Source organism: Corynebacterium nasorum, assembly GCF_030229765.1.
Taxonomy (GTDB): Bacteria; Actinomycetota; Actinomycetes; order Mycobacteriales; family Mycobacteriaceae; genus Corynebacterium; species Corynebacterium kefirresidentii.
In genome coordinates, this window is sequence record NZ_JASPGY010000003.1 from 1 (window position 1) to 226,870 (window position 226,870).

The following is a 226,870-nucleotide window of genomic DNA, read 5'->3' on the forward strand; positions in this document are numbered from 1 at the left end:
CTCAATCGGCATTCAAAAAGGCCAAATCTAACCCCCGCGACACGCCGAGCCAGACACACATTTTGACCCTTAACCCTCTAGCAACGCATGCAAAAGCGCCCGCCCTAGGCTGGTTACCAAGGCGGGCGCAAAAGAAAGGAACCGAAAGAAACTTTACTCCAGATCGTCGTGAGCCACGAGGCGTCGCGCGGCCTCGGTAATGGTGCCGGACAGAGACGGGTAAACGGCGAAGGAATCGGCCAGCTGATTTACGGTGAGCTGGTTGGTCACGGCCATGGCGATGGGCAGAATGAGCTCGGAGGCGGTCGGTGCAACGATGACGCCACCGATAACGCGGCCGGAGGTCGCGCGGCAGAAGAGCTTGACAAAGCCGTGCTGGAGCGAGCGCATCTTGGCGCGCGGGTTGGTATTCAGCGGCATGGTGATGGTGCGGGCGGCTACCTCACCGGCCTCGATTTCTGCCTGGGTGAAGCCTACAGCGGCAATCTCTGGGCGGGTAAAGACGGCGTTAGCCACGGTCTTTAGACGCAGCGGAGAAACGCCCTCACCGAGGGCGTGATACATGGCTACGCGGCCCTGCATTGCAGCAACGGAAGCCAACGGGAAGAGGTCAGAGCAATCGCCAGCGGCGTAGATGCCCGCGATATTAGTGCGGGAGACGCGGTCAACCTGAATGTGGCCAGACTTGGCGGTTTCCACGCCAACGTTCTCCAGCTTCAAGTCTTTGGTATTCGGGATGGAGCCAATAGACATGATGACATGGGAACCGGTAATTTCGCGGCCGTCTTGAGTGGTCACCAGCACATTGCCGTCCTCGGTGCGATTGACGGTTTCCACGCGGCAATTCTTTTCCAGCTCAACGCCGCGCTCGCTAAGCACGGTCTCGAGGACGTCGGCCGCGTCGGCGTCGTCATGCGGCAAAATGCGGTCGCGGGAGGCAACCATGGTGACCTTAACGCCCAGCTCCGCAAAGGCGGAGACGAACTCGGCACCGGTGACGCCGGAACCGACGACGATGAGGTGCTCCGGCAGCTCGGTGAGGTTATAAACCTGCTGCCAGGTAAGGATGCGTTCGCCATCCGGCTGCGCACCAGGTAGCACGCGCGGGGTGGCGCCGGTAGCTACCAAGACGAGATCTGCGTTAATGGTTTCCTCGTGGCCATCCTCATTGAATACGGCAGTGACCTTATGGCCGCCGAAGGCATCGGCTTCCTGATCCTCTGGGAAATAGCCGCGGCCATCGATAACGCGTGCGCCCAGGGACTCCACAGTGGCGCGGATATCGGAGGACTGCTTGCTTGCCAGATCCTGCACGCGCTTATTCAGTGCGGTCAAGGAAAGATGGGCCTGACCAATGCCCTGGTTAAGTTCCATATCCTCGGCACGGCGCAGGTCGGTCTTGATATTGGCACCAGCGATGAAGGACTTGGAAGGAACACAGTCCAAGATAACGCTGTTGCCGCCCATGCCCTGGTCTTCAATAATGGTGATTTCTGCACCATATTTAGCACCTGCCAACGCGGCCTCATAGCCGGCTGGGCCGCCGCCGATGATGACGATTCGCTTGGTCTGGTTCAACACGCACTTGCTCCTTTATCGGCTCCACTTTAAAAGTCGCTTACGAGTCTAACGTGTGGGACCTTAAAGCGCGTTAGTCTGTCTCCGCATTCTCCCCTATGAACTGCTCAACCACGGCGCCGAAGAGTTTGATGCCCACGCCGATGGCTCGCTCGTCCACGATGAGATCGCCCATGTGCAGGTCATGCTGTTCGCCTTCGCCGGACCAGCAACCCAGCCGCGCCATGGAACCGGGGACCTTTTCCAAGTACCAAGAAAAGTCTTCGCCACCGGAGGACTGCGGGGCCTGGACCACGGCCTGCGGATCGATGGATTGGGCGGCGGAGGCAAGCAGGGCGGTTGCGACGTCGTCGTTAAGCACCGGTGGTACGCCGCGGTTATAGGTCAGCTCATGTTCTACGCCTACCGGCGCGAGGATTTGATCCACCAGTTCGGTAAAGAGGCTTTGCATATCGCGCCAGATGCCAATATCGGCCGTGCGCATGGTGCCAGTCAGGCTGCCGGTCTCTGGAATGGCATTGGGTGCATACCCCGAGTTGACCTGGCCAAAGACCAAAACGGTGCCGGTGCGCGGGTCAACGCGGCGCGAGAGCAGCGCGGGCAGTTCGGTGATGACCTTGCCCAGGGCATAGACGACGTCGGCGGACAGGTGCGGACGGGAGGTATGCCCGCCCGGACCCTTGATATTGAGCTCCACTACGTCAGTAGCGGAGGTTATCGCCCCGGCGCGAATGCCAATTCGGCCCACGCGCAGCTTGGGCTCGGCGTGGATGGCAAAAATGGAATGCACGCCTTCCAACGCGCCCCATTCAATAACGTCGGTCGCACCGCCGACCCATACTTCTTCGGCGGGTTGGAAGATGACTCGAATACCCAGCGGCAGGTCGTGGACACGCTGAAAATCCGCCAACGCGCAGGCCAAGCCGAGCGCCACGGTGGTGTGTACATCGTGGCCGCAAGCATGCATCTTGCCGGGCACCTCAGAGGTATATTCCAGGCCGGTGACCTCGGTGACTGGCAGGGCATCAATATCCGCGCGGAAAGCTAATCGGCCTAATTCCGTATCGGGGCCAATGTCTACCATGAGGCCGGTCTGTGGGAAACGCTGGGGCACCAGACCGTAGTCCTGCAGGATTGAGGCGAGAAAGTTGGTGGTTTCTACCTCTTGGTTCGCGGTTTCCGGGTGGCGGTGGATATGGCGCCGCCACGCGATGACCTCCGCACGGTGGGCATTGAACCACTCGTTGATGAATTCCGAGATCATCCGCGTGCCTTCCCTGTCGTTGAAATACGTCTGGGTGCAAAGTCTACAACTAGACCATGCGGTTCAGTAACTCAGGTGGTGATACGGGGTGCGCTAGGTCAGAGCTCCATTCCACGTAGCGGCAAACCGACGCTGATCCACATAGCCTTGTGGGAAGGGCGCGACATCCTCGGCGGCCGCCACCGCGGAATCAGCTAAGTGCCCTTCCACCACGTCTCCGCCGGCTGGCAGCAATACCGCCGGCGGGATCTCTAGGGCTAGGGCCAGCTTATATACCGTAGAAAGCTGCGGGTCGGCCATGGCATGCACGCCATTTTCATTGCGCTCCAAATTGGAAATTTGGCTGCGGGAGACCCCAGAAATCTCCGCGAGCGCCTGTTGCGAAATCCCCCTACGTTTCCGCACGCGCCGCAATTGCTGTGAAAATCCGTGGCCATAACTCGACCACATTAAATGAATGAAACTCATATACTCCCCCTGGAAAGTGCGGTCGCCTTTCCAGGGAGAACACTACCTTAAAGGTCGATATTGCGCGGGCCGTAGAGGCGGTCGCCAGCATCACCCAATCCCGGCACGATATAAGCATCTTCATTCAGGGAAGGATCGATGGCGGCGGTAACCAAACGTACCGGCAGGCCGGATTCGGCCAGTGCATCCACGCCTGGCTGTGCCGAGACCATGCAAATGGCGGTGATATCGGTGGCGCCGCGGTCAGCAAGTAGGCGCAATGCGTGCAGCAGAGAACCACCGGTAGCCAGCATCGGATCCACCACAAACACAGTGCGGCCGGTGAGATCTTCCGGCAGTGCTTCCAAGTACGGCACCGGTTCGTGTGTCTCTTCATTGCGGGCCATGCCGATAAAGCCGACCTGTGCATCCGGAATCATGGACAGGGCCGGATCCACCATGCCCAGCCCGGCGCGGATGATCGGCACGATAATGGGCGGGTCCTGCAGGCGGGTGCCTTGTGCGGTAGAAACCGGGGTGGCGCAGTCGAAGTTCTCCACGGCAAGATCGCGGGATGCCTCGTACACGAGCATGGCGCCCAAGTCTTTCAGGGCGGCGCGGAAAGCGGAGTTATCGCTGCGCGCATCGCGCATGAGTGTCAGGCGGGCGGCGGCTAGCGGGTGGTCTACTACGTGGATGTCCATGACCACCACTTTAAACTTTTTGGGAACCAAATGGGCCATTGGGCAGTCCAATAGGGCATGAGACCTTTCACGATCGATACCGACTATGCCCGCCACCTTGCCCGCGACCTGCATGCCCAGTCCCAAGGGGAGAATCCGCCCCATCCCGTTTTGCCTGAAGATTCCGCTTTCACTGCTTTTAATGAGGCCGTGCATGCCGCGCTCGATAATGTGGGCGCGCGCATGAGCGTGCTACGCAACGATATGGGGCAGGTAGCCCACTCCGGTTTCCAGATGTCGCGCGAGGCAGAAGATACCGATGCCGCGCTAGGCCAGCATCTTGGGGCGGCGATGTAGATGCTCGATAGCGCGCTCAAGCAGATCGCCACTATGCAACCGGCGCAGCTTCCGGAGGTAGAGCTTCCCCGCGTGCCGGACCTTTCCGCCGCCGCGCCTTTGGCAGCCATCGCCCACGGCAATCCCGCTCCTTTACTCGAGTCAGCCAAAAACATCGACCTCGATAAGGAAACCATCTCGGCTGCGCTCGGCCAAGCCCGCACCTTAGTGACAGGCACCATCCGGGATCTGGTGGGCATCGCGACACAATTGCTGCGCCAGGGACTTCCCACCGCGCTGGGTCTTCTTTCGCTGGATCCGTCCACGCGTGCCGCCGCCATGGCCAAGCTGCGCGCGCTTGTCTCCCAGCACCTGGGCATGGCTACTGCTCGCGTGCAACGCCTGATGGGTGATCTCAGCGCTGCCGCTCAATCTTTACAACCGGTGGCGCAGCGGCCGGTACACTCCGCGCTTGCCGACGCCCCCGCGCACCCCACCAGCTCCCCACATCCCATTACCCTTCCGGAACAACCTGCGGCAGGCGCTGGAGCCGACGCCACGGCACACGAAGCGCACTCTCCCTCGCCCACACCAGAGTCCGCGGCCGAAGGTGGTTCTGCCGCCGGTCAGGCTGCCGTCGCCGCCGCGAAGAGCCAAGTGGGCCAGCCCTATGTATGGGGAGGTACTGGAAACGGCGGCTTTGATTGTTCGGGGCTTACCCAATGGGCCTACTCCCAGGCCGGGGTGGAGTTACCGCGCACTGCGGACCAGCAAGCCATCGGTCAGCAGGTCAGCGCGGATCAATTGCAGCCCGGTGACCTGGTGGTCTGGGATGGGCACGTAGCAATGTATTCCGGCAATGGCGAAATAGTAGAGGCTGGAGATCCGGTGCAAACCAACCCGCTGCGCACTACAAATATGGGCATGCAATTCAAAGGATTTTGGCGCCCCACGGCCTAAGGCCGATGCGCTCTCGCGCGGTACTTGAGGCGTTGGGTAGACTAAAACGCCATGAGCACCCGCGCAATTGTACCTGTAAAGCTCTCGCTGACCGAGGGCGATTTTTATACCCTCTGGGCACCCAAGTGGCGCCAAAGTGGCTCCGAATGGCAGGCCTTTCTGGGCGATGATGAGGATGTCCTAGCCTTTAACTCGCCGGCCGAGCTGCTGTGCTTCGTGGAGTCTGGCACCAAGCACGATTTGCTGGACCATCCGCTGTGGGACCAGTTTGCCGGCCGTGATGCGGACCGCGTTACCCCAGCCGAGCGCGATGAGTATGACCTCATCGGCATGCCGGTGGCGCTAGCTGGTCGCCCGAGCCACCAGAACGTGTCCACCGTGGCCCGCAACCTGGAGATTGCCTCCGCGCTTGCTGACGTCGCCGGTGCAGAACACACCACCATCTTCTTCGCTTCCCACTCCATTCTGCGCAATGTCTCCCGCGGCGCCGACCACTACTCCGGCGAGCAGGGCATGAGCGAGTGGTCCGGCGTGGGCCACGTCATCGCCGGCAATTGGAAGGGAGTCATCGAGGATCTGGATCAGCACGTTCGCGTGGTCTCCACCGATGACTTTGACGCGGCCAAGGTTTCCGATGCCAAGGAGCGCATCTCTTCTGCTGCCGCCGCCTCCGCAGCAGCGGCTAAGGAAGCCGAAGAAAAGCGCAAGGCCGCCGCCGAGGCAGCCGACCCGTACGACAACTCCCCGTGGGCCGCCGCCGGCATCGATCCCATCAAGATCACCGCGCAATCCAAGTCCGTCTACACCCTGCGCACCTACCTGGACGGCAAACCCATCTTCTTGGGCAAGTGGGGCGAAATCTTCACCTTCGATTCTCCGAAGACCTTGGTGCGCTGGATCATGGACAACGATGACCACGACCTAGCCCGCGTATCCACTTGGGAAGAGGTTGTCTCCGCTGCCAACGCCGGCGAATTGGAGGTACAGGTCCACCCGGATAACCAGTACTCTTTCAATGGCATTGTGCGCGATATTGAAAAGGGCCCAGAGGCTGTCGATTCCGATCAGATGGCGCGTTGCTACGAAGTATGCGCCGATGCCGCCGACTGGGCGGGCGACGATTCCATTAACTCCTATATGCTGGCCAACCCCCGCCTGCAGGACTACTTGGGCTACATGCTCGGCTCTACCGAGCACGCCGGCTATGTCCCCTCTAAGCCGTATAACGAGCACGCCGAGTCGTGGAAGGGCTTGGAAGACATGCTCATCAAGCGCTTCTCCAAGTTCTAAACCCGCACGGTCTGTGCCGCCTCACTTCTTCTCTACCACACAACAGGTGGGAGGAGCGGGGCGGCTTTCTGCGTTTAGTGGCCCCGTTCTTCTTTTTCTTGGCGTCGGCTCCGGTCGCGCATGTATTTATCGAAAAGCAGCCATACGATAAACAAGCCGAGCCCGACAATGGACCGGGCCAGGGTCCCTAGTCCAAAGACCCCGCCCAGTATCAGGCCGAGCACAATAGCGCTGACGAAGAATACGACCCACGATACGTGCGTGTTGTAGTTCACCGCTTGACCTCCCTGAGTGTGACTTTAAAGGTGGCGGCGGAGGTGGTCAATGAGGGCGTCGATAAGCTCACGCGATTGCGGGGCCTTGGGTTTAATCTGGTCAAACCCGTGGTAGGCACCGGCCCATACATCGAGGGTGGTTTCCACGCCGGCTGCGTCGAGGACTCGAGCAAAAGCGACGGATTCATCGCGGAAAAGATCAATGCCACCGACTCCGATCCAGGTCGGCGGCAGGCCGGAGAGATCGGCTCGCGTGGCCGGCGAAGCATAGCGCGGCAGGTCAACATCCAGGTGATCGTTTCCCAGGTACATGGACCACGCGCCGCGGTTCGAGCCGGCCGTCCAGATGAACTGGCCCACCGCGCCGGACTTATCCGTGGTGCGGTGATCGAGCATGGGATAGACCAATCCGAGCGCGCGGACCGGGTGGCCCTCGTCGAAGGCACGCTGGACTAGGCCCGCGGCGAGGCCACCGCCTGCGCTATCACCGGCGACGGCGATGCGCGAGGTATCTCCGCCCAAGGTATCGCCGTGTTCTTGTACCCAACGCAGCGCGGCATAGCATTCATTGTGATCCGCGGGAAAGGGCTCCTGGGTGGATTTGTGGTAGCGCGGGGCTACCACGATCGCGCCCAGCTCGGCCGCCATACGAGCATTTTGCGGGTCATACATGGCCGGACCACCGATGAGATGGCCGCCGCCGTGCGTCCACACCACCACGGGGCGCGGTCCTGATGCGGCTGCTCCTGCGGAAGCACTGCGTGGGGTAAGTACGCGGGCGCTAAAAGCGTGGCCATCGAAGGAGGCGGAAAGCTCCGTAATGTCCACCGCATGTCGGATCGGCCGAGAAAAGTCGATGGTGGCGAAGAAGCGGCTGGCGCGGGCAAAGGTGGCGTCGGGAAGCACGTGCATCGGCAGATATAAAACCGGGCTGCGCAACCCTGGTGCTACCTCGCGCAGGTACGGCCGCCGACTTAGTGCATATGCCACCGCCCCAGCGGCCGCGGCAACCCCGGTTAGGGCTGCCCCGGCCTTGAGAAATCGCGGCATGCGCATTTAGAAGTCGCGCAAGATGCGCTGTGCCAGCGGCTCGGAAGATGCCGGGTTCTGGCCAGTGTAGAGGTTGCGGTCCACGATGACATTAGGGGACATCGGGTCAGTTTCCTGGTAGTCCGCACCGAGCTCACGCAGGCGGGTCTCCAGCGCCCACTTAGCTGCGGCCACCATCTCCTCGCCTTCTTCGGCATTGCTAAAGGCGGTCATCTTGTAGCCCTTGAACGGCCAATTCTCGTTATCCACTGCCAAGAGCGCAGCCGGGGCATGGCAGACCAAGCCGAGGGCGCGACCAGAATCCATGCGCGCCTGCAGGAGCTTAGCGGAATCCTGGTCATAGGCCAGATCCTCCATCGGGCCATGGCCGCCTGGGTAGAAGATGAGGTCATAGTCTTCCTCATTGACATCGGCCAGGTTCATCGGGTTTTCCAGCGCTACGCCCAACTCTGCCAGGTAGTTCTCCTGTGCCTCACGCACGTTGTCTGGCAGTACCTCCAGGCTGTACTCGTCTACGACCGGAGCCTTCGCACCCGGGGTGGCGAAGTGGATATCCCAGCCTGCGCCTTGGAAGACGCGGTGCGGGGCAATAAGCTCCTCGGCCCAGTAGCCGGTGGGACGCTTGGTCCCATCGGCGAGAGTCCACTCTTCAGCAGCGGTAACAACAAAAAGTACGGAAGGCATGTAGTTCTCCTTTAGTCAGTAATTTCTTCAGCGGCGTCTGCCGCATCAGCGAGGGATTCCTCCGTGTCCGGGCCAGCAAGCTCCGGATCAGATAATTCCTCGTATGCTGGCAGGATAACCGTTTCTAGCAGATGCTGCCGTAATTCCTGGTCAGCGAAGGAATTCTCCACTGCTTTGACGGTGAGATCGAAAAATTCTTCCAGCCCGTAGCCAAAAGTCTCGCTCAAGGCGAGGAATTGCTCGGTGAGCGTGGACTGTCCGGAGGACACGGCGCAGGTAAAGCCTAGCTGTTGCAGCAGAGGCAGTGGGTGGTCAGTCAGCTCCTCGGCCTCCTCCAGTGGGGTAAAGACGAGTGGAATGTGGCGGTCGCGAATGTAGCCAGAGGCCTTACCGGGCACGATGCCTTCGATATTCGCAGTGAAGTCATCGATCATATTCACCGGGTGGATCAGGCGGTTCACGCCGGACTGAGCGGCGCGCTCTACTTCTGCGAAGTCCTCTCCCACCAGGATCTGGGTAGGCAGGTAAGCCGCGCGGAAATCTGCGGCCGCACTCGCCTGGTTTTGTGGCAGGCTATAACCCACCACGGGGGCATCATCAGGCACTGCTTCCTCTGGGGCCGAACCAGCGAGGACGATGCGGGAATCAAGGTTAGGGACCCCAGCAGCGACGGCGGCTTCGGCAACCGCGGCAGCGTCCAGGCCGATCTCTGCTGGATCCAAGTGTAGTTCCGCATAGACCACGCCATCAGCGGCCAAGGCTTCGTAACGCTCGCGGATTGTCGCGGTCAGCTCCTCCGGCGTGGCGGCCGTGGAACTGATGGTCTCAAAGAGGGAGACCTTAGGAAGCTTGGCCACCACGTCGGCAGCGGAGTCCTTATTTTCTGGGCTAATTAAAGGCGCGTCATGCATGCGTCCCATCGTAGGCACGGGCCTATGATGTGTCATGTCATGAAAAGAATTCTCGCTAGTTCTCTCACCGCCGTCTTGCTGAGCGGCCCACCGCTCGCGCTGGCGGAAGCGCCGACTACTCCTACCACCACGCGAACCACTGCCCCGGATACCGATAGGTGCCCTCACGCCGAGCGGCCGGAAAAGGCCACTACCACCTCGGAGCGGCTCGCCCCCGGGCAAGCCGCTCCCACCCCGCTGCCGCCGGTGGATAGCGATGAGGCCTGTGGCACTACCCTGCCTGCGGGGTTCCATGTGGACAAGGATGTAGTGGCCGCAGCATGGATGGTCTCCGATATCGATACCGGCGAGATTATCGCGATGAAGGACCCTAACGGCCGCTACCGGCCGGCCTCTATCATTAAGGCGCTGCTGGCGCTCGTGGTCATCGACGAACTAGATCTGCACAAGAAGGTCGAGGTACACGAAGAATCTGCACAGATTGACGGCTCTGCGGTCGGCATCGGCCCCGGTGGCAAATACACGGTGGAGCAGCTCCTTGAGGGCTTGCTTATGGCCTCCGGCAACGATGCCGCGCACGCGCTGGCACAGGAATTGGGTGGCGACGAGGTCACTTTGCGCAAGGTCAATGATAAGGCGGCCGAGATTGGCACGAATTCCACCTTCGCGGCCAGCTACTCCGGGCTCGACGCCCCGGGGATGTCTACCTCGGCCAAGGATATTTCCCTCATTTACCGCGCGGCCTTCCATAACCCGACCTTTGCACGCATTGTCGATACGGAGTCCGTAGATTTTCCCGGCTGGGGCGACTTTGATGGCTACCAATTAGGAAACGATAACGGGCTTTTCCTCAACGATCCGGACGGCATTGGTGGCAAGACGGGTTTTACCGATGACGCGCACCATACCTTCGTCGGTGCGCTCGATCGCCATGGTCGGCGCTTGCAGGCGGTCCTGCTCGATACCACCGTGGAGCACGGCCCGCGTGCCTGGGAACAGGCCCAAAAGCTTTTGTACGAGGCCTATAAGGTTTCCCCTGGGGATGGCGTAGGCCAGCTGCTTTCCGACGCCGACTCCCCTGCCTCCCCCGCACCCACACCTGCGCCCGATACCCAGGCACAATCTGCGAGCTCCTCTTTAGCTGGGGTGCAGGGGTGGCTTGGCTGGGTCATCGCTGGCGCTGTAGCTTTGCTGGCTATTTGCGTGGGTGCTTTTTCACTACTTCGGCGTTAGCCCACTCATCGTGGGAGCCGCGGCGGTTATTTTTCTCCGTAATGGTGAAGGTGTGCACGCCGGCACCCACCCAGCTGGCGAAGGTACCAGGTCCCGGCACAACATTGACTAGGCGCCACCACTGACGCTTTGCGGACTGGGTGAGGCTAAGCCGCTCTTTGGTATCGACATCGCGCACTGTGTAGCCCATCAGCAGCTTGGCCGGGCTGGCGCCGAGCCAACACTCAGTGCCCAAAACGTAGAGCAGCAAGATGATGGCACCACCGATAAACGTCGAGAGTTCATCCACACCACCAGAAAGCAGCGCGCCGCCGAAGCTACCGCTGATGAGTGAGAAAAAGAATAGGTCCAAAATGGCCATTCCGATGCGCGCATCTTGACCGGCGCGCTGACTGATTTCAGGCGCTGGGTGTTGTAGCAGCGGTGCGGGGACGCCCGCGTTCGCCGTTGCCGGCGGGAATGGATTGTGCTGCGGGGCAAAGGGGTTGCGTGAATACGGCGACCCGTAAGGGCTAGCAGTCTGCGCAAATCGTGGTTCTTGGTGCGCTTGGTACCCCGGTCCTGCCGCCTGACCAGACTGAAAGAACTGAGCCTGCTGCGACTGCTGCGGCTGCTGCGGCCGCGGGCTCCACTGGCCTATCGCGCCCAGCTGTCCCAAGTCACCCCACGTGGGGCGCAGACCCGCCTCACACGCCTTATCGTATTCCGCGCGCTTCGCAGCAGAGCCCAAGACGCTGGCGGCGATGCGCAGCTGCGCACGCCGCGGGTCCTCGATGTCTTGACCTTGCTGCTCTAGCGACAAATCCTTGGACTCCAGTAAAACTAAGAGTTCCCGCTCGCCATCGCGGCGGTCTAGTCCCCATTCTTCATAAAGATTCGGTGCGATGTCATTGGCGTTCATAATGTTCTATCTTAAAGCCGAATAGCAGCGGCGTCCTCACCCCTTAGGAGGAGATTTACTTGCGGCGCAGCAAGCTAAACGCACCCACGGCCGCAGCACCCAAAGCAGCACCAATGCCGAAGGTCGCGCCTGCCGGTGCGCCCTCCTTGACCTCATTGCGCACGCGAATTACGGCTGGCTCTGGGACAGGCGGGTGCGCAAACTTCAGGGACTCGGCGGTGGTGGCGGTCCACGCGGAGATATACAGCACCACGCGCCAAATCAGGTACATGACCACCATGAGCACGATGACCGGACCGAAGACCGCACCGGCGGGGCTGCCGGTAGCAGAAGACATGATGACCGTAGACAGTTGCTTGAGCAGCTCGAAAGCCACCGCACCGATGGCCGCACCGATGAGGCCAGATTTCTTCGGCACCTTGGTGCGCGGCAGGATCATAATCATCCACCACATGACGATGAAGTTAGCCAATAGGCCCACTGCCAAGCCGACAAAGAAAATCACAAAATCCATGCCCGGGAAGGACTCGATGCCGACCTTCTCAAAAATCTTCTGGGTAAGACCAGAGGAACCGGCGGCAGTCACGCCAAAGGCGATGAGGAACGCCAGGATCAGGCCGATGAGACCTACCAAGTCAGAAAGCTTCTTCTTCAGGAAGGAACCGCCTTCGTTGGCGTCGATGCCCCACATAGCCGAGATGCCGATGCGCAGGTTATTCATCCAGCCCAGTCCGGACCACAGGGTGGTCAAACCACCGATACCAAACATGGCCCCGCGCTGCTCAATGGCCGTATCGAGAATCTCGTTGACCGTATCGCCCATATCGCCATCTAGCGAGCTGGTGATCTGGGACTGCAAGTCATTGAGCAAGTCCTCGCGATTAGCCAAGACGGCGGCGACGGTAGCCACGATCAGCATCGCGAGCGGGAAGATAGACAGCACCGAGTAATAGGTGATGCCGGCGGCAAATTGGTTTCCGCCTTCTGCACCATAGCGCTCGTTCATGCGCATCAGATGATCAACGAATCCGGACTTGGCGCGGATCTTATCTACCGCACCGGGATCGTCGGCATTGGCGCGTTCGATGCCGTAGTGGTCCGTCTTCTTCGAGGAGGATCGCGTGGTGGTAGGCACGTGCTTCCCTTCTTGCTCGCACAGTATTTATCCCACCTAGAGTAACTGGCAAATGTCCTGTTGTCCCTTTGTGGGGTGGAGCACGGGGGAAGCAGCCCCCTTGCTACTTGCGCAGGCGAGGAAGGAAGCCGACCTTTTCATAGACGTCGTCGACAAGCGGCTGGGCAATTTCTTGCGCCGTTTCTGCGCCCTTGGCCAGGATGCGCTCGAGCTCGCCGCGATCCGCCATCAGCTCGTCGTAGCGTGCCTTGAGCGGAGTGGTAAATTCCTGCAGCGCATCTGCGGTATCGACCTTAAGGTGGCCATAGCCTTGGCCGGCGTACTTCTCCACCAGGGAATCGATGGATTCACCGGTCAGCGCGGACTGGATGACCAATAGGTTAGACACACCCGGCTGATTTTCGCGGTCAAAGGCTACCGAGCCCAAGTCATCCGTTACGGCGGACTTAATGCGCTTGGCTGAGGTCTTCGGCGCATCCAAGAGATTGACCAAGCCCTTGGGGTTGGCACCGGACTTAGACATCTTGGAGGTCGGCTCCTGCAGGTCATAAATCTTGGCCGCGCCCTCTGGGATAAACGGCTCGGGCACCTTGAAGATATCGCCGTACTTATTGTTGAAGCGCTCGGCCAGGTTGCGGGTCAACTCCAGATGTTGGCGCTGGTCTTCGCCCACGGGCACATAATCCGGCGAGTACAGCAGAATATCTGCGGCCATGAGGATCGGGTAGGTAAATAGGCCTACCGAGGTGCGGTCCGATCCCTGCTTGGCGGATTTGTCCTTGAACTGGGTCATGCGGGAGGCCTCACCAAAACCGGTCAGGCACTGAAAGACCCAGGTCAACTCCGTGTGCGCAGGCACGTGCGACTGGACAAAGAGCGTGGACTTGTCCGGGTCAATGCCTAGGGCAATAAGCTGGGCGGCACCCGCGATGGTGCGGTTGCGCAGCTCCTCCGGATTTTGCTCTACGGTTATCGCGTGCAGGTCAGGGATGAAGTAGAAGGCATCATAGCCGTCCTGCAGGTCAATCCACTGCTTCAGCGCTCCCAGGTAATTACCCAGGTGATAGGAATCAGCGGTGGGTTGGATACCGGACAGGACGCGGGAAACGGTGGAATTGTCTGCAGTCATGGTGCTTTATCCTACCCCCTAGCTCCGGCGCGCGGTCCACATCCTTCCCCCACCGGATCGAAAAATTCCCCCCCGCCCACAGGGCAGAGGGAATGCGACGCAAAGATTTTAAATCTTGCGGGAGGTGGGGCTGACCACGTCCATCAGGATGGCCCAACCGGAAACCATCAGCGCGCCACCTACGCCCATGAGCACGATGGGGCCGAGGAAAGCGAAGGATGGTCCAACAATGGTCCACCACCAGATGCTCAGGCCGAGGATTACAGCGCCGAGGACGAAAGAAATAATTGCGCGAGCCATGAACTTTCTCCGTTGCAGATTACTGAATTTTTTGACCTACCTATAGTAGCACTACTGCTTGTGTTTAGGCGCCTTGCGCTTGCCGACGTCCCCCTTATTGAAGCTCCACTGCTGCTCCACGTTTACTCCCCTCGCCCCTGGCGAGTGCCGGCCACTCGGCCGGGTAATCGATTGTTGCTTCGGCCGACGCGCGATGCGGTTGCTCGAAATATCGCCGTAGTCCGCCCCCTCTGCCGCAGTAGAAAAAGCTCGTGTCTTGTTCTTAAACGGGCGGCTTAAAGGCCTAGTCAACGGGCGCGTGATGGGGCTGGCATAGCGCGTGGCCGCACCCGCCTTGCGCTTAGCTTTGCGAGCGCCATCGCGCACGATGCGCGCGGACAACCGCAAACGCGGGTCCATCTGCTGTTCGGCATCACGATATTCAAAGACGGGCAAGCCCTTCTTGAAGTAAATCGCAGCCAAACGAGCAATGAAACACACAGAGGCAGTGATGATCGCGGTCGGTTCCTCAGCCAGACCACCGTGGTAGAGCGCCATAAATAGCGCCGCGGCCAGCAGCGAGATGGCGGCATAATACTCGCCGGAAAAGACCAGCGGAATGCGGTCTGAAAGCAGGTCACGCAGCACGCCACCAAAGACGCCGGAAATCACCGCAGACACCGAGGCAATAATGAACCCATGGCCCAGGTGGACTGCGATTTGGGTACCCAGCACCGAAAAGACCGCGAGCCCTAGGGCATCCAAGATGAGGAAGAGATGCCGGAAGTAGTGCATAAGGAAGGACATGCCCACCGTCACCACTGCTGCCACGATGACAATCACCAAATAAATGGGGTGCTCTACCCAGGTAAATGGAGGATCATCAAGAATCATATCGCGCACCGTGCCGCCGCCTAGCGCCGTCATGGAGGCGATCATGGTGACACCAAAAAGGTCAAGCTTTTGGCGTCCAGCGGATAATGCCGCGGTCATAGACTCGGCCGTAATGCCGACTACGTAAAGGACGCTAAATAATGGCGTCATCAGCTGTACTCCACCAGCAGTGGGGAATGGTCGGACCAGCGCTGCTCTACGGTGGGGGCCTTTTCCACCCAAGTGCGCTGCGCGCGCTCCAGCATCGGGCGGGTAGCCGCCTGATAATCGATGCGCCACCCGGCGTTGTTATTAAAGGCCTGGCCGCGGTAGGTCCACCAGGTATAGGGACCGTCTTCGTCTGGGTGGAGGCGGCGGGCCACGTCGAACCACTGTGGCTGCGCAGCCGGGGCCCACGGCTCGCCGCCGGCGTAGTCGACGACGCCCTGCCACTGTCCCAGGTTCTTCTTTTCCTGCGGCTCATCATCCGGGAACGCACCAAAGACGTGGTCCATGAAGGCGCGCTCTTCGGGCAGGTGTCCGGCCTTCTTTTCATTGGCCCTATTATTCTTCAGGTCCTGGGCGCGGTGGCAGATATTCCAATCGCCGCCTATCACCATCTCGGCCGGGCTGCCATCGGGGTTCGTGCGCGCTGAGTTATCCGCCAGAATGTCTTGGAACTCGTCCAAAAAGCGGTACTTTTCATCCAATTTCGGCGAACCCGTATCACCGGAAGGCAGGTACAGAGAAGCGACGCGAATATCGCGGGTGGTAGCGGCAATCCAGCGGCCGGCGTCGCTAAAGGAGCCGAAGCCCACTTCGACGTCGGCAAGCGGGGTGCGAGACAAGATGCCCACGCCGGCGCGGCCCTTTGCGGCGGCGTCGGCAAGAGCCAAATGCCAGCCCGCCTCCAGGGCCGGGGCCAAGGCTTTTTCGGCCTGCTGCGGGGTAGCGCGCACCTCTTGCATGAGCACGATATCGGCCGAAGTCGCCTCTAACCAGGCATTCATGCCGGGATTATTTTCATTGCGCTGCTTACACGCAGCGCGGATTCCGTTGACGTTAACGCTCGCGATGGTAAGGGTCATGCAACCAGCATATCGGTCCGTTTATGAATGGCGAGCAAGGCGCTTTTTATCCCACATCGTCGCAGCCCACACCAGGCAACCCGCAGCCGCCAGGCTGGCCCCCGCCAGCGCCGGAGCGGAGTAGCCCAAACCAGCACCCACGACGGCGCCGCCAATGGTCGCGCCCGCTGCATTCGCTATGTTCAGCGCGGACTGATTGAGCGCAGCGGCCAAAGTCTGGGCGTCGCCAGCCACATGCACCAAGCGCAGCTGCAGCGAAGGCACAAGTGTGGAGCCCATAAAGGCCACGCAGCCAAAGCAAATCGTGGCCGGGATAGCGTGTCCAGAGAGGAAGTAAAAAGCGGTAAGGATAACGATAAGGCAGGCCAAGGCAAAGATGATGCCAAACTCCAGGTTGCGGTCCGCCAGCCAGCCGCCGAAGGCATTGCCGATGGTCATGCCGATGCCATAGGCCATGAGCACGACCCAGATGAGGCTCTGATCCATGCCGGCAACCTCGGTCATGGTCCAAGAAATATAGGTATAGACGGAGAACATGCCGCCAAAGCCCACCACGCCCATGATGACGGTGAACCACACCTGGCTATTTTTAAACGCCCCGAACTCCGTGCGGATATCGGTCTGCTTCATCTCCGTCATGTGCGGCATCAGGAAGAACAGTGCAATGGCGGTGATAATGCCCAGCGCCACAACCACAAGGTAGGCCGCCTGCCAGCCTAACGCGGAGCCAAGCGCCTGCGCGGCCGGCACCCCAATGACCGTGGCGATGGCCAGCCCCATGCCCACATAGGCCATGGCTTTACCGCGGCCGCCTGGAGGCGCCATGGATGCGGCCGAAAGGTTCGCCACGGAGAAATAAGCACCGTGCGGCATACCCGCAATGAAGCGCGCCACCATGAGGATGGCGTAATTCGGCGCCACCACCGATAGCAAGTTTCCCACCACGAGGAATCCGATGAGCAGGAGGATCAAGCGACGGCGTGGGAGCTTGCCGGTAAAGGCCGCAATCAGCGGGGCGCCGACCACCACGCCCATCGCGTAGATGGTGATGAAGGTTGAGGCGTTTTCTTCCGAAATGCCAAAATCATCCGCGATAAGCGGCAGCAAGCCCATCGACACGAACTCCGTAGTGCCAATGGCAAAGGCACCAAGCGCCATCGCCACCATCACGATGGCGCGGCGACCGGCGGTAATCTCCGTTTGTAAAGGCAACGGACGACGCCGAATGCGGGGCTCGTGGGCGCTGCGCGGGCTGAGCTCATCGATAATTTTCATGGAGAGTGAGGGTACACCCCACGTTTACCTGCAGCATGTCCGCAGCGGGCGCTCGTGAATATCTCCACCCCGCCAGCCGGTGGGTGATGCTGGCCACGCAACCCTTTTCAAGGGGCGCAAATGGGGGATCACTATCAGCAAACTGGCCCACATGCCGCCCACAAAATCGGTACTCTGGGCACTTGAACAATTTTCCAACGTTACTTAGGAGAATCATGGCAAAGATTACGTGGACCCGTACCGATGAGGCGCCGCTGCTGGCGACCTACTCCCTCAAGCCCATTGTGGAGGCCTTCGCTTCTACTGCGGGCATTGACGTAGAAACCCGCGATATTTCGCTGGCCGCCCGCATCGCCGCGCAGTTCCCGGAGCGCCTGACCGAGGAGCAGAAGGTCGAAGACGCCCTGGCAGAGCTGGGCAAGATGGCCAAGACTCCGGAAGCAAATATCATCAAGCTGCCGAATATTTCCGCTTCCCTGGTGCAGCTGAAGAAGGCCATCGCCGAGCTGCAGGCTGCCGGCTACGACCTGCCTGATTACCCGGATAACCCTTCCACCGAGGAAGAAAAGGACATCGCTACCCGCTACGATTCCGTCAAGGGCTCCGCTGTTAACCCGGTGCTGCGTGAGGGCAACTCCGACCGCCGCGCACCGGAGGCCGTGAAGAACTTTGTCAAGAAGCACCCGCACCGCATGGGTGAGTGGTCCAAGGACTCCAAGACCAACGTTGCCACCATGGCGGACAACGACTTCCGCCACAATGAAAAGTCCGTCATCCTGGAAAACGAGGACACCTTGTCCATCGTCCTTAAGACCGCCGACGGCGAGCAGACCCTGCTGCCGGAGTTGCCGGTTCTCAAGGGCGAGGTCATCGACGGCACCTTCATGTCCGCCAAGGCTCTGGATGAGTTCCTCATCGCACAGGTCAAGCGCGCCAAGGAAGAGGGCGTGCTCTTTTCCACCCACCTGAAGGCCACCATGATGAAGGTCTCTGACCCCATCCTCTTCGGCCACGTCGTCCGCGCTTTCTTTGCTGATACATATGACAAGTATGGCGAGGAGCTGCTGGCTGCCGGCCTCAATGGCGAAAACGGCTTGGGCGCTATCTACGAGGGCCTGAAGAACCTGGACAATGGTGAAGAAATCAAGGCCGCTTTCGATGCCGCGCTTTCCGACGGCCCCGACCTTGCCATGGTCAACTCCCACAAGGGCATCACCAACCTGCACGTGCCTTCCGACGTCATTATTGACGCCTCCATGCCCGCCATGATCCGTACCTCCGGCCACATGTGGAATAAGAACGACGAGGAGCAGGACACCCTCGCCGTCATTCCGGATTCCTCCTACGCTGGCGTGTACCAGGCTGTTATCGAGGACTGCAAGGAAAATGGTGCCTTCGACCCGACCACCATGGGTACCGTGCCGAACGTTGGCCTGATGGCGCAGAAGGCCGAGGAGTACGGCTCCCACAATAAGACCTTCAAGATCCCGGCCGCGGGCACTGTTGAGGTTCGCAACTCCCAGGGCGAGGTCCTCATCTCCCACGATGTGGAGGAAGGCGATATCTGGCGCGCCTGCCAGACCAAGGACGCCCCGATCCAGGACTGGGTCAAGCTCGCCGTCAACCGCGCTCGCCTGTCCGGTATGAAGACCATCTTCTGGCTCGACCCGGAGCGCGGCCACGACCGCAATATCCAGTCCCTGGTGGAGAAGTACCTTAAGGACCACGACACCGAGGGCCTAGACATCTCCATCGAGGACCCGGTAACCGCTACCAAGACCTCCATCGAGCGCATCCGCCGCGGCGAGGACACCATCTCCGTTACCGGCAACGTGCTGCGTGACTACAACACGGACCTCTTCCCCATCCTCGAGCTGGGCACCTCCGCCAAGATGCTATCTGTGGTTCCACTCATGGCAGGTGGCGGCCTCTTCGAGACCGGTGCCGGCGGCTCCGCCCCGAAGCACGTCCAGCAGGTAGAAGAAGAAAACCACCTGCGCTGGGATTCCCTCGGCGAGTTCCTGGCCTTGGCTGAGTCCTTCCGCCACGAAAAGCAGACCAACGGCAACGAGAAGGCCGGCGTCCTGGCCGCTACCTTGGACAAGGCCACCGAGCGCCTGCTCAATGAGGGCAAGTCCCCGTCCCGCAAGGTAGGCGAAATCGATAACCGCGGTTCCCACTTCTTCCTGGCCACCTTCTGGGCCGAAGAGCTGGCTAACCAGACCGATGACGCCGATCTCGCCGCCGCCTTCAAGGACGTAGCTTCCCAGCTGTCCTCCCAGGCAGACGAGATTGCCCAGGCGCTTGTCGACGCCCAGGGCAACCCCGCAGACCTCGGCGGCTACTACTGGCCAAATGACGAGAAGACCTCTGCCGTCATGCGCCCGGTAGCAAAGTTCAACGAGATTATCGACGGCCTGAAGAAGTAATTCTTCCCAAAAAGCCGCCCCGCAGCGTTCATTGCTTCGCTGCGGGGCGGCTTTAGTGTGCGCGCGGGTTTAGAAGCTATCGAGCCAGGCGGCGTGCACGCGGGCGTCGCCATTTTCTTCTGGGTGGAAGCTCAGCGCTGTCACGCGGCCCTGTCGCACGCCGACCACTGCGTCGCCGCCCTCTCCCGGCACCGTCGCGATGACCTCGACGCCCTCGCCTACACGGGTGACCAGCGGTGCGCGGATAAAGCTCGCCTCAATCGGCAGCGACTGGTCTTTAACAACGACCACGTCCACTGTCCGCTCGGCGGAAAAACGCTGGTTGCCAAAGGCATTGCGCCGCACCGTCACATCCAGCAGGCCCAAGGTCTGCTGGCCCGGCGCGGGGTTATCGAGCTCGCGGGCACAGTAGATGAGCCCAGCGCAGGTCGCGAGCACGGGCAGGCCTGCAGCTGCGGCGTCGCGCAGCGGCTCGGCCAGATCGAAGCTGCGCGCTAGCTTGTCGATGACACTCGACTCGCCGCCCGGAATCACCAGCCCGTCGAGCCCGTCCAGGTCCCGCGGCACCCGCACCCGGCGAGTAGCAACACCGAGCTCATCAAGAATGCGCAGGTGCTCCTCGACGCCGCCCTGCAGCGCCAGCACCCCAACGGTGGCTACCATCCGCGCTCAGCCAGGCGGTGCGGCGCGGGCACGTCGTTGACATTGATGCCCACCATGGCCTCGCCCAGGCCGCGGGAAAGCTTGGCTAGTTCGGCCGGCTGGTCGTAGAGGGTCGCCGCCTTGACGATGGCCTCCGCACGCTTGGCGGGCTCGCCGGACTTGAAGATGCCGGAGCCGACGAAGACGCCTTCGGCGCCCATCTGGCGGACGAGGGCGGCGTCGGCAGGCGTGGCCACGCCACCGGCAACAAAAAGCACAACCGGGAGCTTGCCGGTCTCCGCGACCTCTGCGACCAGGTCGTACGGCGCCTGCAGCTCCTTGGCCGCGACGTAGAGCTCATCGCGATCCAGGTGGCGCAGGCGGGCAATCTCGGCCTTAATCGTGCGCAGGTGCTTCACGGCCTCAGAGACATCGCCCGTGCCGGCCTCGCCCTTGGAGCGAATCATGGCCGCGCCCTCGGTGATGCGGCGCAGCGCCTCCCCCAGGTTGGTGGCACCGCACACGAACGGCACGTCGAAGTCCCACTTATTGATGTGGTTGACGTAATCGGCTGGGCTCAGCACCTCGGACTCATCGATGAAGTCCACGCCCAACTCGCCCAGAATCTGCGCCTCCACGAAGTGGCCGATGCGGGCCTTGGCCATGACCGGGATGTCCACCGCTTCGACGATGCCCTCAATTAGCTCTGGGTCCGACATGCGTGCCACCCCGCCCTGCGCACGAATATCGGCCGGCACGCGCTCCAACGCCATAACTGCCGACGCACCCGCGTCCTCCGCAATGCGCGCCTGCTCCGGCGTGACGACGTCCATGATGACGCCGCCTTTCAACATATCGGCTAGTCCTCGCTTCACGCGCGTAGTGGCGCGTCCTTGTTCATTTACCTGTTCAGTCATAGGTCACATAGTGGCCCACACAATTGGTACAAGACAAGAGCCATTTTCAGTGTGTTGGATTAGACCACTTATGATGAGGGGGTGCCTCTCCGCCTCGATCCCTCTGATACGCGGCCGCTGCCCGTGCAAATCGCCGCGGCCCTCCGCACCCAGGTTGCCGCCGGCGTCCTCCTGCCCGGCGAGCGCGTTGCCTCCACCCGTACCTTAGCCACCCAGCTCGGCGTTTCCCGAGGCAGCGTAGTCACCGCCTACGAGCAACTCACGGCCGAGGGATACCTTACGGCCGAGGTTGGCTCCGGCACCGTCATCAACCCGCTGCTCCCCCACGCACGCGCCCCGCGGCCGGAGCCGGCCCCCAAACCGGCCGCCGAGCCCGAGCTGGTGTCACTGACGCCCGGACTGCCCGACACCGCGGGAATCCTCACCCCTGAATGGAGGGCCGCGTGGCGCGCTGCGGCCGTCGATCCCTCCGGCGACCTTCCCCGCGAGGTCGCCGCGCACCTGCGCCACATGCGCGGGCTTAACGTCGACCCAACCCGCATCCTCATCACGGCCGGTGCCCGCGATGGCCTTTCGGTACTCCTGCGCGCCCTCGGCCGCCCGCTGCGCGTGGGCGTGGAATCACCCGGCTACCCCAGCCTGCGCCGAGTCCCCCAGGCCCTCGGCCACACGCTGCTGGAAATCCCCACCGGCCGCGACGGCGTCACTGTTCCCACCGCCGACCTCGACGCCCTCATCGTCACCCCCAGCCATCAATATCCCTACGGCGGCTCCCTGCCTGCAGCCCGGCGCGCAGAGCTCGTCGAATGGGCCCGCGCACATGACGCCCTCCTCATCGAGGACGACTTCGACTCCGAGCTGCGCTACGTCGGCCAGCCACTTCCCGCCCTGGCCGCGCTCGCCCCAGAACACACCGTGCTACTCGGGACTTTTTCCTCCGTCATTTCCCCCTCGATTGCATGCGGTTACCTCGTCCTCCCGCCACGCTTGCGCCCGGCCGTGGACCGTGTGCGCGATATCTTCGGCCAACCCGTCGGCTCCATCCCCCAGGCCGCGCTCGCCCACTACCTTGCCAGCGGCGCTTTACGACGCCACACCGGCCGCATGCGCCGCACCTATAAACGCCGCCGCAACCTAGTGGCCGAAGCGCTTGGCTCCATCGATGGCACCCAGCTCCTTCCCATCCACGGTGGACTCCACGCGGTCCTACTGTGCGACCCGGCCGTTGTCCCCCGCGCCGCCGCCCGCGGCATCAAACTCACCCCGCTGCGCGATTATTGGGGCGGGGCCGAAGCTGAAGACGGCGTCGTACTCGGCTTCGGCCACCTCAGCGATACCGAGCTACGCGAAAGCCTTTCTGCAGTTGCGGCGGCTTTACAGGGGTGATACCGTAAAGCCCACGTTTATAAACGAAAGGTAATAGTTGTCTTTAGGTCCGATTGAGCTCCTTCTCATCCTCGTTTTCGTCCTTATCCTCGCTGGAATTATCGCCCTCGTGGTCACGCTCGTGCGCAATAGCAATGACACCCGCGCGAATACTAGCCGCATTGCTAATCAGCTCGAGGAGCACGACCGCCGCCACTAAGAAAGACACCCCACCAGACCAAGCGCCACACCGACCGCTTGGTCTATTTTTATTCTCACGGCTGCCAGCGCGTTTCTACAAAATCATTCGCTATATATACCGCTTGGTCTAGTCTTGCCAAGCATGACGACGAAATACGATAACTCCATTTCCAACTGGTCTTTCGCTACCCGCTCTGTACACGCAGGCCAAAACCTCGACGGGCACCACAACGCCCGCAATGTGCCGATTTACCAGACCACCTCTTACGTTTTTAACGACGCCGAGCACGCGGCCAACCGCTTTAATCTTTCCGACGCCGGCCCCATCTACACCCGCCTGACCAACCCCACCCAGGACGCGCTGGAAGAACGCCTCGCTTCCCTCGAGGGCGGCGTCGCGGCCGTTGCCTTCGCTTCCGGCCAGGCCGCCGAAACCGCGGCCATTTTGAACCTCGCCTCGGCCGGCGACCACATCGTGACTTCCCCGCGCCTCTACGGCGGCACCTCCACCCTCTTTACCGTCACGCTCAAGCGCCTAGGCATCGACGTCACCCTCGTCGAGGCCCCGGACGACCCGGCCTCCTGGCAAGACGCCGTTCAGCCAAATACCAAGGCATTCTATGGCGAGACCTTCGGCAACCCCGTGGCTGATGTCCTTGATATCCCCGCCATCGCCGAGGTTGCCCACAATAACCAGGTCCCGCTCATCGTGGATAACACCATCGCCACCGCCGCCCTCGCCCGGCCGCTGGACCTCGGCGCAGATATCGTCGTGGTCTCCACTACCAAGTTCTATACCGGCAATGGCTCGGCCGTCGGCGGCGCGATTATCGACGGCGGCTCCTTCGACTGGACCGTCACCCGCAACGGCGAGCCCGTATTCCCCTATTTCGTCACCCCGGATGAGGCCTACCACGGACTCAAATACGCCGACCTCGGCGCTTCGGCCTTCGCGCTCAAGGCCCGCGCTGGCCTGCTGCGCGATACCGGCGCCGCCATCTCCCCCTTCAACGCCTGGCTGACGCTGAATGGAATTGAGACGGTGGGACTGCGCGTCGAAAAGCACAATGCCAACGCCCAAGCCGTCGCCGAGTACCTGGAAGGCCACGCCAAGGTCACCAAGGTCAACTACGCCGGCCTCGACTCCTCGCCGTATAAGGCCACCAAGGAAAAGCTCGGCTATGCCTATACCGGCTCCGTGCTCTCCTTCGACATCGACGGCGGCCGCGAAGAAGCCTGGGCGTTTATCGACGCCCTCAAGCTCCACTCCAACCTCGCCAATATCGGCGATACCCGCTCCCTGGCCGTGCATCCGGCAACCACCACGCACTCGCAATCCGATGAACCTGCGCTGGCAGCGGCCGGCATTACTCAATCCACTATCCGCCTGTCCGTGGGCATCGAGTACATCGATGACATCATCGCGGACCTCGAGCTGGGCTTTAACGCGCTGGTATGAAGCTAGTTAGCATCGGCGATTTCCACACCGAAGCCGGCGCCACGCTTGCCGACGCCCACATTGCCTACCACCGCTTCGGCCACCTTCTCGGCGATCCCCATGGCGCCAATAACGTCATCCTGGTCGAACACGCGCTAACCGGGGACTCGAATGTGGCCGAGTGGTGGGCCGACCTAGTAGGCCCCGGCAAGGCGCTGGATACGACGAAGTGGTGCATTATCGCTACCAATGCACTGGGCGGCTGCGCAGGCTCTACCGGCCCGGCTTCTCCGCACCCAGACGATGGCCGTGCTTGGGGTTCGCGTTTTCCCGCGCTTTCCGTGCGCGACCTCGTTGCGGCCGAGCGTGCCGCTTTGCATGAACTTGGCATCACCCACGTGCATGCCGTCATCGGCGGCTCAATGGGTGGCGCGCGCACGCTGGAGTGGACACTGATGCACCCCGATTTCCTCGACGCAGCCTGCGTCATTGCCGTTTCGGCCCGCGCCTCTGCTTGGCAGATTGGCATCCAGTCGGCGCAAATCGCGGCCATCGAGCAAGATTCGTTCTGGCACGGCGGCGATTATTACGCTTCCGCCCAGCGCCCGCGCGAGGGGCTGGCGGCCGCGCGCCGCATTGCGCACCTGACCTACCGCGGCGAACAAGAAATTGACGAGCGCTTCGGCGTTCATGCACAGACCGGCGAGAACCCGCTCGGGCCTTACCGTCGCCGCGATAATCGCTTTGCCGTTAACTCCTACCTGGATTACCAAGGAATCAAGCTGGCCGACCGCTTCGATGCCGGCTCCTATGTCACTCTCACCGAGGCGCTCAACCGCCACGATATCGGCCGTGACCGCGGTGGGCTCAACCGCGCGCTGGGATCATCCAAGGTACCTACAATGGTCGTAGGAGTAGACACGGACATCTTGTACCCGTATCACCAGCAAGAACATATCTCGCGCAATCTGGGAAATCTATTGGCTATGGCCAAGGTGGTCTCCCCGGTAGGCCACGACGCCTTCCTTACCGAGTCACGCCAAATGGATCACATCCTGCGCAACTTCCTCACTCTTTCCCAGCCGGACCCGCGCATTGATGCAGCGGCAGGCGATCCCACCGAGTATTCGATTTAAAAAGATCGCAGCAGCAAGGATCGCCAAAGCCGCGCAGCGCGCACTAGCACTATGCGTTGCGCTGGGGCGGCGAAGGGACGAAGCGGCTCAGCGATCGTCGGGTGGCTTCGCCCAAGGCGGGCGCCACACGATGCCTTCTCCAGGACGGCGCTCGAGCCGGCCGCGACGCGGCGGCGCATTCGGGTCATCGTCGTTCACAGCATTGTGATACTTGCACGCGATGGTGAGGTTTTCGGGATTCGTATCGCCGCCGAGCAGCCACGGGGTGAGATGGTGGACCTGGCATTCATCCGCCGGCGTGTGGCAGTCGGGCCACGGGCACACCGGGTTTTCTGCCATCGCCATTTGGCGTTGCTTCCATGTCGCCAAGCGCCGCGATTGATAAAGGTTTACGGGGCCGGTGACTGGGTGGATGAGGGTGATAAGGCCGACGTCGGAAAGCGCGCGGCGGACAAGATCCGCACCAGATATCTGGGCACCATTGGTCAGCTGCAAGGTGACGTCCTCGCCGTGGATGACCTTCACCATCTCATTCAGGTTAAGCACCACATTGGTGGTGATTGTGGAGGTAGAGGCGCCCTCGGCAAAGACGCGACGGGCATCGGCGACGGTGGAGACGTGGTTATTAATTTCTGCAACTAACTCGGACTCGGCGGTAATTGTCAGTGTCCACAGGTCATCGCGGCGGCGGGTCAGGCGCACGCCTTCGGAGCGCTTGGTGGTGCGCTCCTCGCGCACCATGCGGCGGGCGCACTTTTCAATCTCGCTGGTGGAAAGGCGCAGGGCGCAAAGTGCCTCGCGCAGTGCCCAAGCCGCCCGCTGGGTTTTCATCTTCTGCGCGAAGTGCTCGATAATTTTCAGCGCGTCGAGCGGCAGCGAAGTGCGGCGGGCGGCGCGCTGTTTAGCGCCAAAGGAGGTGCGGCCGAAGTAAGTATCGGCCAGGCGGGCAAACTCGGCGGCCTCGCGATCACTAAAGCCCTTATCGACGAGCTCTTCTACCGACAGCCCAACGCACTCCCCGATGAGCACCATCGGGGAGTTCACGGCAGCCAGGTAGTTCGAAATCATGGCCCCGAGCCTAAACCGGCCGCGCAACCCAGCGCGCGGAGGCGGGCGGTTACCTGTGGATAACCGGCCGAACCACACCCTTTCAGGCCGAAATAGGTGAAGGCTCTACGAAAAACCTGTGGATAACTAGCTACCGAGCGAGTCCACAGAAAAGGCCAGAAAGGCCATCACGGCGCCGACTAAGCCGGTAAAGCAGGCGTCAAAGCGGCGCGAGCGTACGGCCAGCACGCCGACGCGGCTGGAATCACACGTCAGTCGGACCACGGTGAGCCACAGCAAGGCCAGGCCGAGGAGGAACGTGGCCCGGCGCCAGTATTCGAAGACAGCATAGCCGCCGGAGATAACCACGCCGGCCACGAAGATGCCAATTGCTGCCCACTGCGCGGCAGGCGGCAGTGGGGAGGGCGCGAGCTCGGCGTCGTGCGGATTATCTAGATTCACGCCAACTTTTCCGCGCGTTCGACGATATTGCGTACCAGGAAGGCACGGGTCAGCGGGCCGACGCCACCTGGGTTCGGAGAGACGAACCCGGCCTTATCCCAGCAATCTGGGTGAATGTCGCCGGTGAGCTTGCCGTCGACGCGGGAGACTCCGACGTCGAGAAGCGCGGCGCCTTCCTTAATCATGTCCGCGGTGAGCATGTGGGGCTGGCCGGCGGCGGCAATGACGATATCGGCCTCGCGGGTCTCAGCGGCCAAGTCCTTGGTGCCGGTGTGGCACAGCGTGACGGTGGAGTTCTCGCTGCGGCGGGTAAGCATCAGGCCGATGGGGCGGCCTACGGTAACACCACGGCCGATGACCACGGTCTTGGCGCCGTTGAGCTCGACGCCGAAGCGGCGCAGCAGATGCAGGCAGCCGTTCGGGGTGCACGGCAAGGGCGCCTCCTCGTTGAGCACGAGCTTGCCCAGGTTGACTGGGTGCAGGCCATCGGCATCCTTGGCGGGGTCAATGCGCTCGAGGATGGCGTTTTCATCCAGGTGCTTAGGCAGCGGCAACTGGACGATGTAGCCGGTGCAGGCATCATCGGCGTTGAGCTCATCGATGACGGCTTCTAGTTCTTCCTGGGTGATATCGGCCGGCAGGTCCTTGCGGATGGAGTTGATGCCAAGCTTTTCACAGTCACGATGTTTCATCTTCACATAGGATTGGGAGCCCGGATCCTCACCTACGAGGACGGTCGCCAGGCCAGGGGTAATCCCCTTCTCCTTCAGCGCGGACACGCGCTGGGCAAGGTCGGAAAAAATCTCGTCGCGGTACAGTGTGCCATCTAGTTTGGTAGCGCTCATAGCCACCATCCTAGACTGAAGGCATGAGCCAGCTGCACATTGTCTTTGATAACCCAGTCATCCCTACTAATACGGGCAACGCGATTCGCACGGCCGCGGTGACGGGCGCGAGCCTGCACCTGATTGAGCCGCTGGGTTTCAATTTCGACGATAAGCACTTAAAGCGCGCCGGTCTGGATTATCACGATTTGGCCGATGTGCAGATTCACAAGGACTTCCAGGCCTGCATGGATGCGCTGCCGGGCGCGCGCGTCTTCGCTTTTACCACGCATACGGATAAGTGGTTTACGGATATCGAATACCAAGAAGGCGATGTCCTACTCTTTGGCACGGAGCCGACCGGCCTGCCAGAGGAGCACATCAATCATCCGCGCGTAACGGACCGCGTGCGCATTCCGATGGTGCCGGCCAGGCGCTCAATGAACTTGTCGAATTCGGCCTCGACGGCCGTATTTGAGGCGTGGCGCCAATTGGGATTTAACGGGGCGGTTTAAGCTCCGGCAGTTGGCGGGAGCGCAGCTGGGTAAGGAGTGCGGCGGCGTCGGCAAGCGTGAGGTTGCGCGCGTCCATGCGCACGGGCCCCTGGACTAGGTCGAGGCCGACGGTGGCTAGGCCGAGCGCCTGCGAAATCGGTCCGCGGCGATAGGTCAACTCCTGGATATGGGAGGTGTGGATGGCCTTGACGCGGCGATTGAGCCGGCCGTTGCGCACTATGACGTAGCCGCCGGTAAGCGCCACGGTTTGTTGGCGGTAGTCCAGCGGGGAAACCCACTTGGCGCGGGTTGGCGAGGCGTAGGTAGGTGCGGCGTCGGCCGGCAGGAATTGCCGGGCTTGGGCGAGGGTGCCCACCGGCAGGATGCGGGTGGAACCAGAAGCCTTCCCGCTTGCCGACGCCCCATACCCCGCCACCGAAACCCGTACCTCGTACCAGCCCAGCGGCCGCCAGAGGAAGGGCTGGGTGATCTGCACGGCGTGGATGCGGTCGAGGCGAATGCTTTGGCGGCGGCGATCGGCCAGGCCGTAGGTGATATTGAGTACCTCGCCGTCGGTGCGGGCGGTATAACGCCAGGAAGAATCGAGCACGTTCCAGGCGTTGGGCAGCGCGCCGACGAGGATGGGCAGCGCGGCCGAGAGCGGCAGCCGCGTAACCACAACGAGGATAAGGAAGCCGACGAGGAAAAGCGTGGACGTGCGCAACGCGGCCGCAATCAGGGAGCGGGCGATGGGGATCTCGGGCACGAGAGCTGGTTCCTCGGCCGGTTCTTCAGCCGATTCCTCGGCCGGCGCCTCGGTTTGGGAGGTGGGAGCGCCGTGAACGCGGGCGAGGATGTCATCGCGTAGGGCCTCAGCGTCGGACTTTTTGAGGTAGGCGATTTCGATGACAGAAGATTGGCCGCCCGCGGTTTCCACCCGCACGGCCGCGAGACGAAAGAGGCGGGCGATGACGGGTTCCACGACGTCAACGGCCTGGGTGCGGTCATAGCGCGCGGTGCGCAATTGGACAGATAAGAGGCCGCGGCGCAGGGAAAGCTCTTCCGCGCCGAGCTGATAGCCCATGCGGCGCCACCATAGGCCGGAGGCGAGCCACACCACCGCGCAGACCGCGATGAAACCAGCGAGGGCGAGGGCGGTATCACGCAAGGCCTCGCCGCGGTGTTCGCCGGTAATAAAGGCGAAGATATCGCGCAGGGCCTCCATGTTGACGTTGAGGGCGAAAGCTGCGATGAGGGCCAGGATGACCGACCACAGACGCAGCAGCGGGGTGAGGCGGTGGACGCGACGGAAGTTCGGCTGGGGGCTCATAGGCCGCTCATCCGTTCGCGGGCTTGGTGGGCAAGGCGGGTGCGGAGGGCGTCGGCAAGCGGGGCTTCCAAGCCTTTGATGGTGGCATCCGTGCTGGCAGAGGCCGTGTGGAGCTGCAGCTTTTTCAGGCCAAGGGCGCGGTCGATGGGCCCGGAGGTCACGTCGACGAACTGGATGCGGCCGTAGGGCACCACGGTGAAGGAATGCCAGAGCTTGCCGCGAGTGATAAGTAACTCATCGTCGGTCTCGAGCCAGCCCATATTGCGCACTTGAGCGGGAATGAGCCAGAGCAGCCAGAAGAAAAGACCGACGAAGATGCCGGCCGCCCAGTAGAACCACGGGGTCCACCAGAAGCCTGCCGCAGCGGCGGCCGCGGCGAGCAGAAACATCCAGCTCAGGTGGTGGATATAGCGCGAGGTCACAAGGCGCGGCGAGACGGGATTCATTTCTTCGCTCATAGTTATTGACAGTATCAATCGGGCCCACCCCTTGCGCAACTTATCGTTACTCGATATTATCGAATTACGACAACATCGAAAGTCGATAAGTTATCGACAGAAAGGATTGTCACGACCACCCCACAGCCCACCTCCAAGGCCGAGCGCCGCGAAATTAATGCGGCAGCCGGTCTCGCCCTCCTTACGATCATCATCCTCGGCCCGACTTACCTGCGCGACCTTGCCACCGGAAGGTTTTCCACCGCCCTGAGCGCGGCCGTTCCGGAAGGTCTAAGCAAACACAACCTCGACGGTGGACCATTGTGGCTACTTAGCGCGGCGCTCGTCGTCAAGATTGCGGCCATCCTAATTATCGCGTTCTTTGCCTATCACTTGGTCAAGCCGATGCTTCGCGGACAGGTTTTTAATACGAAAAATATCCGCCCCCTAAACGGAATGACCATTGGCATCCTCGTCTGGTTTATCGGACGGTTCGTGCTCGAAGGCCTAGGAAATAACTGGGCTTCCTCACAGCTTGGAATCGACTGGTGGGCCAGCCAGGATGGAACGTCGCTTGGCGAGCTTGCGCTTCCCTACCTCTTCGTCTGCACCTTGCAGCTCTTCTCGGCCGCTATCAAGCGCGGCTGCACGCTGGAAGAGGAGGTCGAAGGCCTTGTCTGAGGCACAAGAACCCCAAGTAATCTGCCACCTCGACCGGATTATGCAAGAGCGCGACATTACCGGCGCGGCGCTCGCTAAAGAAGTGGGCATCACCCCAGTTAACCTCTCCGTTCTAAAGAATAATCGCGCCAAAGCCGTACGCTTTAGCACCCTGGCAGCGCTGTGCACGGCACTGGACTGCCAGCCAGGGGATATCTTCAGCGTCGAGTAGCAACCCTTGCCAGGATGTTGGGTTTATGCAATACTTTGACTTATGTCCCCAAAGAAGAAGCCCTCCGCACCCATTTATAACCGGGTACGTGTACTGCGCGCCGAGCGGGACATGTCGCGCGCGCAGCTGGCCGAGGCCATCGACGTCAACCCCCAAACCGTCGGCGCGCTTGAGCGCGGGGATCACTCCCCCAGCCTGGACCTAGCCTTCCGCGTCTGCGAGGTCTTTGACCTCCCCGTGGAGGCTATTTTTTCCCGCCAGGAATTTTCCCCCATGTCCACTGAAATCTATAGGAAGAATTCCTAATGGCTAGCCCAATCCCCGCCTCCGTTTCCCGCCGCAAGCGCCTTGTCCTGGCCGGCGACATTTTCCTCGGCCTGGCCATCGTGACGGCAGCCCTGCACTTCATCGCGCTCAGCTTGTCTAACTTGCTATGGCCGATTGCCGGCATCGCGGCGACTACCTGCACCACATGGCTGCGCCAGTCCATCCGTCACCTCGACGTGCCTACCACGGAGATGGATGAGTACGAACTGCGCCTGCATACCGACGCCCGCGACCAAGGACTCAAGACCGCAGTGGTTACTTCCACAGTGCTCTTCCTCGTCGCCGTTGCCACCGCATTCGGCCTACGCTTCCTCGGAGCGGAGGAAACCGCAGTGGAGGAGGCGACCTCGGGGGCGAGTATCGCCATCTTCTTTGCCAAGCTCATCTATACCCAACTGCTGTGGATCCCTTTTGCGGTAGCCAAGGAATTGGCCAATAAGCTCAACGCAAACGAGCTGCGCAGCGGAGGAAACTAGCGGAAATCGCGGGAGCCGCGGGAGAGGAATTCGCCAAAGTCCAGCGGCTCGAGCTTATCCGCGACCACGCTGACCGCGCCGGTGGCGTTTTGTACGATGCCGCGAATGATCATTGCACGGGCGGTGCGGGCCACAACCTTATGCCGCGACCACAATCCGGGCGAAACCATCACGTTCATCAGGCCGGTTTCATCCTCCACGCCCAAAAAGGTCAAGCCAGACGCAGTACGCGGGCGCTGGCGGTGGGTAATAATGCCGGCGATGCGCACGCGGGTGCCATCGGGAACATGGGGAAGTTGGGAAGCAGGCAGGACGTCGGCAAGCGAGGCACGCACCAGCTCCATCGGTTGCTGGCTATGGGTCACGCCGGTGGAAGCGACGTCGGTAGCCATAAGCTCGAAGGCGGACATGCCAGGCAGGTGCGGTGCAGCCAGCGCGGAAGTGCCAGGCAGCATTCCCTCGCGCTCGGTGGCGGCAACTCCGGCCTGCCACAACGCTTGACGACGATCCAACCCCAGACACTCCAATGCCCCAGCCGTGGCCAGCGCTTCCACCTGCTCCACGCTGAGATCCGCCCAGCGCGAAAGATCGGACACGCTAGCAAAAGGCGCGGCCGCCTCCACGCGCTCGGCGGCGGACTCCCCCAACCCCTTAATGAGGTTGAGGCCCAGCCGAATCTCGCCCGACCCCGTTGCGCGGGCCTGCGCACCAGAATCATTGATACTCACCGGCAGCACCCGCACGCCGTGGCGCCGGGCATCTTGGATGAGCGACTGCGGGGAATAAAAGCCCATCGGCTGCGCGCGCAGCAGGCCCACGCAGAATTCCGCCGGGTAGTGGTACTTAAACCACGCGGAGAAATACACCAGTGAGGCAAAGGACTGCGAGTGCGATTCGGGGAAACCATAGGCAGCAAAGGCCACGATTTTGGCCCAGAGCTTATCCGCCACCTCGCCCTCGATGCCGTTAGTCTCGCGCAGGCCGTTAAAAAAGCGGCTGCGCAGCGCGGCCATCTTCGCCGGCGAGCGCTTCGACCCCATGGCGCGGCGCAGGTCATCGGCCTCGGCGCCGGAAAAACCTGCCGCGTCTACGGCAATCTGCATCAGCTGTTCTTGGAAAAGGGGGATGCCCAGCGTCTTGCCTAGGGATTTTTCCAAGACGGGGTGGTCATAGGTCACCTCTTCTAGGCCATCGCGGCGGCGCAAGTAAGGGTGCACGGATCCGCCTTGGATGGGGCCGGGCCGAATAAGCGCGACTTCGACCACTAGGTCAAAGAAACGGCGCGGCTTCAAGCGCGGCAGCGTGGCTAGCTGCGCGCGGGATTCCACCTGGAAGACGCCCACCGCATCGGCGCGGCAGAGCATGTCATAGACTTCCGGCTCGGCGAGGTCGAGTTCCCACAGATGCACCTCGCGGCCGGTGGTGGCGCGCACGGCGTCAATCATGTGGTGCAGCGCCTCCAACATGCCAAGGCCGAGCAGGTCGAATTTCACTAGGCCGGCGGCCGCACAATCGTCCTTATCCCATTGCAGCACGGAGCGGTTTTCCATGCGGGCCCATTCCATGGGGACGACGTCCGCAATGGGTCGGTCACACAGCACCATGCCGCCGGAGTGGATTCCTAGGTGGCGGGGCTGGCCGAGGAATTGCTCGGCCAAAGATGAGACCTCAGCAGGCGGTTCGGAGGTACCCTTCGACCACGCATCGGCCGATCCCTGCGGGTAGCCTAGCGCGCGGGCGGCATCGCGGGTAGCCCCCTTGCGGCGATAAGTAATGACATTGGCCACCTGCGCGGCTCGTTCCCGGCCGTGGGTGCGATAGACATACTGGATTACCTCCTCGCGGCGGCCGGACTCGATATCGATATCAATATCGGGCGGGCCATCGCGGTCCGGGGAAAGAAAACGCTCGAAGAGCAGCTGTGCGGAAATAGGCTCGGCGTTGGTAATGCCCAGCGCGAAGCACACGGCGGAGTTAGCGGCCGAACCTCGCCCCTGGCACAAAATATTCTCACGCCGGCAAAAATCCACCAGGTCGCACACGATTAGGAAGTAGCCTGGAAAGCCTAGCTGCTTGATGACGCCCAGCTCATGCCTAATCTGCTTCTTCGCCGCTTGCTTAATCTCGGCCGGCCGCGAGGCATAACGCTCCTTGGCACGGCGCCAGGCCTCATGCTCCAGCCAGCTCATCTCGGTATACCCCTCCGGAACGGGAGAGTGCGGCAGGTTCGGGGCAAGCGCATCCCAGGTAAAGGAACACTCGCGAGCCAGACGCACAGTTTCCGCAATAAGCTCCGGCCGGTCAGGCAAAAGCTGGGCCATCTGCTCGCCGGATCGCAGCCAGCCGGCGCCCATGGGGTGGGTGTGCGGCGCAGCGGCCGCAAGAGACTCCCGGCGAGCCAAGGCGCGCTTGGCGGCGGCGAGCCGAGCTTGGTCACGGGTCGCCGCCGCAGGCCGTGCGGTTGCGATGGCCCGCAAGTTATTGTATTTATCGAGGAAACGGTGCCGATCCGCGTCTTCAGGGGACATGCTGCACGAATATTCGAGAACTATGCTGTCTATTTTTATTCTTTCGAGCAGGTTATCGATTTCTGCCAACGCTTCCGACCCCACCAGGAAGAAGCACTCCCCTTCCAGCTCGCGCGCCACCTCATCTAGTGGCGGATAATCCACCCGATCCTTCTCCCCAGCCTCCATCCGGGCGCGCGCAATAAGGCGCGACAACCGGCGATAGCCTTCCGGGGTGCGCGCCAGCACGGTCACCGGCGCTTCCGCGAGCGATAGTTCCGCGCCATATACGGCCGGGAGATTCGCTTTAGCAGCAGCTTCAGCGAATTTCATCAGCCCATAAAAGCCATCGCGGTCCACAATGGCCAGCCCCTCGAGCCCCAGCTCCATAGCCCGGCCAACCAGCTCTTCCGGCTCAGCAGCACCGTCAAGAAAACTATACGAACTTACCGCGTGCAACTCCGCGAAAGGGACGGCGGAATGGCCGCGCTGAGCAGAATCGGCTGGCCCATGAAGGTGATTAACCGGCACGGGTGCGGCAGATTCGCGACCGGAGAGGATGCGCTCCACCCGCGACCACGACAGTGCTTTTCCGCCATTAAATTCCACTCCACACAGCGTAATATCGAATTATTGTTCTATACAAGCCTGTAAGACGTGATGCCGACAATAGACAAAGCGGTTCGCCGATTGCTAAGTTGCTAAACAGACAAATTATTTCAACTCCTACAAGAAGGGGAATCCCCATGCAGATCCGTCGCGTAGTGGCTGCTACTGCCGCTGTAACCATCGCTGCCACCAGCTTGGTGGCCTGCTCCTCCGATGATTCCAAGTCCATCAAGGTGGGCACCACCGACGACGCCAAGAAGGCGTGGGTAGCGTTCGAGCAGGAAGCGAAGAACGCTGGCTATGACATTGAAATCCAGCCTTTCGCGGATTACAACACCCCAAACCAGGCTCTGGACCAGGGCGAGCTGGATACCAATAACTTCCAGCACCTGAAGTTCCTAGCGGAGTACAACCACGGCAATGACACCAACCTGGTGCCTATCGTGGCCACCGAAATCGTGCCGCTGGCACTGTTTTGGAAGGACCACAACTCTCTCGACGGCATCGAGGGCGAAGAGGTCGCCATCCCGAATGACTCCACCAACCAGGCCCGCGCCATCAACGTACTGGTCCAGGCCGGCCTTATTACTTTGAAGGATAAGGACAACTTGGAGCCCACCCCGCTGGATATTGATGAAAAGAAGTCCAAGGTCAAGGTCACCCCGGTAGACGCCGCGCAGACCACGTCCGCGCACGGCGAGGGCACCCCGGCGATTATCAATAACTCCTTCCTGGAGCGTGCCGGCATCGATCCGAAGACTGCCATCTTCCAAGACGATCCGAATTCTGAAGAAGCAGAACCGTACATCAATGTCTTCGCCGTTCGCGAGGAGGACGCCGATAACGAAGACATCAAGAAGCTTGCCGAGCTATGGCACTCCGACGCCGTCCAGGAGGGCGTCGATGAAGACTCCGCCGGCACCTCCGTCGAGGTGGAGCGCAGCCAGGAGGATCTGCAGAAGATCCTAGATAAGCTCGAAGCAGATCTGGACTAATCACCCTTGCTTTTACCCCGCCGGAACCCCCCGGCGGGGTTTGGCACTTTCCTAACTAAGGACGCAAACACGTGGCAGATTCCACTCAACGCGGCACCCGCATCGAGTTCCGCGAGATCACCAAGATCTTTAAGCAGAAAAAGGCGCGAGTTAAGGCACTCGACCATGTCTCCATGACCATTGAGCCCGGCGAAATTGTCGGCATCATTGGCTACTCCGGCGCCGGCAAGTCCACCCTTGTACGCATGATCAACGGCTTGGACACCCCGTCCGCGGGAGAGCTGCTGCTTGATGACACCAATATCGTTGGCATGTCCGAGAAGAAGCTGCGCGGCATTCGCCGCAATATCGGCATGATTTTCCAACAGTTCAACCTGATGAACTCGCGCACCGCGGCCGGCAATATTGAATACCCGCTGCAGCTGCAGGGCGTCGGCAAGCAGGAGCGCGCCCAGCGCGTGCAAGAGCTGCTGGAGTTCGTCGGCCTAGGAGACAAGGGCAAGAGCTACCCAGAGCAGCTTTCCGGCGGCCAGAAGCAGCGCGTCGGCATTGCCCGTGCGCTGGCCACCAACCCCTCGCTGCTGCTTGCCGACGAAGCCACTTCCGCCCTCGACCCCACCACCACGCAGGAAGTCCTCGACCTACTGCGTCAGGTAAACAAGGAATTTGGCATCACCATCGTGGTTATTACCCACGAGATGGAAGTCGTACGCTCCATCGCCGATAAGGTCGCCGTGATGGAAAACGGCCGCGTCGTGGAACAAGGCAGCGTCTACGAGGTCTTTTCCAACCCACAGACCTCCGTGGCCGCCAAGTTCGTAGCCACCTCGCTGCGCAACGAGCCCGACGTCGTTGAAACCGACGACCTGCTCGCGCACGAAGGCCGCCTATTTACCATCAACCTCACCGAGGAATCCGGCTTTTTCACCGCCGCCGCCCGCCTTAAGGAAGCCGGCGTATCCATCGCCGTCGTCCACGGCGGCATCACCACGCTGCAGCAGCATTCCTTTGGCAAGCTGACCGTACGGCTCAGCGGCGACAATAACGCCATCGAAGAGTTCTACCGCACGCTTTCTACCACCACCCAGATTGAGGAGATTACACGATGACCGTCACCACCCTCGCCCAAGCCAACTGGGACCGCCTCGGCCCTTCACTGGCCGATGCCATCGTCGATACCCTCATCATGGTCTCGACTACCCTCATCGTTTCCGGCATCCTCGGCCTTGGCCTAGGCATGCTGCTCTATACCACCCGCACGGGCGGCATCCTGCAAAACCGGTTCGTCTATTTCATTGTCAACCTGCTGGTTAACTTCGTCCGCCCCATCCCGTTCATCATCTTGCTGGCTTTTGCCCAGCCACTGACCGTCATAGTGATGGGCGGGTCCATCGGCCGCGGACCGGCCACCTTCGTCATGGTGATCGCCGCGACCTTCTCCGTGGCCCGCGTGGTGGAACAAAACCTCGTGTCCATCGACCCCGGCGTTATCGAGGCCGCCCGCTCCATGGGTGCCTCGCCGTGGAAGATCATTACCTCCGTTATCGTCCCGGAGGCCCTCGGCCCACTGATTTTGGGCTACACCTTCCTGTTTATCGCCATCGTGGACATGTCCGCTATGGCCGGCTACGTCGGCGGCGGCGGCTTGGGTGACTTTGCCATCGTCTACGGCTACCGCGCCTTCGAATGGGAAGTCACCGTCGTGGCCACGCTCATCATCATCGTGCTGGTGCAGGCCGCCCAGTTCTTCGGCAACTGGCTCTCCTCCAAGGTCATGCGCCGCTAGCCCCCGCTTGCCGACGGCGCCCTACCCCGCGACCGGCTCCACGCCGGTCGCTACGATGGCTTGGCCCGTCTTCGGGGCGTCACCACACGAAGAAACCACACCTTCTACCTCGCGCTCCTCGAGCGTCACGCGCCAGCGCCGGCCGTCAATGTGGCTGACCTCGCCGCTATCAGTGGCGGTGAGCTGGCCGTAGGAGAGCTCCTCGCCGGCGTCGATAAGCGCTCGGGCCACCGCCAACTCCGCCACCTGGCCGCGCGGGCCGAAAATACCGCGCCCGCGATTTACCGGGTAAAAATACTTTCCCCGCGCCGCCGCCGCAATCATCTGCGCGGCGGCTTCTTTATTCATTCGTCCAAAGGAATAGCCCCACGGCATGAGCATGACCGATGGCGCGAACCGGTGTCCCTTCGTGTGCGAGGTCTCCCAGACCATATCCGGGTAATCCTCCACCAGCTCCGCGGCCAACGGCCGCCCCTTGACCGCACAGCAGGTATCGCGCTTCGCGTGCGTACACACCAAAACCAGCGGTGTTTCCACTGCGCCGCCTCCATTGCGTCCAGGTTCTGTCAGATCCAGATCGAGGATTTTCTCTGGCCCTGTCAGTAGCACGAGTTCCATCACTCCCTGCTCGGCCCACACCAGGTAGCAGCGGTGCATCTTGCCTACCTGGCGGCCGTCGCGGCCCGGTCGGCGGATAAGCTGCAGCCCCGCCACGCCCTTCAGCTTGGCTTTGAGCTGCGCCGTGAGCTCCGGCCCAAAGGTATCGCCATCGAGCACGTCTCGCGACCATCCGCCCGGCCACTCAAAAAGCACATAGACGGATTCCTTCTTCGCCGTGCCTGGCAGCGGCTCTACCTGGATATCTGAACAGAACTCGGTCATATACCTAAGCCTAACCTTTCTGCATTTCAGCTCACACCCTTGGCCACAATTCGGCCACGAAATACCCCCTCGGCTATACAGTTCACGGCCGAAACTATAACCTAGGGGGCATGCTAAAAGTCCGTCTCGCCGCAACACTCCTCGTCGCCGCTTTTCTCAGCGGCTGCGTCGCCCAAGAGACGGACCGCACCACCATAGCTGCATCTGCGGATAACTCCCGGCTCAATCCACTAGGCCAGGCCAATATGGAAATGAAAACCCTCCGGCCGCAGGCCCCCTCCGAGCTCACGGTGACTAACGTGCGCATCGGCCAGCACGAGGGTTTTGAACGCGTTGTCTTTGAACTCGACGGCAGCGGCTCTCCCGGCTGGTTCGTAGACTATGCCGACACGCCCACGCAGCAGGGTTCTGGCAAGACTATTGACCACTCCGGCGAGACCGCACTCAATGTCAATATCGACGGCGTGGTCTACCCCTTCGAGGCGGGGAAGGACGATCCCCACATCGGCGTGGTGGATGCCCCCGTAGAGGGAGTCGTCACCCAGGTGGTCAATGGCGGTACCTACGAGGGCCGCTGCCAATTCGTCATCGGCATGACCTCGCGCAAGCCCTATTCCGTGCAGGTGCTCGATAACCCCACCCGCCTCGTAGTCGATATTCGCGATTAATAGGTCGCCTCCACCCGCCAGCGCCCGCCGGACCATACCAAAAGCCAGGCCCGCTGGTGCTCTTCGTGGTCGGCTTGGCCCACCACCTGCAGGCGCGCTACGTGCTGCGGGTTACTAGTCCACCACTGCGTATCCACCGGCCAGGGACCGGCCCAGCCCAGCACGCGGAAGCGATGAGCGCCCCAGCTCAATGCCACCGGCGCCCCCGAAAGGAGAGCCTCGGCGGTGACGAATACTTCGCGACGAGCGGCGTCGATAAGCCGGATGCGCGCGGCCGGATGATTAGGCCCACCGCCCAGCCGCGCAGGCAGGGGTGCCGGAATACGGCCAGGCCACTCGCCTTGTGGCGGTGCGTCGCGCTGCTCGCCATAGGGCACGTACTCGATGCGCTCGGCCACCCCACGGCCGCCCACCGCCCGCGGCTGCAGCACGCGGTCAACCCCCAGCTGCGATTGCACGCGAGCGATCACACGTTTGACCTGCTCCTGAGATCCCTCTCCGCCCCAGAGCCCGGTGGCGGACGGGGTGGCCACCTCCACCGGCTCCAGTGCGAGGCGGCGGATAGCCGCGCCCCCACCAGTGGCACGCGAGAGCCAGCCATCGAGCTGCCAGCGCACGCGGTCCGCGGTGGCCTGCTCCGTCAGCGCTTCCTGTGTGCGCCACACCCGCGCCAACTCCTCGCCGGTGCCAAACTCCGCCACCACGCGCAGCCGCAGGCAGACCTTGCCGGCCTCTTCCAAGCGGGCATGCAGCCGGGACGCTAGCTGACGGGCCGCGAAGGCCGCCGCGTCCACGCGCTCGATGCGCTCTTCCATTTCCACGGCCAGGTCTGGGCGTGCCAGTTCTGGGGCCACCCGCCTATCCGCACGAGCCTGGGCCAGTTCGTGCGCGCGACGCCCGGACTCACCGAAACGGGTAGCTACCTGCTTAAACGGCAGTGCAGCTAAGTCGCCCAGGCGGCGCACGCCCAACTTATCGAGCTGCGCAACAAACCCCGCATCAAAGCCCAAGGCCTCATCGGCGGCGAGCACTCCTATGGGCTGGGTGGCCAAAAACTCTCGCGAGCCGCCCTCTGGCACCACCGCGCCCATGCCACGGTGCCGGGCCGCGATAACGGCCGTAGCAATCTCATCGGCGACGCCGAGGGTGGAATCGAAGCCGGCGTACGAAGAGGCGTCGACAAGCATCTCTAATGCTTTCTCCCCGTGGTAGCGCAGCGCTGCGCCCGCATCCACAATGGCCAAACCAGGGCGCAGCACCTCCACCGAGGAAGCCACCGCATCCAAACCGGCCGCAACCTCCGCAAACGCCGCACCATCCCGGTCCGGGTTAGCCTCCACCACCGTCACCTCGGGGCACAGCGCTTGGGCCTGACGCAGGCGCATCCCCCGCCGCACGTCCGCCCGGCGCGCCGCCCTATCGCATACCGCCACCGTGTGATTGCGCGCAATGACCATAGGACCCTGCCCGCCGACGGCCTGGATGGGCCAATCCGGAAACCACACGGCCGCTACCCTCATACGGCCTCCAACCGGCGCCGCTGGCCCACCGTGAGCACCCCATGCACGCTAGCCTGCTTCGAGGTCACCTCAACGTCCATGTCCACGCCGCGAATGCGCCCACTGCCCTTGCCGACGCCCCGATAGGCACTCACCTGCGCCCCTATCTCCACCGCCGTGCCGGGCAAGCGCGTGCCCACCGTCAGCACCGCCGCGCGCCCGCCGCGCACCTTCGCCAGCACCGGCCGGGCCTTGGTTGGGCTCACCTCACCGGGCGGCCCATGATGGATGACTAGGTCCAGTCCTTCCGCCAATACCCCTGTCACCATCCAGGAATCCACGCCCGGATCTGGGACGGTTACCACACGTTCGATAACACCTTCCTCGGCCACTTGTGCGAGTAGAAGATCTGGCCACCCCACTACACCCACATGCCCACCGCGGGCCGTGAGGTGACAGATAAGCTCCACCACAAGCGCTGGACAGTTAGTACAGTGCACCACGTGCCGGCGCGCCAAGCCGCCCGCAGGAAGCAGACGTGCCAGGCCAGGAAGCGTATCTACCAGCTCCTCTTCCGGGCCACGCTCCATAGCGCGCATGCGAGTACGCAGCATCGCCACACGGTCCGACCCACTTAGTCCGGCCACCGCTTTTTCTAGGCGAACGCTCGTTTGATTCACCCGAATAGTATGAACCCTCACCCGGACACATGCAAGTGTATGTTCGAATGGTAGCCTTAGCGGCATGAACTTCAACGCTGCCTACGGTGCCATGCGCGAGCACACCACCCCCATTCCCACTCCGCCATGGGTGCGTTTGGGTTCGTCCATCCTCATCGGTGCGGCCGTGGCGCTTTTGGCCAGCCGCGCACATATTTTTGCTGCACTAATCGGGGCGCTCGTGTGCCTCGTGGCGGCTTTCGTTCTCGTCTTTGCCCACCCCTACCGCCACGCGATGCGCGATTATGCCACCAAGCGCAATGTCACTCTGGTTCCTAGCATCGCACAGCTCGTGCCGCTGATGATTCTGTGGCTTATGGTGATGCTCGCCCCCATCGTGGCCCTACCCGCGTGGGGCGCCGGCCTGGTATGGCTGGTGGTTTTTGGCCTGAGCTTTCTCGTCTTCCCCCACGTGGATGGCACGCGACGGCTCGCGTTTGCCTAATCTATACGACACTTTTCGGGGTTATCCACAGCTTTTCCGCCCCGCCTCGGGTATGTAGGCCGGGTTATCCACACAACTGGCCGCAGCGGTTGCGCCGGCCGTGCGCCGGTGTAGGTGCGCGTCGTAGCGTTGCAGGCATGAACGCACTCGAGACCTACCTCACTGCCTTAGGCCCCGGCATGGACATCATCGCCGGGTGCCAGGGCATGTCCGGGTCCGAGCTTATGGACCACGGCGCGCCCGATGCCATCGCGGCCGATCTGCTTCTTTTGTGTGAGAGCTACTTTGGCCGCACCAAATTTACCCGGCTACAGCGCCGTGCTATTGCCGACGCCCGTCGCAACACCCATTCTATCGCCACACTCACCGCCCTAGAGCGCATTGTTAACCGCGCCCCGAGCAAGAAACAGGCCTGGGAGCTACGCGCGGAGTGCTGCGCAATGACCGGCGCGATGAGCCATATTCTCAAGCACGCCCGCCGGCGCCTGGGCGAGATGAAAGACAACACCGTTACTCCAGGTGTGCGCACTTACCGACGCCCCAATGACTACTGGACGCTTGCCATCACCGGAACCTCTAGTTTCATCGCGGATCTCAACGCCGCGCTGGCCGCGACCGGGAAGCAATCGCTCGAGGCGGTAGAAAAAATTTTCTTTGACCAGGCAGCGGCCGCGCGGGCAGAGGTGATAACCAATGCCATCGTGCCATTAGACAAATTCATTCGCATCCGCGACGGCCACGGCGACGATATCGAGCTCGACCTGACCAATGGCGCCACCATTACCGGCACCGAATATCTGCGGCGCGTACTCAACGACGTCGGCTTTTCTGGCGATAGAGAAACCGGCTACGTCACGCTCGTGCACCCCGAAGAAGGGCCGGTCAACCTCTACCGCACGGCGCGCGTGGCCAATGACAAACAGCGCATCATGGCCGCTGCAGAAAACCCACGCTGCGCCTGGCCGGGCTGCAACCAACCGGCCGATCTCTCCCAGGTCCACCACCTCAAGGCGTGGAGTAACGGTGGGGAGACGAATATGAAAAACCTGGTCATGTGCTGCGCCTACCATAACGGCGTCAACGATGATGACCCCAACGCTCCGCCCCGGCGCGGCCGCCTCGAGCGGGTGGGCGGGCGCATTGTGTGGCGTCCACCGTTTACCCCGCGCGAGTAAACACGCTCCTCAAACGCGCGAAAAGGCGCTCAGAGATAGCCTGAGCGCCTTCTACGCATGCCGTTTTACTCCCACTCGATGGTTCCCGGTGGCTTGGAAGTGCAGTCCAAGACCACGCGGTTGACGTCCTTCACCTCATTGGTGATGCGGGTAGAAATTTTCTCCAGTACCTCGTATGGCAAGCGGGTCCAGTCCGCAGTCATGGCGTCCTCCGAGGACACTGGGCGTAGCACGATCGGGTGGCCATAGGTGCGGCCATCACCTTGCACACCAACGGAACGGACGTCGGCCAGCAGCACGACCGGGCACTGCCAAATCTGGTCATCCAAGCCGGCATTGGTCAGCTCGGTGCGGGCAATGAGGTCCGCCTCACGCAGCGTCTCCAAGCGTTCCTCGGTTACCTCACCGATAATGCGGATACCCAAACCTGGGCCTGGGAATGGCTGGCGGTTAACGATTTCTTCCGGCAATCCCAGCTCGCGGCCGACGGCGCGTACCTCGTCTTTAAACAGCAGACGCAGCGGCTCAACCAGCTCGAACTCCACGTCATCTGGCAAACCGCCAACATTGTGGTGAGACTTAATATTCGCCGTGCCGTCGCCGCCGCCAGACTCGACCACGTCCGGGTACAGCGTGCCTTGGACGAGGTAGTCGACGGTGGAGCCTGCAGGGGCGTCGTCAAGCACGCCCGCAACCGCACGCTCAAAGGCACGGATAAACTCCGCGCCGATGGCCTTGCGCTTTGCTTCTGGGTCGTCAACGCCGGCCAACTTCTCCAAGAAGGCACTGCGCTCATCCGCAGTCACCAGCTTCGCGCCGGTGGAGGCGACAAAGTCCTTTTCCACCTGCTCACGCTCGCCGGCACGGAGCAAGCCGTGGTCGACGAAGACACAGGTGAGGCGATCACCGATGGCACGCTGCACCAGTGCCGCCGCTACAGCAGAGTCCACACCGCCGGAGAGGCCACAGATGGCGCGGCCGTCCTCGCCCACCTGAGCGCGAACGTCCGCGATGAGCTGCTCGGCGATATTATCGGCCGTCCAGTTCTGCTCTAGGCCGGCAATCTCGGTCAGGAAGCGGGTAAGTACCTCTTGGCCGTGCGGCGAGTGCTGCACCTCAGGGTGGTACTGCACACCGGCCATCTTCTTTTCCAGGCACTCCATCGCTGCAACCGGGGCACCGGCCGAAGTGGCCGTAACTTCAAAGCCTTCGGGAGCAGCAGATACGGCATCGCCGTGAGACATCCATACCTTATGGGTAGTCTCCAGGCCAGCGTGCAGTACGCCGCCCTTAACGTTCATATCGGTGCGGCCGTACTCACGCTCGCCAGTCGACGACACAGTGCCACCAAGAGCGTGGTTCATGGCCTGGAAGCCATAGCAGATGCCGAAGACAGGAATGCCGAGCTCAAGCAGCTCCGGCTTCAGGGCCGGGGCACCGTCAGCATAGACGGAGGACGGGCCACCCGACAGGATAAGCGCGGCGGGATCTTTAGCTTTGATTTCCTCCACAGACGCGGAGTGAGGGACAACCTCGGAGTAAATCTTGGCCTCGCGCACGCGACGGGCAATAAGCTGCGCGTACTGAGCGCCAAAGTCCACAACGAGGACGGGGCGCGGGGTAGTGTTTGGCTTAGTCACGCCCCATAGTCTAACCCACTAAACTGATAGCTTATGAAGCGCTTGGCTATTGTGCTCACCACCGGGCTATTGTTATGCGGTTGTGACGCTACCCCAACTACGGCCGAGGTGACGTCTGCGCTGGATGAACAAGGTCCACAACGGGTAACACTCCCAGCCGCAGAAGTCTTTGGAAGCAAGTGGGACGAGTGGGCTCCCTTATGCGGCACTCAGCAGGCAGAGCGCATGGGATACCCAGAAGTAGCGCATAATTCGGTAGTGCTGCGCGCGAAAGAGGAAAAGAAGGTTGTAGAACTCAATCCTGCGGGAGCACGCGTGTGCCCTGTCCACGATGCAGGACAATGGCGGCCGATGTCGCGCGAGACCACATGGAGGAGGGAAGGCGGTTGGCAGTTGGTTTCCTGACCACCCTCCTTCTCCGCCACGCTCTACCTCTCCAGAGGAAAAGAAAGCTTGAAGACAAAACGCGGCTGCGCCAAGAAAGCACAGCCGCGTTCGAGATTGCCGATTAGTGGCGGACGGCGAGCTCAACCTTCTGGAAGGACTTCAGGTCGGTGTAGCCGCACTTTGCCATGGAGCGGCGTAGCGCGCCGACCAAGTTGGTGCGGCCGAAGGGCTCGCTGGAGGGACCGTGCAACACCGTTTCAAGCGAAGGAGAGGCAGACTCTTCTGCAGCTTCGGCCGGGGTACCGGCGGTGAGGAAATCAACATCCAAGTCGGCATCAGCTCCGGAGAACTGAACGAAGCCGCGGGGGAAACGCGGGTGACCGGCCGTGGCGGGCCAGTACCAGCCTTTACCTCCGGCCTCGCGGGCCTGAGCAAGCAGTGGGCCGAGAGCGACACTGTCGGCGCCACAAGCAAAAGCCTTGGCAATATTGCCGGAGTTTTCAAACTCGGTATCGGCGATGATGTGCACGTAGCGGCCGCCAGTCTCGTCGAGGTAATCGCGGCGGGCTGCGGCGGCGTCGGCAATCGCAGTGGCCATGGCCGAGTCGATACCAACGGTCTCGGCGTTGGTCGTCACACCAGCGCCTACGATAACGCCGGCCGCGCCAGTGCGCATCAGGTGCAGCGCGGTGGTGTAGTCGGTAACTCCGCCCGCGATGACCGGCACATCCAGCGATCCGATGAACTCCTTGAGGTTCAGCGGCTCGCCCCCGGTAGCCACGTGTTCGGCCGAGACCAGGGTGCCCTGAATAAACAGCAACTCAGCGCCGGCCGCGATGACCTTCGGGGCCATCTCACGAGCATTTTGCGGAGAAACGCGCACAGCAACGGTGACACCGGAGTCACGGACTTGGGAGATGCGTTCGGTAAGGAGGGCGTCGTCAAGCGGGGCAGCGTGTAGCTCCTGAATGATGGAGTTATCGCCCGGCTGCGAGTAAATGCGAGCTAGAGCGCCCTCGAGGTCCTCGTGGCGGCCCCACAAACCCTCAGCATTAATGACGCCCAGGCCACCTTGCTTGCCCATCTCGATGATGAACTCGGGCGTGGCGAGCGCATCGGTGGGGTGGGACACGAAAGGGATGTCGAAGGTATAGGCATCGATGTGCCAGGTGGTATCCACGTCCTTGGAGGAGCGGGTACGGCGTTGCGGCACGATGGATAGTTGCTCTAGATCAAAGGTGCGGCGGGCCTCGCGGCCGATGCCAATTTCGGCGTATTCACGCATGATATTCCTAGCGGTAGTTTGGTGCTTCTGCGATTTGCTGCAGGTGGTGCGGGTGAGATTCCTTCAGGCCCGCGGCGGTGATTTGAACGAAGCGCTTGGTCTTTAGCTCAGCCAGGGTGGCGGAGCCGGTATAGCCCATTGATGCGCGCAAACCGCCGACGATCTGGTGCACAATGGCATCGATATCGCCGCGGAAAGGCACTCGACCCTCGACGCCTTCCGGAACCAGCTTGTCTTCGCTGCGGACATCGGCCTGGAAGTAGCGATCCTTGGAATAGGAGCGCTTTTCGCCGGAAAGTCCACGGCCCTGCATGGCGCCCATGGAGCCCATGCCGCGGTAGCGCTTGTACTGTTTGCCCTGGTAGACCACGATGTCACCGGGTGCCTCGGTGGTGCCGGCAAACATGGAACCCAGCATGACGGTATCGGCGCCGGCCGCTAGGGCCTTGGCGACGTCGCCGGAGTACTGCATGCCGCCATCGCCGATCACCGGTACACCGGCCGGGCCAGCTACCGCGGCGGCTTCCATCAGGGCCGTAATCTGCGGCGCTCCCACGCCAGCGACGACGCGGGTGGTGCAAATGGAGCCCGGGCCAATGCCGACCTTGATGGCATCCGCGCCGGCATCAATCATTGCCTGGGCGGCCTCACGGGTGGCAAGGTTACCGCCGATGACATCGACCTTGGAGCCAAAGTCCTTTTGGACGCGGGAAACCATTTCCAACACGCGGTTGTTGTGGGCATGGGCGGAATCGACGACGAGGGCGTCCACGCCGGCGTCGACAAGCGCGGCGGCGCGCTGGTAGGACTCCTCGCCGGTACCGATGCCGGCCGCAACCAACAGGCGGCCGGCCGAGTCCTTCGACGCGTTAGGGTACTGCTCGGACTTTACAAAGTCCTTGACGGTAATCAGGCCGGTGAGCTTATTATCCGCATCGACGATGGGCAGCTTTTCCACCTTATTGGCCGACAACAGCTCGAGGGCTTCCTCCTTGGATACGCCCTCGCGCGCTACGACGAGCGGCATGGCCGTCATAACCTCGCTGACCTTGCGATCAAAGTCAGGCTCGAAGCGCATATCGCGGTTGGTGCAAATACCGACTAAAGTGCCGTCCTCATCTACCACCGGCAGGCCGGAGATACGGAAGCGGGCGCACAGCGCGTCTACCTCCCCAATGGTCATATCCGGGCGGGCAGTGATGGGGTCGGTGACCATGCCGGACTCGGAGCGCTTGACTATTTCTACCTGCTCGGCCTGGTCCTCGGTAGACAGGTTGCGGTGCAGCACGCCGATGCCGCCCTGGCGCGCCATGGCAATGGCCATGCGGGCCTCAGTCACGGTATCCATGGCGGCCGAGGCAAGCGGGACGCCGAGGCGAATATTGCGGGTAAACTGCGCGCCGGTATCGACCTCGGAGGGCACGATATTGGATTCGGCGGGCAACAGAAGCACATCGTCAAAGGTCAGGCCGCGCAGGGCTACCTTGTTCGGGTCATCTCCACCAGTATGAATACGGTTCTCGCTCATCGAGGTCTCTCCTTAACAGGTTTAGCGGCTACCACAACTGTAGTGCTTTGCCGGCCGACGACACCATTTGGGCAGGGGTAAATTGCCTCGGGAGGGTAAGTTCAATAGGCTCGCAGGCGTGAACTTCTTCGCCAATATGCCCCGCGATCCTTTCGCCGATGACCCGAATGACCCCGCCTCCTTCCTGGAGGAGGACGAGCAGGTCATGCCGCTTACCGACGACGACCGAATCGCCATCATCCACGACCTCGCGCTGGTGCAGAAATTCGCGTCCATCCTCGGCCCGCGCGGCATCGATGGCATCTTCTTCCTGTGCGAGGATTGCCAGGAAAACCACTTCTACGAGTGGGATATCATGGCCGCAAATATGCGCGCCACGCTCGAAGGGGAGCTAGCGCCAGTACATGAGCCGGGCGCCGAGCCGGATCCCTCCCGCTATGTTCCCTGGGACTATGCCTTGGGATACTTGGATGGCCTAGAGGGCCGCTAGCTTCTACAGCTGCTGGCCCATATCGATGGTGGTTGTCGGCTCATCCTCAACGTTCGGGTTGGGCTGTGGGTTCTGCTGCGCCGGCTCCGTGACTACCACGGTTTCGGTGGCGTACTGAGTTTCGGTCACGGTAACCTGTTCCGGCTGCTGTTCCGGTTGGGAAGCTTCTTCCGCCACGGTTTCGGTGGCGGTCTCCGTCACGGTGTGCGGGGCGGGCTTCGGGTGCGCAGAGCGCTTGTGTTCCGCCTCACTGTTGGCGGCGATGGCCTTTTCTTCCTTGCCTTCGGCCGCGTCCAGCTTGGCTCGGGCATCCCTCATCAGTTCCCGAGCACCTTCAATATCGCCTTCGGCCGCGCGAGATTCCATCTCTTCCAGCGTTCCGGCCAGCTCTACATTGCGGGTCTTATCCCCTTTATCAAAAGTTCCGGCATGCAGCATTGCGCCACCGGCTCCAGCAATGACTAGGGTTGCAGCGGCCGCGCCAATGAGACCATGCACGAAAGGCCCGCCGCGGCGACGCTTGCGCACCTTACCAAGATCAATAACCTGAGGCTCCGCCTCAGCGCCTTCTACCAGCGGGGCCGGAGGCATGTGCTTGTCGACGTCCCCCTTTAACTCCAGCAGCAACCCCGCCAGGTCATCCTGACGGTCGGAAGGGTCGTTGCCTTTCGAAAGCTCAGTGAGGAATGCATCATCATCGACCAAGGGCTGGAGCTGGTCCGCTAGGTCGTCGTTATCGCCGTGGTGCTTAGAAGCCATGATGGTGTCTCTCCCCCTTCCTTTCTGTTATGAAATACCTGCTGTGAGATTGGGCCACAAGCCCCTTAGTGTGCAGTTTCCTGCGCGACTTGGAGGGTCTTTCGCAATTGAGCTAGTGCTCGGTGTTGTGCCACACGGACCGCGCCTGGAGTGGAACCCACAATTTCCGCAGTCTCTTCTGCTGACAAACCGTTGAACACGCGCAGAATAACGATGTTTTTCGCCTTATCACTTAATGTATCGAGCAAGGCGCGCATTCTGTTACTACCGTCGGCCTCTAGCGCCCACTCTTCAGGAGTGGCTTCACGCGCGGAGTCTTCCGGAATTTCTTCGGTAGGCGTGGACTTATCGCGGCCCATCGCGCGGTGAGCATCGGTGACCTTATTAAATGCGATGCCGTAAACATAGGCCATAAAAGGGCGGCCCTTGTCCTCATAGGAACCAATCGAGGTAGCCACTGCTAGGCAAATCTCTTGGGCTACATCTTCCGCGGTGGGTTGGCGGCCGCCGCCAATACGGGCGCGGCAGTAGCGCAGCACCTGCGGGTGAATGATCTGCAGGACTTTTTGCAGCGCTCGACGGCTGCCGTCGACGGCATGCGGAACGAGATCCGCTAGCTCCTGTTCCCTATCACTCACGTATGCACCCTCTGAGATGTTTTCGACCGGTAACTAACCATATTGGCACACGGGAAGTTTATGCAAAGGCAACGCGCAGCCCCATTAGCTATGCAAGCTGAGCGGCAGAAAATTCACAAACCGTTAACCTTCGGCGTTTGCGCTGGTAAACCGTGGTGTCGGTGGAGGAATCGCGAGGACAATACTTAAAAGTCAAAAATCGGTAACCCACCGTTTACCCACGCGCGAAACACTACGTGAGGTTGCTTTTCGCGACACTGCGGAAGCCACACAAGAATTCTCGCCCTTACAAAGGAGCTTAGTAACGTGTCTCAGCCTCATTTGCTTCCCGGTCCCACCGCTGACCTGTGGGATTGGCAGCTACAAGGCGCCTGCCGCGGAGAAAACTCGGACGTATTTTATCACCCGGATGGCGAGCGCGGCCGCGCCCGCGCCCAGCGCGAGAATCGCGCCAAAGCCATCTGCAATTCTTGCCCGGTCATTGATTTGTGCCGCGAGCATGCCTTGCAATCCGCCGAACCCTACGGTGTCTGGGGCGGAATGAGCGAATCCGAACGCGTGGTAGAGCTTCGCCAGCGTCGCCGCGCCGCCGCGCCGGTCAACGCTTAAGGCAGGAAAGTTAGGGGGAGACGAGGGCGTCGGCAAAAACGCCCCGTCACCGAGTCACGCTGTTCGGCTAAGTCTGCTGGCGTGCCGCTAAAGACCGCCTGGCCGCCGGCCAAACCGGCTCCGAGGCCCAAATCGATGGCGTAGTCCGCGTGCGCGAGCACAGCCAGGTTGTGGTCGATACGGATGACGGTATGGCCGGAGTCTACCTGCTCATCACGCCCGGCTCCACGTAGACCACACCCGCGCCGTTGCGCTTGAGGCAGGCACCCTCGAAACTCGCGGAATAAGAGTGCGGGTTTGATGCCATTGGCCTTGGCGAAGGCCTTGCGAACGGGGTCGGTATCACCGGTGACCTTGATGTATTCCACGGCCCTAGTCTAGGCACAACAAAACCCGCCGCGCGCAAAGCGGGGCGGGCGATGTTGGTAGCCCAGTTTAGTGCTGGTGGCCGTGACCGGTGTCAGCTGGCTGCTCTTCCTGTGGCTTTTCCACCACGGAGGCCTCGGTGGTAAGAACCATGCGGGCCACGGAGGTGGCGTTGACCACGGCCGAGTGGGTGACCTTGACGGGGTCGATGATGCCGTTATCGATGAGGTTGCCGTACTCAAGGGTATTGGCGTTAAAGCCTTCACCGTTGGTCATCTCAGCAACGCGGGAAACGACAACAGCACCGTCGAGACCAGCGTTTTCAGCAATCCAGTATGCCGGGCGGGTCAGGGCGCGGGCGACGGCGAGGACGCCGACCTTTGCTTCGCCCTCAAAGCCCTCAGCGAAGGACTCCAGCTCCTTAGAGATCTGGACCAGCACAGAGCCACCGCCGGCGATGACTCCTTCTTCCACGGCCGCGCGGGCCGCGTTGATGGCGTCTTCGACGCGCAGCTTGCGCTCGTTGACCTCGGTCTCGGTAGCGGCGCCGACGCGGATGACGGCCACGCCACCAGAAAGCTTTGCCAGACGCTCCTCCAGCTTTTCCTTATCCCAGGTGGAGTCGGTGCGCTCGATTTCGCGGCGGATCTGCTCGCGGCGCTCCTCTACCGCTTCAGCGGTGCCGCCACCATCGACGATGACAGTGTCTTCCTTGGTGATGGTCACGCGGCGAGCGGAGCCCAAAACGTCGAGGTCAGCCTCGTTGAGGTTAACGCCCACCTCTGGGTCGATGACGGTGGCGCCGGTAACGACGGCCAAGTCATCCATGAAGCCCTTGCGGCGCTCGCCAAAGTACGGAGCCTTCACGGCTGCGACCTTGAGCACCTTGCGGATGGAGTTGACGACGAGCGCCTGCAGCGGCTCACCCTCAACGTCCTCTGCGATGATGAGGGTTGGGCGGTTGGTCTCGGCGATCTTCTCCAGCAGCGGCAGGAAGTCCGGCAGGGAGGAGATTTTATTGCGGACGAGGAGCACAGCGGCGTCGTCCAGCACGGCGTGGTAGGTCTCTTCCTCCGTAGCGAAGTACGGGGAAAGGTAGCCCTTGTCAAAGGAAATTCCCTCGGTGACATCGACGGCGGAGTCGATGGTCTGGGATTCTTCGACGGTGACAACACCGTCCTTGCCCACCTTGTCCATAGCACCGGCAACCATCTCGCCGACCTCCGGGTCGCGGGAAGAGACGGTGGCTACCTGGGCAATCTCGGACGAGGAATTGACTGCGGTGGCGCGGGCCTTGAGCTCCTCCACGGCCTTTTCGGCCGCCGCCGCGATGCCGCGGTTAAGCTCGATTGGGTTAGCGCCAGCTGCGACGTTGCGCAGGCCTTCGAAGATGAGTGCCTGGGCCAGCAAGGTGGCGGTAGTGGTGCCGTCACCTGCGATGTCGTTGGTCTTGACTGCAACGGACTTAACCAGCTGGGCGCCGAGGTTCTCGAATGGTTCCTCGATGTCGATATCGCGGGCGATGGTCACGCCATCATTGGTGACGGTGGGGCCGCCAAAAGCCTTGGACAGCACGACGTTGCGGCCGCGCGGGCCGAGAGTGACCTTGACGGCATCAGCCAGCGTATCGACGCCGCGCTGAATTCCCTCGCGGGCTTCTTGGTCGAATGCAATAAGCTTTGCCATAGTGAGGCCTACTTCTCGATGACGGCGAGCAGGTCACGGGAGGACAGCAGCAGGTACTCCTCACCGTTGTACTTCAGCTCGGTGCCGCCGTACTTGGAAAAGACCACGGTATCGCCCTCGTTGACGCCTACCGGGGTGACCTCACCCTTGTCGTTGGTGCGGCCTGGGCCTACTGCAACGACGGTAGCTTCCTGCGGCTTTTCCTTAGCGGAATCCGGGATAACCAGGCCGGAAGCGGTGGTGGTTTCAGCTTCTACGATCTGTACGAGGACGCGGTCCTCGAGAGGCTTAATGTTTGCCATGATGTTTCCTCCGTAGTGTTCGTATGCGCGCCGGTATGGCACGCGCGTGCCGGTTGTGGATGTCCAGCACAGCCGTCGTCGCGGGTGAACAACTGTGGGTCAAACAACCTGATTAGCACTCTACCCTCGCGACTGCTAACCCTCAACAATGACCCGGCCCACATTCTTAAGCCCTCAGCGATCCTTTCAGCGCTCCCGATTCCCCGCGCGTACAAAGCCGGCAAGCGCCAGCTTGACGACGCCCAGTGCGATAAACATCGCACCAAAAATCACGGCGAAGGCCGGCCACCACAGCTGCTCCACCACCGTCCGGCCGAAAGGAACCTGCGGGGTGAGCAGGTGATGGAGTGGGAGGAGCGTCGCCAAGCACAGTGCACAGACCACGCCGGCCGCGGTCAGGGTGAGGCAGGCCGCCTCCCCCACCTGCACGCGGATCCAGGCTAGAGGAGCGGCGCCGGCGAGGGTGAGGCCGCGGATATCGGAGGCGATGCGCCCATGCATGAGCAGCGAGGTGAGCACGGCACTCACGAGGCTGGGGGCAAAGACAGGCCCTAAAAGGGCGACGAAGACCTGCCAGGACGATAGGGTGCCGCCGGCGCCTGCGGAGCTTTCAAAGCGCAGGCCAGAGCCTACGGCGACGATAAACCCACCGACCAGCACCCACGGCACGATGTGCGGGGTGGAAAAACGCCGGCGCACGCGCACATTGGCCCCAGCGATGCCGGCCGCGCGGCTCCATTGGTCGATAGCGGGCATAAGCCAGGGCCAAAAGAGGGCGACGAGGATGACCAAGCCCATCTCGGCCGAGAGAAGATCGCCGGGATCGGCAATGTGCAGGCACCCGTAGACCGTGCCGCCGAGGGCCGCGGCCGCAAGTACAAATTTCACCACGGTCCAGGCCGGGTGTGCGGTGGTGCGCGGCCGGAAGACTCGGCGCAGTGGAGGCAGCGCGCCAACCAGGGCCGCGGACATGCAGACTATGACCGCAATGACCGTGACCTGGCCGGTAATGACAATGTCGGGCATGGGGATGCCATCGCTGCGCAGCGCGCGCACGCACGGTGCAAGCAGCGGGCGGGCCGGCAGTACGCCAAGGAGCCCTGCGGCCGCGCTGATTACGGCGACCTGGCCCAGAATGAAGGCAATAATCATCCACCCGGGCATCCCCACCATGCGCCAGGAACGGTAGACCGGCTCGCGCTCGGCGATGATAAGGCGCATCTGCGATAGCGTCACCAACACCACCACGCACAGGGCCATGCCGAGTACTGTGCCGCCCACCGGGCCGGCGGGGTTTTCTTCGGCCCCGGAGGAGGCGACCAGCATGGCTAGCGCCAGGGTGCACGAGGTGGAAGAGACCACCAACGTCAGCGCCACGGCCAGCCACGATAACCAATTGGACTGTAAGTCCTTAAGCCACACCAGCATGGGCTACCTCCTCAAGGGAAATAACGCGGTCGGCCGCTTCAGCGGCGAGGTGCGAGTGGGTCACCATAATCACGCTGGCGCCATCGCGGGCGGCGGTGCGCAGGTGGGAAAGGACGGTGGATGCGGTGGCGTCGTCAAGCGCGCCTGTGGGTTCGTCGGCGAAGATATAGGGCGCTTGAGCCAGCAGGGCCCGGGCTACAGCCACGCGTTGTTGCTGACCACCGGAAAGCTGTGCGGGCAGGCGGCGCTCCAGACCAGCAAGGCCGAGCGAATCAAAGACCTCCGCCACCCGGCTGCGTGACGGGCGCCGGCCGGAAAATCGCGCGGTCAAGGTGGCATTGCGCTGCGCATTGAGGGATTCCAAGAGGTTATAGTCCTGGAATACAAAGGCACGCTGCCTGCGCCCCGGCGCGTTGACTTGTCCGGAAGTGGGTTTATCCAGCCCGGATAGCAGGTTTAGGAGCGTGGTTTTACCGCTACCGGAAGGCCCCATGATGGCGACGAATTCGCCCGGGGCGATGGAAACAGTGACCCGCTTGAGCACAGTGCGGCGGCCGTAGCGCTTGGTGAGATTTTCTGCTTTTAACATGCCTTTGATTCCACTCGGCCGCGCAGAAGAAAGACATGGGGCGGGCTGCCCAGAAAATGGTAGAGCTAGCTCTACTGCTCCACGCCGGGTAAGGCGGCTAGGCTCTTGGGTTATGCGAACCCTCAAAGCCTGCGCGTGGAGCCTTGTCCTTGGCGCGCTATTTATCCCGGCGTTGGTGGTTTCGGTGCTGATGCTGCCGTGGGTTCCGCTGGTGGGACGCGCCGCGGAATTTGTCGGCCGGTTGGGTGCACGGTGGATGGGCGTGGAGATCCCTTCCCGGCGTGCGGGCCGGTGGTTTGATTGGCAGCAGTTTTATCACCTTATTATGCAGCTATTGCTTTCAGCTGCCTGCTTTGCCGCGTGGACTGCCTTGGGTTTTACGGCGGGTGTGCTGGTCATTGCGCCATTCGTGCCAAAGACCGAATTCTCCTTTGGCGAGTGGTCTACCACCAACCGGCCGCTCATTTTCTTTACCTGCTGGCTCACCGCGCCGTTGCTGGTGGCTTTATTGGTGGGGCTCAACCGCCTGTTGGTCTTGGCGTCGACCTCGTTGACTCGGCTGGCGTTGAGCCCCTCGGCCGAGGAGTTGGCGGCCTCGCGCGCCACGCTTATCGATGCCTTCTCCGGCGAGCGCCGCCGCATCGAGCGCGAGCTGCACGATGGACCGCAGCAGTACCTGACCGCGCTCAAGCTCAACTTGGCGGCGGCGAAGTTGCAGGCCCCGTCCGAGGCGCTGCCTGCTTTGGCCGATGCGGAACATAATACTTCTTTGGCCCTGGCTTCCCTGCGCGCAACGGTGCGCGGCATTGCCCCGCAGGTGCTTTTCGACGCCGGGCTTATCCCCGCCCTCGACGAGCTACTCGCCCACTCCGGGCTGGAGACTGAACTGCACGTGGACGGGCCGGAACGCTCCGTGGACGAGACCACTGCCCTGCTGGCCTATCATGCGGTGGCCGAGGCACTTACCAATGCCTCCAAGCACGGCGCGGCCACCGAGGCGAAGGTAACGGTTACTTTCGGGGACATGCTGCGCCTGGACATCGTTGATAATGGCACCGGCCCCGACCTCAGCCCCACGGCCAAGGCGTCCACCACGGACGCGGCGACAGTCGCCACGTCGGGAGCCGGTACCGGCATAGCCGGGCTACGCGAGCGCGCCGCCGCACTGGGCGGCACGCTAAAACTTGCCGCGGCACACGAGACTGCCGCGGGCGAACGCGGCGGCCGACTACTAGTCGAGCTGCCGCTGAAGGAGGCGGAATGAAACTATTACTCGCGGAAGATTCCGCGCTGCTGCGCGCCGGGCTCGAGCAGCTACTCAGCTCTTTGGGCCATAGAGTTACAGCCGCCACGGATGCCGAAGAACTGCGCGCAATCGCTGGGCGAGAAGCCTTCGACCTCATTATCAGCGATGTGCGCATGCCGCCCACCATGACTGACGACGGCCTGCGAGCCGTCCATGACCTGCGAGCGCTAAACCCTACCCAACCAGTGGTGGTGCTAAGCCAATACGTAGCGGCAAGCTACCTCGACCGCCTCTTGGAGCACGGGGGATTTGGCTATCTGCTCAAAGAGCGCGTCTCTGATGTAGAGGAATTCGTGCGCACGCTCGACGAGGTCGCCCGCGGCGGCACCGTGGTGGACCCAGAGGTGGTTACGGCACTGCTGTCTGCAAAGCGCACTGGCCTCGCCCAACTCACCGCCCGCGAACGGGAGGTGCTGGGACTGATGGCGCAGGGGTTGAGCAATAAAGAAATTGAAGACACGCTCGTTCTTAGCGCTGGCGCGGTAAGCAAGCATGTCTCCAATGTTTTTACGAAGCTCGGGTTCCTGCCCGAGGATTCTAACCGACGGGTCAAGGCCGTGCTGGCGTGGCTGCGCCACACCGAGCGCTAATAACGCCGGCGACGCGAGCTACTTCTTGGAGCTGAGTCCACTCAAAGCATCGCTGGAGCTCAGGGAGCTGCCGCCTTCCGGATCCTGTGGCACCTCTGGGGTGTCGGGGTCGGTAGAGGCGTCGGCAGGCGCAGCGCCACGGTCCTTCTTCTTCAGCGAAACCTTGTCTACCAGGGTGTTATCGGCTTCGTTGAAGGTAGCGAAGGTGAGCTTGTCATCGGAGACATCCACGCGCATGTAGTCCTCGGTGTAGTCCTGGCGCCACATGGCGGTGGACTCATGGGCGAGCTTCGGATCGATGGTCTCCATGCGTGCGCCCTTGTGCTTCTGATTATTAACGTCAGTGAAGTCGTAGTACTTGCCGCCACCCGCGGTGGTGGTGGTCAGATACAAGGCCTCACCATCCTTGGGTTCGAGGACATCGCCGCGCTGCGGCTTCTTTTCTGGCAGAACTGGCTTGTTGTTTTTCATCAGGTGGCTGCGGGTGTAGATGTGGTCGTGGCCGGAGAGCACGGCATCGACGTTGAGCTCAGAAAGCACCGGGGTGAGCTTCTCGCGCAGGTTGGTGACGTCCTTATCAAAGTGATGCGAGCCCTGGGAGTACGGGCCGTGGTGCATACCGACGACGATCCAGTCATTATCCGCGCCGCGGGATTCGATAGCCTCGCGTAGGAACTGCTCGTGACGGGCGATATCGGCGTCGGAGGAAGCATTGGAGTCTAGGCCGATGAAGAGCACGTTATTGCGCTCGAAGTAGTGGTCGCGGATATCGTCCGCCTGGTGCGGGTTGGAGAAATGCTCATCATGATGTTTCATGGTGAGGTTATAAGTTTCGTGGTTGCCCGGAACGGTATTAGTCGGGATGTGGCGGATTTCCGGGGCGGAGAAGTACGCATCGTACTGCGGCACCTGGGCGCCCCAGCCCTCTACCTGATCACCTAGGGACCAGATCATGCTGGCATTGGGCACATGGGAAGCCGCGTGAGCGATGGTTTTGCGCCATTGCTCCGCTTGGTCATCTACCTTGAGGTCCACGCCGATTTGTGGGTCCGCAACGGTGAGGAAAGACCACTCATCACCGTTGGAGCCGGTGTTGAAGGTTTCTGGTTCGGACCAGCCGCTTTCCTCGGAACCGACGCGATAGGAGTACTCGGTATCCGGCTGCAGATCGGTGGCGGTGGCGAACTGGGATTTATAAAGCAGGGCGCCGTAATCGCGTTCCTCGGCGCGGAAAGTCTTGGTGCCTTCCGGGCCGGTAACCTCGAGGACTTCGTCGGCTTTGGACTTGGTGCGCCACGTAACCATTACCTGGGATTCATCCTCGCCCGGCTGCAGGATGGTGCGGTAGATGGGCGAATCAGCGGCCAGCGCCGGGGTGGCGGGCACGATGGTGGCGGCACCGCCCACGGCAAGGGCGGTAACGAAGGAGGCGACGAAGCGCGATGATCGAAGCATACAGTTTTCACCTTTTGGAGTCTTAGAAAAAGCAGTACGGCTCCCTAGGACACCATAAGAATGTGAACACCGTATTACGAGCGCGCGAAAAGCGCTTGAACCCTACCTGTGAGGGGCTAGGTTTAAAGGCTCTTGGTGGAATTGATAACGGCCGCGCGCCAGAGCGTGTACTCCTCTGGGTTATCTTCGCGGTAGTTCTTGACGGCGCGAATGCCCTGCTCCACGGACTCGATGACGGCGTCAATGGTTTTATCTTCGCCCTCGGCATCAACGAAGATGACCGGACCACAAATGGAGCGGATGGGGTCTTGCAAGAAAGCGGCATTGCCGGTGGCGGCGGCGTTGCGCGCCAGGGAGGCTACTGGGTTGGGCTCGGCGCCTTCAGCCTTGGCTTCGGGGTTGTAGAGCGCCGCATAGGTGGTGCCGTCTTCTTGGAATACTACGGAGACGCGGTCCTCGGCGGTGCCGCCCAAGAACTGGTTGGCGTGCTCCAGCTCGAATTCCAGCTTGCGGCGGGTGAGATCAGGGTTGACAAGGAAACCGACGGTCATGAGAGAAAGCTCCTTCACAAAGCCAAGAGGGCATGAACGCCTTTTAGGGTACCGGCCCCGCACCCCGCCTGCAGAGCGAGAAAGAAGAACTTTAGGTTAACTGCGGCTCTTCTACATCCAGCTGGGTATCGGTGCCAACTCCGAGGCCAGAGGGCTGGGCACCTTCATGAATAAGCTGCGCACCAATGCCCGCGATCATCACGCCATTGTCGGTACACAGCGAAAAGCGCGGCACGCGCAGCTCGACCCCAGCGGCGGCACAGCGCTCGGCGGCGAGCTCGCGTAGGCGGGAATTCGCGGCCACGCCTCCTCCCAGCAGCAGGACGCGGGCGCCTGTATCTGCGCAGGCGCGGACGGCCTTAGCGGTCAGGACATCGGCCACGGCTTCCTGGAAGCTGGCGCAGACGTCTTCCACGCTGATGGTCTCCCCTGCCTTTTCGGCGCGTTCGACGTAGCGAGCCACGGAAGTCTTTAGCCCAGAGAAGGAGAAATCGTGGCGATGAGGGCCGCGCAGATCCTCGGGGCGGGACATGCCGCGCGGAAAATCGATGGTGGCTTTACCGCGGGCGGCGAGCTTATCAATCACGGGGCCACCGGGGTAGCCCAGCCCGAGGAGGCGGGAGACTTTGTCGTAGGCCTCACCGGCGGCGTCATCAAGCGTGGAGCCCAGCTCGCGCATGGGCTTGCCGACGGCCTCAACCTCCAACAGCTGTGTATGCCCACCCGAGACCAAGAGGGCCACCGAGTGCGGCAGCTCTTCGCCTTCCAGGTTGGCCACGGCAACGTGGCCGCCTAGGTGGTTAACGCCGTAGAAAGGCACGCCCCAAGCCGCGGCATAGGCCTTGGCGGCCGAGGCACCCACCAGCAAAGCACCGGCTAGCCCTGGCCCCACGGTGGCGGCGATGGCATCTGGCTTAGCGATACCCGCCTCATTCAGCGCCGCCTGCATGACCTGCGGCATGGCCTCAAGGTGGGCACGGGAGGCGATCTCCGGGACGACGCCGCCGAAACGCGCGTGCTGCTCCATGGAGGAAGCGACAGCATTGGCGATGATTTCCATGTGGCCGTCCTCGCGAAGCTCGACAATGCCCACGCCGGTTTCGTCGCAGGAGGACTCGATGCCCATGATCTTCATGACTGCTCCTTAAGTTTCTTTAACGCTCGGACTGGCGCGGGCGCACCATCACGTGCGCATCTGCTCCGGAAGGTTGGTAATAATTCTTACGCATCCCCTGCTTGGCAAAGGCATACCCCTCATAAAGGCCGATAGCAGGTTCGTTGCCTACCCGTACCTCGAGGAAGACCGGGGCGTCTTTAAGATCCGCAATATGACAAATATTGTCCATCATCATGCGAGCGATGCCGCGGCGCTGTGCGGCGGGATCGACGCCGATGGTGTGGATTTCAAATTCTGGATCAGCCGCTGGCCCCATCATGCCGATTCCCGCATAACCTAGCAGCACTGTGGATTCGTGCGCGGGGTCGAGCGCGCCTTCTACCCCGAAATAGAAGTTGAAGGGCTGGGCCATTTCCTGGTGGAAGACTCCGCTGGACCATGGGGTCTCTCCGGGGAAAAGGACCTTTTCCAGCTCGGCGCACCGGGGTGCGTCGGCCGGGGTCAACTCGCGCAGCTTCACAGTTCCACCTTGGGGATGGCGGCCGACAGCTGTTGCTGCTTCGGCGGAACCGCATCCGGGCGGCGTAGGTAGAGCGGCACAACGGGGGCCGGTTCCGCAGTGAGGTCAGCTACAGCCACTAGGGCTGCTGCGGTGGGATGGGCCGCGCGGTGCGGCAGCTCGGTCAGCTCCTCCGGTAGCTGAGCGGCGAGGCGCTCGGGGATGATGACCTCGGCAGTACCGGTGAGTCCCACCTCAACTTCTGCCGGCTTAGTTACCTCAGGACCAGAGATGCGCTGCACACCAGAATCGGTGGCGCGGTAGGTGGCCCAATAGATCTCTTTGCGGCGTGCGTCGGTAGCCACCAAGGCGGTGGCCTCGCCGTCCGCGTCTGCGGGGCTCGCGGGGAGGCCGGCAGCATGGGCGATTGCATCGTGGGTGCATACGCCGTGGAGGGGGATGGACAGGGCGTCGGCAAGCGCGGAGGCAGTCGCCATCCCCACGCGCAACCCGGTAAACGGGCCTGGGCCCACGCCGGTGACCACCGCATCTAGGTCGGAATACTCCATGCCTGCCTCTGCGAGGGCGTCAGTGATCGTAGGTATGAGCAGCTCATTATGAGCGCGGGTATCTTCCAATACGCGCTCGGTGGTCTGCCCAGTGGCGGTATCTACTACCCCGGTGACCAAGGCGGTAGTTGCCGTGTCGATCGCGAGGACGCGCATTAGCCAACCAGCTTCCAGGTTCCATCCTGACGCTGGAACGCCAAAGGCTGAGCGCCCTGGACCATCGGTACTCCGCCATCCAGGCTCTGGCCCTGCTGCTCCATGGCCTTGATTTGGGTATTGATCATTTCACAGACTTCGACCTTTTCCGGGTCCAGCTCTTCGATGAAGGGCTCAGTGCTCTGGGAGATGGCAACCGCATAGCTCTTGCCCTCTGGGACCTTGCCATCTTCAAAAGTGATGTCCTTGGTATCGATCTGTGCCTCTTTGACCTTATCTTCCTTCATGCCCGGGCAGATGAAGCCAATAGCGGCATAGTCCTTGCCGTAGACATCGGAAGGAATAAGGCTCATCGCCTCCAGGTTTTTCGGCGTCTTAGACAGCGTGGAGCTGAGGTTTCCCTCCAATGGATTGTCCTCGCGCAGGGTAGACGAGGCGAGGAGAACCATCATGACAACAATAAAGATGGCGATAATGGCGGCGGTAAGGTTGCGAGCGAATTTAGTCATGGGGTGAGTAAGGCTCCTTGAAAAGTTTTTAAGTTTCAGGCGGTGGGCGGTTTATCTGGCAACCGATGCTACCTGGTTAACCGCAACACAAAACCCACAGGGTAGTGCCTGCCAGTGTAGGCGGGCGACCCTGTGGGTGAGTAATTAACGCGATGTATTGGCGCTATAGCAACAACAGGAGCAATACCTGCGCGGCAATAATCTTGCCGATCATCGTGGTGGGATAAACCGTGGCCCATCCACGAGCTGCCAGCTCGGTGCCGGTTTGGTCACGAATATAGGCAAAGACCGCAGGGTTGGTGGTCATACCAGCCGCACAGCCCATGGCCTCGTCCCACTTCAGCTTCAGCACTAGCATGCCGATGACACCGATAAGAATGGCGGAGATCAAGGTGATGATAAGGCCCACGCCCATGATGGTCAGGGAGGACGGATCAGTTAGGGCATCGCGGAAGGAGGCGCCGGCCGAGGTGCCCACGCCAGCGAGGAAGAGGGTCAGTCCCATATTAGAAATGGTTTCGCGCGTGTGAAACGGCATCTGCCAGTTAAGCGGACCCGTCCGGTTGAGGTAGCCCAGCAGCAGGCCGACGACCACGGGGCCGCCGCCGAAGCCTAGCTGCAAGGTGGAGCCGCCCGGCATCGGAATCGGAATGAGGCCGAGCAACATACCCAGCGTCAGGCCGATAGCCATGGATAGCAGGTCCGCGTTACCCAAAGCAGCTTCAGAGTCACCGAGGTACTTGCGCACGTACGGCAGGCGGCTCGGGCTGGTTACTACGCGAACGCGGTCAGAATAGTTAAGCACCGTATCCGGGTGCGGGACGAGGTCTTTATCGCCCTTGCGGACACGAGCGATGATAAAGCCGTGGTCAAGAGCTTTGATCTCGCGGATCGACTTACCGGCAATATCCGGGTTGGACACGGTAACGCGGGTGTACTTTAAACCTGCATCCTCGGTCAGCTCCACTGGGTGTTCCTCACCCAAGACCTCGATGGCCTTATCGACGGCTTCTTCAGAGCCGTTAAGCAGATAAGCCTCACCCTCACACAGCGGCATTTCTGGAACAGCCAGGCGGTGGCGCTCTTCGTCAGAAATGATACGAGTAGCAACGACGGTCTGACCGGTTACGCGATAGATATGACCAGCGGTGTCATTAAAATTCTTGGTCAAGCGCACACCCTTGGCCACAAGCTCGGCGGGAATCATGCCCTCTGCGCGGGCATCTTCTTCATGGTTGACCTTGACCACCTTAGCGCCGATGGCGGCAACGAGAATAGCGCCGATAACCGCACCCGGGTAGGCCAGGGAGTAACCGACAACCGGGGTGGAATCGCCCACCATTTCCACCACGGCGGCCATACCCGGTGTGGAAGAAAGCGAACCGGCAAACATACCGGTAGCTTCTGGCGTGCTCAGGCCAAAGGCGCGGATGAGGCCAAAGCCTACGGCAACCAGGATTACCAACATTCCCAGCATGAATACCGTGAGCTTCCAGCCACGGGTCTTAAACTCGCGGACGAAGGAGGGCCCGAAGCTGAGGCCAATGGCATAAACGAAAATCGCCAAGCCAAATTGATAGACCAAAGGCGGAATTTGTATATCAGGATTGGCAGTAGAAAGACCCAGCGCCACAAACATCGCAGCCGCGGCACCGAGGGAGATGCCGAAGATCTTAATCTTGCCAATCGCTAGACCCACCGCCATGATGACGAAGAGAGATAGCAAAGGACTAGAGGCGAGAAAATTCAACACCTCAATAGAATTACGCACTGGTTATACCCGGGGCAAATTCTCCGCGTAGGAGATTCATCACTTATCCGCACTTTAGGCGGACATTTGTGCTAATGACCGCCCCGCAACGACCACGTAAAGCGGCGAACATCCTCGTCTGCGCCCGCGTATTCCGCCGGCTCGCGGTCGATGCTAATAAACAGGTAGTGCTCCACAATCTGCTCTACTAGTCCCCCACCCCATTCGGCAATGACCACGGCGTCTTCTAGCTCCGTGTCCAAGTCCAAAGCATCGAGCTCCCCTAGCGGATCCCCGGAATTAGCGCCGCCTTCATCGAGCAAACGGTAGGCATCAACGTGAACGAGGTCCGGCCCACCTACGGTTGAGCGGTGCACCCGGGCAATCACGAAGGTCGGCGAGGTTACCCGCCCCTTGACCTGCATGCCCTTGGCGACGCCCTGAGTTAGCGTCGTCTTTCCAGCCCCCAATGGCCCATCCAGGATCACCACATCGCCAGCCTCGAGCGCCGCACCCAGCTCTGCGCCGAAGGCATAGGTTTCTTCCACCGTGGATAGGTCACGGCTGCCGGATTCCGGAAAGCTACTGCGCATCTTCTTCTCCTATGTATTCGCGTTCGGTGCGGCCATCGGGCAAGCAGACCACCTCATAGTTGATGGTTCCTGCCGCCGCGGCGAGATCCGTAGCCGATACTCCCCCGTTGCCGAAAATCACGGCATCTTGACCCGTGTCCACACCATGGGGGTTGTCGCCCAGGTCCACCACAATCTGATCCATACAGATTCGGCCTACCTGTGGATACAGGTGCCCGCCGATGCCTACATGCAAATCGCCTTGATAACCACGCGGTAGACCATCGGCGTATCCGCAATCCACGGTGGCCAAAAATCCCGGCTCATCCGCCTTCCAGGTCAGTCCATAGCAGGTGCCTTCCCCTGGCTGAATCGGCTTTACGTTAAAAATCTGCCCGGACCAGGTCATGGCTGGGCGCAGACCATGCTCGCGGCCGTCAATAGGCTCCAAACCATAGCAGGCGGCGCCTACACGTACCTGCTCAAAATAGGAGGAAGGACGCGTCAGCACAGCTGGTGAATTGGCCAGGTGATTGACTGGACACTCCAGCCCAATCTCGCGCGCGAGCCGCAGGGCCTTGCGGAACGCCTCCTCTTGGGCGTCGTTGTGTGGATTATCCGGCTCATCAGCACAGGCAAAGTGCGACATAAGGCCGAGAACCTTGATATGTGGGGCGTCGCGCAGCACCTTGAAAGTGTCCGCCCAATCCTCTTCATCCACGCCGGAACGGTGCATGCCGGTTTCTACCTTGACATATACCTCAGCAGGAAAATCGGCTTTAACCAGCTTATGTGCCTGTTCAAGAGAGTTAACTGCTACTTCAATGCCGCAGGCAAGTGCCTCTTCGAGGATTTCGTCCGTCTGCCAAATCCACGCCACGATGGGTGCCTCCACACCCGCGCGGCGCAAATCCACCGCCTCCCGCAGAGTGGCCACGCCAAAGCTATCCGCGCCTGCACGCGCCATTACCGGCACGACTTTGGTCGCGCCGTGGCCATAGGCATCGGCCTTGACCACGCACATGAGCTTGACCTCAGGCCCTACCTTTTCCTTGATGAGGCGGACGTTGTGCGCAATGGCGGAGAGATCAATGGTGGTTTTCAGCATGTCCACCATTGTGCCACTGCTCACCCCTTTGCTGAATTCGGGCGGGTAGGGGCGCATTCGCCCGCGATAGCTCCACCTTGGAGTCGGCTCATCCAATGTCCTCTATGGAAACTTGCCTCGTAAGTTCTATCCGCGAGCAGAAATCTTCATCGTGGCTCACCACTAGCAATGCACCCCGATAACTTTTCACTACCGAGACCAGCCAATCAATAGTTGAAATATCAATATTGTTGGTCGGCTCATCGAGCATTAGCAACTGCGGCGCCGGATCCGCCAAGAGCACTCTGGCGAATTCCGCCCTAAATCTTTCGCCTCCCGAGAGGGTCCCAGTCAGCGCATGCACCGAGTCAGATTGAAACAACAACTGAGCAAGCTGATCGCGGATGAACTGCGGCTCCTCTTGCGGATTCGCGTTGGTAACCACGTCCCACACGCTGAGAGAATGGTCTAACTCAATTCGTTGACGTAAGTACCCTGAGTTGTCGATAACGAAGCCCGCTTCACCGGAGTTAATTCGGTTTAGGAGCGTGGTTTTGCCACTTCCATTTGGCCCTGACAAGCGCACGCGTTCTGGGCCAACAATCGATAACCCGGGAACTGAAATAACCCGCTTTCCTTCTGGCAGCTCAGTTCGTGGCAGCTCGATATACACCGAGTCATCATCACGTATGTTTCGCTCTGCTCGAACTATAGAGCGTTGGGCTGCTTCAACTGCCCCTGAATGCAGCTGTGCTCTGCGCGATGCTGTCTTTTCGGCTCGCTGTTTATCAAGCTTCATCGTCATGCCAGGCTTGCGCTTCGACTCTGCGAACTTCCTTCCCCGGCGCGCATCACGCGCAATCCGTGTTTGCATTGCTTGTTGTTCGCGGAGTTGCTGCTTATAAGTCGCTTTGGCGGTGGATACTGCCTTTTGCGCAGCTTCCTGTTCTGCATCAATTGAGGCAAGGTAATCGGAATAATTTCCTGGGAAGAAGCGTAGGTTCCCATCCCTTAACTCCGCTATCTCAGAAACTACATCCAACAGGTCTTTGTCATGGCTTACCACTAACACCGGCGCCGCGGCATTTACCAACATATCTTTCAGATGTTTCTTTGCAGCTCCGTCGAGGTTATTGGTCGGTTCATCGAGGATAATGAAATCTGGCTCGGACAAGAACACCGCCACCAAAGCGACGCGGACCGCTTCCCCTCCAGAGAGGCTTTCGATAGGGCGGTCCAACGGGATATCCAATCCAGCGGCGGAAAGGGCAGCGCTAATGCGCTCACCAACGTCCCATTGCTCCTCAATTAACTCATAGAGTTCTGGGTCATACTCACCAGATTCGACTACGGAAATCGCCGCGAGCACTTGGGTGACGCCGAAGATGTCTGCTACTATGTCATCTCTATTCCAAGCAAGGTCTTGTGGCAGGTAAGCTACCGATTCCGGCTTTTCCACCGTTCCGGCCGTAGGCAAGATATTTCCAAGGATGACGTTTAATAGAGTTGTCTTCCCTGCACCATTATCCCCAATTAGTGCAGTTAAAGGGCCAGAAAAGGCACCGTTTAGGCCACTGAAGCAGGTCGTTCCATCGGGCCATATAAGGGAAAGATCATTTAATAAAATAGGCATGCTTAAATCCGTTCTTCCTTTAGTGTTTTAGGCGAAAACACGACGGATGAGCACTGCCTACTCCTTTCACCGACAACGATTGCTCCCTAAAGCATAACAGTTTCAAGCTGCAAAGAAATGCCAAAGCCCCCTTTCCTACCACGCAAGAAACGCGGCAGGTAAGGGGGCCTAACGGCGGACGCTTGGAGTGGATTACTCCACGGTCACGGACTTGGCCAGGTTGCGAGGCTGGTCCACGTCGTAGCCCTTGGACTTGGCTACGTGGGCAGCGAAGATCTGCAGCGGCACGGTAGCCAGCAGCGGCTGCATGAGGGTCGGCGCCTTCGGGATGCGGATGACGTGGTTAGCGTAATCCTCCACGGCGGTATCGCCTTCTTCCGCGATCACGATGGTGATAGCACCGCGGGCACGGATCTCCTGAATATTGGAGACGACTTTGGAGTGCAGGGAGTCGCGGCCACGTGGAGATGGCACGATAACGAAGACCGGCTGGCCTTCTTCAATAAGCGCAATTGGGCCGTGCTTGAGCTCGCCTGCGGCAAAGCCCTCGGCGTGCAGATAAGCGATCTCCTTGAGCTTCAGCGCACCCTCGAGAGCCACCGGGAAGCCCACGTGGCGGCCCAAGAAGAGCACGGATTCCGCGTCCTTCATGGAATTGGCCAGGTTGGCCACCTGGTCTTCCTCGTCGATGACGCTTTGGACCTTATCCGGCATGTGGCGCAGCTCAGCGAGAACGCCCTGGATCTCATCGGCGAACATATTGCCACGCAGCTGAGCCAGGTAAAGGCCAAGCAGGTAGGTGGCGGTAATCTGCGCGAGGAAGGCCTTGGTAGAGGCCACGGCGATTTCCGGGCCGGCGTGGGTGTAGAGCGCGGCATCGGATTCGCGCGGGATGGACGAGCCCTGGGTATTGCAGATGGCAATGACCTTGGCGCCCTGCTGGCGGGCGTGGCGCACGGCCATCAAGGTATCCATGGTCTCGCCGGACTGGGACAGCGCAACAACGAGAGTCTTCTCGTTCACGATCGGATCGCGGTAGCGGAACTCGTGAGCGAGCTCGACCTCGGTAGGAATGCGGCACCAGTGTTCGATGGCGTAGCGTGCCACATGGCCAGCGTAGGCGGCGGTACCGCAGGCAATGACGATGATCTTGTCGATGGACTTCAGCACGGTCTCATCGATGCGCAGATCATCGAGGGTCAGTTGGCCTTGCTCATCGAAGCGACCCAGCAGGGTATCGCGCACGGCGGAAGGCTGGTCGTGGATTTCCTTTTCCATAAAGGAATCAAAGCCGCCCTTTTCCGCAGCGGCGGCATCCCACTTGATTTCAAAAGGCTTGCCCTGTGCAGGGTTGCCCTCATAATCGGTAATTTCCACCTCGTCCGCGGTGATGGTCACAACCTGGTCGTTGTCCATCTCCACGGCAGACTTGGTGTAATCAATAAAGCCGGATACATCGGAGCCGAGGAAGTTCTCGCCCTCGCCCAAGCCGATAACCAGCGGGGAGTCGCGGCGAGCGGCAACGATGCGATCGGCCTGTTCGGCGTGGATGGCCAGCAGGGTAAACGCGCCCTCCAGGCGAGCGCAGGTTAGCTGCATAGCCTTGGTCAGGTCGCCGGCTGCCTCATTGTGGAAGACATCTCCCAGCAAGGTGGCAGCGACCTCGGTATCGGTCTCGGAAACGAAGTTATAGCCCTTGTGCAAAAGCTCGGACTTGAGCTCCGCAAAGTTCTCGATGATGCCGTTGTGTACCACTGCCAGCTTGCCGCCATCGACCACGTGCGGGTGCGCATTCAGGTCGGTGGGGCCACCATGGGTAGCCCAGCGGGTATGGCCGATGCCCAGCACGGAGTCAGGCAACGGGCGGGCTGCAATCTCAGCATCCAGCGCAGCGACCTTACCGGCCTTCTTGCGCCAGCTGATATCTCCATCGGCGTACATTGCTACGCCAGCGGAGTCATAGCCGCGGTATTCCAAACGGCGCAGCCCTTCCAGAACTACGTCGAGGGCGAAGTAATCACGGCCACCACCAGCGTGACCAATATATCCAACAATTCCACACATGGTTGCTGATTTTACAGCACAAGGGGCAAAGCTCTAGGCGGGCGGGGCGTCGGCAAGCAAGGCACGGCACCCCACCCGCTACTGTGCTGGGAAAACTAGCGCGATGCCTGTTCCAAAAGCTCCAAAATGTGGTGGTAATCCTCGCCGGTGGCACGGGTAAGGCCAAGCTCGCAAGTGCGGTTGGTCGAGGCGTGATACTGCGCTCCGATTTCCTTGACTTGCGCTGCCTCGGCGCGGGTGGCGGCAGCGGTAAGCTCCGAGTGCAGCATGCCGCGGTCACCGGCATAGCCACAGCAATTCCACTCGGTGGGAATGTGTACCTCGGTCGCGGCGGCGCGGGCCACCTTTTCTACATCGTCCATCATGCCCAGCTGGAAGGCAGAGCAGGTGGGGTGCACAGTCATGGAAGCCACTGGATTCTTTACTTCCAGCTGCGGCAGCAAGGTATCGGCCGTAAAGCTAATGGCGTCAATAACGGTGATACCCACCGACTCCAACATATCTTTAAAGCCAGCGGTGCAGCTGCTGGCGTCCACGATAACCGGAAGGCGCGCACCATCAGTAGCGTCCATGACGATATCGCGCACGCGCTGCTCCATTACATCGTGGCCGGCCTGCATGCCCTTGGAAGACCATGGTGTACCACAGCAAAGCTTGTCGATGCCCTGCGGAACCTCCAGCGCGACCCCGGCGCGCTCCAAGAGCGCCACAAAGGAATCGGTAGCACCCTTGCCGCCGCCTTGCGGGCCGAACATGGTGTTCACGCAGGCGGGCAGATAGATTCCGGTGGTCTGGGCATAGCGATCACCTACGCGGCCGGCCAAGCGGCCGCGGGACTTGCCGCCCTTGCCCAACTCTGGCTGGTACTGCGGGAGATTATCGGCACCGATGAGACTGCGGCCCACATCGGTAACCTTTTTGACTAGCTCGGTGGGCAATAGGTGCGCGCCGGTAAGCGCTACCCCGGCGCCTTGGCTGACTACCTGCCAGTTCTTGGCGGCAGCACCCCACAGCTTTTGCTGCGCTGGCTGGGCTTCCTCGCGGCGCAAGCGCTTGATGAACTTGCCGGTATCGATGCCTACTGGGCAGGCAGTGCGGCACATCGAATCCACGGCGCAGGTCTCGACGCCCATGTACTCGTAGGCCCGATCTAGCTCAGCGACGAGTTGGCTATCGCCAGCTTCTTCCGCGCGCTTGCGGGCGCGGCGCACCACAATGCGTTGGCGTGGGGTGAGCGTGAGGTCGCGCGACGGGCAGACCGGCTCGCAGTAGCCGCACTCCACGCAGCGGTCTACTTCCTCTTCCACGGTGGGATTGAGCTTGATGTTTTTGATGTGTGCATCGGGGTCATCGTCCAAGATGACGCCGGGGTTCATCGTGTTGGTGGGATCGCAGGCCCGCTTGAGTTCCTGCATTACCTCATAGAGCTCATCGCCGTACTGGCGGCGCACATACGGCGCCATGGCGCGGCCGGTGCCGTGTTCCGCCTTGAGATTGCCCTCGGCCGAGAGGACCAAGTCCACCATGCCCTCGTTGAAACCGTTATAGCGACCGATGGCATCATCGCCTTCAAAGCGGTCCGTAAGCAGGAAGTGGATATTGCCGTCCTTGGCGTGGCCGAAAATGACGGCATCATCATATCCATAGCGGGCAAAGAGTTCCTGCAGCGAAGAACAAGTATCTGCCAGATCGCCGACGGGCACGACGATGTCTTCCAAAAGGGCCGTCGTGCCAGACGGGCGCGCCTCTGCTACCTGGGCGTACAGACCCTTGCGGAAATTCCAAGCGGAAGTGCGCGTTGTGGCATCAGCCGAGAAGGCTGCCGGGGACTGCAGCGGCAATTCGCGCAAGAGCTGCGATCCCTTGCTTTCTTTCTCCTGCAATTCCTCTTGGGCATCAGCGTGATACTCAATGAGCAACGCGGCCTGCTTATCCACATCGAAACCGGTAATGGCCTGCGGCACCTTATCAAAGCCTTGACCGACGCGAATAGAGGCAGAGTCCATCAGCTCCAGGGTGGCCGCTCCGGTCTCCAAAAGTGCCGGCAGGGACTTGGTGGCAGCGCTGAGATCATCAAATACGGCCACCGTGGTGGTGGTCAGCTTAGAAATCGGCACCGTGCGGAAAACCGCTTCCGCAATGAAGGCCAGGGTTCCTTCCGAACCGATAAGCAGGTGCTCAAAAAGCTTGACCGGGCTATCAAAGTCGAGGAAGGAATTGAGACCATAGCCCATCGTGTTTTTCAGCTGGAAGTGACGGCGGATAATATCCACGGATTCCTGGTTATCGCGCACACGGCGCTGCAGGCGGATAAGCGTGTCCACCAGCTCCGGTTCCTGCTCCTGGAACTGCCGGTCTGCATCCGGATCGGCGGTGTTAATTACGGTGCCGGTAGGCAGCACAAAGGTCAGCGATTCCAGAGTGTTATACGTATTGAGCTCAGTGCCGCAGGCCATGCCGGAGGAGTTATTAGCCACCACGCCGCCGATGGTGCAGGCAGACTCGCTGGCCGGATCCGGCCCCAGTTTGCGGTTGCGCAGGCCTAGGCGGGCGTTGACCTGACGCACCGTCGCGCCGGGCTGGACGCACACGCGCTTGCCCTCATCAAGAACTTCTATACCGCGGAAGTGCTTGCGCACATCCACCAGGTATCCATCGCCGGAAGCCTGACCTGCCAGAGAGGTGCCACCGGAGCGCAGAGTTACCGGAACATTCTGCTGCCGGCCCGCACGGAAGATGGCCGCCACATGCTCGGCGGAGCGAGCCTCGATGACTGCCTTGGGGGTGTACAGGTAGTGCGAGGCATCGGAGGCATGTGCCACGCGGTCAATGACCTCGGTCTTTACCTCCATCCCATAGCGAGTAGAAAGTTCTTGCACATCAACGACGCCGGTAGTCATGTACCGCAGCCTGCCTTCCCAGAAAAAGAGTACGTAGTTGTTCACACATTGCACTCCCCTGCGCTTAGCGTCGCAAGTTAGGAGGGGCTTAGGAAAGCTCGCCGCCACACCCGCTCCTCGGCCGGATACTGCGTAGATTTTTCTCAGATAAACCCGCACCCTTTCCCGCCTGGCGGGTGATCTTCATCTATCCTGGAATGCGTGTCTGCGAATTTGAAAAAACATCTAGCAACGTTGTCGAAGCGTGGCCGCAACCGAGTTTTGGTTGGCGACCTTGACTATGCCGGAATCACCGGCAAGGTTTATACCCCCGCGGAGGGCCAGAGCCTGCCCGCGGTGGCTTTTGGCCATGACTGGATGCACAAAATTAAGGATTACCACGCCACCCTGCGCCACCTGGCTAGCTGGGGCATCGTCGTGGTAGCCCCCGATTCTGAGACCGGCCCCTTCCCCGACCACCGCAACCTAGCTGCGGATATGGAATCCGCGTTGCAGATTGCCGCCGGGGTAAAGCTAGGCTCCGGAAACATTACGGTCTCCCCGGGCAAGCTCGGCATGATTGGCCACGGCATGGGCGGTGGCACCGCCGTGTTAGGAGCCTTGGATAACAAGAAGGTTAGCGCCGTCGCCGCTATTTATCCCTCAGTCACCTCCCCCTCTGCGGTGCAGGCTGCCCGCCGCATTGACACCCCGGGCCTAGTCATCGGTTCCGGCCAGGAAGACATCTTCAATGCTGGCAACCCTGCCAAGCTCGCCCATAATTGGAATGGCCCGGTGTGCTTCCGCGCCATCGACAAGGGCACACACGCCGGCTTCACCGAAGATCGTCTGCGCAAGCTGGCCATCGGCACCTCCGCTTTCCAGTCTGGACCCACCGAAATCGCCCGCGGCTTGGTCACCGGCTTCCTGCTGGCCACCCTAAATGACGATTCCACTTACGCCGCCTTTGCAGATCCAGAAGCAAGCGCAAAGAAGGTCGAAAGCTTGGTAGGCGAAGACCTGGCCGAGCGCGCCGGCGTAACCCGCGACGCCTAAGGCTTTAGCCCCGCCGCAGCACTGATTGCACCTGCCCCGACGCGTTTCGTGAACGCGCCGGGGCAGCGCCATATCGGGGCCTGGGCGCCGCTGCTTGTCGACGCCCCACTTGCCCCTTCTCCCTCCGTGCCTCCTGCATGGCCTTATCCGCGGATTTTTCAAGCTCGTCTTGCGCTTTCGCCAGCGTTTTTTCAAATTCCAGCAAGCGTTTAGCCGTCCTTTCTCGAAAGCCCTGCGCAAACTCTGCGAAATCATTATTCATTACCACTGCCCTGCCTTTCGTGCCTTAATGGATGGTTCTTCTGGCGCGGGTCCTGCCTCTGGCTGGGGCGCTGGCGCCGGCGCAGGTGCTGGGTCGGGAGCTGGTGCTGGCTCAGGAGCCGGTTCTGGGCCCGGCTGAGGCGCTGGCGCAGGTGCCTGTTCAGGCGCCGGTGCTGGGGCTGGTGTCTCCGCTGCACCAGCGGCTTGGAGGTGCGCCACCTTTTCCGGTGGCGGCGTTGGCTCCTCTACCTGAGACAGCTCTGGGGGCGGTGTTATGACTCCGTCATCACCAGTCGGTTCAGGTTCAGGGCAAGGCTCCGGTTCGGGCTCTGGCTTAGGCTCAGGGCAGGGATCAGGTTCTGGCTCAGGTACGGGATCGGGTTCGGGTTCTTGCACCGGACAATCCAGTTCGGACATGTTCTCCAAGCACTGTGCAGCGCCTTCCACAATGAGGCCCACGCCCACCAATGCGATTCCAGCTCCGACCAAGCCGAGGCTACCGCTACAGGAGGATTCGATCTCACAGACTTCTGAGCTGGTCTGGGTAGTAGTGACACATTCTTCAGTACTCTCTCCGGTATTCTCTGGGCACAGTGGTTCTTCGCTTGTGTCCGTTTCAGAAGCGGGTTCGGTTTCCATTTCTGGCTTGGGCTTCGGCTCTGGATGAGATTCTGGTTCCGGGCACGGCTCTTCTACCTGCTGCGGCTGTTCCGGTGCTTCCTGCGGCGGAATGATCTCCGCCTGCGCCGGCCTAGTGGTCTCTACTTCGCGCTCCGACTGTACTGGCCGCTCGGTGTTTGATTGCTCGGTGCACTCACAGCAGTGGCACCCAGCACCAAGCTCTGATGAGGTCTCCGTGTGCATTTCCGTCTCGGCTGCAGGCTCCGGTGCAGGGCATGCCTCAGGTGGAGTAGGCGTTGGTGAAAGAGGCGTCGGTTGTGGTGGAACGGAGGTGGCGTGGTGTGATTCCGGCTTGGAATCAGGCTCAGGCATCGGTTTGGGCACAGGTGGGCACTCCACTTGCGCAGGCTCGGTGGGCCGCGATGGCGGGCACTCATCCTTTGGCATCGGATTCGTGGGAGGTGGAGCGTCTGGGCACTTCTCTACGGGTGCCGGGCAGGCTTCATCTGCAGGTTTAGCCGGCGTCGGGCATTCTTCCGGCATCGGGCGCTCACAGACGCACTCACAGCGCGATTCGAACTCGCTATAACAGGATTCGATCGCATCATCGCGGTCGCGGCAGGTGCTGGCGATATTGTGATTTGTCTCCTCAATAATTTGCCCCCCGATCGTGGAAAGAATCGGGATGATGAACCTGGCTAAAGGGTGTTTGGTGGCGACCATGGACAAAATATTTAACAGTGGGATGACCGCAGAGACGAGCTCGGTAAGGGCCGTGTCAGAGACATCAACGACGTCAGCAATAGCGCCTGAGCACTGCTCCGCCGAGCTAGTCAGATGTGCGGCATCTTGGCGGTCAATGTCGAAGTCTTCCTGCACGCCGCACAGGTGCTCACGCATGGCGCCCTGAGCAACCTCGGAATCATCCTGCTGCAAATAGCCCGCTAGTCCAGCACCGCCTACCTTCGGGCGATTGCCGCCCACGGCCGCAACGGTATTTTTCACCAAATTTTCGGGCGCAATGCCATCAACCGCACCGACTAACTCTCCTAGTAGATTCATCGGCATGCTGGGGCCCGAGTAGCTGCCCAGGCAGGCGAATTGGAATTGAGAAATAGCGTTAGAGTAGTCCCCCAACAGGGATTTTGTCAGCGTACTCACTTGCTGCCAGCCTCCCTACCGCGTGCAAAGGAGCTGCCAAAGGACTCATCAAAATCGGCGAAGGCGCGCACCTGTTCATGAGCGGCGTGGGCGGTGGCGGATAAATTATCCAACCTCTGCCCGCCGCGCTCATGGATGCGCGCCAAGACATCACGAATGCGCTCACCGTGGCCGCCAAAATTGCGTCCAGCCGCGGCCACCGGAAAATCCGGTACCTCGGCCCGGTGGGCATCGCGTTGCTCGTCGTTATCGGCTACGACCTGCCGTAGTGCGGACATCGCCTCCAAGGGGCGAAGAAAAACCTCAGACACTTGTGTATTCCCCCAAATCCATATGCGGTAAAAGTTCTCACCTTCATTGGACTGGGGATTGCGCCAAATGGTTCCCTCGGATTATAAAAATCTTCCACACTAAGCGGTGACTCTAGACCGAAGAAACGATGGCGGAAAGCCTCCCTGCAACCTTGCGGGCCTGCTCCTTGTCCGCAGCCTCTACCATGACGCGGAAAACTTCCTCGGTGCCGGAAGGTCGCAGCAGGACGCGGCCGGTCTCGCCGAGTTCTTCCTCGGCCTGAGCGATGGCTTCTTGTACTTCGGGGGCATCCATGATGACGCCCTTATCAGAAACCGGCACGTTGATGAGCACCTGCGGTAGCACGGTCATTACCGATGCTAATTCCTTTAGGGACTTCCCGGACTTGGCCATGCGCGCCATGATAGACAGGCCGGTAAGGGTGCCGTCGCCGGTCGTGCAATCATCCGTCAACACCACGTGGCCGGACTGCTCGCCGCCCAAGGAGAAATCGCCGCGGTTGAGCTCTTCTAGAACATAGCGGTCGCCTACTGCGGTGTGACGCACCTCGATGCCTTGTTCCTGCATCGCCAGCTTCAGGCCTAGGTTGGACATCACGGTTGCTACCAAGGTGTTATAGCGCAGGTCATTATCATCCTTCATGCCCACGGCCAACAGCGCCATAATCTGGTCGCCGTCAATCACATTGCCCTCGGCGTCCACAGCCAAGCAACGGTCGGCGTCACCATCGTGGGCCAGGCCCAAATCGGCGCCATGCTCGACGACGGCCGCCTGTGCCTTTTCAATATGCGTCGAACCGCAGTCCTCATTGATATTAAAGGCGTTCGGCTCATTGTGGATAGCAATAACCTCAGCCCCGGCCGCCTCATAGGCGATGGGAGCAACCTTGGAGGCCGCACCATTGGCGGTATCTACGACCACCTTGATGCCGCTCAAATCCGTGGAGACCACTTCCTTTAAATGGTTGAGGTAGCGCTCGCGTCCGTCTGGCGCCTCCGAAATGATGCGCCCCAACTTGGTGCCAGTCGGGCCGTCTTCAGTGAGGTTTTCCATAGTGGCCTGAATCCTGTCTTCTATTTCATCCGGTAGCTTCTTGCCGCCGGCGGAGAAGAACTTAATGCCGTTATCCGGCATAGGGTTGTGGGAGGCAGAAATCATTACGCCGAGATCCGCGCCATAATCATCCGTCAGGTAGGCAATCGCCGGGGTCGGCAACACGCCCACGCGCACCACGTCAACGCCGCGGGAGGCCAAACCGGAGGCAATCGCCGCATCCAGCATCTCGCCGGAAACGCGCGGGTCGCGACCAATAATGGCCAACGGCCGACGCTCATAGGATTCCCGCTGGGCGGTGAATACCTCCGCAGCGGCCTGGCCTAGTTGCAAGGCCAGAATCGGGGTCAGCTTCTTGTTCGCGAGGCCGCGAACGCCATCGGTTCCAAAAAGTCGAGTCATGCAGTCAATTATGCACGCCTGTGCCCAGCGATTGCATGTTGGGGCGGTTTAGGCGAAATCAAGCTTTTGGTTTATCGACGGGTTGAGCACTATTCCTTCCGCCCGCGCTTCCATAAAACGACGAAAGCCGCCGCCTCCCAAAGGGAAGCAGCGGCGTTCGTGGCGCTTGCGCGCGCAGTAGAAGCGAGATTAACGCTTGGAGTACTGCGGTGCGCGACGTGCCTTGTGCAGACCAGCCTTCTTACGCTCAACTGCACGAGCATCACGGGTGAGCAGACCAGCCTTCTTGAGGGCGGTACGGTCACCTGGGTTGTAGATGTTCAGTGCACGAGCGATAGCCAGACGCAGGGCGCCAGCCTGACCGGTTGGGCCGCCGCCGTTGACGGTGACCTTGAGGTCGAACTGGTTCTCGCGCTCCAGCAGGGTAAGCGGCAACAGGATGTCCTGCTGGTGCAGCTTGTTCGGGAAGTACTCACCGAACTCGCGGCCGTTAACCACGATCTGGCCGGAGCCAGCAACGAGGCGAACACGAGCGACGGCGCGCTTACGGCGTCCGACGGTCTGGATCGGGCCCTCGTGTACCGGAGCGGCAGCCTCAACCTCTTCGGTCTCGGCCGGTGCGATGGAATCACCGATGGTGTTGGTGAACTCTTCGGTAGCGGCGCTTGCTGCAGCGATGTCAGCAGCGTCGGCTACGTTGTTGTCGATGTTCTGCTCAGACATTACTGTGCCACCTGCTTAAACTCGAAGGTTTCCGGCTTCTGGCCGGCGTACGGGTGCTCTTCGCCTGCGAAGACGTGCAGCTTCTTGATGGAAGCGCGGGAGAGCTTGTTGTGCGGCATCATGCCGGCAACGGCTTCTTCGATAACGCGAACCGGGTTGGCGTCCAAAGACTGACCCAGGGTCATGGACTTCAGGCCGCCCGGGTAGCCGGAGTGACGGTAGCGCATCTCGCGGCCGCGCTTAACGGAAGAAACGTGGATCTTGTCAGCGTTGAGGATGATGACGTGGTCACCAGCGTCAACGTTCGGTGCGAACTGTGGCTTGTGCTTGCCGCGCAGCAGGTCTGCAACGGTGGAAGCGAGCTTGCCCAGCACCACATCAGTAGCGTCGATGACGTACCACTTGCGGGTGATGTCACCGCTCTTTGGGTGGAAAGTAGACAATTTGACTCCTTGAAAGTCTGTCTCGGAACTGCCGGCCAGCGCTAAGCATCCATCCACTCCCGTACAGCGGCCGGTGGAGACCTGCAGGGAGCGCTTCGCCAGCTGCTAGCCGACGAGCGAACACATAGGTCTCCTACCCTACTTGCTCACCTGCTCGAAAACCAAAACGCCGAAACCGGTACCTTCCGCGGCTCAAACGGAAGGTACCGGCTCGTGGGTGTGGGCTAGAAAGGTACGACTTGAAAAGGTGGAAGAGAGGAAAAGAGGTGTTGGTCAAAAAGTGCTCACGCTGCAATCTTTTGCCAAGACTGCGGCTGCGTCCGCCTCCTGCCACTCAAGTGTGGTCAGTGGCACCGCAAGCTCGGCCAAGACAGCCTGAAACAGTGCAGGCGGGGCGCGGATCTAACCCCAGCTTGCGGCGGCGCGACGATTGACGTCACTCATTGCATCATTGCCCTGAGAGACGGTCTTGGAGATGGTCGCGAGCACGGTATTGAGTTCCTGAGATGCCTTGTCCCACTTGGCCTGTGCCTGGTTATAAGCCACTGCGGACTCGCCCTCCCAAGTGCTCACCATCGGCTGCAGCCGCGCCTTCAGGTCTGCCAAGGTGCTGTTGATGCGACCTGAGGTAGCGTTGATATCAGCTGCGGCGGAAGAAATGGCACCGAATTCGTACTTGATCTCGGACATGTGGTGGTGGATTCCCTTCTGTGAATCTATAGGTTTTGGTCAGTGGACTAGAGAACTGTGCAGTGCGGTTTAGAGGGCGAGGCCGCCACCAACATTGGAGAATGCCTGGGCGTTTTCTGCTTCCACGTTGTCGAAGTTGTGGGCGTTGCTGCGGATATTGTCAGAGATAGAGGCCAATGCCTCGCGCAGCTGTTGTGCAGAGGTGTTGTAGCGCTGCATCAGGTCATCGAAAGAGACCTGGGCTTGGCCTACCCAGCTTCCGCGCACAGAGTCGACGACTCCCTGCAGGCGGGTGAGCTCGCCTTGGACTTCATCATTGGTGTTATCGACTTTGCCGGCGGTGGCAACCATGACATCGGCTTGTGTCTTGAAAGTCTGAGACATAAGAGTGCGCCCCTCCTTAGGGCGGATGAGATTGTGTATATTCCCCCGAAAAAGCATCTGTGCTTTCTCATCTTTATTGGACTGAACTTTCCACCAAACGGTTCCCGCCTGGGGCAAAGTTTTTAAGACTATTTTTTGACCAGGCTTTCCGTAGCCATGCGGCAGGCTGCCTTTTGCACAGCATTGGAATTGTGGCGGGTATGGCACCCCACAGACATCTGATGCCCACGGTCTTCCCAGGTAGTCCACTCCACCAAAGAGCCGTCCCCTGGGTCTTCGGTATAGCTCAGGCGCCCGGCCTTATCGGTGGCATCGCGTAGCGCCGGGTCTTCGTCGACCTGCGCGCGGATTTCTTTAAAAAGTGCATCCGCCGGAACGTTAAACATTTCATCCGCCGCCAATAGGATACGCAGGTTCGGATCCTCCCCGGTGGCGGTAACCAACCCATCTTCTACCTTGGTATGAAACCCGGTGGGAACGACCACAAACATCCCCTCAATATCTAGATGCTTCTCCCCTGGATTTAATTCGTTACCACCTGGTTCTGCAGTATCCACGGCACTGGACTCTGGCGAGTTGGGCACGGATTCCATTGCGCTGTCGCGGCCCGGCTGTGCGGCGCGTGGTTGTGGGCGGGAATCACCTGAGGCGGCATCACTGTCTGCTGAATCTCGTGCGCCGATAGCCCACCAGGAAGCTCCGGCAACGGCAATAATGACCACTGCAATTGCGAGGTGGAAGATATCAATAGCCCCGAGCCAACCGCGCAGCCGGTCGGACCAGCTTGGTGTTACTGGCTCATCATAGGCTGGCGCTTCCATCACTCTGGTGGGAGAAGCTGGTTCCGCAATCTCCGTAGCCGGATGAGTAGGGGTTCCAAATGAGGTTGACGTAGCTAACGAGGAGATAGCTGGTTCTGGGTCAATGAGCCGCACCCCGGTGACTTCCAATTGCCGGCTGACAATGGTGGTGGCCTCCTGCGCAATGTCCGTGCCGGACGAGTCTGCCACCACGCAAGCTTCCACGTCGGGCCAGGACGGCCCGGCCAACTTTGAAATCTGATCCATGACCTGCCCCAAAGCCCAACCTTCCACGATGCCGGTACCCGGCAGGTCGTAGCGGTATACCGAATCAGGCCCTTCAAAAATGGTGGCCGCGTCTAGGATCGTGACGGTAATTGGTACAGCGTTAGTCTCCCCACCGTCAGTGATTGGGGCGCCGGTATGCGAATTCGCGCTGAGGTTGGTGGTCATTTACTTCTCTCCTTCTGGGTACACCACTTGGGCGACGCCGAGGTTTTCACCCCGGATGCTCCACTGACCGCGGCCGGGTGGTTGTTGGCTGGGTTTAAGGCCAAAGATGGTGCCTTCGTCCCGGTCGGCGTCGAAAAGCAGCAACGCTGGTTGAAGATCGCGCACTGCAGAGAAGAATTGGCCGAAAAGGGCGCGGCCAATGCCACCGGACTTGCGAGCGACGATGAGATGCAGGCCAATGTCGCGGGCGTGCGGGAGTAGCTCCAGGAGCGGTGAAAGGGCAATATCGCTCAGCAGGTCCGCATCGTCGATGACTAAGTAGATATCTGGGCCCTTCCACCAGTCTCGTGCGGCGAGCTGCGCTGGGGTAATATCCGGGCCCGGCAGGCGGGATTCCAGTGTCCGGACAGTATCGAGAATGGTCTCTTGTGCACTTGTCTGCGTTGCGGCATAAGCGGCAACCATGTCTTGGTTCAAAGTTCCCAAGTGGGCCCGCCGCTGGTCGATGACCACAAGGCGAGCGTCTTCCCGCGCGAAGGCGCAGATACCGCGCATTATTTGTGCCAAGAAGGTGGACTTGCCGCAACCCTGCGCTCCTATTGCCACTAGGTGCGGCTCGCGCGATGGATTCCACGTCAGCGGATCGAGATCCCGTCCGCCGATGCCCCAGGCGATCTCGCCGTCGGGAATTTCCCCTTGAGTAGCAAGGGCAGACGGGGTGAGTACCGCGGGCAGCATCTTGAGTTGCGGAACTGGATCGGCTGCGGTATGAACGCGGCAAATGTGGGCGATGTCCTGGTTTGATGTGCGAGCTAGGAGCATATTCTCTCCGGCCAAGGTGAGCCCGCGGCCCGGCGCGCTGGGTAGCTTCTGCTGCAACTTGCGGTCAATAAGCGAATCCAAGGACTCACCAAGGCGCAGCTCAAGTCGGTTCGCTATGAGATCGCGGATAGCGGGGCGCATCGTGGTCCACCGCGAGGTGGCAATGACGACATGCACGTGGGCAGAGGCGCCATCGGCGACTATCTCTGTGACTTTCTCCGCTATGTCTTCAAACTCCGCGCTGGAGGTGCCAATGTGGTGCCAGCCATCGATGACGAGGAAAGTTGCGCACTGTTCCGGGCGGCGAACAAGACCGGCTACTTCGTCCACAATGCGCCGCACCTTTTCCCCCTCCTCACGCCCGGCAACTCCGGCAACGTGGGGCAGTCTCTCCAGAGACGCTAGCTGACCGCCACCCAAATCGATGACGTAGAAGCGTGCCGCCTTGGGGCTATGCCGTAGCGCCAGAGCCGAGACGATGGTGCGCAGCGCACTTGATTTTCCTGACTGCGGGCCGCCGCATAAGGCCATGTGCCCGCCGTGCTGGTGGAAATCAATTATCAGCTCATCTTGGCGTTGGTAATACGGTCTATCAATAATGCCGACGGGAGCCAGCAGCGTCCCGTTACCTGCAACAGACGACGAGGCGCCCACGTCCGCTCCGCTAGACAGTCCGGGTAATGCAGATAGCTCAATGACCGGTGGTAGCGGCGGCAGCCAGATACGGTGCGCCGATTGATCACGCAATCGGGCTTCTTCTGCCGCGGCACGCACGACCTCGCTAAGCACAGTGGTGGTGTCATCGAGAACAACCACAGGGCTAGTGCTTTCTTCCTCCTCTGCCCAACCTCGAAAGAACTGCACGCGGCCGCGGGCTACGGCGGGTCCGTCCCCATGAGCTTCAGCTATCGCCCGGCGCGGCACGGGCCCAGAAACATAGGAGGCTTGGAAACGAATCAACGCCTCGGCATCAGACTTGAGGTAGCCCGCGCCGGGTTGGCCGGGCAAATGGTAGGCATCGGTCACGCCCAATACTTGACGGGATTCCGCCGAAGAGAAGGTTTTTAGCCCGATTCGGTAGGACAGGTGGGAATCCAGCCCCCGCAACCGGCCTTCTTCAAGTCTTTGAGAGGCTAAAAGCAGGTGCACGTGGAGACTGCGCCCCAAGCGGCCAACGGCAACGAAAAGTTCCGCAAAATCAGGGTGCTGGCCCAAAAGCTCCGAGAACTCGTCAACAACAATGACCAAGGCGGGCAGTGGCCCGTGCTCGCGTACTGCAGCGGCGGAAGCGTTGTACTCGCTGACGTTGGCGAAGTTTCCGGCGGTGCGCAACAACTCTTGGCGGCGGTTCATCTCACCGGAGATGGCATCGTACATGCGCTCTACCAGCGTAGATTCCTCTTCCAAGTTAGTAATCACTGCAGAGGTATGCGGCAGGTGGTCACATCCTAAGAAAGTAGCGCCGCCTTTGAAATCCACCAGTACGAGGTTCAGCTCGTCCGGACTATGGGTAGCTGCAAGCGCGGTGACGAGGGTGCGTAGGAGCTCCGACTTGCCGCTGCCGGTCGCGCCGATGCACAGGCCATGCGGGCCCATGCCACCGTGGGCAGATTCCTTAAGATCCACCGTGACGGGTTGGCCGACCGTATCGATGCCGACGGGCACCATGAGGCGCGCCGAGCCTTCTCGGCCATGCCACATGCCGCTGGCCGCTAGTTCTTCCACGTCGCGATAGCCTAAAAGGCCCATGAGGTCACTTCCATGGCGGCCAGAGGTGCTATCGGGCCGGCGAAAGGAAGCCATGCTGCGCGCAAGCAATGTCGCAGCGGCCACGCTCATTCCATCGGGAGCCCCTAGTTCTTCCACCCCGGCTGCGGTGACTACCTGCAAGTGCTCCCCTGCCACCAGGCTTAGGCCTTCGTGCTCGGCACGTACCCCCAGCGCCGAGGACGGCGCCCCTGCGACCTCGATGATGGTGGTGTAAGAATCATCGTGGAAAAAATCCTCGGTGCCCGTAGTCAGCACGCCATCGACAATGAGGATGCGAAAGCGTGCCTTCTCCGGCGTGCGAGCGTGGGGCAGCCACTTTAGCCATTCCCACGGCCCACCACGAGCCTCGATGCCGCAAGCTTCTGGGCCATGCGCCAATGCCATCTGGAGGACCATAGCGCGCACCATATCGCGGGCGGGATCCGCAGGCTCTTCACCTCGCGTCGACGCCGTACCGGAAACAGAAAGAAAGCGAAAAGCCTGCAATTGAATAACCACCGGCATATCGGGCACGGTACCCACCGCTTTGATGGTCTGGCGCATGCTCACTGCACACACTGGGTCTAAGTCCTCGGTGGCTCCAGAATCCGGCACGTTGATGGGAGTGCACAGCGTGGTAGGCCCAGTTCCTACGCGTACCTCGAGGGCATCCGAGTCATCGGGGCCGCGCTCCCACATGCGACGCGAGCCTATCAGCGCGCTAAGCTCTTCCGGTGCGGGGTGGCGATAGTTCTCATGTGCGCGCTGCGCAGAAGCGTTGCATAGGGCCTTTTCCCGTAAGGCTTTGATGTGGCGCAGGTAGGTGCGTCGGGTTTCATCAGGATCCTGCCCGCTGTTATTGGGCCCAAACATCATCGCCATGCTCGCCAGCATCATCAGCGGAAACATCAAGGCCATCGGGCTTATCTGCCGGGAATCTCCCGCACCAAGCACCATAAGGGCGACCATGCCAAGCATCGCCGCAATCATCACCACCGGAAGGAGCAGCCGCACCAGCGGTACCGGTTGTGGGCGTACTGCCTCTGGGACCTCCTCGGCCTCAATGCTCCCGGTGGGCAGCGGCGGTGCAGCATCCCGCAATGGCATGGTCAACGGCTCAATTACACGGGTATCCCCGATCCCAAGCATGCTTAGGTAACCTCCCCCGAGCCACGCGCCAGCGCCCTTAGCCCCCTGCCAAGATTCCTCGCGCTGCGGTGGACACGTCGCCACTAGTAAGCCACAATATGTGGCATTGGGCAAGGGGGACGCCCACAATCCATTGACTTTCGGGGGAATAATGACTACTGCTACAGCGCACCACCTGCGCCTTACCATCCGCATTCACGCCGGTACATTCCACAAAGAGGCGGACGTGGCACTACCGTTGAGTTCCAGCGTGGGCGAGCTTTTGGCTGAAATCACGGACTTAGTGGATGCGCCCACGATTTCCGAGCCCTGGCGCGCCAGTACTGTTTCTGGCCGCGCTATCGATCTCACCGCCCCGCTGGCCGCCACTCCACTTACCGAAGGCGCCATCCTGGTTATTAGTCCGCGCGAGCGCCGCCCTGCGCCGGTGATTCGAGATGCAGCAGAATCGCTTGCCGCCGCGGCCGAGGAGGATACTACCGCTGCCCTTCCTGTTGTTTGGGCGTGGGGAGGGCTACTTGCCGCCTTCGCTTTGCTCTGGGTTAGCACCCTTCCCCTTGCGGCGTGGGCGGCGCTGGCCGCAGGAGCGCTTTTGCTCGCCCTGTGGATCCGTGTCCTGTCGCTGGTGCACCTTAGCTTGGTGGCCAGCATGGCGTGCGGCTGGGTGATAATTTCGCCCTCGCTGGATGAGGCGCCTTTTGCCGCATTTACCGCCTGTTTCACCCTGCTCATCGTGCTACTTGCCTGCCACGTCACCGGGTTAAGCACGGTTCGCACCAGCTCTGCGGCACTCACTGTCTCGGCTCTCATCTTCATCGCGGCATTGGGGTATCTGCTGCCTGGACCAAAGGCAGGACTACACGCCAGCCACGGTACGGCGGCCGCTGCCTGTGTCATCATCGCCGGCATTATTATGCTGGCCACTGCCCCTGCATTGAGCATTGCTACTGCTGGCCTCAAGGTTCCGCAGCTGCCCACGGCCGGCCAAGATCTTGCGGTATCCGATGCTAGCCAGCCGGATGTCGATAGCCGCGCGTGCCGCGCCAGCAGCGCCTACGAGGGAATGTGCTGCGGCCTGTCACTCTGTCTTATTCCGGCGCTCATCGCTCTCTCGTTTACAGGCAGTGGTCCGGCCCTATCGCCGACCCATGGCGCGCCTGATTCTTTCACCGAGTACATTTCGGTGCTTTTTGGAACTGAGGGCTCCGGCGCGGGCTTCGTCCAAGCACTCTGTGTTACTTCCGCGGGTGCCGTAATTATGCACGCCTCCCGGCACGGTCGTGCGCTAGCCAGTTGGGCACTCATGGTTTTGGCAATTGCCGCGTGCCTGGCTACTTGTCTCTGTGCCACCCACGCGATAGTAGATTCCGGGCTCGCACATGCTTGGGCACCAGCCTTGATTTCCGGTCTCGTTCTCATCGCTATGATTAGTGCCCCGCTGTGGGCGTCCAAGGTGGCGGGGCTAGAACCCACCACCATCGCTTGGTTTGAGCGCATCGAATCCCTAGCTATTGCCGCCAGCTTGCCACTCGCCGCCCACCTAACCGGCGTTTTCATGCTCATCAGGGGTATCGGATGATGCGCAGTCTACCTACTACATTGTGGATAAGCCCGGCGCTTCTTGCTTGCATAGCTGTGGCAATACTTCCCGTTACCTTAGGTGCTGCGGCATTAGTAACCGCTCCCGATGCGACCGCACGTGAACCGGACCGCGAATGCGCAATCGCGCATTCCTCACCGCTTTCGCCCCAACCTAGCGAGGATCAGCTCAACTACCGCGCCCGTCTGCACTCCTTTGCCACCGGGGAGGGCGTAAAGGTTGCCGTTATCGATACCGGCGTGGCTACCCACGATCAGCTGCGGCACCTCAGCGGCGGCGCGGACCTTATCGCGCCGGAGGAACCGGAGCCGCACCGCGACTGCGACCTGCACGGCACCGTCGTAGCCGGTATCATCGCCGGCCACGATATTGGTATCGCGCCACGGGCGGAAATCTACGCTGTGCGCCAAACCAGCGCGCATTATCGCCAAGAGCGACAAGACAATACCACCGGCTCGCTAGATACCTTGGCCCAAGCGATTGATGACGCCGCCGATGGCGGCGCCCGCATCATCAATATCTCCGTTGTTTCTTGCGTCCCGCCGGATGTGGCCGCCCAGGTGGATACTTCCCGGTTGGACGGTGCTTTAGCACATGCGGAAGAATCTGGATCCGTGGTAATTGCCGCATCCGGCAACGCTTCTTCCGGTAGCTGCGAGATGGGTGACCGAGTATTTCCAGCGGATTCGCCCACAGTGCTCTCAGTAAGCGCCCAAGCGGATTCGCACGAGCTCGCTGACTACTCTCTGAGTTCGGCGGATGGCCCACAACTGGCTGCGCAAGGATTTGTACCACTCGCGCTCAATCCCGCCGGCGGATGGGCCGACGGCAAAGAGGGCACGGACGGCACGTCCCAATTTCACGGCACCTCCTTTGCCGCGCCGGTAGTCAGCGGCACGGCGGCCCTACTGGCGCAGCGTTTCCCCGATGACAGCCCGGCCGCCCTGCGTAAACGCTTAGAAGACGCCGCGGAGCCGGGACACGGATTCGTCGACCCGCTCACGGTGCTCACCCACGTGGAATCATCCACGCTCGGAGATACCCGAGCAATGGCTATCCGCCCCGCCGAAAAGAGCACATCACGCGCACCTATGCACAGTGCATGGGTACTCGGCGGGTTGGCGTTGGCGCTAGCCGCGTGGGCAACGTGGCGCGGGCTGTGGTCTAAGAGCTGACCTGCAGCGCCTGCTCCCGGCTAAGCGCCGAGCCTTCCGGCAGCAAACGCAGAATCTCCCAGGGCACCCGCGCGCCTACACCAGTGCCCAGCGCCTCTAAGGTCTCTTTATCCTTGACCTCGTGCCGCTGACCCGTCGGTGCAACCACGTGGTAGCCATGACCGCTATCTACTCCTACGCCTCCGCCGTTGAGACCACCAAAGCGCTGCGCCACCGCCTCACCAGCCAAGGCTACGGTACCTGCTTGGGCAGGTACCACTTCCCCGCCGCCCTCATTACTCGCACACATCCAACCATCGTCTGGGCTCACAAAGCGGAAAGTGGTGGAGGGAAGGTTGAGGTTTAAGGGGACGTCGGCAAGCGCAGCAATCTCCTGGGCCGTGGATGTCGCCGTCTTGGCGCCTAATCCAATAAGCATCTGCGCCTGCGTGGGCGTAAGCTCGGCGACGCCATCGGGTGTGCGCGCCCATAGGCCCTGGCCTGTGTCTACGACCTCCGGCGGCTGCGCCGGAAAATTCAGCGGAGGCAACTCCGCAAAAGCATTGAGCAGCTCAGGCGGCATGGGCCAGGCGTGGGTGCCGTCGTCCACACCAATCGCGCGACGCACCACACGCCCCTGGGTGCTAGAGGGATCAGGCAACGCCACCCGGCCGTCCTGAGTAATAAGCCACTGCGTGCCTTCGGTCTCCACCAATGCGGCGCGCTCCGGCCCTAGGCCTTCCTGGTCGGGCTCGGCAAGCACGATGACCTCTTGTGCAGCAACCTGGTGGCCGCCGATGCTAGTCGGGTTTTCCGCCCCTGAGGACTCCTCTTTACCTGCCAAACAGGCCGCCCAGCGCTGCTGCGGAGTCTCGCTGGCAGCCGCAAGGTACCCCGGGGCATCCGCGATCCCTACCGGGGACCCCAGAAGCGCGTCGTGCAGGTGTTCATCCCCTATCGCCTGAGCCTCGGCAGCCTGACCGGCGATGATGCGCGCAGAAGCCAAGTTGAAGACTGGGTGGTAGGTATCATTGACATCCACAAATAGCTGGCCTTGCTTCGAGCGCACGATGGGCGCATCACCCGGCTGTGGGCTCGGTTGCAGCCATGCGAGCATGCCGGAGCCCACCGCAAGGAAGGCTACGCCCACTCCGCCGAAAAGCAGGGCCTTGCGCCGCCTTGCCAAAGGATCATGAATCATCCTGATATCGCCCAATACGAGCCCGTGCTCGACGCGGCGGCGCAGAAATTTATGCCCCGAAACTTGGGCCTTAGTAGTAGGCAGCGGACGTGCCATGATTTTCCCCCGAAAAGTCTGTGTACACCCAGCACACAGGCTATCCCAGGTAGGCTCCTACCGCCACCTGGAAAGCTAGTCGGCGCTGCGCCGTTCCCGAGTAGCCTCGGCGCGGGCGGCCAGCTGATCCGCCGCCGGGTAATCCACGGCCACCAGAGAAAGCCCTTTCGCCGGAGCCACGGGGATGCTGGAGGAACGTTTGGTCTCGTGGAGCAGCGCTGCGGCGAAGTCGGCATCGCGGCGCCCCTCCCCTACGCGCAGGCAGCACCCCACCAGGGATCGCACCATGGACCAGCAAAACGCATCGGCGCTCACGCGGGCTTCAAAAAGCTCCGGTTCTTCGGGCGTTGAAATATCCCGCCAGGAGAACTCTTGCAGCTCACGAATGGTCGTGGCATTCGGCTTAGCTTTGCAGAAGGCCGCGAAGTCATGCAGGCCTACCAACGCGGTGGCGGCCTCCTGCATCGCATCGATATCCACTGGCTTTATCCACTCGGCGGTATCCCGCGCACGCGTCGGCAAAGCGCCCCGCGGGCTGGTAGTAATCCGGTATACATAATGCCTGCGCAACGCCGAGAAACGCGCATCAAAGCCCGCGGGCGCAAACTCGCAGCTATGTACCCGCACGTCTTCAGGCAAAAGCTTTGCTAACCGACGCACCAGCTTCCCCGGTTCCCCCGCCACTGAGCGCTGCTCCAGCATCTCTTTGGGAACGTCCACGTGGGCGACCTGGCCACGCGCATGGACGCCGGCGTCCGTCCGGCCGGCGACCGTTAGCGGTACCTCGGCGCGGGCAATCATCGCGAGTGTTTCTTCCAGCACGCCTTGCACGGTGCGCAGACCGCCTTTTTGCTTCGCCCAGCCGTGGAAATCCGTTCCGTCATAGGCCAAGTCCAAGCGCAGGCGCACGAACCCGTCTGCCGGCCCTTCTGCGGTGGTAGATGCTGCAACAGTCATGGTGGGATTCATGCTACCGGAGGCGCTTCCCTTGACCAGAGCCGGGCCCAGCTCCCCGTGCACCGTTCCGAAGAGTGCAGACATAAAAAGCCGCCGCCCTCCCACAAGTGGGAAAGGCGGCGGCAAAGCGCTAAGGCCGAAGGGGAATTACTTCTCCTCGGACTCCTCAGCTGCAGTCTCCTCAGCAGGTGCCTCGGTCTCTGCAGCCTCGTCTGCCTTAGCTTCCTCAGCCTCGGCGGCCTTAGAAGCGGCAGCGCGGGTAGCGCGGTTAGCCTCGGAGGTCACGGTCTCCTCAAGAACGAGGGAGATCTGGGACATCGGGGCATTGTCACCGGTGCGGTTGTCCAGCTTGATGGTGCGGGTGTAGCCACCCTCACGGTTCTCAAACTTCGGTGCGACCTCGTCGAACAGGTAGGAAACGACATCCTTGCGCGGGATGAGCTTCAGCACTGCGCGGCGGTCAGCAACGGTGCCGGACTTAGCCTTGGTGATGATCTTTTCGATGTACGGGCGAAGAACCTTCGCCTTAGCATCGGTGGTCTTGATAGCGCCGTGCTCGATCAGGCTGGCTGCCAGGTTGCTCAGCATGTGAGCCTGCTGCTTGGCGGAGCCGCCGAGACGGGCACCCTTCTTAGGGGTTGGCATTGTGTACTCCTCGTATGCGGTAAAAGTTGAGCGCGCGGCAATTAGGTAATTGCCGCAAGTCAGCGGGGTTCTTTACTCGGAATCCTCAGCAGCCGGGTCCTTGAAGTCACCGGTTTCTGCGTCGTAGCCCTCGAGCTGGGTCGGGTCAAAGTCCTCAGGGGTGTCCTTGAGAGCCAGGCCCAGGTTAGCCAGCTTGATCTTTACCTCATTGATCGACTTCTGGCCGAAGTTGCGGATATCCAGCAGGTCGGACTCGGTGCATTCAGCGAGCTCGCCCACGGTGTGGATCTCCTGACGCTTCAGGCAGTTATAAGAGCGGACGGAGAAGTTCAGGTCTTCGATCGGCATGCCATAAGCAGCGATGTACTCGGTCTCCTGCGGGGAGGGTCCGATCTCGATGCCTTCGGCAGCGTTGTTCAGCTCGCGAGCCAGGCCGAAAAGCTCGACCAGGGTGCCACCGGCGGAAGCCAGTGCATCGCGTGCGGAGATCGAGTTCTTGGTTTCGACGTCGATGGTCAGCTTGTCAAAGTCGGTGCGCTGCTCAACACGAGTAGCTTCGACCTTATAAGAGACCTTCAGAACCGGGGAGTAAATCTGGTCGACCGGGATACGGCCGATCTCACCGGAGGTAGGAGCGGCTGGGACGTAGCCACGGCCGCGCTCGACGACGAGCTCAATGTCCAGCTTGGCGGTGTCATTCAGGGAAGCGATGTGCAGATCCGGGTTGTGGATCTCCACGCCAGCCGGCGGCTGGATATCGCCCGCGGTGACATCGCCCGGGCCCTCCTTGCTCAGGTACATAACTACCGGCTCATCAGAGTCGGAAGAAAGCACCATGCTCTTGATGTTCAAGATGATCTCAGAAACGTCTTCCTTCACACCGTTGATGGTGGTGAACTCGTGGAGAACACCATCGATCTTGATGGAGGTTACTGCTGCACCCGGAATGGAAGACAGCAGGGTACGACGCAGCGAGTTACCGAGGGTGTAGCCAAAGCCCGGCTCGAGCGGTTCGATGACGAACTTGGAACGAGACGAGTCGATGAATTCCTCGGTGAGCTGAGGACGCTGGGAAATGAGCATTGAAATTCTCCTTTTCGGCGACCGCTATTTGACGCCGGTAGAGGGGTAAAAATCTTCGGGTTCGAAGATTCCTGGTTCTCCGCCAGGCCATTAAAGGCCTCGCGGAATAACAGTTTACTTCGAGTAAAGCTCGACGATGAGCTGCTCCTGCAGCGGAATGTCGATCTGAGCGCGCTCGGGCAGCTGGTGCACGAGGATGCGCAGGGTATCAGGAACAACCTGCAGCCATGCCGGTACGTTGGCATCGATGAGGGCGTCCTGAGCATCTTCGAACCATTCCATCTTCTTGGAGCGGTCACGGACATCGATGATGTCGTACTGGGTGACCTTGTAGGAAGGAACGTTGATGTTCTTGCCGTTCACGGTGAAGTGACCGTGGGAGACAAGCTGGCGAGCCTGGCGGCGGGTGCGTGCCAGACCTGCACGGTAAACTACGTTGTCCAGGCGGGACTCGAGCAGGATAACCAGGTTATCGCCGGTCTTGCCCGGGAGGCGGTTAGCCTCTGCGTAGTAGCGACGGAACTGACGCTCCAGCACACCGTAGGTGTACTTTGCCTTCTGCTTCTCCTGGAGCTGCAGCAGGTACTCAGATTCCTTGATGCGGTTGCGGCCAGCCTGTCCCGGTGGGTACGGGCGGCGCTCGAATGCCATATCTCCGCCGACCAAGTCGACGCGAAGACGGCGGGATACGCGGGTAGCGGGGCCAGTGTAACGAGCCATTTTCTTACCTCTTCCTTTCCCTTAAACCTTGCGGCGCTTGGTCGGACGGCAGCCGTTGTGCGGCTGTGGGGTGGCATCCGTGATCGAGGAAACCTCGAGGCCTGCGGCCTGCAGGGAACGGATGGCGGTCTCACGGCCGGAGCCCGGACCCTTGACGAATACGTCAACCTTCTTCATGCCGTGATCCATTGCCTTACGGGCAGCGTTCTCAGCTGCCATCTGAGCGGCGAACGGAGTGGACTTACGGGAACCCTTGAAGCCAACGTGGCCGGAGGATGCCCAGGAAATAACAGCACCGGTCTGATCGGTGATCGAGACGATGGTGTTATTGAAGGTGGACTTGATATATGCGTGGCCGAGAGCCACATTCTTCTTTACGACGCGACGGCCGGAACGGCGCGCGCCGGAACGAGTCTTTGGAGGCATGAATTACTTCTTCTTTCCTGCGATCGTCTTCTTCGGACCCTTACGAGTGCGCGCATTGGTCTTGGTGCGCTGGCCACGTACAGGCAGGCCACGACGGTGGCGCAGACCCTTGTAGCTACCGATTTCAATCTTGCGGCGGATATCAGCCTGAACCTGACGGCGGAGGTCACCCTCAACCTTCCAGGTAGCCTCAATTGCGTCACGGAGCGCCGACAGCTGGTCATCATCCAGGTTGTCAGTGCGCAGGTCAGGAGAAATGCCAGTCTTTTCTAGCAGTTCCTTGGCACGGGTTGGACCGATGCCGTAGATGTAGGTGAGAGCGACCTCCATACGCTTATTGCGTGGGAGGTCAACACCAGCTAGACGTGCCATATGGCGTGTCCTTTCGGGTTGTTACGGCGGTTTTCTCCCCATCCGTCCCACTCCATGCAACGCTTCGCCCGGACCGTGCCGGGAATCCTTGGGTTACTTACCAGTGTGGGCTCAGGCCACCGTAGCCTGAGGTGGACAGGGTGAACCTACAGGTTCACCCTTGGGTGAGGAGGCTTACAGTTTTTACTTGTAGCGGTAGACGATGCGTCCACGGGTCAGGTCATAAGGAGACAGCTCTACAACCACGCGGTCCTCTGGGAGGATGCGAATGTAGTGCTGACGCATCTTGCCAGAAATATGTGCAAGAACCTTGTGTCCATTGTCGAGCTCGACACGGAACATTGCGTTGGGCAAAGGCTCGATAATGCGGCCTTCTACCTCGATTGCGCCTTCCTTAGCCATAACCTCTACTTTTCTGGCGACGGACAAGTGTGCCGTCACCTGCATGTTTGTTGTCTACTGCGGTGGCGTATCTGCGCCAGTCTCACTGGCGTAATACACCGACTTAACAGCATACGCTGCAGCGACACGTTTTCCAAACCAGTGCGCTTTTCGACGTCGAGTTATGCGATTCCCTCTCTCCCCTAGCCTTGTGCCCACAGTCAGCATTTTAAGACCGCCAGAGAGAAGAAATCCCCCACACCGGCCCTCCTTCACGGAGAACCAACGCGGGGGAATCAATTAGCGCAGTGGCGGGAGACTTTAGTAAATGAATACTTTATCGCCGACCTGCACGTTATCCCAGTAACGCTTTGCAGCGTCCGGCGGCAGGTGTACGCAACCATTGGAGTCAACGGCCGGGTCATCCAAGTGGAAAGCGTGGCCATTGTTGGTGAAGTAGATGGAGTACGGCATCGGCGCGTTATTGAACTCGCGGGAGATTTCGTGCTCTACCTTGCGGGTGACGTGGAAGGTGCCGCGTGGGGTTTCCTGACCTTGCATGCCAGCCGACATTGCCGGGGAGACATAGGAGACCTTGCCACCGTCCTGCAGCCAGGTGCGGCGACCGTTCAAGTCAACACAAACCTTGGCGTCCGCAGGGCACGGACCACGGTCAAACTCGTTGGCGCGGCGCTGCGCTTCCGCCTTACGTGCGGCAGCCTCGGAGCGAGCCTTCTCAGCGGCAACGCGCTCGGCATTAGCGCGGGCCGCAGCCTCACGAGCCTTGCGTGCTTCCTCATTCTTCTGAGCAATCAGACCCGGGAAGAGGAATTCAACGGCGCCATCCACCGCAGTCTGAACGCTAGGAGCCAGCTCAGGAGAGAACTTCTCCGCCTGGTCCAAAATCTGGTTGCGGGTGTTCCACGCCTGCTCGCGGGTCTGGCCGTAAAAATTATCCAGCTGTGCCTTTGCATCAGCGGTGAGCCTATCTAGGCCGGACTGAGAAGAGAGCTGTGCGAGGTCAGAGTTTGCCTTGGAGCGGAGCTGATCCAGGTTAGGAACCTCCTGGGCAGTAGCGGCAGGAGCCGCAACGGTGGCACTCAAGGCCATCACGCTAGCGACTGCGGGCGCTGCGACCGTGGCACGGAACTTGCGGAAGCTAAAATTAGACATAGCTGTGAGTATAACCTTTCGGGGGGTATCTGCCTAGTACAACAGGCAATATTGGGGAATATGTGTCAGTAGCGACGGGTGAGAATACGGGGACCATCGGCGGTGGCGGTCACCGTATGCTCCCAGTGGGCGGCAAAGGAACCATCGAGGGTAACGACCGTCCAGTCATCCTCCAAGACGGCGGAATCCTCTGTGCCCAAAGTTAGCATGGGTTCGATGGCCAGTACGGAACCTTCCTGAATCAGCGGGCCGCGTCCGGGCCGGCCTTCGTTGGCTAGGTACGGTTCCTCATGCATGGTGCGGCCAATTCCGTGTCCGCCGTAGCCATCGACGATAAAAAGCTCCACACCGAACTTCTCCTCAGCACGGCGAGTGGCTTGTTCGAGGGCATAGGAGACATCGGTAAGCAGATTGCCTGGAACCATAGCCTGCATGCCCTCCATAAGGACATACTCGGTGGCCTTATTGAGGGCTTCGACATCTGGGGCGAGCTCGCCCACGGCGAAGGACCAGGCGCTATCGCCGACCCAGCCGTCGAGCGTAGCACCACAATCAATGGAGACTAGGTCGCCTTCGGCGAGGACGGTTTCCTGGTCTGGGATTCCGTGGACGATGACATCATTAACGGAAGCGCAAATGGAGCCCGGGAAGCCTTCGTAGCCCTTGAAAGTGGGATAAGCCCCGGCATCGCGAATGGTCTGTTCGGCCACTGCATCTAACTCGATGGTAGATACGCCAGACGCCGCAGCAGCGCGGACTTCCTGCAGTGCCTTACCGACGATCTCGCCGGCGGCCTGCATGGCGTCTAGCTCACCCGGGGTACGGGCGGGGATGCGCTTACTGCGGCGTCGAAAAGCCATGCTTACTTACCCAGTGCTTCCATCGCACGGGCGTTGATCTCCTCCACGGTGCCTTCGGCCTTGATGGGGATAATGGCATCGCCGTAGTGCTCAATGAGCGGGAAGGTCTCCTCACGGTATACACCGAGACGGGTGCGAATGGTCTCCTCGTTATCGTCGGCGCGGCCGCGAGCCATCATGCGCTCGACAACTACGTCCTCAGATACCTCGAAGTTGAGCACGCCGTCGAGCTTCTCACCCTTCTTGGACAGCAGCTCTTCCAGGATGTCTGCTTGCTCGGTAGTACGAGGGAAGCCGTCCAGCAGGAAGCCATTCTTGGCATCGTCCTGGTTGAGGCGATCCTCGACCATACGAGCGGTGACGTCGGTAGGTACCAGCTTGCCTGCATCGATATAAGACTTTGCTTCCACACCCAGCGGAGTGCCCTCGCCAATATTGGCGCGGAAGAGGTCGCCGGTGGAGATATGCGGAACGTTTAGCTTCTCGCTGAGGATAGCTGCCTGGGTGCCCTTGCCGGCACCGGGAGGTCCTAGAAGTACAAGACGCATTACTTAAGTAGTCCTTCGTAGTTGGATTGCAGTAGCTGGGACTCGATCTGCTTGACCGTAGTCAAAGCGACAGAGACCATAATCAGGATGGCCGTACCGCCAAAGGCGGAGGTACCGCTGGCAGAAGCGCGGCCCACACCGAGATCCAAGAGGATATTCGGCAAAATGGCGATAACTGCCAAGTACAGGGCGCCCACGCACAGCAGACGGTTCATCACATAACCAAGGTACTCCGCGGTCGGACGGCCCGGGCGAATACCCGGGATGAAGCCGCCGTACTTCTTCATATTATCCGCCTGCTCCGCCGGATCGTACTGAACCGAAACGTAGAAATAAGCGAAGAAGATAGTCAGCACGAAGTACAGCACGATGTACTGCCAGGACGATGGCGCCTGCAGGTGTGCGATGACATTGCGCTGCCACCAGTTATCGGGGGTACCGGCGGAGCCAGAGTTCACGATCTGGGTAATGAGCACCGGCATGTAGATAAGGGAGGAGGCAAAGATGACCGGAATAACGCCGGCCTGGTTGACCTTCAGCGGCAGGTAGGTAGAGGAACCACCGTACTGACGGCGGCCAACCATGCGCTTGGCGTACTGGACCGGGATACGGCGCTGGCCCTGCTCGATGAAGGTGATGCCCACAACGAGGACAACCAAGCCAGCAACGACCATGGCAAAGACGAGTGCGCCGTTGTTCTGCATGATGCTCACGCCATCGGTAGGCAGGCGGGTAGCAATGCCGGCAAAGATGAGCAGGGACATACCGTTACCAATGCCCTTTTCGGTGATGAGCTCGCCCATCCACATCACCAGCACGGCGCCCGACGTCATGGTGATTACCAAGACGATGAGGGTAAAGAAGTTACGGTCTTCTGCCAAGACCTGTACGCCCTGGCCCAGCAGCTGCTCGCGGTCTGCCAGTGCGACGATGCCGGAGGATTGTAGCAACGCCAACGCCAAGGTCAGGTAGCGAGTGTATTGGGTCATCTTGGCCTGACCGGACTGGCCTTCCTTCTTCAATTCCTCGAAGCGGGGAATGACCACGGTCAACAGCTGCACGATAATCGAGGCCGTAATGTACGGCATGATGCCGATGGCGAAGATCGACAGCTGCAGCAACGCGCCACCCGAGAAGAGGTTAATGACGGAGTAAAGGTCTCCGGACTGCTCGGTCAGCTGGCGCAAGCGGCCAGCAATTGACGCATAGTCAACACCCGGGGACGGGATCTGTGCGCCGACGCGGTACGCAATGACCATCACGATGGTGAAGATGATCTTCTTACGTAGGTCGGCATCCTTAAAAGCCTGGATAATGGCGGACACTACAAAATCCTCCTGGCCTACCGCTGCCGAACGCGAAATCTAGGGAGGGTTTCGCGCTCATACACGGAGGTGGAAACTCATCTGCCCCTAGGAAACCGCACCCCTTAAGCTGGACAGCTAAGGGGAATCTTAGGCTTCTTTCAGGGACGGTTGAACACTTATGACCCCACAACCCTACCAGCCTTGTCCCCCATAGCCACATTAATACCCAATAGTGTGACCATCATTGCTTGTTCTTTCGCACGTTTTGCCTTCGGGGTTTACCATGAGGGGGTATTGCACACATGCAATCCCCTAGTAAAGTCTCCGACCTCACAGCCCCATGAGCCACGAGGCCGTTATTGGTGTGAACCAACTATTTTCGAAAGAAGTACTTATGAAAAAGAAATTCACGCCGATGACCGTAGCTGAGATCATCGACGTATTTGTCCCTAGCCCCAATCCCTTCCGCTGGGAAGCCTTCGACGGATCCGCGACCGGACCGGAGGATGCCCAGTACAAGGTGACTATTAACAGCCTTGAAGGCTTGTCTTTTATAGCCACCCATCCCGGCGATGTGGGATTCGCCCGCGCCTATGTCACCGACGGCATCACGGTCCACGGCGATCACCCAGCCCACCCCTATGGCATCTTCGACGCCCTACATGCCATGTACGACAAGTTTGAAAAGCCGGATGCGAAGACACTGGCGCGCGTGGTGCGCTCGCTGGCGTCCATGGGCGCCTTCCAGATCCAGCCTGTTCCCGAGGTAGAGCGTGCCTCTTGGCTGCGCCGCAAGCTACACGACGGCCTATCCAAGCACTCGAAGCAGCGCGATGCTGATGTCATTTCTGATCACTACGACGTGGGCAATGACTTTTATGAGCTCTTCTTGGGCGATTCGATGACCTATACCTGCGCCTACTACCCTTCCCCAGACGCCACCTTGGAGGAAGCGCAGGAGAATAAATACCGCCTCATCTTCGACAAGCTGCGCCTCCAGGAGGGCGACCGCCACTTGGACGTGGGCTGTGGCTGGGGCGGCATGGTGCGCTACGCGGCGCGCCGCGGCGTGAAGTCCATTGGCGTCACCCTATCCAAGGAACAGGCCGAGTGGGGCCAGCGCAAGATTGAGGAGGAAGGCCTCCAAGACTTGGCGGAAGTACGCTTCATGGATTACCGCGATATCACCGAAGAGGGCTTCGATGCTATCTCCGCCATCGGCATTATCGAGCACATCGGTGTAAAGAATTACGATGACTTCTTCAAGTTCCTCCATGGCAAGTTGAAGGTGGGCGGCCTGATGCTCAACCACAACATCACCTACCCGGATAACCACAAGACGCCCAAGGGCGGCTTCATTGACCGCTATATCTTCCCGGACGGCGAGCTCACCGGCTCCGGCAATGTCACCAAGGCGATGCAAGATAATGGCTTCGAAGTCATCCACACCGAGTCCCTCCGGTTTGATTACATGCGCACGCTGCATGACTGGTGCGAGAACCTGAAGGACAATTGGGACGAGGCCTGCGCAACCGTGGGCCTACCCACCGCTCGCCTCTACGGCATTTATATGGCCGGATCCGAATGGGGCTTTGAGCGCAATATCATCAACCTTTATCACTTCCTCGGCGTCAAGCTGGGCGAGGCCGGCTCCCGCGCCGGTGTGCCTGAGCGCCGCTGGTGGGAAGATAGCCGCTTTTAAGGAGGGGTGCCATGACTCTCATTGATAATCTGCGCGAACGCCTCGCCGCTGCCCAACCGCGACCGGTGGATGCCATGCCCATTGAGCCGGTGGGATGGACGGCGCACCAAGAGGGCGTCGACAAGCTGCTGGCGAGTTTCCGTGCTGTCCCGGCCGGAAAGCGCGTGCGCCTAGCCAAGAAGACCTCCAATCTCTTCCGTAGCCGCAGCGAGGCGCAGGAAGGCCTCGACGTATCCGGCCTTAGCGGCGTCATTGAGGTCGATCCAGTTGCCCGCACGGCCGATGTGCAGGGCATGTGCACCTATGAGGACCTCGTGGATGCCACCCTGGCCCATGGCCTCATGCCCTTCGTCGTACCGCAGCTTAAGACCATTACTTTGGGCGGTGCGGTTACTGGCATGGGCGTGGAATCCACGAGCTTTCGCAATGGCTTGCCGCACGAGTCCGTCCTCGAGATGGACGTGCTTACCGGCACGGGTGAGATCCTTACCTGCTCCCGCGAGCAGAATGTGGATCTCTTCCGTCTCTTCCCCAACTCCTATGGCTCGCTGGGCTATGCGGTGCGCCTGAAGATCGAGTTAGAGCCCGTGCCCGCCTATGTGGAATTGCGCGAGGAGCGTTTCCACACCGTGGAGGAGGCGAGCCGCGTGCTTGCCGACGTCGCCTCTTCCCACACGCACCGCGGCGAGCCCGTCCATGGCCTCGACGGCGTGGTCTTCTCCGAGGACGAGGCCTACCTCGTCTTCGCCCGCTTTACCGACGAGGAGGGCCCAACCTCCGATTACACGCGGGACAAGATTTACTACCGCAGCCTCCAGCACGCCTCTGACATCCGGCGCGACCGCCTGACCATCCGCGACTATATCTGGCGCTGGGATACCGACTGGTTCTGGTGCTCGCGCGCCTTTGGCGCGCAGAACCCGAAGGTGCGCAAGGTGTGGCCGCGCGAATTGCGCCGCAGTTCTTTTTATTGGAAATTGGTCCGGCTCGACCGCAAATACGAGCTGGAATATAACTTCATCAAAAAGCCCCACGGCAAGCCACGTGCTGAACGCGTGGTCCAAGATATCGAGGTCACTCCAGAAAACCTGCCGGAATTCCTCCATTGGTTCTTTAATGCTTCCGATATCCAGCCGGTGTGGCTCTGTCCAATCCGACTTCGCGATGGCGTGGAAGAGCTAGTAGGCACCGGCGACCTCGCCTCTAACTCGAGCGACCCCTGGCCGCTCTACCCGCTTCGCCCCGGGCAGACCTGGGTCAATGTTGGCTTTTGGTCCGGCGTAGAAGGCGACCACGTCGACCCTTCCGCCCCGAATAATGGCGCTTTCAACCGCGTCATTGAATCCAAGGTCAACGAGCTTGGCGGACACAAGTCCCTCTACTCCGAAGCCTTCTATTCCCGGGAAAAATTCGAAGAACTCTACGGTGGCAACCTTCCCGCCACCATCAAAGCGGTTACCGATCCGGATGACCGCTTCCCTGGCCTGTACGAAAAAACCGTAGACGAGGCCTAGGCCTTCCCTCCCCCGCGCCTACCCTGGTTGGAAAAGCATAAAGGGTGGAACGCCCTCCCCGAGCGTTCCACCCTCTTTTTCGTCCCGAAGTCTTGGGACACTCGCGCTTTAGTAGGCCGCGGTGATGTTGTCGTAGCCGTTGATCTTCAGGGCGTCCATGACGCGCTGCACAGCTGCCTCATCCTTCTCCGGGTTATAGGTCTCCGGGAAGGTCAGGTGAGCAGAGTGGTCGTCCTTAAACTCGATGTTCATGAACTCGTGGCCGGCCTCCTGGGTAGCTAGGGCCAGCTCACGCTGCACGGCCAGCTTACCGCTCTGCAGGTTGCCACCGTTGAACCCTGGATCGACCTCTTCGGCACCCTCTGCGTCACCGTTGATGACGTCTTCCTTGTCACCGGTGATACGGCCCTTCTCAGCGTGAGCGCCGGGCTGCTGGTCCTGTGCGTTCTGCTCGCCAACTTCGGCAGGCGCGGTCTGAGTGGTCTCAGCAGGATCCGGCTGGGAGAGCTGTTCCTGGGCGTCGACTGGGCCGGTAGAGCCGGCAAATGGCATGATGGCAGCGACTGCGGTTGCGAGCAGCGAAGAAATAGACGACATAAGAGTCTCCTTAACGGTAGATGATTTTCAACTAAGATTGACTTTAACACTCATGAATATATATCGCCATACCGGCAACCTTATTTATTAATAAAGGTTTCCTGTCAGCTATTTCCAGCACCAATTGTGTCCATAACCAAGGTACTGCGCTCTATACCGGCACCAGGGCGCTTACCAAACGAAATCATCCCCCTGCTCCGCTGGTGCGGAGAGGGGGACGAAAATCTACTTGAAAGAGATTACTTAGTGTTGGCGGATCCGCCAGCAGCCTCGATCTTCTCTACAGCAGACTTGGAGAACTTATCAGCGGTGACGTTCAACTTAACGTTGATGTCGCCGTTGCCCAGAACCTTGACCGGCTTATTAGCGCGGACCAGGCCAGCAGCTGCGATGTCAGCAACGGTGATGTCGCCGCCATCTGCGAACTTCTCAGCCAAGTCAGCAACGTTAACTACCTGGTACTCAACATGGTTCGGGTTCTTGAAGCCCTTCAACTTAGGTAGACGCATGTGGATCGGCATCTGGCCACCCTCGAAAGCAGCGGAAACCTGCTTACGAGCACCGGTGCCCTTGGTACCGCGACCAGCGGTCTTACCCTTGGATGCCTCACCGCGGCCAACGCGGGTCTTAGGCTTATTTGCTCCTGCGGTTGGGCGCAGGTCGTGCAGCTTGATGATATCAGCCATGGTTTACTCCCCTGCCACTTCTTCGACGGTGACCAGGTGGCGAACCTTGTGAACCATACCGCGAACGATCGGGGTGTCCTGCTTAACTACGGACTGACCGATGCGCTTGAGGCCGAGGGCCTCAATGTTCTTGCGGTGGTTCGGCTTGGTGCCCACCAGGCCCTTTACCTGTGTAATCTTCAGAGCCATTGCTTATGCCTCCTGACCTGCGCGCTTGCGCAGCATACGGGCCGGGGTGACCTCTTCGATGGACTTGCCACGACGTGCGGCAACCTCTTCAGGGCGGACCAGCTGCTTGAGGCCGTCCACGGTAGCGCGGACGACGTTGAGTGCATTGTCGGAGCCCAGGGACTTCGACAGGATGTCCTGCACGCCAGCGCATTCAAGCACTGGACGAGCAGCACCACCGGCGATAACACCGGTACCAGGTGCGGCAGGCTTCATCATAACGATGCCAGCTGCGTCGCGACCCTCAACCGGGTGGGTGATGGTGCCGGCAATCATCGGAACGCGGAAGAAGTTCTTGCGAGCCTCTTCAGCACCCTTCTGGATTGCGGCCGGGACTTCCTTGGCCTTGCCGTAGCCAACGCCAACCTGACCCTGGCCGTCACCAACGACGACGAGAGCGGTGAAGGACATGTTGCGGCCACCCTTAACGGTCTTGGAGACGCGGTTGATGGTCACAACGCGCTCGATGTACTTATCGCGCTCGTTGTCCTGGTGGTTACGACGATCGTTGCGGCGGCCGTTGCCACCGCGGTTGTTCTTGTTGTTCTCGGCGGAGCGTCCGCCGTCACGCTGTTCACGGTCCGACATTAGGCGTTCCTTCCGTTGATGTTTCCGTTGACGATGATCATTAGAACTTCAGACCACCTTCACGTGCGGCGTCAGCCAGCGCAGCGACGCGGCCGTGGTACTTGTAGCCTGCGCGGTCAAATACGACGTGCTCGATGCCAGCGGCCTTTGCGCGCTCGGCAACCAGCTCGCCTACCTTGGCAGCCTTGGCCTTCTTATCGCCCTCGAGTGCACGAACGTCCGCCTCCATGGAGGATGCGGAGACCAGGGTGTGGCCTGCCAGGTCATCGATGACCTGGACGTGCATGTGACGTGAGGAGCGGTGAAGAACCAGGCGCGGTGCCTCAGGGGTGCCGCGCAGGGTCTTACGGATACGGAAGTGACGGCGTGCGCGTGCTTCGCGACGACGGGAGGAGATGTCCTTGCCGACTGGAGTGCGCTTGGTGTTTTCAGTGTTTGCCATTGCTTACTTACCCGTCTTTCCGACCTTGCGACGGATCTGCTCGCCTTCGTAGCGAATACCCTTGCCCTTATAAGGATCGTCCTTACGCAGACGACGGATATTAGCGGCGATCTGTCCGACTAGTTGCTTGTCAATACCGGTAATGGACAGCTTGGTTGCGCCGTCCACTGCGAAGGTAATTCCCTCCGGAGCCTCGATGAGGATCGGGTGGGAGTAGCCCAGGCTGAATTCCAGGTCCTTGCCCTTCTGCTGGACACGGTAGCCGACACCGAAGATTTCCATCTTGATGGTGTAGCCCTCGGTCACGCCGATAACGGCGTTGTTCAGCAGGGAGCGGGACAGACCGTGCAGAGCACGGTGCTTGCGGTGGTCATCAGGGCGGGAGACGGACAGTACGCCGTCTTCCAGGTTGATGGCGATTGGCTCTGGAACGTTAACGCTCTGGGTACCCTTTGGGCCCTTCACCTCAACGTCTTGGCCGTTGATCTTGATTTCGACGCCGTTTGGCACGGCGATTGGTGCTAGACCGACTCGAGACATGTGTCAAACCTCCCTTTACCAGACGTAGGCGAGAACTTCTCCGCCTACGCCCTTCTCCTCAGCCTGACGGTCAGTCAGCACGCCGTGGGACGTGGAAATAATAGCCACGCCCAGGCCGCCCAAGACCTGTGGCAGTTCGGTGGACTTTGCGTACACACGCAGACCCGGCTTAGACACGCGACGCAGGCCAGACAGGGAGCGCTCGCGGTTGTTGTACTTCAGCTCGAGGGACAGGGTGTGGCCCTCGACGGTGTAGTCAGCGATGTAGCCTTCCTGCTTCAAGATGTCGGCAATATTTGCCTTCAGCTTGGAGGTAGGCATCGACACGGTGTCATGGTGCGCATTACTTGCGTTGCGCACACGCGACAGCATGTCGGCAATAGGATCAGTCATAGTCATATGAGTGACCGTGTACCTTTCTCGTTGCGGTTCCCGTGCTCACCAAAGCGTTCTCCGTGTGATTTCGGGCTACTCACGCTCCCCACGGTCAGTACCGTGAGGCGCTCGCCACCCTTTGATTCAGACAACGGTCCGCTATCTACGGCGAGGGGCCTACAACAAAGTTGAAATGAACTTCTTGAATTGCGGGTACTCATCCCCATGTGAGCTGCATAAACAGCGTGCGGGCACGAGTCCGAGCATTTACATTACACGTCGACCTGGCCTTTTCCAAAATTCTCCCTGCTTATCGGCAAGCTTGCCGGCATGACCCCAAACGTTACAGTTTCTCGTGCCAATCCCGTCGCTAACCGCTTCGACAACCCACGCATCGGCCACCGCGTCACCGCGCCTGCAGGCGTGGGCGGCGTATACCACGCGATGGAGAAGGCAATCCCGAACCACGGCCTCGTGCCGCTGCTGAAAATGAACCAGCATGGAGGCGTTGACTGCCCCGGCTGCGCCTGGCCGGAGCCGGGGCAGGGCGACATCAACTTCGTCGAGTTCTGTGAGAACGGCGCCAAGGCCATCGCCCAGGAGACCACGTCCAAGCGCGTGTCCCGCGAGTTCTTCGCCAACACCACCGTCCGGCAGGTGCGCGAGATGCCGGACTAGGAGCTCAACCAGCTCGGCCGTCTCACCGAGCCCATGCTCTGCGACCGCTCGCTCGGCGACGAGAAGTACCACCCCGTCTCCTGGGACGAGGCCTACGACCTCATCGCGGAGCAGCTCAAGGCCACGGACCCGAACCGCGCCATCTTCTATACCTCCGGCACGGCCGTCAACGAGTCCGCCTTCATCTTCGGTGTGCTGGGCCGCCGCCACGGCTCCAATAACCTGCCGGACTGCGCGAACCTCTGTCACGACTCCACGGGTGTCGCGCTCGCCAAGACCGTGGGCGTGGGCAAGGGCTCCATCGTCATGCAAGACATATACAACACGGAACACATCATCTCCGTGGGCCAGAACCCGGGTATCAACCACCCGCGCTCGCTGACCGCCTTTAAGAAGCAGAAGGAAAACGGCGGCAGGTTCATCATTATCAATCCCATGCCGGAGACTGGTTTAATGAAGTTCAAGGAGCCGCAGTCCGTCAAGGGCGCCCTCGGCGTGGCCGACAAGATTAGCGACGAGTACGTCCAGGTTCGCCTCGACGGCGACCGCGCGCTGTTCCAGCAGATCAACCGCGAGGTCATTCGCCGCGACTTGCTCGACCGCAAGTTCTTGGAGGAGTTCTGTTCCAACGTCGACGAGACCATCGCGCACCTTAATTCGCTTGACGATGCCGCCCTTTCCCGCGGATCCGGAGTCTCCCAGGCCGAGGTCAAGAACATCGTCGACTACGTGGAGAAGTCCGAGACGGTTGTTCTCGCGTGGACGCTGGGCGTGTCCCAGCACCGCAACGCGGTGGCCACCATCCAGGAAATGATGAACTTCCTACTGCTCACCGGCAACTACGGCAAGCCCGGCGCGGGCTCCGGCCCGTTCAGTGGCCACTCCAATGTCCAGGGTGACCGCACGATGGGCATCTCGTAGAAGATGCCGGAGTGGTTCCTGGCCAACATGGAAGAAAAATTTGGCTTCGACGTTCCGCGCGAGCACGGCGTTTCTTCCACTGGCGCGGGTATCCAGCTGCGCGAAAAGAACGTCGATTTCTTCCTGTCACTGGGCGGAAACTACATCCGCGCGATGTCGGACACGACGGCGCTTGAAGACGGCATTTCTGCCACCTAGCAGTCGGCCCACATGCTCACCAAGCTCAACCGCACGTGTGCGTGGCTGGGTGAGAAGTCGCTTATCTTGCCGGTGCGCTCCCGCACCGATGTCGACATTCAGGCCTCGGGCCCGCAGAAGGTCTCTGTCGAGGCATCGGACTCCAAGGTTTCCGCGTCCTTCCCGAAGCGCCGCGGAAACCGCGACCTGAATCTCCACTCCCAAATGCAGATCATCTGCGGCATCGGCGAGCGTGCATTCGGCGACGCCTTCTAGCGCCCGATGATGGACAACTACGATGTCATCCGTGATCACATCGCGAACGTCATCCCTGGTTTTGAGAACTACAACGAGCACCTCAAACGCCCCAGCGGCTTCATGCTCCCGCACGCGGCCCGCGAACGCATCTTCAACACCTCGGACGGCAAGGCCCAGCTGACCATCAATGCCACCGACACCATCGAGCTTGAGGGCGACCAGCTGCTGCTGACCACGGTGCGCAGCCACGACCAGTACAACACCATCTCCTATGGCCTGGTTGACCGCTACCGCGGTGTGCGCGGTGGACGCCGTGTCATCTTCATCCGCAAGAAGGACCTGGCCGAGCGCGGGCTCAAGGACGGCGACATCGTCGACGTTGTCTCCGAGTACGCCTCGGGCCGCCGCGTCGCGCCGAACTTCCGCCTGGTCGAGTACGACATCGCCAAGGATTACGTGGGCGGCTACTTCCCTGAGCTCAACATCCTCGTGCCTGTGGAAGAGATGACTAAGGACTCCGAGACTCCCGTTTCCAAGTCCCTCATTGTCCGTCTGGAACCGACCGGCAAGAACGCGAACGACTTCTAAGTCGCCGCACCCCCGTTAGTCCCGTCGCGAGCGGGACTTTCGCGGTTGTAGGCAGGGCCGCGACTACAGTTGAGTTCATGACTGAAGACAAAGACCCCATCCAGACCGCGCACGAGTGGCTTGAAGAGGTCGCAACGACGCTGGATCTCGATCCGCACGACGCCACGGCGCTGGTGCGCGAGCTGCTCGATCTCACCAAGGACGTCGCGCACTATCGCTCCCGCCCGGCCGCCCCGCTCACCGCCTTCGTGGTCGGTCTGGCCAGCAAAGACGTCGAGGAAGCCCGCGCCAACATCGCCAAGCTCAAGGAAGCCGTGCAGTAGTGGCGGGCCGCACCACCTCCAAGTTCGCGGTCACCAAGGTCCGCCTCAACGAGGAGCGCACGCAGGTCACCCAGGTCGATACCCGCGCCGATACCGTCGCTGGCGAGGAGCCGCTCGAAATCCGCGTCGATGGCCAGACTCTCACCACGACCATGCGCACCCCGGGCCACGACGTTGAGCTCGCCCATGGATTCCTCCATTCCGAGGGCCACATCCAGGCCGCCCGCGACATCGAGTCCGCCAAGTACTGCGAGGGCACCACCCGCGACGGTGTCAACACCTACAACCTCCTCGACATTGAGATGCGCGACGACAACGTCATCTCGCTCAAAGAGCTGCGCCTAACACTCACCAACTCCGCGTGCGGCGTGTGCGGTACCTCGTCCATCGAGGAGCTAGCCAAGAAGACCCGTTACCCCATCCCCCACGTGCCGGTCGACCCGCTCGTTATCGCCCAGCTGCCGGATAGGCTGCGCGAGGGCCAGAAGCAGTTCCGCAAGACCGGCGGCATCCACGCCGCTGGCGCCTTCACGCTGGGTGGCGAGCCCATCGTCATCCGAGAAGACGTCGGCCGCCACAACGCCGCGGACAAGGTCATCGGCCACCTGCTCATGGAGGGCTTGCTTCCGGCCAGCGATCTCATCCTCGTGATGAGCTCGCGCGCCAGCTTCGAGCTCGTGCAGAAGGCTGCGATGGCGGGCTTCTGCCAGCTCGTGGCGGTATCGGCAGCCTCCTCGCTCGCCGTCGACACTGCCCGCAAAACCGGCATGGCACTCGTCGGTTTCGCACGCGGCGACCGCTTCAACCTTTACTCGGGAGACCTGAAATGAGCCTTATCGATTTCCTTGTCAACGTCGAGCTGGACACCCCGCGCCCCGACTACCGCGCGCTGCTCATCGCCGCACGCAACGTCACTTCCCCGGTTGCCGAAACCCCCGCCGCCCCGTCAGCATTCCAGCCCCATGTCGCCGCGTGGCGCACGGCGTGGCAGAACGCCGGGCTCGATCCCGCGCTTTTTGATCTGGGCGCCCAGCCTTCCGATGCCCCCGTAGTTGCCCTCGGCAACGCCGTCGCCCGCCGTTTCGAGCTGCCTGTCACGGCGTTCGCCCTCGATGGCTTCGCGGGCCTAGTGCGCATCGAGGTAGGCACCGCTACGGTGCGCGATGCCGCGGGTAGTGCCGCGCGGCGCTTCCGGCCCGAGCACCGAGTCCAGCCCACGCCGGAGACCACCAGCGTGCTCTATATCCTCGAGGCCTTGGATCCGCTCACGGACGACGATCTGCGCCTGGCGGCAGATGACATCCTCGACGCCCTGCGCGCGGCGAACCCTGATGTCGAGGTCGCCCAGCGCATCCTGCGCCCCGAATAACTCCGCGCGCCGAGTAAGCGCTAGTGTGCAGCGCGCACGTCGAGGAAGCCGCGCAGCAGCGCATTGCGGCGGCGGGTGCCGGACTCGAAGGTCTCGGCGTAGTTGTCGTAGGGACATCGACTTGCGCGTACACCTCGTCGAGATGCGACATGTCGGGCACTCCGGCGACAGGCTCGGTCTCCCAGGCTCCCGCGATATGTTCGATAGTCGACTTGATGCCCTCGGGGCCGCCGCCCAAACGGTTGGACTCGAACGGGCCTGTGGCCGCGTAGCGCAGCCCCAGCGAGTTGCGCAAAATCGTGTCGAGGTCCTTCGCGTCAATGACCCCCTGTTGCACGAGTGAAATCGCCTCCCACATGTCGACCTTTTGAATGCGGTTGCCCACGAATCCGGGGATTTCCTTCTTCATCGCGCTGGGCTCGAAGCCGAGCTCTCGGTAGACCTCCAGCGCGCGTTCGACCGTCTCCGGCGCGGTCTCCGGTCCCGGCACGACTTCGAGAACCGGCATGAGTGCCGGCGGGTGAACGGGTGACCGATGACGATCCGCTCGGCTGCGGGATTGTCTGCCGCGCTCTTGGAAGGAAGGATGGCTGAGGTCGAGCTGGCGAGGATGGCGGCATCGGTAAGTCCCGCCAGCCGTGCGAAGATCTTGTGCTTGAACTCCAGCGACTCCAGCCCTGCTTCCTGGACGAAATCGACGCTGTCCGTGAGATCCTCCAGGTTTGTCGAGAACCGAACCTTGTCCCCGAACTCCTGCGCCACCGCGTCCGCGAGTTCTGCGCGCACGTCTGTCATGCGCACCTGCCACCCCGCGTCGACGAAGCGCTGGGCAAACGAGAAACCGATCAGGCCGCCACCTACAAGCAATGCTGTCTTCATGTTTTTTAGCCTGGGCCTTCTGGCTCGCGGCCACACGGTTTGTTGTATGGCCACCGCCACACAAAAGGTCTACAAGAATTGATTTATCCCGCCTCGGCCTTGTCCGAAGTGAAAGACGCTTTTCCACATCCCACCCTCGCCACGTCCTGCGCCCGCAACCAACCCGTAGAAATGCACCGCACGCCCATTCCTTCTACTCGCCCCTGTGCCGCTCCTGCTATGCCCGAGACCTCAGCCGTCGACCCCGCGCACTGCGCATCAGACCAGTGCTTTCGCACCCTTCCCCGAGCCGGTGCAGCAAATACATCCCGCCGTGACCACGGATCACCGCAGCGTGCCCGCGCGCGGCACCACTTTCCATTAAATAATTTTACCGTAGCCTACTCTATGTTAGGGTATCCTAACATGCACAAAATTCGTCACGAGAGACCGGCCCCTTTCGTCGATTCCTTCGTAAGAGCCGATCCGACTGCATTAAACACAATCATCCACCACAGCCAGCACACCCTCACGCAGTATCTCGCCGAGGGCGACGCGCCACGCTCCGGTCGCAACGCCCATGAGACAGCAGCGGCCGTCACACGCGTTGACCTCGAGCACCCAATTGGTACATTCGACGCCGCGTTGGCTGAGCTTTGCGAACTCTGGCTCGACCACGCCGTGTGGTACCACCACCCGCGCTACATCGCCCACCTCAACTGTCCGATCACCGCCACCGCCGTGGGCGCGGATCTGCTCGCCACCACAGTTAACACCGCGGTCGAAAGCTGGGATCAGGCCTCGAGCGCCGCCGCAATCGAAGGCCACCTCCTCGAGTTCTTCGCGCGCAAGCTGCGCTGGCCGGAAGACCCGCATTCCCGCACCCGCGGGGTCTTTACGTCCGGTGGTACGCAATCCAATCTGCAGGCGCTCTACATTGCGCGCGAAAAGGCGCTGGGCGCTCAAGGCGTGCAGGGACTTTCCCAGTTGCGCCTCTACACCAGCAGCCACGCCCACTACTCCGTGTTGCGCGCCGCCCACCTCCTTGGGCTCGCGGACACCGCCGTCATCACTATCGAATCGGATGCCGAACACCGACTCGACGCAGCTGATCTCGCCCGGCGCATCGCGGCCGACGTGGCGGACGGCTACACGCCGATGGCCGTCGTGGCCACCGCTGGGGCAACCGACCGCGGCACCATCGATCCGCTAGAGAGCATCGCCAAGGTCTGCCGCCACGCAGGGGTGCACTTGCATGTCGACGCCGCGTACGGAGGCATCCTGCTGCTCTCACCCACGCAACGGCACCGTTTGCGCGGCATGGACGCGGCCGATAGCGTCACCGTCGACTTCCACAAGGGCTACTTCCAGCCGGTGGCCTGCAGCGCGATTCTCTTGCGCGATCCCGCCGACTGCGCCCTCGTGTCGTGGCACGCGGACTACCTCAACCCCGAAGACGCCACCGACCACAATCTCGCAGACTTCTCGCTCCAAACCACGCGTCGCTTCGACGCGCTCAAGCTCTGGATGACGCTGCGCACCCACGGCGCCGACGCCCTCGGGGAGGCCTTCGACGCCTGCTGCGCCGCGGCCCGCGATGCCGCCCGGCGCGTCGACGCCCATCCACGCTTTGCACTGCGCGCCACACCGGAGCTTTCCACAGTGCTGTTTACGCCTGCCGATGCCCCCGCCAGCCTCGTCCACATCGTCCGCCAGCGCTTGCTCGAGCGGGGCGACGTGATTGTCGCGACCACCACCTTCGAGGGCGCGCCGTGCTGGAAGTTCACCATTCTCGATCCGCAGCTGCGTGGCACAGATATCGACGCGATCCTCGGGCTCATCGAACGCGAGATGGACGCCGTCGACCAAGCCAACGCTCAACCGAGCCCCAGCGCTCTCGCGGTACAACCCGCGCGCTAGACCACGACCCACAGAAACTTAAAACAGGAGTTTGTAATGTCTTCTTCCACCACCGCCCGCACTGCCGCCGCCGCTGATGCCGAATCTAGCATTAAGCCCTATGACCTGGTGGGCATCGGGATCGGGCCGTTCAACCTGGGCCTGGCGGCGCTGAGCCAGCCGCTGGTTGACGGCGGCGCGCTGCGCGCGGCGTTCTTCGATTCGCGCGCGGAATTTTGCTGGCACCCCGGGATGATGATTCCTGGGACGACGATCCAGGTTCCGTTCATGGCCGATCTGGTCACCCTCGCCGACCCCACGAGCCCGTACAGTTTCCTCAACTACTGCAAGCAGCAAGGGCGCATCCACCAATTCTACATCAAGGAGGATTTCAACCCGCTGCGCGAGGAATACTCCGATTACTGCACCTGGGTCTCCCAGCAGCTGAGCACGCTCGAGTGGAACTCCACGGTGACGTCGGTGCGCCGCGTCGACGATCTGTGGGAGGTCACCGTCAACGGGCCACGGGACACCTGCACGGTGCTCAGCCGCAACGTCGTGGTCGGAGTGGGCACCATACCGTTTATTCCCGCCGAGCTGCGGGCTGCGCCGGAAGCCGGGCTCGCCGTACACTCGGCGGACTATCTTGAGCACAAGGAGGAGTTGCTCGCCCAGGAGTCCGTCACCATCATCGGGTCGGGGCAGTCCGCGGCCGAGATTTACGCCAATCTCATGGAACCTGCCGCGTACCAGGGCACGCGGCTGGACTGGGTCACCCGCTCGGGGCGCTTCTTCCCCATGGAATACACCAAGCTCACCCTCGAGATGACTAGCCCCGAGTACGCGCAGTTCTTCCGCGGCCTGGACGCCGCGACGCGCGACCGGCTCAACCGCGAGCAGCGCAATCTTTACAAGGGAATCTCCGGCCAGCTCGTCAATCACATCTACGACACCTACTACCGGTTGTCCATCACGAAGGGCCTGCCGCGCCCATTCGCCTCGACGCTCCTAGCCGGCTGGAGCGCGGCGCTATGCGACGCAGACGCGTCCGCCCCGTTCCAGCTGACGTTGACCCACGGCGAGACCGGCGAAACCCGCACGCACGCGACAAACGCGCTGGTGCTCGCCACCGGCTACAAGGCCCCGCTCTTCCCCAGCTTCCTGGAGACCGCACGCGAAGAAGTCCAGTTCGACACGGCCGGGCGCCTGGCCATCGATCCCGAGTTCGCCATCGACGCCGCCCAGTCGCTCTTCGTCCAAAACGCCGAGGAACACCTTCATTCGCTCATCGCGCCGGATCTCGGGATGGGACCGTGGAGGAACTCCATTATTCTCAAGGCCATCACCGGCCGCGAGTACTATCCCATCGAGCGTTCCGTCGCCTTCCAGACCTTCGGGGGTCAGTAATGCTCAATACCGAACGTGACGAAATCTTCACTCCCCACGGCACGGTGCGCCTTCGCCCGCTCACCCCCGGCGACACCGAGCTCGTTCACGGGTGGCTCACCGATCCTCACTGCGCGTTCTGGGGCATGCAACAGGCCAGCGTCAACGACGTCGCCGTCGAATACGACCGGCTCCGCGCCTCCCCGCACGAAGAAGCCTGGATCCTCGAGCTGCGCCCGTACCCTGCCGCCCCGCGCAGACCGATGGGCATCGTCGAGGACTACGACCCGCGCCGCGTGGTGCTGGACTCGGTGTTGGCCGGGGCTGCTAGCTCGGAGGCTGCTGGTGTCAGGGAGTTGACGCTGGAAGAGCCACTACGCGGACTGCACTTCCTCGTCGCCCCGCCGGCCGGTGCCCACGTTTCTGGGCTAACCAGCAGCCTTTTCGCCGCGGTCATCCGCTGGCTCATCGACTGCCGAGGTTTCCGCGAACTCCTCGTGGAGCCCGACGTAGCCAATGGCGCAATTCACCGCAAGAACGCCGAGGCCGGCTTCCTTGATGTGCCGGGACTTAACGAGGTCCGCCTGCTTCAAGGCGGGCACACGAAGACGGCACGGGTGCAGCGTTGTACTGCCTCAGACTTCTATTCCTCAGCGGCTGCCGCGCGCGCCTCGCTGTCGCCGGTGGCGAATGCGCTGTGCGCGGCCGAGACCGCTGAGCGCCAGCTCATCGCCAAGGCCATCCGCGAATTTAGCCATGAAAGACTGCTGACGCCGAGCTTTCACCCGGACTCAGAACGATGGTCGGTCCACTTGGGGCCGCGGGAGCTGAGCTTTTCGGCCCACCAGTACGGGCTGGAGCATCTCGAAGTCGTCCCCGAAAGCATCGAAGCTGCCGATGCCGCCCCGCTGCACCTGGCTGAGCTCATCGCCGGGGCCGCAGAACAGCTGGGCATAGAACCGGGGTTCCTGCACACCTACATCGAAGAAATTCAGGCGACCCTCGCCGGCCGTGCCCGCGCCCTCGCGACTCGCCCCGCCGCGCAAAGCTTGCGCGCACCGCAGCTCGCCGCCAGCGCCCAGGAGCGCGCGAATGCCCAGGCGGACTATCTCGTCTCCGCTGAGTCAGCAATGTATGAGGGGCACCCCGGGTTCCTCGCGAATTCGGGGCGCGGCGGGATGAGCCTTACCGAGCTACGCGCCTACGCGCCGGAGGCGGGAGCCGACGTACACATCGTGTGGCTCGCCGCCAAGCGGGAGCACTGCGTGGTGGCGGCATCAGAAGACGTCGCGGACCTAGCCGGGTTCTTCGCCGAACAGCTCGGAGACCTCGAGCCGCGCTATGAGCAGGCGCTCGCAGAATTGGGCTGCGACCCGGATGACTATGTGCCGCTGCCGCTGCACCCGTGGCAGTGGGACAACTGCATCTCCACGATCTTTTTCGCCCAGCTCATTTCCCGGGATCTGGTGTACATCGGCACCAGCAGCGACCTATTTCGCCCCCAGCAGTCGCTGCGGACGTTCTTCAACCACTCGCGCCCGGCGCTGCCCTATGTCAAGACTGCCGTGGGCATTCGCAACATGGGGTTCGTCCGCGGGCTCTCGCCGGCGTACATGGAAACCACGCCCGCCATCAACGATTGGTTAGCCCAACAGCTCAATGTCGATCCGGAATTCCGGGCCTGCAACGTGCGTCTGCTCAAAGAAATCGTCGCCGTAGGCTACCGCGGCGACACCTACCACCGCCACCCGCTGCCCGCGGACTCAACAAGCGGGCGAGAGAAAATGCTCTCCGCGCTGTGGCGCGACTCGCCCGTGCCGCAGCTATCCGCCACGAGCGTGGCCGTGACCCTGGCGGGCTGCCTCTACGTCGACCCGGCAGGAGAGTCACTCGCCGCCGAGTGGATCGCGCAATCGAGTCTACCGCCGCAAGAATGGCTGCGTCAGCTGCTCGACGTGTACCTTGTCCCAGTCCTCCACGCGCTCGCCCAGTACGGAATCGTGTTCATGCCGCACAGCGAGAATGTCATCCTCGAGCTCGACAACGGCGCGCCCGTCGGCGCGTTTTTCAAGGACCTGGGGGAAGAGGCCGCGGTCGTTGACGCCCGCGTGGACATGCCTGCGGGACTAGAGCGCCTGCAGGTCGATCACGGCGACTTCACCGGTGCCCAGCGCGCGCTATCTATCCACACCGACGTCCTCGACGGCGTGCTGCGCCACCTCGCCGCGCTCTTCGACCGGGAGGGATTGCTCACTGAGACCGAATTTTGGCTCACCTGCCGTGAAGTCGTACTGGATTACGAACGCCGCTTCCCCGGCACGCTGGAGAAACTTCCGGTGCTCGCGCCGCAGTTCAAGCACTCGTGCCTCAACCGCTTGCAGTTACGCAACCCGTTATCGATGGTGAACTTGGGCGACCAGGAGTCCTCGCTCATCTACGCCGGGGACATGGACAACCCGTTGCATTCTCCAGAATCGACGGCGCGATAAGTAAAGGCCAACCCCGCTCGTGCGGGGTTGGCCTTCTCGCGTACTACGCCGCAGCTTAGTCGCGATACGCTTCCGGGCCAGAGTTAAGCCAGGCGTACACGCCACCAATTAGGAAGCCACCACCGATGAGGTTTCCTACCCACACGATGGACCAATTGGCCAACACCACCCAAAGGGTAAAACCTTCCGGTAGCGGGCTGGCGCAGAAGAAGGTCAGGGTCATCAGGCAGAAATTCGCGATGACGTGCTCGAGGCCCAAGCCCACGAAGCAGGCGATGATCGGCACGATGACGAAGAACTTGGAGGCAATGTCTTTGGCAAAGATAGCGCCGATAATCGCCATGTTGACCACGAAGTTGGCCAGTATGGCCTCCACGAACATGCCGCCTGGTCCTTTGAGGAGCTTGCCCATCGCGAGGTCGACGATAAGGTGATTTGGGTCGATGCCGCCGAGCTTGGCGGACATACCCATGGCTGCGGCGAAAAGCACGGCGCCAACTAGGTTGAATAGCGTGGTGACTGCGAGGAGCCACAGCGCCTTTCCCCAGCCCACCTGCTTCTTCACGGCGCCGTAGACCATGTACATCATGTTGCCGGTGGCTAGGTCCGCGCCCAGAATGACGATGGCAAAAAGGCCCAAACCGAACAGGCAGGCAAAGACCAGAGAACCGAGGCCTTCCACATGCTTCTCGACGCCCATACCCATCACCGCAGCAAATGCCGTACCGATCGCCAGGTACACGCCGGCCAAAGTAGAACGGACAGCAAAGCGGGAGAAAGATTGCTCTAGGAGCGTGACCTTCTTCGTCACGGCTGCTGCGGCAGCATCATTCAAGGACATCAAGTACCTCGTACGGTTCAGATTTCAGAGACCTTTGTATCGTACTCCGCCGCACGCACCGCAGGTGAATCCCTGATCTTCAGCAACCAATTGCAATCACTTTTCACTTAAGAAAAACTGGCGGGAATGACACCCTTCCTGTCTGTCCAGCACCTCAGCTACGGCTACTCCGCCCGCACTAAGGTTGTTCGCGATATATCCTTCGACCTCGCCCCAGGGCTCACCGTCCTTCTCGGCGCAAATGGCGCGGGGAAAAGCACGCTCATGCAGCTCATCGCCGGTGAGCTACGCCCGCCAACAGGAACCATCTTCGTGGGCGGTGAAGACGTCCGCCGTTCCGACTCGTGGCGGCAACGTGTCGGCTGGGTTCCGCAACGCAGTGTGTTTGATCCGGCGCAACGCGCAGTGGATTTCGTAGCAGACGTTGGCTGGCTGCGCGGACTAGACCGCGCGACAGCACGCCAGCACGCGGTAAATGCCTTGCGGATAATTGGCTTGGAGGACCACAGCACTACCCGCCTGCGCGATGTCCGGTGGAATGCAGCGCCGCGCCATGGTCGCGGCGGGCCATTGTCCACGAGCCAGATGTACTGCTTCTCGACGAACCCACCGCAGGTCTCGACCCACACCAACGATCCTCACTCATCCGCGCACTGCGTGACATGGCTTCGAACGGCACCACTGTCCTCATGTCTACGCACGTCGCGGCTGATATGGACTCCGCCGATCGCACGCTCATTCTTCATCGTAGGTGCATCGCAGTCGATTCTTCTGTTGCAGATTTCATCGAAAGGTACGGCTCCGTAGAACAAGGATTCTGCGCCGTCACCGAACAAGCTACCGACGGGGCACGGGGAGGGGCTGCTTTGTGAGACACGTTCGCTTCATTCCTGTTGTACTCTTCACCGCACTGCTGAGTTTTGCCTCTGCGCGGGGCAGTAACGTCGCCGGTTCCTGGCCAGAGGCCACCGCAATCTGCGCGGTTGTCGCCGCGGCTACGGGCGTACTTCTCGAAAGTATTGCTGCATGGGACGCAGGAAGCCAGGACGCCACGTTTCTACGCTCCACATCCACCTCGCGCGCCCGCACAGCAGTACTTCTCGTCGGCCTGGCGCTGGCATGGGGACTGGCCAGCATTCTTATCGACTTCATGATCCTGGCAGGGTTTGTCTATACCGCACCCGTGGGCAGCTCGCCATGGTTCCTCGTCATCATTAGCAGCCTTGTGTGGGTTGTGTTGTGTGCGGTTCTCGGTGCGGGTTTGGGTGTCTTTGTCCGGCGCCGACTTCTCGCCGCGTTACTCGCAGCACTGCTCACGCTAGCTTTGTGCGTGGTATCGGCGTGTGCGGATTCCACGCCGGCTTCCCTACGCTTTCTTTTCTTCCCCGGCAATGGGTACGAGCTGATAGCACGGCAGCGACGGGTGGCTTCGGTCGCAATTTCTGCCGTCATGGTAGCGGCCTTAAGCGCCTGTGTCCTTGCCGCACTGACACGCCACCACCCTGCCCCGCGTTACACCGCGCTGACTCTCCTCGCCATCATCACCATCGCCGCTGTTGGCTCCGCCGCAGTGGGGCCCCAAGGTACGCGGGCACGGGACACCACGGAGGCGTCGGCAAGCTGCACCCGGGATGCGAACAAACAGCGATACTGCAGTTGGCCAGAAGATCACGAACTCGTCGTAGCCGCAGACGCGCACTGGCAGGAATTCACGCAGATGCTTGTCGACGCCGGCCTTCCTCCCCTCACCGGCACATACGGTCAACCCGGCTCCGATCACGCCACGGAGTTGTCCCACACAGTGGCCAGCCCAGCGGCCCTGTACACGCGGGTTTATGAGGCTCAAGCTGCGGCGCTGCGCGCTCAGCGCCCCCTGCGAAGAAACTTCTGCCTCTCGCAACGCACACCAGGTACTTTCGGACTGGGCCACGTATGCGTTCAGAGCGGAGGACGACAGGTTTACTACCCTCAGCGCACAAAGTTCAACTACTCCTGCGCGCGCCTGGATTGAAAACGAGCTTTCTCACCGTTCGCCCGCAGAGCAAGCCGTGGCTCTGGCTCCCTTTATTCACACCATGCAGACGTGCAGCTCCGAGCTACCACCGCTGGGGGTTGCACAATGAGTCCCTACCTGAGACTTCGCCGTTGGCCGGAGTTCTTTTTAATCCTCAGCCTTGGCGTGGTAGCGCAGTTCCTGGATAACTTGGCCGTTCCACAGCTCTTCGGAGCGCCACTGAACCGTCCCGTATTCGTTTTCAATCTGCTGCCACTGCTCGTCGCAGGCTCCATACTGGCGTTGCTGAATAGTTCATGGGATGAGAAATACGAGGCCACGAGCACGGCCCGTTCGCTACGCAAGGAGAAAACTGCCTTGTTGGGTGCAGCTACCGCAGCGTGGACCGCTGTGTTCGGATTCGGATTATTCATTGGGGTAGTACCTATTCATTCAGCATCCACGATCCTTTTCTGTCTCGCTGCGGTTGGCGTCGCGTTAACGCTGCGTAGCGCACTGGACTCGAAGGCATCTGCGGGAATTGCGCTCCCCCTGTCGTTGCTGGCGCTCCTTTTTCCCTGGTACTTGGGCGAAACCACGCCGTTGGGCAATTCCCTCGGCCAAAGTATGTCTCCCATCATTGCCATCGTGTGCGCCACTATCTTCCTTGTAGGCGCGGCTGCGTGGCTTCACCGACGGCACTAAAACCAAAAAATTCCCCCGGCCTCCTTTCGGAGTGCCGGGGGAATGCCTCAAGCGCTATTTACTTGAACGGGAAGCCGAGCTCGCGCAGGAGCTTGCGGCCCTCGTCGTCGTTAGTAGCGGTGGTAACGACGGTGATGTCCATACCACGAGGGCGGTCGATCTTGTCGATGTCGATCTCGTAGAACATGGACTGCTCGGACAGGCCGAAGGTGTAGTTGCCGTGGCCGTCGAACTGCTGATCAGACAGACCGCGGAAGTCACGAATACGTGGCAGCGCGATGGTCAGCAGGCGGTCTAGGAACTCCCACATGCGGTCGCCGCGCAGGGTAACGCGTGCGCCAATGGGCATGCCCTCACGAAGCTTGAAGTTCGCGATGGACTTCTTAGCGCGACGCAGCTGCGGCTTCTGACCGGTAATAGCGGTCAGATCCTCGAGTGCGCCGTTGATGACCTTGGAGTCACGTGCGGCTTCGCCAACACCCATGTTGACGACAACCTTGGTGACACCAGGGATCTGCATGACGTTGTCGTACTTGAACTCGTCATTCAGGGTCTTGCGGATTTCCTCGCGGTAGCGAGTCTTCAGACGCGGGGTGTAGTTCTCGCTCATTTTTAGATGTCCTTCCCGTTGCTACGCGCGATACGGACCTTCTTGCCGTTCTCGTCGAAACGGTAGCCCACGCGGGTCGGGTTGCCTTCGGAGTCAACGATCGCAACGTTGGACACGTGGATCGGTGCTTCCTGGGTAACGATTCCGCCGGACTCGGCGCCACGCTCGGCAGCAGAGTTTGCGACGTGCTTCTTGATGCGGTTAACGCCCTCTACGAGGACCTTGTCACGCTTTGGGTATGCCTCGATGACCTTGCCCTTCGCGCCCTTATCTGGGCCCGAAATGACGATCACCATATCTCCCTTATGGATCTTCATAAGACTAGATCACCTCCGGTGCGAGAGAAACGATCTTCATGAAACGCTTGTCACGAAGTTCGCGAGCAACCGGTCCGAAGATACGGGTACCACGAGGCTCGCTATCGCCCTTGAGAACAACTGCAGCGTTCTCGTCAAAGCGAATGTAGGAGCCGTCTGGACGACGGGTTTCCTTCTTCGCACGGACGATAACTGCCTTAACTACGTCGCCTTCCTTGACGTTGCCACCTGGGACAGCGTCCTTGACAGTCGCGACGATGACGTCGCCGATGCCAGCGGAGCGTCGGACAGAGCCGCCGAGAACGCGGATGCACAGCAGTTCACGTGCACCAGAGTTGTCGGCGACGCGCAGACGCGATTCTTGCTGAATCACTATGGGTCTCCTGACCTGGATTGATGTGCGGTAAGATTTCCGTCCTTGCCGCACGCGGTCTACAAACTTGCGATGCTCAAGCCTTGACAACGGACTGTGCCGAAGGGTCTCGGACCGGCGGTTCGGAAACGCACCACTACGGGCCGACCAGCTTTTGCAACCTATACATTCAACCACACGCCAGCGCCCATACCAAAACGCCGCTTAGTGATTACCGACGCCCCCTACCTCCACATATGTTTCCGTCAGTACACCCACTTACCCCTCGGCCTCTTATTTCGAATACTACGACACGCATAGGCTCCAAAATCATCGCCACAATCTGCACATATGAACCACACTTTAACAACGCTCAGTGCAAAGTCCATCGCGCAGCCATTCTAATGGTTTGATCTTTCACTGCTGTAACGCATGAGAATTTCAGTTAACTTCTGATTTTCATGCAACAACTGCAAATTCTGTGACTACTGGTATTTGCCCGCGAAAGACGTTTCTTTGCTCTTTCCCATATTTCCCGAAGGAGAAACACATGAAGCGTTTGCCACAGACCCTGACTGCTGCTGTACTGACCGGCGCACTCGCCTTTGGCGGCGCAGCTATTGCCCAGGCTCAGATGCCACTACCGGCTTCCATCGAGACCAATGGCATTACCTACGACAAGCAGCCCGACGGCAGCTACGCACCACGCAACCGCTTTGAGAACCCAGCCGGCGAGGACACCGTACCTACCCTCACTGAGGATCAAGCTCGCGCCATCTGGGAGCGTCAGCAGTCAAAGGATGGTGAAAGCGCTGATCCTGAGACCCCTGGAAACGAGACTGACACTGAAGGCGCAGCCGACGCCGAGGGGACTGACTCCGAGAGCTCCAACAAAGAAGGTATCCCTGCTCCAGCTACGAAGAAGGACGCCGAGGGCAACGAGTGGTACCAGAGCCTGAAGGATCCGAAGGTTTACGTCAACGACCCAGCTCTGGTGAATGAAGAGATCACCGACGAGATGCGCAATTCTTACGCTGAGGCGTTCCTGTCTGAGGATTCGAAGCCTGAATTCGACAAGAATAAGCTGGCTTGGTTGGCACTGCCAGCTGCACTGATCATCGGTGGCATCACCTGGTACCTTTCCCAGGACGGCAAGACCTACGTCAAGGACGAGGCACGCAAGAACCAGGAACCGACCGCTGAGGAAAAGGCTGCTTCCGAGCAGATGCTGAACGCTAACAAGGACGAAGTTATCGCCCAGGTCGGTCAGCTCGCTGAGGGCGACGCTGCTCAGGCTGACGCTCCTTCCGCTCCATCTGCACCAGCTGCTGGCGAGTCCGCAGACTCCGCACGTGGTATGTCCGCTGAGACCGGCTCCAACTCCGTTGCACAGGCTCTGGCTGCTCTGGCCGTAGCTGCAATGGTCGCTGCTGGCGCTTTCGCCGCACGCTGCAAGTTCTTCGCTTAAGCAAGAGCCTTCCTAGTAAATAGGAAACTGAATTGAGACTGGCTGCGCCGGTCGGGCTTCGGCCCGGCCGGCGCAGTTTTGTTTCGTCAAAAACAGGATCCACGTAAACGGAAAACGAAGCCCCTACAAGATTGAAATGCCCGGACGCCGGGTAATTCTTAGTACAGTTTCCAGTATGACCTACACCAAGCGCACCCTGTGGCTGCACTCCGCGCTCTTTATCCTCGCGTTTCTCGCGTTTATCCTGCCCGTAGTCTTTGGCACCTCCGCTCTACTTCCTGTTTGGTTGACCGGCGGGCTGAGTCTGGGGCTAGCGGCTTGCGCGCTTGTCGACGCCGCCTATAAATTCTTCGCCCCTACCTCCCCTCGTAGCCTCCGCCTGCTCTCTGGTCTTGCCGGCCTCGTTCTGCTCATCGGCTGGGGCATCTGGGTCTATATCTACGGCAATATGGCGGCCGTGGGCACAGGTTCCTATCGAATCGGTACCTTTTTGCTCGGCGCGGGAAGCGTGCTCAATCTTTTTGTAGTGGCAATTTCCTTTCTAGATATACAAAGAAAGGTCAACTAGAACGACTGGGCAACAGCCACAATTGGCAGGTTTCCACTAATGCGCCGCTACGACGCGGCGGGGAACAATGATGGGGGCATCGCCCAGCGGATCCTCCCAGGCTTCAGCCTCGATGCCATAGGCCTGCGCCAAGACCTGCGGGGACAGCGCTTGTTTCGGCGCCCCGCGCGCGATAATTTTGCCGGCTTTCATCACCACCATGGAATCAGAATAGTGGCCGGCCAGCATGAGATCGTGCAGGACTACAACCACTGTTTTGCCCGCCTGCGCTTGTGCGCGTGCCAACTCCAGCATGCGCATGGCATGGGCGGGGTCGAGAAAGGTCGTGGGTTCGTCGAGAAGCAGCACAGGCGTATCTTGTGCCAGTGCCAACGCCAGCCAGACGCGTTGGCGCTGCCCACCCGATAGCGAAGCGATATCACGATCGAGGAAGTCCACAATGTCGGTAGCCTCGCAGGCCTGCGCGATAATCTCCCGATCCGTAGCGGAAAGGCCGCGCATCCTCCCCTGATAGGGATGACGCCCGCGCGCGACCAACTCGCCTACCCGCAGCCCATCGGGGGCCACGGGGTGCTGTGGCAGCAGCGCCACCTGCTGCGCGGCATCCTTCGCGGACAGCGCATGTAGGTCAGCTTCCCCGACCATGACGCTGCCCTGCCGCGGGGCCAGGATTTTCGAGAGGGTTTTCAGCAGCGTGGACTTGCCGCAGCCATTGGGCCCAATGAGCGTGGTGACTTCGCCGGCGCGGGCGTGCAGATCGACGCCGGCAAGGATATCCTCGCCATTCTTATATCCCGCATGAATGCCGGTGGCGTGGAGGCTACACCGAGGCTTCGCGCTCGTGGGCTGTTTAGGCTGATTAGGCCGATTATTCGTCATATCTTTTCCTTCATCCACGTACGACTATCTAGCACCATCCGGCGCTGTGTTTGTCCGTTTCCCCCGCTGTGCCGCGGCGCAACGTTTAGCTGCGCCCGGCCGCATTCCACACCACTATCACCAAGGCGCAGCCGCCGATGACCGAGGAAACCGCACCCACCGGCGCGTTTACCGGGATAGCGCCAGCGATGACGGCGCACACGGTAAGCAACGCCGCGCCCGCGGCTGCCGACGCCAGCGGCGATGGCGTGGGGGTGCGCGCCACCATCCGCGCCAGGTGCGGCGCTAGCAGCGCGATAAACCCAATGGGTCCCACCACCGAAACCACCACGGCGCTGATACCGGTTGCCGCAATAAGCAGCAGGGCGCGCTGGCGGGAAATATTCACGCCCAGGGTGGTTGCGGAGGAATCATCGTGGGCAAGCAGCGGCAGCTCCCCCGCGCACCAGATGCCTATAGCGAAAAACGGCGCTAATGCCGCCAGCAGGGGGAGGATGACCTCCATGCGCACAAATCCAGTCGATCCCGCAAGCCACGTTTGCGCCTCCGCAGCGCGCAGGACCTGGGTGCTGCGCATCAAATACGCCACGATGGCCTGAAACAGCAGCGATAAGGCAATACCGACGATGACGATGCGGTTGCTCGTACCGATGCCACCAAGGGTGGCGAGGAGGAGGACAACGAGGAGGGCGCCGATCGTCGCCAAGCATGCCCGCCACCAAAACTCCGGGATACCCTCAGCGAAACTGGGGCGCGAATGCACGGTACCCAGGACCACCAGCACCGATGCCCCGCCGGTAACGCCTAAAATATCCGGCGAGGCGAGCGGGTTGCGGGCCATGGTTTGCGTCCAAGAACCGGCCAGGCCGAGGGCGGTGCCCACGATGACGGTGGCGATAGCAACCGGCAGGCGCAAGTCCCACACCACCCTGATGTGGCTCTCGCTGCCGCCGCCGGTGAGAACATCGATGACTTGCCGTGGGCTCAGTTCCACGGAACCTTGCCCCAACAATACTAAGTACGCGATAAGGGCGATAAGGATAAATGCCAACGTGGAAGCGAGCACGCGCGCGTGCCGGCGGCGTTGCTGCGCTTGTAAAATAGTGCTGATTGCGGCCATGCGTTATTGCCCCCACGCTCTGCCCACGCCGCGGTGGGCACCCCAAATGAGGAAGGGTGCACCCACTATCGCGAGGACGATGGACATCTCCAGCTCCGAGCTGCCCACAATGAGGCGGCCAATGATATCGGCAGCAAGCACGGCACAACCACCCAGGAGCGCGGAGGGCAAAAGCATGGTAGCAACGCTAGGGCCCACCACCCGCCGCACGATGTGGGGAATGGCAAAGCCGACGAAGGCAATGGGACCCGTTGCCGCCGTTGCACTGCCGGCCAGCACCACGACGCTGAGCGCCGCGCCCACCCGCGCGGTGGTGGGTGATCCGCCCAAGGCGAGGGAGGACTCCTCCCCCATAGCCAAAAGGTCGAGGGGTCTGGCCGCCATCGCCGCACACGCTAGGCCGAGAACAAGCCCTATGCCCGCGATCGCGACGTCTTCTGGGCCGCGGCCAAAGGTCGAGCCGATGGTCCACCGCCGCATGCTATCGAGGACGTCCGTGGAATATAGACCGATGATCATCGCGCCCGATCCCAAGGCGGCGGAAACACCGGCACCCACCAGAATGAGCGTCAGGGGATCCTGAAACCGCCGCGATACGGCTAAGACCAGCAGCGTAGTAATACCCGCGCCAGCGAGCGCGAGGGTAGTCCGCATACCGGTGGAGGTAGCAATGCCGATGGCCGTGCCTAGGGCAACAAAGAATGACGCACCCGCGGTAACGCCAATAAACCCTGGATCCGCCAGTGGGTTTCGGGTCCACGATTGCGCCAGTACACCGGCCACAGCAAGGGCCGCGCCGGCGAAATAAGCCAGGAAGGTGCGCGGCATGCGCAGGTTCCACACGATATCGTGGATATCCTGCTCCCCTGCTCCGTGCAGGGCGGCGATGACCTCCCCGGGCGGAATCGAGCGGGATCCTAGCGTCAAGGACGCCACCGCCAACACCAGGCTGGCGAGGATGAGGGCAACAAGGAGCAGCTTGTGACGAGGTGCCCGCGTCATTACCGGTGCGGCGGCGCCGGTGGCGGTAGGACTATCTGCGGTGTTATCCGTCTGGATTTTTTGGCCGACTTTCGTGGTTGCTGACAATTACAGCTTCTCTTCAAACTTATCTACTGCCCAGGGGATGGTCACCGGGTTCGGCATACTCATGGCATTACCGGTATCCGTATCCAGGTAGCGCACGCGACCATCCTTGACAACGTCGAGGCCTTGGAAGGTCTTATCCTTCTTCAAGGCTTCGGAGGAACCGTTGTAGTCCAGGACAAAGAGGTAATCAACCTGGTTAAGTTTTGCGTAATTTTCTGGGGCAATGTCAACGAAGAAGCTGCTGCCATCGCCCTGCAAGGCATCGGGGATCTCCATGCCAAGATCCTCGATGAATTGTCCGCGCCCGTCCTCCTCGGTGTAGAGGCCGATTTTGCCGTCATAAGGCATGACGATGGCCGCAGATTTATCCTGCAATTCCGTGTGCTCGCGGCGGAATTCCTCGAAGGCCTTTTCGGTGTCATCGATAAGCTTATCGCCTTCGTCTTCCTTACCCACCGCGTCTGCAATGGTTTCTACCTGCTTTTCCCAGGGCACCTGCCAGTCTTCATAGCCATCTGGCTTGACGGTGGTAGGCGCGATGTCTTCCAGGGATTCCTTCGTATGCGCATCCACGGCCTGGTTCACCGCAATGATCTGGGTGGGGTCTGCCGCGGTGATCTGCTCAAAGGTATCCGCGGTGAATCCGGTTGCGGTGTTATAAATCACCTCAGGCTTTGCATCGCCCAAAAGCTTCTCTGCCCAGGGGCCGACGCCGGAGGGATCGCCATCGCCCTCAGCACCCCACGGTGCCACCGCCACGGGAGTGATCCCCAGGGCAAGCAGCGTATCGGCGTCACCCAGGCCCAGGCTAGCCACCCGCTGCTCGCTGGAAGCGTCAGTAGTCTTAGCCGTTTCATCGCCTTCACCGCGGGAGCAGCCTCCTAAGGCTACGACTCCGGCAGAAAGCACTGCTACTGCACCCAAACTACGACGGCCGAAAATCTTCACCAGGCTAGCCCTTTCAAGAAGGAGGAAAATAACTTTGCTTAGCCTATACCGCAAAGAGTAATTTAGGCAAGCCTTAGTTTATTATGAGTATATTAGACGCATGAACTCTTCCCCACAATCCGCCACGATGCGTCAACACGAACTCATCCCCGTTATTCTGACCGCTAATAAACGGATCCGGCCGCGCCTGCACCGCCTGACGTTTTATGCCGAGGCATTCCGGACATACACCCTCTCCGGACCCGATGAATTCTTTGGACTCGTCATGCCACAAGCCGGACAGGAATTTAGGCCCTTCCCCGTCGACGGCATAAACCTCCGCTCGGCGGTAAGCGCGATTTGCGAGGAGAGGCGGCCGGACCTGCGCTGGTATACCATCCGCGCGCTCCATTCAGAAGAGGCCACAGTCGATGTCGACGTGGTCACCCACGGCGATTCCGGACCTGGCTCGCGGTGGATTCGCCGCGCACGAGCCGGCGATACGGCGGGATTCTTTACGTGCAACGACTTGTGGCGACCAACCGAGTCGGCACAACTTCTAGTCGCCGATGCATCCGCCCTGCCCGCCCTGCGGCACATCTTGGCCTACCAAGAAAACCATAACCCGGCGATGCTTCGAGCCACCGACGTTATGGCCGTGGTAACCAGCGAGGACGAGGTAGAGCCGGGCCTTGCAACTCGGTGGGAGACGAGCGTCCGCAGCCTGCGCATCATTTATACCCAACCGCGTCAGGAGGCGGATGCTGTCGTAGCCGCTCTAAGAGCGGACTATGCCCGTGCGCCGGGGCCAGGGTACGTGTGGGCTTCCGGCGAGGGGGAGCTAGCAAAGAGCGTACGAGGCCTCGCGGTGAATGAGTGGGGCCTGGATACCACCGACGTCACGTGGGTTCCCTACTGGTTTTATGGAAGGGCCCGACCGTAGCTAAGCCCGAAAACGGCGAAGGCCCCTACCCCGAACCATTAGATTCGGAGCAGGGGCTGCGCTGGCTAGTTTTTACTTAGCCTTCTCGATGATCTCAACGAGACGGAAGTGCTTGTCCTTGGACAGCGGGCGGGTCTCAGCGATGCGTACGAGATCGCCGATGCCTGCGGTTTCTTCCTCGTCGTGCGCCTTAACCTTCTTGTTAGAACGCATGATCTTGCCGTACAGGGCGTGCTGCTTGCGGTCTTCCAGCTCGACAACGATGGTCTTGTTCATCTTGTCGGATACTACATAGCCGGTGCGAACCTTAGGAGCGCCCTTGACCTTCTCCTTCTTCGGAGTAGGTGCCTTCTTGGAATCAGTCACGTTAGCCTCACTCATGATTAAGCCTCAGCTCCCGGAGCAACGGACAGGCCCAGCTCGCGCTCGCGCAGAACGGTGTAGATGCGGGCAATGTCGCGCTTAACCGTGCCGATGCGGCGGTTGTTGGTCAGCTGGCCGGTGGCCTTCTGGAAGCGAAGGTTGAACAGTTCTTCCTTCGCATCCTTCAGGCGGGACTGCAGCTCAGCATTGTCGAGCTCACGGAACTCGTGGGCGGGGGTACCGGTTGCCATTAGAACTGGTCCTCCTTCTTGATGATACGGACCTTGCAAGGAAGCTTCTGGCCAGCGCGGCGCAGAGCCTCAATTGCAACGGCATCGTTCGGATAGCTCATCTCGAAAAGTACGCGGCCCGGCTTAACGTTAGCCACCCACTTCTCAACCGGGCCCTTACCGGAACCCATACGAACGCCGAGCGGCTTCTGGGTCAACGGACGGTCCGGGAAGATGTTGATCCACACCTTGCCACCACGCTTGACGTGGCGGTTGATGGCAATACGTGCGGCCTCAATCTGACGGTTGGTGATGTACGCCGGCTCGAGAGCCTGGATAGCGTAATCGCCGAAGTTGATGCGGTTACCGCCCTTGGACACGCCGCGACGGTTCGGGCGGTGCTGACGGCGGTACTTAACACGCTTAGGAATCAGCATGGATTAGCCCTCCTGCTTCTGCTGTGCACGCTGGCGGCGCTGGCCACCGCGGCGGGAGCGACCATTGCGGTCACGGCCACGGCCCTGTGCCGGAGCGTTCAGTTCGGACTCGCGTACGCCACCGACGACGTCACCCTTATAGATCCACACCTTGATGCCAATGCGGCCGAAGGTGGTGTGGGCCTCTGCGGTGCCGTAATCGATTTCGGCGCGAAGAGTGTGCAGCGGAACGCGACCCTCGTGGTAGCGCTCAACGCGGGACATTTCAGCACCACCCAGGCGGCCGGACAGCAGAATCTTGATGCCCTTGACCTGTGGCTGGCGCATAGCGGACTGGATAGCCTTGCGCATTGCACGACGGAATGCGACGCGGTTAACCAGCTGCTCCGCGATGGAGTGAGCAACCAGGGTTGCGTTTGCGTCTACCTGCTTGACCTCGAGGATGTTGAGGGCAACCATCTTGCCGGTGAGCTTTTCCAGCTCGCGGCGGATACGGTCAGCCTCAGCACCGCGGCGGCCAATCACGATGCCCGGGCGGGCGGTGTGAATGTCGACGCGGACGCGGTCGCGGGTGCGCTCGATAACGACGTCGGCAATGCCGGCGCGCTCGAGGCCCTTGTTGAGGTAGTTACGAATCTTGATGTCTTCGGCTACGTAGTTCGCGTAGTCCTTATCGGCGAACCAGTGGGTCTTCCAGTCGGAAGTGATGCCCAAACGTAGGCCGTGAGGATGGATCTTCTGGCCCATTACTTGGCCCCTTCCTGCTGGCTTTCGACCACCACGGTGATGTGGCTGGTGCGCTTACGAATCATGAATGCACGACCCTGTGCACGCGGCTGGAAACGACGCATGGTCGGACCCTCGTTGGCATAAGCCTCGGAGATGACCAGGGTACGTGGGTCGAGGCCGAAGTTGTTCTCAGCGTTAGCGGCTGCAGAAGCAACGACCTTAGCAACTGGCTTGGAAGCACCCTGCGGTGCGTACTTCAGGATAGCCAGGGCTTCGCTTACGGACTTGCCGCGGACCAGATCGAGCACGCGACGTGCCTTCATCGGGGTGACGCGGACGTAGCGGGCCGTGGCGGATGCGGAGGTGATGGTCTCACTCATCGCTTATCGACGTCCCTTCTTGTCATCCTTGACGTGACCCTTAAAGGTCTTGGTTGGTGCAAACTCGCCCAGCTTGTGGCCGACCATGGAGTCCTCGATGAAAACCGGCACGTGCTTGCGGCCGTCGTGGACGGCGAAGGTGTGACCGATGAAATCGGGGAGAATGGTCGAGCGGCGAGACCAGGTCTTGATGACCTGCTTGGTGCCTGCATCGTTCTGAGCATCCACCTTGTTGAGGAGGTGCTCATCGACGAACGGGCCCTTCTTAAGGCTGCGTGGCATTGTTTACCTCCTCTTAGCGCTTCTTGTTCGGGCGACGACGGCGCACGATCATGTTGTTGGAGTAACGGTTCGGGTTGCGGGTGCGACCCTCCTTGTGGCCCCATGGGGACACAGGGTGGCGACCACCCGAGGTCTTACCCTCACCACCACCGTGTGGGTGGTCAACCGGGTTCATTACGACACCGCGGACGGTCGGGCGAACGCCCTTCCAACGCATACGGCCGGCCTTGCCCCAGCGGATGTTCATCTGCTCGGCATTGCCAACCTCACCAACGGTGGCGCGGCAGCGGATATCCACACGGCGGATTTCGGAAGACGGCATACGCAGAACTGCGTACTTGCCTTCCTTACCCAGCAGCTGAATGGAAGCACCAGCGGAGCGAGCCAGCTTAGCGCCAGCACCCGGCTTGAGCTCAACAGCGTGGATGGTAGAACCGGTCGGGATATTACGCAGAGGCAGGTTGTTGCCAACCTTGATATCTGCATTCGGGCCGGACTCTACGATGGTGCCCTGCTTCAGACCCTTAGGGGCGATGATGTAGCGCTTTTCGCCATCAACGTAGTGAAGCAGTGCAATGTTTGCGGTGCGGTTCGGGTCGTACTCGATGTGAGCGACCTTTGCCGGGATGCCGTCCTTGTCGTTACGACGGAAGTCGATCAGACGGTAACGGCGCTTGTGGCCACCGCCGATATGGCGGGTGGTGATGCGGCCGTAGTTGTTACGGCCACCAGTCTTGCTCAGCGGGCGCAGCAGGGACTTCTCCGGAGTAGAACGAGTGATCTCGTCAAACTCAGAAACGGAGGATGCGCGGCGACCCGGAGTTGTCGGCTTGTACTTACGAATAGCCATAATTCTTCCTTTTCCTTTCGGCTCTCCGGTGACGCTTAAGCGCCGCCGCCGAAGACGTCGATGGAGTCGCTGCCTTCACGGAGCGTCACATATGCACGCTTGGTGGACTTACGCTGGCCGTAACCGGTGCGGGTGCGCTTACGCTTGCCTGCACGGTTCACGGTGTTCACGGAGTCGACCTTGACGTCAAAGATCTGCTCTACGGCATCTTTAATCTGGGACTTATTGGAGTCCGTGGAGACGTAGAACGTGTACACGTTCTGCTCCATCAGACCGTAGGACTTCTCGGATACAACCGGGGCGATGATGATATCGCGTGGGTTAGAAATCTTAGCCATTAGTTCTCCTCCTTATCCGCGCCGGTTGCGCGGTTGATGAAGGTGTGTAGCGCCTCAACGGAGAACACAACGTCATCGGAGTAGAGAACGTCGTAGGTGTTGAGCTGGCCAGCGTCCAGGATCTGAACGTTAGGCAGGTTATTAGCGCTACGACGAGCGTTGATGTCCTCGCGGCCGATGACCAGGAGCACGTTCTTGCGCTCGGTCAGGGACTCGAGGAAGGCCTTAGCCGACTTGGTGGACGGCTTCTGGCCCGGTACGAGCTCTTCGATGACGTGGATGCGCTCGTTGCGAGCACGGTCAGACAGTGCACCGAAGAGAGCAGCCTTGATCATCTTCTTAGGGGTGCGCTGTGCGTAGTCGCGCGGCTGTGGGCCATGGACGGTGCCGCCACCGGTGTAATGCGGTGCGCGGATGGAGCCCTGGCGTGCACGGCCGGTGCCCTTCTGACGGAAAGGCTTGCGACCACCACCGCGGACATCGCCGCGGGTCTTGGTTGCGTGGGTGCCCTGGCGTGCAGCAGCAAGCTGAGCGTTAACAACCTGGTGCATCAGAGCAATGGATGCCTCGGTGTCAAAGATTTCAGCAGGCAGGTCTACAGAGCCGTTGGTCTTACCCTCGGAAGTGTGGACGTCTAGCTTGAGGTTGCTCATGCGTGTGCACCGCCCTTCACTGCGGTCTTAACGGTGACGAGGCCGCCGCGCGCACCAGGGATAGCACCCTTGATGAGCAGCAGGTTGGACTCGGCATCGATTTTCTGAATCTTCAGGTTCTGGGTGGTCACGCGGTCCTGGCCCATACGGCCAGCCATGCGCTTGCCCTTGAAGACGCGGCCCGGGGTAGCAGCGCCGCCGATGCCACCAACGCGGCGGTGAGCGGCCTGGTTACCGTGAGCTGCGCCCTGGCCTGCGAAGCCGTGGCGCTTCATGGCACCAGCGTAGCCGTGGCCCTTGGTCTTGCCGGTGACGTCAACGAAGGTGATGCCCTCGAAGATGTCAACCTTGACCTCTTGGCCAACCTCATAAGCAGAGGTGTCGTCCATGCGGATTTCCGCAACGTGACGGCGTGGGGTTACGCCAGCCTTCTTGAAGTGACCACCAACCGGCTTATTTGCCTTGCGTGGGTCGATTTCGCCAAAGGCGATCTGGATGGCGCTGTAGCCATCGGTTTCGGGGGTGCGAATCTGGGTGACAACGCATGGCCCTGCCTCGACGACGGTAACCGGTACAACGCGGTTGTCCTCGTCGAAGACCTGGGTCATGCCGAGCTTCTTGCCCAGAATGCCCTTGATCTCGTTTTCACTCATTATTTGTTCTCCACCAAAGTCGCTTACTGGATGTTCACGTCGACGCTTGCCGGAAGATCGATGCGCATAAGAGCATCAACGGTCTTCGGGGTTGGGTCGAGAATGTCGATCAGGCGCTTGTGAGTGCGCATCTCGAAGTGCTCGCGAGAGTCCTTGTACTTGTGCGGAGAACGAATAACTGCGTATACGTTCTTCTCGGTTGGGAGCGGCACTGGGCCGACTACACGAGCACCGGTACGGGTAACGGTCTCGACGATCTTCTTTGCAGAAGCGTCGATAGCCTCGTGGTCATAGGCCTTCAGCCGAATGCGGATTTTTTGTCCCGCCACGCTTATCCTCTTCCTCGCTTCCCCACTTTCACATTCCCGGCGTTTCCGGGGCGTGAAGCGGTGGGAAATTGCTTCTCGATTTCTCTATAACGTTGTCCGGGCTTGGGGGCCTGACACAACGCCAGTGGTCTGACTGTCATGACGACCAAGAGTTGCGGTACATGGCAAGCGCCAGAACGCAGTGCTCTCGACGGGGTACAAGACCCGTGGTCAAAGTATTGTGAAGAGGACGGTTTTCACGCATTACACGTGGAGAGTGTCCAATTCGTCTACTGCCGCTGTTTATTTGCCATGCCCCTTCTCCGGTCCATCTTCTCGGGGTGTCACTGCTCTAACGCGGACCTAGCCCGATCGGATGACCTTCCAGTCAATGTTTCAAGTTCCCCTGAAACATGGCGACAACGAAGGTGTCATGTTCGCTTTACCAGCTCAGCGTCTCCCCAAGACTGTGCTTGACGACGTCCGTCGCTCGCACCACATCTCGGTTCTCGCTGCCCTGTTAAAGCAACCTTTGTATTTAAGCATGTTGGGCTGCGGTTTTTCAAGCCGCGTATTAAACCGTGCCAAAAATCACGTTTTGGATAATTTTGTTGCTCCGCACCCCACGATTGCCGGAGAAGTATCTAAGCTCGGTGTCATTGGCTATGGACAATTTGTCCTGCCTAGATAGTTGAATACCGCTTTCTCACAGCACTCGATAAAGAAAGGCACAAACACTCATGTCTGAAAACAAGACTCCTGCACAAAATACCGATAACCAGGTTCCGGCTTCCGAGGAGCGCGAGGTAAATAACAACCTGGAAACCCAGTACGGCACCACCACCATCGACGATGTCGTGGTCTCCAAGATTGCCGGCATCGCAGCCCGCGAGGTTTCCGGCGTGGATTCATTGGGTGGCGGCGGCGCCCGCATGATCGGCAATATTCGCGAGTCCTTCGGTGCTTCCGAGGACGTCCGCCAGGGCGTAGACGTAGAGGTAGCAGAAGGCTCCGCCCGCATCGAGATTGCAATTACGGCTGAGTACGGCGTGGCCATCCACGAGCTCGCTGAGGCTATCCGCCGCAACATCATGAATGCTGTAGAGCGCATGACCGGCCTGAGCGTCGAGCGCGTCAACGTTGTTGTTCACGATGTCAAGCTGCCGAAGGATGAGTCCGAGTCTGAAGACCAGGCTGCTTTGAACCAGGGTCAGGCCTAAGCCCAATGCCTGAGCCCCGAGCACATTTCGAGCTCGAGGTAAGCCACGCCCGCGCTATTGCAGAGGCCGTCACGAAAGTCCGCGGCGTCGCTGCACTCGACGGCGGTTCGTTCGGTTCGGTGAGTTTGTACCTCCCAGGCGAGCGCATCGTCGGCATGCGGCGACCCAATCCGCGCGATGATCGCCACCTGCAGATCAACATCCGCGTCGATATCAGCGCGGCGCCGGACCTTTATGCCTTGGCAGAAGATATCCGGTCCGCCGCACGTGGGGCATGTCCCGAACTGCAGCGCATTGACGTTGAGTTTTCTGACGCCGTGGATGGCTTATCCGCTGCTCCATCGAAGGAATAGATATGAAAAATTACACCACTTTGGGCATCATTTCCGGCCTTATTCTTGCCTTCTTTTTGTACCTAGGCTGGGGTCCTACTTTGCTCGCCGTACTCCTTGCTGCCATTGGCGGAATCGTGGGAGCACACTTTGATGGCCGTATCGATCTCACCTCTGTGTGGAATGGCCTCATTGGTAAGGAGAAAGGCCAAGGTTAATGACAGATAGTTCCACTCAGGGCCACACGCGTATCTCGCTGCGGACCATGGAACACATCGTTACCGCCGCGATCGCTAGCGTGCCCGGCACCAAGGCCATAGAGGCCAAGCTAGCGGGCATCGGCGGCCGCGGTTTTCCACGGGTCTCGGTCCAAATGGACTCGGAGCGCGAGGTAGCGGCCGTCAACGCCACTATCGGCGTGGTGTGGCCCTCGCCGGTTACTACGGTGGCGGAGCATACCCGCACCGCCATTTCAGAAGCCATCGCGGCACATACCGGTTATTCCACGACACGCGTTAATGTCACCGTTGGCGGTTCCGTTCCGGGCAATCGGGTCACAGCGGCAGAAGTGGAGCAGCGCCAGGTTGCTGCTGCCGTCGCGCCGCACATCACGCCCTCGCCGGTCTGGCAGCCGGTCACTGCCGAGTCGGTCAACGTACGCAGCATTGCCACGCCGCAGAAAACACCGGTGCGCAGCGTCACTGCCCTGGACTCCGACATCGCGGTGCGGTCCGTAAACACTCCGCGCGAGGCTGAGGTACGCAGTGTCTCTGCTGATCTCCCTGACCACCACCTGCGCGAAATCTCTTCCCCAGGTGAACATGCGCTGCGGCCTCTCAAAGAGCCTAAGCCGGTACACGTTCACAGCGTGGCGGCACCGCGCCCAGCCAAGCTGGTCCCCAGCGGACAGGTTCGCCCGCTGTCGCGAAAAGTAAAGGTATCAGCTCCTCGGCCGCAGCCGCTGCGTGATATCGAGATCCGCCACGAGTGGACACCGCGCCGCGTGCAGACCCCTAAGTCCGTTCCTGCGCGAAAGGTACAAGCCCCTCGACCACAAGCACTCAAACGTATTGAGGTCACCCCGGCCAACCCTCGCCCACTGCACGTGGATGTGCCACGACCGGAGCCGTTGCGCGCCATTTCCATAAACCCCTACCGCCCACAAGGAGGCAACCATGGCTGAACAGCACATGCCTGAACACTTTGGGCAGCAGCCGAAGGCGTCTCCAGCGGCGCGATCGTGGGCTGTGATTCTAGGGCTGCTTCTGATCGCCGCGGGCATCGTCGGCGTGCGCGAGACGTGGCTTGTAGGTTCTGGCTCCGATGCCCAATCGTGGGTACAGCCAGTACTTAACCTCATCGCCACTGAACAGCTGCAGACCTGGATGATTTGGGCCGGTGTCGCATCCATCATCGTCGGCCTTATCTTCCTATTTGCAACGCTAAAGACGCGCCGCACAACGCACCTGCAGCTGGCTTCCGATACCGCGTCCATGTGGATGCGGCCGGTAGATATCGCTCGCCTATCTTCGGCGACTGCTCGCCGCGTGCCGGGCGTTGCCTCCGCACAGACCTCAGCGGATAAAAAGACCGCTAAGGTCACCGTCAATGGTGATACCGACGATGCCGAGCTGCAGGGCCGAGTAGAGACCGCGGTTACGCAGTGCCTGGCGCACTTAAAGAATCCGCCACAGGTCACCGTAGCTGTAGAAAAGATTCCGGAGTTGGATAACAATGTCTAGAAAACTTGCTACTTTTGACCGTATCCTGCTCGGCCTGCTGGGAATAATCCTCATCGCTTTGGGCGTGTGGCCCATCCTTATCCACTTCAATGTGGAGTTTGCCAAGTACTTAGCCCTGTGGGTGGACCACGATGCGTGGAAGACGTTGGCGGACAATGACTGGTGGGTCTGGGCGCTGGCCGGTGGTTCCGCACTACTGCTTATCGTAGGCCTGTGGCTCGTGGTAGCTAACCTGCGCCACCGTCGCTTTAATAACGTGGAGTCTGCATCGTCTAATGACAAGGGATCTATCACGACGTCGATGAACGCTATTGCCGGTGCTGTGGCCCAGGATCTGGATGGAATTAAGGGCGTCGAGCACGTGGAGCGGCTCGTGGCTTATGACCGTGCCCGCCCTACCCTGCAGTACACGGTCACGGCCAATCCGGATACCCCGGTGGAGCGCCTTACTGGCGCCGTGGAGACCAATGAACGCGATTTCCGCGCGGCTTTCCCGGACGCGGATTTGGACACCATTTATAAACTGCAATTCAGCAAGGTTGGACCTCTGAAGGACCTATCCGAATAGCGGGTTCGGGGTCTCTGCCACTAGGACCTCTTCAATGGCCCCCAAACGGGCCGATTCGCCGCCCCCGAGGATCACTTCCAGTTCCTCTCCGGGGCGGCATTTTTCTATTCGCTGCCAAGAATAATCCTGGCGAGTAACGCGGCGATTTTCCTTGGCAAATAGGTGTAACCCATGGTCAAGAACGCCAATGGCCCCGGAGAAGCGAAGAACAAAGACGAAATCGCCTAACTCCTGCCGCTTCAGGCCCTTGAGGTCTGGGCACGTAGTGCTCAACCGCATGAGGCTGGTAACCACGCCAAAGCGGTGCTCGAAGCCTTCTGTATCACGAATGGTAAAAGGCCGGCCGGGCCCGGTTGGGCGAATGGAATCATATGCCCATACCACGGGTTGAGCTTGTGGACGGCGCACGATGACGTGGGTGGGGGTGGCGGTAATGCGGTTAGTGGGGGCGTCGGCAAGCACCAGCCACTCCCCTTCCGCAATGCGTCCGTTATCCAAGGGCAGAAGCGGTGGATGCACGGCCGCTTGTCGCTGCAACTCCGCTACCAGCTCCGCATCGCTCGCACCCCAACCGATGCCCCGATTAGCCAGCATGGCAAAGAAGGTGGCGAGACTGAGGTCGGGTTGGCCTTCCCAGGCGCGACGGAGGGACTCAAGAGTGGGATCGATGCGGGTGGGGTCATCCATATCCGCCAAGATTACCCAGCGACGGCGACAGGCAAGAGGTCGGGGTGCGGGCGAAGATATTCACCCCCAAGTTAATTTCATTCAATTAAATAAGTACTATAAGTGTTCAACAATCGTGAACGCCATATCCCCTGTTCATCGGCACTTTAGTGCCCTATTTTCCCGCTTCGCCACCCCCGCCAAGGAGAAAGTGGGTTAAGGATCAAAAAATCCGCCCCACCAAAGGTGAAGCGGATTCTTTTTAGCTCTACTGAGCGGTTACGAGGTATCGATTACTCGATAACCTTGGTAACGCGGCCAGCGCCGACAGTGCGGGAGCCCTCGCGGATAGCGAAGCGCAGGCCCTCGTCCATAGCGACCGGCTGGATGAGCTCAACGGACATCTCAACATTGTCGCCAGGCATAACCATCTCGGTACCCTCTGGCAGGTGAACAACACCGGTAACGTCCGTGGTACGGAAGTAGAACTGCGGACGGTAGTTGTTCATGAACGGGGTGTGGCGGCCGCCCTCTTCCTTCTTCAGGACGTAGACGGAGCCCTCGAACTTGGTGTGCGGGGTGTAAGCGCCCGGCTTGATAACAACCTGGCCACGCTCAACGTCCTCACGCTTGGTACCACGCAGAAGCAGACCACAGTTGTCGCCAGCCTCGGTGTAGTCCATCATCTTGCGGAACATCTCGATACCGGTAACGGTGGTGGTCTGGGACTTCTCCTGGATACCGATGATCTCAACGTCCTCGTTGACGTTCAGACGGCCACGCTCAACACGGCCGGTAACAACGGTACCGCGGCCGGTAATGGTGAAGATGTCCTCGATAGGCATCAGGAACGGCTGGTCGGTAGCGCGCTCCGGATCCGGGATGGAGTTGTCGCAGGCTTCCATCAGATCAACGACGGACTGTACCCACTTGTCATCGCCCTCGAGGGCCTTCAGAGCGGAGATGTGAACGATAGGAGCTTCCTCATCGTAATCCTGCTCTGCGAGCAGCTCACGGATCTCCATCTCAACGAGCTCGATGATTTCCTCATCATCAACCATGTCGCACTTGTTCAGCGCAACGAGGATGTAAGGAACGCCAACCTGGCGAGCAAGCAGAACGTGCTCGCGGGTCTGCGGCATCGGGCCATCGGTTGCAGCAACAACCAGGATAGCGCCGTCCATCTGAGCAGCGCCGGTAATCATGTTCTTGATGTAGTCGGCGTGGCCCGGAGCGTCAACGTGTGCGTAGTGGCGCTTCGGGGTGGAGTACTCAACGTGGGAGATGTTGATGGTAATACCGCGCTCCTTCTCCTCAGGAGCCTTGTCGATCATATCGAACGCGAATGCCTGGTTCTCCTCAGGGTACTGGTCAGCCAGAACCTTGGTGATCGCTGCGGTGGTGGTGGTCTTGCCGTGGTCGACGTGTCCGATGGTGCCGATGTTCACATGCGGCTTCGTACGCTCGAACTTCTCCTTTGCCACTGTATGTCCTCCTGGACTATATGGTGGCTACGACCTTCGCAGCCACGTGGTTGACAGTTGTCATTGGCACCCGACCCACAGTATGTGGGGCAAAGCGCTAATGACGCTTTCTTTACGTGCCAGTTACACGATCCTAGATTTATGCCACGGTTTTTTCAAACCGCCGTTATAGGAGGTAACCCCGCGAAATATCGCGGCCATTTCCCTCGACAAGAATCTTCTAAAAAGGATCCTGGGAGGGTAACGGCCGGCTCAATTCACAACCTAGATGGTTAAGCTGCAAACTCAGCCCGCCGCTACCCTGGCCCAGTTGTCCCGCTCCGCGGCGGGTCTGGCATCTACTGGCGAAGATTACCAGCCCGGACAAACCGCGGGTGGAACGGGGCTACTGCTTAGTTAGCGCTGCCGGTGCGCTCCTCGATGATCTCCTGTGCAACGGAGGATGGAACCTCTGCGTAGGAATCGAAGACCATGGTGAAGTTTGCGCGGCCAGCGGTGGAAGAACGCAGGTCACCGATGTAACCGAACATCTCGGACAGCGGCACCTTAGCCTTAACGACCTTCGCGCCGGAACGGTCCTCCATAGCGAAGACCTGGCCACGACGGGAGGAGATGTCACCGTTAACGGTGCCCATGTACTCCTCAGGGGTGACAACCTCAACGGCCATCATCGGCTCCAGCAGAACTGGCTTTGCCTTGGCCATTGCTTCCTTGAAGACCTGGGAGCCGGCCAGCTTGAAGGCCATCTCGGAGGAGTCGACGTCGTGGTAAGCGCCGTCTTCCAGGGTGGCCTTGATGTTAACCATCGGGAAGCCTGCCAGGTAGCCGTACTGCATTGCGTCCTGGATACCAGCGTCAACGGAAGGAATGTATTCCTTCGGAACGCGGCCACCGGTGACGGCATTCTCGAATGCGTAAGTTGCGGACTCGCCCTCTTCCAAGGTCTCTGGGTCCGGGTTGTACGGCTCGATGGTGCAGATAACCTTTGCGAACTGACCGGAACCACCGGTCTGCTTCTTGTGGGTATACTCCATGGACTCAACCTTCTTACGGATGGTCTCACGGTAAGCAACCTGCGGGTTACCGATGTTCGCCTCAACCTTGAACTCGCGCTTCATGCGGTCAACAAGAACGTCGAGGTGGAGCTCGCCCATGCCGCCGATAACGGTCTGGCCGGTCTCCTCATCCAGCTCGACGGTGAAGGTTGGGTCCTCAGCTGCGAGCTTCTGGATAGCGGTACCCAGCTTCTCCTGGTCAGCCTTGGTCTTCGGCTCGATGGAAACTTTGATAACCGGATCCGGGAAGTCCATGGACTCGAGGATGATCTGGTTATCCTTGTCACACAGGGTGTCACCGGTGGTGGTCTCTTTCAGACCGATAACAGCATAAATGTTACCGGCGTCTGCCTGCTCAACAGGGTTTTCCTTGTTGGCGTGCATCTGGAAGAGCTTACCGATGCGCTCCTTCTTGCCCTTGGTGGAGTTCATAACCTCGGTACCCGGGGTGACCTGGCCGGAGTAGACGCGGGTGAAGGTGAGCTGGCCAAAGAATGGGTGAGCAGCAATCTTGAATGCCAGTGCGGAGAACGGGGACTCAACGGAAGGCTTACGGGTAAGCTCCTTGTCCTCGTTTCCTACCTCGTGGCCGATAACCTCGCCGACGTCCAGCGGGCTTGGCAGGAAGTCAACCACAGCGTCGAGCAGTGGCTGCACGCCCTTGTTGCGGTAGGCGGTACCGCAATAAACCGGGTAGACCTCGGAGTTGATGGTGAGCTTACGGATGCCGGCCTTGAGCTCGTCAATGGTCAGCTCCTCGCCGCCGAAGTACTTCTCCATGAGCTCTTCGTCGGACTCAGCAACGGTCTCAACCAGCTTCTCGCGGTATTCTTCCGCCTTGTCCTTGAGGTCCTCTGGGATTTCCTCGTAGGTAGGCTCAGCGCCGGTCTCGACCTTGCCACGCCAGGTGATTGCCTGCATATTCAGCAGGTCGACAACGCCGTCGAAGTCATCCTCAGCGCCGATAGGCAGCTGCATAACCAGCGGCTTAGCGCCCAAGCGGTCAATGATGGTCTGAACGGTGAAGTAGAAGTCAGCGCCCAGCTTGTCCATCTTGTTAACGAAGCAGATACGCGGAACATCGTACTTAGCAGCCTGACGCCACACCTGCTCGGACTGCGGCTCAACGCCTTCCTTACCGTCGAAGACTGCGACGGCGCCGTCAAGAACACGCAGGGAACGCTCAACCTCAACGGTGAAGTCAACGTGACCCGGGGTGTCGATGATGTTGATCTGGTTGTTATTCCAGAAGCAGGTCACGGCAGCGGAGGTAATGGTGATGCCGCGTTCCTTCTCCTGCTCCATCCAGTCAGTAGTGGACGCACCGTCGTGGGTCTCGCCCACCTTACGGTTGATACCGGTGTAGAAGAGAATACGCTCGGTGGTGGTCGTCTTACCAGCATCGATGTGGGCCATGATGCCGATGTTGCGGACCTTGTTCAGATCCTTAAGCACTTCTTGTGCCACGTTTATACCCCAACTTAATAGTCGTCGACGCCGTGACCAGGTTTCTGGCTATGACGCCTGCATGGATAAGGTCATGTATATTTTTGCCACTATTTGGCCGTCCTCGGGGCATCCTGCCCCTAGACTTCCATCGCTTCAGTGTACTGGACACTCCACGATGCCGCTGGACCGGGCGGGCATACCGCCCAGAAATCACACCCATTAGGGCAAAAAATGACCCAAGCAAGAGATATGTAGTTTTGTGTCGCCGCCGGAGAAAACCTGCCGGCAGCCAGCGCGAAACTTTCTTCTCGTTGCTTGGGCCATTGAAATGAGTGCTGAAATTACCAGCGGTAGTGAGCGAAGGCTCGGTTAGCCTCAGCCATCTTGTGAGTATCCTCACGACGCTTAACGGAAGCGCCGAGGCCGTTGGAGGCATCCAGAATCTCGTTTGCGAGACGCTCAATCATGGAGTTCTCGCGACGCTGGCGGGTGAAGGTCACCATCCAGCGCAGTGCCAGGGTGTTTGCACGGTCAGGGCGAACCTCAACCGGCACCTGGTAAGTAGCGCCACCGACACGGCGGGAGCGAACCTCAAGGTCTGGGCGGATATTGCCCAATGCCTTCTCCAGGGTGCCAACCGGATCGGTGCCGGTCTTCTCGCGGCAAGCCTCGAGAGCGCCGTAGACGATACGCTCTGCGGTGGACTTCTTGCCGTCCTGGAGGATCTTGTTGACGAGCATGGTTACCTGCTCGGAGTTGTATACCGGGTCCTTGACTACAGGACGCTTCGGAGCAGCATTCTTACGCATTGTTTATTACTGTCCCTTCTTTGCGCCGTAACGGGAACGTGCCTGCTTACGGTCCTTGACACCCTGGGTATCCAGAGCGCCGCGGATAATCTTGTAACGAACACCAGGAAGGTCCTTCACACGGCCGCCGCGAACGAGGACCATGGAGTGCTCCTGCAGGTTGTGGCCCTCGCCCGGAATGTAGGCGGAAACCTCAATACCGGTGGTCAGGCGAACACGAGCAACCTTACGCAGTGCGGAGTTCGGCTTCTTAGGAGTGGTGGTGTACACGCGGGTGCATACACCGCGACGCTGCGGGGAACCCTTCAGCGCAGCGGTGGAAACCTCTTTACGCTTATCGTGGCGGCCCTTGCGGACCAGCTGCTGAATAGTTGGCATTTAACAGTCTTTCTGTCGAATTGCACCAATACCGAAGGAAAAGAACCAAACATGCAAAAATGGGCGCTCTTTCCCGGGGCGCTGCCGCATGTCCAGAACTCTTCCCAAGGTCGGTGCCTTGTTAAGGATCAGACTCTTCACCGCGCGCCAGCAAGGCACGCATAGTGAACTGCCGTTTAGACTAGCAAACCGATCACGCTTTATACAAAACGCGATCGGCACCTTCTTCCTGCTAGGACCATTCCCAAACTAAATCAGCCTCAGCAGCCTTGGTGGCAAAGTAGTCCTTTTCCTGTGCTTCCCAGGTTTCAAACCACTGCTCGTAGTCGGGCTCGCGGGCGATGGCGCGTTCGCGGCGTTGGTCCCGGGGGCCGTCGATAAGCACGCTAACTACCGTTCCCCTCTCCTTTGCGGCTGCGATATTGGCCGGGGTTACGGAGCCCACCCCTTCCACGATGAGATCATCGCGCACGTCGAGGCTAGCCCAGTCTCCAGGGCTGTCCGCCTCCCAATCCCAGCGCCAATAGCCGGGATTCATGGTGCGCAATACCTGTTCTGCCACCATGTCAGAGCCCTTGTCCAGGCCGTGCCAGCCGGGGTAGAACTCATCGAGGTGTACCACGCGCCAGTTGGTGCGCTCGGCCAGCGCGGCGGAAGTCCAGGTTTTTCCGGCACCCGAAGGGCCGTCGATAAGCACGGTCACTGGCTTGAAGGCACGCTTTCTGGCTGCCGCCAGCTTGACGACGTCCTCTAAAAGGCGCTCTTGTTGGCTATCAAAGTCCATGGTCGCTCAATCACTGCTTTCGCGGTTTATAGGCCGAAGAATCTCCAGGCCCCAGTGAGTACCGAAACTACCACCGGTACAAAAGCGAGGACAGTACCTAGGGCCATAATCCACCCATCACGGGCATGCAACCGGGAGGGACGCGCCCATGTACGTGCCCCTCCTCCCGGTGGTGTTCGGCCGAATCCGCGCGCTTCCATAGCCGTGGCCAATTTGCCACCGCGGCGCAGCGCGATGACCAATAGCCCGAAGGACATAGTAAGCAGATGCTTCAGCTTGCCGACGTCCGTCAGCCCCCTCGCCCTGCGCGCCATCCCCAGCGACTGCCAATCAGATTGAAAAAGCGTCATCATGCGCACACCGGCCACTGCACCAATGACAAAACGCGACGGCAGCTTCAAGATCTGCGAGAGAGCATCACCCAGCTCCGTAGGGTCGATATCACGGGCGAGCACCACCATGGGCAAAGCTACGGCAAAGACGCGCAACGTAATAGCGATGGCCAGGCTAAGGGAATTTTCGGTGACATGAATAAGCCCCCAGTGGAAGTATTCGGTGCCGCTGGGTTCACCATAAAGCAGCATTGAAATGCCGGAAATCGGGGCGACCAAGAAGAGGAACCATCCGGCCTTAAAGACTCGCGCCCACGATACCCCGCATAACGGGGCGAAAATCAGAGTAAGCACTAACGATACCGCTGCCGAAACCCAGTCAATGGACGCTAAAATGGGAGTGACCCAGATAAACATCATAAACACTCGGGTGAGCGGATTGGCTCCGCGCAAAAGGTTAGGCACCATCCACCTCCACATGATGATCCCCTAAAGCCTGGATAAACAAAGGATCGTGGGTGATGGAGGCAACGGTGGTGCCACCATCGGCTAGCTCGCGTAGCAAGCGCACCAGCTCCACAAAGGTCTGCGGGTCCTGTCCAAAAGTAGGCTCGTCAAGGAGTACCACCTCAGGTGACGTTACCAACGCAGTAGCTACTGAAAGGCGGCGCTTCTCGCCTCCAGAAAGCGTGAAGGGATTAGCCTCCAAAAGGTGCTCTAGGCGCAGGGAATCCACCAATTGGGCTATGCGCTCTTCTGGCGGTTTTACTCGCATGACCTTTGGCGCGACGCGCAGCTCTTCCGCTACGGTGCGCGAAACGAACTGGTGCTCCGGGTTTTGGAATACGAATCCAATGCGGTCTGCCAACTCACGAGACTTCCACCGAATCGGTGGCCCCTTGACCCCGCGGCGCACAAAGTCTGCCACTCCGATCTCGCCGGATATGGCCGGCAGCAAGCCCGCCATGGTCATTAACCATGTTGATTTTCCTGCACCATTGGGACCTGTAATCACAGTCGAAGCGCCCGCCGGCAGAGAAATCGTGCGCGGTGGGCCGAAGCGAGTAACCAAATCCTTACTCCAGAGTGCAGCGTCGCCTTCCCCAGCTGCACCATCGCCCAACTCGCGCGCCTGGGGGAGCCCTTCGACACGGCGGCGCCGTGCTACCTGCTCAAAGGGACCATCGGCCACGATGCGCCCATGCGCAATTTCCACGGCACGGTCAAGCAATCCTTCCCATGCCGTATGCTGGTGTTCTACCACCACAAGGGTAGCCCCAGTCTCTTCTACCAGTGCAGAAACGGCGCGAACCACATCGCGTGCGCCGGCAGGGTCAAGATTGGCAGTGGGTTCATCGAGCAGCACCACACCGGCGCCCATAGCGATTACACCCGCTAAAGCAAGGCGTTGCTTTTGCCCACCAGACAGGCGCTCGGTGGGAAAATCCATATCCACGAACGGGCCGACCAGATCCTTGGCCGCGGCTACGCGGCGCCAAATCTCTTCCCTCGGATACGCTAGGTTCTCGCAGCCGAAGGCAATATCGTCTCCCACCCGAGCTGAGATAACCTGCGAATCCGGGTCTTGTAATACCAGCCCTACGGGAATGGAATGTCCCGGTTCTTCCACTGCGCCAGTGGAATCTTCCAAGAGGATCTCTCCGGTGCGGGTTCCCTCTTCATCGGAACCCAGTACCCCGGCTATAGCAGCTAGGAAGGTGGATTTTCCGGATCCAGAGTCGCCGCAAAGCAATACCCGCTCGCCCGGTTCAATAACCAGGTCAATATCAGCTAACGCTGGCTGGGTGCGCCCGGCATGCGTCCAGCCAAAACCGCGGGCGGTAATTTTTGTGGGCCTTCCCGCCAGAGTGGAAAAGTCAGTCACAGTGCCAATACGCCCTAAGCGCGCTGTTCGCGGCCTGCGGCGAAACGATCCAAAGCGCCTGTCTTCGCTAGCGCCTTCACCACGAAAAAGCCCAAAGCACCGGCGAGGATCGCACCGGAGATAGTCAGCGTAACCAAATAAATCATTTGGAACTCGAAGGAGCGAGCCAAGTTACCGGAAAGGAATAGCTCGAGAATAAAAGCACCCCAGCCAGCCGCCATGCCGGCTAATACCGAAACTCCAAAGCCAAACCTGCGGTACAGGAAGATAGCCAAGATGATTTCCACGCCTAGCCCTTGTGCCAAGCCGGAATACAGGGTTTCAATGCCCCACTGGGAACCCAGCACTGCGGACACAGTGGCCGCTAGGACCTCAACGTATACAGCTGCACCTGGCTTGCGGATGATAAGGCCACCCAGCACGCCACCAATGAGCCAAATGCCGGTGGCTATACCGCCCAAGCCCGGGGTAATAGCATCCATAGCTTGGAACCAGGCATAGCCCACTGCGTTCCAACCCAAGAATACGAAGCCGCAAGCTACACCCAGAACAGATGCAACCACGATATCGACCACGCGCCAATTCAAACTGCGCTTCGGGGCAGCGGACGCACGTGTAGTAGACATAATTTTCCTCCCTCTCGCCGGCATTATCCGGATCAGGTTCTACGGTTCACCGCGCATGTGGCGGCATCTCAGCCAGTCTCGGCTACACAATGGCAGCTGACAAGCACCCGTGATGTGTGCATTTTTCAACTACTTAGGCAGCGCTCCCCTAAAGGCGCCTTGCCAAAAGCTGCATTCATACTAGCAGAGCAGTTTAGCGGTACACCCTAAACATGGAAACAGCCCCGCCTTCCTGTCATTCAGAAAGGCGGGGCCATCAATATCCCGCGTTAACGCAGATTCAGCTGCACCCTAGAAAGTGAAGTCCTCATCCAGCGGCACGGAGGCACCGGTGAACTCACCGAAGCCGTCATCGCCATAGATGGAATCGCCGTAAGTCGGAATCGAGTATGCAGCGTTGCGCGCAGCCTCGGTCGGCTTGACGGAAATATTGCGGTAGCGGGAAATACCCGTACCGGCCGGGATGAGCTTACCGATAATCACGTTCTCCTTGAGACCGATGAGCTTATCGGAGCGCTTATTAATAGCGGCGTCGGTAAGCACACGCGTGGTCTCCTGGAACGATGCAGCAGACAACCAGGACTCGGTAGCCAAGGAAGCCTTGGTAATACCCATGATCTCCGAGCGCAGCTGAGCCGGCTCGCCACCTTCTGCAACCTGAGCAGCATTGAGCTGCTTAGCCTCAGAAAGGTCGATGAGGTTACCCGGCAACAAGTCCGTAGTACCCGCATCAATGACGGTACCGCGGCGCAGCATCTGGCGGATGATGATCTCGATGTGCTTATCGTGGATAGCCACACCCTGGGTACGGTACACAGCCTGCACCTCGTTGATGAGGTGCTGCTCCACGCCACGGCGGCCGAGGACCTCGAGCACGTCGTGCGGGTCAGCCGCACCGCGCATCAGGCGGTCTCCGGTCTCGACGTGGTCGCCGTCCTTGAGGGAACGCTCGATCATCGCATCCGGGTTGGACTCCATCGGGCGACGGACCTGAGCCAGGCCCTGACGCTTGGAGAGCTTCTCATAGACCACATCATCAGAACCGTCATCCGGGGTGATGGTCAGGGTCCAGAAGTTGCCCTCATCGGACAGGGATACGGTGCCGTCAACGGAAGCGATAGGAGCGCGGTTCTTCGGGTTACGGGCCTCGAAAAGCTCCTGAACACGCGGGAGACCGCCGGTAATATCGCCACCGACACCACCCTGGTGGAACGTACGCATGGTCAGCTGGGTGCCCGGCTCACCAATGGACTGTGCCGCCACGATGCCGACGGCCTCGCCGATATCGACCAGCTGGCCGGAAGCCATGGACTTGCCGTAGCACTTGGCACACACGCCAGCCGGGGTCTGGCAGGTCAGCACGGAGCGAACCTTGACCTCAGTAACCTTGGCGTCCAACAGCTTCTGGGTGAGTTCCTCGGTGAGGTCGGAGCCGGCCTCAGCCACGACCTCGCCATTGTCGTCCTTGACATCGGTCGCGAGAACGCGGCCGGATGCGGAGGTCTCCCACAGCTCGGAGAGAACCACCTTGTCGCCGGAAACCTCGCCGATGGGGACGCGAACGCCCTGGCGGGTGCCACAGTCCTCTTCGCGGACGATGACGTCCTGGGCCACGTCCACCAGACGACGGGTGAGGTAGCCGGAGTCAGCGGTACGCAGCGCGGTATCGGCCAGACCCTTACGGGAACCGTGGGAGTTGTTGAAGTACTCCAGCACGGACAGGCCTTCACGGAAGGAGGTCTTAATCGGACGGGTGATGTAATCACCGTGCGAGTTCACAACCATGCCCTTCATACCGGCCAGCGTCCAGATCTGACGCATGTTACCGGCCGCACCAGACTTCACAATCATCGGAATCGGGTTGTGGTCAGGGTACATGTTCTCGACGGCCTCACCGACGGTATCGGTAGCGTCCTTCCACAGCTCAACCAGGCGATCGTAGCGCTCGCGCTCGGTCAGAGCACCCTGCTCCCAGTACTTACGCTCGATGCGCTCTGCTTCCTTCTCATAAGACTCGAGGATCTCGGTCTTATTCGGCAGAACCAGAACGTCAGACATAGTGATGGTCACGCCAGAACGGGTTGCCCAGTAGAAGCCGGCATCCTTCATGTTGTCCAGCACCTGAGCCACGGTGATCATCGGGTACTTATTGGCCAAGTCATTGACCACGTCACCGATGAGGACCTTGTTGCCAGAGCCGCCGCCCTTACGGACCATGATGCCCTCGAGGTACGGGTAGTTCCATGGCAACAACTCGTTGAACATGACGCGGCCAATGGTGGTGTAGCCCATCCATGCCTGGCCCTTGGTCCAGCCATCCGGGAACTGCTCCTCCTCGATCTCCTTCGGCGGACGAAGGTGATCGATGCGGACCTTGATCGGGGCCTGCAGGCCAACGGTGCCGCGGTCATAGGCCATGAGGGCCTCGGCGTAGGAGGAGTAAACGCCGGTTGCTGGCTTGTCCTCTTCTGCCTCGCGGAAGCGGCCGTTGCCACCGATCTCGTCCTCGGACTTGTCCATCGTCAGGTAGTACAGACCGGTAACCATATCCAGACGCGGCATAGCCAGTGGCTTACCGGATGCCGGGGACAGAATGTTATTGGACGCCAGCATCAAGACGCGGGCCTCAGCCTGTGCCTCAGCGGACAGCGGCAGGTGGACTGCCATCTGGTCACCGTCGAAGTCGGCGTTGAACGCCTCACAAGCCAGCGGGTGCAGCTGAATAGCCTTACCCTCAACCAGCTTCGGCTCGAAGGCCTGAATGCCCAGGCGGTGCAGCGTAGGTGCACGGTTGAGCATCACAGGGTGCTCAGAAATGGCCTGCTCCAGAACGTCCCACACCTCTGGGCGCTGGCGCTCAACCATGCGCTTGGCGGACTTGATGTTCTGGGCATAGTCGTTTTCTACCAAGCGCTTCATGACGAACGGCTTGAATAGCTCGAGCGCCATGAGCTTCGGCAGACCACACTCGTGCAACTTCAGCTGCGGTCCAACGATAATAACGGAACGGCCGGAGTAGTCCACGCGCTTACCCAGCAGGTTCTGGCGGAAGCGGCCCTGCTTGCCCTTGAGCAAGTCAGACAGAGACTTCAGCGGACGGTTGCCCGGGCCGGTAACCGGACGGCCGCGGCGGCCGTTATCGAAGAGTGCGTCCACAGACTCCTGCAGCATGCGCTTCTCGTTGTTCACGATGATCTCTGGAGCGCCCAGGTCGATCATGCGCTTCAAACGGTTATTGCGGTTGATCACGCGGCGGTAGAGGTCATTCAGGTCGGAGGTAGCAAAGCGGCCACCGTCCAGCTGCACCATTGGGCGCAGCTCTGGCGGGATAACCGGGATGGCATCCAACACCATGCCGGCCGGATCGTTGCCGGAGCGCAGGAAGGCAGCAACGACCTTCAGGCGCTTGAGGGCACGCATCTTCTTCTGGCCCTTGCCATTGTTGATGATCTCGCGCAGCTCCTCGGCCTCAGCCTCGAGGTCGAAGTTGCGGACCAGGGTCTGGATGGCTTCTGCGCCCATGCCGCCGGTGAAGTAATCCTCGTAGCGGTCAACCAGCTCTTCGTAGATGGTCTCATCGATGATCATCTGCTTTGGAGCCAGCTTGATGAAGGTATTCCAGATTTCATCCAGGCGGGCGATTTCGCGCTCGCCACGCTCGCGGATGTGCTGCATTTCCTTATCGGCAGCGTTCTTTACCTTCTTACGGGCATCGGCCTTGGCACCGGCTGCTTCCAGCTCAGCCAGGTCAGACTCCAGCTTGGAGGCGCGCTCTGCGATCTCGGACTCGGTATCGTCCTCAACGTCCTTCTTCTCCAGGAGCATTTCTGCTTCCAGGGTGGACTGATCGTTGTGGCGAGCCTCTTCATCCACGGAGGTGATGATATTGGCGGCGAAGTAAATGATGCGCTCGAGATCCTTCGGAGCCAGGTCCAGCAGGTAGCCCAAGCGGGACGGAACGCCCTTGAAGTACCAGATGTGGGTTACCGGAGCGGCCAGCTCAATGTGGCCCATGCGCTCACGGCGAACCTTGGACTTGGTGACCTCAACGCCACAGCGCTCACAGATGATGCCCTTGTAGCGGACGCGCTTGTACTTACCACAAGCGCACTCCCAGTCACGGGTGGGGCCGAAGATGCGCTCACAGAAGAGGCCGTCCTTCTCCGGCTTCAGAGTGCGGTAGTTAATGGTCTCAGGCTTTTTGACCTCGCCCTTGGACCAGCGACGAATATCGTCTGCGGTGGCCAGACCGATGCGGAGCTCGTCGAAGAGATTTACGTCAAACACGTAATGTCTCCCTTTCATCCTCGTTGTCGAGGAATTGATGGCTTTGTATGAATGGAACGTTTACGCCCTACCACGGGGACTTACCCCGCGGTGGACCAAGAAACTAATTAGGCGATGTCAGCGGAAGAGCCCTCATCGCGGGACAGGTTAATGCCAAGCGATGGGCTATCCATGTCATCGTCATCAGAGCCAGACAGCTCCATCGGCGTGCCGTCGGTGGAAAGAACTTCCACGTTCAAGCACAGGGACTGCAGCTCCTTGAGCAACACCTTGAAGGACTCAGGGATGCCCGGATCTGGAATATTGTCGCCCTTAACAATGGCTTCGTAGACCTTCACGCGGCCGACGACGTCATCGGACTTGATGGTCAGCAGCTCCTGCAGGGTGTAGGCAGCGCCGTATGCCTGCATTGCCCACACCTCCATCTCGCCGAAGCGCTGGCCACCGAACTGGGCCTTACCACCCAGCGGCTGCTGGGTAATCATGGAGTAAGGACCGGTGGAACGGGCGTGAATCTTCTCATCGACCAAGTGGTGCAGCTTGAGCATGTACATGTAGCCAACCGAAATTGGGTACTTGTACGGTTCGCCCGAGCGGCCGTCGAAAAGCGTGGCCTTGCCGTGCTCATCCACCAGCACATCGCCGTCGCGGTTAGGACGGGAGGAAGCCAGCAGGCGCTCGATCTCGTGATTGGTAGCACCGTCGAAGACCGGGGTCGCGGTCAAGGAATCCGCAGGAACGTCATAGAGCTCCTCCGGCAGGGTCTTGAGCAGCTCGGCGTTCTTCGGATCCTCGGTGTCAACCTTCCAGCCGGCGTGTGCCAACCAGCCCAGGTGAACCTCGAGGACCTGGCCGATGTTCATACGACGTGGCACACCGTGGGTGTTCAGCAGGATGTCTACCGGGGTGCCGTCTTCCATGAACGGCATATCCTCTGGCGGCAGAATCTTGCCCACAACACCCTTGTTGCCGTGGCGGCCGGCCATCTTATCGCCGTCCTGGATCTTGCGCTTCTGGGCCACGTAGACGCGAATCATCTCGTTGACGCCAGGGGCCAGATCGTCATCATCATCGCGGGAGAAGCGGGCAACGCCAATGACCTTGCCTACCTCACCGTGCGGCACCTTCATGGAGGTATCGCGAACCTCGCGGGCCTTTTCACCGAAGATGGCGCGCAGCAGGCGCTCCTCCGGGGTCAGCTCGGTCTCGCCCTTCGGGGTGACCTTACCCACCAGGATGTCGCCGGCGCGGACGTCGGCACCGATGCGGATGATGCCGCGCTCGTCCAGATCGCTCAAGACGTCTTCAGAGACGTTCGGAATCTCGCGGGTGATTTCCTCCGCGCCCAGCTTGGTATCGCGAGCATCGATCTCGTGCTCTTCGATGTGGACGGAGGTCAAGATATCCTCTTCCACGATGCGCTGGTTGAGGATGATGGCGTCCTCGTAGTTGTGGCCTTCCCACGGCATGAAGGCAACCAGCAGGTTGCGGCCGAGGGACATCTCACCATTGTGGGTACCAGGACCATCGGCCAGAACCTGGCCGGCCTCTACGCGCTCGCCCATAGAAACCAGCGGGGTCTGGTTGTAGTTGGTGCCCTGGTTGGTGCGCTCGAACTTACGCAGGATGTAGGTGTCGCGCTGGCCCTCATCATCCATGATGGTGATGACATCAGCGGTGACGTTTTCTACCACACCGGCCTTCGGGGTGATAACAACGTCGCCAGCGTCATAAGCAGCGCGCTGCTCCATGCCGGTACCTACCAGCGGAGCCTCGGAGCGAACCAGCGGCACGGCCTGCTTCTGCATGTTCGCACCCATCAGGGCACGGTTAGCATCGTCGTGCTCCAAGAACGGAATCATGGCGGTACCCACGGACACCATCTGGCGCGGGGACACGTCAACGTAGTCCACACCAGAGGCATCAGTAAGTCCGATATCGCCGTCCTTCAGGCGGACCTCAATGCGCTCGCTAGTGAGGTTGCCCTCTGCGTCTTGCTCGACCTCGGCCTGAGCAATAGCGAAGCGATCCTCTTCATCGGCGGTGAGGTACTCCACCTGGTCGGTAATCTTGCCGTCCACAACCTTGCGGTACGGGGTCTCGATGAAGCCAAAGGCATTCACGCGGGCATAGGAAGCCAGCGCGCCAATCAGGCCAATGTTCGGACCCTCAGGAGTCTCAATCGGGCACATGCGGCCGTAGTGAGAAGCGTGAACGTCTCGCACCTCAATGCCGGCGCGCTCACGGGACAGACCGCCCGGGCCCAGCGCGGACAGGCGGCGCTTGTGGGTCAGGCCGGACAGCGAGTTGTTGTGGTCCATGAACTGGGACAGCTGCGAGGTGCCGAAGAACTCGCGGATAGCAGCAGAGACCGGGCGCACGTTAATCAGGGAGGTCGGAGTGATGGACTCCGCATCCTGGGTGGTCATGCGCTCGCGCACAACGCGCTCCATGCGGGACAGACCCACACGGACCTGATTCTGGATGAGCTCGCCTACGGTGCGCAGGCGGCGGTTACCAAAGTGGTCGATGTCATCCGTGTGCAAGGAGATCATCTCGCCGTTTGGCGCCTTCATCTCGCGCTCGCCTACGTGCAGGCGGACCAGGTACTCGAGGGTGACGGCAATGTCTTCCTCGGTCAGGGTCATCAGACCATCGTGGTCGCCGCCCAGACCCAGCTTGCGGTTGACCTTGTAGCGGCCGACCTTTGCCAGGTCGTAACGCTTCGCACGGAAGAAGGAGTTATCCAACAAGGACTGTGCCAATTCACGGGTTGGCTGCTCGCCTGGGCGCTGCTTGCGGTAAATCTCCAGCAATGCCTCGTCGGTATTTGCCACACCATCAGATTCCAGGGTGGACATCATAAGCTCGGAGAAGCCGAAGCGATCCTTGATCTGCTCCTCGCTCCAGCCCAGTGCCTTAAGCAGCACGGTAACCGGCTGGCGGCGCTTGCGGTCAATGCGCACGCCGACGGTATCGCGCTTGTCGACGTCGAACTCCAACCATGCACCGCGGGAAGGAATAACCTTCACGGAGTGCAGCGGACGCTCGGTGGACTTATCGATCGAGCGATCGAAGTACACGCCCGGGGAGCGCACCAGCTGAGAGACGACGACGCGCTCGGTACCGTTCACGATGAACGTGCCCATATCCGTCATCATCGGGAAATCGCCGATGAAAACGGTCTGCGACTTAATCTCTTGGGTGTCGTTATTGATAAACTCTGCGGTCACGTACAGCGGCGCGGAGTAGTTGATGTCCTTTTCCTTGCACTCATCCACAGTGTTTTTCACCGGTTCAAAGCGCGGCTCCGACAAGGACAGGGACATATTGCCCGAGTAGTCCTCAATCGGCGAGAGCTCTTCGAGGATGTCCTCGAGGCCGCTCGTTACGCGGGCATCATCGCCACGCGCAGCCTGCTCGCGCTCGCGCCATTCCGGCGAGCCGACGAGCCAAGCAAAAGAATCAAGTTGTACGTCAAGGAGACCCGGCAGGGCGATGGGCTCGCTAATTTTTGCAAACGAGTATCGCTTCGGGGCTCCGGGGATATTGGCCACTGACTTGGTCTGGCGGGAGACTGCCAAGATGGGTCCTTCCAGCACCTCACGCGGATTGCCTGCTCGCCCTGGCCGACGAGCCGCAAAACCGCTGGTAATTCTAGCATTCGGTCTGCTGTGGAGTGTCTGGGTTCAGAATGCACAAAATCACCTTGTCAAGTCGGTTTTGCCATCACCGGCCTGAAAGGCTAAATGTGCACCGAAGATCCAGATTCCAGCGCAACGAAATAGCTTATAGGAAAAGACCTGTCATGTAAAGACACACCACAATTGGGGCGTGTCGCTACCACGCTAGGGGCAAGCTCGTGCTCGCCGCGGCGCTAACGCGTCCATGCCACGACTATGTGCGCGACAACCAGTGAGCACCCTACCACTAAAATCTCTCTATACCGCAACCCTGCCGGCGATTGAGGCTCCTAGCTGCTCTTTTAGCGGCTCACCGGCACCGCGCTTCCACCGTTGTGCGCGTGGTGGCCACGCCGGCGGGCATGCTTATTCTTTCCGCCAAATAATCCCAGCGCACCGATGATTCCTAGTAATGCAAGCAGCGCGCCTACCCCAATGACTATCCAGCGGACAATCTCCGCCACGCGATCGCGCGGGAATTCTGCGGCTTCCTTCAGCAGCTCTTTTTGGTCCTCTTCGGAGGTAGAACCATCAAAGACGAAGGCACGCACGCGGCCCACACCTTCGCGGTCTGCGTAGTAGTCATCGATGTCTACATCCATACCCACCACGAGTCCGGTTTGTTGGTCTACATAGAAGTCACGGTTCCCGGAGTGGGTCAAATACCCCTGTTCCTCGCCGCCGCCCTCCTTGGGCAGGCTGGTGGTATTCCCATCGGCTGCATAAAGCTGCGCTACGTTCGTCGGCTCAATTTCTTGGTGATAACGGTAGACCGTACGGCCATCCATCGTGGTTTCTTCTTCAAAGACTGCATCGACGGCCTTGCGCAGCGTCGGGTCAAAGACTGGATAATTGGTCTTTTCGGCATCCGCGGGGAACTTGAGCCAGTAGCCGTCTATGGTCACCGTGTCTGATGGAGTCGCGAGCGTATGGCTCAACGAGGCCTCCCCCATAGCTTCACCACTCAGGCGGTCCACCGGGTAGGTCCACACCTGGGCCTGGCTCAAGTCGTTTAAGCCTTCGCCCTCGCCGCGCATACGCGTCTCACCGATGCGCACGGTAGCCTTCTCTTCGTCCGAGGGCTCTTGGATATCCATGTTGATCTGGTAAGTCATGGGGCCTGAATACGGCGTGGAACCATCCTTGGACAATTGCTGGGAATCCGCGGAATCATCGTGCAATGTCCAGGTGCTGTTTTTCAGGTTCAGCGGCAGCCGCGGGGAAAAATCCAAAAATGCCGGCGCCACAACACCAGCGGCGATCAACGCGACACCGAAGCCTAGGAGCAGGACGGAAAAAATGCGGGACTTGGGCAGCATGGGGGCTAATTCTACAGCCCTTGGCGGAAATTCCTGGTTTCTACAGGCCACCCCGCCGTGCCGGATTGATTTCTAAGCAGTGTGCTTATTCCAAGCAACGATACTGCTAGTATCCGTGGTTTGGCGCGCGCACCAAAGATCAAACTCTTCCTGCAGTCCCAGCCAAAACTCCGCCGAATTGCCAAAATAGGCAGAGAGACGAAGCGCCATTTCCGCACTAATCCCAATGCGTCCACGGACCAGCTTTGAAATTTGGGATTTGGAGCTAAAAATATCCCTGGCTAAGCGGTATTGAGTAAGTCCGAGCGGCTCCAGAAACTCCTCGCGCAGAACCTCCCCAGGGTGTGGAACGGATATGATATCCGAAGCTTCCTCTCCCTCATTTGTGATAATCGATGAAGTCAACGTCCACAGCTCCTTTCCCTGTCCATCGAAAAACTACTCTCCACTGCGCGTTAACGCGGATGGAATAAAATCCGTCCCACTGCCCTTTCAGCCTCTCCAAACGATTTGCTGGTGGAATCCTTAAATCAGCTAGGGAAACGGACCGGTCAATCATGATGAGTTTGCGGCGCAGGATCTTCCGCAGTTCAGGAGGTACATACTTTGGCGCCTTACCATCTGTGTGAAAGCGCTCTAAGCTATCCCTCCTAAACTCCACAACGCCATGGTGTCATACTTTGACACTATTGGCCATTGCTGCACTCCACGCACTACGCTCGCAAACACAAAACGAGGAAATCCCCAGCTCCCACCGCGTGCAGCGGTAGAAGTGGGGATTTAAAAGCGGAAAGCTCAGTGAAATTACTTGAGCTCGACGGAAGCGCCAGCCTCTTCCAGCTTAGCCTTAGCAGCCTCAGCGTCGTCCTTGGAAGCGCCCTCGAGGATAGCCTTAGGAGCACCCTCGACCATTTCCTTAGCTTCCTTCAGGCCCAGGCCGGAGACGATCTCGCGGACAGCCTTAATAACGCCAATCTTCTTAGCGCCAGCGTCGGTCAGAACGACGTCGAACTCGGTCTTCTCCTCAGCGGCACCAGCGCCGCCCTCAGCCGGAGCGCCAGCTGCAACAGCAGCAACCGGAGCAGCAGCCTCAACGTCGAATACCTCTTCAAATTCCTTAACGAACTCGGACAGTTCGATGAGGGTCATTTCCTTGAAAGCTTCAATGAGCTCGTCCTTGGTGAGCTTAGCCATGATGGCAAGTCCTTTCTGTGTTGTGTGAGCGCTGCACCTACATTAGGCAACGCGCACGGTGTTGTAATTGTGCGTCTTTTGTGACGACTTAAGCTTCTGCTTCCTTCTTGTCCTGCAGGGCTGCGACGGTACGTACAGCCTTGGTTGCAGGAGCGTTGAAGAGAGCGGCTGCCTTCGCCATAGAACCCTTCATAGCGCCAGCCAGCTTTGCGAGGGTGGTCTCGCGGTTGTCCAGCTTGGCGATGGCCTCGACCTGGTCGGCAGACAGTGCGTTGCCGTCCATGTAGCCACCCTTGATGATGAGTGCCTTGTTGTCATCAGCGAACTTGGTGATGACCTTCGCAGCATCCACTGCCTCACCCTTGATGAACGCAATTGCGGTCGGGCCAGTCAGCAAATCATCAAGACCTTCGATGCCAGCTTCCTTGGCAGCGATCTTGAAAAGGGTGTTCTTGGCGACGGAGTATTCAACGTCAAATCCCAGATCGTTACGCAGCTCCTGCAGCTGGGATACGGTCAGGCCGCGGTACTCGGTCAATACAACAGAGTTAGCGCCAGCCAGCTTCTCCTTCAGCTCTGCCAGGTCTGCAGTGTTCTTTGGGTTTGCCATTGTCTCTCGCCTCCTTCCAAAACATCTCTTTTATTATTCCGCCGGGACCTTCCTTATTTCGGTTACCCGAAATAACAAAAGCCCCGTGCAAGAGCACAGGGCGCGCGACATAAGAGAATGCCGCGAATAATCGCAAAGTGTCTCCTGCGTGGGCCGCCTCCTAGGATGGAGAACCTTCGATCCAAATGGATGACCAACGGTCTTCGGTGAACTTTGACTCGGCCTGAAGCGGCCGTTCAAACTTCGTGGAAAACACTACCTTCCCACCCACGGTTTCTCCAAATCCCCGTTTTCGCCGCGTAGGATAGCCGACATGACCTGCCTGATGTGGTTTCGCGATGACCTGCGCCTACACGATAACCAGGCCCTTCGCCGCGCGGCCGAAGCCGCCTCGCTTGCAGGCGTTCCCTTGGTCACCGTCGTGCTCGACGAGCCGGCATATCCGGGCACCCGCCCACTGGGCGGCGCCACCACGTGGTGGCGCGAGCGTTCCCTTTATGCCCTCGCACACGACCTCGCCGAGCACGGCGTGGAGCTCATTCGCGCCGCCGGCGATGCCCGCGTGGAAATCCCCCGCCTAGCCGCCGAACTCGGCGCCACCACAGTCACGTGGACGCGCCGCTACCACGGCCCGCTGCGCGAGGTTGATGCCGCGGTCAAGGAAAACTTGACTGCTCGTGGCATTACCGCCACTTCTTCACCCGGCTTCACCCTGGTCGAACCCTGGGAGGTTACCAATGGCCAGGGCCAGCCCTATAAGGTCTTTACTCCCTTCTCCAAGACCGCGTCCTCCCAAGTAGCAGGCGATGGGCCGGAGGGGGTGCCGGAGTTGGGGACGTCGGCAAGCATTGCCTGCTCCTGGCCCAAGCCCACCGAGCCAGCGTGGGCCGCATCCCTAGCCGAGCACTGGACGCCCGGAGAGGCCGGAGCGCGGGAGCGCCCAGCCCAGCTGGATCTGGCCAACTACGCCAAGGAACGCGATATTCCCGCGCTCAATGCCACCTCCCTCCTCTCGCCGCACCTGCGCTTTGGCGAGGTCTCCCCGCGCGAGGTGTGGTTCGCCGCAGCCGAAGAGCCGGAGTGCGCCAAATTCCACTCCGAGCTACTGTGGCGTGACTTTGCCTGACATCGCCTCTACCACCTGCCCAACCTTGCTACCGAAAACGTACGGGAAAAATTCGACCGCTTCGATTGGTCCTGGGATGACCCGCGGCTCAAGGATTGGCAGGCCAGCACTACGGGCATTCCGCTTATCGACGCCGGAATGCGCGAGCTATGGGCCACCAGGTATATGCACAACCGCGTACGGATGGTGGTGGGATCCTTCCTCACCAAGAACCTCGGTATCCACTGGCGCCTGGGCGAGGAATGGTTCTGGGACACCTTGGTGGACGCCGATGCCGCCTCCAACCCCTTCAATTGGCAGTGGGTGGCTGGCTGCGGCGATGACGCCGCACCATTTTTCCGCATCTTCAACCCCGAAACCCAGGCCAAGCGCTTCGACCCCGACGGCGAATATGTGCGCCGCTGGGCACCCGCGCTGTCTGGCCCACCCATAGTGGACCTAAAGGAATCGCGCCAAGCCGCCCTCGACGCCTATGCGGAGATCAAAGACTAAGCCGGCGGAAAAGGTAGACGTAAAGGTCTACCATGGGGCCAATGATGAGCCCCAGGATTCATTCTCAAGCGCACCCGCCCATCGGCAACACCCCACTCATGCGAGTGGAGGCGATTAGCCCCCGGCCGGATGCCCACCTCTATCTCAAACTCGAACAATTCAACCTCGGTGGTTCTGCAAAAGACCGGACCGCCCGAGCCCTTATCCAGGCAGCCCTCGAAGCCGGCGATATCCGGCCGGGTTCAACGCTGGTGGAATCTTCCTCCGGCAACCTGGGCATGGCTCTAGCTCGCCAAGCCCCACTGCAAGGAATGAAGTTCCACTGCGTGGTAGATCCGCGCGTCAACGCTTCTACGGTGGCCACCATGCGGGCCTACGGCGCACACGTGGAATTGCTCGATCACCCCGATCCAGAAACCGGCGATTGGCTTACCGCCCGCCGCACCCGCGTGGCCGAGCTTTTGGAAGAGATTCCCGATTCTTTCAACCTCAACCAGTATTCCAATGAAGCCGCCTTCCACGCCCACGCGGAAGGCACCATGACTGAGATTCTGGACCAGCTCGGTCAGGCGCCCAGTCATCTGCTCGTGGCTATGAGCACCACCGGAACCCTTGGCGGCTGCGTACGCAAGCTCTCCGAGCTGGGCGCCGACACCCACACAATCGGCGTTGATGCGGAAGGCTCCGTGCTTTTTGGTGGTGAGCGTGGCACCCGCATGCTGCCTGGCTATGGCGCAGGTATCGTGACCGACCTATCCACCAAGTTTTCGCCTTCTTCCGTCGAGCGGGTCCCCGATCTTGAAGCCATCGTTGCTGCCCGACAGCTCGCTCAAGCAGAGGGCCTACTGCCTGGCGCTTCCGGCGGTGCCGTCATCGCCGCCTTCCAGCGCCTCGCCCCCTCCCTACCGGCGGGGGCGGAGGTGGTTGCCGTGCTGCACGACGCCGGCCAGCCTTACCTCGACACCATTTATAACGACTCCTGGGTATGCGAAAACTTCGACATTTCACCCTCTGAACTCGCGGCGCGCATCGAAGGGTCGGCGCAGTGACCTCTTCTCGTTCCGCTCGCCGCATTGCCATCATTGGAGCTGGCCCGCGTGGCCTATGGGCCGTCGAGGAACTCATCGAGCGCGCCCGCATCCCCATCGATGTCACGGTCTTCGACCCGTATCCGGCCGGTTCAGGCGCTGTCTACCGCCCGCAGCAGCCGCCCCACTGGCGCCTCAACGTCAACTGCGCCATCGTCACCACCGCCCACGATAATTTCAACGCATGGCGGGCCCGCCGCGGTGGGGACACCACCGATGCCTTCCCACCGCGCGCCGAAGTGGGCCAATTCCTCGCCGATACCTGGTCCGCCGCATTGCAGCGCGCGCCGGCGCACGTTGGCATCCGCCACCTGCCGCACCGCGTGAGCGAAGTGAGTAATGACGGAGAAGGCTTCATGGTCGACGGCACCCCCTTCGACGACGTCCTGGTCTGCACCGGACACGACCATCTCCATGCTGGTTCCTTGGTCCACGAAACTTCGCGTGTGCCCGTCACCGGTCTCTATTTCGGCGCCGACCTCCCTAGCGCTCCACGGCGAATCGGCGTGCGCGGTGCCGCCTTAAGCTTTATCGATGTATGCCTGCTTTATGGCGATACCGCCGAGGTCATTTATCCGGTTAGCCGCAGCGGGCGATTTATGGAGGTAAAGCCCTCTCCGGAGGCACCGCTGCCGGAGGTTTCGACGCGGTGGCGGCAGGCCTGTGCGCACATCACTAACGCCGCAGATTTGCGCGAGATCCTCATCGGGGCCGCAGCCGAGTTCGGTGACTTCTCTAGTGCGGAACTAGCAGCCGTTATTGATGGTCAGGATTTCACTGGCGCTGCGCTCGCTGAGCTCGAGGCTTCCCTCCGTGCGGTCGAGGGTACTGGTCCCCTGACTCCGGCCACTGCCGTGGGCGCGGCGTTCCGTGGGGTCTTTCAAGACTGCGTCGATTGGCACCAGGCGCACGGCCCAATGCCCGGGTTCCGCGAGCTCTCACGCACCCTCGAGCGTGTGGCCTTTGGCCCGCCACCGGTCACAGCCCGGCGCCTGCTCGAGCTCATCCACTCCGGGGTGGTGGATACCCAGTATCTAGGCACTCCTGAGCAGATAGATTCCTGGCGGGAGAAGGGCGGCGTGGACCTGCTTATCGACGCCACTGTGGCTCCCCAAGCCACCCCCTCCCCCTTCCATAACGTTCCTGGCGTGGTGGAAATTGGCCGCATGAATGAGCTCTCCCTGCCCGGGCATGACTCTCTTAACCGTTTAGTACACGATGACATCCCCCGCTGGGCGGAGAAAGTAGGAAACCCATGACCACCCCTCCCGTTGCCCCACTGCCGGTCCACGGCACCGTCCCGCTGCGTGCCCGATGGGAGCAGTGGATGCAGGAGCTCGTGGAGAACCCGCAAGAAGTTAGCGCACTAACCTCGCGCTATGGTTCTCCGGTAAACGTGCTTAATCCCGCGCCACTGCGCCACAATGCCCAAGAGCTACTAGACGCCGGTGCTTCGCACGACGTGAAAACTCGGGTATTTTTCGCCCGCAAAGCCAATAAGGCGCTGTGCTTTGTTGATGCCGCTCGCGAGAGCGGACTCGGCGTGGATGTAGCCAGTGAGAACGAGCTACGCCAAGTACTCGAGCGCGATGTAGCCCCAGAGCGCATCATCCTCAGCGCTGCTATCAAAAGCGATGGTTTGCTCCGCCTCGCGATTTCGCGTGGCGTTACTATATCGTGCGATTCTCGCGCAGAATGCGGCCGCATCGCCGCAATCGCGCGAGCTTTAGAAACCACCGCCCGCGTGGCGCCGCGCCTTGCTCCAGATCCAGACGCCTTACCACCGACCCGCTTCGGGGAAAGGCTACCTGCATGGCAGAAAGCGGAGTGGCCCGCGGAGCTTCGTGCCGTGGGCGTCCACGTCCATCTGCATGGCTATAGCGAGGCCGACCGCCGCACCGCCCTTGCAGAGGCCATTGCTCTAGTCGAGCACCTACGCGCAAAGAACCAACCCGCTAATTTCATCGATATCGGCGGCGGCGTGCCCATGAGCTATTTAGAATCCCGCGAGCAGTGGGAAAACTACACAGCGCGTATCTCCACGCAACGCGCTGGTACCGGTGACCCCTTTACCTGGAAATCGGATCCGCTCTCCAATACTTACCCATTCTGGCAGGAACCGACGCGCGGTCAGTGGCTGAACCAACTTCTCTCCGGTGAGGTCCCCGGCTACGGCAACGCCGGTGGTGCCCTGCGAGAGCGGGACATCGCCCTCCATCTAGAACCGGGCCGCAGCCTCCTCGACGGCTGTGGTGTCATCCTCGCCGAGGTGAGCTTTCTCAAAGAACGTTCTGATGGCCTGCCCCTTATCGGTGTGGCGATGAATCGCACGCAGTGCCGGACCGCCGCGGATGACATCCTGCTAGACCCCCTCCTCGTGCCTACAGTCGGTTCAGCAAAGGAGGTCTCCCGCGAGCGACGTACCGGCTTTGTAGTCGGTGCCTACTGCATTGAAGACGAGGTGATTCTGCGCCGCGAACTGGACTTCCCAGCGGGCATTGCCGTAGGAGATACCCTCGCCATTCCCAACACGGCCGGATATTTTATGCACATCCTCGAGTCTGCTTCGCACCAGATTCCCTTGGCTCGAAACGTCTACTACGACGGCGGCGAATGGGTGCCAGACGATATTGACGCCACATAACTACTAGTGGCTCGAGATATAGAAAAAGGGCTTCGAGGAATTGCCTCTAAGCCCTTTAACCTTAAACGCAGTACGTGATAACTGCTTAAGCGGTGTAATCCTTGACCACGGAACCGTCAACCGGGATGCCCGGGCCGGAGGTGGTGGAGATGGTAGCGCGCTTGATGTAGATGCCCTTAGCGGAAGAAGGCTTCAGGCGCTGGATCTCATCCATGAGTGCGCCGTAGTTCTCAGCCAGCTTCTCTGCATCGAAGGAAGCCTTGCCGATGATGGCGTGCAGGTTAGCAGCCTTATCAACGCGGAAGGAGATCTTGCCGCCCTTAACCTCAGAGATTGCCTTAGCAACGTCTGCGGTAACGGTGCCGGTCTTCGGGTTCGGCATCAGACCACGCGGGCCCAAGACGCGGGCAACGCGGCCAACCTTGGCCATCTGATCCGGGGTAGCGATAGCAACGTCGAAGTCGATGTTGCCCTCGTTGATCTGCTCGATCAATTCAGCGGTGCCGACGATGTCAGCGCCAGCTTCCTGAGCGGCGGTAGCCTTCTCGCCCTCAGCGAAGACAGCAACGCGAACGTCCTTACCGGTGCCATTAGGCAGGGAAACGGTGCCGCGAACCAGCTGGTCAGCCTTGCGCGGGTCAACGCCCAAACGGAAGACAACATCAACGGTGGCGTCGAAGTTCTTGGAGGAGGTCTCCTTAGCCAGCTTGGTGGCCTCGATCGGACGGTACAGGCGGGACTTATCTACCAGTTCCGCAGCGGCCTTATAAGCCTTAGACTTGGTGCTCATTTAACAATTCCTTTTCTGGATTGGTGTGGTGTTCGGCGGGCCGTAGCTGGCCCTACCACATAAAGTTTTTACTTCTCCGGTGCGCCATCAACGGTGATGCCCATGGAGCGGGCGGTACCGGCGATGATGCGAGCGCCGTTCTCGATGTCACGTGCGTTCAGGTCCGCAAACTTGGTCTCTGCGATTTCCTTGCACTGGTCCCAAGACACAGAGCCGACCTTGTCGGTGTGTGGAACGCCGGAGCCCTTCTTGATGCCAGCGGCCCTCAGCAGCAGCTTAGCTGCCGGCGGGGTCTTCAGCTTGAAGTCGAAGGAACGGTCCTCGTAGACGGTGATCTCAACCGGAACCACGTTGCCACGCTGGTTCTCGGTAGCGGCGTTATAAGCCTTGCAGAACTCCATGATGTTGACGCCGTGGGCACCCAGTGCCGGGCCAACTGGCGGTGCCGGGTTAGCGGCGCCTGCCTCGATCTGCAGCTTGATGAAGCCAGATACCTTCTTCTTAGGAGCCATCGAATTACCTCTTTCCTGTGTTACCGGGATAGCCGCCACGATGAATAACGGGATCCCGTCCGGATGCTCACCTTCAGTGGGCCACCGGAGGATGAAACGTTTTTCTTATACGCACGCCAAAGGCGCACGGCGTTCCAGTTTAGAACACCGTGCGCCCTGCACAAAATCACTTTTAGGAGATGCGCTCGATCTCGGTCGGCGACAACTCCACTGGGGTCTCGCGGCCAAAGATGGATACCAAGCCCTGCATCTTGCCGGTCTCTGGGTCGATCTCGGAAATAGTGGCGGAGACTGCGGCCAGCGGGCCGGACAGGATGGTCACTGCCTCGCCTACCTCGAAGTCGTGGGCGTACTTCTTTGCCACTTCCTTTTCTGGCATGGCCACGACCTGCTCGCCCTCGGCCTCATTCGGGGCGGCATCGCCCTTGGTGGACGGTGCTTCGTTCGGCATCAGGAATTTAGCCACATCGCGGGTCTTAACCGGGGTGGCGTTGCCCTCGTTGCCCACGAAGGAGGTCACACCAGGGGTTTCGCGGATGACGGACCAAGCGGCGTCATTGAGTTCGGCGCGGACGAGGACATAGCCCGGCAGCAGCTTGCGCTTCACAATCTTCTTCTTGCCGTCTTTGTTCTCAAGTACCTGCTCAATAGGAACGACAACCTCGAAGATAGAGTCCTCCACCTCGAGGGTCTGGGCACGCATGTCCAGGTTGGTCTTTACCTTGTTTTCGTAACCGGAGTAGCACTGAATGATGTACCACTGGCCCGGCTGCTTCTTCAGCTCGCGGGTAAACGCACGCAGGCGCTTGCGGTAGGCGGCGTCTTCGGACTCATCCTCGCCAGCCTCTGGAGCTGCGGTCTCTGCCGCTCCTTCGGCCTCCGCCCCCTCGGCGTCGGCCGCTGCCGTTTCCGGTGCCTCGGCTGCCTCAGCAGGCTCAGCTGCGGCGTCGGTGGACTCTGCTGCTTCTTCTGCTGCGGGCGCGCTTGGGGTAGCGTCCTCCTGCTGCGCTTCTTCAACGGAGCTAGCGTGCTCTGCCACCTGCTCCTGCACGTTGGCCTGCATAGCCTCCTCTAGGGAGGTGCCTACGGTTTCGACGTTATTCTCGTCGCTCATGATTCTTACTCCAAAAATTCCTCGGCGCGTTGCGTAGGACTAGCCTACCCGCCCGCGTATGGGCAAAAAGTATCCCGCCGTTCCTTCAGCGGAAACAGCGGGATAAAAGATTATGCGGCTATCTTACTAATCAGAGAGAACCTGCTCAACTCCGAGACCAGCCAGAGCGTCCACGCCCCACACCAAAACGGTCATGACGATGAGGAACGCAAAGGTAATGAGGGTGTACTGCAGCATCTCCTTAGCGGTCGGCCACACCACTTTCTTCATCTCAGTTGCCACCTCGCCAGGGAAAGCGGCTACGCCACCACCTGGGGTGTCATCGTGATTCTTATCCTCTACGCGGACGACGTGCTTATCGGCGTAATCCGCGGAGGACGTGGTAGCCGCACCAGAGAGCTGACGCTTACCGGTCGGGCGCGGTGCACCCGAATTCTTCGGCTGCTGCTCATCGCTCACAGCTAACCCTCCTTGGGAACTAAATCTAATAGGGCGCTAAACGCGCACCTCCATAACTTTGTCAACCCTAGCAAAGCTTGCACTGCATGAAAAGCTGACCACCGCATTTATAAGACGTGGCCTTGGATACATTGGGCGAGCACAGCGGCGAGCAAGGCTCGACCGGGAAAATATGGCATGAACAAACCCCGCCACCTGAAATCAAGTGACGGGGTTTACTGTGCAGGGGCGACAGGACTCGAACCTGCAACCTACGGTTTTGGAGACCGTTGCGCTACCAATTGCGCCACGCCCCTATTCTTTTATCTCTTAATGCCTCAGCATCAAGCGTTGAAGACCTTACCAGAGCCATAGTTCCAATCTGAAACCAGGCGGGTCTGCAAAGCCTTCAGCGCGGTAATAAAAAAGCGCCCTGCGGGCGCCTTTCTTTCCCGGTAGCGATGGCGAGAATTGAACTCGCGACACAGCGATTATGAGTCGCTTGCTCTACCACTGAGCTACACCGCCATATTCACCTTGGGGAATTTCTTCCTCCGAACATGAATGGAGCCCCCTGACAGAATCGAACTGTCGACCTTTTCCTTACCATGGAAACGCTCTGCCGACTGAGCTAAGGGGGCACATCCTAGCGTTGAACACATCGCTATTTCGTTGTGCTCTCCGTTGCGGACTCCAATAATCTAACCCGCTTGCAACGTTTTACACAAATCGCCACGTCAGAGCGCAAAAATGGGAAGCTTTTATGACACCTTATCGCGCATGTGAATGTGCTTGAATGAAAGGCATGTTGGATCAGAAGGATGCCCAGTCCATTGACGCCGCAAAGTTGTACTACAACTCCGGCTTCTCTCAGGCCGAGATTGCCCATCATCTTGGGGTTTCCCGGCCCACGGTGTCCAAGTTGCTCAGCCACGCCTCCGCGCGCGGCTTTGTCACCATCAGCATTGCCGATCCGCGGGAGCAATCCGATGAACTAGTGGGCCAACTGCGCCAACGCTTTGCGCTTGCCGACGTCCGCGTGACCACCACCCCACCCGGCGGTTCTCCCCTAGCAGACCTGGGCAGCGCCGGCGCCGCCCTCCTGGAAGAACTCATTGAGGATGGCACCAGCGTCGGCCTCTCTTGGGGCGAGACGATGTCCGCCGTCGCTTCTCACCTGCGGCGACAGCCACGGGAAGGCGTAGAGATTGTGCAACTAAAAGGTGGCCACTCACACACGGAGCGATCCACTAAAGACTTCTACACCCTGCAGGCCTTTGCCCACGCCTTCAATGCCGAGGCCCACCTTTTACCGCTGCCGGGCATCTTCGATTCCGCGGAGGCCAAGCAGTGGGTGGAGCGCGATAGGCATATTGGGCAGATTTTGCATAAGGGGGCGTCGGTAAGCGTGGCGGTCTTTACGGTGGGCTCGGCCGAGCAGGAATCTTTAGCTTTCAACCTGGGCTATCTGACCGCGGCCGAGAAACAGCAGATTGCAGACAATGCTGTGGGTGATGTGTGCTCGCGCTTCTTCGACGCCTGCGGGGAAGTAGCCTGCCCGGCCGTAGACGCCCGCACCGTGGGCATCAGCCTCGCAGACTTGGCCACGCGCCCCACCCGGGTGCTGGTAGCTGGCGGCGCATCTAAGGCGCGGGCTATATGGGTGGCGCTGCGCAAGGGATTGGCTACCCATCTGGTCACAGATCAGGCCACCGCGCGCAAGCTCGTGGACTGGGCTAGTGAGGCCTCCCACAAATGTTGAACAATTGTAAATTGCGTCATTGACATGGGTTCCTGCGGGGTTAAGCTAAGTGTGTAAAATCCCCCCACACCGAGGAGCGAAGCTATGTCCGCTACCGATATTGCCACCCCACACATCAACCCGCAGGGCGCGCCCATTGCAGAAACCATCTTGCTGCCCGGCGACCCACTACGCGCACAATTCATCGCCGAAAACTTCCTGGAAGACACCGTCCAGTTCAACGGCGTGCGCAATATGCTGGGGTTTACCGGCACCTATAAAGGCAACCCCGTTTCGGTCATGGGCACCGGCATGGGTATTCCCTCCATCGGCATCTACTCCTGGGAGCTCATCCACAACTACGGCGTAAAGAAGCTCATCCGCGTCGGTTCCATCGGCGCTATGCAGGAAGACATCGAGCTACACGATGTCATCGTCGCCTCCTCCGCCTCCACCGATTCCAATTTCTTGAGCCAGTACAACCTGCCGGGCAGCTACGCTCCGACCGCCTCGTGGAAGCTCCTCAAGGCTTTGGTGGATGAATCCGAGAAGCAGCAGGCACACATTCACGTGGGCAATATCTTGAGCTCGGATATCTTTTATAACTTTGACCAATCCGTCAACGAACGCTGGGCGCACATGGGCGTGCTCGGCGTAGAGATGGAATCCGCAGCGCTTTATGCCACCGCGGCCGAAGCCGGCGTCGACGCGCTGGGGCTTTTCACCGTATCCGACAACCTCGTGCACGGTACCAAGCTTTCCGCCGAAGAACGCCAAACCGCTTTCCGCACCATGATTGAACTCGCGCTGCCGCTTAACGCGCTCGACTAAAAGGACGCCTTCCCCGTGACTACTTCTACTACTTCTGCTTCCCCGCAGGACAAGCGGCCAGGCTCCGCGGTAAACCCCAAGGTTGCCGTCCCCATCCTGCTCTTCGTCTTCGTCTTCTCATTGGTTATTGATAACGGCTTTAAGACGATGACCATGCCGATTGCCCAGGCGCTCGACCTTTCCGTTAAGACCGCCTCCCTGCAGGCTTCCCTCGCCGGCGTCATCATCGGCATCGGCGCCGTGGTCTATGCCGCGCTGGCGGATTCCATTTCCATCCGCAAGCTCATGCTCACCGGCGTCGTCCTCATTGCCGTGGGATCGATCTTAGCCTTCGCCTTTTCTAGCTTCTGGCCCATGGTGCTGGCCGGTCGCCTCATTCAAACCGCCGGCCTCGCCGCCGCGGAGACGCTTTATGTCATTTACGTGACCAAGCACTTGAGCGAGGCCGATCAAAAGACCTACCTGGGCTTTTCCACCGCCGCCTTCCAAGCCGGCCTGCTCATCGGCGCGTTGACCTCTGGCTTTATTTCCACCTATGTCTCGTGGACGGCGATGTTCCTCATCCCGCTCATCCTCATTCTGACCATCCCACCAATCATCAAGCTGGTGCCAGAAGATGAGGCCGTGGAGGGACACCTCGATGTGCTCGGCCTATTTTTCATCGCCGTCTTTGCCACTGGCCTGACCTTATTCATGCAGGATTTCGACTGGGTATATCTCATCGTGGCTGTCCTCGGCGTGGTGGGCTTTGTTTACCACATCGGCCACGCCAAGTATCCCGTGGTCACCCCGGAGTTTTTCACCAACGGCCGCTACGTGTGGACCATCCTCATGGTCTTCTTCGTCTATTCCACCCAGATGGGCTTCATCTTCTTGCTGCCTTTTGCGGCGCATGACCTGCACGGCATGAATATCGATAAAGCCTCCCTGTTGATGATCCCGGGCTATATCTGCGCCATCCTCATCGGCATCTTCTCCGGAAAGATCGGCACCGTTTTATCCTCCCGCGCCACCATCTACACCGCCTTCGCCTTAGTTGCCGGCGCACTGGTGATGGCCGCGCTTTTTGTGCAACTCCACGTCGCTATTCTCATCGCAGCCATCGTGGCCTTCGCCTCCGGCTTTTCACTGATGTACGCGCCGCTGGTTAATACCGCGCTGCGCAATATCAGCGCCGTCAAGTCCGGCATCGCCATTGGTTTTTATAACCTGACCATCAATATCGCCATCCCGCTGGGCATTGCCTATACCGCCAAGCTGCAGGACCTCGCCAGCTATAACACCGTGCTGTGGATCCTGGCCGCCGTGGCTGCTATTGGCATTGCCCTATACGTAGTTTCTGACCTCAAGATGGCCCGTTCCGAATCCCGCCCAGCCCGTTAAGGAGAAAATTATGACTTCCCGCACCGACGTTGCATCCATCATCGATCACACCCTGCTCAAGCCGGAGGCCACCCCGGAACAATTCCGCGCCCTGGTAAATGAGGCAGCCGAGCTGGGCACCTACTCCGTATGCGTTTCCCCCTCCGCCTTGCCCATCGAGGTTCCTGACTCCCTGCACATTGCCACCGTCGTCGGCTTTCCCTCCGGTGCCGTAAAGCCGGAGATCAAGGCCGCTGAGGCAGCCCGCGCGGTTGCCGATGGCGCCGAAGAAGTGGACATGGTCATCAATATCCCGCTAGCCATCGAGGGCCGCGCCGAGGATCTGCAGGCCGAAATCCAGGCCGTGCGCGATGCCATCCCGGGCAAGGTTCTCAAGGTCATCATTGAATCCGCCGCGCTTTCCGACGACGCCATTGTCCTCGCCTGCAAGGCCGCCGCAGCCGCCCAGGCGGACTTTGTTAAGACCTCCACTGGTTTCCACCCGGCCGGCGGTGCCTCCGTGCATGCCGTAAAGCTCATGCGCGCGACCGTAGGCGATAAGTTAGGCGTGAAAGCCTCTGGCGGCATCCGTACCGCACAGGACGCCCTAGCCATGATTGAGACTGGCGCGACCCGCTTGGGCCTGTCCTCCTCCGCCAAGATCCTCGAGGAGCTCTAGGCCATGTCGAACGCCGCCGTAGATTATGACTACGCCCGTACGTGGGCCGAGCACGACCCTGATCCGGATACAGCCCGCCGGGTAAACACCTGGATTGAGGAGGGCAATACCGCTGAGCTCGCCTCCGCCTTCGCCGGCCCCCTGGCCTTTGGCACCGCGGGCCTGCGCGCCGCCGTGGGCCCAGGTGAGTCCCGCATGAACCGCGCCGTGGTCATCCGCACCACCTACGGGCTCATCACATGGCTCAAGCAGCAGGTCGATACCCCAGTCGTGGCCATTGGTTGCGATGCCCGCCACGGCTCCGCGCAATTCCAGCGCGATGCGGCTCAGGTCATCTCCGCGGCCGGCGGCCGGGCCCTGGTTCTGCCCGCACAAAACCCCACCCCGCTGACCGCTTTCACGGTACGCAAGCTCAAGGCGGATGCTGGCATCATGGTTACCGCCTCACATAACCCGCCGGCCGATAATGGCTACAAGGTGTACTTGGGCGGCCGCATCGCCACCGGCCCTGCGGAAGGCGTGCAGCTTATCTCACCCGCCGATGCCGAAATCGCGGAAGCCATCGCCGCGGCACCTCATGCCGATGAAATCCCGCTTTCTGCGGCGAATGTCGAGAACGTCGATACCCGCGCCGACTACCTCGACCGCGCGGCACAACTCGTAGGCGAAAGCTCCGATGTCACCATCGCGCTCACGGCCATGCACGGCGTTGGTGCTGCCTTGGGCAAAGAACTTCTCACCCGCTGTGGCTTCCGCGTCTCGCTAGTTCCTGAGCAGACCCAACCGGATCCGGATTTCCCCACCGTCTCCTTCCCCAACCCGGAAGAGCCCGGCGCCCTTGATCTGGGTATCCGCCACGCTGAGGAGATCGGCGCCGATATCCTTATCGCTTATGACCCCGACGCCGACCGCTGCGCCGCCGCCGTACCTACTGCTTCTGGCTCCTGGCGCCAGCTCACCGGCGATGAAACCGGTGCCCTTTTGGGCGACTATCTGGCCCGCCGCGGGGCGACCGGCAATTTTGCCAATTCCCTCGTCTCCTCCCGCCTGCTCGGGCGCATCGCCGCGCACTACGGCCTCGGCCACGAGGAGACGCTGACCGGCTTCAAGTGGATCGCACGAACCCCGGATCTCGCCTTTGGCTACGAGGAAGCCATTGGATTCTGCCCCGATCCCACCGCTGTCCGTGACAAGGACGGCATCGCTACCTCCGTAGTGCTCGCCAGCCTCGCGGCCGAGTGCAAGGCCGCAGGAACCACCCTGCTGGAGCGCTTGGAGGGCATCTATGCCGCCGTTGGGGCCCTGTATACCCAACCGCTGACCTTCCGTGTGGATGACCTCAGCATCATCGCTCAAGCGATGGATAAGGTCGCATCTACCCCGCCCACCGAACTGGCTGGCTCGCCCGTGGCGAAGGTAGAGAAATTCGCCCAAGGATCCAAGTTCTTCACGGACAACGATGACCGCGTCATCGTTCGCCCCTCCGGCACGGAACCGAAGCTCAAGTGCTACCTCGGGTCCCCCGACGCCGACCGCCTCGATGCTATTGCGGCCGACCTGCGCGCCTACTTCGAGATTTAAACCCCTCCCCGCTCCACGCTCTCTAACTGGTCCTTCTGAGATTGCTTAGGGCCAATGAGGGTGCGGACTAGTGGGCTTGCTGCCGCCAGGCCCACCGCCGCAGTACCAACTATCGATTCCGGTGGGTCAAAAAGAACGAGTATCGCCGGTATAAGGATGAGCGCGCCGAAAATGACACCTACGGCCGTAAAGAGCCGTACTTTTGATTCAAATATCGCGTACTCGAAAGATTCTGCTGTAACTTTCCTATCGAGGACAATATCTGCATGAGCGTCCTCCATAATCCGATCGCCTGCGCCCGGCTGAATGTCATTGTGCTGTTTGATTATCTGTGGATGCGGAGTTGGCCCCTGATGCGCCCACACAGCAATTTGGTCGTCAAGGTTAGAAAGTCTATTTACGCCAGGGAGCGCTCCTCCAACTGGTGGGAAATCGCTGCGTTTATTTTCCGGTGCGCCCGATAACTGCGAGTCCGATTGCGCAGATGCGCTTGCTGCGCTGCCTGCGCTACTCGCTGGCTTTGAAATAGGTGAATCTCGTTTACCCCGTCCAGCATCGTTCGGATCTTCTTCATATCCCATATCCTATCGCTAAACCTCATACCTTCATCTCTACAGTGACTTTCTGTGACTGATGGTGTGGCTACCGAGCACGCCTGTTTGTACACAGCACCTTAGGAAGGTGTAGTTTGCTGGTCCTGAAGGCCAAAATGAGAGGAGTTAAAGATTACAGAACCCCGCCATTCATCCTTAACAGTTCTGCTAAAGATTGCAGTTGGTATTTCATCATTGCTCTGCCTCGGCTATTTCATTGGCGGTTTGAATGCGGTATACGTTGCCAAGGCCCTGGCGGGATCGGATTCCACCTCATTGCCGGATATTTCTCGTAGGCTAGGAAATGGATTTTTCTACTTCACGGCCGCTGGGATATTCCTAGCTGTATCCCTCATCGGTGCCTATGCGGTGTTCCACAGGGCTCAAAGGTCCCGCAGACAGGAGCCCTGCCGGTAGCACCCGTCTCACGACTGCAGGTACGACGAAACCCCGCAAGCATCTGCTTGCGGGGTTCATTCTGTGCCAGGTAGAAGATTCGAACTTCTGAAGGCAATGCCGGCGGATTTACAGTCCGCTCCCTTTGGCCGCTCGGGCAACCTGGCATGCACTGTGTGGTGCGAGTAAGTACTTTACTACGAACCACCCACCTACCTACAAATCGCCAGCACATAAGGGGAAAAGACGATAGAGGAGGGCGTCGCCAAGCAGCTAGCCCACGCGGCGCACAGTGTAATCCGCCAATTGGCGCAGGGCCTGGCTGGCCGAATTCTCCGGCAGCACGGCGAGCTGCTCCTCTACCACGCGCAAGTAGGCAGTGATGTCCTCCAGCGCCTTCTGTCGGCCGCCAGATTGGTGCAGGAGCTCAATGGCACGCTCCACCTCGGCGTCGGAATGCAGCGGCCCAGTGAGCAGCTCACGCAGCTTATCGCCCACCTCACCCTCTTCTTCCAAGGCATAGAGAACCGGCAAGGTAAATACGCCCTCACGCAGGTCCGTGCCCGGGGTCTTGCCGGATTCCTTAGGGTCGGAGAAGATGTCGATGACATCGTCCACAATCTGGAAGATCATGCCGATGGCACCACCAATGCGGTGCAGGGCTGCGGCATGCTCGGCCGAGGCACCGGAGTGATAGGCGCCCAAGTAGCCCGCAGAGGCAATGAGCACGGCGGTCTTTTCGCGGATAACCGCCGTATAGTGCTCCACGGCATTAGCCTCGCCCGCGCCGATGGTCTCGCGCATCTGGCCGGTAACCAGCTCTTCAAAGGTATCGGCAAAGTGGCCTACGGTGTGGGTATCCAGCTCGCTCATCAGGCGGGAAGCATGCGCCAAGAGCGCATCGCCGGCGAGGATGGCCACGGAATTATTCCACCGCGAATTCGCGGATTCCACGCCCCTACGGCGGTCTGCCTCATCCATGACATCGTCATGATAAAGAGTGGCCACGTGCACCATCTCCACGACGGTGGCGGCCTTAACAACCTCTTCGCAGCCCGGACGCGAACCATACTCGGAGGCCAATAGCGCCATCATAGGGCGAAAGCGCTTGCCACCGGCCTTGGACAGGTGGCTGACCTTATCCTTTAAGAAGTCCTGGCCGCGGTCGATTTCACTGCGCAGCTTGTCTTCTACTGCTTCCATGCCCGCACCAATGCGCTCGTTGAGCTGCGGATCACCAAGATCCACGTGCGTGGCATGCGATTGACCGTGAGTCATTAAATAGTGTTCCTTGCAACTAAAAGCCAGAGATAATCGATTACCTACCGTAGTCCAATCCGCGCCCCTAAACACACTCGAGGGGGCGAACTCATGCAATGATAGTCCTCATGTCGGAGCAGATCGATTCCCAAACCTATGTCGAGGTCGCCATCATTGGCGCTGGACCTGCCGGAGCCGCCGCCGCGATTCACGCCGCACGCGCGGGCTTTGACACTCTCCTTATTGATTCCGCGACGTTTCCCCGCGATAAAACCTGCGGTGACGGTCTCACACCGCGCGCGATGCATCAGCTCGACGAGCTGGGCCTTAAGGTCAACGCCTCCTACCGCAATCGCGGCCTGAAGCTGCACGGATACGGCGGCGATATTACCGCGCCGTGGCCGAAGACCTACCCTTCCCAGGTGGGTACGGCCCTGCCACGCTATCGCTTTGATGCCCTGCTTGTCGACGCCGCCGTAGACGCCGGCGCCACCCTTATCACCGGCACCCCCGCTACCGATCCCATGCTCGAAGGAAACCGCGTGACGTCTTTCCGCGTGGGCGAAGCCACCGTACACGCCACGTGGGTCATTGTGGCCGATGGCGTGCGCTCTACCTTTGGCAAGAAACTTGGCCGCACCTGGCACCGCGAGGAAGTCTATGGAATCGCCGCACGCTCCTATGCTTCTTCCACGCATGCCGATGAGCCCTGGATGCACTCCCACGTGGAGCTTAAAGACGAAGACGGCGAGGTGCAGCCGGGCTACGGGTGGATCTTCCCGCTCGGCCTTGAGCTCGGCCAGGTCAACATCGGCCTTGGCGCGCTCTCGACCGCGCAGCGCCCCGCCAAGATCAACACCAAGAAGCTGCTCGAGTTCTACGCCGCCCAGCAGCGCCCCGAGTGGGGACTAGGGGGGATTGAACACGTCACCTCTGCTCTACTGCCCATGGGCGGCGCTGTTTCCAACGTGGCCGGTGCCAATTGGATGCTCATCGGCGATGCCGCCGCCTGCATCAACCCCCTCAACGGCGAAGGTATCGATTATGGCTTGGAGACTGCCGCGCTTGCCGTGGATCTACTCGGCCCAAAGGATTTCACCCTCGCCTGGCCAGCCGTCCTGCGTGAACACTACGGCGAATCCTTCCTCCTCGCCCGCACGGCCGCGCGCCTTTTGACCTACCCGCAGTTCCTCCCGATTGCCGGTCCGCTGGCCCTGCGCGGGCCCATCGGCCGCATGCTCATGCCGGCCGCCGCACGCCTTATGGGCAATCTCATAACTGACGACGACCGCGACCTCATCGCGCGCACCTGGCGCGCTGCTGGCCGCACCGTATCGTCTCTCCGCCGCGATACTCCCCTGTGGGATTCCACCGCGGCATAGTCCCCGTCCCCCTCATGTCTCTAGGCGCGGGCCCAGGCCCGCACCTAGTCGGGCTTGACCGCCGAGTGCAGCGCCACGATGCCAAAGGTAAGGTTCTGCCAACCAGCCTCGGCCCAGCCATTGCGATTGATAGCCGCCGCGAGCTCCTCTTGCCCCGGCCATGCACGAATGGACTCCGCGAGGTAGATATAGGCATCCGGATTAGAAGAAACCACGCGCGCCACCGGCGGCAGCAGGCGCATTAAGTATTCCTTGTACACGGTGCCAAAAATTGGCACCACCGGGGTGGAAAATTCCGCCACCGCTAGACGCCCGCCCGGCTTGGTCACGCGCGCCATTTCACGCAGCCCGAGCTCAAAGTCGTGGATATTGCGCAGTCCATAAGAGATGGTCACCGCATCAAAAGTATTATCCGCAAACGGCAGCTTCATGCCATCGCCGGCCACCTTGGGTACGTCACGCTCACGGCCAGCGGCCAACATCCCGCGGGAGAAATCGCACGCCACGCACCACGCACCGGACTTGGACAATTCCACGGTGGATACGGCGGTGCCGGCCGCAAGATCGAGGACTTTCTCCCCCGGCTGTAGGTTTAGTCGCTCGCGGGTGCGCTTGCGCCAGTGCGCGTCCTGCCCGAAGGACAAGACGGTATTAGTGAGGTCGTACTTCTCGCCCACGGCGTCAAACATGCGCGCCACATCGAAGGGCTTTTTATCCAGATCTGCCTTAGACACAAATGATCAGTTTAGGCCACGCGGGCGCCGAGGGCACGAGCCGCCCACCGCGGCAGCTCCGGGCGCTGCCCCAGAATGGTCAGGGGCACCCGGCGGGTATCCTCCAGCACCTCTTCGTAATAGCCCACGAGCTGCTCGCACAGCGCCTTCCACGTCTTGGAAGAAATGGACTCGCGGGCATTATCGCGCATCTCCTGATGGATCTCTGGATTGAGCAGCGCATCCACCGCATTGGGGAGGTCTTCCACGAAGGTCTTCACGTCCAACAAAAGCCCGTTATAGCCTTCCTCAATGAGGTCTACCGGACCACCGGCACGCGGCCCGATGGTCGGCACGCCGGAGGCCTGCGCCTCCTGAATGGACTGGCAGAAGGTCTCAAACTCACCGGCGTGGACAAAAACATCCAAAGAGGCATAGGCCGCGGCAAGTTCTTCGCCAGACAGAGCACCCGTAAACACGGCCCCAGGAAGCTGGGCTTCCAATAGCGGCCGCTCCGGCCCATCGCCCACGATGACCAGCTGGATATCTTCGCGTCCATTGAGCGCCGATAACCGGTGCACCCCCTTTTCCGCAGCCAAACGCCCAACGAAGCCGACGATATTCTTCGTGCCGCTCGGCTCCCAGCTGCGGCGCAGCTCAGCAGAGCGCTTGGATGGGTGGAAAAGCTCCGCATTCACGCCGCGTCCCCAATGGCGCACGTTTTTGATGTGGTGCTTTTCCAGATCTCGGATGGTCAGAGAAGACGGTGCCAGGGTCATCTGGCAGGAGTTGTGGATGGTGCGCAGCCACTCCCAGACGCCATAGGCCAGCGCGGAAGCATGGTATTTGGTGGCGAAACCGGCGACGTCAGTCTGGTACAGCGCCACGGCCGGCACGCGTTGCTGACGGGCGGAGAAGGCACCTGCCGCGCCGAGTACGAAGGGGCTAGCTAGGTGGATGATATCCGGCTTGAAATCACGCAGCGCTTCATCCACGGCCGTGGTAGGAACTCCCACCGGAAGCGAATCCACCAGCGGCACGCGCACGGTGGGCACGCGGTAGATGGGGAATCCGAGGTAGTCCGGAATTTCCTCTTGGCCTTCGCGGGCGCCCGGCGCGATGACAATGGCCTCCTGCCCCGTCTCGTGCAGATGCTCCAAAACGCGCAGCACTGAGTTGGTCACACCATTGACATTGGGAAGGAAGGATTCAGCCACGATCGCAACACGCATGCCACCATAATGACCTATTTTCTTAAGTTAATGGTGAAGCTAGCGGAAAATCTTGGTTAATTATTTCTCCGCACGGCGGGTAAAGAAGCTAATCAGCTTCCACAAAGCGGCCGCAATAAGTGTAGCCACCACCCCTACCGAAGCCGCTGGGATGATAGCCAGCGTCCACTTACGGCCTTCGACCTTGACCAGATCAGGGTCATCGAGGGCGTATTGCACCCACACCTGTTGCCCCTCACCCAAGCCGCTGGGATACAGCAGCCCGTGCTTCGGGATGTGGTAAATCCCGTCACTGTCTTGGAAATCCACCGTGGTGCGCAGCATTCCCACGTCTTTGACTGTGGCCAGAGCACGCGTGGGATGGGCGGCGATGGCGTGATCATTAAGCGCCGGTCCGATGACCATGCCTACCACGCCCACGAGTGCGGCCAGATACAACGCCAGCGTCAGCTGGTGCAGGCGGCGACGATAGACCGCAGCCGTATAGCGCGGCACCACGGCTGCGTGCGGTTTATGCTGCGGCGAAGCCACTTACTGGCCCACCTTTGCGGTCAGCTTCTCAGTGAGCGCCCGGCGCGTGGCACGGGTGGTCTTTGCTTCCACGATGGTGATACCGGTGGAGTATTCCTTAAGTTCCGCCAGCGTATCCAGCAGCTCCTGCGGGGTAGTGACCTCGCGATAGTCTGCCTCATAGGCTTCTGCCAGCTTGCCGACGTCCACCCCATGCGGCGTCCCAAACGCTGGCTCGAATGACGCGCGCAGCGCATCGGCCCCCTGCTCGAGGGTCTCAAAGATGCCGCCACCATTGTCATTGGCTACGACGATGGTGAGGTTTTCCGGACGCGGTTGGTCTTCCGGGATGAGTAGGCTATTCGCATCATGCAAGAAGGTGACATCGCCCATCAGCGCCATAACGCGTGGGGCACGCCAATTGGTGGGATCCAGCGATTGCGTGGCCAAGGAAATGCCGATGGCCTGGGCAATGGTTCCGTCAATACCGGCCGCCCCGCGCGGCGAGTACGTATCGACACCGTCGAAGGGCAGGCCGACTAATGCAGCATCGCGCACCGGGTTCGAGGCGCCAAGGACCAGGGTGTCGTTGACGGAGAGCGTATCGCCCACCGCGGCCGCCACGTGCAGCCCGGTAAATCCCAGGTCTTCGTCCTCAAGAGTCTCGCGTACGGCTTGCCCCGCCATGTCAGTAGCACCCTCGCAAATCTTCATCCACTCGCGGCTCGGTTCCCCGGTGACCTTGACAGTGGTGCCCAACCGAGCATCGTTGCCGCGCTGATTGGTGAAGTCCTTGGTGCGCGAGAGCACCACCAGATCAATATCCGGATCATTCATCAGCGCCAAAACGCTGCGGTGCAGCGTCGGGTGCCCGACGACGATGACCTGTTCCACCTTGGTATTGACCACATAATCATTCGCGGAGACCTGCGCCTTGCGGAAGATATGCGCCGCCGCCGGATGTACCGGATGGTACGGGCCCGGCGCGCTTGGCTCTGCGATGGTCGGCACGTCTTCTAAGCCTTCTACCTCCCAGGCTTCATCACCGGCAATGACCAGTGTGTTCTTGCTCAAGTCCACGGCTACTTCGCCGTGGTCCACAAAGGCCGGTGCTGGCTCGCGCACGCCGTCGCCGGAGGTACGGGCGGGCAAGGCGGCGTCGACAAGCGGGGCATCAAAGGCCACATTGATGTGTACTTGCAGGTCTGTGCGGAAGCGCTGGGACATCGCCTCCAGATCATCTGCGCTGGTGACCTGGGTGGTTTTCGCGTATACGCCGAAGATGCCCTGTTGTTCGATGGTTTGGGAGGCACCCGTGCCTACCAGACGCTCTGGCCGGTCGGCGCTAATGATGGCCAGCGGCGTATGGGAATAATGTGCCTCCACCACGGCCGGCAGGGTATTGGCCACGGCAGTTCCCGAGGTCATCACCACGCCCGCGTGGCGGCGCTGCACCCGCGCCATGCCCAGGGCGGTAAACGCTCCCCCGCGCTCATCGAGGCGGGTGTGAACGCGGATATCATCACGTGCTAAAAGCGCCAACGACAGCGGCGCGTTGCGCGAACCAGGGCACAAGACGACATCCGTGAGGTGGCGCGCCAGTTGGGTGGCTACCTTCTCAGCCAACTGCATCGATTCATTCATGCCGCCTGATTTTACCTGCCCGCGCGCCATTTCCCTTACCGGGGCAGGTGCCTGGCGCTTAGTTCTGAGTGCCTTGCTGGTCGGCCGGCTGCCCGCCGCCGCCCAAGAGATCATTGAGGAGGCCCTCGACGTCCACGTCGCCGCCCCTATCCAACTGGTCTTGCAGATCTGATGGCAGTTCGGTCGGAATATCGGAGGGCAGCTCATTTTGGAAATCCGGCAGCTTCGGCAGCTTATTGGAATTTTCATCCTGCGTATCCGGCTCATTTGTCTGCGTCACGGTAGTGGGAACCTGCGTGGTCAGTGTCTCCGTCACCGGCTCTGGTTCCGGCTTATCTGCCTCGTCCGCGGCATTGCGCCACAGGAAAAACAGCACAGCCGCGGCAAGCACTGCCAGCACCGCAATAGCCGCAAAGACGCCGACCATAGCGCCGCCTCCGCCGCCCTTCTTCTTGCGCTTTTCCGGCTGGTCCGGATCATAGTTCGACGGCACCGGTTCGTACTCGGGCTGCTGCGCGTATTGCTGGCCATATGCCTGCCCGGCCGGCTGCTGATAGTTCTGGCCGTAGCTTTGCTGCTGACCGTAGCCCTGCTGATAGCCAGCGGCCGCATCAAATTGACGAGTCTCATTCTGCGTCTGCTGCTCGCCTGGGAAGTACTGCTTGGGGTGCTCGCGGCGCGCTTGGTCGCGGCTGGGGCCTGCGGCATTATCGGGCACGCGGCCAATCTGGCGCGTGGCATCATCCGCCGGGCTGGACCAGCTGCGGGTTTCATTATTATCGCCATGAGGGCCTTTAGTAGTCATACCCTCTACCTCTACCCCATTTTGCTGTGAGATCCCAGAGAGGTCTCCCACAGCTAACGGGTAGCTAAGGCTCGCCGCTTAATGCGCTCGGCGTGCACTCAAGGCGCGGCCCGTGGCGGTATCCTCTGCGGCAACCTGCGCCGGGGTGGCATCCGCGATGATGCGGCCGCCATCTTCGCCAGCGCCCGGGCCCATCTCAATGATGCGGTCCGCATTCGCCATGACCGAAAGATCATGCTCGACGACGATCACCGTATGTCCAGCATCCGCCAGCTTATGCAGCTCGGTATTGAGCAGGTCGATATCGGCTGGGTGCAGGCCCGTGGTGGGCTCATCGAGCAGGTAAACCGTGTGGCCGCGGCGAGAATTGCGAGAGCGCTGCAGTTCCGTGGCGAGCTTGATGCGCTGGGCCTCTCCGCCGGACAGCTCCGGTGCACCTTGACCCAAGCGGAGGTAGCCCAGGCCGACGGCCTGCAGTGTGGCGATGGCGCGGTAAATCTTTTCCTCTTCGGCGAATACCTCTGCGGCTTCGTCGACGGTGAGCTCCAAGATATCCGCGATGGTGCGGCCCTGCCAGGTTACTTCGAGGGTTTCCTCGTTGAAGCGGGCGCCGCCGCACTCTGGGCAGGTGGTATACGAGCCTGGCAAAAAGACCAGCTCCACTTCGATTTTGCCCGCGCCGCCACAGGTGGGGCACTGACCTTGCTTCACGTTGTAGGAAAAGCGCGAGACCGTCCACTTGCGCTGCTTGGCCTCGTCGGTGGAGGCGAAGAGCTTGCGGACGTTATCGAAAAGACCGGTATAGGTTGCCAGCGTGGAGCGCGGGGTGCGGCCGATGGGCTTTTGGGTAATCTGCACGACGCGCTTGACTCGGTCAAAGCCTTCCGTGCTCTCTACCGACCAGCCCTTCTCCTCGGTCTCTTCTTCATCGGAGACGGCCGTAGCGGATTGGCGCAGCAGGCCGGCAAGTACCGTACTGACCAGAGTGGACTTACCGGAACCGGATACTCCAGCGACCGCCGTGAATTGGCCGAGACCAAAATCTACATCGAGGTTGTCGATGCTGCGGGCTTTGATGCCGCGAAGGGTGAGGTGGGAAGAGGGGGTACGGGGGTCGTCGGCAAGCGCGAGCGTGCGATTAGCCAAGGCACGGGCGGTGGGGGTGTCCGCGTCGTAGTCCGCGACTGGACCCGAATAAACGACGTTACCGCCGCGCTCGCCGGCCAGCGGGCCGACGTCAACGAGCCAGTCCGCCTGCGCGACCAAATCCATGTCATGCTCTACCAAGAGCACAGAATTGCCGGCCGCGATGAAGCGGCGGCACATGTCCATCACGGCATCGCGCTCATCTGGGTGCAGGCCGGCCGAGGGCTCATCGAGCACATAGGCCACGCCAAAGAGACCGGAGCGCAGCTGCGCCGCCAGTCGGATACGCTGCATCTCGCCGCCAGATAGGCTCTGCGTTGGCCGATCCAGGCTTAGATGCGCCAGGCCGAGCTCGAGCGCCGAGGTCAAGGCAGGAAGAATCTGTTTGAGCAATAAGTCCTCGGCCGAATTCTCCTCCGGATTCTGCTTGCTGAGCACCGCGTGGACCCTATCGAGCGGCAGCGCGCCCAGCTCATCAATGGGCATGCCCGCATAAGTCACCTTCAGCGCGGCTGGGTTGAGACGGCGGCCTCCGCAGGTTTCGCACTCGCGCGATTCCATATAGGACAGGGTGCGCTTGCGCAGGGTATCCGATTGGGTCTCTGCCAGCGTCTTCTTCAGGTAGCTGGCCACCGAACGCCACGTGCCCTCATAATTGCGCTGAATCTGGTCCTTGCCGCGCAGGGGCTTGACCGTGACTACTGGGCGCTCCTCGGTAAAGAGAATCCAGTCGCGGTCTTTCTGTGGCAGCTCTTGCCAGGGCGAATCCAGGTCATAGCCTAGGTTCATCAGGATGTCGTGGAAATTCTTGCCGGCCCAGGCGCCCGGCCAGGCTTGGATGGCGCCTTCCTCGATGGAAAGGGTGGGATCCGGGACCATCGAGTCCTCGGTCGGCTCATGCACCACACCCGTGCCGTGGCACTGCGGGCACATTCCCTCAGGCGTATTGGGCGAGAAGGAATCGGAGTATAGGCCCTCCGGGTTATCCCCAGCGCGCGAATAGAGCAGGCGCACGCTATTGGAGAGTGCGGAGACTGTGCCGACCGTGGAGCGCGCCCCGCCGCCGGAGGTCGATTGCTGCAGCGCGACCGTCGGCGGCAGGCCCTCTACCTGGCTGACCTGCGGGTCGACGGCCGAGCTAATGAGGCGGCGGGCGAAGGGGGCTACCGATTCAAGGTAGCGACGCTGGCCTTCGCCGTGAATCGTGCCGAAAGCAAGCGAAGACTTGCCAGAGCCGGACACCCCAGTGACAGCGACGAGTTTGCCACGGGGCATATCGACGTCGACGTTGCGCAGGTTGTGCAGGTGGGCATCGCGGACCTTGATAGTAGACATGTCCCCTAGCGTACGCACAGGTGGCGGGCTGGGCAGTCTTAATACTGACGGCAGTCTCCTATGGCGGTTCGCCGGTTATCTTCCTCCGGTTCACCGGTTTTCAACGATTTCGTCCATACATATGGCGAAAACCGTCGACGGTTTAGGTGTTTTAGATGGACGAAATCGTTGAAATTAGAAAGGTGGAACCTTCCCGGAAGATTTTCAGTCCAATGAGACATGTGGACGAGAAATGAATTACTGGAATTAGGCCTTACTGACTATGAAATCCGCAGCAGAATTAGTGAGGGAACGCTTTTACGCTTGCGGCGCAACTGTTATGTCGCGGCGGAGGCGAGCGCGAAAGATAAGCTCAACGCGGTGGCGCAGCTTTATCCGGATGCGGTGTTTTCGGGAACGGCGGCGCTCGCGGCCTATGGCTTATGCGAGGTGCGGCTGCCGGCGGTCGTCCGGGTGGATAATAACTGCCGAGCCCAGGCGGATGATCTGGTACATACGGTGAGGTCGCGGCCGGTGCCGGCGAATCGGGTGAGGGGCGTAAAGATGGCGTTGCCGGCGCAGGCGGTAGCAGATGCCCTAAGCTTTGAGCGGTGCGGCGAGTGGATGCTAAAGGATGCGCTGGCGCAGGCGTATCGCGGGCTCAACGGAAGGGGGAGGTTCGCGGCCGATTTAGAGCGAGTGAGCAGCAAGAAAAGGGACGCGGTGCGCGATTTGGCGGAGGAGGCGCCGGTGGGGACGGCCTCGAAGTGGGAGCAGCGGATGTACCACGAGATGCGGCGGGTCGGTCTCAAGCCGGTGCCGAATTTCCGTTTAGGACCGTATACCTGGGATTTAGGCTTCGAAGCGGGAACTACGGTGGTGGACTTGGACTCGCTTTATTATCACGCGCCGGAAGATAATCACCGGGAATTTCTCATCGGGACGTGGAAGACCAATCATGCGGTGCAGCATGGGTGGGCGCCATTGAAATTTACAGATGAATGCACCGACTACCACCTCAAGCTGGTGGTGGAGACGGTGCAAGAAACGGTGGCGCATCGACGCAGCGTGCGCGGGCTAAAGAGGAGTCCGCCAAAGGTGCGGCGGGCGCTGGTGACTCCGGCGTGGCGGTTCCACCAAAGCTTGCTCTAGAGCCTAGTCAGACAGGTGCGGCCAGCAGGCGCGCAGGCGGTCGAACCACCAATCGCGGCGGTCGGCGGGGGCGGCAAGGGCGGTCAGGCGGTCTGGGTCGGGGGCGAGGATATCGGCGGGAAGGTGGCCATCGACAAGCGGGCGCGGCGCGGTGACGTCTTCTGCAAAGAGGGAGCCGGTGGCAAGTCCAGCGGCGGCCGGGGTGACGTCAATGTCTTCATCGTCGTAGATGCGCGGGAGGGCGGCGACGGCCGCCAGTCCCATATTGATACCGATGGAGGTGTCGAGCGCGGAGGCCACCGTGATGTCCATATGGCGTTGACGCAAGTGCTGGGCCACCTCGAGGACGCGGCGCACGCCACCGAGTGGGGCGGGCTTAACCACGGCGACGTCCGCTGCCTGCAGCTCGGCGACACGATAGGGGTCGGCGACCTTACGAATGGATTCATCGGCGGCCACGCGTACGAAGAGACCCGCGCGCATGAGACGGCCGCGCACCTGGGCGAGCTCCTCAGTGGTAGCGCATGGCTGTTCCATATAATCCAGCGGCATCATCATCTGCGCAGCCTGGACTGCTTCCTCCACGGTCCAGCCGCCATTGGCGTCCACGCGCAGGATAGGGATTTCGCCGCGTTGGGTGATGGTGTCGCGGACGGCGCGGACGCGAGCGGCGTCGTCGGCAAGCGTGTGGCCCTTTTCTGCCACCTTGATTTTGAAGGTGCGGCAGCCAGGGTAGCGCTCCACTACGGCCGGAACCTCGCTGGCGGGCACGGCCGGGATGGTGGCGTTGACCTCGATGGAATCGCGCACCGGCTCCGGGAAGCCCTCGTAGGCGGCCTCGAGCCCCGCGCGCAACCAAGCGGCGGACTCGGCCGGGCCGTATTCCAGGAACGGAGCGAACTCGCCCCAGCCGGCCGGGCCATCGATGAGGAGGGCCTCTCTGGTGGTGATACCGCGGAAACGCACGGCAAGCGGGAGGGAGACTACGTGGGCGCGGTCGAGGACGTCATCGATATGCATGGTTTTCATGGTAGCGCTCTCAGACCATTGACCCTTCCCCCACTCTGCGCTACTTTGGGAACCTATACCAATAAAGGAGGAATTATGCTGCTAGCTGAGGCATTGGCGGAACGCGCCCAGGCGCAGGAGCGCCTCAATAGCCTGCACGAGCGGCTGCTCACCGTGGTTCGCGTGCAGGAGGGCGATACCCCGGAGGAGGATCCGCAGGAACTGCTGCGCGAGCTCGACGGCGTGGCCGGGCGCATCGATGAGCTGGTTCAGGCCATCAATGCGACGAATATCGCCACCGCCTTTGATGAGAAGATGAACCTGATGGAGGCCCTCGCGCTGCGCGACGGCCTCTTGCGCAAGCGCCGCATCTACCACGACCTAGCGCAGCGGGCGGGCACGCGCTCGGATCGCTATTCCCGCAACGAGATTAAGTTTGTCTCCACCATCCCGGTGGCGGATATGCGCAAGCGCGTCGACGATCTATCTAAGCAGTACCGCGAGCTGGATACCCGCATCCAGCAGCTGAACTGGAATACCGAACTGAAAAACGGATAGTCATGTCGCGCGCCGCATAGAGCGCGCGATGGTAGCCCACACGCCTGCAGCGAGCAGGCCCCCACCCTGGAGGGGAAAATCCTGGGACACAGGCCCCCTTTAGCGCTTTTAAAAGGGGCGGGGAGTTCGACTCTCCCCATGGCATGGAGTACGGCGCTGGTATGGCGTACACGGGTATTGTGCGGGGCAAAACCTCGCAGTATCGCGTATTGATTATTACCGGCCTGCTGGGCAGCGCGTGTGGGTGAGGGTTGGGAATGGGGACTATTCTTCTTTTGCCACTAAGCTGACCGATATGAGCGAGCAGAAAAAATACAGCACCGATAATCCCTTTCGGCCGGAATTGTGGCATTCCGTAGAAGGCTTTGAGGACCTCACGGATATCACCTATCACCGGCTCAACGGTGAGGGCCGCAAGAACGGCATCGTGCGCATCGCCTTCGACCGCCCGGAGGTGCGCAATGCGTTTCGCCCGCATACCGTAGACGAGCTCTACCGCGCCCTTGACCACGCCCGCCGCACACCGGATGTGGGCACGATTTTGCTCACCGGCAATGGCCCGTCCGAAAAGGACGGCGGCTGGGCGTTTTGTTCCGGCGGCGACCAGCGCATTCGCGGCCGCTCCGGGTATCGCTACGCCACCGAGCACGCCCATGATGACGCCACCGCGGATGAATCCACCGTGGACACCGCCCGCGAAAAGGTGGAGGGCGGTCGCTTGCATATCCTCGAGGTCCAGCGCCTTATCCGCACCATGCCCAAGGTGGTTATCGCCGTGGTCAATGGTTGGGCGGCCGGCGGCGGTCACTCGCTGCACGTGGTCTGCGATATGACGGTCGCCTCCCGCCAGGAGGCGCGCTTCAAGCAGACGGACGCGGACGTGGGTTCCTTCGATGCCGGCTATGGTTCGGCCTACCTAGCTAAGATGGTGGGCCAGAAATTCGCCCGCGAGATCTTCTTCTTGGGTCGCACCTATGATGCCCAGCGGATGTATGAGATGGGCGCGGTCAATGAGGTTGTCGATCACGCCGACTTGGAAGACGCCGCAATCCAGATGGGCCGCGAAATCAACGGCAAGTCCCCAACAGCCCAGCGCATGCTGAAGTTCGCTTTCAACCTGACCGATGACGGCCTCATGGGCCAGCAGGTCTTCGCCGGCGAGGCGACCCGCCTGGCGTACATGACCGACGAGGCCGTCGAGGGCAAAGAAGCATTCCTCGAAAAGCGCGACCCGCAGTGGGAGCAGTTCCCGTATTACTACTAGCCAGGAGTTAGCACGATGTGGATTTTCGCCATCGGCTTGGCCACACTTGCACTGGCGGGCGTCATCGTCTCGCGAGTGTGGATGCTCAAGCGTATCAAGGATGCGCAGGACAGCGGGGAGCGTCCCTTCGATCAGGAGGACACCCCGCGCAATCCATACATGTAGCGGAGTAAATGGCGTGGGACGCCCTCGGACCGGAGTGAGACATCTCAAGCAATTGTGGACATGCCCATAGTTAATACTTAAAGTGTCGAACATGAAACTCTGCAACTCATTCGTCATGCTCGCAGCACGCGTCGCCCTGGGCGTAATTCTCATCGCCCAGGGCTGGCAAAAGTTCTCCGAATGGACCGTCGCCGTCGCGGGCCTGATGCTCGCCGCCGGCCCCGGCATACGCTCCCTGGATCAGCTCCCCTTCAGCAAAAAGGCAAAAGTAGCCAAATACGGCCACCGCTTCCTAGCCTCTCACTTCACTCATTGAAGTGAGAGGCATTTTTAAATTTTGGCAGCTTAAGGAAGAGATAGGACCACCTAAGTTCATTACGTTGAACAATCTAGTTCAAGGGTGCTAGTGTTTGTTGAGTTCACTTCTCCTAATACAAAGGAAGTTCATTATGAGCTCAAATCACAGCACCCCACGCCGGCCCCTACAGCGCATTCTCGCAGGCACCTGCGCCCTCGCACTCGGCGCCAGCCTCGCCGCTTGCAGCGCCTCGAAGGAATCCATCGACGCTGCAAAGCCGAAGGACGGCGACACCGTCAAGGCCGTGGCCACGACTACCCAGATCTGCGACTACCTCACCCAGGTAGCCGCCGGCGGCCTCAAGCTCCACAAGGTCGACTCCCAGGGTGCGGAGACCAACTCCGGCGAGGGCCCAGTGACCCTCGACCTCACCTGTTTGCTCGCCCCCAACGCCAGCGCCCACGAGCACGAGATGACCCCACAGCAGATGCAGGCGCTCTCCCAGGCCGACTACATGTTCGTCAACGGAGTCGACCTCGAGCACTTCCTCGACCAAGCCGTGGACTCCTCCGGCTTCCACGGCGTCATGGCCGTGACCTCGGGCGTCAAGAGCGAAGGTATGGGCGATGGCAACGGCAAGTACACCATCGACGAGGGCATCGAGCACGTGAGCCCGCGCCCGTGGCCTTTCCCGGGGGAGGACGGCGAGGCCCCAGAATTCAAGTACGACCCGCACGTGTGGACCTCCCCGAAGCAGGCCAAGATTCAGGTCGACAACATCGTCAACACGTTGTCCCAGGCCTCCCCGCAGGCCAAGGACGCCTTCACCGCCGCCGGCAAGAAGTACACCGACCAGTTGGAGGACCTCGACAAGTGGGCCAGCGATTCCATGTCCGCAGTTCCTGAGCAAGACCGCGTGCTCTTCTCTTCCCACGACGCCTTCGGCTACTTCTCAAACGCATACGGCGTGAAGTTCATCGGCTCCGCACTGTCTGACTTCAACAACCAGCAGGACGCCACCTCGCGCCACATCGACGAGCAGGCAAAGCAGATCCGCGAGTCCGGTGCCAAGGCCATCTTTGCGGAGAATTCCAACAGCTCGAAGTCCATCGAGGCCATCGCCCGCGCCGCAGGCGTCAAGGCGGTTACATCCGACGACGCTTTGTACGGCGACTCGCTAGGTGTGCCAGGCAGTGAGGGCGAGACCTACATCGGATCCATCGTCCACAACATCAACACCCTGGTCAGCGCCTGGGACTCCGAACAGCAACCGTTGCCGGAATCGCTGCAGGCATTCGACGTCGCCAAGCGCAAGTAGCTCTATATGTCTTCCCCATTAATCACTCTGCGCAATGCCACCTGCGGCTATGGCGCCCGGGATATCCTCACCGACGTTGATCTTGAGATCCGCGCGAGCGAGGCCGTGGCGCTCCTGGGGGCCAACGGCGCGGGCAAGTCTACGCTGCTCAAGGCAATCACTGGCCTGGCTGCCTTGCGCGGCATGGCCACCATCGACGCCTCGCTCGGCTACGTCCCGCAGTACCAAGACTCCGACCTGAGTTTTCCCGTCACGGCTTACAAGGTCGTGGAAATGGGCCTTTTGCCATCAGTGAGCTGGTGGCATAGGTGCACGAGCATGCGTAGCTATCGCGGCCATGTACTCAATGCCCTGCGACAAGTGGGGATGGAGCACCTCGCCGAGACGCGGTTTGGCCAGCTCTCGGGAGGGCAGCGCCAGCGCGTGCTCATCGCGCGCGCGTTGGTTTCGGCCCCGGAGCTGGTGCTTCTCGACGAACCCTTCAACGGGCTTGATCAAGAAAGCCGCCGAATCCTGATTCAGATCATTGCGGATCTCAAGGAAGCAGGAATCGCCCTGCTCGTCTCCACTCACGACCCCATCTTGGCGCAGCACACCTGCGACTGGGCGGCGTTTGTGCTCGACGGCAAGGTCCACACCATGGGAACCGAGGAAGCAGTGGAAACCTATATGGAGCAAGGTGCGCGACTGTAATGGAGCAGATTCTCTTCGCCCCGTACCTGCGCAATGCCTTCCTCTTCCTGCTGTGCCTATCGATTGTGGGGGCTGTCATTAGCGTCCTCGTTAATCTCCGCCGCATGGAATTTACGGTGGAAGCCCTCGTGCACTCGGTTTTTCCAGGCATCGTGGTAGGGCTCATCGTGGGCGGCATCCCGGGCATCGTGCCGGGTGCGGCCGCGGTGGCCACGGTGACGGTGCTGGTGCTGGCTTCTCTGGGTTCTGGGCGGCGCCAGTCAGCGCGGAAGCTGGATATAGAAGCCGGAACGGCCGTGGTGCTGACCTTCATGTACGGCATCGGCGTGGTCATCAGTTTGGCCTATGGCGACAAGTCCGGGCAGCTGGAGGCGCTCATGTTTGGCCGGCTTCTCGACGTCACGCAGTCCAGGCTGGCAACCTCCGTCACGCTCTGCGTGATTGCGGCACTGCTCATCCTGACAACCTGGCGCATGCAGATTCTCGTCGCTTTCGATACAGCAGCGGCCCGCGCCATGGGCGTCAACGTGGCGGCTTATGAGCTCATTGCGAATGTCGCGGTTGGCCTAATCGTGGTGGCGGCTAGCTCGGCAGTGGGTGTGTTGCTGGTTATCGGTTTTATTGTCATTCCAGGCCTCTCGGCGCGCTTGATCGCAGGATCCCCGCGCAGCATGTGCTTCTGGGCTGCGGGCTTGTCCACGCTGGCAGTGGTGGTGGGATTTGCCATCATGCTGTCCCAAACCGCGCACCAGATTTCGCCGCAGGCAATCGTCAGCTTGATGCTGGTTGTCACCGTGCCGCTAGCGGGCTTGAAGGGGGTATTTAGCTAATGGGACTGTCTCATCTTGATCCAGAGATCCTGCGGATGCCCCTCCTTGAGGCCATTGCTGTGGGATGTTTATCTGGCTTGGTTGGAACCTTGATGGTCATGGGCAAGCGCGTCTTTTTCGCCGAGAGCCTGTCGCACGGAATCTTCCCCGGCGCGGTGCTCGGCGTAGTGGTGGCCAACCTTCTGAGCTTGGATCTCTCCACGGGTTTGATGGTGGGCGCGGCACTGTTCTGCCTACCTTTGGCCTGGCTTATGCGGTGGTTGAGTACCGTCGAGGGCATTTCTTCGACCGCTGCCGCCGGCGTGACGCTCACCCTGGGATTTTCCCTGGGCATCTTGTTGCTGCGCTGGTTCCAACCGCTACCTATCCACGTGGATAGCTTTCTCGTGGGCTCGCTGACCACTGTCAATGCGCAGGATGTCTGGTTTGTCAGCGCCCTGGTGGTGGTCAGCCTTGGCGTGCTGGTAGCATTTCGCCGGACGTTGGTCTCCTTCTACTTCGACCAGACGTCCTTCCGCGCACAAGGTGGAAATCCCGGCTGCTATGACTTGCTTACCCTCACGCTTATCAGCGTGACCATGGTGGTGGTGATTCCCGCGGTGGGCACTATCTTGTCCCTGGCGCTGCTGGTAGCCCCGGCGGCGGCGTTGCAGCCGTGGATCAAGCGCCCGACCCAGCTCATGCTCGGTGCCGGTATCGCGGGCATTGCGCTGGCATGCGGCGGGCTCTGGCTGGCGGCCGCACTCAGTTTGTCGGCGGGCGGCTGCATCGCGGTGCTGGCGGGTGTGTTCTATTTGCTCAGCATGGGGCTGCGGGCCTTGCTCTAAACGCCCGGCGCGCCGCCTCCCGGGACGAGCGATATGCCCGGGTAACCTGATTATTCGTGACTCATATCCTCGCCCCACTCCCAGTCGATCCCCGCAATCCCGCAGGAATTTTGGATGACCTCGAGAAGGCCATCGCTGGGCAGACCACGCTCTTACCCCTTCCCGCAGCGGACCGCACGCGGACGGAATTGCTGCGCAACCACATGCGCGCGGGCGAATCGATTGCTGAGGACATTGCTTTGGTGGTGTCCACCTCGGGTTCCACGGGCACACCGAAGGGTGCGCAGCTAAGCCCGCTTAACCTGGTGGCGAGTGCGGATGCCACCCATTCTTTCCTGGGTGGCCCCGGCCAATGGCTACTGGCCATGCCCGCCCACCACATCGCGGGCATCCAGGTGCTCGTGCGTTCGTTGGTGGCGGGTGTGGAGCCACTGTGCCTCGACCTGTCCCAAGGCTTTAACATCACCGAGTTCGCCCGCGCAGCAGAAGAACTCGCCCACACCGAGGACCGCATGTACACCGCGCTCACACCGATGCAGCTGCACAAGGCACTCGATTCGCTGGACGGCATCCAAGCACTGCGCCGTTTCAACTCCATCCTGGTAGGTGGAGCAGCGCCACATCCCCAGCTATTGGAATCTGCGCGCAAGCTCGACATCACCGTGGTAACCACCTATGGCTCCTCGGAGACTGCGGGCGGTTGCGTCTACAACGGCACTCCCCTGCCCGGCACCGAGGTGCGCATCGGGGAAGATAACCGCATTTTCCTGGGCGGGCCGACCATTGCGCAGGGCTACCGCAATGTGGAATCGCGCGACTTCGTCGGTGGCTGGTTCGCAACTTCCGACGCCGGGGAGCTCGACGCCCACGGTCAACTCACCGTCACTGGACGTCTGGACAGCATCATCAACTCGGGCGGGTTGAAGTTGCACCCAGAACAACTGGAACAGCTCTTGTTGCAGGTACCGGGCGTCGACAGTGTATGCGTGGTGGGCATCCCTGATCCACGTCTTGGCCAGATGATCGCCGCAGCTTACACCGGCTGGGCCTCGCGCACCGACATCCTCGAAGCGCTCGATGACCTGCCTCGGTGGCAGATTCCGCGCGAGATTATCCGCATTGCTGAGATGCCGCTGACCGGCCCCGGCAAGGTGGACCGTCGTGGTGTCGCAGGGCTCTTTAAGAACTGATTAGACTTCGTTAGCGCGCACCGTCACGTCGGCGGCCGCGACTTCCGCAAGAGAGAACTCCTCGTCCCCTGCGTGCAGGTTGAGCAGGCCCGCAACGCGGGAATCGACTACGACCTCGACGCCCAGGCCGACGCCATGGCTGTCGAGGTAGCGCAACAGCTCGGTGTCTCCGTCGCATACCCGCTCGATGGTGACAGGGGTGTGAAGGGGGACGTCGTCAAGCGTGAGCGTGCCAAGGTCCTCGATGCTGCCCTGCGCGTCGGGGATGGGATCGCCGTGGGGATCGCGCTGAGGATGGCCCAGGTGCTGATCGAGTCGATCGATGAAGCGATCGGAGCATGCATGCTCGAGGAGATCGGCATCCTCGTGAACCTCGTCCCAGGTGTACCCCAGCTCTTTGACCAAGAAGGTCTCGAGGAGACGATGGCGGCGGACCATGCCCATGGACAGTGCCTGGCCCTCTGGGGTCAGCGAAACGCCAGCGTAGCGCTCATGTTCCACCAGCCCTTGGGCAACGAGACGCTTTACGGCTTCCGACGCCGTGGGCACCTTTTGGTTCAATCGCCCCGCCAGCTCCTTGAGCGCGATGGGCGCGCCGCCGGAGTGCTCGGAGAGGTCCCACAGGACTTTGAGGTAGTCCTGGGTACGTTCAGGGAGATCGCTTAAATGCATGACATTCATCGTAGTAAAGGCCTTGCCCCGCGAGCGATTCACATGATAACTTTAAGAAAGTTCAACGCATTGAACTTTTGTCACGGGTGTGGCCCACAGCCGTCCTTTCTTGGGTACGTACGACGCGCTTCCGCCATACCCGTGGCTTTTATATATCCGCCGTGTGCGTCCCTTGTGCACAGCATGCCCGCGGTGGCGTGGCACAATAACTGACATGTCACTTTCTGCCTATCCCGCAACTGCCAAAGACTGGCTCCAAGGCGCACGCCCGCACACGTGGGCTAATGCCTTCGCCCCAGTCATCGCTGGTACTGGTGCCGCAGCGGCTGCCGACGGCGCGCACTTCGGCCGCGCGCTTCTCGCCCTCGTGGTGGCGTGGGCGCTCATCATCGGCGTGAACTACGCCAATGACTATTCCGATGGCATCCGCGGCACCGACGACGACCGCACCGGTCCGCAGCGCCTCACCGGCGGCGGCCTGGCCCGCCCGCAGCAGGTGAAACTCGCGGCCTTCGCCGCCTTCGCCGTGGCCGGGCTCGCCGGCATCGCGTTGTCCTTGGCGGCGCATGCCTGGTGGCTCATCCTCATCGGCGCGCTGTGCATCGCCGGAGCATGGTTTTATACCGGCGGCAAGAATCCATATGGCTATCGCGGGCTTGGCGAGGTTGCTGTCTTTATCTTCTTCGGGCTCGTCGCCGTGCTCGGCACCGAATTCACCCAAGCTGGCCGCCTGTCGTGGTCGGGCCTCGCGCTGGCCGTGGGCATCGGCGCGATGAGCTCCGGGGTGAACTTAGTCAATAATATCCGCGATATTCCCTCCGACGCCGAAACCGGCAAGATTACGCTCGCCGTACGCCTCGGAAACGAGAAGGCACGCCTGCTCTTTACGGTGCTGCTCCTTCTGCCATTCCTGCTGACCATTGGCATTGCCTTCAGCAGCTGGCTCGCACTCGCCGGCTTGGTCTACTTCCCCTTCGCGCTGCGTGCCATTCGCACCGTCAATCGCGGCGCTCAAGGACCAAAGCTTATCCCCGTGCTCGGCCTGACCGGCCGCGCGATGCTCCTGTGGGCGATTATCGAGGCCGCCGCACTCATCCTCGTCTAGTCCTGCGCGGCGCGCCCTTCTAGCTCCGCCTGTACCCAGCGTTTGTGGGCCTTGCGCTGGGCGGAGTACTCGGCCAGCGTTTGGGTGGCCTCGATGCGCCACTTTTTAAAGATGAGCATCGAAAGCGGCAGCGCCACGAAGAGCGCCAGCAGCGCTGCGATAAGCACTGGGATGGGAAAGCCGATGGCGATAGATAGCAGCTCGATCACCACGGTCAAAGCGATAAAAAGCACTACGCGGGCAAGCCCATACTTCCACAGCGCCGCGCGGGAACGGCGGCGCAGTTCTGGGTCCGGCTTAGGTGGCTCAAGATTATGCGTCATGGGGGTTGATTGTACGCGGTGCAGGTAGAATTCCACGCATGGGCCGAATCATTCTCCTTTTACTCTTTGTCCTCGCCGCCTACTTGGTGTGGAAGGCCTTCGGTCCCTCCACATGGAAAAAGCGCGAGGTGGACCAACCCCGCGCCATCAAGGGCCCCGACGATGATGAGGAATTCCTCTGGAACTTAGAAAAGGAGCGCTTCAAGCAACGCCGCGCACAGGAGGCAGAGGAAGAAAAACGCCGCCAGCGCCGCAATCGCGACACCAACGGCGAGAAGGATTAGGATTCCTTCGGCACGAAGCGCATCTCCAAGCCGAGGGCCTCGGCCACGGCGGTAATCTTTTCCCACCGCACGCCCGCGCCCCCGTGCTCGATGGTGTGGAGGGTGGAGCGGGAGATACCGGCGGCGTCGGCAAGCTGCTGCTGCAAAATGCCCAACTCGCGGCGGCGCTCGGCAAATTGCGCGCCCAGGCCTAAAATCACCGCATTATCACCAGCCGGCTTGCCCGGCTTATGGCGCGGGCTCGTATGCTCCGCCATTTAATTCAGCCCCGCATAGGAGTGCAGGCCGGAGACAACCATGTTGATAAAGAAGAGGTTGAAGACCATCAGCGCCATCGCCATGACATTGATCCACGGCGCAGCCTTACGGAACGCCGGCGTTGCACGCGCGTGCAGGTAAGCGGCATAAAGGATCCAGGTAGCGAAGGAGACGGTTTCCTTCGGGTCCCAGCCCCAGAAGCGGCCCCAAGCGGACTCGGCCCAGATGGCCCCCAGGATAATGCCCAAGCCCAAGGTTGGCAGGGTGATTACGGCCAGACGGTAGGCCAGCTGGTCAATCTTCGCGGCAGAAGGCAATGGGCGGGCTACAGCACCGAAAAAGCCATGCTCGGCATGCTTCGGCTGTGCCATACGGAATAGGGTCAGCAGCGAGACAATGCCGGAAATAATACCAATGGACGCGCCCAAGGACACCACGGTGACGTGGATGGGCAGCCAGTGCGACTGCAGTGCCGGCACCACTGGGGCAGACTCGGCATAGAGCTTGGTGGAGCCATAAAACATCAGCGCCAATACCGGGGTGAGCAGCCATGGCCACACGGTGCGCCACTCCTTACGCTGCATGGCAATATTGCCCACCAGCAGCACGCCAAAGCTCACCATCAGCACGTACTCGTAAAGATTACCAAAGGGGAAGCGGCCGGTAGCCAGGCCACGCAGCACAATCGCCGCGGCATGCAGCGCAATGCCCACCCACATCAGCGAGCTGGTCATGCCGCCGAGTTTATCGGCCTTGCGCTCCTTCTCCTTCAGCTCACCTTCCGTGATACCGGAAGAGGACTGGGCCACCTCGCCCGCATAGCCCTGCTTTTCGACGTCCCCAGCGCCCGCCCCCACCAAGACCTTCGAGGCCTGGGACTTCACGGCACGGCGGCCCTCGATAATGCTCTGCAAGCGTCCGTAGTAAAACAGCGACATAAAGAGCGCGACACAGTACACCACAAAGGCGGTCTGCACCGCGATATCCGAGAAATTAGACAGATTCTGATCGATCTGCATGAACGCTCCTAGCCAATACACGTGCGGGGATAGTGCTGATTACCTTACTCAGCGAAACGGCCTAGTCCAACTTTTGTTGGACTAGGATGACGTACTAATCATCGGTATAAAGCTCGTCTTCTTCGACCTCATCTGGGTCCGGCAGCTCCAGCAGCGCGCGGTGCAACTCGTGGAACTCCTCCGACCAACCGGCGCGGTCGGTGCGGGCGAGGCCGCCCATTTCCACATCGGTGCCGCCGGCCGCGTTCGGCCGCAGGCGGATATAGACGCGGCGGCGCTTAATCACCAGCGAACCCACCAAGGAGATGAGCATTACCAGCGCGGAGACCAGCACCCACTTCTGGAAGGGGTCATAAGAGACCTGGTAATTGGCAAACTCGCTGGCGCCGTCGAAAGTGATCTTGGTGCCATCGTCCAGGGTGACATCCTCACCCTGGTTGAGGTTCACGCGGTCAATCTTTCGCAGCTGGCCGGAGTGCACCAGGTTCGGATCCAACGAGAAGAAGGACTGCGGGGTGCCGGTATCCAAGCCGGCATCACCACGGTAGATATCGATGGCCATGGCCGGATCCTGCAAACCTGGGTAGGAGGACTGCAGCAGCTTGCCGTTCTCACCGGCCCACTCAGCCGTAGGCGCGAAGAGGCCCTGAATGGCGATCTGATTTTGACGACGCTCATAGAGGTCCGGGTGCATGCCGGCCGGCGGGTCAAAGCGCATCGCGCCGGAGGACAAGAAGAAGGTCGTATCATTCGGCTGGAACTGAATGGTCTGGGTGCGCTTTTCACCATTGGGCCATTCCACGGTGACCGTCGGCGCGTAGCCATGGCCCTGCAAGTAGACGCGGTTATGCGCGAGCCGCAACGGGTGGTTGACCTTGAGCTCATAATCCTTCCACTCGGAGTCATCCTTGTAGATGTCATCGCCCTCCGCGTAGGAGACGTTGGAGGTAAACATCTCGGCCTGGCCGTTCGGCAGGTACTCGGCCGCGAAGTCATGGGCGACGAGGCAGAAAGGGTGGAGCCCGGTGCCGTCGAAAAGCGGGCCGGCGCGGAAGGAGTCAAAATTAGACGTAGAGGTATTGCAGAACTCCGTGGACTGGTCCAGGGTCTGGCCGCCGCCCTGCGAGCCAGACTCAGTGACCACAATGACCTGGCCTTCGTAGTTGACCAGTTTGCCGGCGGCAACCGTAACCAGGATGGCTACCAGCGCCACGTGGAAAATGAGGTTGGCTAGCTCGCGGCCGTAGCCGCGCTCCGCGGAGAAGGTATGCACGCCGGCACGGTCCTTCTCCGGGGAATACTCGGCCACGCGCCACCTCTTCAGGCGCTTCTTAATTTCCGTGGATAGTTCCTCCTCGCTCTTTTCCGAGTGCCCCTCGGCCGCCAGCGGCAGCTTGTGGAGGTACTTCGGCGCGCGCGTCGGCGGGGTCTTCCACGCCTTATAGTGATCCCAGGAGCGCGGCAGGATGCAGCCAACCAGGGAAATCGCCAAGAGGACGAAGATGGCCTGGAACCAGACGGAGGAAAAGACGTCGAAAAGCTGCAGCTTGTCATAGATCTTCGCCACGTTGCCATTGGACTCGATAAAGTCTTGCACGTTCTGCTCGTTGAGATCGCGCTGCGGCAGCAAAGAACCGGGGATCGCGGCCAGCGCCAGCAAGAAGAGCAGCGCTAGCGCGGTGCGCATACTAGTCAGCCAATGCCAGGCTTTGCGGAAATATTTCACGTCTCTCCTAAATAAGGGTTGCGCCGTAGTTGCCGGTCCACTGGCGGATGAGGCTAATAAATTCGCCCCATAGGCCGGTTACCAGGGCCAGGCCGACGAGGATCATGGCCACGCCGCCGATTATTTGGATGGTATGCGAGTGTTTGCGGGCCCACGAAATCGTGCGCATCGCCCGCGCGGAGCCCAGCGCCACCAGAAGGAACGGTAAGCCCAGGCCCAGGCAATAAAAGATAATGAGCAGCACCCCGCGCGCGGCCGTCATGCCCTCGGTGCCGGCCGATACGGAAATGATGGCGGCCAGCGTTGGGCCCAGACACGGCGTCCAGCCCAGCGCGAATACCCCGCCGAGCAGCGGCGCGCCCAGCCAGGTGGTCCAGCGCTTCGGCGCCAGGCGGGTGTCTTTCTGCAGCGCTGGAATCGCGCCTAGGAAGACCACGCCCATCAGGATAGTCACGCCGCCGCCGACCCGCATGAGCATTTCTTCGTTGAGCCTTAGCGCGGAAATCGCGCCGAATACGGAGACCGTCGCCAGCAGAAAAACCACGGTAAAGCCCAGGATGAACAGTGCCGATGCAAGGACAACGGCCCATTGCCTGCGCTTGCCGACGCCCACCCCCAACTCCCCATCGAAGGTAACCTCCCCGCCTACCACGCCGGCCAGGTAGGAAATATAGCCGGGAACCAGCGGGATCACACACGGACTGGCAAAGCTCACCAGCCCCGCTAGGGCGGCCGCGAGCAGGCCCAGAAGGAGAGGGCCGGAGGTCGCGGCCTCAGCAAAAGAGTTGCCGATGCTCGCTGCGTTATCCATTTATTCCTTTTCTAACTTGTCCACTACGTCCAGCACATCTTTAGCGGTGATGGAACGCAAAAAGACCGTAGCCGGGCGGTGCTGTTTATCCAAGACAATGGTGGTGGGCACCACGGAAGTCGGCACGCCGCCTAGGGCCGCAGCGGTCTTAAACGGCGGATCATAGATGGAGGGATACTTCAGCCCGTTGTCTTCGAGGAAGTCATTGGACACCTGGGGGTTATAGTCGCGCACATTGATGCCCAAGACGGTGCCGATCTGGCGTTTTTGCAGCTCGGAGTGAACCTCTTGGAGGTCATCGGCCTCGCTGCGGCAGGGCGCGCACCACTGGCCCCAGGAGTTAAGCACGACGATTTCGCCGTCATAGTCTTCCAAGGAGATGGTCTTATCCGTATCGCGCACATCCTCGCCGGAGAACGTGCGCAGCGGCTTGCGCTCGGATTCCTCGTAATTGATGACCTTCTCGCCGCCGGGGGTGATGAATTCGAAGTTACCGCCGGTAGCAACCGCATTTTGGGCGTTATCGGAATCCTGCGCGCACCCAGCAAGGGTCACGGCTACTGCCGCCAGCACCGCGCCAACTGCGCGTTTGCGTCGTAGTGCCATTAAATCTCCTGCGCCGGCGAAGAGTAGAAAATATCGGTGACCTGGTTGTCTTCAAAAAGCAGGGAGGTTACCGAGGCCAAGTCGCATTCGCGGTTCCACGGCGCGTGCGGCAAGCGCTGGCCGAGCACGGTGCGCTGCACCATCACGATGGGCAGCTGGTGGCTGACCAAAATCGCCTCGTGGCCGGCGGCGGCGGTACGGGCGCGCTCGATGGAGCCCAGCATGCGCTCGGCAATCTGGTCATAAGGCTCGCCCCACGATGGCTCCAGCGGATTGACCAGCAGCGGCCAACGGCGCGGATTCCACAGTGCGGAGCGCAGACCCTTGGTGCGCAGGCCCTCGAAGCGATTGCCGGATTCAATGAGCGTCTTATCGACGTCCACGTCCAGTCCCGTTACCTCCGCAATCGGCCGCGCTGTCTCTTGGGCGCGCTGCAGTGGCGAGGCTGCCAGGTAGGTCACATCATGGTCGCGAAAGGACTCCGCGGTCCGCGCCGCCATGGAATGCCCGCGCGAGGATAGGTGATACCCCGGGATACGCCCGTAGAGGATCTTCTCTGGGTTGTGGACCTCGCCGTGACGCACGAGGTGAACGATGGTGCGTGTCATGTCTCTCCTTAGTTTGCGGGACGCGCAGCGGCCGCAGCTTGTGCGGCGGGCTTGAGGGCCGCCTCGATGAGTTCAAAGTCGGCGTCGTTAAGAGCATCCGAGACGAACCAGGTCTCGAATGGGCTCGGCGCGACATAGATGCCGTTATCCAGCAGGGCGTGGAAGAACGGGGTGAAGCGGAAGGTCTCGGCCGCCTGCATATCGGCGAAGTTGCGGCCCTCGCCCTCGGCAAAACGGATGGAGAACATCGAAGACGCGCGCTGGATGTGGTGCGCTACGCCCTCGGCCGACAGCGCCTCAGAAATCATGCCGGTCAGGCGGTCCGCATTGGCCTGCAGGCGCTCATAGAGCGATTCATCGGCCAGCTCCAAAGACTTCAGGCCCGAAGCCATTGCCACCGGGTTACCGGAGAGCGTGCCCGCCTGGTAGACCGGACCTTCCGGCGCGAGGTAGTCCATGACCTCGGCGCGGCCGCCAAAGGCAGCGGCCGGCAAGCCACCGGAGACGACCTTGCCAAAGGTCACCAGGTCCGCCGCCACGCCGTCGACGCCGTACCAACCCTTATAGGAGGTGCGGAAACCGGTCATGACCTCATCGAGGATGAGGAGGGCGCCGTCTTCATGGGCGACGTCGGCAAGCGCGGCGTTGAAGCCCTCATCTGGTGCCACGGTGCCCATATTGCCGGCCGAGGCCTCCGCGATAATGCAAGCAATCTCGCCCGGGTGCTGCGCGAAGGCCTCGCGCACGGCCTCGATATCGTTATAAGGAACGACGATGGTATCGGCCGCCGTCGCGCCCGTCACGCCCGGGGAATCCGGCAGCGCAAAGGTCGCCACACCGGAACCGGCCGAGGCCAGCAGGGCATCCACGTGGCCGTGGTAGCAGCCTTCAAACTTCAATACCTTGGCGCGGCCGGTATAGCCGCGGGCCAGGCGCACCGCGGACATGGTGGCCTCGGTGCCGGAATTGACCATGCGCACCTTATCGGCCGCGGTGCGCGAAACGATGGCCTCCGCGAGCAAAGCTTCGCCTTCTGTAGGCGAGCCGAAGCTCAAACCGCCCGCAGCCGCCTTCTGCACGGCCTCCACAATCTCCGGGTGCGCGTTGCCGTGAATCATCGGACCATAGGAACTGACCAGGTCAACATACTCATTGCCATCGGCATCCCACAGGCGCGAACCCGCGCCGCGCTCAATGACGCGGGCCTGGCCACCCACGGAGCCGAACGCGCGCACCGGCGAGTTCACCCCGCCCGGAATCACCTTGGAGGAACGCTCAAACCACTGTTGCGACTGGGAAGTATTAGGCATGTCTGACATTCTAGCGATTCGCGCGCTATACAAAAGTTGGACTGCGCGATTCACAGTCAGCCGCTAAACTTCGGGGCGTTGCACTTTTCAATTCGGGGGGATTTTCAATGCAGCGCACTGTCATTTTCGCCATCCTGGCCGCTTTCTGCCTCGCCGGTTGTGCCCGGCCCGCGCCCGAACGGCCGCTGCCTACCTCGGTAGGTGCCGCCCCGCTTGCCGACGCCCCCTCCTGGCAGCCCCCTCCCCACCCTCTCACCCCTCGCGACCTGCCGCAGGAAGACACGGCGCCTCCTTCGCCGCCGGCCGCGGAACCTTCGCCGTCAACCGCGGCGCCCGCGCCTGCGCCTAAGCCTGCGCCGGCCCCTCGCCCAGAACCGGGCCTGGCTCCCGCGCCGGCGCCCCCACCGCGACCAGCAGCGCCACGCTCTCCCGCGCGGGATAAGAGCGGACTGCCGAACCTCAACATTCCGCCGCATGAGGTACGCGGGCGCATCGAGGACGCGGTGCCTGATATGCCGGCAGTGCCCGCCGTGCCTGCGCCGCCGCTGCCTCCCGCGCCGCGGATTCCGGGTCTCTAACTCACCGCTTTCAGCCCCACGATGCCGCCGATGATCATGGAGAGGAAAAACACCTTCCACACCGTGGCGACCTCGTGCCCGGCCGCGAAGGAATAGATAACCGCCCCGACGCGCCAACACCCGCCCACACCGCATAGGCCGTGCCTACCGGGATGCTGCGCATCGCCCACGCCAGCCCGCCCATGGAAATCGCGCAGGCCACTAGGAAAATAAGCGAGGGCCACAAACACGTAAAACCTGCGGATTTATCCAATGCCGCCGCCCACACGGCCTCGACTGCGCCGGAGAAAATCAAGATGAACCACGCCATAACTGCTTCCTGGCCGTCTTGTCGCGTTGCCGGGTACGGCTCCCCCGTCCGGGGCTCGCGCAAGACGCGGCGAACCTGCACCCAATGATGGCACACTGGGAAACCATGAGGATTGCATTTCTTGGAACTGGCCGCATGGGAACCGAACTAGCCCGCCGCCTGCTCAATGAGCAAGACGGCATCGAATTGACCGTCTGGAACCGCACCGCCGAGCGTGCCCAGCCGCTGGTGGAGGAAGGCGCCGAGCTTGCCGCCTCGCCCACCGAGGCCGTAGTGAACGCCGAGGTCATCATCACCTCGCTCTTCGGGCCTGACGATGTCCGCGAGGTCGTCGTCGAGCCGCAGCTCATCCCCGCCGGCGTGACCTGGATCGATACCACCACCGTCTCGCCCAACGATGCCCGCGAATTCGCCGCCGCCGTGGAAACCTACGTCCACGCCCCGGTCGTCGGCACGCTCGGCCCGGCCCGCGAGGGCAAGCTCGGCATCTATGTGGGCACGCCTGACGACGCCCGCCGCGAGCAAGCCATGTCCCTCGCCGAGTCCTGGGCGGGAGAAGACAAGCTCATCGGGGTGGAGGCGGCGGCCACGGCGGCCATCGGAAAGCTGCTGGCGAACCTCGCGCTCGCCGTCACCGCCGAGGGCCTGCTCGAAGCCCTGCAACTCGGCGAATCCGAGGGCCTAGACTCCGAGGTTGTGCTGCAAATGCTTGATATCACCGGTCTGGCCTTCATCGCCAATATGAAGGCGCCATTTATCACCGGCGAGCGCAATACCGACCCGGGCGATTTCACCGTCGACGCCCTGGCTAAGGACGCGAAGCTCATGGAGATGACCTCCACCAAGCCGCTGCCAGCCCTTACCGCCGCCATTGGCCGCTTCGAGGAAATGCAGGCGATGGGCCACGGCAATCAGGACTTCTCCTCCATCTTCGTCTTCCGCAATAAGGGCTAGTTATCCACAGGCCCGCAGCGAGTGCGGGCCGAAATTCGCCCTTCCGGCCCTAGTTATCCACAGATTCGCGCGCTCGCCCTCGCACGGATTGCGCGCGGTGGCTTAGGCTGCGGGGCATGACAGCTCTTCAGACCTATCTCGCGGCCTTGGCGCCCGGCATCGATATCGTTGCCGGGTGCGCTGGCATGTCTGAAGACCAGCTGTGCGCCGCCGGCGCGCCCAATAAAACGGCCCGCACCTTGCTCACGCTTGCCGACGCCCTCTTTGCCCCCACCTCCTTTAGCCGCCTCCAACGCCAGGCAGTTAACGCCGCGCGCGAGCGCGCCCACCCGCTGCCCACGCTGGAGGTAATCGAGCGCTACGCTTCCCGCGCCAAGACCAAGCGCGATGCCTGGCGCCTGCGCGTGGAGTTGTGTCGCACCGCCGCCGATACCGATGAAATGGAAAAGCTAGCGCGTAAAAAGCTGCGCGAACTCAATCCCCCGACCCCGCCACGCCCCGGCGTGCGCATCCGCCGTCGCAAGGACGCGCCGTGGACCCTCGCTATTACCGGGCCTTCCTCGCTCATCGCGGACTTGGAATCCAGCCTGGACGAGGACGCGCCTCTCGATTCCGTTGCGGAGCTCTTCTCCCCTTCCGGCGCCGCCCCAGCCACCCGTCCAACCATTACGACGAATGCAATTATCACGCTCGACGAACTCGACCGCATCATCGATGGCGACGGCGAGGAAATCACCATCCAGCTCACCAACGGTGCCCGCCTCACCGGCGCGGAACTTGTCTCGCGCACGCTGGCAGAGCGCGGGCTTATCACCCTCGTCCATCCCTACGAAGGTGCGGTCAACCTCTACCGGACGGAACGCATGGCCAGCGAAAAGCAGCGGCTCATGGCTGCCGCCGAAAACCCTGTGTGCCCGTGGCCCGCGTGCAACTACCCGGCGGATAAATGCCAGGTGCATCACCTGCAAGCGTGGCGACACGGCGGCGAGACCAACATGTCAAACCTCGCCACCTGCTGCCCGTACCACAATGGTGCCAATGACGATGACCCGAATGCCCCGCCTGTCCGCGGGCGACTCGTTCGCCGCCGAGGTCGCGTGGTATGGCAACCGCCATGGGCCGATACCGCCGCATCGCCGTCCAGCCCGAACGAGCCAGTGCAACCGACCCCGCCGGATCCACCGCACTAGCACTCATGCCGCTAGGCAGCAGGATGCCCTGCTGCCACTTTGGCATGCCCGCACCACGCCACAGCGTATGACCCGGAATGCACGAATCGTGCGGCACCGCTAGCCGACGATGCGCGCGGCGGCGGCGCGGGCATCCGCAATGACGTTGGGCACTCCAACGCCGCCGGCCCAGGCGCCGGTGACATCGACTCCCGGCGTCGCCGCGAGGGTACCGCGTGCGCCGGCCACAGTTTCGAGGTGCCCGGCGTCGTAGCGCGGCAGGCCGCCGAACCAACGCTGGGTGAAGATCTCCGCGACACCCGCGGCGCGGCCGTCGAAGCCGGTGAGTCGCTGGAGGTCATCGAGGGCATAGTCGACAAGGTCGTCTTCTTCGGCGCGGACGATGGCGTCGTCGCCAAAGCGGCCGAAGGAGGCACGTACGAGGGCACCGCCACGCTCAGCCAAGTGCGGCCACTTGCGGGAGGAAAGTGTAAAGGCCTTGGCGTGCACATCGTCTTGGTCGGTGGCCACGAGAATGCCGGAATTCTGCGGCAAAGCGTTTCCCGAAGGGTCTGTATCGGACTCGAATTTCAACCCCACGACGGCCGACGCTGCCAACTTCACTCCCTTCAGCCGTCCCGCCGCTTGCGGGGCGACCTTGCTAAGAAGGCGCGCCGCGGTCGGAGCCGGGGTAGCTACCAGCACGCGATCAAACGGCGCCGCATCGGCCGGTGCTCCGGCCAGGCGGAATTGCTCGCCCTCGCGAGTGATGCCGGAGATAAAAGTATCGAGGTAGATCTTGGCGCGGGATTGCTCGGCCAGTGCCTCATAAAGCTGCGCGTAGCCGCCGCGAAAAGTCTGGAAGACGGGGCCGCCGCTGCGGGGCGCGGCCGCGCGGGCCTCCTCCAGCGTGCGGACCGCGGCCGAGAGAGTCACTGGGCCGCGCTCGGACAGCGCGTCGAGGGTCTCCGCCAGCGCCGGGATGGTCGCGCGCAAACCCAGATCATCGGCCGAACAGGAGTACACGCCGCCGAGGAGGGCGGAGATAACGTGGTCGACGAGGTCGTCGCCAAACTGCTGGCGCACCAGCTTGCCTGCGGAAACGTCGCTGCCCGCCGTCCACTCGAAGGGCTCCTCATTGTCGATGCGGCGCGCGGTCTCGGCCGAGACCAAATGCGCGACCGGCTCCGAGTGCGAAGGAATGCCCATCATTCCGCCGCGCGGCAACGGCTTGAGCTCGCCGGAGTACACCAGCGAGTGCAGACCGGAGGGCTCGACCAAGCTATCGCCGAGACCGAGGGATTCGATAAATTCCACGGCATCGCGCCGGCGGGCGAGGAAGGCCTCGGCGCCCATGTCGGTCGGGCCGTCGTTAAACGGCACAGAGTACAGCTTGCCACCGATCCGGCCGGCGGCCTCGAAAACCTCGACGTCGTGGTCGCGCAGCTCGTAAGCGGCCGTCAAGCCCGCCAGGCCGGCACCGATAATCGCAATACGCATTTAGCCCTCCTCGTGGATGATGGAAACGGCGCGGGTGATTGCTTCCGCGTCAGTAGTTGGCAGGACCCCGTGGCCGAGGTTCCAGATGTGGCCGTCAATATCGCCGCGCTCGCGCGCCCGATCGACCTCGCCGCGGATGGTGCGTACGGCCTGGCGCACGGCGTCGTCGCCGGCAAAAAGCATGGCCGGGTCAAGGTTGCCCTGCAGCACGCGGGCGCTCACGCGCTCGGCCGCGGCATCCATGGGCACGCGATAGTCGACGCCCATGACCTCCGACCCCGCCTCCGACATTGCTGGCAAGAGCTCGCCGGTGCCGACGCCGAAGTGGATGCGCGGAATATCTACGCCGGCCAGGATTTCTCGCGAATACGGCAAAACGAATTCGCGGTAGTCGCGCTCGTTGAGGTAGCCCGCCCAGGAATCGAAAAGCTGCATGGCGTCGATGCCGGCGTCGACCTGCACCTGCAGGAAGCGGGTGATGGTAGGCACCAGGCGGCGCATGAGCAGATGCCAGGTCTCCGGCTCGGCGTGCATGAGGGCCTTGGTGCGCTCGTGGTTCTTAGACGGCCCGCCCTCAATGAGGTAGCTAGCCAGCGTGAACGGCGCACCAACGAAGCCGATAAGCGCTTGGGTTTCGGTGAGCTCGGTCAGGATGCGGGCGATGCCTTCGGTGACCTCGGGGACATCGGCCTCTAGCAGCGGCAGCTTGCCGACGTCCTCCCTACTCCGCACCGCCTGCTCCATCACCGGCCCGCGACCCGGCACGATGTCGACCTTGACGCCGGCGGCTTTGAGCGGGACGACGATATCGGAAAATAAAATGGCAGCATCAACGTCATGGCGGCGCACCGGCTGCAGGGTAATTTCTGCTAGCAGTTCTGGCATGAAGCAGGAATCGAGCATGCTAATCCCCTCGCGGGCGGCGCGGTATTCCGGCAGCGAACGGCCAGCCTGGCGCATGAACCAGACTGGGGGTCGGGAGGGGGTGCGGCCGAGGGCGGCGTCGATAAGCGGGGCACGATTAAGTCGAGACATGCCCCAATTATGAATCAAAAGTTGGAGTGGGGGCTAATTAGCCACGCAAGCTGCGGTCCTTAATAAAGCGGTTGGACTGCGGCTGGAAAAGCAGCGCGAGGGCGATGATCAAGGAAATGGGGATAATCAGCAGGCTAAGCCCGCCAATGCCAAGCGCCAGGGCGGCGATATTATTAAAGAGCGCGATGGCGATGACAATGGTGATGATGCGGCGCGCCCACTTGGACCCGCTGGCCAGCTGCGCGGCAAAGAGCGCCAGCACGACGGCGCCGACGGTATTGGTCACCGCAACAAATAGGCGATTTGAATGGAGATACTCCGCGACCTGCGGGTTCTGGGGCTCTACCTGCGGCCCGCCCGAGCCGAAGATGCCCACCAGGCCGCTGACCAGCATGAGCACGGCGCTGACGACGAGCACCCAATAGGCCCAGCGCAGCGGCCGCGGCCAGGCGTCGAGGTTCTGGCTGGCGGAGGTATTTCTGGCCGCGCGGTTATAGTCCCGGGGTCCGGGCCGCTCGGTATTGCTCATCGCTTGTCCTCCCGGTCAGTGCGCTTGCTACGCTGGTCATCCTTGGCACGCTTGCGTTCTTGCTCGGCGCGCTTCTTCTCGCGCTGCGCTTGTTCGAGTTCCTTTTCCAGCTCGCGCATCTGCTCGAGCTCGCCGGTGTAATCCAAGGTATCGACCCGCACGGAGAAAATCAGGCCGAGCACCGCCGCGACGCCGACCAGGATCTGCACCATGCCATCGGCAGCAAAGAGCCAATCGGGCACATCAGCGCCGGCCGGGGTAACCATGAAGGTCAGCAGGATGCGGAAGCCAAAATACAGCGAGAAAGCGAACCACACGCGCCGCGAGGTACCGGCCCGCTTGCCGCGACGCGCCAAGGACCGCAGCAGGAAGGCCAGCAGCACGATAATCGCCAAGGAAATGGCTGCCGAAAGGGCGACGGAGGCGTAGGCGGCGGTGCGGAGGAAGGCGTCGGAAAGCTGGGCTTCATCGACGCCGGCCGGTGCGGACTTGGCCATCTCCTTGGCCTGCGACATGAGTACGTCGTGGTTGAGCAGCGTCAGCACCACGTTGAGCACCTGGTGCACGGCCTCGCCGCACAGCGCGCCCATCCACAGCCACAGCATGTACGCCACGGATTCCGGGCGTTGCGTGCGCGGCGAGCGCGGAGCAGGGGCGGACGACGGGGGCGTAACAGTCACAGGGATCCTTTACTTGAGCAGGCGGGCGGCTTCGGTAGCGAAGTAGGTGAGAATCTGGTCGGCACCGGCGCGCTTGAACGCGGTCAGGGACTCGAGCATGATGGCCTCGCCGTCAATCCACCCATTGGCGGCCGCGGCCTTGACCATCGCGTACTCGCCGGAGACCTGGTAGACCGCAACCGGCACGGGAGAAGTCTCCGCCACGGCCGAAAGCACATCCAAGTAAGGCAGGCCGGGCTTGACCATGACGAAGTCCGCGCCTTCTTCGATGTCGAGCTCGACCTCGAGCAGGGATTCGCGGAAATTGCGCGGATCCTGCTGGTAGGTGCGGCGGTCGCCCTCGAGGGAGGAGCCGACGGCGTCGCGGAACGGGCCGAAGAAGGCGGAGGCATACTTGGCGGAATAAGCCATGATGGCCACGTCCTCGTGGCCGGCCTCGTCGAGGTCGGCGCGGATGGCGGCCACCTGGCCGTCCATCATGCCGGACGGGGAGACGATGTGGGCGCCGGCGCGGGCCTGGGAGCGGGCCATGTCTTGGTAGAGCTTGACGGATTCGTCGTTAAGCACGCGGCCCTTGTCATCCAGCACGCCGCAGTGGCCGTGGGAGGTGAATTCGTCGAGGCAGGTATCGGCCATCACGATGAGGTCATCGCCGAATTCCTCGCGCAGGCAGGAAATGCCGCGGTTCAAAATGCCCTGCGGGTCCCACGCGACGGAGCCGGTATCATCCTTGTCTTCCTCGAGCGGAACGCCGAAAAGATCGACGCAGGTCACGCCGGCTTCTAGCGCCTCTTCGGTCGCGCGGCGCAGGGAATCAAAAGTGTGCTGGTAAACGCCCGGCATGGAGGGAATCTCGCGCGGGGCGTCGAGACCGTCCACGATGAACATGGGCAAAATCAGGTCCGAGGGGCGGACCTGGGTTTCGGCCACAAGGTTGCGCATCGCGGGGGTGGTGCGCAGGCGGCGTGGGCGGCGGGCTGGGAAGGTGCTCATTGGGTACTCCTTAGAGCGAGACTAAAACTTATGCCTTGTCGACCTTAGTAGCCTTCTTGCGCGAGCGGCGCTTCTTCCTCGGCGCGGGAAGGTTTCCGGCGGCGCGGAGGGCGGCGACGTGGTCTGCGAGGGCGTCGACAAGTGCGGGTACGTCCGCGACCTCGGGCACGACATCAACGCGCAAGCCCATCTCTTCCGCGGCCGCTCTTGCCGACGGCCCGATACACGCAATGATCGTCCGCTGGTGCGGTTTGCCCGCAATGCCCACCAGGTTGCGCACGGTGGACCCAGAGGTGAAGGCGACGGCGTCGAAGCCACCGGTCTTGATCATGTCGCGGATCTCGGCCGAAGGCGGGGCGGCGCGGACGGTGCGGTAGGCCACGACGTCATCGACTTCCCAGTCGAGGGCCTTGAGCCCATCCACGAGGGTATCGGCCGCGATATCGGCGCGCGGGAGCAGGACGCGGCCGACGGCGTCGATATCTTCCACGAAGTTGGGGAAGACATCGAGCAGGCCCTCGGCGTTCTGCTTTTTCTTGTGCGGTAAAAGCTCCGGGACCATGCCCTTGGCGCGGATGGCGGCCGCTGTCTTGGTGCCCACGGCCGCGAGGTGGACGCCGGCGAAATCGCGGGCGTCGAGGCCCAGCTGGGCGATCTTATCCCACACCGCGTTCACTGCGTTGACGGAGGTAAAGACGATCCACTTATAGCGACCCTCAACGATTCCCTTAATGGCGCGGTCCATCTGTGCCGGATTGCGCGGCGGCTCGATGGAGATGGTGGGCACGTTTTGGGGAATGGCTCCGTAGCCGGCCAGGCGCGCGGACATCGGGCCAGCCTGCTCCTTAGTGCGCGGCACGAGCACGCGCCAGCCGTAGAGGGGACGGTTTTCCCACCAGGAGTATTTGGTGCGGTCGTCGATGCTGCGGCCGAGGGTGACCACGAGCGGACCGACAAGGTCAGCGTCGAGCTTGCCCATGGTGCCCAGAGTGGTCTCGTAGGTGCGCTGCAGGCGGGTGGTGCCGTGCACGGTGACAAAAGCCTCGGTCTCGGCCGGCATGCCGCGTTGTTGTAGCTCTTCGGAGATGACCGGCAGGTCCTCCTTCGTGGCCTGCAGAACGATGGGCTGCGTGGCGTTGGCCAATGCGTCCCAATCGGCACCGTTGGTGACATCGGCCTCGGTATAAGTCGAGCCGAGTGCAATGCCAGCAAAGGACGGCACGGTCGACGGCAGGGACATGCCCGGCACGACCTGGAATTCCAGGCCTGCGGAGGCCACGGCATTGATTTCGGCCTTGATGGACTCGCGGTGCAGCGGGTTGCCGGTCACGAGGCGGATGACATCTTCGCCGTCGGCCTCAACCAAGCATTCACGCAGCTGTCCGACGATATCCTCTCCCGGTTCATACAGCACCGCCGCCGTTGGCGGGGCGGGGCGGGGCGGCTTGCGGCGCGCGCCCTTGGCCTTGGCGTCGGCGCACATTTGGGCGTATTCAGCCTCGGCGGCGTCGAGAAGCTCTTGCGGAACGGGCAGGGCGGCTGCGACGGCATCGCGCACCCCCTGCATGACCTCTGGATCGGTCACGGCGATGGCACTATTTGCCAGAACCTCGCGGGCGCGGACGGTCAGCAGGTCGGGATTACCTGGACCAGCGCCCACAAAGACGATCTTGCCCAATTGGGTGTCTGGCGCGGCATTGCTCATAAAGTTCTTTTCTAAATTCGGGCGCGCGGCACCGCGCACGGACATGATCGCATGCGGTGTGGTTCCCCGCGCCGGCGGTGGGTGACACGGTCATAACGGCCAAAATCCCAGGCCTTAAGTCCTGGGATGCCCTTAAAGGGGGCCGGATCATTGCGGGACAATGATTTGTGGTATCTACACCTTAAATTATTAGCGCCTAAAGGCGAAATTACTTGCCCAGCAGCTCGGCCGCACCACCGGCGAAAAGCTCGTCGGAAACGCGCGCGCCGAGCTCGGCGGCTTCGGCCGCAGGCCCGGAGGCGGTGGCAGTAAGCTGACGCGAACCATCGAGCGCAAAGACGCCACCGCGCACGGTGAGCTGGTCGCCGTCCCAGCGCGAGGTGGCGGCCACCGGCGCGGTACAGCCGGCCTCAAGGCGGGCCAGCACGGCGCGCTCACCGGCCGCGGCGGCCGAGGCGCGGTCATCGACGATGGCATCGAGGGCCGCGGCAGCCTCGGTTCCGGCCACAGCCTCGATGGCGAGGGCGCCCTGGGCCGGCGCCGGCATGAAGACGGAGGGCTCGAAGATTTCGGTGGCTCGGTCCGCGTAGCCGCCGCGCAGCAGGCCGGCGTAGGCCAACAAGACGGCGTCGAGCTCGCCATCGGTGACCTTGGACATGCGGGTATCGATATTGCCGCGCAGCGGGCGAATCTCCAGGTCGGGGCGAATGGCGGCCAGCTGGGAGATGCGGCGCGGGGCGGAGGTACCCACGCGCGCGCCCTGCGGCAGCTGCGCCAGGCTCAGGCCATCGCGGGCGACGAGCGCCTCGCGGGAATCCTGGCGCTGCGGCACCACGAGGCGGAAGCGATCATCGGGCGCGGTGGGCAGGTCCTTAAAAGAGTGGACGGCGATATCGCACTCGCCGGCATAGAGGGCCTCGCGCAGCGCTTGGGTAAATACGCCGACGCCGATACGCTCGACCGGTGCCATATTGACGTCGCCGGCGGTGGTGACGATGTGGAGCTGGGAGTCAAAGCCGGCGTCGATAAGCCAATCGCGGACGTGGCCCGCCTGGGTGGTGGCAAGCTTGGAGCCGCGGGTACCAATCTGAAACATTTAGGCCTCCTTAGTCATGGTGGGCAATTCATTAACGGCCACGGACACTCCGGAGCCTTCCAGTTGCAGGCCAAAAAGTTCCTGCAGGGCATTCTCGCTGCTGACACTGCTTTCCGACGCCGCCAGTTTCTTCGCCCGCACCGTTGGTTCATGCAGCAGCTTATCGGCCACGCGCTTGAGGGCGCGCTGGACGTCCTCAAGTTGCTTGCCCGAGATTTCGGGGTGCTTATGTTGCAGGCGTGCGGCCTCGCATTCCACGAGGTCGGCCGCGCGGCGGTGCAGGGCGCTCACGGCCGGGACGACATCGCGTACGCGCTGCGCAGAGGTATAGGCTGCCAGCTCTTCGTCGACGATGCGCCGGGCCTGCGCGTGCGGGCTAGTGCCGGCCGCGACGTCGGTATCGGCGGCCGAGAGCGACTTGCTCAGGCGCTCGATATTGACCAGATCCACGCCCTCGGCCGCAGCGGCGGCATCGTCGATATCGCGCGGCAGGGAGAGATCGATGAGCATGAGCTCGCGGCCGGCGGGAATGTCGGTGGCCTCGATGGTGAAATTATCGGCGCCGGTGGCGGAGATGGCCAGGTCGACGTCGGAAAGCGCGGCGGCACGTTGGGAAAAGTCCACGACGCGGGCGGCAACGCCCGCCTCCTCGGCGTGGCTGGCCAGGCGCTCGGCGCGCTCACGAGTGCGGTTGGCCAGCACCAGCTCCTTGACCCCCAGCCGGCCGGCGTGGGTGGCGGCGAGCGATGCCATAGCGCCCGCGCCGAGGACCAACGCGGTCTTGCCGGCCAAGTCCTCAGCGTCTAGGCGCTGCAGGGCTTGGTCGAAGGCGAAGGACACCATGGAGGAGCCTGCCTCATCGATGTCGGTCTCGGAGTGCACGCGCTTGCCCGCCCGTAGTGCCGACTGCGCCAGCGCGTGGATGCGCGGTCCGGCCGTGCCCTGTTCGGAGGCGGCCTGGTAGGCGCTGCGCACCTGGCCGATGATCTGCTGCTCTCCTACCACCATGGAATCCAGCCCAGAGGTCACCGACATCAGGTGCTCGGCCGCGGCGTCGGCATAGCGCACGTAGAGGTAGCTGCGCAGCTCCTCCTCGCTCACGCCCGATACTTGGGTGATCACGCGCACGACTTCCTGCACGCCGGCGTGGAAGGAGTTGGTGACGGTGTAGATCTCCATGCGGTTGCAGGTGGAGATGATCATCGCCTCTGAAAGTGAGTCGGCCGCCACCAGTTTCCCGCAGGCGGAATCCTGGACCGCACTATCCATGCTCAGCTTCTCCAGCAGCGCCACTGGCGCCGACTGGTGGGACATGCCCACGACGAGCACGCTCATGCACAACACTCCTCAACCATTTGATTGATTTTAATCCTCCAAAAGAATACCCGCCGGTGGCATGGATCCCGAATTATCTGCTTAGTTCGGCCGCGAGCTCGGCGTTGTCTACTTCCCAGCAGGCGAACTCTTCGCCGTCGATGACCACGACGGGTACGCGATCACCGAACTCCATGGCCAGCTCCGCATCCTCATCCACGTTACGCACGGCAAGCTCCGCACCTGCCTGCGTGACAACGGGGGTAATCTGCTCCCTCACGCGCGCACAAGAACCGCAGGTGGTGCGCACCATGAGCTCGACGAGATACTGAGACATATTCTCCTCACAGGGACGGCGGCGGTCGAAACCATTACTATGGACACGTTAGTCCACCCCGCGTTTGCGAAAGCTGTTTGTCTGACTCGTGTCCGCTACCACTCCCCCAGGGTTCCCCGAAACTCCCCGCGAATTCTTGGCCAACTGGACCGCCTCGCGCGGCAATCTGCGTAATTTTTTAGAAAACCAGGCGCTCGCCCCGCTGGACGAGGAATCCCAGCGCACCGCCGGCGAAGCCGCGGCCGCGGCGGCATTGGAAGAATTCGGGCTGGATCTAGAGGATTTTGCCTCCGGTGTGGATTCGGTAACCGGCTCTTATGACGCGGCGGGCGCGCAGCGTATTACCGCCCAGGACCCAGACGTACCGGTAGATGTGGGCGCGGCGGCGTTTTTCGACGTCGACAATACCCTCATCCAAGGCTCCTCCCTCGTGGAATTCGCCTTCGGGTTGGCCCGCAAGCGCTACTTCCGACTATCGGAAATCGTGCCGATTGCATGGAAACAGCTTAAGTTCCGCGTTTCCGGCAGCGAAAATGCCAGGGACGTCGCCGCCGGCCGTGCGCAGGCGCTGGAGTTTGTCAAAGGCCGCAGCGTCGACGAGCTGGTCGAGCTATGTGAGGAGATCGTGGACGCCTCGCTCGCACGCCGCGCGTACCCCGGCACCACCCAATTAGCAGAAATGCACTTAGCCGCCGGCCAGCAGGTGTGGTTGGTCACGGCCACCCCGGTGCAGCTAGCGCAGGTGCTCGCGCGGCGATTCGGGTTTACGGGAGCGCTCGGCACCGTCGCGGAGGTCAAGGATGGCAAGTTCACCGGCCGGCTGGTCGGCGATATCCTGCACGGCCCCGGCAAAAAGCACGCCGTAGCCGCGCTCGCGACCATCGAGGGCTTGGACCTTTCGCGCTGCACCGCGTATTCGGATTCCGCCAACGACGTGCCCATGCTGTCCATGGTCGGTACCGCCGTGGCCATTAATCCAGACCGTAAGCTGCGCACCATCGCCAGCGAGCGCGGCTGGCTGGTGCGCGACTATCGATCCGTGCGCCGCGCTATCCGCACCTATGGCCTGCCGGCCCTGGCCACCGCTGCCTTTTCCTATGGCGGCTGGCGCTACTACCGTCGCTAAGCTACTGCTTGCGGTAGCGGTCGGCGCTGGGAAGGGACTGTAGCAACATGCAAAAACCCTCCGCACAAAGGCGGAGGGTAAGAAGCGAGCTGGGTTTACTTGCCCAGCTTACGGCGCTGCACGCGGGTGCGGCGCAGCATCTTGCGGTGCTTCTTCTTGGACATGCGCTTGCGGCGCTTCTTAATGACGGAACCCATAGAGTCCTCACTTTCAAATAGTACGTACTGTCAAACTTGTCAGCGCTAAAACGGCGAAGGTGCACTCTTGCCGCCGTGGCCACACGGACCGCGGGCCACATCAGCGAGCCGACACGAATGCACACCATCTTACCCAGCCCCCAGCCCGTGACCAAAAAGGGCCCAGGAGAAAGAACAGCGCCCACCACCGCTGACCACGATGGCCAGCAGAGGTGGGCGCTGTCTAGTGCGGCGCGAGCCTAGGCTCCGTAGACGGATGCCTCCAAGTACTCGTTGACGGCGGACTCGTGGACGCGGAAAGAGCGTCCAACGCGAACAGCCGGCATTTCGCCTGCGTGAACCAAACGGTAGACGGTCATCTTGGAGACGCGCATAATCTCGGCGACCTCCGCGATCGTCAGAAAGGTTCCCTTATCTTCATTTGCCATATATATCTAACCCTTCAGCTCGGTGCGCGCTGTAGGCTTCCCCTCCCACAGGACTTCACGCACGTGCTTGTCCTAGCCTATCGTGAAACATGTGACTAATGCGACCCAAGTGCCAAATTTCTTCACAGCATTCATTAGGGTTTACCCCGAAAGCGCTGCTTAACACCCGCCCCAACGCTCCCGGGCGGGTACACCCCCACCACGGGAAGGTCGCGCACGGAAGCTTTAGCCAAGCTCCTTAGCCTTGTCGGAGCAGGCCTCTGCCGCGCGGTAGAACGCTCCGCGCAGGCCGGACTCCTCCAGCTCGCGAACAGCGGCCGCGGTGGTGCCGCCCGGCGAGGTCACTCCGGCACGCAGCTGGGTGGCCGAGCGGCCAGAGCTGGCCAACATCTCACCAGAGCCGGCTGCGGCCTGGGCGGCAAGCTTCTCGGCGACGTCGCGGGGAAGCCCGAGCTGCACGCCGGCATCGACAAGCGCTTCTGCCACGAGGAAGAAATAGGCCGGCGAGGAGCCTGCCAGCGCGGTGGCGGCGTCTATATTCTTCTCCGGGATAACCGCAACCTCGCCAACGGCTTCGAGCAGCTCGCGCACGCCGTCCATCTGGGCATCGCTCACATGCTCGCCGGCCGCGCAGGTGCACATGCCGCGGCGCACCAACATGGGGGTATTGGGCATAACGCGCACCACCGGCACGCCTTCGCCCGCCGCATCCTGCAGCTGCTCTAGGGTCAGGCCCGCGGCCATGGACACGACCACGGCATTCTTGGCCGGCTCAAGGCCTTCGAGCAGGTCCAGGATGGCGTAGGGCTTCACACACGCGAAGATATAGTCCGCGCCGTCTACCGCCGCTGCATTATCGCTGGTGGTATTCACGCCATAGGTCTGTTCGAGTTCTTGGCTGCGCGATTCGGTGCGATTGGTAACCGTGATATCCGAGCCCGCAAAGCCCGAAGCTACGAGTCCCGAGGTCAAAGCCTCACCGATTTGTCCGCCGCCTAAAATTGCAATCTTTGTCATAGTCTCCACCATGCCAAAAATGTGGAACCCCGGCTACCACGTGGGGTAACCGGGGCATCGACAAGCGCGGGGTTAAAGCATAACCAATAGCAGCGGGCCGAAGGTGAGGACGAGACCGGTAAAGCCGGCCAGGAACATGGAGAAACCATCGCGTGCGGTGCGCAGCGCGTGGGTCACACCGACCATAATCGCGGTGACGCACAGCGCTAGGACGGCCACGACCAGGCGTGGGAAGTTATCCCACAGAATCTCAAAGCCCTTGAAGATGACAATCGCCAGCAGGATGCCCGCGACAATCATCAGCAGGATGGATACCGGGTTGAGCTTCTCGTGCTCTTCTTCCACCCAATCCTCGTTGTCCTCGACCTTGGGTAGGTTGCCGGTTTCCTCTGCGCTCTTGGCGACGCCCGCCTTCTTCGACGCCGGCACCGCCGCCGCGGCCGCTCCAGCACCTGCCGCTCCAGCGCCCGCTGCCGCAGCTCCCGCTCCGGCTACCTTCGCGCGCTTATCATCCTTAGGCTTTTCAGCAGCAGGCTTCGCTGTGCCCTGCTTTTCAGCGCGGGCCTTCTCCGCGGCTGGCTTCTTTGCCGCTGGTGTGTCCGCAGCAGGCTTTGCCGCAGCAGGCTTAGCATCGCCCGCCTTATCCACCCGCTGGATTACCGCGGTGTCATCGGCTGAAGGCTGGTTCTTCTTCGCCGCGTCCGGGGCCGCGCCGGTAGCAGAAGGCTTCTGTGCGGCCGGAGCAGCGGCAGCCGGAGTAGCGGACGAAGCAGCTGCAGTCTTTGTGGTGGGCTTTGCGGCAGGCTTGGTAGTCTGCGCCGCCTTAGCTGCGGGCTGTGCCGCGCGCTTTGCCGCCGGCTTTGCGGCTGGGTCCGCGGCGGGCTTCTTCGCGGAATCGGCACCGGCCTGTTCGGCTGACTTGGGGGAACGGATGACGGGGGCGTCTTCGTCGATAGAGACGGAGGTGTGCTTGGCCTCAGCAGGAGAAGCCTTGACCTTTTTGAGGTTGCCGGTCAGCTCGGCAACGGAAATGCCGCCTTCATCCAGGCTGCGGCGGTGGCGACGAGAACGGTTGTCTTTCTTGCTTTCCTTCTCGCCGCGGGCTTTGTTATTGCGAGCCAGCAGCTCCGCCACGGTCAACTTATTCTGGTCAGCCATGATCTCTTCCTATTCCAATCCCTTGTCGGTCCGGCGCAAAATGACGCCCTCACGCAGCGCCCATGGGCAGATTTCCAGCTTCTCGATTTCCAAGGCTCGCATGGATGCCTCGGCCACCAGAGCGCCGGCAACGATTTGGTGCGATCGGTTAGAACTTACACCTTCTAGGTCCGCTCTGTCTGCCGCAGTCATGCGGGAGATGAAGGAAATCAACTGACGCAGACCCGGTGCAGTCAGCGTGCGCTTGACGTATGGGCCGGCAGACGAGGGCGCAGAACCGGTAAGTCGTGCAAGCGTACGGAAGGTTTTAGAGGTGCCCACGGCGAGGCCGGCGGGACCCATCGCCTTCATCTGTGCGGCAACGTCCTCAAGCTCCGCATCAATAAAATCGCGCAGCGCACTTACCTTCTTCTTCTCTGGTGGGTCGGTATCGAACCAATTATGGGTCAACCGGCCGGCACCTAGGTCGAGGGAGAAAGCAAGGTCGGGGTGCTCATCAGTACCGGTGGAAAGCTCCAGCGAGCCGCCGCCGATATCCAGGTTGGTGATACGGCCAGCGGACCAGCCATACCAGCGACGCGCGGAGAGGAAGGTCAGCTGGGCTTCTTCCACGCCGGAGAGGATTTGCAGGCGCACGCCAGTATGCTTTTCCACCTCATCGAGCACTTCCTCAGAATTGGGCGCGGAGCGCACCGCCGAGGTAGCAAAGGCAATGAATTCAGCGCAGCCAAGTTTTTCGCCCAGCTCGCTAGCTTCAGCTACGGCACTGACCAGCTTCTTTACACCCTTTTCATGGATGTTTCCCTTCTTGTCCAGCTGTTCTACCAGCCGGAGCGGGGTCTTCCAATCACTCATCGGAGTCGGCCGTCCGCCCGTCGCGGCATCGACCGCAACAAGGTGGACAGTATTGCTTCCGACGTCTAATACACCTAATCGCACACTAATAGCGTAGTAGGTCTACCGTGGTTAGGTGTGAATCGCCCAAAATCTGACACGGTATATCTAGGTTTTCCCGCGAGCTCGCCCGCGGCGGCGTCGATAAGAGCAGGCCGCGAAGAGGCCCCCGATTTCCCGCGGGAGTGGTTTGAATTTACCAACCCGAACGACCCGCACCACGTCTTTTCCATCGACCTGACATGGGTGGAATCGCACTACAGCTGCCAGTTTGGTACTTCGGCATGCCGGGGCATCGACAAGCGCCAGCCCGAAGTGGGCTGCTGCGTGCATGGCGCTTATATGGCTGATGAGGAAGACCGCGACCAGCTTTATGACGCCGTCGCGCGCATGCCCGCCGAATATTGGCAGCTGCGCCCAGCGGGGGTAGATGAATTCCTCGCGCAAGACGATACGGATGAATTAGAGCCGTGGCTGGAATGGGACGAGCTCGACGGCGAGGACGGGGAACCGGAGCCGGCCCTTAAGACGCCGATTGTGGATGGCGCGTGCATTTTTGCCAACCGCACCGGTTGGGCAACGGGCACGGGCTGCGCGCTGCACCAGTGGGCGGTGGATGCTGGCGAAGAGCTCACGGTGGTCAAGCCGGAGGTGTGCTGGCAGCTACCGCTGCGCCGGTACGAGGATTATGAAGAACGCCCGGATGGGCAGGAGATTTTACGCACCCAGATAGGCGAGTATGACCGTCGCGGCTGGGGCAATGGCGGCGAAGATTTTGATTGGTATTGCTCAGCCGATTCCGCCTGTCACGCCAACCCGCTGCCGATGTGGCAGTCGCACGAGGACGAGCTGGTAGCACTAATGGGCCGCGAGTCTTATGAAATTTTGGCCACGCACTGCAAGGCCCGAGCGGCGGCGGCCGAACACGGCGTCCAGCTCACGCAGCACCCGGCCAGTGTGAAGGCCGGGAGCCTGCAGGCGGAAAGCCCGCAGGCGGAAGATTAGAGCTCGAATTTATAGCCCAGACCGCGCACCGTGACCAAGTGCTTCGGGCGGGAGGGCTGTTCCTCAATCTTGGAGCGGAGGCGCTTGACGTGGACGTCGAGCGTCTTGGTATCGCCGACATAATCAGCGCCCCAAATGCGGTCAATGAGCTGACCGCGGGTGAGCACGCGGCCGGCGTTGCGCAATAGGTACTCCAAGAGGTCGAATTCCTTGAGAGGCATGGATACCGGCTCATCGGCAACGGTAACGGTGTGGCGCTCCACGTCCATCTTAACGCGGCCGCCTTCGAGGATCTGCTCGGCTACCTCTTCTTCGGCCTCGGCCTCGGCACCGGCTCCAGAATCATGGCCGCGGCGCAGTACCGCACGGATGCGGGCGATAAGCTCGCGGGAAGAATAAGGCTTGGTGACGTAGTCATCGGCGCCCAGCTCGAGGCCGACGACCTTATCAATCTCGGAGTCGCGCGCGGTGACCATGATGACGGGCACGGACGAAGTAGTGCGCAGCTGTTTGCATACCTCGGTGCCGGACATGCCGGGCAGCATGAGGTCCAAAAGGACGATATCGATGTCGTTTGCGGCAAACTTTTCCAGCGCGGTAGGGCCATCATGCGCGATGATGGGCTCAAAACCTTCCTTGCGGAGGAGGAATGCCAGCGGATCTGCCAGCGACTCTTCATCTTCAACGATGAGGATGGTGGTCATTGTGCTTTATCCTTTCGACGTGCTGCAACGCGTGCCACTGCACGCGGGAGCCCAGGCGCCGCCGCGTCGACGGCATCCCTTTTCTCATTATCCTTCATGCCAGCTTCCTGCGCTGGCTTTTCTTCCCTGTAGATGGGCAATTCAATGGTGAATGTAGAACCCGTACCCGGCCGGGACCATAGTTTGATATTGCCACCATGGTTGGCCACCACGTGTTTAACAATTGCTAATCCTAGGCCAGTGCCTCCGGTCTGCCGCGACCGGGCTTGGTCTACACGGAAGAAGCGTTCAAAAACACGTTTCTGGTCATCCGGTGCGATGCCAATGCCACGGTCCGTGACGCGGATGAGTACGACCCCACCATCCACCACCTTTTGGGAGACAGACACCGGCATTTTCTCCGGCGAGTAGTTAATCGCATTGGAGACCAGGTTGGATAGTGCTGTTACCAGCAGGGATCGATCGCCTTTAACCTGCACGCCGACAGAGGCGCCGCGGTTGAGCTCGATGGAACGGGCCTCGGCAGCAAGGTGGTTGCGCGAGAGGGCTTCATCGATGAGATCATCTACGGCCAGCGGTTCCATCTCCGGCAGGGCCTCGGCGCCCTGCAGCTTGGACAGGGAGATAAGTTCGCTGACCATATCGGCCATGCGGTTGGCTTCCTTATAGACCTTATTGCCAAAGTACTCCACGGTCTCTTGGTCACCGGGATCTTGTAGCAGGGCCTCTGCCAGCAAGGCAATGCCGCCGACGGGTGTCTTGAGCTCGTGGGAGACGTTCGCCACGAAGTCACGGCGGGCGGACTCCATGCGGACATTTTCGCTTTCATCGGTGCCGTAGACGATGACAAAGCGGCCGTCATTAAGAGTCAGTGGCTTAATCACCGCCCTGACCTGCGTGACGCGGTGTCCCGTGCGCCGCTTGGGAATAGCTATGTCAACGGTGCGGGTCTCCTTGTCTTCGAAGACCTCCTGCGCGGTCTCCCATACCTCTGGGTTAACGGCGCGGTCATGCACCAAGGACATCTCATGCGCGGCCGGATTAGACATGACGATTTCCTGGCTGCGGTCCAGCACCGTCAGCGCCGTCGGCGAGCCTTGCACGGCCAAGTGCAGCACCTGGCTAACCGTCGTAACCTGATTGGCCCCGACATCGGTAGCCTGGCGGTAGCGCGCAATGCGCCCGCGCGCCCAGGACATCGCCGGCAGCGCCAACCCGCAGGCCACCACGCCGGCGGCAAAGGAAAGAATCAATTCCACGTGTCTAGCCTATCCATCACAAAGTCCCCAGGGAATACTCCCCGGGGACTTTAGCGCAGTTACTTACTTACCGCCCTGCGCAGCAACGGCGGCGGCACCGGCAGCAGCAGCTTCCGGATCCAGGTAGGTACCGCCTGGGTTTGCTACCGAGCCGTCCTCGGTAATCTCATAAACCAGCGGGATGCCGGTGGGGATATTCAATCCGGCAATATCATCATCAGAAATATTGTCCAGGTGCTTGACCAGTGCGCGCAGGGAGTTACCGTGAGCGGCGATGAGCACGGTCTCGCCCTTCTTTGCGCGCGGGAGGATTTCCTCTTCAAAGTACGGCACAAAGCGGGCGACAACATCCTTGAGGCACTCGGTCTGCGGGACCTTATCTAGGTCTGCGTAGCGCGGGTCATTGGCCTGCGAGTATTCGGAGTCATCGGCCAGCTCTGGCGGGCGCGTGTCATAGGAGCGGCGCCATGCCATGAACTTTTCCTCGCCGTACTCTTCCTTGGTCTCAGCCTTATTCAGGCCTTGCAGGGCGCCGTAGTGGCGCTCGTTGAGACGCCAATCGCGCACTACTGGGATCCAGTGACGATCGGCGGCATTGAGCGCGATATTTGCGGTGCGGATAGCGCGGCGCAGAAGAGAAGTATAAAGGACGTCCGGCAGAATGCCTTCCTGCGCGAGCAGCTCGCCGCCGCGCTTGGCTTCCGCCTCACCCTTTTCGGTCAGGTCTACATCGACCCAGCCAGTGAACTGGTTGGACTCATTCCACTTGGATTGGCCATGGCGAAGGAGAATTAGCTTTCCGTTAGTCATGTTTCCAGCATGCCACGAAATGGCTCCCAGCGTAGGAGGTTTAGTCTCCACTTGCCCGCCGTTGATGGCAGTCTGGAACCTCGATATGGCTGGCCTCGTCATAGATTTCTGCGAGCGCTGCGGCGGAGCTGGCCCAGCTAAAACGCGCGGCGTGGGCGACGGCGGCTTCGCCCATGGCGATGCGCATGGGGTCGTCGTCAAGCAGGCGGGCCAAGGCATCAGCCCAATCCTCCGGATCGTGCGAGTGCACCAGCAGGCCAGTTTCCCCGTCAGCCACGGCAATGGGTAGCCCGCCGACGGCGGCAGCAACCACCGACGTGCCAGAGGCTTGGGCCTCCAGAGACACTAGGCCGAAGGACTCGTTATAGCTGGGCACCGCCACAATATCAGCCGCGCGGTAGACCCCCACCAGTTCCTCCGGCGGGCGGGCACCCAAAAAGCGCACCCGCTTATCGACGCCCAACTCACGCGCCAACTCCCTATATGCCTCCGGCGCTGTATTGGCCCCCGACGGGCCACCGCAGATAACCACCCGCAGGTTGCGGGCCGGCTCGCGGCGGAAGAGCTCGGCCGTGGCGCGGATGAGTACCTCCGGGCCTTTGAATTTTTGTAAGCGGCCGACAAAGGCCACCACCTTGGTGTGCAGCGGAATGCCCAACTCGCGGCGGGAGCGCTCGGTATTGCGGTCCGTGCCAGGGGTAAAAAGCTCTACGTCGGCGCCGGGCGAGACCACGCGAATATTGGCTCTCTCGGCATCATAATGTTCGGCCAAGTCGCGGGCTTCTTGCTCGGTATTGACCACCAGCAAGTCCGCGTTATCCACCAATTGCTGTTCGCAGATGCGGCGGGCTTCGGACTCCAAGGTGTCATCCGCCGTCCGCGAGGCGTTTTTCACCGCGGCCAAGGTATGCGCTGTGTGAATAAGCGGGATACCCCAGAGATCCCGCAACAGCCAGCCCACCTGGCCAGAAAGCCAGTAGTGGGAGTGAATAAGGTCATATTTTTTACCCTGCCATTTGGCAAATTGCACCATGCCGCCGGCGAAAGCGGCCAGCTGGGTAGGGAGATCCTCTTTATCTAGCCCCTCGTACGGGCCCGCGACGATATTGATAACGCGCAGGCTAGGCTCCACCGCAATGATTTCGCCTTGGCTGGGCCGGGTGGCGCGGGTATAGACGTCTACCTCGATTCCCCGGCGGGCCAATTGGCGGGCAATATTGAGGACGTAGACGTTCATTCCACCCGCATCCCCTGAGCCAGGCTGCTCGATAGGGGATGTATGCATAGAAATCATGGCGATGCGCATGGCGCTCCATTCTAGCGGCGCTATACTGGCCCCTGCCAGAAACCTACGCTACCGAAAGGTCACGTTTTGTCCGCATATGAAACAAAGGCTTGGCTCCAGTATTACCCGGAATGGACACCGCATACGCTGGACTACGGCGATACCACGCTGCTGGATATTTATGACAACAACCTAAAAATCAACGCGGATCGGCCGGCTACCTATTTCTTTGGCCGTACGCAGTCCTATGCTGAGCTAGACCGCCAGGTTCGCGCAGCGGCCGCGGGCCTGAAGGCCTTCGGCGTGCGGCCAGGTGACCGCGTAGCGATCGTCGCGCCCAACTCGCCGCAGTACATCGCGGCGTTTTATGCCATTCTGAAGCTCGGTGCGCAGGTGGTACTGCATAACCCGCTCTACACCGCCCACGAGCTGGAAGGACTCTTCCAAGATCACGGCGCGCGCATCGCCATCGCTTGGGACAAGGCCGCGCCCACGCTGGAGAAGCTGCGGGCAACCACCAATCTGGAAACGGTCGTGTCCATCAACATGATCAACGCCATGCCCACCCTGCAGCGCGCCGCTTTGCGCCTGCCTATTCCGCCGCTCAAGTCCAAGCGCGAGCAGCTATCTTCCCCGGCGCCAAATACCGTGCCGTGGGAAACTTTGGTGGGCAACGCAATCGGTGGCGACGGCAGCGATATCACCACGCCGGAAGACGTGGACAAGGACACCATCGCGCTCATCATGTATACCTCTGGTACCACCGGCGCCCCGAAGGGCGCCATGCTCTCGCACGGGAACCTGTTTTCCAACCTCCTGCAGGGCAAGGCGTGGGTGCCGGGCTTGGGCGATAAGCCCGAGCGCATGCTCGCCGCCCTCCCCTTCTTCCATGCTTATGGCCTGACCATGAACGTGACCCTGGCGCAGTTTATCGGCGGCGAGCTGGTTATCCTGCCTAAGCCAGATATGTCGCTCATTATGCAGCTGATGAAAAAGCACACCCCGACCTGGGTGCCGGGTGTGCCGACGCTCTACGAGCGAATCGTCAAAGCCGCCGACGAGCAGCAGATTCCTATCAAGGGCGTGCGCGCAGCCTTCTCCGGGGCTTCTACCTTGCCTTCGGACACGGTCAAGAAGTGGGAGAACTATACCGGTGGCCTCTTGGTGGAAGGCTATGGCCTGACCGAATGCTCGCCCATCATCGTGGGCAACCCTATGAGCACCGACCGCCGCCCCGGCTACGTGGGCATCCCCTTCCCGGATACCGAGGTGCGCATCGCCAACCCAGATAACCTCGATGAAACCCAGCCCGATGGCACCGAAGGCGAAGTTTTGGCGCGTGGGCCACAGATTTTCAAGGGGTACCTCAATAACGAGGAGGCCACCGAGGCCGCATTCCACGGCGAGTGGTTCCGCACCGGTGACATGGGCGTTATGGAAGAAGATGGCTTCATCCGCCTGGTTAGCCGCATCAAGGAGATCATCATCACCGGCGGCTTCAACGTATATCCGGGCGAGGTGGAAGAAATCTTGCGCGAGCACCCGAGCATTGATGACGTCGCCGTGGTAGGCCGGCCACGCGAAGATGGCTCCGAGGACGTCGTCGCCTGCCTCGACTTGGCCGATGGCACCGCTCTCGACCCGGAGGGACTCAAGGAATACTGCCGCGAACGCCTTACCCGCTACAAGGTCCCGCGCACCTTCTACCACTTTGAAGAGCTGGCTAAGGATCAGATGGGCAAGATCCGCCGCCGCGAGGTCCAGGCAGACCTTATCCGCCGCCTCGAGGCCGAAAAGGACTAGCGTGTTCCGCCTCATCGATAGCCCCCTCGGACCCCTGCGCCTGCAGGCGAGCCCGCGGGGGCTTTCCCGTGTGGAATTCACCGCAACCGGCGCCCTGCCGGAAGCGGTGGGCAGTGCGGATGAAAGGGACGTCGAAAAGCACAGCACAGACGTGCTCGATGCGGCGCAGGCGCAGCTTGCGGAGTACTTCGCTGGCCGGCGCCGCGCCTTCGAGTTGCCTTTGGACCCGCCCACCACAACCGAATTTCGCGCGGCCGTACACGCGCAGTTGACGGAGATTGGTTATGGGGAAAAGGTCACGTATCGCGACGTCGCCAAGATGCTCGGCCGGCCCGGCGCGACGCGGGCCGTGGGCAGGGCGTGCGGCGCCAATCCCCTGCTTATTGTGCGGCCGTGCCACCGGGTGCTGCGTAGCGATGGCGGGCTGGGCGGATACGCGGGCGGGCTAGCTGCCAAACGATTTTTGCTGACGCTGGAAGAAATCTAGAAGGATTCTTTCGGTTTGGGATAAACTATCCCCTCAGAAATAGTTTTTGTAGCCAAACGAAAGGTTTTCGCGTGTCCACTTCCCCCTCCCAAGCCTGGCTCCAGCACTACAGCGACTGGACCCCACACACGCTGGACTACGGCGATAAGACCATCGTCGACTACTACCGCAATAACCTGCGGGTCAACGCCAATAAATCCGCCACCTATTTCTTCGGGCGCACGCAAACCTACGCAGAGCTCGATAGCCAGGTGCGCGCCGCCGCGGCCGGTCTCAAGGCCTTTGGCATTCGCCCGGGCGATAAGGTAGCCATCGTCCTTCCCAACTGCCCCCAGCACATCGCCGCCTTTTATGCGGTCCAACTACTCGACGCCACCGTGGTCGAGCACAACCCGCTTTATACCGCCCCGGAGTTTGAGGGGCTGCTCAAGGACCATGGCGCGCGCGTGGCTATTGCCTGGGATAAGACCGCCTCCACGCTGGAAAAACTGCGCTCGACTACCCCGCTGGAGACCATCATCTCCGTCAATATGGTAGATGCCATGCCTCCGCTCAAGCGCCTCGCGCTGCGCCTGCCCATCCCACCGCTGGCTGCCAAACGAGAGCAGCTGACCACCCCTGCCCCCAATACCGTGGAATGGTCCACGCTCATCGGCGCGGCCATCGGCGGCGACGGCACGGACCTCGATTTCCCCGAGATCTCCCCGGACGATATCGCGCTCATCCTCTACACCTCTGGTACCACCGGCAAGCCCAAGGGCGCACTATTATCCCATGGCAACCTCATCGCCAATGCCATCCAAGGCAAAGCCTGGGTACCGCAGATGGGCAAGCAGCAAGAGCGCTTCCTCGCAGCGCTGCCCATCTTCCACGCCTATGGCATGACCACGCTGTGCATTTTCAGTATCTACCTGGGCGCCGAGCTCATCCTGCTTCCCTCGCCGCAGATGCCGCTCATCCTGGACATCCTAAAGAAGCGCACTCCCACCTGGCTGCCCGGCGTGCCCACGCTCTACCAGAAGATCATGGACGCGGCCGAAGAAAAAGACGTTGACTTAAGCGGAATTCGCAACGCCTTTTCCGGCGCGGCCACGCTGCCTGTAGAGATTGTGGAGCGCTGGGAAACCATGACCGGTGGACGGCTCGTGGAGGGCTTTGGCATGACGGAAACCTCCCCGGTCCTCACCGCCAACCCCATGAATGGCAAGCACCGCCCCGGCTATGTGGGCGTGCCCTTCCCAGATACGGAGGTGCGCATCGCCAACCCCGATAACTTGGATGAAACCCAACCCGATGGCCAGCCGGGCGAGATGCTCGCGCGCGGTCCGCAAATTTTCCAGGGCTATTTTGGCAATGCCGACGCCACCGAAAAGACTTTCCACAATGGCTGGTTCCGCACCGGCGATATGGCACTGATGGAACCGGATGGCTATATCAAGCTGGTCAGCCGCATCAAAGAAATCATTATCACCGGCGGCTTCAACGTGTATCCCGCCGAAGTGGAAGAGGCCATCGCGCAGCACCCCGATGTGGTGGACGTCGCCGCCGTGGGTCGCCCCCGCCAGGATGGCTCCGAGGATGTCGTCGGCTGCGTCACCCTGCGCGATGGTGCCGTGCTCGATCCCGAGGGATTGAAGGAATTCTGCCGCGAGCGCCTTACCCGCTACAAGGTCCCGCGCACGTTCTATCACTTTGAGGATTTGGCGCGCGACCATCTAGGCAAGATTCGCCGCCACCAGGTGCGCAAGGACCTACTCGAGCTGTTGGAGGCAAAGGCCTAAACTTATCGGCTATGGCAGAAATTCACTATGGCGCTACCTTGACGGATTTCCTCACGGCGGCCGTCGCACAGTTTCCACAGCGCCCGGCCACCTACTTCGCCGGCCACACGCTAACCTATAGCGAGCTCGATGCCCAGGTGGCGGCCGCGGCCGGCGCCTTGCGCGAGATGGGCGTGCGCCCCGGCGACCGGGTGGCGCTCCTGCTCCCTAATTGCCCGCAACACGTGGTGGCATTCTTCGCCATCCTGCGCCTGGGCGCGGTGGTGGTGGAGCATAACCCGCGCTATACCGCGCACGAGCTCACCCCGCTGCTCGCCCATCATGGCGCCCGCGTGGCCATTGCCTGGGAGGACATCGCCCCCACCGTATCCGCACAGGTGGAGGCCACCATCTCCGTTTCCCTTGCCAATCCGCTTCCGCTTTCCGGCACCCCGGTGGAGCCGCACCCAGCCACGCTTGCCGACGCCGCCCTTATCCTCTACACCTCCGGCACCACCGCCCGCCCCAAAGGCGTGGTCTTAACCCACGGCAACCTCGCTGCCAACTGCTTGCAGCTAGAAACTCAGGCCCCGCTGCGCCGCGGTAATGAGCGCTTCCTGGCCGCGTTGCCCATGTTCCATTCCTATGGCCTGACGATGAGCGTGCTGCTTGCGGTGCGCTGCGCGGCGGAGATCATCCTGCTTGCCACCCCACGCACCGACGCAGTGACGGAAGCGCTTGCGACCCGCCGCCCCACCTGGATGCCGGGCGTGCCGACCATCTACGAACGCGCCATGAACTACGCTGCCACTGCCGCTGATTCCGAGTCTCCCTCGGATCTCGGCGGGGTGCGCTATTCCATCTCGGGCGCGGCCTCGTTGCCTTCGCGCATCATCGACCCCTGGGAGGCACGCACCGGTGGCATGTTGGTGGAAGGTTATGGGCTGACGGAAACCTCTCCCGTGCTGACCATCAATCCCCTTGATGACACCCGGCGCGCCGGCACCATCGGCCTGCCGCTGCCGGATACGCAGCTGCGCATCGGCGATCCTGCCGATCTCAGCCGCACCCAACCGGATGGCGTGGCCGGCGAGATCCTCGCCCGCGGCCCGCAGGTTTTTGGCGGCTACCTTGCCGACGCCCCCGCTACCTCAGCCGCCTTCCATGAAGGTTGGTTCCGCACAGGAGACATGGGCGTGCGCGAACCCGATGGCCATATCCGGTTGGTGGGCCGCATTAAAGAAATCATCATTACCGGCGGATTCAATGTTTATCCCGGCGAGGTTGAGGAGGCCTTAACCTCCCACCCCGATATCGCCCAAGCCGCCGTCGTAGGCACTCCCCGCTCCGATGGTTCTGAGGACGTCGCTGCCTGCGTGGTCCTAGCCCCCGGCGCCCGGGTCGACGAAGCTGCCTTGCGCGAGCATTGCCGCGGGCTGCTGGCGCGTTATAAGGTGCCGCAACGATTCTTTGCCATGGATAAGCTTGCCGGCGATCAGCTAGGCAAGCTGCGCCGCCGCGATGTCCGGCGCGATCTCCTCGCCCGCCTTCACCGCGACTAGTCTGCGTCGTTTTCTGCTTTGCGCACCGCTTGTTTGTAGATGCGCTCGGACCTCTCTTCTAGGTCATGTTGGGCACGGGCTTGGGATTTGGCGGCGGCATCGGAACGCGGCGGGGCCTGAATATGCCGCGCGGCGTGCAGACCCAGTTGCAGCTCTTTGGCGCGCAATACCTCCGCATCGATTTTGATGCCCAAAATGAGCATCGTATTAGATAGCCATACGGCCATGAATACGGCCATAATGAGGCTGAAGGCGCCGTAGACGCTGGCCCCAGCAAAGCGCTGGGTATACAGCGCGAAGGCTCCCCACACCACGACATTGGTGCTAAGCGCCACCACGGAGCCGAGAGTTATCCAGCGGAAGCGCGCCGGCCGCACATTCGGGGAAAAGTGATACAGGATGGCAATCAACGTCAGCACGACCACCACGGTGAGTGGGAAGCGCAGCCAATTCCACACCGGCATAAAGATGCCGCCCAAAAAATCCGCGGCGCCTTGCATCTCTAGCTTGCCGGCCAGCGGTTCGACCACACCGCTGACAAT

General features: G+C 61.0%; 232 protein-coding genes, 4 tRNA genes, 5 pseudogenes and 1 riboswitch (1 of these 242 cut by a window edge). Of the genes and pseudogenes, 81 read left to right on the top strand and 160 right to left on the bottom strand.

The window, feature by feature from the left end:
• Positions 1-153: 153 nt before the first annotated feature.
• The 4 genes from QP904_RS03320 to upp form a co-directional block, all read right to left on the bottom strand.
• Positions 154-1,581: an NAD(P)H-quinone dehydrogenase gene (locus QP904_RS03320; RefSeq protein ID WP_023020677.1), complete on the bottom strand. Its 1,428-nt coding sequence runs from the start codon at positions 1,579-1,581 to the stop codon at positions 154-156.
• A 70-nt stretch (positions 1,582-1,651) separates the two neighbouring features.
• Positions 1,652-2,842, bottom strand: coding sequence for a M20 family metallopeptidase (locus QP904_RS03325; RefSeq protein ID WP_023020676.1), 1,191 nt, complete (start codon positions 2,840-2,842; stop codon positions 1,652-1,654).
• Positions 2,843-2,935: 93 nt separating this feature from the next.
• Complete coding sequence (relB, locus tag QP904_RS03330) at positions 2,936-3,310, bottom strand: type II toxin-antitoxin system RelB family anti-toxin (protein WP_200288196.1); 375 nt, start codon at positions 3,308-3,310, stop codon at positions 2,936-2,938.
• Between the two features lie 47 nt (positions 3,311-3,357).
• Entirely contained in the window at positions 3,358-3,993 is a 636-nt protein-coding gene (gene upp, locus QP904_RS03335) for a uracil phosphoribosyltransferase (protein ID WP_034656252.1), read from the bottom strand.
• 57 nt (positions 3,994-4,050) lie between these two features.
• Here upp and QP904_RS03340 point away from each other — a divergent pair, with 57 nt between their 5' ends.
• Genes QP904_RS03340 through QP904_RS03350 form a run of 3 tightly spaced genes read left to right on the top strand, consistent with a single transcriptional unit; the run spans position 4,051 to position 6,558 of the window.
• Positions 4,051-4,329: a hypothetical protein gene (locus tag QP904_RS03340; RefSeq protein WP_049383645.1), complete on the top strand. Its 279-nt coding sequence runs from the start codon at positions 4,051-4,053 to the stop codon at positions 4,327-4,329.
• A complete protein-coding gene (locus QP904_RS03345; protein WP_284835535.1) occupies positions 4,330-5,268 on the top strand; it encodes a C40 family peptidase in 939 nt (312 codons plus the stop codon).
• Between the two features lie 51 nt (positions 5,269-5,319).
• Positions 5,320-6,558 (top strand): SatS C-terminal domain-containing protein, encoded by a 1,239-nt coding sequence (locus QP904_RS03350; protein ID WP_049383643.1) that lies wholly within the window; start codon positions 5,320-5,322, stop codon positions 6,556-6,558.
• Positions 6,559-6,857: 299 nt separating this feature from the next.
• Here QP904_RS03350 and QP904_RS03355 read toward each other — a convergent pair whose 3' ends face one another.
• The 3 genes from QP904_RS03355 to QP904_RS03365 are packed head-to-tail and all read right to left on the bottom strand — an operon-like array spanning position 6,858 to position 9,487.
• The gene (locus QP904_RS03355; RefSeq protein ID WP_284835536.1) at positions 6,858-7,883 is read right to left on the bottom strand and encodes an alpha/beta hydrolase; all 1,026 of its coding nucleotides are present in this window, start codon (positions 7,881-7,883) and stop codon (positions 6,858-6,860) included.
• Between the two features lie 6 nt (positions 7,884-7,889).
• Positions 7,890-8,567, bottom strand: coding sequence for a type 1 glutamine amidotransferase domain-containing protein (locus tag QP904_RS03360; RefSeq protein ID WP_023020668.1), 678 nt, complete (start codon positions 8,565-8,567; stop codon positions 7,890-7,892).
• 11 nt (positions 8,568-8,578) lie between these two features.
• Positions 8,579-9,487: an amidohydrolase family protein gene (locus QP904_RS03365; RefSeq protein ID WP_396130029.1), complete on the bottom strand. Its 909-nt coding sequence runs from the start codon at positions 9,485-9,487 to the stop codon at positions 8,579-8,581.
• Positions 9,488-9,517: 30 nt separating this feature from the next.
• Between QP904_RS03365 and QP904_RS03370 the strand changes: the two genes are divergently transcribed.
• Complete coding sequence (locus QP904_RS03370) at positions 9,518-10,711, top strand: D-alanyl-D-alanine carboxypeptidase family protein (protein WP_284835538.1); 1,194 nt, start codon at positions 9,518-9,520, stop codon at positions 10,709-10,711.
• Here QP904_RS03370 and QP904_RS03375 read toward each other — a convergent pair.
• The 7 genes from QP904_RS03375 to QP904_RS03405 all read right to left on the bottom strand — a co-directional run bounded on the left by QP904_RS03375 (position 10,674) and on the right by QP904_RS03405 (position 17,391).
• Complete coding sequence (locus QP904_RS03375; RefSeq protein ID WP_284835539.1) at positions 10,674-11,612, bottom strand: RDD family protein; 939 nt, start codon at positions 11,610-11,612, stop codon at positions 10,674-10,676. The two genes, QP904_RS03370 and QP904_RS03375, sit on opposite strands and share 38 nt — an antisense overlap.
• Positions 11,613-11,667: 55 nt before the next feature.
• Positions 11,668-12,747 (bottom strand): YhjD/YihY/BrkB family envelope integrity protein, encoded by a 1,080-nt coding sequence (locus tag QP904_RS03380; protein WP_284835540.1) that lies wholly within the window; start codon positions 12,745-12,747, stop codon positions 11,668-11,670.
• A 103-nt stretch (positions 12,748-12,850) separates the two neighbouring features.
• Positions 12,851-13,876, bottom strand: a complete 1,026-nt coding sequence (gene trpS / locus QP904_RS03385; protein WP_284835541.1) for a tryptophan--tRNA ligase — start codon at positions 13,874-13,876, stop codon at positions 12,851-12,853.
• A gap of 108 nt (positions 13,877-13,984) precedes the next feature.
• Positions 13,985-14,176 (bottom strand): hypothetical protein, encoded by a 192-nt coding sequence (locus tag QP904_RS03390; protein WP_023020662.1) that lies wholly within the window; start codon positions 14,174-14,176, stop codon positions 13,985-13,987.
• 51 nt (positions 14,177-14,227) lie between these two features.
• Positions 14,228-15,199 (bottom strand): trimeric intracellular cation channel family protein, encoded by a 972-nt coding sequence (locus tag QP904_RS03395; RefSeq protein WP_284835542.1) that lies wholly within the window; start codon positions 15,197-15,199, stop codon positions 14,228-14,230.
• Positions 15,199-16,116, bottom strand: a complete 918-nt coding sequence (locus QP904_RS03400; protein WP_284835543.1) for an exodeoxyribonuclease III — start codon at positions 16,114-16,116, stop codon at positions 15,199-15,201. The genes QP904_RS03395 and QP904_RS03400 overlap by 1 nt, the downstream gene beginning before the upstream one ends.
• 21 nt (positions 16,117-16,137) lie before the next feature.
• Entirely contained in the window at positions 16,138-17,391 is a 1,254-nt protein-coding gene (locus tag QP904_RS03405) for an MFS transporter (protein WP_284835544.1), read from the bottom strand.
• Between the two features lie 215 nt (positions 17,392-17,606).
• Between QP904_RS03405 and QP904_RS03410 the strand changes: the two genes are divergently transcribed.
• On the top strand, positions 17,607-19,820 hold the full coding sequence (locus QP904_RS03410; protein ID WP_284835545.1) for an NADP-dependent isocitrate dehydrogenase: 2,214 nt from the start codon (positions 17,607-17,609) through the stop codon (positions 19,818-19,820).
• Positions 19,821-19,889: 69 nt separating this feature from the next.
• Here the strand turns inward: QP904_RS03410 and pdxT are convergent, their stop codons facing one another.
• Together pdxT and pdxS are read right to left on the bottom strand one after the other, a co-directional pair.
• Complete coding sequence (gene pdxT, locus QP904_RS03415; protein WP_284835546.1) at positions 19,890-20,483, bottom strand: pyridoxal 5'-phosphate synthase glutaminase subunit PdxT; 594 nt, start codon at positions 20,481-20,483, stop codon at positions 19,890-19,892.
• The gene (gene pdxS / locus QP904_RS03420; RefSeq protein ID WP_023020656.1) at positions 20,477-21,379 is read right to left on the bottom strand and encodes a pyridoxal 5'-phosphate synthase lyase subunit PdxS; all 903 of its coding nucleotides are present in this window, start codon (positions 21,377-21,379) and stop codon (positions 20,477-20,479) included. The genes pdxT and pdxS overlap by 7 nt, the downstream gene beginning before the upstream one ends.
• Before the next feature lie 81 nt (positions 21,380-21,460).
• Between pdxS and pdxR the strand changes: the two genes are divergently transcribed.
• Positions 21,461-22,765, top strand: coding sequence for a MocR-like pyridoxine biosynthesis transcription factor PdxR (gene pdxR, locus QP904_RS03425; protein ID WP_284835547.1), 1,305 nt, complete (start codon positions 21,461-21,463; stop codon positions 22,763-22,765).
• A 43-nt stretch (positions 22,766-22,808) separates the two neighbouring features.
• Here the strand turns inward: pdxR and QP904_RS03430 are convergent, their stop codons facing one another.
• Positions 22,809-22,961 carry a hypothetical protein gene (locus tag QP904_RS03430; protein ID WP_284835548.1) on the bottom strand — a complete coding sequence of 51 codons (153 nt, stop codon included), beginning with the start codon at positions 22,959-22,961 and terminating at the stop codon, positions 22,809-22,811.
• A gap of 126 nt (positions 22,962-23,087) precedes the next feature.
• On the opposite strand from QP904_RS03430, the gene QP904_RS03435 reads away from it, so the two are divergent.
• Together QP904_RS03435 and metX are read left to right on the top strand one after the other, a co-directional pair.
• On the top strand, positions 23,088-24,404 hold the full coding sequence (locus tag QP904_RS03435) for an O-acetylhomoserine/O-acetylserine sulfhydrylase (RefSeq protein ID WP_239208247.1): 1,317 nt from the start codon (positions 23,088-23,090) through the stop codon (positions 24,402-24,404).
• Positions 24,401-25,519: a homoserine O-acetyltransferase MetX gene (metX, locus tag QP904_RS03440; protein ID WP_239192873.1), complete on the top strand. Its 1,119-nt coding sequence runs from the start codon at positions 24,401-24,403 to the stop codon at positions 25,517-25,519. Before QP904_RS03435 ends, metX begins: the two co-directional genes overlap by 4 nt.
• An 87-nt stretch (positions 25,520-25,606) precedes the next feature.
• Here the strand turns inward: metX and QP904_RS03445 are convergent, their stop codons facing one another.
• The 3 genes from QP904_RS03445 to QP904_RS03455 form a co-directional block, all read right to left on the bottom strand.
• Positions 25,607-26,587, bottom strand: a complete 981-nt coding sequence (locus QP904_RS03445; protein ID WP_239192875.1) for an HNH endonuclease signature motif containing protein — start codon at positions 26,585-26,587, stop codon at positions 25,607-25,609.
• A gap of 126 nt (positions 26,588-26,713) precedes the next feature.
• Positions 26,714-27,028 carry a DUF3017 domain-containing protein gene (locus tag QP904_RS03450; RefSeq protein ID WP_239205823.1) on the bottom strand — a complete coding sequence of 105 codons (315 nt, stop codon included), beginning with the start codon at positions 27,026-27,028 and terminating at the stop codon, positions 26,714-26,716.
• Positions 27,025-27,873: a bifunctional methylenetetrahydrofolate dehydrogenase/methenyltetrahydrofolate cyclohydrolase gene (locus tag QP904_RS03455; RefSeq protein ID WP_023020649.1), complete on the bottom strand. Its 849-nt coding sequence runs from the start codon at positions 27,871-27,873 to the stop codon at positions 27,025-27,027. The genes QP904_RS03450 and QP904_RS03455 overlap by 4 nt, the downstream gene beginning before the upstream one ends.
• Before the next feature lie 23 nt (positions 27,874-27,896).
• Here QP904_RS03455 and QP904_RS03460 point away from each other — a divergent pair, with 23 nt between their 5' ends.
• Positions 27,897-28,367, top strand: coding sequence for a tRNA (cytidine(34)-2'-O)-methyltransferase (locus tag QP904_RS03460; RefSeq protein ID WP_005322648.1), 471 nt, complete (start codon positions 27,897-27,899; stop codon positions 28,365-28,367).
• Here the strand turns inward: QP904_RS03460 and QP904_RS03465 are convergent.
• The gene (locus QP904_RS03465) at positions 28,351-29,676 is read right to left on the bottom strand and encodes a PH domain-containing protein (RefSeq protein WP_284835549.1); all 1,326 of its coding nucleotides are present in this window, start codon (positions 29,674-29,676) and stop codon (positions 28,351-28,353) included. The genes QP904_RS03460 and QP904_RS03465 overlap by 17 nt on opposite strands.
• Complete coding sequence (locus QP904_RS03470) at positions 29,673-30,134, bottom strand: PH domain-containing protein (protein ID WP_239208244.1); 462 nt, start codon at positions 30,132-30,134, stop codon at positions 29,673-29,675. The genes QP904_RS03465 and QP904_RS03470 overlap by 4 nt, the downstream gene beginning before the upstream one ends.
• Before the next feature lie 300 nt (positions 30,135-30,434).
• Here QP904_RS03470 and QP904_RS03475 point away from each other — a divergent pair, with 300 nt between their 5' ends.
• The 4 genes from QP904_RS03475 to QP904_RS03490 are packed head-to-tail and all read left to right on the top strand — an operon-like array spanning position 30,435 to position 31,808.
• Positions 30,435-30,794, top strand: coding sequence for a hypothetical protein (locus QP904_RS03475; protein WP_284835550.1), 360 nt, complete (start codon positions 30,435-30,437; stop codon positions 30,792-30,794).
• Positions 30,787-31,005 carry a helix-turn-helix domain-containing protein gene (locus QP904_RS03480; RefSeq protein ID WP_259824959.1) on the top strand — a complete coding sequence of 73 codons (219 nt, stop codon included), beginning with the start codon at positions 30,787-30,789 and terminating at the stop codon, positions 31,003-31,005. Before QP904_RS03475 ends, QP904_RS03480 begins: the two co-directional genes overlap by 8 nt.
• Before the next feature lie 42 nt (positions 31,006-31,047).
• Complete coding sequence (locus QP904_RS03485) at positions 31,048-31,311, top strand: helix-turn-helix transcriptional regulator (RefSeq protein WP_023020645.1); 264 nt, start codon at positions 31,048-31,050, stop codon at positions 31,309-31,311.
• The gene (locus QP904_RS03490; protein ID WP_049383601.1) at positions 31,311-31,808 is read left to right on the top strand and encodes a hypothetical protein; all 498 of its coding nucleotides are present in this window, start codon (positions 31,311-31,313) and stop codon (positions 31,806-31,808) included. The genes QP904_RS03485 and QP904_RS03490 overlap by 1 nt, the downstream gene beginning before the upstream one ends.
• Here the strand turns inward: QP904_RS03490 and QP904_RS03495 are convergent.
• Positions 31,805-34,924: an error-prone DNA polymerase gene (locus tag QP904_RS03495; RefSeq protein ID WP_284835551.1), complete on the bottom strand. Its 3,120-nt coding sequence runs from the start codon at positions 34,922-34,924 to the stop codon at positions 31,805-31,807. The genes QP904_RS03490 and QP904_RS03495 overlap by 4 nt on opposite strands.
• Positions 34,925-35,061: 137 nt before the next feature.
• Between QP904_RS03495 and QP904_RS03500 the strand changes: the two genes are divergently transcribed.
• From QP904_RS03500 to QP904_RS03510, 3 genes are all read left to right on the top strand, one after another.
• Positions 35,062-35,919 carry a MetQ/NlpA family ABC transporter substrate-binding protein gene (locus tag QP904_RS03500; protein ID WP_284835552.1) on the top strand — a complete coding sequence of 286 codons (858 nt, stop codon included), beginning with the start codon at positions 35,062-35,064 and terminating at the stop codon, positions 35,917-35,919.
• A gap of 71 nt (positions 35,920-35,990) precedes the next feature.
• Entirely contained in the window at positions 35,991-37,028 is a 1,038-nt protein-coding gene (locus tag QP904_RS03505) for a methionine ABC transporter ATP-binding protein (RefSeq protein WP_284835553.1), read from the top strand.
• Positions 37,025-37,705, top strand: coding sequence for a methionine ABC transporter permease (locus QP904_RS03510; RefSeq protein ID WP_023020640.1), 681 nt, complete (start codon positions 37,025-37,027; stop codon positions 37,703-37,705). The genes QP904_RS03505 and QP904_RS03510 overlap by 4 nt, the downstream gene beginning before the upstream one ends.
• 21 nt (positions 37,706-37,726) lie before the next feature.
• On the opposite strand, the gene QP904_RS03515 is transcribed toward QP904_RS03510, so the two are convergent.
• Positions 37,727-38,587, bottom strand: coding sequence for a sucrase ferredoxin (locus tag QP904_RS03515; RefSeq protein WP_284835554.1), 861 nt, complete (start codon positions 38,585-38,587; stop codon positions 37,727-37,729).
• A 110-nt stretch (positions 38,588-38,697) separates the two neighbouring features.
• On the opposite strand from QP904_RS03515, the gene QP904_RS03520 reads away from it, so the two are divergent.
• Positions 38,698-39,255 carry an AMIN-like domain-containing (lipo)protein gene (locus QP904_RS03520; protein WP_284835555.1) on the top strand — a complete coding sequence of 186 codons (558 nt, stop codon included), beginning with the start codon at positions 38,698-38,700 and terminating at the stop codon, positions 39,253-39,255.
• On the opposite strand, the gene QP904_RS03525 is transcribed toward QP904_RS03520, so the two are convergent.
• Both QP904_RS03525 and imuA' read right to left on the bottom strand, forming a co-directional pair.
• Entirely contained in the window at positions 39,252-40,775 is a 1,524-nt protein-coding gene (locus QP904_RS03525) for a DNA polymerase Y family protein (protein WP_284835556.1), read from the bottom strand. The genes QP904_RS03520 and QP904_RS03525 overlap by 4 nt on opposite strands.
• Complete coding sequence (gene imuA' / locus QP904_RS03530) at positions 40,772-41,434, bottom strand: DnaE2-dependent mutagenesis accessory factor ImuA' (RefSeq protein ID WP_524811223.1); 663 nt, start codon at positions 41,432-41,434, stop codon at positions 40,772-40,774. Before imuA' ends, QP904_RS03525 begins: the two co-directional genes overlap by 4 nt.
• A gap of 64 nt (positions 41,435-41,498) precedes the next feature.
• Here imuA' and QP904_RS03535 point away from each other — a divergent pair, with 64 nt between their 5' ends.
• Both QP904_RS03535 and QP904_RS03540 read left to right on the top strand, forming a co-directional pair.
• Positions 41,499-41,918: a hypothetical protein gene (locus QP904_RS03535; RefSeq protein ID WP_239205811.1), complete on the top strand. Its 420-nt coding sequence runs from the start codon at positions 41,499-41,501 to the stop codon at positions 41,916-41,918.
• A gap of 137 nt (positions 41,919-42,055) precedes the next feature.
• Positions 42,056-43,093: an HNH endonuclease signature motif containing protein gene (locus QP904_RS03540; RefSeq protein ID WP_248099801.1), complete on the top strand. Its 1,038-nt coding sequence runs from the start codon at positions 42,056-42,058 to the stop codon at positions 43,091-43,093.
• A 65-nt stretch (positions 43,094-43,158) separates the two neighbouring features.
• Here QP904_RS03540 and guaA read toward each other — a convergent pair whose 3' ends face one another.
• Complete coding sequence (guaA, locus tag QP904_RS03545; protein ID WP_023020633.1) at positions 43,159-44,733, bottom strand: glutamine-hydrolyzing GMP synthase; 1,575 nt, start codon at positions 44,731-44,733, stop codon at positions 43,159-43,161.
• Between the two features lie 33 nt (positions 44,734-44,766).
• Between guaA and QP904_RS03550 the strand changes: the two genes are divergently transcribed.
• Positions 44,767-45,138 carry a hypothetical protein gene (locus QP904_RS03550; RefSeq protein WP_023020632.1) on the top strand — a complete coding sequence of 124 codons (372 nt, stop codon included), beginning with the start codon at positions 44,767-44,769 and terminating at the stop codon, positions 45,136-45,138.
• 103 nt (positions 45,139-45,241) lie between these two features.
• Here QP904_RS03550 and QP904_RS03555 read toward each other — a convergent pair whose 3' ends face one another.
• Positions 45,242-46,405, bottom strand: a complete 1,164-nt coding sequence (locus QP904_RS03555) for a GuaB3 family IMP dehydrogenase-related protein (protein WP_259824964.1) — start codon at positions 46,403-46,405, stop codon at positions 45,242-45,244.
• Between the two features lie 7 nt (positions 46,406-46,412).
• Positions 46,413-47,933, bottom strand: a complete 1,521-nt coding sequence (guaB, locus tag QP904_RS03560) for an IMP dehydrogenase (RefSeq protein WP_200288244.1) — start codon at positions 47,931-47,933, stop codon at positions 46,413-46,415.
• Between the two features lie 118 nt (positions 47,934-48,051).
• Between guaB and QP904_RS03565 the strand changes: the two genes are divergently transcribed.
• A complete protein-coding gene (locus QP904_RS03565) occupies positions 48,052-48,423 on the top strand; it encodes a DUF5319 domain-containing protein (protein WP_005326826.1) in 372 nt (123 codons plus the stop codon).
• 3 nt (positions 48,424-48,426) lie between these two features.
• Here the strand turns inward: QP904_RS03565 and QP904_RS03570 are convergent, their stop codons facing one another.
• Positions 48,427-49,182, bottom strand: a complete 756-nt coding sequence (locus QP904_RS03570; RefSeq protein ID WP_200288245.1) for a hypothetical protein — start codon at positions 49,180-49,182, stop codon at positions 48,427-48,429.
• 65 nt (positions 49,183-49,247) lie between these two features.
• The gene (locus QP904_RS03575) at positions 49,248-49,820 is read right to left on the bottom strand and encodes a sigma-70 family RNA polymerase sigma factor (RefSeq protein WP_049359746.1); all 573 of its coding nucleotides are present in this window, start codon (positions 49,818-49,820) and stop codon (positions 49,248-49,250) included.
• Positions 49,821-50,126: 306 nt separating this feature from the next.
• Here QP904_RS03575 and QP904_RS03580 point away from each other — a divergent pair, with 306 nt between their 5' ends.
• Entirely contained in the window at positions 50,127-50,429 is a 303-nt protein-coding gene (locus tag QP904_RS03580) for a WhiB family transcriptional regulator (protein ID WP_023020627.1), read from the top strand.
• On the opposite strand, the pseudogene QP904_RS11785 reads toward QP904_RS03580, so the two are convergent.
• The 5 genes and pseudogenes from QP904_RS11785 to QP904_RS03605 form a co-directional block, all read right to left on the bottom strand.
• Positions 50,426-50,779 (bottom strand): annotated as a pseudogene (locus tag QP904_RS11785) (hypothetical protein); the annotation flags it as partial. The gene QP904_RS03580 and the pseudogene QP904_RS11785 overlap by 4 nt on opposite strands.
• Before the next feature lie 85 nt (positions 50,780-50,864).
• The gene (groL, locus tag QP904_RS03590; protein WP_200288246.1) at positions 50,865-52,481 is read right to left on the bottom strand and encodes a chaperonin GroEL; all 1,617 of its coding nucleotides are present in this window, start codon (positions 52,479-52,481) and stop codon (positions 50,865-50,867) included.
• An 8-nt stretch (positions 52,482-52,489) separates the two neighbouring features.
• Positions 52,490-52,783 carry a co-chaperone GroES gene (gene groES, locus QP904_RS03595; RefSeq protein ID WP_005322702.1) on the bottom strand — a complete coding sequence of 98 codons (294 nt, stop codon included), beginning with the start codon at positions 52,781-52,783 and terminating at the stop codon, positions 52,490-52,492.
• Between the two features lie 186 nt (positions 52,784-52,969).
• Positions 52,970-54,211, bottom strand: coding sequence for an FtsX-like permease family protein (locus tag QP904_RS03600; protein WP_200288247.1), 1,242 nt, complete (start codon positions 54,209-54,211; stop codon positions 52,970-52,972).
• Entirely contained in the window at positions 54,195-54,800 is a 606-nt protein-coding gene (locus tag QP904_RS03605) for an ABC transporter ATP-binding protein (RefSeq protein ID WP_023020623.1), read from the bottom strand. Before QP904_RS03605 ends, QP904_RS03600 begins: the two co-directional genes overlap by 17 nt.
• Before the next feature lie 112 nt (positions 54,801-54,912).
• On the opposite strand from QP904_RS03605, the gene QP904_RS03610 reads away from it, so the two are divergent.
• Entirely contained in the window at positions 54,913-56,064 is a 1,152-nt protein-coding gene (locus tag QP904_RS03610) for a sensor histidine kinase (RefSeq protein WP_284835557.1), read from the top strand.
• Positions 56,061-56,696: a response regulator transcription factor gene (locus QP904_RS03615; protein WP_200288249.1), complete on the top strand. Its 636-nt coding sequence runs from the start codon at positions 56,061-56,063 to the stop codon at positions 56,694-56,696. The genes QP904_RS03610 and QP904_RS03615 overlap by 4 nt, the downstream gene beginning before the upstream one ends.
• A gap of 18 nt (positions 56,697-56,714) precedes the next feature.
• On the opposite strand, the gene QP904_RS03620 is transcribed toward QP904_RS03615, so the two are convergent.
• The 12 genes from QP904_RS03620 to QP904_RS03675 form a co-directional block, all read right to left on the bottom strand.
• Positions 56,715-58,151 carry a purple acid phosphatase family protein gene (locus QP904_RS03620; protein ID WP_284835558.1) on the bottom strand — a complete coding sequence of 479 codons (1,437 nt, stop codon included), beginning with the start codon at positions 58,149-58,151 and terminating at the stop codon, positions 56,715-56,717.
• Positions 58,152-58,273: 122 nt separating this feature from the next.
• Positions 58,274-58,702, bottom strand: a complete 429-nt coding sequence (locus QP904_RS03625; protein WP_239208230.1) for a hypothetical protein — start codon at positions 58,700-58,702, stop codon at positions 58,274-58,276.
• Between the two features lie 91 nt (positions 58,703-58,793).
• The gene (tsaD, locus tag QP904_RS03630) at positions 58,794-59,837 is read right to left on the bottom strand and encodes a tRNA (adenosine(37)-N6)-threonylcarbamoyltransferase complex transferase subunit TsaD (RefSeq protein ID WP_284835559.1); all 1,044 of its coding nucleotides are present in this window, start codon (positions 59,835-59,837) and stop codon (positions 58,794-58,796) included.
• Positions 59,838-59,856: 19 nt separating this feature from the next.
• Positions 59,857-60,339, bottom strand: coding sequence for a GNAT family N-acetyltransferase (locus QP904_RS03635; protein ID WP_248099809.1), 483 nt, complete (start codon positions 60,337-60,339; stop codon positions 59,857-59,859).
• Positions 60,336-61,043 carry a tRNA (adenosine(37)-N6)-threonylcarbamoyltransferase complex dimerization subunit type 1 TsaB gene (gene tsaB, locus QP904_RS03640; RefSeq protein WP_239208227.1) on the bottom strand — a complete coding sequence of 236 codons (708 nt, stop codon included), beginning with the start codon at positions 61,041-61,043 and terminating at the stop codon, positions 60,336-60,338. Before tsaB ends, QP904_RS03635 begins: the two co-directional genes overlap by 4 nt.
• Positions 61,043-61,552 carry a hypothetical protein gene (locus tag QP904_RS03645; RefSeq protein WP_239208226.1) on the bottom strand — a complete coding sequence of 170 codons (510 nt, stop codon included), beginning with the start codon at positions 61,550-61,552 and terminating at the stop codon, positions 61,043-61,045. The genes tsaB and QP904_RS03645 overlap by 1 nt, the downstream gene beginning before the upstream one ends.
• Positions 61,553-61,715: 163 nt before the next feature.
• Positions 61,716-63,305 (bottom strand): aspartate:alanine exchanger family transporter, encoded by a 1,590-nt coding sequence (locus QP904_RS03650; protein WP_239208262.1) that lies wholly within the window; start codon positions 63,303-63,305, stop codon positions 61,716-61,718.
• A gap of 89 nt (positions 63,306-63,394) precedes the next feature.
• Positions 63,395-63,895 carry a tRNA (adenosine(37)-N6)-threonylcarbamoyltransferase complex ATPase subunit type 1 TsaE gene (gene tsaE / locus QP904_RS03655; RefSeq protein WP_284835560.1) on the bottom strand — a complete coding sequence of 167 codons (501 nt, stop codon included), beginning with the start codon at positions 63,893-63,895 and terminating at the stop codon, positions 63,395-63,397.
• Positions 63,885-64,988 carry an alanine racemase gene (gene alr / locus QP904_RS03660; RefSeq protein WP_284835642.1) on the bottom strand — a complete coding sequence of 368 codons (1,104 nt, stop codon included), beginning with the start codon at positions 64,986-64,988 and terminating at the stop codon, positions 63,885-63,887. Before alr ends, tsaE begins: the two co-directional genes overlap by 11 nt.
• Before the next feature lie 82 nt (positions 64,989-65,070).
• Positions 65,071-66,594 carry an ABC-F family ATP-binding cassette domain-containing protein gene (locus QP904_RS03665; RefSeq protein ID WP_284835561.1) on the bottom strand — a complete coding sequence of 508 codons (1,524 nt, stop codon included), beginning with the start codon at positions 66,592-66,594 and terminating at the stop codon, positions 65,071-65,073.
• 192 nt (positions 66,595-66,786) lie between these two features.
• Positions 66,787-68,658, bottom strand: a complete 1,872-nt coding sequence (gene glmS, locus QP904_RS03670; RefSeq protein ID WP_023020611.1) for a glutamine--fructose-6-phosphate transaminase (isomerizing) — start codon at positions 68,656-68,658, stop codon at positions 66,787-66,789.
• A gap of 95 nt (positions 68,659-68,753) precedes the next feature.
• Positions 68,754-71,558, bottom strand: coding sequence for an FAD-binding and (Fe-S)-binding domain-containing protein (locus tag QP904_RS03675; protein ID WP_200289067.1), 2,805 nt, complete (start codon positions 71,556-71,558; stop codon positions 68,754-68,756).
• 201 nt (positions 71,559-71,759) lie between these two features.
• Between QP904_RS03675 and QP904_RS03680 the strand changes: the two genes are divergently transcribed.
• Positions 71,760-72,593: a dienelactone hydrolase family protein gene (locus tag QP904_RS03680; RefSeq protein WP_200288258.1), complete on the top strand. Its 834-nt coding sequence runs from the start codon at positions 71,760-71,762 to the stop codon at positions 72,591-72,593.
• A gap of 4 nt (positions 72,594-72,597) precedes the next feature.
• Here the strand turns inward: QP904_RS03680 and QP904_RS03685 are convergent, their stop codons facing one another.
• The 10 genes from QP904_RS03685 to eccCa all read right to left on the bottom strand — a co-directional run bounded on the left by QP904_RS03685 (position 72,598) and on the right by eccCa (position 83,616).
• Positions 72,598-72,855 (bottom strand): hypothetical protein, encoded by a 258-nt coding sequence (locus tag QP904_RS03685; RefSeq protein WP_034655755.1) that lies wholly within the window; start codon positions 72,853-72,855, stop codon positions 72,598-72,600.
• The gene (locus QP904_RS03690; RefSeq protein WP_284835562.1) at positions 72,855-74,636 is read right to left on the bottom strand and encodes a hypothetical protein; all 1,782 of its coding nucleotides are present in this window, start codon (positions 74,634-74,636) and stop codon (positions 72,855-72,857) included. The genes QP904_RS03685 and QP904_RS03690 overlap by 1 nt, the downstream gene beginning before the upstream one ends.
• Entirely contained in the window at positions 74,633-74,947 is a 315-nt protein-coding gene (locus QP904_RS03695; RefSeq protein ID WP_023020607.1) for a hypothetical protein, read from the bottom strand. The genes QP904_RS03690 and QP904_RS03695 overlap by 4 nt, the downstream gene beginning before the upstream one ends.
• A gap of 112 nt (positions 74,948-75,059) precedes the next feature.
• Entirely contained in the window at positions 75,060-76,403 is a 1,344-nt protein-coding gene (gene glmM / locus QP904_RS03700; protein ID WP_259824981.1) for a phosphoglucosamine mutase, read from the bottom strand.
• A gap of 189 nt (positions 76,404-76,592) precedes the next feature.
• On the bottom strand, positions 76,593-77,126 hold the full coding sequence (rpsI, locus tag QP904_RS03705) for a 30S ribosomal protein S9 (protein WP_023020604.1): 534 nt from the start codon (positions 77,124-77,126) through the stop codon (positions 76,593-76,595).
• The gene (gene rplM / locus QP904_RS03710; RefSeq protein WP_023020603.1) at positions 77,126-77,569 is read right to left on the bottom strand and encodes a 50S ribosomal protein L13; all 444 of its coding nucleotides are present in this window, start codon (positions 77,567-77,569) and stop codon (positions 77,126-77,128) included. The genes rpsI and rplM overlap by 1 nt, the downstream gene beginning before the upstream one ends.
• A 402-nt stretch (positions 77,570-77,971) precedes the next feature.
• A complete protein-coding gene (locus tag QP904_RS03715; RefSeq protein WP_005322746.1) occupies positions 77,972-78,259 on the bottom strand; it encodes a WXG100 family type VII secretion target in 288 nt (95 codons plus the stop codon).
• A 69-nt stretch (positions 78,260-78,328) separates the two neighbouring features.
• A complete protein-coding gene (locus QP904_RS03720; protein ID WP_023020602.1) occupies positions 78,329-78,643 on the bottom strand; it encodes a WXG100 family type VII secretion target in 315 nt (104 codons plus the stop codon).
• 128 nt (positions 78,644-78,771) lie between these two features.
• Positions 78,772-79,896 (bottom strand): type VII secretion-associated protein, encoded by a 1,125-nt coding sequence (locus QP904_RS03725; protein ID WP_200288260.1) that lies wholly within the window; start codon positions 79,894-79,896, stop codon positions 78,772-78,774.
• Positions 79,897-83,616 (bottom strand): type VII secretion protein EccCa, encoded by a 3,720-nt coding sequence (gene eccCa, locus QP904_RS03730; RefSeq protein ID WP_284835563.1) that lies wholly within the window; start codon positions 83,614-83,616, stop codon positions 79,897-79,899.
• A gap of 151 nt (positions 83,617-83,767) precedes the next feature.
• On the opposite strand from eccCa, the gene eccD reads away from it, so the two are divergent.
• Positions 83,768-85,195 carry a type VII secretion integral membrane protein EccD gene (gene eccD, locus QP904_RS03735; RefSeq protein ID WP_200288262.1) on the top strand — a complete coding sequence of 476 codons (1,428 nt, stop codon included), beginning with the start codon at positions 83,768-83,770 and terminating at the stop codon, positions 85,193-85,195.
• Positions 85,196-85,251: 56 nt separating this feature from the next.
• A complete protein-coding gene (locus QP904_RS03740; RefSeq protein ID WP_284835564.1) occupies positions 85,252-86,391 on the top strand; it encodes a S8 family serine peptidase in 1,140 nt (379 codons plus the stop codon).
• Here QP904_RS03740 and eccB read toward each other — a convergent pair.
• From eccB to secY, 12 genes are all read right to left on the bottom strand, one after another.
• Positions 86,381-87,667 carry a type VII secretion protein EccB gene (gene eccB / locus QP904_RS03745; protein ID WP_200288263.1) on the bottom strand — a complete coding sequence of 429 codons (1,287 nt, stop codon included), beginning with the start codon at positions 87,665-87,667 and terminating at the stop codon, positions 86,381-86,383. The two genes, QP904_RS03740 and eccB, sit on opposite strands and share 11 nt — an antisense overlap.
• A gap of 75 nt (positions 87,668-87,742) precedes the next feature.
• Entirely contained in the window at positions 87,743-88,636 is an 894-nt protein-coding gene (gene truA, locus QP904_RS03750; RefSeq protein ID WP_200289069.1) for a tRNA pseudouridine(38-40) synthase TruA, read from the bottom strand.
• A 135-nt stretch (positions 88,637-88,771) separates the two neighbouring features.
• Complete coding sequence (gene rplQ, locus QP904_RS03755; RefSeq protein WP_023020595.1) at positions 88,772-89,269, bottom strand: 50S ribosomal protein L17; 498 nt, start codon at positions 89,267-89,269, stop codon at positions 88,772-88,774.
• Between the two features lie 72 nt (positions 89,270-89,341).
• Positions 89,342-90,352 carry a DNA-directed RNA polymerase subunit alpha gene (locus QP904_RS03760; protein WP_005322760.1) on the bottom strand — a complete coding sequence of 337 codons (1,011 nt, stop codon included), beginning with the start codon at positions 90,350-90,352 and terminating at the stop codon, positions 89,342-89,344.
• A 114-nt stretch (positions 90,353-90,466) separates the two neighbouring features.
• On the bottom strand, positions 90,467-91,072 hold the full coding sequence (gene rpsD, locus QP904_RS03765; protein ID WP_005322762.1) for a 30S ribosomal protein S4: 606 nt from the start codon (positions 91,070-91,072) through the stop codon (positions 90,467-90,469).
• 21 nt (positions 91,073-91,093) lie between these two features.
• On the bottom strand, positions 91,094-91,498 hold the full coding sequence (rpsK, locus tag QP904_RS03770) for a 30S ribosomal protein S11 (protein ID WP_005322764.1): 405 nt from the start codon (positions 91,496-91,498) through the stop codon (positions 91,094-91,096).
• 3 nt (positions 91,499-91,501) lie between these two features.
• Positions 91,502-91,870, bottom strand: coding sequence for a 30S ribosomal protein S13 (gene rpsM / locus QP904_RS03775; RefSeq protein WP_005322765.1), 369 nt, complete (start codon positions 91,868-91,870; stop codon positions 91,502-91,504).
• 183 nt (positions 91,871-92,053) lie between these two features.
• Positions 92,054-92,272: a translation initiation factor IF-1 gene (gene infA, locus QP904_RS03780; protein ID WP_004566852.1), complete on the bottom strand. Its 219-nt coding sequence runs from the start codon at positions 92,270-92,272 to the stop codon at positions 92,054-92,056.
• Positions 92,273-92,572: 300 nt separating this feature from the next.
• Complete coding sequence (locus QP904_RS03785) at positions 92,573-93,424, bottom strand: L,D-transpeptidase (RefSeq protein WP_284835565.1); 852 nt, start codon at positions 93,422-93,424, stop codon at positions 92,573-92,575.
• A gap of 65 nt (positions 93,425-93,489) precedes the next feature.
• Positions 93,490-94,284, bottom strand: coding sequence for a type I methionyl aminopeptidase (gene map, locus QP904_RS03790; RefSeq protein WP_200288265.1), 795 nt, complete (start codon positions 94,282-94,284; stop codon positions 93,490-93,492).
• 2 nt (positions 94,285-94,286) lie between these two features.
• A complete protein-coding gene (locus tag QP904_RS03795; RefSeq protein ID WP_023020592.1) occupies positions 94,287-94,832 on the bottom strand; it encodes an adenylate kinase in 546 nt (181 codons plus the stop codon).
• Positions 94,832-96,157, bottom strand: a complete 1,326-nt coding sequence (gene secY / locus QP904_RS03800; RefSeq protein WP_284835566.1) for a preprotein translocase subunit SecY — start codon at positions 96,155-96,157, stop codon at positions 94,832-94,834. The genes QP904_RS03795 and secY overlap by 1 nt, the downstream gene beginning before the upstream one ends.
• 376 nt (positions 96,158-96,533) lie before the next feature.
• Here secY and QP904_RS03805 point away from each other — a divergent pair, with 376 nt between their 5' ends.
• Together QP904_RS03805 and QP904_RS03810 are read left to right on the top strand one after the other, a co-directional pair.
• A complete protein-coding gene (locus QP904_RS03805; RefSeq protein WP_239208138.1) occupies positions 96,534-97,841 on the top strand; it encodes a class I SAM-dependent methyltransferase in 1,308 nt (435 codons plus the stop codon).
• Between the two features lie 11 nt (positions 97,842-97,852).
• Positions 97,853-99,355, top strand: a complete 1,503-nt coding sequence (locus tag QP904_RS03810; protein ID WP_239208139.1) for an FAD-binding oxidoreductase — start codon at positions 97,853-97,855, stop codon at positions 99,353-99,355.
• Positions 99,356-99,463: 108 nt separating this feature from the next.
• Here QP904_RS03810 and QP904_RS03815 read toward each other — a convergent pair whose 3' ends face one another.
• From QP904_RS03815 to rpsH, 7 genes are all read right to left on the bottom strand, one after another.
• Positions 99,464-99,952, bottom strand: a complete 489-nt coding sequence (locus QP904_RS03815) for a hypothetical protein (protein WP_023020588.1) — start codon at positions 99,950-99,952, stop codon at positions 99,464-99,466.
• 239 nt (positions 99,953-100,191) lie between these two features.
• Complete coding sequence (rplO, locus tag QP904_RS03820) at positions 100,192-100,638, bottom strand: 50S ribosomal protein L15 (RefSeq protein WP_005322777.1); 447 nt, start codon at positions 100,636-100,638, stop codon at positions 100,192-100,194.
• 3 nt (positions 100,639-100,641) lie between these two features.
• On the bottom strand, positions 100,642-100,827 hold the full coding sequence (rpmD, locus tag QP904_RS03825; protein ID WP_023020587.1) for a 50S ribosomal protein L30: 186 nt from the start codon (positions 100,825-100,827) through the stop codon (positions 100,642-100,644).
• A gap of 3 nt (positions 100,828-100,830) precedes the next feature.
• Positions 100,831-101,454: a 30S ribosomal protein S5 gene (gene rpsE, locus QP904_RS03830; RefSeq protein WP_023020586.1), complete on the bottom strand. Its 624-nt coding sequence runs from the start codon at positions 101,452-101,454 to the stop codon at positions 100,831-100,833.
• A gap of 40 nt (positions 101,455-101,494) precedes the next feature.
• Positions 101,495-101,896, bottom strand: coding sequence for a 50S ribosomal protein L18 (rplR, locus tag QP904_RS03835; RefSeq protein ID WP_005322788.1), 402 nt, complete (start codon positions 101,894-101,896; stop codon positions 101,495-101,497).
• A 3-nt stretch (positions 101,897-101,899) separates the two neighbouring features.
• Positions 101,900-102,436 (bottom strand): 50S ribosomal protein L6, encoded by a 537-nt coding sequence (gene rplF / locus QP904_RS03840; protein WP_023020585.1) that lies wholly within the window; start codon positions 102,434-102,436, stop codon positions 101,900-101,902.
• Positions 102,437-102,451: 15 nt separating this feature from the next.
• On the bottom strand, positions 102,452-102,835 hold the full coding sequence (gene rpsH / locus QP904_RS03845) for a 30S ribosomal protein S8 (protein ID WP_005322799.1): 384 nt from the start codon (positions 102,833-102,835) through the stop codon (positions 102,452-102,454).
• A 306-nt stretch (positions 102,836-103,141) separates the two neighbouring features.
• On the opposite strand from rpsH, the pseudogene QP904_RS03850 reads away from it, so the two are divergent.
• The 4 genes and pseudogenes from QP904_RS03850 (at position 103,142) to QP904_RS03865 (ending at position 107,125) form a co-directional block, all read left to right on the top strand.
• Positions 103,142-105,433, top strand: a pseudogene (locus QP904_RS03850) (FdhF/YdeP family oxidoreductase).
• Between the two features lie 77 nt (positions 105,434-105,510).
• On the top strand, positions 105,511-105,756 hold the full coding sequence (locus QP904_RS03855) for a DUF6457 domain-containing protein (RefSeq protein WP_200288268.1): 246 nt from the start codon (positions 105,511-105,513) through the stop codon (positions 105,754-105,756).
• A complete protein-coding gene (fdhD, locus tag QP904_RS03860; RefSeq protein ID WP_023020578.1) occupies positions 105,756-106,586 on the top strand; it encodes a formate dehydrogenase accessory sulfurtransferase FdhD in 831 nt (276 codons plus the stop codon). The genes QP904_RS03855 and fdhD overlap by 1 nt, the downstream gene beginning before the upstream one ends.
• Positions 106,583-107,125, top strand: coding sequence for a hypothetical protein (locus QP904_RS03865; RefSeq protein WP_023020577.1), 543 nt, complete (start codon positions 106,583-106,585; stop codon positions 107,123-107,125). Before fdhD ends, QP904_RS03865 begins: the two co-directional genes overlap by 4 nt.
• Here the strand turns inward: QP904_RS03865 and QP904_RS03870 are convergent.
• Both QP904_RS03870 and QP904_RS03875 read right to left on the bottom strand, forming a co-directional pair.
• Positions 107,022-107,534: a 3-hydroxyacyl-CoA dehydrogenase family protein gene (locus QP904_RS03870; RefSeq protein ID WP_366918728.1), complete on the bottom strand. Its 513-nt coding sequence runs from the start codon at positions 107,532-107,534 to the stop codon at positions 107,022-107,024. The two genes, QP904_RS03865 and QP904_RS03870, sit on opposite strands and share 104 nt — an antisense overlap.
• A gap of 57 nt (positions 107,535-107,591) precedes the next feature.
• Positions 107,592-108,004, bottom strand: a pseudogene (locus QP904_RS03875) (3-hydroxyacyl-CoA dehydrogenase NAD-binding domain-containing protein); the annotation flags it as partial.
• Between the two features lie 405 nt (positions 108,005-108,409).
• Here QP904_RS03875 and QP904_RS03880 point away from each other — a divergent pair.
• From QP904_RS03880 to QP904_RS03890, 3 genes are read left to right on the top strand one after another with little or no spacing between them, the layout of a single operon-like run.
• Positions 108,410-109,903 carry a pyridoxal phosphate-dependent decarboxylase family protein gene (locus tag QP904_RS03880; protein ID WP_200288269.1) on the top strand — a complete coding sequence of 498 codons (1,494 nt, stop codon included), beginning with the start codon at positions 108,410-108,412 and terminating at the stop codon, positions 109,901-109,903.
• 36 nt (positions 109,904-109,939) lie between these two features.
• Entirely contained in the window at positions 109,940-111,289 is a 1,350-nt protein-coding gene (locus QP904_RS03885) for a lysine N(6)-hydroxylase/L-ornithine N(5)-oxygenase family protein (RefSeq protein WP_234288129.1), read from the top strand.
• Positions 111,289-113,757, top strand: a complete 2,469-nt coding sequence (locus QP904_RS03890) for a GNAT family N-acetyltransferase (protein WP_259825592.1) — start codon at positions 111,289-111,291, stop codon at positions 113,755-113,757. The genes QP904_RS03885 and QP904_RS03890 overlap by 1 nt, the downstream gene beginning before the upstream one ends.
• A 55-nt stretch (positions 113,758-113,812) precedes the next feature.
• Here QP904_RS03890 and QP904_RS03895 read toward each other — a convergent pair whose 3' ends face one another.
• On the bottom strand, positions 113,813-114,598 hold the full coding sequence (locus QP904_RS03895) for a formate/nitrite transporter family protein (RefSeq protein ID WP_023020572.1): 786 nt from the start codon (positions 114,596-114,598) through the stop codon (positions 113,813-113,815).
• Between the two features lie 126 nt (positions 114,599-114,724).
• Here QP904_RS03895 and QP904_RS11790 point away from each other — a divergent pair.
• The 4 genes and pseudogenes from QP904_RS11790 to QP904_RS03910 all read left to right on the top strand — a co-directional run.
• A pseudogene (locus QP904_RS11790) lies at positions 114,725-115,105 on the top strand (ATP-binding cassette domain-containing protein); the annotation flags it as partial.
• Between the two features lie 26 nt (positions 115,106-115,131).
• Entirely contained in the window at positions 115,132-115,470 is a 339-nt protein-coding gene (locus QP904_RS11795; RefSeq protein WP_034655739.1) for an AAA family ATPase, read from the top strand.
• The gene (locus QP904_RS03905) at positions 115,467-116,609 is read left to right on the top strand and encodes a hypothetical protein (RefSeq protein WP_200288272.1); all 1,143 of its coding nucleotides are present in this window, start codon (positions 115,467-115,469) and stop codon (positions 116,607-116,609) included. The genes QP904_RS11795 and QP904_RS03905 overlap by 4 nt, the downstream gene beginning before the upstream one ends.
• A gap of 108 nt (positions 116,610-116,717) precedes the next feature.
• Entirely contained in the window at positions 116,718-117,296 is a 579-nt protein-coding gene (locus QP904_RS03910) for a hypothetical protein (RefSeq protein ID WP_284835567.1), read from the top strand.
• A 58-nt stretch (positions 117,297-117,354) separates the two neighbouring features.
• Here the strand turns inward: QP904_RS03910 and rplE are convergent, their stop codons facing one another.
• From rplE to rplN, 3 genes are read right to left on the bottom strand one after another with little or no spacing between them, the layout of a single operon-like run.
• Entirely contained in the window at positions 117,355-117,906 is a 552-nt protein-coding gene (gene rplE / locus QP904_RS03915) for a 50S ribosomal protein L5 (RefSeq protein WP_023020566.1), read from the bottom strand.
• A gap of 2 nt (positions 117,907-117,908) precedes the next feature.
• A complete protein-coding gene (gene rplX / locus QP904_RS03920) occupies positions 117,909-118,223 on the bottom strand; it encodes a 50S ribosomal protein L24 (RefSeq protein WP_023027809.1) in 315 nt (104 codons plus the stop codon).
• Between the two features lie 4 nt (positions 118,224-118,227).
• A complete protein-coding gene (rplN, locus tag QP904_RS03925) occupies positions 118,228-118,596 on the bottom strand; it encodes a 50S ribosomal protein L14 (protein ID WP_005322812.1) in 369 nt (122 codons plus the stop codon).
• A gap of 529 nt (positions 118,597-119,125) precedes the next feature.
• On the opposite strand from rplN, the gene QP904_RS03930 reads away from it, so the two are divergent.
• Positions 119,126-120,043, top strand: a complete 918-nt coding sequence (locus QP904_RS03930) for a hypothetical protein (RefSeq protein WP_248100345.1) — start codon at positions 119,126-119,128, stop codon at positions 120,041-120,043.
• A gap of 175 nt (positions 120,044-120,218) precedes the next feature.
• Positions 120,219-120,611, top strand: coding sequence for a multidrug transporter (locus tag QP904_RS03935; protein WP_248100347.1), 393 nt, complete (start codon positions 120,219-120,221; stop codon positions 120,609-120,611).
• 36 nt (positions 120,612-120,647) lie between these two features.
• Here the strand turns inward: QP904_RS03935 and QP904_RS03940 are convergent, their stop codons facing one another.
• The 4 genes from QP904_RS03940 to QP904_RS03955 all read right to left on the bottom strand — a co-directional run bounded on the left by QP904_RS03940 (position 120,648) and on the right by QP904_RS03955 (position 124,647).
• Positions 120,648-121,490 (bottom strand): ABC transporter ATP-binding protein, encoded by an 843-nt coding sequence (locus tag QP904_RS03940; RefSeq protein WP_284835568.1) that lies wholly within the window; start codon positions 121,488-121,490, stop codon positions 120,648-120,650.
• A gap of 85 nt (positions 121,491-121,575) precedes the next feature.
• A complete protein-coding gene (locus tag QP904_RS03945) occupies positions 121,576-122,610 on the bottom strand; it encodes a FecCD family ABC transporter permease (protein WP_284835569.1) in 1,035 nt (344 codons plus the stop codon).
• A gap of 3 nt (positions 122,611-122,613) precedes the next feature.
• Positions 122,614-123,699, bottom strand: a complete 1,086-nt coding sequence (locus QP904_RS03950; protein ID WP_284835570.1) for a FecCD family ABC transporter permease — start codon at positions 123,697-123,699, stop codon at positions 122,614-122,616.
• On the bottom strand, positions 123,700-124,647 hold the full coding sequence (locus tag QP904_RS03955; RefSeq protein ID WP_248100352.1) for an ABC transporter substrate-binding protein: 948 nt from the start codon (positions 124,645-124,647) through the stop codon (positions 123,700-123,702). It lies immediately after the preceding gene.
• A 100-nt stretch (positions 124,648-124,747) separates the two neighbouring features.
• Here QP904_RS03955 and QP904_RS03960 point away from each other — a divergent pair, with 100 nt between their 5' ends.
• Positions 124,748-125,569, top strand: coding sequence for a siderophore-interacting protein (locus QP904_RS03960; protein ID WP_284835571.1), 822 nt, complete (start codon positions 124,748-124,750; stop codon positions 125,567-125,569).
• A 72-nt stretch (positions 125,570-125,641) separates the two neighbouring features.
• Here QP904_RS03960 and rpsQ read toward each other — a convergent pair whose 3' ends face one another.
• From rpsQ to rpsJ, 11 genes are read right to left on the bottom strand one after another with little or no spacing between them, the layout of a single operon-like run.
• A complete protein-coding gene (gene rpsQ / locus QP904_RS03965) occupies positions 125,642-125,950 on the bottom strand; it encodes a 30S ribosomal protein S17 (RefSeq protein WP_023020554.1) in 309 nt (102 codons plus the stop codon).
• Between the two features lie 2 nt (positions 125,951-125,952).
• Positions 125,953-126,183 carry a 50S ribosomal protein L29 gene (gene rpmC / locus QP904_RS03970; RefSeq protein WP_005322842.1) on the bottom strand — a complete coding sequence of 77 codons (231 nt, stop codon included), beginning with the start codon at positions 126,181-126,183 and terminating at the stop codon, positions 125,953-125,955.
• Positions 126,183-126,599, bottom strand: a complete 417-nt coding sequence (gene rplP / locus QP904_RS03975; protein WP_023020553.1) for a 50S ribosomal protein L16 — start codon at positions 126,597-126,599, stop codon at positions 126,183-126,185. The genes rpmC and rplP overlap by 1 nt, the downstream gene beginning before the upstream one ends.
• A gap of 3 nt (positions 126,600-126,602) precedes the next feature.
• Positions 126,603-127,346, bottom strand: coding sequence for a 30S ribosomal protein S3 (gene rpsC / locus QP904_RS03980; RefSeq protein ID WP_023027807.1), 744 nt, complete (start codon positions 127,344-127,346; stop codon positions 126,603-126,605).
• On the bottom strand, positions 127,346-127,708 hold the full coding sequence (gene rplV, locus QP904_RS03985) for a 50S ribosomal protein L22 (protein ID WP_005276938.1): 363 nt from the start codon (positions 127,706-127,708) through the stop codon (positions 127,346-127,348). The genes rpsC and rplV overlap by 1 nt, the downstream gene beginning before the upstream one ends.
• Positions 127,709-127,711: 3 nt before the next feature.
• Positions 127,712-127,990, bottom strand: a complete 279-nt coding sequence (rpsS, locus tag QP904_RS03990) for a 30S ribosomal protein S19 (protein WP_005276936.1) — start codon at positions 127,988-127,990, stop codon at positions 127,712-127,714.
• A gap of 13 nt (positions 127,991-128,003) precedes the next feature.
• Positions 128,004-128,840, bottom strand: a complete 837-nt coding sequence (gene rplB, locus QP904_RS03995) for a 50S ribosomal protein L2 (protein WP_023020551.1) — start codon at positions 128,838-128,840, stop codon at positions 128,004-128,006.
• 35 nt (positions 128,841-128,875) lie between these two features.
• Positions 128,876-129,178, bottom strand: a complete 303-nt coding sequence (rplW, locus tag QP904_RS04000) for a 50S ribosomal protein L23 (RefSeq protein ID WP_023020550.1) — start codon at positions 129,176-129,178, stop codon at positions 128,876-128,878.
• Positions 129,178-129,831 carry a 50S ribosomal protein L4 gene (rplD, locus tag QP904_RS04005; RefSeq protein WP_005322847.1) on the bottom strand — a complete coding sequence of 218 codons (654 nt, stop codon included), beginning with the start codon at positions 129,829-129,831 and terminating at the stop codon, positions 129,178-129,180. Before rplD ends, rplW begins: the two co-directional genes overlap by 1 nt.
• Positions 129,828-130,484, bottom strand: a complete 657-nt coding sequence (gene rplC / locus QP904_RS04010) for a 50S ribosomal protein L3 (protein WP_023020549.1) — start codon at positions 130,482-130,484, stop codon at positions 129,828-129,830. The genes rplD and rplC overlap by 4 nt, the downstream gene beginning before the upstream one ends.
• Positions 130,485-130,507: 23 nt before the next feature.
• Positions 130,508-130,813 carry a 30S ribosomal protein S10 gene (gene rpsJ / locus QP904_RS04015; RefSeq protein WP_003848085.1) on the bottom strand — a complete coding sequence of 102 codons (306 nt, stop codon included), beginning with the start codon at positions 130,811-130,813 and terminating at the stop codon, positions 130,508-130,510.
• 355 nt (positions 130,814-131,168) lie between these two features.
• Here rpsJ and QP904_RS04020 point away from each other — a divergent pair, with 355 nt between their 5' ends.
• From QP904_RS04020 to amaP, 7 genes are read left to right on the top strand one after another with little or no spacing between them, the layout of a single operon-like run.
• Entirely contained in the window at positions 131,169-131,483 is a 315-nt protein-coding gene (locus QP904_RS04020; protein ID WP_248100355.1) for a hypothetical protein, read from the top strand.
• Positions 131,484-131,532: 49 nt separating this feature from the next.
• Positions 131,533-132,012 (top strand): Asp23/Gls24 family envelope stress response protein, encoded by a 480-nt coding sequence (locus QP904_RS04025; protein ID WP_086589073.1) that lies wholly within the window; start codon positions 131,533-131,535, stop codon positions 132,010-132,012.
• 5 nt (positions 132,013-132,017) lie between these two features.
• Positions 132,018-132,365 carry a hypothetical protein gene (locus QP904_RS04030; protein WP_049358636.1) on the top strand — a complete coding sequence of 116 codons (348 nt, stop codon included), beginning with the start codon at positions 132,018-132,020 and terminating at the stop codon, positions 132,363-132,365.
• A gap of 2 nt (positions 132,366-132,367) precedes the next feature.
• Positions 132,368-132,562, top strand: coding sequence for a hypothetical protein (locus QP904_RS04035; protein ID WP_005322852.1), 195 nt, complete (start codon positions 132,368-132,370; stop codon positions 132,560-132,562).
• Complete coding sequence (locus tag QP904_RS04040) at positions 132,562-133,527, top strand: Asp23/Gls24 family envelope stress response protein (RefSeq protein WP_284835572.1); 966 nt, start codon at positions 132,562-132,564, stop codon at positions 133,525-133,527. The genes QP904_RS04035 and QP904_RS04040 overlap by 1 nt, the downstream gene beginning before the upstream one ends.
• On the top strand, positions 133,520-134,086 hold the full coding sequence (locus QP904_RS04045; RefSeq protein ID WP_023020544.1) for a DUF6286 domain-containing protein: 567 nt from the start codon (positions 133,520-133,522) through the stop codon (positions 134,084-134,086). The genes QP904_RS04040 and QP904_RS04045 overlap by 8 nt, the downstream gene beginning before the upstream one ends.
• Positions 134,079-134,654: an alkaline shock response membrane anchor protein AmaP gene (gene amaP / locus QP904_RS04050; RefSeq protein WP_023020543.1), complete on the top strand. Its 576-nt coding sequence runs from the start codon at positions 134,079-134,081 to the stop codon at positions 134,652-134,654. The genes QP904_RS04045 and amaP overlap by 8 nt, the downstream gene beginning before the upstream one ends.
• Here amaP and QP904_RS04055 read toward each other — a convergent pair.
• From QP904_RS04055 to rplJ, 16 genes are all read right to left on the bottom strand, one after another.
• Complete coding sequence (locus QP904_RS04055; RefSeq protein ID WP_023020542.1) at positions 134,643-135,341, bottom strand: hypothetical protein; 699 nt, start codon at positions 135,339-135,341, stop codon at positions 134,643-134,645. The two genes, amaP and QP904_RS04055, sit on opposite strands and share 12 nt — an antisense overlap.
• A gap of 272 nt (positions 135,342-135,613) precedes the next feature.
• On the bottom strand, positions 135,614-136,804 hold the full coding sequence (gene tuf / locus QP904_RS04060) for an elongation factor Tu (protein WP_284835573.1): 1,191 nt from the start codon (positions 136,802-136,804) through the stop codon (positions 135,614-135,616).
• A 392-nt stretch (positions 136,805-137,196) separates the two neighbouring features.
• A complete protein-coding gene (fusA, locus tag QP904_RS04065) occupies positions 137,197-139,326 on the bottom strand; it encodes an elongation factor G (protein ID WP_023020537.1) in 2,130 nt (709 codons plus the stop codon).
• A 323-nt stretch (positions 139,327-139,649) separates the two neighbouring features.
• Positions 139,650-140,117: a 30S ribosomal protein S7 gene (gene rpsG, locus QP904_RS04070; RefSeq protein ID WP_005322865.1), complete on the bottom strand. Its 468-nt coding sequence runs from the start codon at positions 140,115-140,117 to the stop codon at positions 139,650-139,652.
• A gap of 6 nt (positions 140,118-140,123) precedes the next feature.
• Entirely contained in the window at positions 140,124-140,495 is a 372-nt protein-coding gene (gene rpsL, locus QP904_RS04075; RefSeq protein ID WP_005322866.1) for a 30S ribosomal protein S12, read from the bottom strand.
• 232 nt (positions 140,496-140,727) lie between these two features.
• Entirely contained in the window at positions 140,728-141,279 is a 552-nt protein-coding gene (locus QP904_RS04080; protein WP_023027806.1) for a nucleoside/nucleotide kinase family protein, read from the bottom strand.
• A gap of 26 nt (positions 141,280-141,305) precedes the next feature.
• Entirely contained in the window at positions 141,306-142,076 is a 771-nt protein-coding gene (locus tag QP904_RS04085) for an energy-coupling factor transporter transmembrane component T family protein (RefSeq protein WP_284835643.1), read from the bottom strand.
• A complete protein-coding gene (locus QP904_RS04090; protein WP_284835574.1) occupies positions 142,069-143,496 on the bottom strand; it encodes an ABC transporter ATP-binding protein in 1,428 nt (475 codons plus the stop codon). The genes QP904_RS04085 and QP904_RS04090 overlap by 8 nt, the downstream gene beginning before the upstream one ends.
• A gap of 14 nt (positions 143,497-143,510) precedes the next feature.
• Complete coding sequence (locus QP904_RS04095; protein ID WP_200288279.1) at positions 143,511-144,122, bottom strand: ECF transporter S component; 612 nt, start codon at positions 144,120-144,122, stop codon at positions 143,511-143,513.
• A gap of 291 nt (positions 144,123-144,413) precedes the next feature.
• A complete protein-coding gene (locus QP904_RS04100) occupies positions 144,414-148,409 on the bottom strand; it encodes a DNA-directed RNA polymerase subunit beta' (RefSeq protein ID WP_023020532.1) in 3,996 nt (1,331 codons plus the stop codon).
• 107 nt (positions 148,410-148,516) lie between these two features.
• Positions 148,517-152,011 carry a DNA-directed RNA polymerase subunit beta gene (gene rpoB / locus QP904_RS04105; protein WP_086589060.1) on the bottom strand — a complete coding sequence of 1,165 codons (3,495 nt, stop codon included), beginning with the start codon at positions 152,009-152,011 and terminating at the stop codon, positions 148,517-148,519.
• Between the two features lie 383 nt (positions 152,012-152,394).
• Complete coding sequence (gene pgfA / locus QP904_RS04110) at positions 152,395-153,411, bottom strand: cell envelope lipid trafficking protein PgfA (protein ID WP_239204677.1); 1,017 nt, start codon at positions 153,409-153,411, stop codon at positions 152,395-152,397.
• A 72-nt stretch (positions 153,412-153,483) separates the two neighbouring features.
• On the bottom strand, positions 153,484-153,816 hold the full coding sequence (locus QP904_RS04115; RefSeq protein ID WP_023020529.1) for a HigA family addiction module antitoxin: 333 nt from the start codon (positions 153,814-153,816) through the stop codon (positions 153,484-153,486).
• Complete coding sequence (locus QP904_RS04120) at positions 153,791-154,072, bottom strand: type II toxin-antitoxin system RelE/ParE family toxin (RefSeq protein ID WP_200288284.1); 282 nt, start codon at positions 154,070-154,072, stop codon at positions 153,791-153,793. The genes QP904_RS04115 and QP904_RS04120 overlap by 26 nt, the downstream gene beginning before the upstream one ends.
• A gap of 143 nt (positions 154,073-154,215) precedes the next feature.
• Complete coding sequence (gene rplL, locus QP904_RS04125) at positions 154,216-154,605, bottom strand: 50S ribosomal protein L7/L12 (RefSeq protein WP_150851002.1); 390 nt, start codon at positions 154,603-154,605, stop codon at positions 154,216-154,218.
• An 88-nt stretch (positions 154,606-154,693) separates the two neighbouring features.
• Positions 154,694-155,215 carry a 50S ribosomal protein L10 gene (gene rplJ, locus QP904_RS04130; protein WP_005322886.1) on the bottom strand — a complete coding sequence of 174 codons (522 nt, stop codon included), beginning with the start codon at positions 155,213-155,215 and terminating at the stop codon, positions 154,694-154,696.
• A 313-nt stretch (positions 155,216-155,528) separates the two neighbouring features.
• On the opposite strand from rplJ, the gene QP904_RS11755 reads away from it, so the two are divergent.
• The 5 genes from QP904_RS11755 to QP904_RS04150 are packed head-to-tail and all read left to right on the top strand — an operon-like array spanning position 155,529 to position 160,565.
• On the top strand, positions 155,529-156,341 hold the full coding sequence (locus QP904_RS11755) for a deoxyribodipyrimidine photo-lyase (RefSeq protein WP_311201237.1): 813 nt from the start codon (positions 155,529-155,531) through the stop codon (positions 156,339-156,341).
• A gap of 15 nt (positions 156,342-156,356) precedes the next feature.
• Positions 156,357-156,833 (top strand): FAD-binding domain-containing protein, encoded by a 477-nt coding sequence (locus tag QP904_RS11760; protein ID WP_349018596.1) that lies wholly within the window; start codon positions 156,357-156,359, stop codon positions 156,831-156,833.
• Positions 156,834-156,865: 32 nt separating this feature from the next.
• On the top strand, positions 156,866-157,882 hold the full coding sequence (locus QP904_RS04140) for a pyridoxal-phosphate dependent enzyme (RefSeq protein WP_259824697.1): 1,017 nt from the start codon (positions 156,866-156,868) through the stop codon (positions 157,880-157,882).
• On the top strand, positions 157,879-159,180 hold the full coding sequence (locus QP904_RS04145) for an FAD/NAD(P)-binding protein (protein ID WP_284835575.1): 1,302 nt from the start codon (positions 157,879-157,881) through the stop codon (positions 159,178-159,180). Before QP904_RS04140 ends, QP904_RS04145 begins: the two co-directional genes overlap by 4 nt.
• A complete protein-coding gene (locus QP904_RS04150) occupies positions 159,177-160,565 on the top strand; it encodes a type III PLP-dependent enzyme domain-containing protein (protein WP_284835576.1) in 1,389 nt (462 codons plus the stop codon). The genes QP904_RS04145 and QP904_RS04150 overlap by 4 nt, the downstream gene beginning before the upstream one ends.
• 85 nt (positions 160,566-160,650) lie before the next feature.
• Here the strand turns inward: QP904_RS04150 and rplA are convergent, their stop codons facing one another.
• The 7 genes from rplA to QP904_RS04185 form a co-directional block, all read right to left on the bottom strand.
• Positions 160,651-161,355: a 50S ribosomal protein L1 gene (rplA, locus tag QP904_RS04155; protein WP_005322897.1), complete on the bottom strand. Its 705-nt coding sequence runs from the start codon at positions 161,353-161,355 to the stop codon at positions 160,651-160,653.
• A 68-nt stretch (positions 161,356-161,423) separates the two neighbouring features.
• Entirely contained in the window at positions 161,424-161,867 is a 444-nt protein-coding gene (rplK, locus tag QP904_RS04160; RefSeq protein WP_284835577.1) for a 50S ribosomal protein L11, read from the bottom strand.
• Between the two features lie 172 nt (positions 161,868-162,039).
• A complete protein-coding gene (gene nusG / locus QP904_RS04165; protein ID WP_284835578.1) occupies positions 162,040-162,981 on the bottom strand; it encodes a transcription termination/antitermination protein NusG in 942 nt (313 codons plus the stop codon).
• A gap of 126 nt (positions 162,982-163,107) precedes the next feature.
• Positions 163,108-163,440 carry a preprotein translocase subunit SecE gene (gene secE / locus QP904_RS04170; RefSeq protein ID WP_023020522.1) on the bottom strand — a complete coding sequence of 111 codons (333 nt, stop codon included), beginning with the start codon at positions 163,438-163,440 and terminating at the stop codon, positions 163,108-163,110.
• 223 nt (positions 163,441-163,663) lie between these two features.
• Positions 163,664-163,736, bottom strand: a tRNA-Trp gene (locus tag QP904_RS04175).
• A gap of 139 nt (positions 163,737-163,875) precedes the next feature.
• A tRNA-Met gene (locus tag QP904_RS04180) sits at positions 163,876-163,947 on the bottom strand.
• 37 nt (positions 163,948-163,984) lie between these two features.
• Positions 163,985-164,060: transfer RNA gene (locus QP904_RS04185), tRNA-Thr, on the bottom strand.
• Positions 164,061-164,224: 164 nt separating this feature from the next.
• Here QP904_RS04185 and QP904_RS04190 point away from each other — a divergent pair.
• The 5 genes from QP904_RS04190 to QP904_RS04210 all read left to right on the top strand — a co-directional run bounded on the left by QP904_RS04190 (position 164,225) and on the right by QP904_RS04210 (position 169,613).
• Positions 164,225-165,181, top strand: coding sequence for a sugar-binding transcriptional regulator (locus tag QP904_RS04190; RefSeq protein ID WP_284835579.1), 957 nt, complete (start codon positions 164,225-164,227; stop codon positions 165,179-165,181).
• A gap of 84 nt (positions 165,182-165,265) precedes the next feature.
• Positions 165,266-165,991, top strand: coding sequence for a purine-nucleoside phosphorylase (gene deoD / locus QP904_RS04195; RefSeq protein WP_200288289.1), 726 nt, complete (start codon positions 165,266-165,268; stop codon positions 165,989-165,991).
• Positions 165,992-166,006: 15 nt separating this feature from the next.
• Positions 166,007-167,374 carry an MFS transporter gene (locus tag QP904_RS04200; RefSeq protein ID WP_200288290.1) on the top strand — a complete coding sequence of 456 codons (1,368 nt, stop codon included), beginning with the start codon at positions 166,007-166,009 and terminating at the stop codon, positions 167,372-167,374.
• 10 nt (positions 167,375-167,384) lie between these two features.
• Entirely contained in the window at positions 167,385-168,032 is a 648-nt protein-coding gene (gene deoC / locus QP904_RS04205; RefSeq protein ID WP_200288291.1) for a deoxyribose-phosphate aldolase, read from the top strand.
• Positions 168,033-168,035: 3 nt separating this feature from the next.
• On the top strand, positions 168,036-169,613 hold the full coding sequence (locus QP904_RS04210; RefSeq protein ID WP_284835580.1) for a phospho-sugar mutase: 1,578 nt from the start codon (positions 168,036-168,038) through the stop codon (positions 169,611-169,613).
• Here QP904_RS04210 and QP904_RS04215 read toward each other — a convergent pair.
• From QP904_RS04215 to QP904_RS04225, 3 genes are all read right to left on the bottom strand, one after another.
• Complete coding sequence (locus tag QP904_RS04215) at positions 169,610-170,194, bottom strand: DUF2335 domain-containing protein (RefSeq protein WP_200288293.1); 585 nt, start codon at positions 170,192-170,194, stop codon at positions 169,610-169,612. The genes QP904_RS04210 and QP904_RS04215 overlap by 4 nt on opposite strands.
• A 493-nt stretch (positions 170,195-170,687) precedes the next feature.
• Positions 170,688-170,769 (bottom strand) — tRNA-Tyr (locus QP904_RS04220).
• A gap of 106 nt (positions 170,770-170,875) precedes the next feature.
• Positions 170,876-171,880 carry a polyprenyl synthetase family protein gene (locus tag QP904_RS04225; protein WP_023020514.1) on the bottom strand — a complete coding sequence of 335 codons (1,005 nt, stop codon included), beginning with the start codon at positions 171,878-171,880 and terminating at the stop codon, positions 170,876-170,878.
• A gap of 98 nt (positions 171,881-171,978) precedes the next feature.
• On the opposite strand from QP904_RS04225, the gene QP904_RS04230 reads away from it, so the two are divergent.
• Positions 171,979-173,244, top strand: a complete 1,266-nt coding sequence (locus tag QP904_RS04230) for a geranylgeranyl reductase family protein (protein WP_284835581.1) — start codon at positions 171,979-171,981, stop codon at positions 173,242-173,244.
• 44 nt (positions 173,245-173,288) lie between these two features.
• Here the strand turns inward: QP904_RS04230 and QP904_RS04235 are convergent, their stop codons facing one another.
• The 6 genes from QP904_RS04235 to QP904_RS04260 form a co-directional block, all read right to left on the bottom strand.
• A complete protein-coding gene (locus QP904_RS04235) occupies positions 173,289-173,978 on the bottom strand; it encodes a demethylmenaquinone methyltransferase (RefSeq protein WP_284835582.1) in 690 nt (229 codons plus the stop codon).
• Positions 173,979-173,989: 11 nt separating this feature from the next.
• Positions 173,990-175,189: a glycosyltransferase family 4 protein gene (locus QP904_RS04240; RefSeq protein WP_239208776.1), complete on the bottom strand. Its 1,200-nt coding sequence runs from the start codon at positions 175,187-175,189 to the stop codon at positions 173,990-173,992.
• A gap of 60 nt (positions 175,190-175,249) precedes the next feature.
• Positions 175,250-175,687: a DUF3592 domain-containing protein gene (locus tag QP904_RS04245; protein WP_284835644.1), complete on the bottom strand. Its 438-nt coding sequence runs from the start codon at positions 175,685-175,687 to the stop codon at positions 175,250-175,252.
• Between the two features lie 33 nt (positions 175,688-175,720).
• Positions 175,721-177,343, bottom strand: coding sequence for a 2-succinyl-5-enolpyruvyl-6-hydroxy-3-cyclohexene-1-carboxylic-acid synthase (menD, locus tag QP904_RS04250; RefSeq protein WP_284835583.1), 1,623 nt, complete (start codon positions 177,341-177,343; stop codon positions 175,721-175,723).
• 58 nt (positions 177,344-177,401) lie between these two features.
• Entirely contained in the window at positions 177,402-178,148 is a 747-nt protein-coding gene (locus QP904_RS04255; protein ID WP_239208770.1) for a hypothetical protein, read from the bottom strand.
• 78 nt (positions 178,149-178,226) lie between these two features.
• A complete protein-coding gene (locus QP904_RS04260) occupies positions 178,227-180,629 on the bottom strand; it encodes an ATP-binding cassette domain-containing protein (protein WP_284835584.1) in 2,403 nt (800 codons plus the stop codon).
• A gap of 219 nt (positions 180,630-180,848) precedes the next feature.
• Between QP904_RS04260 and QP904_RS04265 the strand changes: the two genes are divergently transcribed.
• Positions 180,849-181,760, top strand: coding sequence for a hypothetical protein (locus tag QP904_RS04265; RefSeq protein WP_284835585.1), 912 nt, complete (start codon positions 180,849-180,851; stop codon positions 181,758-181,760).
• Positions 181,761-181,763: 3 nt separating this feature from the next.
• Here the strand turns inward: QP904_RS04265 and QP904_RS04270 are convergent, their stop codons facing one another.
• Positions 181,764-182,789 carry an o-succinylbenzoate synthase gene (locus QP904_RS04270; protein ID WP_284835586.1) on the bottom strand — a complete coding sequence of 342 codons (1,026 nt, stop codon included), beginning with the start codon at positions 182,787-182,789 and terminating at the stop codon, positions 181,764-181,766.
• Positions 182,790-182,864: 75 nt separating this feature from the next.
• Here QP904_RS04270 and QP904_RS04275 point away from each other — a divergent pair, with 75 nt between their 5' ends.
• From QP904_RS04275 to menE, 9 genes are all read left to right on the top strand, one after another.
• A complete protein-coding gene (locus QP904_RS04275; RefSeq protein WP_259824715.1) occupies positions 182,865-183,326 on the top strand; it encodes a DIP1984 family protein in 462 nt (153 codons plus the stop codon).
• A 295-nt stretch (positions 183,327-183,621) separates the two neighbouring features.
• Positions 183,622-184,590, top strand: a complete 969-nt coding sequence (locus QP904_RS04280; protein WP_284835587.1) for a 1,4-dihydroxy-2-naphthoyl-CoA synthase — start codon at positions 183,622-183,624, stop codon at positions 184,588-184,590.
• A 15-nt stretch (positions 184,591-184,605) separates the two neighbouring features.
• On the top strand, positions 184,606-184,755 hold the full coding sequence (locus QP904_RS04285) for a hypothetical protein (RefSeq protein ID WP_005322953.1): 150 nt from the start codon (positions 184,606-184,608) through the stop codon (positions 184,753-184,755).
• Positions 184,756-184,846: 91 nt separating this feature from the next.
• Positions 184,847-185,071 carry a hypothetical protein gene (locus QP904_RS04290; protein WP_284835588.1) on the top strand — a complete coding sequence of 75 codons (225 nt, stop codon included), beginning with the start codon at positions 184,847-184,849 and terminating at the stop codon, positions 185,069-185,071.
• Positions 185,072-185,204: 133 nt separating this feature from the next.
• Positions 185,205-186,371, top strand: a complete 1,167-nt coding sequence (locus QP904_RS04295) for a metal ABC transporter substrate-binding protein (protein WP_049377867.1) — start codon at positions 185,205-185,207, stop codon at positions 186,369-186,371.
• Between the two features lie 6 nt (positions 186,372-186,377).
• Positions 186,378-187,064 (top strand): metal ABC transporter ATP-binding protein, encoded by a 687-nt coding sequence (locus QP904_RS04300; RefSeq protein WP_005322958.1) that lies wholly within the window; start codon positions 186,378-186,380, stop codon positions 187,062-187,064.
• Positions 187,064-187,894, top strand: a complete 831-nt coding sequence (locus tag QP904_RS04305; protein WP_049377866.1) for a metal ABC transporter permease — start codon at positions 187,064-187,066, stop codon at positions 187,892-187,894. The genes QP904_RS04300 and QP904_RS04305 overlap by 1 nt, the downstream gene beginning before the upstream one ends.
• The gene (locus tag QP904_RS04310) at positions 187,894-188,721 is read left to right on the top strand and encodes a metal ABC transporter permease (RefSeq protein WP_005322960.1); all 828 of its coding nucleotides are present in this window, start codon (positions 187,894-187,896) and stop codon (positions 188,719-188,721) included. Before QP904_RS04305 ends, QP904_RS04310 begins: the two co-directional genes overlap by 1 nt.
• A gap of 56 nt (positions 188,722-188,777) precedes the next feature.
• Positions 188,778-189,911 (top strand): o-succinylbenzoate--CoA ligase, encoded by a 1,134-nt coding sequence (menE, locus tag QP904_RS04315; RefSeq protein WP_005322961.1) that lies wholly within the window; start codon positions 188,778-188,780, stop codon positions 189,909-189,911.
• Here the strand turns inward: menE and QP904_RS04320 are convergent, their stop codons facing one another.
• Positions 189,912-190,583: a metal-dependent transcriptional regulator gene (locus QP904_RS04320; RefSeq protein WP_034656208.1), complete on the bottom strand. Its 672-nt coding sequence runs from the start codon at positions 190,581-190,583 to the stop codon at positions 189,912-189,914.
• Positions 190,584-190,797: 214 nt separating this feature from the next.
• Between QP904_RS04320 and QP904_RS04325 the strand changes: the two genes are divergently transcribed.
• Entirely contained in the window at positions 190,798-191,688 is an 891-nt protein-coding gene (locus tag QP904_RS04325) for a 1,4-dihydroxy-2-naphthoate polyprenyltransferase (RefSeq protein ID WP_284835589.1), read from the top strand.
• Here QP904_RS04325 and QP904_RS04330 read toward each other — a convergent pair.
• A complete protein-coding gene (locus QP904_RS04330) occupies positions 191,685-192,011 on the bottom strand; it encodes a DUF4229 domain-containing protein (RefSeq protein ID WP_239208760.1) in 327 nt (108 codons plus the stop codon). The genes QP904_RS04325 and QP904_RS04330 overlap by 4 nt on opposite strands.
• Positions 192,012-192,049: 38 nt before the next feature.
• On the opposite strand from QP904_RS04330, the gene QP904_RS04335 reads away from it, so the two are divergent.
• The gene (locus QP904_RS04335) at positions 192,050-192,295 is read left to right on the top strand and encodes a hypothetical protein (RefSeq protein ID WP_239204723.1); all 246 of its coding nucleotides are present in this window, start codon (positions 192,050-192,052) and stop codon (positions 192,293-192,295) included.
• Here the strand turns inward: QP904_RS04335 and relB (QP904_RS04340) are convergent.
• The 8 genes and pseudogenes from relB (QP904_RS04340) to QP904_RS04375 all read right to left on the bottom strand — a co-directional run bounded on the left by relB (QP904_RS04340) (position 192,292) and on the right by QP904_RS04375 (position 199,521).
• A complete protein-coding gene (relB, locus tag QP904_RS04340; protein ID WP_200288305.1) occupies positions 192,292-192,552 on the bottom strand; it encodes a type II toxin-antitoxin system RelB family anti-toxin in 261 nt (86 codons plus the stop codon). The two genes, QP904_RS04335 and relB (QP904_RS04340), sit on opposite strands and share 4 nt — an antisense overlap.
• Positions 192,553-193,572, bottom strand: coding sequence for a c-type cytochrome biogenesis protein CcsB (gene ccsB / locus QP904_RS04345; protein WP_284835590.1), 1,020 nt, complete (start codon positions 193,570-193,572; stop codon positions 192,553-192,555).
• A gap of 94 nt (positions 193,573-193,666) precedes the next feature.
• Positions 193,667-195,298, bottom strand: a complete 1,632-nt coding sequence (resB, locus tag QP904_RS04350) for a cytochrome c biogenesis protein ResB (protein WP_200288306.1) — start codon at positions 195,296-195,298, stop codon at positions 193,667-193,669.
• Between the two features lie 7 nt (positions 195,299-195,305).
• A complete protein-coding gene (locus QP904_RS04355) occupies positions 195,306-196,109 on the bottom strand; it encodes a cytochrome c biogenesis CcdA family protein (RefSeq protein WP_200288307.1) in 804 nt (267 codons plus the stop codon).
• Positions 196,110-196,715, bottom strand: coding sequence for a TlpA disulfide reductase family protein (locus QP904_RS04360; protein ID WP_200288308.1), 606 nt, complete (start codon positions 196,713-196,715; stop codon positions 196,110-196,112).
• On the bottom strand, positions 196,715-197,323 hold the full coding sequence (locus QP904_RS04365; protein ID WP_200288309.1) for a histidine phosphatase family protein: 609 nt from the start codon (positions 197,321-197,323) through the stop codon (positions 196,715-196,717). Before QP904_RS04365 ends, QP904_RS04360 begins: the two co-directional genes overlap by 1 nt.
• 8 nt (positions 197,324-197,331) lie before the next feature.
• A complete protein-coding gene (gene hemL / locus QP904_RS04370; protein ID WP_200288310.1) occupies positions 197,332-198,633 on the bottom strand; it encodes a glutamate-1-semialdehyde 2,1-aminomutase in 1,302 nt (433 codons plus the stop codon).
• Between the two features lie 574 nt (positions 198,634-199,207).
• A pseudogene (locus QP904_RS04375) lies at positions 199,208-199,521 on the bottom strand (DMT family transporter).
• Between the two features lie 8 nt (positions 199,522-199,529).
• Positions 199,530-199,595: riboswitch (guanidine-III (ykkC-III) riboswitch) on the bottom strand.
• A gap of 31 nt (positions 199,596-199,626) precedes the next feature.
• Between QP904_RS04375 and QP904_RS04380 the strand changes: the two are divergent.
• Entirely contained in the window at positions 199,627-200,475 is an 849-nt protein-coding gene (locus QP904_RS04380) for an NAD(P)-dependent oxidoreductase (protein ID WP_284835591.1), read from the top strand.
• A gap of 116 nt (positions 200,476-200,591) precedes the next feature.
• Positions 200,592-201,665 carry an HNH endonuclease signature motif containing protein gene (locus tag QP904_RS04385; protein WP_284835592.1) on the top strand — a complete coding sequence of 358 codons (1,074 nt, stop codon included), beginning with the start codon at positions 200,592-200,594 and terminating at the stop codon, positions 201,663-201,665.
• 99 nt (positions 201,666-201,764) lie between these two features.
• Here QP904_RS04385 and QP904_RS04390 read toward each other — a convergent pair whose 3' ends face one another.
• From QP904_RS04390 to QP904_RS04430, 9 genes are all read right to left on the bottom strand, one after another.
• Positions 201,765-203,144 carry a protoporphyrinogen oxidase gene (locus QP904_RS04390; protein WP_200288313.1) on the bottom strand — a complete coding sequence of 460 codons (1,380 nt, stop codon included), beginning with the start codon at positions 203,142-203,144 and terminating at the stop codon, positions 201,765-201,767.
• Complete coding sequence (gene hemE, locus QP904_RS04395) at positions 203,145-204,179, bottom strand: uroporphyrinogen decarboxylase (RefSeq protein WP_239208697.1); 1,035 nt, start codon at positions 204,177-204,179, stop codon at positions 203,145-203,147.
• A gap of 37 nt (positions 204,180-204,216) precedes the next feature.
• Entirely contained in the window at positions 204,217-204,708 is a 492-nt protein-coding gene (locus tag QP904_RS04400; protein ID WP_239208699.1) for a tellurium resistance protein TerC, read from the bottom strand.
• Entirely contained in the window at positions 204,705-205,388 is a 684-nt protein-coding gene (locus QP904_RS04405) for a CCDC34 family protein (RefSeq protein WP_239208701.1), read from the bottom strand. Before QP904_RS04405 ends, QP904_RS04400 begins: the two co-directional genes overlap by 4 nt.
• Before the next feature lie 9 nt (positions 205,389-205,397).
• On the bottom strand, positions 205,398-206,381 hold the full coding sequence (hemB, locus tag QP904_RS04410; protein WP_200288314.1) for a porphobilinogen synthase: 984 nt from the start codon (positions 206,379-206,381) through the stop codon (positions 205,398-205,400).
• 28 nt (positions 206,382-206,409) lie between these two features.
• Entirely contained in the window at positions 206,410-208,086 is a 1,677-nt protein-coding gene (locus QP904_RS04415) for a bifunctional uroporphyrinogen-III C-methyltransferase/uroporphyrinogen-III synthase (RefSeq protein WP_234288131.1), read from the bottom strand.
• Positions 208,087-208,294: 208 nt separating this feature from the next.
• On the bottom strand, positions 208,295-209,182 hold the full coding sequence (gene hemC, locus QP904_RS04420) for a hydroxymethylbilane synthase (RefSeq protein WP_023020479.1): 888 nt from the start codon (positions 209,180-209,182) through the stop codon (positions 208,295-208,297).
• The gene (locus QP904_RS04425) at positions 209,183-210,517 is read right to left on the bottom strand and encodes a glutamyl-tRNA reductase (RefSeq protein WP_239204747.1); all 1,335 of its coding nucleotides are present in this window, start codon (positions 210,515-210,517) and stop codon (positions 209,183-209,185) included. It lies immediately after the preceding gene.
• Between the two features lie 73 nt (positions 210,518-210,590).
• Complete coding sequence (locus QP904_RS04430; protein ID WP_023020477.1) at positions 210,591-210,833, bottom strand: glutaredoxin family protein; 243 nt, start codon at positions 210,831-210,833, stop codon at positions 210,591-210,593.
• Positions 210,834-210,921: 88 nt separating this feature from the next.
• Between QP904_RS04430 and QP904_RS04435 the strand changes: the two genes are divergently transcribed.
• Positions 210,922-211,959 carry an HAD family hydrolase gene (locus QP904_RS04435; protein ID WP_023020476.1) on the top strand — a complete coding sequence of 346 codons (1,038 nt, stop codon included), beginning with the start codon at positions 210,922-210,924 and terminating at the stop codon, positions 211,957-211,959.
• A gap of 95 nt (positions 211,960-212,054) precedes the next feature.
• On the opposite strand, the gene QP904_RS04440 is transcribed toward QP904_RS04435, so the two are convergent.
• The 5 genes from QP904_RS04440 to QP904_RS04460 form a co-directional block, all read right to left on the bottom strand.
• Entirely contained in the window at positions 212,055-212,156 is a 102-nt protein-coding gene (locus QP904_RS04440; RefSeq protein WP_003855542.1) for a 30S ribosomal protein bS22, read from the bottom strand.
• A gap of 239 nt (positions 212,157-212,395) precedes the next feature.
• A complete protein-coding gene (locus QP904_RS04445; RefSeq protein WP_005527601.1) occupies positions 212,396-212,584 on the bottom strand; it encodes a helix-turn-helix domain-containing protein in 189 nt (62 codons plus the stop codon).
• Between the two features lie 225 nt (positions 212,585-212,809).
• Positions 212,810-213,601, bottom strand: coding sequence for a pyrroline-5-carboxylate reductase (proC, locus tag QP904_RS04450; RefSeq protein WP_023020475.1), 792 nt, complete (start codon positions 213,599-213,601; stop codon positions 212,810-212,812).
• 72 nt (positions 213,602-213,673) lie between these two features.
• Positions 213,674-214,759 (bottom strand): Rv0497 family membrane protein, encoded by a 1,086-nt coding sequence (locus tag QP904_RS04455; protein ID WP_259824730.1) that lies wholly within the window; start codon positions 214,757-214,759, stop codon positions 213,674-213,676.
• A 9-nt stretch (positions 214,760-214,768) separates the two neighbouring features.
• On the bottom strand, positions 214,769-215,698 hold the full coding sequence (locus QP904_RS04460; RefSeq protein WP_080971159.1) for a Ppx/GppA family phosphatase: 930 nt from the start codon (positions 215,696-215,698) through the stop codon (positions 214,769-214,771).
• Between the two features lie 33 nt (positions 215,699-215,731).
• Here QP904_RS04460 and QP904_RS04465 point away from each other — a divergent pair, with 33 nt between their 5' ends.
• Positions 215,732-216,658, top strand: coding sequence for a DUF3109 family protein (locus QP904_RS04465; protein WP_284835593.1), 927 nt, complete (start codon positions 215,732-215,734; stop codon positions 216,656-216,658).
• On the opposite strand, the gene QP904_RS04470 is transcribed toward QP904_RS04465, so the two are convergent.
• From QP904_RS04470 to mshA, 4 genes are all read right to left on the bottom strand, one after another.
• The gene (locus QP904_RS04470; RefSeq protein WP_049358745.1) at positions 216,655-217,362 is read right to left on the bottom strand and encodes a response regulator transcription factor; all 708 of its coding nucleotides are present in this window, start codon (positions 217,360-217,362) and stop codon (positions 216,655-216,657) included. The genes QP904_RS04465 and QP904_RS04470 overlap by 4 nt on opposite strands.
• Complete coding sequence (locus QP904_RS04475; RefSeq protein ID WP_200288320.1) at positions 217,359-218,621, bottom strand: sensor histidine kinase; 1,263 nt, start codon at positions 218,619-218,621, stop codon at positions 217,359-217,361. The genes QP904_RS04470 and QP904_RS04475 overlap by 4 nt, the downstream gene beginning before the upstream one ends.
• 63 nt (positions 218,622-218,684) lie before the next feature.
• Entirely contained in the window at positions 218,685-219,431 is a 747-nt protein-coding gene (locus tag QP904_RS04480) for a phosphoglyceromutase (RefSeq protein WP_023020469.1), read from the bottom strand.
• 40 nt (positions 219,432-219,471) lie between these two features.
• Complete coding sequence (gene mshA, locus QP904_RS04485; protein ID WP_023020468.1) at positions 219,472-220,737, bottom strand: D-inositol-3-phosphate glycosyltransferase; 1,266 nt, start codon at positions 220,735-220,737, stop codon at positions 219,472-219,474.
• A gap of 66 nt (positions 220,738-220,803) precedes the next feature.
• Between mshA and QP904_RS04490 the strand changes: the two genes are divergently transcribed.
• The 4 genes from QP904_RS04490 (at position 220,804) to QP904_RS04505 (ending at position 226,328) form a co-directional block, all read left to right on the top strand.
• A complete protein-coding gene (locus QP904_RS04490; protein WP_200288322.1) occupies positions 220,804-222,519 on the top strand; it encodes a long-chain-fatty-acid--CoA ligase in 1,716 nt (571 codons plus the stop codon).
• A gap of 1 nt (position 222,520) precedes the next feature.
• Positions 222,521-223,006: a methylated-DNA--[protein]-cysteine S-methyltransferase gene (locus tag QP904_RS04495; RefSeq protein WP_284835594.1), complete on the top strand. Its 486-nt coding sequence runs from the start codon at positions 222,521-222,523 to the stop codon at positions 223,004-223,006.
• A 71-nt stretch (positions 223,007-223,077) separates the two neighbouring features.
• Complete coding sequence (locus QP904_RS04500; RefSeq protein WP_200288324.1) at positions 223,078-224,787, top strand: long-chain-fatty-acid--CoA ligase; 1,710 nt, start codon at positions 223,078-223,080, stop codon at positions 224,785-224,787.
• Between the two features lie 11 nt (positions 224,788-224,798).
• Positions 224,799-226,328, top strand: a complete 1,530-nt coding sequence (locus tag QP904_RS04505; protein WP_284835595.1) for an AMP-binding protein — start codon at positions 224,799-224,801, stop codon at positions 226,326-226,328.
• Here the strand turns inward: QP904_RS04505 and QP904_RS04510 are convergent.
• Positions 226,325-226,870 carry the 3' end of a YihY/virulence factor BrkB family protein gene (locus QP904_RS04510; RefSeq protein ID WP_284835596.1) on the bottom strand. It continues 711 nt past the right edge of the window, so the window shows 546 of its 1,257 coding nt (coding positions 712-1,257); its start codon lies off the right edge, out of view; it ends in the stop codon at positions 226,325-226,327. The two genes, QP904_RS04505 and QP904_RS04510, sit on opposite strands and share 4 nt — an antisense overlap.

Excerpts from the sequence above, each read along its gene's own strand:
- QP904_RS03930 (WP_248100345.1), top strand. The coding sequence starts at position 119,126 with ATGAAGCGTTTGCCACAGACCCTGACTGCTGCTGTACTGACCGGCGCA.
- QP904_RS03570 (WP_200288245.1), bottom strand. The coding sequence starts at position 49,182 with ATGGCTTCTAAGCACCACGGCGATAACGACGACCTAGCGGACCAGCTC.
- QP904_RS03725 (WP_200288260.1), bottom strand. The coding sequence starts at position 79,896 with ATGACCACCAACCTCAGCGCGAATTCGCATACCGGCGCCCCAATCACT.
- pgfA (WP_239204677.1), bottom strand. The coding sequence starts at position 153,411 with ATGCTGCCCAAGTCCCGCATTTTTTCCGTCCTGCTCCTAGGCTTCGGT.
- QP904_RS04335 (WP_239204723.1), top strand. The coding sequence starts at position 192,050 with ATGGGCCGAATCATTCTCCTTTTACTCTTTGTCCTCGCCGCCTACTTG.
- mshA (WP_023020468.1), bottom strand. The coding sequence starts at position 220,737 with ATGCGCATCGCCATGATTTCTATGCATACATCCCCTATCGAGCAGCCT.
- QP904_RS03485 (WP_023020645.1), top strand. The coding sequence starts at position 31,048 with ATGTCCCCAAAGAAGAAGCCCTCCGCACCCATTTATAACCGGGTACGT.
- QP904_RS04275 (WP_259824715.1), top strand. The coding sequence starts at position 182,865 with ATGCTGCTAGCTGAGGCATTGGCGGAACGCGCCCAGGCGCAGGAGCGC.
- QP904_RS03515 (WP_284835554.1), bottom strand. The coding sequence starts at position 38,587 with ATGACCGAGTTCTGTTCAGATATCCAGGTAGAGCCGCTGCCAGGCACG.
- QP904_RS03460 (WP_005322648.1), top strand. The coding sequence starts at position 27,897 with ATGAGCCAGCTGCACATTGTCTTTGATAACCCAGTCATCCCTACTAAT.
- QP904_RS03795 (WP_023020592.1), bottom strand. The coding sequence starts at position 94,832 with ATGCGTCTTGTACTTCTAGGACCTCCCGGTGCCGGCAAGGGCACCCAG.
- QP904_RS03610 (WP_284835557.1), top strand. The coding sequence starts at position 54,913 with ATGCGAACCCTCAAAGCCTGCGCGTGGAGCCTTGTCCTTGGCGCGCTA.
- QP904_RS04150 (WP_284835576.1), top strand. The coding sequence starts at position 159,177 with ATGACCACCCCTCCCGTTGCCCCACTGCCGGTCCACGGCACCGTCCCG.
- trpS (WP_284835541.1), bottom strand. The coding sequence starts at position 13,876 with ATGACTGCAGACAATTCCACCGTTTCCCGCGTCCTGTCCGGTATCCAA.
- hemC (WP_023020479.1), bottom strand. The coding sequence starts at position 209,182 with ATGTTTCAGATTGGTACCCGCGGCTCCAAGCTTGCCACCACCCAGGCG.
- QP904_RS04255 (WP_239208770.1), bottom strand. The coding sequence starts at position 178,148 with ATGACTACTAAAGGCCCTCATGGCGATAATAATGAAACCCGCAGCTGG.
- nusG (WP_284835578.1), bottom strand. The coding sequence starts at position 162,981 with ATGAGCGACGAGAATAACGTCGAAACCGTAGGCACCTCCCTAGAGGAG.
- QP904_RS04425 (WP_239204747.1), bottom strand. The coding sequence starts at position 210,517 with ATGAGCGTGCTCGTCGTGGGCATGTCCCACCAGTCGGCGCCAGTGGCG.
- rplB (WP_023020551.1), bottom strand. The coding sequence starts at position 128,840 with ATGGCTATTCGTAAGTACAAGCCGACAACTCCGGGTCGCCGCGCATCC.
- QP904_RS04055 (WP_023020542.1), bottom strand. The coding sequence starts at position 135,341 with ATGGATGACCCCACCCGCATCGATCCCACTCTTGAGTCCCTCCGTCGC.
- QP904_RS03685 (WP_034655755.1), bottom strand. The coding sequence starts at position 72,855 with ATGAATAATGATTTCGCAGAGTTTGCGCAGGGCTTTCGAGAAAGGACG.
- rplQ (WP_023020595.1), bottom strand. The coding sequence starts at position 89,269 with ATGCCAACCCCTAAGAAGGGTGCCCGTCTCGGCGGCTCCGCCAAGCAG.
- rpsG (WP_005322865.1), bottom strand. The coding sequence starts at position 140,117 with ATGCGTAAGAATGCTGCTCCGAAGCGTCCTGTAGTCAAGGACCCGGTA.
- QP904_RS03885 (WP_234288129.1), top strand. The coding sequence starts at position 109,940 with ATGTCTTCTTCCACCACCGCCCGCACTGCCGCCGCCGCTGATGCCGAA.
- QP904_RS11755 (WP_311201237.1), top strand. The coding sequence starts at position 155,529 with ATGACCTGCCTGATGTGGTTTCGCGATGACCTGCGCCTACACGATAAC.
- ccsB (WP_284835590.1), bottom strand. The coding sequence starts at position 193,572 with ATGCAGATCGATCAGAATCTGTCTAATTTCTCGGATATCGCGGTGCAG.
- QP904_RS03960 (WP_284835571.1), top strand. The coding sequence starts at position 124,748 with ATGAACTCTTCCCCACAATCCGCCACGATGCGTCAACACGAACTCATC.
- QP904_RS03370 (WP_284835538.1), top strand. The coding sequence starts at position 9,518 with ATGAAAAGAATTCTCGCTAGTTCTCTCACCGCCGTCTTGCTGAGCGGC.
- QP904_RS03625 (WP_239208230.1), bottom strand. The coding sequence starts at position 58,702 with ATGACCGTCGGTTTCCTTGTCAACCCTGATCTCACCCGCCGCAAGCTG.
- QP904_RS04215 (WP_200288293.1), bottom strand. The coding sequence starts at position 170,194 with ATGGGATATGAAGAAGATCCGAACGATGCTGGACGGGGTAAACGAGAT.
- relB (WP_200288305.1), bottom strand. The coding sequence starts at position 192,552 with ATGGCGGAGCATACGAGCCCGCGCCATAAGCCGGGCAAGCCGGCTGGT.
- QP904_RS03600 (WP_200288247.1), bottom strand. The coding sequence starts at position 54,211 with ATGCTGGTGTGGCTTAAGGACTTACAGTCCAATTGGTTATCGTGGCTG.
- QP904_RS03500 (WP_284835552.1), top strand. The coding sequence starts at position 35,062 with ATGCAGATCCGTCGCGTAGTGGCTGCTACTGCCGCTGTAACCATCGCT.
- hemE (WP_239208697.1), bottom strand. The coding sequence starts at position 204,179 with ATGTCTCGACTTAATCGTGCCCCGCTTATCGACGCCGCCCTCGGCCGC.
- QP904_RS03355 (WP_284835536.1), bottom strand. The coding sequence starts at position 7,883 with ATGCCGCGATTTCTCAAGGCCGGGGCAGCCCTAACCGGGGTTGCCGCG.
- pdxS (WP_023020656.1), bottom strand. The coding sequence starts at position 21,379 with ATGACTGAACAGGTAAATGAACAAGGACGCGCCACTACGCGCGTGAAG.
- truA (WP_200289069.1), bottom strand. The coding sequence starts at position 88,636 with ATGAATCCCACCATGACTGTTGCAGCATCTACCACCGCAGAAGGGCCG.
- rplO (WP_005322777.1), bottom strand. The coding sequence starts at position 100,638 with ATGGCTGATATCATCAAGCTGCACGACCTGCGCCCAACCGCAGGAGCA.
- guaB (WP_200288244.1), bottom strand. The coding sequence starts at position 47,933 with ATGAGCGAGAACCGTATTCATACTGGTGGAGATGACCCGAACAAGGTA.
- rpsM (WP_005322765.1), bottom strand. The coding sequence starts at position 91,870 with ATGGCACGTCTAGCTGGTGTTGACCTCCCACGCAATAAGCGTATGGAG.
- rpsL (WP_005322866.1), bottom strand. The coding sequence starts at position 140,495 with ATGCCAACTATTCAGCAGCTGGTCCGCAAGGGCCGCCACGATAAGCGT.
- QP904_RS03405 (WP_284835544.1), bottom strand. The coding sequence starts at position 17,391 with ATGAAAATTATCGATGAGCTCAGCCCGCGCAGCGCCCACGAGCCCCGC.
- deoD (WP_200288289.1), top strand. The coding sequence starts at position 165,266 with ATGTCCGCTACCGATATTGCCACCCCACACATCAACCCGCAGGGCGCG.
- tsaB (WP_239208227.1), bottom strand. The coding sequence starts at position 61,043 with ATGCGCGTCCTCGCGATCGACACGGCAACTACCGCCTTGGTCACCGGG.
- QP904_RS04300 (WP_005322958.1), top strand. The coding sequence starts at position 186,378 with ATGTCTTCCCCATTAATCACTCTGCGCAATGCCACCTGCGGCTATGGC.
- rplD (WP_005322847.1), bottom strand. The coding sequence starts at position 129,831 with ATGAGCAACCTCAAGCTAGACGTCCACACTTCCGAGGGTAAGACCAAC.
- QP904_RS03645 (WP_239208226.1), bottom strand. The coding sequence starts at position 61,552 with ATGACTAAATTCGCTCGCAACCTTACCGCCGCCATTATCGCCATCTTT.
- QP904_RS04025 (WP_086589073.1), top strand. The coding sequence starts at position 131,533 with ATGTCTGAAAACAAGACTCCTGCACAAAATACCGATAACCAGGTTCCG.
- hemL (WP_200288310.1), bottom strand. The coding sequence starts at position 198,633 with ATGCCTAATACTTCCCAGTCGCAACAGTGGTTTGAGCGTTCCTCCAAG.
- QP904_RS04445 (WP_005527601.1), bottom strand. The coding sequence starts at position 212,584 with ATGGCAAATGAAGATAAGGGAACCTTTCTGACGATCGCGGAGGTCGCC.
- QP904_RS04230 (WP_284835581.1), top strand. The coding sequence starts at position 171,979 with ATGATAGTCCTCATGTCGGAGCAGATCGATTCCCAAACCTATGTCGAG.
- QP904_RS04320 (WP_034656208.1), bottom strand. The coding sequence starts at position 190,583 with ATGCATTTAAGCGATCTCCCTGAACGTACCCAGGACTACCTCAAAGTC.
- upp (WP_034656252.1), bottom strand. The coding sequence starts at position 3,993 with ATGGACATCCACGTAGTAGACCACCCGCTAGCCGCCGCCCGCCTGACA.
- rplJ (WP_005322886.1), bottom strand. The coding sequence starts at position 155,215 with ATGGCAAACCCAAAGAACACTGCAGACCTGGCAGAGCTGAAGGAGAAG.
- hemB (WP_200288314.1), bottom strand. The coding sequence starts at position 206,381 with ATGAGCACCTTCCCAGCCCGCCGCCCACGCCGCCTGCGCACCACCCCC.
- QP904_RS04045 (WP_023020544.1), top strand. The coding sequence starts at position 133,520 with ATGGCTGAACAGCACATGCCTGAACACTTTGGGCAGCAGCCGAAGGCG.
- QP904_RS03865 (WP_023020577.1), top strand. The coding sequence starts at position 106,583 with ATGAGCCTTATCGATTTCCTTGTCAACGTCGAGCTGGACACCCCGCGC.
- groL (WP_200288246.1), bottom strand. The coding sequence starts at position 52,481 with ATGGCAAAGCTTATTGCATTCGACCAAGAAGCCCGCGAGGGAATTCAG.
- tsaD (WP_284835559.1), bottom strand. The coding sequence starts at position 59,837 with ATGAAGATCATGGGCATCGAGTCCTCCTGCGACGAAACCGGCGTGGGC.
- QP904_RS04030 (WP_049358636.1), top strand. The coding sequence starts at position 132,018 with ATGCCTGAGCCCCGAGCACATTTCGAGCTCGAGGTAAGCCACGCCCGC.
- QP904_RS04140 (WP_259824697.1), top strand. The coding sequence starts at position 156,866 with ATGGGGCCAATGATGAGCCCCAGGATTCATTCTCAAGCGCACCCGCCC.
- QP904_RS04285 (WP_005322953.1), top strand. The coding sequence starts at position 184,606 with ATGTGGATTTTCGCCATCGGCTTGGCCACACTTGCACTGGCGGGCGTC.
- rpsQ (WP_023020554.1), bottom strand. The coding sequence starts at position 125,950 with ATGAGTGAGGCTAACGTGACTGATTCCAAGAAGGCACCTACTCCGAAG.
- QP904_RS04260 (WP_284835584.1), bottom strand. The coding sequence starts at position 180,629 with ATGTCTACTATCAAGGTCCGCGATGCCCACCTGCACAACCTGCGCAAC.
- QP904_RS04295 (WP_049377867.1), top strand. The coding sequence starts at position 185,205 with ATGAGCTCAAATCACAGCACCCCACGCCGGCCCCTACAGCGCATTCTC.
- QP904_RS04280 (WP_284835587.1), top strand. The coding sequence starts at position 183,622 with ATGAGCGAGCAGAAAAAATACAGCACCGATAATCCCTTTCGGCCGGAA.
- QP904_RS03350 (WP_049383643.1), top strand. The coding sequence starts at position 5,320 with ATGAGCACCCGCGCAATTGTACCTGTAAAGCTCTCGCTGACCGAGGGC.
- pdxT (WP_284835546.1), bottom strand. The coding sequence starts at position 20,483 with ATGGTAGCCACCGTTGGGGTGCTGGCGCTGCAGGGCGGCGTCGAGGAG.
- tsaE (WP_284835560.1), bottom strand. The coding sequence starts at position 63,895 with ATGCGCAGTAGCTTTCCGGAATCCGGCAGCCGTGACCTATCCACGGTG.
- QP904_RS03550 (WP_023020632.1), top strand. The coding sequence starts at position 44,767 with ATGAAGCGCTTGGCTATTGTGCTCACCACCGGGCTATTGTTATGCGGT.
- QP904_RS04455 (WP_259824730.1), bottom strand. The coding sequence starts at position 214,759 with ATGGCTGACCAGAATAAGTTGACCGTGGCGGAGCTGCTGGCTCGCAAT.
- QP904_RS03400 (WP_284835543.1), bottom strand. The coding sequence starts at position 16,116 with ATGACCCTTACCATCGCGAGCGTTAACGTCAACGGAATCCGCGCTGCG.
- QP904_RS04310 (WP_005322960.1), top strand. The coding sequence starts at position 187,894 with ATGGGACTGTCTCATCTTGATCCAGAGATCCTGCGGATGCCCCTCCTT.
- QP904_RS04305 (WP_049377866.1), top strand. The coding sequence starts at position 187,064 with ATGGAGCAGATTCTCTTCGCCCCGTACCTGCGCAATGCCTTCCTCTTC.
- QP904_RS04040 (WP_284835572.1), top strand. The coding sequence starts at position 132,562 with ATGACAGATAGTTCCACTCAGGGCCACACGCGTATCTCGCTGCGGACC.
- QP904_RS04365 (WP_200288309.1), bottom strand. The coding sequence starts at position 197,323 with ATGACACGCACCATCGTTCACCTCGTGCGTCACGGCGAGGTCCACAAC.
- QP904_RS04225 (WP_023020514.1), bottom strand. The coding sequence starts at position 171,880 with ATGACTCACGGTCAATCGCATGCCACGCACGTGGATCTTGGTGATCCG.
- QP904_RS03360 (WP_023020668.1), bottom strand. The coding sequence starts at position 8,567 with ATGCCTTCCGTACTTTTTGTTGTTACCGCTGCTGAAGAGTGGACTCTC.
- QP904_RS04325 (WP_284835589.1), top strand. The coding sequence starts at position 190,798 with ATGTCACTTTCTGCCTATCCCGCAACTGCCAAAGACTGGCTCCAAGGC.
- QP904_RS04270 (WP_284835586.1), bottom strand. The coding sequence starts at position 182,789 with ATGAAAACCATGCATATCGATGACGTCCTCGACCGCGCCCACGTAGTC.
- QP904_RS04210 (WP_284835580.1), top strand. The coding sequence starts at position 168,036 with ATGTCGAACGCCGCCGTAGATTATGACTACGCCCGTACGTGGGCCGAG.
- QP904_RS03895 (WP_023020572.1), bottom strand. The coding sequence starts at position 114,598 with ATGTCCTTGAATGATGCTGCCGCAGCAGCCGTGACGAAGAAGGTCACG.
- QP904_RS03510 (WP_023020640.1), top strand. The coding sequence starts at position 37,025 with ATGACCGTCACCACCCTCGCCCAAGCCAACTGGGACCGCCTCGGCCCT.
- QP904_RS03445 (WP_239192875.1), bottom strand. The coding sequence starts at position 26,587 with ATGATTTCGAACTACCTGGCTGCCGTGAACTCCCCGATGGTGCTCATC.
- rplE (WP_023020566.1), bottom strand. The coding sequence starts at position 117,906 with ATGAGCGAGAACTACACCCCGCGTCTGAAGACTCGCTACCGCGAGGAA.
- QP904_RS04415 (WP_234288131.1), bottom strand. The coding sequence starts at position 208,086 with ATGAGCAATGCCGCGCCAGACACCCAATTGGGCAAGATCGTCTTTGTG.
- QP904_RS03345 (WP_284835535.1), top strand. The coding sequence starts at position 4,330 with ATGCTCGATAGCGCGCTCAAGCAGATCGCCACTATGCAACCGGCGCAG.
- QP904_RS03805 (WP_239208138.1), top strand. The coding sequence starts at position 96,534 with ATGAAAAAGAAATTCACGCCGATGACCGTAGCTGAGATCATCGACGTA.
- QP904_RS04505 (WP_284835595.1), top strand. The coding sequence starts at position 224,799 with ATGGCAGAAATTCACTATGGCGCTACCTTGACGGATTTCCTCACGGCG.
- eccD (WP_200288262.1), top strand. The coding sequence starts at position 83,768 with ATGACTACTGCTACAGCGCACCACCTGCGCCTTACCATCCGCATTCAC.
- QP904_RS03715 (WP_005322746.1), bottom strand. The coding sequence starts at position 78,259 with ATGTCCGAGATCAAGTACGAATTCGGTGCCATTTCTTCCGCCGCAGCT.
- amaP (WP_023020543.1), top strand. The coding sequence starts at position 134,079 with ATGTCTAGAAAACTTGCTACTTTTGACCGTATCCTGCTCGGCCTGCTG.
- QP904_RS03880 (WP_200288269.1), top strand. The coding sequence starts at position 108,410 with ATGCACAAAATTCGTCACGAGAGACCGGCCCCTTTCGTCGATTCCTTC.
- QP904_RS03340 (WP_049383645.1), top strand. The coding sequence starts at position 4,051 with ATGAGACCTTTCACGATCGATACCGACTATGCCCGCCACCTTGCCCGC.
- QP904_RS04355 (WP_200288307.1), bottom strand. The coding sequence starts at position 196,109 with ATGGATAACGCAGCGAGCATCGGCAACTCTTTTGCTGAGGCCGCGACC.
- QP904_RS03720 (WP_023020602.1), bottom strand. The coding sequence starts at position 78,643 with ATGTCTCAGACTTTCAAGACACAAGCCGATGTCATGGTTGCCACCGCC.
- QP904_RS03555 (WP_259824964.1), bottom strand. The coding sequence starts at position 46,405 with ATGCGTGAATACGCCGAAATTGGCATCGGCCGCGAGGCCCGCCGCACC.
- eccB (WP_200288263.1), bottom strand. The coding sequence starts at position 87,667 with ATGGCACGTCCGCTGCCTACTACTAAGGCCCAAGTTTCGGGGCATAAA.
- QP904_RS03890 (WP_259825592.1), top strand. The coding sequence starts at position 111,289 with ATGCTCAATACCGAACGTGACGAAATCTTCACTCCCCACGGCACGGTG.
- QP904_RS03470 (WP_239208244.1), bottom strand. The coding sequence starts at position 30,134 with ATGAGCGAAGAAATGAATCCCGTCTCGCCGCGCCTTGTGACCTCGCGC.
- QP904_RS03465 (WP_284835549.1), bottom strand. The coding sequence starts at position 29,676 with ATGAGCCCCCAGCCGAACTTCCGTCGCGTCCACCGCCTCACCCCGCTG.
- QP904_RS04470 (WP_049358745.1), bottom strand. The coding sequence starts at position 217,362 with ATGACCACCATCCTCATCGTTGAAGATGAAGAGTCGCTGGCAGATCCG.
- QP904_RS03525 (WP_284835556.1), bottom strand. The coding sequence starts at position 40,775 with ATGAGGGTAGCGGCCGTGTGGTTTCCGGATTGGCCCATCCAGGCCGTC.
- QP904_RS03325 (WP_023020676.1), bottom strand. The coding sequence starts at position 2,842 with ATGATCTCGGAATTCATCAACGAGTGGTTCAATGCCCACCGTGCGGAG.
- rpsI (WP_023020604.1), bottom strand. The coding sequence starts at position 77,126 with ATGTCTGAGCAGAACATCGACAACAACGTAGCCGACGCTGCTGACATC.
- groES (WP_005322702.1), bottom strand. The coding sequence starts at position 52,783 with ATGGCAAACATTAAGCCTCTCGAGGACCGCGTCCTCGTACAGATCGTA.
- QP904_RS03810 (WP_239208139.1), top strand. The coding sequence starts at position 97,853 with ATGACTCTCATTGATAATCTGCGCGAACGCCTCGCCGCTGCCCAACCG.
- QP904_RS04095 (WP_200288279.1), bottom strand. The coding sequence starts at position 144,122 with ATGTCTACTACACGTGCGTCCGCTGCCCCGAAGCGCAGTTTGAATTGG.
- QP904_RS04190 (WP_284835579.1), top strand. The coding sequence starts at position 164,225 with ATGTTGGATCAGAAGGATGCCCAGTCCATTGACGCCGCAAAGTTGTAC.
- QP904_RS04330 (WP_239208760.1), bottom strand. The coding sequence starts at position 192,011 with ATGACGCATAATCTTGAGCCACCTAAGCCGGACCCAGAACTGCGCCGC.
- QP904_RS04440 (WP_003855542.1), bottom strand. The coding sequence starts at position 212,156 with ATGGGTTCCGTCATTAAGAAGCGCCGCAAGCGCATGTCCAAGAAGAAG.
- rpsE (WP_023020586.1), bottom strand. The coding sequence starts at position 101,454 with ATGTCGGACCGTGAACAGCGTGACGGCGGACGCTCCGCCGAGAACAAC.
- QP904_RS03620 (WP_284835558.1), bottom strand. The coding sequence starts at position 58,151 with ATGCTTCGATCATCGCGCTTCGTCGCCTCCTTCGTTACCGCCCTTGCC.
- QP904_RS03375 (WP_284835539.1), bottom strand. The coding sequence starts at position 11,612 with ATGAACGCCAATGACATCGCACCGAATCTTTATGAAGAATGGGGACTA.
- QP904_RS04380 (WP_284835591.1), top strand. The coding sequence starts at position 199,627 with ATGAGGATTGCATTTCTTGGAACTGGCCGCATGGGAACCGAACTAGCC.
- rpsK (WP_005322764.1), bottom strand. The coding sequence starts at position 91,498 with ATGCCTCCAAAGACTCGTTCCGGCGCGCGCCGTTCCGGCCGTCGCGTC.
- QP904_RS04240 (WP_239208776.1), bottom strand. The coding sequence starts at position 175,189 with ATGCGTGTTGCGATCGTGGCTGAATCCTTCCTTCCCAATGTCAATGGT.
- rpmC (WP_005322842.1), bottom strand. The coding sequence starts at position 126,183 with ATGGCAACCGGTACCCCCGCCCACGAGTTCCGTGAGCTCGACAATGCT.
- QP904_RS04360 (WP_200288308.1), bottom strand. The coding sequence starts at position 196,715 with ATGGCACTACGACGCAAACGCGCAGTTGGCGCGGTGCTGGCGGCAGTA.
- rplL (WP_150851002.1), bottom strand. The coding sequence starts at position 154,605 with ATGGCTAAGCTCACCAAGGACGAGCTCATTGAAGCTTTCAAGGAAATG.
- eccCa (WP_284835563.1), bottom strand. The coding sequence starts at position 83,616 with ATGCTTGGGATCGGGGATACCCGTGTAATTGAGCCGTTGACCATGCCA.
- QP904_RS03455 (WP_023020649.1), bottom strand. The coding sequence starts at position 27,873 with ATGAGCGCTACCAAACTAGATGGCACACTGTACCGCGACGAGATTTTT.
- rpsS (WP_005276936.1), bottom strand. The coding sequence starts at position 127,990 with ATGCCACGCAGCCTTAAGAAGGGCCCGTTCGTCGATGAGCACCTCCTC.
- glmS (WP_023020611.1), bottom strand. The coding sequence starts at position 68,658 with ATGTGTGGAATTGTTGGATATATTGGTCACGCTGGTGGTGGCCGTGAT.
- QP904_RS03520 (WP_284835555.1), top strand. The coding sequence starts at position 38,698 with ATGCTAAAAGTCCGTCTCGCCGCAACACTCCTCGTCGCCGCTTTTCTC.
- QP904_RS04265 (WP_284835585.1), top strand. The coding sequence starts at position 180,849 with ATGTGGACGAGAAATGAATTACTGGAATTAGGCCTTACTGACTATGAA.
- QP904_RS03615 (WP_200288249.1), top strand. The coding sequence starts at position 56,061 with ATGAAACTATTACTCGCGGAAGATTCCGCGCTGCTGCGCGCCGGGCTC.
- QP904_RS04390 (WP_200288313.1), bottom strand. The coding sequence starts at position 203,144 with ATGCGTATTGCGATTATCGGTGCCGGCCTGGCGGGCTTGACGGCCGCT.
- rplR (WP_005322788.1), bottom strand. The coding sequence starts at position 101,896 with ATGGCAAACACTGAAAACACCAAGCGCACTCCAGTCGGCAAGGACATC.
- glmM (WP_259824981.1), bottom strand. The coding sequence starts at position 76,403 with ATGACTCGACTTTTTGGAACCGATGGCGTTCGCGGCCTCGCGAACAAG.
- QP904_RS03395 (WP_284835542.1), bottom strand. The coding sequence starts at position 15,199 with ATGACGCCATTATTTAGCGTCCTTTACGTAGTCGGCATTACGGCCGAG.
- QP904_RS04290 (WP_284835588.1), top strand. The coding sequence starts at position 184,847 with ATGAAACTCTGCAACTCATTCGTCATGCTCGCAGCACGCGTCGCCCTG.
- rplV (WP_005276938.1), bottom strand. The coding sequence starts at position 127,708 with ATGAGTGAGACCATCACCTCCGCATCCGCCACGGCCCGCTACGTCCGC.
- rpmD (WP_023020587.1), bottom strand. The coding sequence starts at position 100,827 with ATGGCTCTGAAGATTACACAGGTAAAGGGCCTGGTGGGCACCAAGCCG.
- QP904_RS03390 (WP_023020662.1), bottom strand. The coding sequence starts at position 14,176 with ATGGCTCGCGCAATTATTTCTTTCGTCCTCGGCGCTGTAATCCTCGGC.
- QP904_RS03910 (WP_284835567.1), top strand. The coding sequence starts at position 116,718 with ATGAGTCCCTACCTGAGACTTCGCCGTTGGCCGGAGTTCTTTTTAATC.
- QP904_RS03665 (WP_284835561.1), bottom strand. The coding sequence starts at position 66,594 with ATGCCTATTTTATTAAATGATCTTTCCCTTATATGGCCCGATGGAACG.
- map (WP_200288265.1), bottom strand. The coding sequence starts at position 94,284 with ATGGCTTTTCGACGCCGCAGTAAGCGCATCCCCGCCCGTACCCCGGGT.
- QP904_RS04080 (WP_023027806.1), bottom strand. The coding sequence starts at position 141,279 with ATGGACTTTGATAGCCAACAAGAGCGCCTTTTAGAGGACGTCGTCAAG.
- QP904_RS03760 (WP_005322760.1), bottom strand. The coding sequence starts at position 90,352 with ATGCTCATTTCCCAGCGTCCTCAGCTCACCGAGGAATTCATCGACTCG.
- QP904_RS03410 (WP_284835545.1), top strand. The coding sequence starts at position 17,607 with ATGGCAAAGATTACGTGGACCCGTACCGATGAGGCGCCGCTGCTGGCG.
- QP904_RS03365 (WP_396130029.1), bottom strand. The coding sequence starts at position 9,487 with ATGGGACGCATGCATGACGCGCCTTTAATTAGCCCAGAAAATAAGGAC.
- QP904_RS03815 (WP_023020588.1), bottom strand. The coding sequence starts at position 99,952 with ATGTCGTCTATTTCTTCGCTGCTCGCAACCGCAGTCGCTGCCATCATG.
- rplK (WP_284835577.1), bottom strand. The coding sequence starts at position 161,867 with ATGGCTCCTAAGAAGAAGGTATCTGGCTTCATCAAGCTGCAGATCGAG.
- rpsC (WP_023027807.1), bottom strand. The coding sequence starts at position 127,346 with ATGGGCCAGAAGATCCATCCTCACGGCCTACGTTTGGGCATCACTTCC.
- QP904_RS03540 (WP_248099801.1), top strand. The coding sequence starts at position 42,056 with ATGAACGCACTCGAGACCTACCTCACTGCCTTAGGCCCCGGCATGGAC.
- deoC (WP_200288291.1), top strand. The coding sequence starts at position 167,385 with ATGACTTCCCGCACCGACGTTGCATCCATCATCGATCACACCCTGCTC.
- QP904_RS04430 (WP_023020477.1), bottom strand. The coding sequence starts at position 210,833 with ATGTCTCAGTATCTCGTCGAGCTCATGGTGCGCACCACCTGCGGTTCT.
- QP904_RS03935 (WP_248100347.1), top strand. The coding sequence starts at position 120,219 with ATGACCTACACCAAGCGCACCCTGTGGCTGCACTCCGCGCTCTTTATC.
- rplP (WP_023020553.1), bottom strand. The coding sequence starts at position 126,599 with ATGCTGATTCCTAAGCGTGTTAAGTACCGCCGTCAGCACCGCCCGAAC.
- QP904_RS04385 (WP_284835592.1), top strand. The coding sequence starts at position 200,592 with ATGACAGCTCTTCAGACCTATCTCGCGGCCTTGGCGCCCGGCATCGAT.
- QP904_RS04020 (WP_248100355.1), top strand. The coding sequence starts at position 131,169 with ATGACCTTCCAGTCAATGTTTCAAGTTCCCCTGAAACATGGCGACAAC.
- infA (WP_004566852.1), bottom strand. The coding sequence starts at position 92,272 with ATGGCTAAGGAAGGCGCAATCGAGGTAGAAGGCCGCATTATCGAGCCT.
- proC (WP_023020475.1), bottom strand. The coding sequence starts at position 213,601 with ATGACAAAGATTGCAATTTTAGGCGGCGGACAAATCGGTGAGGCTTTG.
- relB (WP_200288196.1), bottom strand. The coding sequence starts at position 3,310 with ATGAGTTTCATTCATTTAATGTGGTCGAGTTATGGCCACGGATTTTCA.
- QP904_RS03605 (WP_023020623.1), bottom strand. The coding sequence starts at position 54,800 with ATGTTAAAAGCAGAAAATCTCACCAAGCGCTACGGCCGCCGCACTGTG.
- QP904_RS04400 (WP_239208699.1), bottom strand. The coding sequence starts at position 204,708 with ATGAGCAATACCGAGCGGCCCGGACCCCGGGACTATAACCGCGCGGCC.
- rplC (WP_023020549.1), bottom strand. The coding sequence starts at position 130,484 with ATGAGTGAAAACGAGATCAAGGGCATTCTGGGCAAGAAGCTCGGCATG.
- rplF (WP_023020585.1), bottom strand. The coding sequence starts at position 102,436 with ATGTCTCGAGTCGGTCTAGCACCAATCGCCGTGCCAAACGGCGTCGAA.
- rplW (WP_023020550.1), bottom strand. The coding sequence starts at position 129,178 with ATGGCTAAGATTTCTAACCCACGCGATATCATCATCGCCCCGGTTGTA.
- rpsH (WP_005322799.1), bottom strand. The coding sequence starts at position 102,835 with ATGACTATGACTGATCCTATTGCCGACATGCTGTCGCGTGTGCGCAAC.
- QP904_RS04480 (WP_023020469.1), bottom strand. The coding sequence starts at position 219,431 with ATGACTAACGGAAAGCTAATTCTCCTTCGCCATGGCCAATCCAAGTGG.
- rplA (WP_005322897.1), bottom strand. The coding sequence starts at position 161,355 with ATGAGCACCAAGTCTAAGGCTTATAAGGCCGCTGCGGAACTGGTAGAT.
- rplX (WP_023027809.1), bottom strand. The coding sequence starts at position 118,223 with ATGAAGATCCATAAGGGAGATATGGTGATCGTCATTTCGGGCCCAGAT.
- QP904_RS03785 (WP_284835565.1), bottom strand. The coding sequence starts at position 93,424 with ATGTCTAATTTTAGCTTCCGCAAGTTCCGTGCCACGGTCGCAGCGCCC.
- QP904_RS03945 (WP_284835569.1), bottom strand. The coding sequence starts at position 122,610 with ATGGCCGCAATCAGCACTATTTTACAAGCGCAGCAACGCCGCCGGCAC.
- QP904_RS04035 (WP_005322852.1), top strand. The coding sequence starts at position 132,368 with ATGAAAAATTACACCACTTTGGGCATCATTTCCGGCCTTATTCTTGCC.
- QP904_RS03535 (WP_239205811.1), top strand. The coding sequence starts at position 41,499 with ATGAACTTCAACGCTGCCTACGGTGCCATGCGCGAGCACACCACCCCC.
- menD (WP_284835583.1), bottom strand. The coding sequence starts at position 177,343 with ATGAATGAATCGATGCAGTTGGCTGAGAAGGTAGCCACCCAACTGGCG.
- QP904_RS03675 (WP_200289067.1), bottom strand. The coding sequence starts at position 71,558 with ATGACTACCGGCGTCGTTGATGTGCAAGAACTTTCTACTCGCTATGGG.
- QP904_RS03940 (WP_284835568.1), bottom strand. The coding sequence starts at position 121,490 with ATGACGAATAATCGGCCTAATCAGCCTAAACAGCCCACGAGCGCGAAG.
- QP904_RS03435 (WP_239208247.1), top strand. The coding sequence starts at position 23,088 with ATGACGACGAAATACGATAACTCCATTTCCAACTGGTCTTTCGCTACC.
- QP904_RS03855 (WP_200288268.1), top strand. The coding sequence starts at position 105,511 with ATGACTGAAGACAAAGACCCCATCCAGACCGCGCACGAGTGGCTTGAA.
- metX (WP_239192873.1), top strand. The coding sequence starts at position 24,401 with ATGAAGCTAGTTAGCATCGGCGATTTCCACACCGAAGCCGGCGCCACG.
- rpsD (WP_005322762.1), bottom strand. The coding sequence starts at position 91,072 with ATGGCTCGTTACACTGGCCCCGCTACCCGCGTATCCCGCCGTCTTCGC.
- QP904_RS03870 (WP_366918728.1), bottom strand. The coding sequence starts at position 107,534 with ATGAAGAAGGAAATCCCCGGATTCGTGGGCAACCGCATTCAAAAGGTC.
- QP904_RS03490 (WP_049383601.1), top strand. The coding sequence starts at position 31,311 with ATGGCTAGCCCAATCCCCGCCTCCGTTTCCCGCCGCAAGCGCCTTGTC.